Annotated in this window: 161 protein-coding genes, 4 tRNA genes and 8 pseudogenes; 68 read left to right on the forward strand and 105 right to left on the reverse strand. The window is 60.0% G+C overall.

Features of this window, described 5'->3' with window-relative positions; all coding sequences use genetic code 11:
• The first annotated feature begins 339 nt into the window (after positions 1-339).
• The 6 genes from xylE to H8F22_RS29945 all read left to right on the forward strand — a co-directional run bounded on the left by xylE (position 340) and on the right by H8F22_RS29945 (position 8,461).
• Positions 340-1,983 carry a D-xylose transporter XylE gene (gene xylE / locus H8F22_RS29920; protein ID WP_218186585.1) on the forward strand — a complete coding sequence of 548 codons (1,644 nt, stop codon included), beginning with the start codon at positions 340-342 and terminating at the stop codon, positions 1,981-1,983.
• Positions 1,984-2,036: 53 nt separating this feature from the next.
• The gene (locus H8F22_RS29925; protein WP_027926056.1) at positions 2,037-2,807 is read left to right on the forward strand and encodes an SDR family NAD(P)-dependent oxidoreductase; all 771 of its coding nucleotides are present in this window, start codon (positions 2,037-2,039) and stop codon (positions 2,805-2,807) included.
• A 2-nt stretch (positions 2,808-2,809) separates the two neighbouring features.
• Complete coding sequence (locus H8F22_RS29930) at positions 2,810-3,691, forward strand: SMP-30/gluconolactonase/LRE family protein (RefSeq protein WP_194941034.1); 882 nt, start codon at positions 2,810-2,812, stop codon at positions 3,689-3,691.
• Positions 3,692-3,823: 132 nt separating this feature from the next.
• Entirely contained in the window at positions 3,824-5,605 is a 1,782-nt protein-coding gene (locus H8F22_RS29935; protein ID WP_027926058.1) for an IlvD/Edd family dehydratase, read from the forward strand.
• Between the two features lie 30 nt (positions 5,606-5,635).
• A complete protein-coding gene (locus H8F22_RS29940) occupies positions 5,636-6,853 on the forward strand; it encodes a fumarylacetoacetate hydrolase family protein (protein ID WP_194941035.1) in 1,218 nt (405 codons plus the stop codon).
• A gap of 24 nt (positions 6,854-6,877) precedes the next feature.
• Positions 6,878-8,461, forward strand: coding sequence for an aldehyde dehydrogenase (NADP(+)) (locus H8F22_RS29945; protein ID WP_027926060.1), 1,584 nt, complete (start codon positions 6,878-6,880; stop codon positions 8,459-8,461).
• A 109-nt stretch (positions 8,462-8,570) separates the two neighbouring features.
• On the opposite strand, the gene H8F22_RS29950 is transcribed toward H8F22_RS29945, so the two are convergent.
• Complete coding sequence (locus tag H8F22_RS29950; RefSeq protein WP_081744018.1) at positions 8,571-9,608, reverse strand: LacI family DNA-binding transcriptional regulator; 1,038 nt, start codon at positions 9,606-9,608, stop codon at positions 8,571-8,573.
• Between the two features lie 204 nt (positions 9,609-9,812).
• Here H8F22_RS29950 and H8F22_RS29955 point away from each other — a divergent pair, with 204 nt between their 5' ends.
• A complete protein-coding gene (locus H8F22_RS29955; protein ID WP_324188488.1) occupies positions 9,813-10,841 on the forward strand; it encodes an aldose epimerase family protein in 1,029 nt (342 codons plus the stop codon).
• Between the two features lie 110 nt (positions 10,842-10,951).
• Here the strand turns inward: H8F22_RS29955 and H8F22_RS29960 are convergent, their stop codons facing one another.
• Positions 10,952-12,304, reverse strand: a complete 1,353-nt coding sequence (locus H8F22_RS29960) for an MFS transporter (RefSeq protein ID WP_194941036.1) — start codon at positions 12,302-12,304, stop codon at positions 10,952-10,954.
• Positions 12,305-12,846: 542 nt separating this feature from the next.
• On the opposite strand from H8F22_RS29960, the gene H8F22_RS29965 reads away from it, so the two are divergent.
• Together H8F22_RS29965 and H8F22_RS29970 are read left to right on the forward strand one after the other, a co-directional pair.
• Positions 12,847-13,977, forward strand: coding sequence for a carbon-nitrogen hydrolase family protein (locus tag H8F22_RS29965; RefSeq protein ID WP_194941037.1), 1,131 nt, complete (start codon positions 12,847-12,849; stop codon positions 13,975-13,977).
• Positions 13,978-13,980: 3 nt separating this feature from the next.
• Positions 13,981-15,021: an AraC family transcriptional regulator gene (locus H8F22_RS29970; RefSeq protein ID WP_194941038.1), complete on the forward strand. Its 1,041-nt coding sequence runs from the start codon at positions 13,981-13,983 to the stop codon at positions 15,019-15,021.
• Between the two features lie 343 nt (positions 15,022-15,364).
• Here the strand turns inward: H8F22_RS29970 and H8F22_RS29975 are convergent, their stop codons facing one another.
• The 11 genes from H8F22_RS29975 to H8F22_RS30025 all read right to left on the reverse strand — a co-directional run bounded on the left by H8F22_RS29975 (position 15,365) and on the right by H8F22_RS30025 (position 25,829).
• On the reverse strand, positions 15,365-16,204 hold the full coding sequence (locus H8F22_RS29975; RefSeq protein ID WP_027926066.1) for a DUF2242 domain-containing protein: 840 nt from the start codon (positions 16,202-16,204) through the stop codon (positions 15,365-15,367).
• A gap of 229 nt (positions 16,205-16,433) precedes the next feature.
• Positions 16,434-18,305 carry a SurA N-terminal domain-containing protein gene (locus H8F22_RS29980; protein ID WP_027926067.1) on the reverse strand — a complete coding sequence of 624 codons (1,872 nt, stop codon included), beginning with the start codon at positions 18,303-18,305 and terminating at the stop codon, positions 16,434-16,436.
• 233 nt (positions 18,306-18,538) lie between these two features.
• Positions 18,539-18,811 (reverse strand): HU family DNA-binding protein, encoded by a 273-nt coding sequence (locus H8F22_RS29985; protein ID WP_027926068.1) that lies wholly within the window; start codon positions 18,809-18,811, stop codon positions 18,539-18,541.
• Between the two features lie 149 nt (positions 18,812-18,960).
• The gene (lon, locus tag H8F22_RS29990; RefSeq protein ID WP_027926069.1) at positions 18,961-21,357 is read right to left on the reverse strand and encodes an endopeptidase La; all 2,397 of its coding nucleotides are present in this window, start codon (positions 21,355-21,357) and stop codon (positions 18,961-18,963) included.
• Between the two features lie 161 nt (positions 21,358-21,518).
• The gene (gene clpX, locus H8F22_RS29995; protein ID WP_007946893.1) at positions 21,519-22,802 is read right to left on the reverse strand and encodes an ATP-dependent Clp protease ATP-binding subunit ClpX; all 1,284 of its coding nucleotides are present in this window, start codon (positions 22,800-22,802) and stop codon (positions 21,519-21,521) included.
• A 112-nt stretch (positions 22,803-22,914) separates the two neighbouring features.
• Positions 22,915-23,550, reverse strand: coding sequence for an ATP-dependent Clp endopeptidase proteolytic subunit ClpP (gene clpP / locus H8F22_RS30000; protein WP_027926070.1), 636 nt, complete (start codon positions 23,548-23,550; stop codon positions 22,915-22,917).
• A gap of 93 nt (positions 23,551-23,643) precedes the next feature.
• Positions 23,644-24,954 carry a trigger factor gene (gene tig / locus H8F22_RS30005; protein WP_027926071.1) on the reverse strand — a complete coding sequence of 437 codons (1,311 nt, stop codon included), beginning with the start codon at positions 24,952-24,954 and terminating at the stop codon, positions 23,644-23,646.
• Between the two features lie 395 nt (positions 24,955-25,349).
• Positions 25,350-25,425, reverse strand: a tRNA-His gene (locus H8F22_RS30010).
• Positions 25,426-25,502: 77 nt separating this feature from the next.
• Positions 25,503-25,587 (reverse strand) — tRNA-Leu (locus H8F22_RS30015).
• A gap of 57 nt (positions 25,588-25,644) precedes the next feature.
• Positions 25,645-25,720: transfer RNA gene (locus H8F22_RS30020), tRNA-His, on the reverse strand.
• Positions 25,721-25,752: 32 nt separating this feature from the next.
• Positions 25,753-25,829: transfer RNA gene (locus H8F22_RS30025), tRNA-Arg, on the reverse strand.
• Between the two features lie 274 nt (positions 25,830-26,103).
• Here H8F22_RS30025 and folD point away from each other — a divergent pair.
• Complete coding sequence (gene folD / locus H8F22_RS30030; protein ID WP_027925381.1) at positions 26,104-26,958, forward strand: bifunctional methylenetetrahydrofolate dehydrogenase/methenyltetrahydrofolate cyclohydrolase FolD; 855 nt, start codon at positions 26,104-26,106, stop codon at positions 26,956-26,958.
• Between the two features lie 225 nt (positions 26,959-27,183).
• Positions 27,184-28,122, forward strand: a complete 939-nt coding sequence (gene pbpG, locus H8F22_RS30035; RefSeq protein ID WP_027925382.1) for a D-alanyl-D-alanine endopeptidase — start codon at positions 27,184-27,186, stop codon at positions 28,120-28,122.
• Between the two features lie 54 nt (positions 28,123-28,176).
• Here the strand turns inward: pbpG and H8F22_RS30040 are convergent, their stop codons facing one another.
• From H8F22_RS30040 to H8F22_RS30050, 3 genes are all read right to left on the reverse strand, one after another.
• Positions 28,177-28,392 (reverse strand): hypothetical protein, encoded by a 216-nt coding sequence (locus H8F22_RS30040; RefSeq protein WP_027925383.1) that lies wholly within the window; start codon positions 28,390-28,392, stop codon positions 28,177-28,179.
• A 17-nt stretch (positions 28,393-28,409) separates the two neighbouring features.
• Positions 28,410-28,616, reverse strand: a complete 207-nt coding sequence (locus H8F22_RS30045; protein WP_027925384.1) for a DUF6021 family protein — start codon at positions 28,614-28,616, stop codon at positions 28,410-28,412.
• Positions 28,617-28,711: 95 nt separating this feature from the next.
• The gene (locus H8F22_RS30050; RefSeq protein ID WP_194941039.1) at positions 28,712-29,383 is read right to left on the reverse strand and encodes a cysteine peptidase family C39 domain-containing protein; all 672 of its coding nucleotides are present in this window, start codon (positions 29,381-29,383) and stop codon (positions 28,712-28,714) included.
• A 222-nt stretch (positions 29,384-29,605) separates the two neighbouring features.
• Here H8F22_RS30050 and H8F22_RS30055 point away from each other — a divergent pair, with 222 nt between their 5' ends.
• On the forward strand, positions 29,606-29,776 hold the full coding sequence (locus tag H8F22_RS30055) for a hypothetical protein (protein ID WP_172825935.1): 171 nt from the start codon (positions 29,606-29,608) through the stop codon (positions 29,774-29,776).
• Between the two features lie 75 nt (positions 29,777-29,851).
• On the opposite strand, the gene H8F22_RS30060 is transcribed toward H8F22_RS30055, so the two are convergent.
• Together H8F22_RS30060 and H8F22_RS30065 are read right to left on the reverse strand one after the other, a co-directional pair.
• Positions 29,852-30,601, reverse strand: a complete 750-nt coding sequence (locus tag H8F22_RS30060) for a TerC family protein (RefSeq protein WP_027925386.1) — start codon at positions 30,599-30,601, stop codon at positions 29,852-29,854.
• A 26-nt stretch (positions 30,602-30,627) separates the two neighbouring features.
• Positions 30,628-30,870 (reverse strand): hypothetical protein, encoded by a 243-nt coding sequence (locus H8F22_RS30065; RefSeq protein ID WP_027925387.1) that lies wholly within the window; start codon positions 30,868-30,870, stop codon positions 30,628-30,630.
• A gap of 135 nt (positions 30,871-31,005) precedes the next feature.
• On the opposite strand from H8F22_RS30065, the gene nhaR reads away from it, so the two are divergent.
• Positions 31,006-31,905, forward strand: a complete 900-nt coding sequence (gene nhaR / locus H8F22_RS30070; protein ID WP_027925388.1) for a transcriptional activator NhaR — start codon at positions 31,006-31,008, stop codon at positions 31,903-31,905.
• Positions 31,906-31,909: 4 nt separating this feature from the next.
• Here nhaR and H8F22_RS30075 read toward each other — a convergent pair whose 3' ends face one another.
• On the reverse strand, positions 31,910-33,064 hold the full coding sequence (locus tag H8F22_RS30075) for an MFS transporter (protein WP_027925389.1): 1,155 nt from the start codon (positions 33,062-33,064) through the stop codon (positions 31,910-31,912).
• Positions 33,065-33,471: 407 nt separating this feature from the next.
• Between H8F22_RS30075 and sstT the strand changes: the two genes are divergently transcribed.
• Complete coding sequence (sstT, locus tag H8F22_RS30080; protein ID WP_194941040.1) at positions 33,472-34,704, forward strand: serine/threonine transporter SstT; 1,233 nt, start codon at positions 33,472-33,474, stop codon at positions 34,702-34,704.
• A gap of 132 nt (positions 34,705-34,836) precedes the next feature.
• On the opposite strand, the gene H8F22_RS30085 is transcribed toward sstT, so the two are convergent.
• The 4 genes from H8F22_RS30085 to H8F22_RS30100 form a co-directional block, all read right to left on the reverse strand.
• Entirely contained in the window at positions 34,837-35,346 is a 510-nt protein-coding gene (locus tag H8F22_RS30085; protein ID WP_027925391.1) for a DUF1993 domain-containing protein, read from the reverse strand.
• 93 nt (positions 35,347-35,439) lie between these two features.
• A complete protein-coding gene (locus tag H8F22_RS30090) occupies positions 35,440-36,849 on the reverse strand; it encodes an ArnT family glycosyltransferase (protein ID WP_194941041.1) in 1,410 nt (469 codons plus the stop codon).
• 3 nt (positions 36,850-36,852) lie between these two features.
• On the reverse strand, positions 36,853-37,131 hold the full coding sequence (locus H8F22_RS30095) for a lipid-A-disaccharide synthase N-terminal domain-containing protein (RefSeq protein ID WP_027925393.1): 279 nt from the start codon (positions 37,129-37,131) through the stop codon (positions 36,853-36,855).
• Positions 37,128-37,868, reverse strand: a complete 741-nt coding sequence (locus tag H8F22_RS30100; RefSeq protein ID WP_059182495.1) for a glycosyltransferase family 2 protein — start codon at positions 37,866-37,868, stop codon at positions 37,128-37,130. Before H8F22_RS30100 ends, H8F22_RS30095 begins: the two co-directional genes overlap by 4 nt.
• A gap of 311 nt (positions 37,869-38,179) precedes the next feature.
• On the opposite strand from H8F22_RS30100, the gene H8F22_RS30105 reads away from it, so the two are divergent.
• Positions 38,180-38,827, forward strand: coding sequence for a YceH family protein (locus H8F22_RS30105; RefSeq protein ID WP_194941042.1), 648 nt, complete (start codon positions 38,180-38,182; stop codon positions 38,825-38,827).
• A 167-nt stretch (positions 38,828-38,994) separates the two neighbouring features.
• On the opposite strand, the gene H8F22_RS30110 is transcribed toward H8F22_RS30105, so the two are convergent.
• Both H8F22_RS30110 and H8F22_RS30115 read right to left on the reverse strand, forming a co-directional pair.
• Positions 38,995-39,513 (reverse strand): cupin domain-containing protein, encoded by a 519-nt coding sequence (locus tag H8F22_RS30110; RefSeq protein WP_059182493.1) that lies wholly within the window; start codon positions 39,511-39,513, stop codon positions 38,995-38,997.
• Between the two features lie 24 nt (positions 39,514-39,537).
• Complete coding sequence (locus H8F22_RS30115; protein ID WP_027925397.1) at positions 39,538-40,356, reverse strand: shikimate 5-dehydrogenase; 819 nt, start codon at positions 40,354-40,356, stop codon at positions 39,538-39,540.
• Between the two features lie 245 nt (positions 40,357-40,601).
• Here H8F22_RS30115 and H8F22_RS30120 point away from each other — a divergent pair, with 245 nt between their 5' ends.
• The 3 genes from H8F22_RS30120 to H8F22_RS30130 all read left to right on the forward strand — a co-directional run bounded on the left by H8F22_RS30120 (position 40,602) and on the right by H8F22_RS30130 (position 41,682).
• Positions 40,602-40,973, forward strand: coding sequence for a hypothetical protein (locus tag H8F22_RS30120; protein WP_027925398.1), 372 nt, complete (start codon positions 40,602-40,604; stop codon positions 40,971-40,973).
• Positions 40,974-41,204: 231 nt separating this feature from the next.
• A complete protein-coding gene (locus H8F22_RS30125; protein ID WP_027925399.1) occupies positions 41,205-41,399 on the forward strand; it encodes a hypothetical protein in 195 nt (64 codons plus the stop codon).
• A gap of 100 nt (positions 41,400-41,499) precedes the next feature.
• Complete coding sequence (locus tag H8F22_RS30130) at positions 41,500-41,682, forward strand: hypothetical protein (protein WP_027925400.1); 183 nt, start codon at positions 41,500-41,502, stop codon at positions 41,680-41,682.
• On the opposite strand, the gene H8F22_RS30135 is transcribed toward H8F22_RS30130, so the two are convergent.
• Entirely contained in the window at positions 41,679-42,740 is a 1,062-nt protein-coding gene (locus H8F22_RS30135) for an AI-2E family transporter (RefSeq protein ID WP_059182492.1), read from the reverse strand. The genes H8F22_RS30130 and H8F22_RS30135 overlap by 4 nt on opposite strands.
• 177 nt (positions 42,741-42,917) lie before the next feature.
• Here H8F22_RS30135 and trhP point away from each other — a divergent pair, with 177 nt between their 5' ends.
• Positions 42,918-44,249, forward strand: coding sequence for a prephenate-dependent tRNA uridine(34) hydroxylase TrhP (trhP, locus tag H8F22_RS30140; RefSeq protein WP_027925402.1), 1,332 nt, complete (start codon positions 42,918-42,920; stop codon positions 44,247-44,249).
• 9 nt (positions 44,250-44,258) lie between these two features.
• Here the strand turns inward: trhP and H8F22_RS30145 are convergent, their stop codons facing one another.
• Complete coding sequence (locus tag H8F22_RS30145; RefSeq protein ID WP_059182490.1) at positions 44,259-45,122, reverse strand: LysR substrate-binding domain-containing protein; 864 nt, start codon at positions 45,120-45,122, stop codon at positions 44,259-44,261.
• A 97-nt stretch (positions 45,123-45,219) separates the two neighbouring features.
• Here H8F22_RS30145 and H8F22_RS30150 point away from each other — a divergent pair, with 97 nt between their 5' ends.
• On the forward strand, positions 45,220-46,137 hold the full coding sequence (locus tag H8F22_RS30150) for a DMT family transporter (protein ID WP_194941043.1): 918 nt from the start codon (positions 45,220-45,222) through the stop codon (positions 46,135-46,137).
• 13 nt (positions 46,138-46,150) lie between these two features.
• Here H8F22_RS30150 and H8F22_RS30155 read toward each other — a convergent pair whose 3' ends face one another.
• Positions 46,151-46,867, reverse strand: coding sequence for a FadR/GntR family transcriptional regulator (locus H8F22_RS30155; protein ID WP_194941044.1), 717 nt, complete (start codon positions 46,865-46,867; stop codon positions 46,151-46,153).
• A gap of 271 nt (positions 46,868-47,138) precedes the next feature.
• Between H8F22_RS30155 and H8F22_RS30160 the strand changes: the two genes are divergently transcribed.
• Together H8F22_RS30160 and gudD are read left to right on the forward strand one after the other, a co-directional pair.
• Positions 47,139-48,485, forward strand: coding sequence for an MFS transporter (locus tag H8F22_RS30160; RefSeq protein ID WP_027925406.1), 1,347 nt, complete (start codon positions 47,139-47,141; stop codon positions 48,483-48,485).
• A gap of 24 nt (positions 48,486-48,509) precedes the next feature.
• Positions 48,510-49,853, forward strand: a complete 1,344-nt coding sequence (gudD, locus tag H8F22_RS30165; protein WP_059182487.1) for a glucarate dehydratase — start codon at positions 48,510-48,512, stop codon at positions 49,851-49,853.
• Positions 49,854-49,971: 118 nt separating this feature from the next.
• Here gudD and H8F22_RS30170 read toward each other — a convergent pair whose 3' ends face one another.
• Positions 49,972-50,856, reverse strand: a complete 885-nt coding sequence (locus tag H8F22_RS30170; RefSeq protein ID WP_027925408.1) for a LysR family transcriptional regulator — start codon at positions 50,854-50,856, stop codon at positions 49,972-49,974.
• Between the two features lie 162 nt (positions 50,857-51,018).
• Between H8F22_RS30170 and ampC the strand changes: the two genes are divergently transcribed.
• Positions 51,019-52,185 carry a class C beta-lactamase gene (ampC, locus tag H8F22_RS30175; RefSeq protein ID WP_194941045.1) on the forward strand — a complete coding sequence of 389 codons (1,167 nt, stop codon included), beginning with the start codon at positions 51,019-51,021 and terminating at the stop codon, positions 52,183-52,185.
• Between the two features lie 225 nt (positions 52,186-52,410).
• Here the strand turns inward: ampC and H8F22_RS30180 are convergent, their stop codons facing one another.
• From H8F22_RS30180 to H8F22_RS30190, 3 genes and pseudogenes are all read right to left on the reverse strand, one after another.
• Positions 52,411-52,779, reverse strand: a complete 369-nt coding sequence (locus tag H8F22_RS30180; RefSeq protein ID WP_027925410.1) for a DUF6124 family protein — start codon at positions 52,777-52,779, stop codon at positions 52,411-52,413.
• Between the two features lie 197 nt (positions 52,780-52,976).
• Positions 52,977-53,240 carry a hypothetical protein gene (locus H8F22_RS30185; protein ID WP_194941046.1) on the reverse strand — a complete coding sequence of 88 codons (264 nt, stop codon included), beginning with the start codon at positions 53,238-53,240 and terminating at the stop codon, positions 52,977-52,979.
• 15 nt (positions 53,241-53,255) lie between these two features.
• A pseudogene (locus tag H8F22_RS30190) lies at positions 53,256-53,632 on the reverse strand (DUF6124 family protein).
• A 427-nt stretch (positions 53,633-54,059) separates the two neighbouring features.
• Here H8F22_RS30190 and H8F22_RS32930 point away from each other — a divergent pair.
• Positions 54,060-54,363, forward strand: a pseudogene (locus tag H8F22_RS32930) (autotransporter outer membrane beta-barrel domain-containing protein).
• Between the two features lie 152 nt (positions 54,364-54,515).
• Here the strand turns inward: H8F22_RS32930 and H8F22_RS30200 are convergent.
• From H8F22_RS30200 to H8F22_RS30210, 3 genes are all read right to left on the reverse strand, one after another.
• Positions 54,516-55,088, reverse strand: coding sequence for a DUF4174 domain-containing protein (locus tag H8F22_RS30200; protein WP_194941047.1), 573 nt, complete (start codon positions 55,086-55,088; stop codon positions 54,516-54,518).
• Between the two features lie 171 nt (positions 55,089-55,259).
• A complete protein-coding gene (locus H8F22_RS30205) occupies positions 55,260-56,045 on the reverse strand; it encodes a sulfite exporter TauE/SafE family protein (protein ID WP_027925414.1) in 786 nt (261 codons plus the stop codon).
• 138 nt (positions 56,046-56,183) lie between these two features.
• Positions 56,184-56,933 carry a Do family serine endopeptidase gene (locus H8F22_RS30210; RefSeq protein WP_027925415.1) on the reverse strand — a complete coding sequence of 250 codons (750 nt, stop codon included), beginning with the start codon at positions 56,931-56,933 and terminating at the stop codon, positions 56,184-56,186.
• Positions 56,934-57,166: 233 nt separating this feature from the next.
• Between H8F22_RS30210 and H8F22_RS30215 the strand changes: the two genes are divergently transcribed.
• Together H8F22_RS30215 and H8F22_RS30220 are read left to right on the forward strand one after the other, a co-directional pair.
• Positions 57,167-57,988 carry an aldo/keto reductase gene (locus tag H8F22_RS30215; RefSeq protein WP_027925416.1) on the forward strand — a complete coding sequence of 274 codons (822 nt, stop codon included), beginning with the start codon at positions 57,167-57,169 and terminating at the stop codon, positions 57,986-57,988.
• A gap of 30 nt (positions 57,989-58,018) precedes the next feature.
• Positions 58,019-58,489, forward strand: a complete 471-nt coding sequence (locus H8F22_RS30220; RefSeq protein ID WP_194941048.1) for a DUF1810 domain-containing protein — start codon at positions 58,019-58,021, stop codon at positions 58,487-58,489.
• Here H8F22_RS30220 and H8F22_RS30225 read toward each other — a convergent pair.
• Positions 58,454-60,814, reverse strand: coding sequence for a DNA polymerase II (locus H8F22_RS30225; RefSeq protein ID WP_172825934.1), 2,361 nt, complete (start codon positions 60,812-60,814; stop codon positions 58,454-58,456). The genes H8F22_RS30220 and H8F22_RS30225 overlap by 36 nt on opposite strands.
• A 222-nt stretch (positions 60,815-61,036) precedes the next feature.
• On the opposite strand from H8F22_RS30225, the gene H8F22_RS30230 reads away from it, so the two are divergent.
• Positions 61,037-61,477: a CBS domain-containing protein gene (locus H8F22_RS30230; protein WP_007944798.1), complete on the forward strand. Its 441-nt coding sequence runs from the start codon at positions 61,037-61,039 to the stop codon at positions 61,475-61,477.
• Positions 61,478-61,592: 115 nt separating this feature from the next.
• Here the strand turns inward: H8F22_RS30230 and H8F22_RS30235 are convergent, their stop codons facing one another.
• Positions 61,593-62,216: a glutathione S-transferase N-terminal domain-containing protein gene (locus tag H8F22_RS30235; RefSeq protein WP_059182478.1), complete on the reverse strand. Its 624-nt coding sequence runs from the start codon at positions 62,214-62,216 to the stop codon at positions 61,593-61,595.
• Between the two features lie 261 nt (positions 62,217-62,477).
• On the opposite strand from H8F22_RS30235, the gene H8F22_RS30240 reads away from it, so the two are divergent.
• Positions 62,478-62,840: a hypothetical protein gene (locus H8F22_RS30240; RefSeq protein WP_059182476.1), complete on the forward strand. Its 363-nt coding sequence runs from the start codon at positions 62,478-62,480 to the stop codon at positions 62,838-62,840.
• 80 nt (positions 62,841-62,920) lie between these two features.
• Here H8F22_RS30240 and H8F22_RS30245 read toward each other — a convergent pair whose 3' ends face one another.
• A complete protein-coding gene (locus H8F22_RS30245; protein ID WP_027925421.1) occupies positions 62,921-64,015 on the reverse strand; it encodes a DUF1615 domain-containing protein in 1,095 nt (364 codons plus the stop codon).
• Between the two features lie 184 nt (positions 64,016-64,199).
• Between H8F22_RS30245 and H8F22_RS30250 the strand changes: the two genes are divergently transcribed.
• On the forward strand, positions 64,200-65,735 hold the full coding sequence (locus H8F22_RS30250; protein ID WP_059182474.1) for an FAD-dependent oxidoreductase: 1,536 nt from the start codon (positions 64,200-64,202) through the stop codon (positions 65,733-65,735).
• A gap of 123 nt (positions 65,736-65,858) precedes the next feature.
• Here H8F22_RS30250 and hemB read toward each other — a convergent pair whose 3' ends face one another.
• The 3 genes from hemB to H8F22_RS30265 form a co-directional block, all read right to left on the reverse strand.
• Positions 65,859-66,833, reverse strand: coding sequence for a porphobilinogen synthase (gene hemB, locus H8F22_RS30255; RefSeq protein WP_027925423.1), 975 nt, complete (start codon positions 66,831-66,833; stop codon positions 65,859-65,861).
• Positions 66,834-67,065: 232 nt separating this feature from the next.
• On the reverse strand, positions 67,066-67,908 hold the full coding sequence (locus H8F22_RS30260) for a PhzF family phenazine biosynthesis protein (RefSeq protein WP_027925424.1): 843 nt from the start codon (positions 67,906-67,908) through the stop codon (positions 67,066-67,068).
• Between the two features lie 24 nt (positions 67,909-67,932).
• Positions 67,933-68,631 (reverse strand): glutathione S-transferase family protein, encoded by a 699-nt coding sequence (locus tag H8F22_RS30265; protein WP_027925425.1) that lies wholly within the window; start codon positions 68,629-68,631, stop codon positions 67,933-67,935.
• Positions 68,632-69,004: 373 nt separating this feature from the next.
• Here H8F22_RS30265 and H8F22_RS30270 point away from each other — a divergent pair, with 373 nt between their 5' ends.
• Entirely contained in the window at positions 69,005-69,676 is a 672-nt protein-coding gene (locus H8F22_RS30270) for a histidine phosphatase family protein (protein ID WP_371258960.1), read from the forward strand.
• Between the two features lie 91 nt (positions 69,677-69,767).
• Entirely contained in the window at positions 69,768-70,823 is a 1,056-nt protein-coding gene (locus tag H8F22_RS30275; protein ID WP_027925428.1) for a permease, read from the forward strand.
• Between the two features lie 125 nt (positions 70,824-70,948).
• Here the strand turns inward: H8F22_RS30275 and mnmH are convergent, their stop codons facing one another.
• From mnmH to H8F22_RS30300, 5 genes are all read right to left on the reverse strand, one after another.
• The gene (gene mnmH / locus H8F22_RS30280) at positions 70,949-72,052 is read right to left on the reverse strand and encodes a tRNA 2-selenouridine(34) synthase MnmH (RefSeq protein WP_194941049.1); all 1,104 of its coding nucleotides are present in this window, start codon (positions 72,050-72,052) and stop codon (positions 70,949-70,951) included.
• Positions 72,052-73,086, reverse strand: a complete 1,035-nt coding sequence (selD, locus tag H8F22_RS30285) for a selenide, water dikinase SelD (RefSeq protein WP_027925430.1) — start codon at positions 73,084-73,086, stop codon at positions 72,052-72,054. Before selD ends, mnmH begins: the two co-directional genes overlap by 1 nt.
• A gap of 210 nt (positions 73,087-73,296) precedes the next feature.
• Positions 73,297-74,253 carry a quinone oxidoreductase family protein gene (locus tag H8F22_RS30290; protein ID WP_194941050.1) on the reverse strand — a complete coding sequence of 319 codons (957 nt, stop codon included), beginning with the start codon at positions 74,251-74,253 and terminating at the stop codon, positions 73,297-73,299.
• A 28-nt stretch (positions 74,254-74,281) separates the two neighbouring features.
• Positions 74,282-74,455 carry a DUF1427 family protein gene (locus H8F22_RS30295; protein ID WP_081744004.1) on the reverse strand — a complete coding sequence of 58 codons (174 nt, stop codon included), beginning with the start codon at positions 74,453-74,455 and terminating at the stop codon, positions 74,282-74,284.
• 107 nt (positions 74,456-74,562) lie between these two features.
• A complete protein-coding gene (locus H8F22_RS30300) occupies positions 74,563-75,342 on the reverse strand; it encodes an AraC family transcriptional regulator (protein WP_194941051.1) in 780 nt (259 codons plus the stop codon).
• A 146-nt stretch (positions 75,343-75,488) separates the two neighbouring features.
• Here H8F22_RS30300 and H8F22_RS30305 point away from each other — a divergent pair, with 146 nt between their 5' ends.
• Complete coding sequence (locus H8F22_RS30305) at positions 75,489-75,716, forward strand: DUF6555 family protein (protein WP_027925433.1); 228 nt, start codon at positions 75,489-75,491, stop codon at positions 75,714-75,716.
• A gap of 171 nt (positions 75,717-75,887) precedes the next feature.
• On the opposite strand, the gene H8F22_RS30310 is transcribed toward H8F22_RS30305, so the two are convergent.
• The 3 genes from H8F22_RS30310 to H8F22_RS30320 form a co-directional block, all read right to left on the reverse strand.
• Positions 75,888-76,055, reverse strand: a complete 168-nt coding sequence (locus H8F22_RS30310) for a metallothionein (RefSeq protein WP_081744005.1) — start codon at positions 76,053-76,055, stop codon at positions 75,888-75,890.
• A 72-nt stretch (positions 76,056-76,127) separates the two neighbouring features.
• A complete protein-coding gene (locus H8F22_RS30315; protein ID WP_194941052.1) occupies positions 76,128-76,583 on the reverse strand; it encodes a DMT family transporter in 456 nt (151 codons plus the stop codon).
• Positions 76,583-77,068: a DMT family transporter gene (locus H8F22_RS30320; RefSeq protein ID WP_027925436.1), complete on the reverse strand. Its 486-nt coding sequence runs from the start codon at positions 77,066-77,068 to the stop codon at positions 76,583-76,585. The genes H8F22_RS30315 and H8F22_RS30320 overlap by 1 nt, the downstream gene beginning before the upstream one ends.
• 112 nt (positions 77,069-77,180) lie before the next feature.
• On the opposite strand from H8F22_RS30320, the gene H8F22_RS30325 reads away from it, so the two are divergent.
• The gene (locus H8F22_RS30325) at positions 77,181-78,116 is read left to right on the forward strand and encodes a LysR family transcriptional regulator (RefSeq protein WP_194941053.1); all 936 of its coding nucleotides are present in this window, start codon (positions 77,181-77,183) and stop codon (positions 78,114-78,116) included.
• Between the two features lie 24 nt (positions 78,117-78,140).
• On the opposite strand, the gene H8F22_RS30330 is transcribed toward H8F22_RS30325, so the two are convergent.
• The 3 genes from H8F22_RS30330 to H8F22_RS30340 all read right to left on the reverse strand — a co-directional run bounded on the left by H8F22_RS30330 (position 78,141) and on the right by H8F22_RS30340 (position 79,796).
• Entirely contained in the window at positions 78,141-78,500 is a 360-nt protein-coding gene (locus H8F22_RS30330) for a hypothetical protein (RefSeq protein ID WP_228759015.1), read from the reverse strand.
• Positions 78,501-78,594: 94 nt separating this feature from the next.
• Positions 78,595-79,290 carry a hypothetical protein gene (locus tag H8F22_RS30335; RefSeq protein ID WP_027925439.1) on the reverse strand — a complete coding sequence of 232 codons (696 nt, stop codon included), beginning with the start codon at positions 79,288-79,290 and terminating at the stop codon, positions 78,595-78,597.
• Complete coding sequence (locus tag H8F22_RS30340; protein ID WP_081744006.1) at positions 79,290-79,796, reverse strand: PAAR domain-containing protein; 507 nt, start codon at positions 79,794-79,796, stop codon at positions 79,290-79,292. The genes H8F22_RS30335 and H8F22_RS30340 overlap by 1 nt, the downstream gene beginning before the upstream one ends.
• Positions 79,797-80,187: 391 nt before the next feature.
• On the opposite strand from H8F22_RS30340, the gene H8F22_RS30345 reads away from it, so the two are divergent.
• Positions 80,188-80,424 (forward strand): DUF3077 domain-containing protein, encoded by a 237-nt coding sequence (locus tag H8F22_RS30345; RefSeq protein WP_081744007.1) that lies wholly within the window; start codon positions 80,188-80,190, stop codon positions 80,422-80,424.
• A gap of 56 nt (positions 80,425-80,480) precedes the next feature.
• Positions 80,481-80,738, forward strand: coding sequence for a short-chain dehydrogenase (locus H8F22_RS30350; RefSeq protein WP_228759016.1), 258 nt, complete (start codon positions 80,481-80,483; stop codon positions 80,736-80,738).
• Between the two features lie 107 nt (positions 80,739-80,845).
• On the opposite strand, the gene H8F22_RS33225 is transcribed toward H8F22_RS30350, so the two are convergent.
• The 3 genes and pseudogenes from H8F22_RS33225 to H8F22_RS30360 form a co-directional block, all read right to left on the reverse strand.
• Positions 80,846-81,667, reverse strand: a complete 822-nt coding sequence (locus H8F22_RS33225; protein ID WP_371258961.1) for a methyl-accepting chemotaxis protein — start codon at positions 81,665-81,667, stop codon at positions 80,846-80,848.
• Positions 81,668-81,703: 36 nt separating this feature from the next.
• Positions 81,704-82,528, reverse strand: a pseudogene (locus H8F22_RS33230) (cache domain-containing protein); the annotation flags it as partial.
• A 195-nt stretch (positions 82,529-82,723) separates the two neighbouring features.
• A complete protein-coding gene (locus H8F22_RS30360; RefSeq protein ID WP_172825985.1) occupies positions 82,724-84,040 on the reverse strand; it encodes a Na+/H+ antiporter family protein in 1,317 nt (438 codons plus the stop codon).
• Positions 84,041-84,504: 464 nt separating this feature from the next.
• Between H8F22_RS30360 and H8F22_RS33235 the strand changes: the two are divergent.
• Positions 84,505-85,575 (forward strand): annotated as a pseudogene (locus H8F22_RS33235) (HAMP domain-containing protein); the annotation flags it as partial.
• 336 nt (positions 85,576-85,911) lie between these two features.
• Positions 85,912-86,433 (forward strand): annotated as a pseudogene (locus tag H8F22_RS33240) (methyl-accepting chemotaxis protein); the annotation flags it as partial.
• Between the two features lie 126 nt (positions 86,434-86,559).
• Here the strand turns inward: H8F22_RS33240 and H8F22_RS30370 are convergent.
• From H8F22_RS30370 to H8F22_RS30385, 4 genes are read right to left on the reverse strand one after another with little or no spacing between them, the layout of a single operon-like run.
• On the reverse strand, positions 86,560-87,873 hold the full coding sequence (locus H8F22_RS30370) for an ATP-binding protein (RefSeq protein WP_027925445.1): 1,314 nt from the start codon (positions 87,871-87,873) through the stop codon (positions 86,560-86,562).
• A complete protein-coding gene (locus H8F22_RS30375; RefSeq protein WP_027925446.1) occupies positions 87,870-88,538 on the reverse strand; it encodes a response regulator transcription factor in 669 nt (222 codons plus the stop codon). The genes H8F22_RS30370 and H8F22_RS30375 overlap by 4 nt, the downstream gene beginning before the upstream one ends.
• Before the next feature lie 3 nt (positions 88,539-88,541).
• Positions 88,542-88,847 (reverse strand): PepSY domain-containing protein, encoded by a 306-nt coding sequence (locus H8F22_RS30380; RefSeq protein ID WP_027925447.1) that lies wholly within the window; start codon positions 88,845-88,847, stop codon positions 88,542-88,544.
• Positions 88,847-89,155 (reverse strand): PepSY domain-containing protein, encoded by a 309-nt coding sequence (locus H8F22_RS30385; RefSeq protein ID WP_027925448.1) that lies wholly within the window; start codon positions 89,153-89,155, stop codon positions 88,847-88,849. Before H8F22_RS30385 ends, H8F22_RS30380 begins: the two co-directional genes overlap by 1 nt.
• Before the next feature lie 264 nt (positions 89,156-89,419).
• On the opposite strand from H8F22_RS30385, the gene H8F22_RS30390 reads away from it, so the two are divergent.
• The 4 genes from H8F22_RS30390 to codA all read left to right on the forward strand — a co-directional run bounded on the left by H8F22_RS30390 (position 89,420) and on the right by codA (position 93,322).
• Positions 89,420-90,499 carry a patatin-like phospholipase domain-containing protein gene (locus H8F22_RS30390; protein ID WP_194941055.1) on the forward strand — a complete coding sequence of 360 codons (1,080 nt, stop codon included), beginning with the start codon at positions 89,420-89,422 and terminating at the stop codon, positions 90,497-90,499.
• 84 nt (positions 90,500-90,583) lie between these two features.
• Positions 90,584-90,940, forward strand: coding sequence for a 6-carboxytetrahydropterin synthase QueD (gene queD, locus H8F22_RS30395; RefSeq protein WP_081744008.1), 357 nt, complete (start codon positions 90,584-90,586; stop codon positions 90,938-90,940).
• A gap of 211 nt (positions 90,941-91,151) precedes the next feature.
• Positions 91,152-91,976 (forward strand): alpha/beta fold hydrolase, encoded by an 825-nt coding sequence (locus tag H8F22_RS30400; RefSeq protein WP_027925451.1) that lies wholly within the window; start codon positions 91,152-91,154, stop codon positions 91,974-91,976.
• Between the two features lie 101 nt (positions 91,977-92,077).
• On the forward strand, positions 92,078-93,322 hold the full coding sequence (gene codA, locus H8F22_RS30405; RefSeq protein ID WP_027925452.1) for a cytosine deaminase: 1,245 nt from the start codon (positions 92,078-92,080) through the stop codon (positions 93,320-93,322).
• A 103-nt stretch (positions 93,323-93,425) separates the two neighbouring features.
• Here the strand turns inward: codA and H8F22_RS30410 are convergent, their stop codons facing one another.
• Positions 93,426-94,418: a diaminopimelate epimerase gene (locus H8F22_RS30410; RefSeq protein ID WP_194941056.1), complete on the reverse strand. Its 993-nt coding sequence runs from the start codon at positions 94,416-94,418 to the stop codon at positions 93,426-93,428.
• 165 nt (positions 94,419-94,583) lie between these two features.
• Here H8F22_RS30410 and H8F22_RS30415 point away from each other — a divergent pair, with 165 nt between their 5' ends.
• Entirely contained in the window at positions 94,584-95,735 is a 1,152-nt protein-coding gene (locus H8F22_RS30415; protein WP_194941057.1) for an MFS transporter, read from the forward strand.
• 59 nt (positions 95,736-95,794) lie between these two features.
• On the opposite strand, the gene H8F22_RS30420 is transcribed toward H8F22_RS30415, so the two are convergent.
• The 4 genes from H8F22_RS30420 to H8F22_RS30435 all read right to left on the reverse strand — a co-directional run bounded on the left by H8F22_RS30420 (position 95,795) and on the right by H8F22_RS30435 (position 100,425).
• Complete coding sequence (locus H8F22_RS30420; protein ID WP_194941058.1) at positions 95,795-98,218, reverse strand: TonB-dependent siderophore receptor; 2,424 nt, start codon at positions 98,216-98,218, stop codon at positions 95,795-95,797.
• 97 nt (positions 98,219-98,315) lie between these two features.
• Positions 98,316-99,290 carry a FecR family protein gene (locus tag H8F22_RS30425; RefSeq protein WP_194941059.1) on the reverse strand — a complete coding sequence of 325 codons (975 nt, stop codon included), beginning with the start codon at positions 99,288-99,290 and terminating at the stop codon, positions 98,316-98,318.
• Positions 99,291-99,330: 40 nt separating this feature from the next.
• Positions 99,331-99,831: a sigma-70 family RNA polymerase sigma factor gene (locus tag H8F22_RS30430; protein ID WP_027925457.1), complete on the reverse strand. Its 501-nt coding sequence runs from the start codon at positions 99,829-99,831 to the stop codon at positions 99,331-99,333.
• Between the two features lie 231 nt (positions 99,832-100,062).
• Positions 100,063-100,425, reverse strand: coding sequence for a DUF6124 family protein (locus H8F22_RS30435; protein ID WP_027925458.1), 363 nt, complete (start codon positions 100,423-100,425; stop codon positions 100,063-100,065).
• 585 nt (positions 100,426-101,010) lie between these two features.
• Between H8F22_RS30435 and H8F22_RS30440 the strand changes: the two genes are divergently transcribed.
• The 4 genes from H8F22_RS30440 (at position 101,011) to H8F22_RS30455 (ending at position 106,559) form a co-directional block, all read left to right on the forward strand.
• The gene (locus H8F22_RS30440) at positions 101,011-101,595 is read left to right on the forward strand and encodes a hypothetical protein (RefSeq protein WP_027925459.1); all 585 of its coding nucleotides are present in this window, start codon (positions 101,011-101,013) and stop codon (positions 101,593-101,595) included.
• A 200-nt stretch (positions 101,596-101,795) separates the two neighbouring features.
• On the forward strand, positions 101,796-103,145 hold the full coding sequence (locus H8F22_RS30445; RefSeq protein WP_027925460.1) for a GntT/GntP/DsdX family permease: 1,350 nt from the start codon (positions 101,796-101,798) through the stop codon (positions 103,143-103,145).
• A gap of 139 nt (positions 103,146-103,284) precedes the next feature.
• On the forward strand, positions 103,285-104,610 hold the full coding sequence (locus H8F22_RS30450; RefSeq protein WP_027925461.1) for an OprD family porin: 1,326 nt from the start codon (positions 103,285-103,287) through the stop codon (positions 104,608-104,610).
• A gap of 272 nt (positions 104,611-104,882) precedes the next feature.
• On the forward strand, positions 104,883-106,559 hold the full coding sequence (locus H8F22_RS30455) for an MFS transporter (RefSeq protein ID WP_194941060.1): 1,677 nt from the start codon (positions 104,883-104,885) through the stop codon (positions 106,557-106,559).
• A gap of 43 nt (positions 106,560-106,602) precedes the next feature.
• Here H8F22_RS30455 and H8F22_RS30460 read toward each other — a convergent pair whose 3' ends face one another.
• The 5 genes from H8F22_RS30460 to H8F22_RS30480 all read right to left on the reverse strand — a co-directional run bounded on the left by H8F22_RS30460 (position 106,603) and on the right by H8F22_RS30480 (position 112,331).
• Positions 106,603-107,616, reverse strand: a complete 1,014-nt coding sequence (locus tag H8F22_RS30460) for a GlxA family transcriptional regulator (RefSeq protein ID WP_027925463.1) — start codon at positions 107,614-107,616, stop codon at positions 106,603-106,605.
• Positions 107,617-107,842: 226 nt separating this feature from the next.
• A complete protein-coding gene (locus H8F22_RS30465; RefSeq protein ID WP_027925464.1) occupies positions 107,843-108,616 on the reverse strand; it encodes a hypothetical protein in 774 nt (257 codons plus the stop codon).
• Between the two features lie 275 nt (positions 108,617-108,891).
• Positions 108,892-109,779, reverse strand: a complete 888-nt coding sequence (locus H8F22_RS30470) for a helix-turn-helix transcriptional regulator (RefSeq protein WP_027925465.1) — start codon at positions 109,777-109,779, stop codon at positions 108,892-108,894.
• Positions 109,776-111,194 carry an aminotransferase gene (locus H8F22_RS30475; RefSeq protein ID WP_027925466.1) on the reverse strand — a complete coding sequence of 473 codons (1,419 nt, stop codon included), beginning with the start codon at positions 111,192-111,194 and terminating at the stop codon, positions 109,776-109,778. Before H8F22_RS30475 ends, H8F22_RS30470 begins: the two co-directional genes overlap by 4 nt.
• 30 nt (positions 111,195-111,224) lie before the next feature.
• Positions 111,225-112,331, reverse strand: coding sequence for a polyamine ABC transporter substrate-binding protein (locus tag H8F22_RS30480; RefSeq protein ID WP_027925467.1), 1,107 nt, complete (start codon positions 112,329-112,331; stop codon positions 111,225-111,227).
• 229 nt (positions 112,332-112,560) lie between these two features.
• On the opposite strand from H8F22_RS30480, the gene H8F22_RS30485 reads away from it, so the two are divergent.
• The 3 genes from H8F22_RS30485 to H8F22_RS30495 all read left to right on the forward strand — a co-directional run bounded on the left by H8F22_RS30485 (position 112,561) and on the right by H8F22_RS30495 (position 116,192).
• A complete protein-coding gene (locus H8F22_RS30485) occupies positions 112,561-113,340 on the forward strand; it encodes an enoyl-CoA hydratase (RefSeq protein WP_194941061.1) in 780 nt (259 codons plus the stop codon).
• A complete protein-coding gene (locus H8F22_RS30490) occupies positions 113,340-114,521 on the forward strand; it encodes an acetyl-CoA C-acyltransferase family protein (protein ID WP_059182457.1) in 1,182 nt (393 codons plus the stop codon). The genes H8F22_RS30485 and H8F22_RS30490 overlap by 1 nt, the downstream gene beginning before the upstream one ends.
• A gap of 375 nt (positions 114,522-114,896) precedes the next feature.
• Positions 114,897-116,192, forward strand: coding sequence for an EAL domain-containing response regulator (locus H8F22_RS30495; RefSeq protein ID WP_324188495.1), 1,296 nt, complete (start codon positions 114,897-114,899; stop codon positions 116,190-116,192).
• Positions 116,193-116,400: 208 nt separating this feature from the next.
• Here H8F22_RS30495 and H8F22_RS30500 read toward each other — a convergent pair whose 3' ends face one another.
• Entirely contained in the window at positions 116,401-116,823 is a 423-nt protein-coding gene (locus tag H8F22_RS30500; RefSeq protein WP_027925471.1) for an outer membrane protein assembly factor BamE, read from the reverse strand.
• A gap of 69 nt (positions 116,824-116,892) precedes the next feature.
• Positions 116,893-120,225, reverse strand: coding sequence for a YadA-like family protein (locus H8F22_RS30505; RefSeq protein WP_194941062.1), 3,333 nt, complete (start codon positions 120,223-120,225; stop codon positions 116,893-116,895).
• 329 nt (positions 120,226-120,554) lie between these two features.
• Here H8F22_RS30505 and H8F22_RS30510 point away from each other — a divergent pair, with 329 nt between their 5' ends.
• Positions 120,555-121,538: a hypothetical protein gene (locus H8F22_RS30510; RefSeq protein ID WP_155953746.1), complete on the forward strand. Its 984-nt coding sequence runs from the start codon at positions 120,555-120,557 to the stop codon at positions 121,536-121,538.
• 27 nt (positions 121,539-121,565) lie between these two features.
• Here H8F22_RS30510 and H8F22_RS30515 read toward each other — a convergent pair whose 3' ends face one another.
• From H8F22_RS30515 to H8F22_RS30525, 3 genes are read right to left on the reverse strand one after another with little or no spacing between them, the layout of a single operon-like run.
• The gene (locus H8F22_RS30515; protein WP_027925474.1) at positions 121,566-125,219 is read right to left on the reverse strand and encodes a transporter substrate-binding domain-containing protein; all 3,654 of its coding nucleotides are present in this window, start codon (positions 125,217-125,219) and stop codon (positions 121,566-121,568) included.
• Positions 125,220-125,846, reverse strand: coding sequence for a response regulator transcription factor (locus H8F22_RS30520; protein WP_027925475.1), 627 nt, complete (start codon positions 125,844-125,846; stop codon positions 125,220-125,222). It abuts the gene before it with no gap.
• Between the two features lie 46 nt (positions 125,847-125,892).
• On the reverse strand, positions 125,893-127,056 hold the full coding sequence (locus H8F22_RS30525) for an EAL domain-containing response regulator (RefSeq protein ID WP_177327622.1): 1,164 nt from the start codon (positions 127,054-127,056) through the stop codon (positions 125,893-125,895).
• Positions 127,057-127,580: 524 nt separating this feature from the next.
• Between H8F22_RS30525 and H8F22_RS30530 the strand changes: the two genes are divergently transcribed.
• On the forward strand, positions 127,581-128,702 hold the full coding sequence (locus H8F22_RS30530; RefSeq protein WP_027925477.1) for an HlyD family secretion protein: 1,122 nt from the start codon (positions 127,581-127,583) through the stop codon (positions 128,700-128,702).
• Entirely contained in the window at positions 128,699-130,291 is a 1,593-nt protein-coding gene (locus H8F22_RS30535; protein WP_027925478.1) for a DHA2 family efflux MFS transporter permease subunit, read from the forward strand. Before H8F22_RS30530 ends, H8F22_RS30535 begins: the two co-directional genes overlap by 4 nt.
• Here the strand turns inward: H8F22_RS30535 and H8F22_RS30540 are convergent, their stop codons facing one another.
• The 5 genes and pseudogenes from H8F22_RS30540 to H8F22_RS30560 form a co-directional block, all read right to left on the reverse strand.
• A complete protein-coding gene (locus tag H8F22_RS30540; RefSeq protein WP_027925479.1) occupies positions 130,292-130,732 on the reverse strand; it encodes a carboxymuconolactone decarboxylase family protein in 441 nt (146 codons plus the stop codon). It abuts the gene before it with no gap.
• 105 nt (positions 130,733-130,837) lie between these two features.
• Positions 130,838-132,286, reverse strand: coding sequence for a mechanosensitive ion channel family protein (locus H8F22_RS30545; protein ID WP_027925480.1), 1,449 nt, complete (start codon positions 132,284-132,286; stop codon positions 130,838-130,840).
• A 189-nt stretch (positions 132,287-132,475) separates the two neighbouring features.
• The gene (ycaC, locus tag H8F22_RS30550) at positions 132,476-133,102 is read right to left on the reverse strand and encodes an isochorismate family cysteine hydrolase YcaC (RefSeq protein WP_007943416.1); all 627 of its coding nucleotides are present in this window, start codon (positions 133,100-133,102) and stop codon (positions 132,476-132,478) included.
• Between the two features lie 56 nt (positions 133,103-133,158).
• Positions 133,159-133,566 (reverse strand): annotated as a pseudogene (locus H8F22_RS30555) (isochorismatase family protein); the annotation flags it as partial.
• Between the two features lie 65 nt (positions 133,567-133,631).
• Entirely contained in the window at positions 133,632-134,498 is an 867-nt protein-coding gene (locus tag H8F22_RS30560; protein WP_027925481.1) for a pirin family protein, read from the reverse strand.
• A 107-nt stretch (positions 134,499-134,605) separates the two neighbouring features.
• Here H8F22_RS30560 and H8F22_RS30565 point away from each other — a divergent pair, with 107 nt between their 5' ends.
• Both H8F22_RS30565 and dkgB read left to right on the forward strand, forming a co-directional pair.
• On the forward strand, positions 134,606-135,511 hold the full coding sequence (locus H8F22_RS30565; protein WP_194941063.1) for a LysR substrate-binding domain-containing protein: 906 nt from the start codon (positions 134,606-134,608) through the stop codon (positions 135,509-135,511).
• Positions 135,512-135,645: 134 nt separating this feature from the next.
• Positions 135,646-136,449, forward strand: a complete 804-nt coding sequence (dkgB, locus tag H8F22_RS30570) for a 2,5-didehydrogluconate reductase DkgB (RefSeq protein WP_194941064.1) — start codon at positions 135,646-135,648, stop codon at positions 136,447-136,449.
• Positions 136,450-136,452: 3 nt separating this feature from the next.
• Here the strand turns inward: dkgB and H8F22_RS30575 are convergent, their stop codons facing one another.
• The 6 genes from H8F22_RS30575 to H8F22_RS30600 all read right to left on the reverse strand — a co-directional run bounded on the left by H8F22_RS30575 (position 136,453) and on the right by H8F22_RS30600 (position 146,121).
• Positions 136,453-139,650, reverse strand: a complete 3,198-nt coding sequence (locus H8F22_RS30575; protein ID WP_194941082.1) for a transporter substrate-binding domain-containing protein — start codon at positions 139,648-139,650, stop codon at positions 136,453-136,455.
• Positions 139,651-139,686: 36 nt separating this feature from the next.
• Positions 139,687-140,307, reverse strand: a complete 621-nt coding sequence (locus H8F22_RS30580; RefSeq protein WP_059182453.1) for a response regulator transcription factor — start codon at positions 140,305-140,307, stop codon at positions 139,687-139,689.
• Positions 140,308-140,460: 153 nt separating this feature from the next.
• Positions 140,461-140,880, reverse strand: coding sequence for an ANTAR domain-containing protein (locus H8F22_RS30585; RefSeq protein ID WP_027925486.1), 420 nt, complete (start codon positions 140,878-140,880; stop codon positions 140,461-140,463).
• A gap of 165 nt (positions 140,881-141,045) precedes the next feature.
• On the reverse strand, positions 141,046-143,748 hold the full coding sequence (gene mgtA / locus H8F22_RS30590; protein ID WP_194941065.1) for a magnesium-translocating P-type ATPase: 2,703 nt from the start codon (positions 143,746-143,748) through the stop codon (positions 141,046-141,048).
• A gap of 419 nt (positions 143,749-144,167) precedes the next feature.
• Positions 144,168-145,505 carry a lysine N(6)-hydroxylase/L-ornithine N(5)-oxygenase family protein gene (locus tag H8F22_RS30595; RefSeq protein WP_027925488.1) on the reverse strand — a complete coding sequence of 446 codons (1,338 nt, stop codon included), beginning with the start codon at positions 145,503-145,505 and terminating at the stop codon, positions 144,168-144,170.
• A 133-nt stretch (positions 145,506-145,638) separates the two neighbouring features.
• On the reverse strand, positions 145,639-146,121 hold the full coding sequence (locus H8F22_RS30600) for a sigma-70 family RNA polymerase sigma factor (RefSeq protein ID WP_027925489.1): 483 nt from the start codon (positions 146,119-146,121) through the stop codon (positions 145,639-145,641).
• A gap of 301 nt (positions 146,122-146,422) precedes the next feature.
• On the opposite strand from H8F22_RS30600, the gene H8F22_RS30605 reads away from it, so the two are divergent.
• The 3 genes from H8F22_RS30605 to H8F22_RS30615 are packed head-to-tail and all read left to right on the forward strand — an operon-like array spanning position 146,423 to position 150,971.
• On the forward strand, positions 146,423-147,595 hold the full coding sequence (locus H8F22_RS30605) for an efflux RND transporter periplasmic adaptor subunit (protein WP_059182452.1): 1,173 nt from the start codon (positions 146,423-146,425) through the stop codon (positions 147,593-147,595).
• Positions 147,596-149,569 carry a MacB family efflux pump subunit gene (locus tag H8F22_RS30610; RefSeq protein ID WP_194941066.1) on the forward strand — a complete coding sequence of 658 codons (1,974 nt, stop codon included), beginning with the start codon at positions 147,596-147,598 and terminating at the stop codon, positions 149,567-149,569.
• Positions 149,570-149,576: 7 nt separating this feature from the next.
• Positions 149,577-150,971 carry an efflux transporter outer membrane subunit gene (locus H8F22_RS30615; RefSeq protein WP_059182450.1) on the forward strand — a complete coding sequence of 465 codons (1,395 nt, stop codon included), beginning with the start codon at positions 149,577-149,579 and terminating at the stop codon, positions 150,969-150,971.
• 137 nt (positions 150,972-151,108) lie between these two features.
• Here H8F22_RS30615 and pvdP read toward each other — a convergent pair whose 3' ends face one another.
• Positions 151,109-152,737: a pyoverdine maturation tyrosinase PvdP gene (pvdP, locus tag H8F22_RS30620; protein WP_027925493.1), complete on the reverse strand. Its 1,629-nt coding sequence runs from the start codon at positions 152,735-152,737 to the stop codon at positions 151,109-151,111.
• A gap of 246 nt (positions 152,738-152,983) precedes the next feature.
• On the opposite strand from pvdP, the gene pvdM reads away from it, so the two are divergent.
• From pvdM to H8F22_RS30645, 5 genes are all read left to right on the forward strand, one after another.
• A complete protein-coding gene (pvdM, locus tag H8F22_RS30625) occupies positions 152,984-154,333 on the forward strand; it encodes a pyoverdine-tailoring dipeptidase-like protein PvdM (RefSeq protein WP_027925494.1) in 1,350 nt (449 codons plus the stop codon).
• A 30-nt stretch (positions 154,334-154,363) separates the two neighbouring features.
• Positions 154,364-155,644 carry a pyoverdine-tailoring periplasmic protein PvdN gene (gene pvdN, locus H8F22_RS30630; protein ID WP_194941067.1) on the forward strand — a complete coding sequence of 427 codons (1,281 nt, stop codon included), beginning with the start codon at positions 154,364-154,366 and terminating at the stop codon, positions 155,642-155,644.
• Between the two features lie 58 nt (positions 155,645-155,702).
• Positions 155,703-156,575, forward strand: coding sequence for a dihydropyoverdine dehydrogenase (gene pvdO / locus H8F22_RS30635; RefSeq protein WP_194941068.1), 873 nt, complete (start codon positions 155,703-155,705; stop codon positions 156,573-156,575).
• Positions 156,576-156,691: 116 nt separating this feature from the next.
• Positions 156,692-158,341: a cyclic peptide export ABC transporter gene (locus tag H8F22_RS30640; protein ID WP_194941069.1), complete on the forward strand. Its 1,650-nt coding sequence runs from the start codon at positions 156,692-156,694 to the stop codon at positions 158,339-158,341.
• 187 nt (positions 158,342-158,528) lie between these two features.
• Positions 158,529-161,006: a TonB-dependent siderophore receptor gene (locus H8F22_RS30645; RefSeq protein ID WP_027925498.1), complete on the forward strand. Its 2,478-nt coding sequence runs from the start codon at positions 158,529-158,531 to the stop codon at positions 161,004-161,006.
• A 219-nt stretch (positions 161,007-161,225) separates the two neighbouring features.
• Here H8F22_RS30645 and H8F22_RS30650 read toward each other — a convergent pair whose 3' ends face one another.
• From H8F22_RS30650 to H8F22_RS30670, 7 genes and pseudogenes are all read right to left on the reverse strand, one after another.
• Positions 161,226-162,182, reverse strand: coding sequence for an alpha/beta hydrolase (locus H8F22_RS30650; protein ID WP_194941070.1), 957 nt, complete (start codon positions 162,180-162,182; stop codon positions 161,226-161,228).
• Between the two features lie 119 nt (positions 162,183-162,301).
• Positions 162,302-174,079, reverse strand: a complete 11,778-nt coding sequence (locus H8F22_RS30655) for a non-ribosomal peptide synthase/polyketide synthase (protein ID WP_194941071.1) — start codon at positions 174,077-174,079, stop codon at positions 162,302-162,304.
• Positions 174,079-174,468 (reverse strand): phosphopantetheine-binding protein, encoded by a 390-nt coding sequence (locus H8F22_RS33245; RefSeq protein ID WP_456107252.1) that lies wholly within the window; start codon positions 174,466-174,468, stop codon positions 174,079-174,081. The genes H8F22_RS30655 and H8F22_RS33245 overlap by 1 nt, the downstream gene beginning before the upstream one ends.
• Positions 174,442-175,896 (reverse strand): annotated as a pseudogene (locus H8F22_RS33250) (amino acid adenylation domain-containing protein); the annotation flags it as partial. The gene H8F22_RS33245 and the pseudogene H8F22_RS33250, both read right to left, overlap by 27 nt.
• 72 nt (positions 175,897-175,968) lie before the next feature.
• A pseudogene (locus H8F22_RS30660) lies at positions 175,969-185,046 on the reverse strand (amino acid adenylation domain-containing protein); the annotation flags it as partial.
• Between the two features lie 242 nt (positions 185,047-185,288).
• Positions 185,289-186,023, reverse strand: coding sequence for a thioesterase II family protein (locus tag H8F22_RS30665; RefSeq protein ID WP_027925502.1), 735 nt, complete (start codon positions 186,021-186,023; stop codon positions 185,289-185,291).
• A gap of 171 nt (positions 186,024-186,194) precedes the next feature.
• Entirely contained in the window at positions 186,195-187,367 is a 1,173-nt protein-coding gene (locus tag H8F22_RS30670) for an MFS transporter (protein ID WP_194941073.1), read from the reverse strand.
• Between the two features lie 258 nt (positions 187,368-187,625).
• Here H8F22_RS30670 and H8F22_RS30675 point away from each other — a divergent pair, with 258 nt between their 5' ends.
• Positions 187,626-189,464 carry a glycoside hydrolase family 15 protein gene (locus H8F22_RS30675; RefSeq protein ID WP_194941074.1) on the forward strand — a complete coding sequence of 613 codons (1,839 nt, stop codon included), beginning with the start codon at positions 187,626-187,628 and terminating at the stop codon, positions 189,462-189,464.
• Between the two features lie 329 nt (positions 189,465-189,793).
• Positions 189,794-190,183, forward strand: coding sequence for a hypothetical protein (locus tag H8F22_RS30680; RefSeq protein WP_027925505.1), 390 nt, complete (start codon positions 189,794-189,796; stop codon positions 190,181-190,183).
• On the opposite strand, the gene H8F22_RS30685 is transcribed toward H8F22_RS30680, so the two are convergent.
• Positions 190,159-191,154 carry a GlxA family transcriptional regulator gene (locus tag H8F22_RS30685; protein WP_059182442.1) on the reverse strand — a complete coding sequence of 332 codons (996 nt, stop codon included), beginning with the start codon at positions 191,152-191,154 and terminating at the stop codon, positions 190,159-190,161. The two genes, H8F22_RS30680 and H8F22_RS30685, sit on opposite strands and share 25 nt — an antisense overlap.
• Positions 191,155-191,243: 89 nt before the next feature.
• Here H8F22_RS30685 and inhA point away from each other — a divergent pair, with 89 nt between their 5' ends.
• Entirely contained in the window at positions 191,244-191,921 is a 678-nt protein-coding gene (gene inhA / locus H8F22_RS30690; protein ID WP_194941075.1) for an isonitrile hydratase, read from the forward strand.
• A 290-nt stretch (positions 191,922-192,211) separates the two neighbouring features.
• Here the strand turns inward: inhA and H8F22_RS30695 are convergent, their stop codons facing one another.
• Positions 192,212-192,700: an SRPBCC family protein gene (locus tag H8F22_RS30695; RefSeq protein WP_194941076.1), complete on the reverse strand. Its 489-nt coding sequence runs from the start codon at positions 192,698-192,700 to the stop codon at positions 192,212-192,214.
• 234 nt (positions 192,701-192,934) lie between these two features.
• Here H8F22_RS30695 and H8F22_RS30700 point away from each other — a divergent pair, with 234 nt between their 5' ends.
• Positions 192,935-193,336: a lysozyme inhibitor LprI family protein gene (locus tag H8F22_RS30700; protein ID WP_194941077.1), complete on the forward strand. Its 402-nt coding sequence runs from the start codon at positions 192,935-192,937 to the stop codon at positions 193,334-193,336.
• A 120-nt stretch (positions 193,337-193,456) separates the two neighbouring features.
• On the opposite strand, the gene peaD is transcribed toward H8F22_RS30700, so the two are convergent.
• The 4 genes from peaD to peaA all read right to left on the reverse strand — a co-directional run bounded on the left by peaD (position 193,457) and on the right by peaA (position 198,017).
• Positions 193,457-194,575 carry a quinohemoprotein amine dehydrogenase subunit beta gene (gene peaD / locus H8F22_RS30705; RefSeq protein WP_027925510.1) on the reverse strand — a complete coding sequence of 373 codons (1,119 nt, stop codon included), beginning with the start codon at positions 194,573-194,575 and terminating at the stop codon, positions 193,457-193,459.
• Between the two features lie 24 nt (positions 194,576-194,599).
• Positions 194,600-194,923 (reverse strand): quinohemoprotein amine dehydrogenase subunit gamma, encoded by a 324-nt coding sequence (qhpC, locus tag H8F22_RS30710; RefSeq protein ID WP_008145336.1) that lies wholly within the window; start codon positions 194,921-194,923, stop codon positions 194,600-194,602.
• A gap of 1 nt (position 194,924) precedes the next feature.
• The gene (gene peaB, locus H8F22_RS30715) at positions 194,925-196,355 is read right to left on the reverse strand and encodes a quinohemoprotein amine dehydrogenase maturation protein (protein ID WP_027925511.1); all 1,431 of its coding nucleotides are present in this window, start codon (positions 196,353-196,355) and stop codon (positions 194,925-194,927) included.
• An 81-nt stretch (positions 196,356-196,436) separates the two neighbouring features.
• Positions 196,437-198,017 carry a quinohemoprotein amine dehydrogenase subunit alpha gene (gene peaA, locus H8F22_RS30720; RefSeq protein ID WP_194941078.1) on the reverse strand — a complete coding sequence of 527 codons (1,581 nt, stop codon included), beginning with the start codon at positions 198,015-198,017 and terminating at the stop codon, positions 196,437-196,439.
• Positions 198,018-198,360: 343 nt separating this feature from the next.
• Here peaA and H8F22_RS30725 point away from each other — a divergent pair, with 343 nt between their 5' ends.
• On the forward strand, positions 198,361-198,717 hold the full coding sequence (locus tag H8F22_RS30725) for a hypothetical protein (protein WP_059182438.1): 357 nt from the start codon (positions 198,361-198,363) through the stop codon (positions 198,715-198,717).
• A 49-nt stretch (positions 198,718-198,766) separates the two neighbouring features.
• On the opposite strand, the gene H8F22_RS30730 is transcribed toward H8F22_RS30725, so the two are convergent.
• Complete coding sequence (locus H8F22_RS30730) at positions 198,767-199,021, reverse strand: DUF1652 domain-containing protein (protein ID WP_027925514.1); 255 nt, start codon at positions 199,019-199,021, stop codon at positions 198,767-198,769.
• Positions 199,022-199,479: 458 nt separating this feature from the next.
• On the opposite strand from H8F22_RS30730, the gene H8F22_RS30735 reads away from it, so the two are divergent.
• Positions 199,480-200,970, forward strand: a complete 1,491-nt coding sequence (locus H8F22_RS30735) for an aldehyde dehydrogenase family protein (protein WP_027925515.1) — start codon at positions 199,480-199,482, stop codon at positions 200,968-200,970.
• 117 nt (positions 200,971-201,087) lie between these two features.
• Here H8F22_RS30735 and qhpG read toward each other — a convergent pair whose 3' ends face one another.
• The 5 genes from qhpG to mrdA all read right to left on the reverse strand — a co-directional run bounded on the left by qhpG (position 201,088) and on the right by mrdA (position 208,685).
• Positions 201,088-202,386: a flavin-dependent monooxygenase QhpG gene (gene qhpG, locus H8F22_RS30740; RefSeq protein WP_194941079.1), complete on the reverse strand. Its 1,299-nt coding sequence runs from the start codon at positions 202,384-202,386 to the stop codon at positions 201,088-201,090.
• Positions 202,383-203,060 carry a subtilisin-like serine protease QhpE gene (gene qhpE / locus H8F22_RS30745; protein WP_194941080.1) on the reverse strand — a complete coding sequence of 226 codons (678 nt, stop codon included), beginning with the start codon at positions 203,058-203,060 and terminating at the stop codon, positions 202,383-202,385. The genes qhpG and qhpE overlap by 4 nt, the downstream gene beginning before the upstream one ends.
• Complete coding sequence (locus tag H8F22_RS30750) at positions 203,050-204,768, reverse strand: ABC transporter ATP-binding protein (protein WP_027925518.1); 1,719 nt, start codon at positions 204,766-204,768, stop codon at positions 203,050-203,052. Before H8F22_RS30750 ends, qhpE begins: the two co-directional genes overlap by 11 nt.
• Positions 204,768-206,672 carry a sigma-54-dependent Fis family transcriptional regulator gene (locus H8F22_RS30755; protein WP_027925519.1) on the reverse strand — a complete coding sequence of 635 codons (1,905 nt, stop codon included), beginning with the start codon at positions 206,670-206,672 and terminating at the stop codon, positions 204,768-204,770. Before H8F22_RS30755 ends, H8F22_RS30750 begins: the two co-directional genes overlap by 1 nt.
• A gap of 120 nt (positions 206,673-206,792) precedes the next feature.
• Positions 206,793-208,685, reverse strand: a complete 1,893-nt coding sequence (mrdA, locus tag H8F22_RS30760) for a penicillin-binding protein 2 (RefSeq protein WP_027925520.1) — start codon at positions 208,683-208,685, stop codon at positions 206,793-206,795.
• Positions 208,686-208,972 lie beyond the last annotated feature (287 nt).

A 208,972-nucleotide genomic window follows, 5' to 3' on the forward strand; every position in this document is an offset into this window, starting at 1 on the left:
TCGGAGTCAGCGCTGAACGCGTCAGCCGCGTGCACACTACCGGCCAGCATCATGGCTGCAACTGCTGACAACTGGCAGATAAGCTGAGCGTTGTTGTTCTTCTTCATCCCTACATCCTCGTTTTATTTTTATTAGCTTTTTAGTACGTAGTCATCTTTGCGAAGCGCTTGAAGATGTAGGCGTGGCCCCCCCCAAGCACGAGCACATTGCAACAAATGCCGGTAATTGACAATGAAAATGTTATCGGTAACATTAGCCCTGCGAACCACATCCTCCGCGCTGTGTCGCCCCACCAAAATAATTACAAACCGGCCACAAGAATGGCGTCGGGAGAAATCCGTGAGCAGAGCCTCAACCTCCAGATATTTGATTTTCATCACGATTGCGGCTGCATTCGGTGGCCTGCTGTTTGGGTACGACACCGCTGTGATTTCAGGTGCTGTTCAACCCATACGCAGCTACTTCGTCGAGCCTCTGTTCCAGAACACGGAACTGGCCCGTCACGTCGTCGGAGAGTTCAAGACCTCACTGCTGCTCGGCGCAACATTGATCTTCTGCCTCAGCCTGTACTACCTCATCCGACTCTACGGCCGTACTCGCGGTCTGATGGTCGGAGGCCTGGTGGCTTTTTTCGGCAGCTGGCTGATGCATGACCAAGTCATGTCACTGCCTGATCAGATCACCCCGAACCTGGCGAGCTCGCTCACCGGATTCACTATTTCCTCGGCCCTGCTGGGCTGCGTGATCGGCGGCTTCTGTGCCGGCTCGGTCAGTGAGCGTCTTGGCCGGCGCAACGGATTAATGCTGTCGGCTGCATTGTTCATCATCGCCAGCATCGGCTCGGCCCTCCCGGAATATTTCAATCCGCTGCCATTGCAGGACATCACCGTTTTCAACCTGTACCGCATCATCGGCGGCATCGGTGTCGGTATCGCCTCGATGCTGTCGCCGATGTACCTGGCCGAAATCGCCCCCAGCCACATCCGTGGCCGTCTGGTGTCGTGTAATCAGTTCTGCATCATCCTCGGCATGCTGGTGGTGTATTTCATCAACTACTTCATCGCCCACGGCGAACCTCAGGAATGGCTGGTGCAACAAGGCTGGCGATGGATGCTTGGCTCCGAGGTGCTGCCCGCCCTGGTCTTCCTCCTGCTACTGATCCGCACCCCGGAGACACCTCGCTACCTGGTGATGCGCGGTAAACACGAACAGGCCTCGCGCGTACTGGAAGCCATCAACGGTAAGGACAAGGCGCCAGCCATCCTTCAGGAAATTCGCGCCTCGTTTGCAGAGAGTGCAGCCGACGCGCCGTGGATGTCCTTTGGCGGTCTGCTGATTGCCATTTCCCTTCTGCTGTCGATTTTCCAGCAGTTCATCGGCATCAACGTGGTGCTGTATTACGCGCCGGAAATCTTCAAGAACATGGGCAGTCAGGGCGATGCCTCGCTGCAACTGACCATCATCGTCGGTGCGGTCAACCTGATCTTCACCATTGCCGCCATCGTGCTGGTCGACCGCGTCGGGCGTAAACCGCTGATGATCATCGGTGCGCTGGTGATGGGCATCAGCATGCTGGGCCTGGGGACATCGTTCTACCTGCAGAACCTGGGTGTGACCGCGATGCTCTTGATGCTGAGCTATGTCGCCGCCTTCGCGGTGTCCTGGGGGCCGGTGGTCTGGGTCCTGCTCTCGGAAATTTTCCCGAACAGCATCCGGGGCGCCTTGTCCATCGCCGTCGCCGTACAATGGCTGGCGAACCTGTTGGTCTCCTGGAGCTTCCCGATCATGAACGACAATGCCTGGCTCAATGAAATGTTCAACCATGGCTTCGTTTACTGGGTGTACGGCGTAATGGGGTTGCTTGCCGCTGGCTTCGTCTGGCGCTGGGTTCCGGAAACCAAGAACAAGACGCTGGAAGAAATGAGCACCACCTGGAAAACCAGGACTGTCACTGCCGCCAAACTGAGCGCCGAACCCGTCTGAATCTCCGGCCCTGCGCTGCGGGGTCGCTTTTTTTGTTGTTGAGGATTGATGCAATGACCCAGGCAAATGCCCAATACCCAAGCCTTTGCGACCGCACGGTGTTCATTACCGGTGGCGGCAGCGGCATCGGCGCGGCACTGACCCGCGCGTTCCACCTGCAGGGCGCACGCGTGGCTTTCATCGATATTGCCGAGGAGGCCAGCCTTCAACTCGTCGCCGAGCTCCAAGCGCAAACCGGTCGTGCTCCGTGGTTCCGCCTCTGCGATATCCGTGACGTGCCATCACTGCAGGCGGCGATTCATGAAGCCGGCGAGGAGCTGGGGCCGGTCCGCGTACTGGTCAACAATGCTGCGCGCGACGATCGCCACGACTGGCGCGAGATCGATACCGCCTATTGGGACAATGGGATGGCGATCAACCTGCGGCCCCTGTTCTTCGCTATCCAGGCGGCAGCGCCGCAAATGATCGCTGCGGGTGGCGGCTCCATCATTAACTTCGGCTCCATCAGCGTACAACTGGCGCTCGGCGGCTTGTCCAGTTACGTCTCCGCCAAGGCAGCGGTGCATGGACTGACACGCAGCCTGGCACGTGACCTGGGTGCTGACGGCATCCGCGTCAATACCGTGGTGCCTGGGTGCATCATGACGGAACGTCAATTGGAGAAATGGATCTCCCCGGCCGACGAGGCGCGTATCCAGGAGCACCAGTGCCTCAAGTTGCGCCTGTTGCCCGAGCATGTGGCGCCGACCGTGCTGTTCCTCGCGGCGGATGACAGTGCCCAACTCACGGCCCATGAATTTCCGGTAGACGGCGGCTGGGGTTGACCATGAGCGCCTCATTGAACATCGCAGTTCCCCTGACAATGAGCCTGGGCGAATGTCCATTGTGGGACCACCGTCATGATCGCCTGCACTGGATCGACATCCATGCCGGACGGATCTATAGCTGGACGCCTGGCGACAACGTCGAACCGCACATCATCGAACTGGACGAGCCCGTAGGCAGTCTGGCACTGAGTGCCGACGGCCTGCTCGCCGCCACCGCAAGTGGCCTCTGGCGACTCGATCGCGACGGCCATAAACGTCAGGTGGCCGCCAACCCGGAATGGCTCCAAGGCACCGGTAATCGCTTCAACGATGGCCGCTGCGATGCCCGGGGACGCTTTTGGGTCGGCACCCTCGACCGCAACGAGACCGCGCCCAGTGCGGCACTCTACTGCTGGAACGGTGACAGCCTCGACTGCCACCTCGGCGGGCTGGCGATTTCCAACGGGCTGGCCTTCAGTCCGGACGGGGCCTGGCTGTACCACGCCGACTCACCGCGCCGGCAAGTCTGGCGCTATCCCTATGACATGCAAAATGGCCAGCCGGGCCCGGGCGAGCCCTGGATCGATCTCGATACCCTTGGCCTCCCGGGTGTTCCCGACGGTGCCGCGGTGGACAGTGCGGGACGCTACTGGTGCGCGCTCTATGGCGGGGCACAGGTCGCCTGTTTCGACGCTTGCGGTCACCACCTGTTCAGCATCGACCTGCCCTGCCCACACCCGACCATGCTGGCGTTCGGCGGCGCCGAATTGCGTACGCTGTATGTCACCACGGCACGCCAGCACTTGTCGCCGGAGCAAACCGCACGCTGGCCGCACGCAGGGAGTTTGTTTGCCTGCCAGGTTGACGTGCCAGGACTGGCCGAACCTGTACTGGGCAACTGAAAGACTTTTTTGCAGAACGTTTACGGCTTGAAATGTTACCGATAACAGATCTGTTTTTGCGGGTAAGGCCTTCCCCTGATCCCCTGAAGACCGCCCCTAATCCGGCGCCAGCGCCTGATCAAGAGAAACCACATGAACACAGTTAAACGCCCGCTACGCAGCCAACAATGGTTTGACGATCCCGATCATGCCGACATGACCGCCCTCTACGTTGAGCGCTTCATGAACTACGGCATGACACGCGAAGAGTTGCAGTCGGGCCGCCCGATCATCGGTATCGCCCAGACTGGCAGCGACCTTGCACCCTGCAACCGCCACCACCTGGAACTCTCCCAGCGGACCAAGGCCGGCATCCGTGATGCCGGCGGCATCCCCATGGAATTCCCGGTTCACCCGATGGCCGAACAGACCCGACGCCCCACGGCCGCGCTGGATCGCAACCTGGCCTATCTGGGGCTGGTGGAAGTCCTGCATGGTTTTCCACTGGATGGCGTTGTCTTGACCACCGGTTGCGACAAAACCACCCCCGCCTGCCTGATGGCCGCCGCGACAACGGACCTGCCCGCCATCGTGCTGTCGGGCGGACCGATGCTCGACGGTCACCATAAAGGCCAGTTGATCGGTTCCGGCACCGTGCTCTGGCACGCACGCAATCTGCTGGCCAGCGGCGAAATCGACTATGAAGGCTTCATGGAAATGACCACGGCGGCCTCACCGTCGATTGGGCATTGCAACACCATGGGCACGGCGTTGTCGATGAACGCCCTCGCCGAAGCGCTGGGCATGTCCCTGCCCGGCTGCGCGAGTATTCCAGCGGCCTATCGTGAACGCGGACAAATGGCCTATGCCACCGGCAAACGCATCGTTGAAATGGTCCGCGAAGATATTCGTCCTTCACAGATCATGACCCGCGAAGCGTTCGAAAATGCGATTGCCGTAGCCTCGGCCCTGGGCGCCTCGACCAATTGCCCGCCACACCTGATCGCCATCGCCCGCCACACCGGCATTGATCTTGGGCTGGAAGACTGGCAACGCATCGGCGAAGACGTGCCACTGCTTGTCAACTGCATGCCGGCCGGCAAATACCTGGGCGAAGGCTTCCACCGTGCGGGCGGTGTCCCTGCGGTCATGCACGAACTGCAGAAAGCCGGTCGACTGCATGAAGACTGCGGCACGGTCTCAGGCAAGACCATTGGCGAGATCGTCAGCAACGCGGCGGCCAGCGATACCGACGTGATTCACGCCTATCAAGACCCGTTGATTCAGCGAGCCGGGTTCATCGTCCTGAGCGGCAACTTCTTCGACAGCGCGATCATGAAAATGTCGGTGGTGGGCGAAGCCTTCCGCAAGACCTACCTGTCCGAACCCGGCGCGGAAAACAGCTTCGAAGCCAGGGCCATCGTTTTTGAAGGCCCCGAGGACTATCACGCGCGGATCAACGACCCCTCCCTGGAAATCGACGAGCGCTGCATCCTGGTCATTCGTGGCTGCGGCACCGTGGGTTATCCAGGCAGCGCCGAAGTGGTCAACATGGCACCACCGGCAGCACTGATAAAACGAGGCATTGATTCACTGCCTTGCCTGGGCGATGGACGCCAAAGCGGCACCTCGGCCAGTCCGTCGATCCTGAACATGTCGCCGGAAGCGGCCGTGGGCGGAGGGTTGGCGTTACTGAAAACCAACGACCGCCTGCGCGTGGACCTCAATACTCGCCGAGTGGACCTGCTGGTCGACGAAAGTGAGATGGCCCATCGGCAGTCCGAGCTGAAACCTTCATTCCCGGCTTCGCAAACCCCTTGGCAAGAGCTCTATCGGCAACTGGTTGGCCAGCTCTCGACGGGGGGTTGCCTGGAGCCCGCCACGTTGCATTTGCGGGTAATCGCCCGGAGCGGCAATCCGCGTCACTCCCATTAATTCAACCGCTGTCGCAAGAGGGTTTCGTACATGTCCCAAACATCCACAGCAACTACTTTGGCGGATTTGAATGTCCTGGCTCAGGGCCTCGGCGAAGGCACATGGATCAGTCGTGTCTGGATCCCGGGTTACGCTGCAGGCCCCTCCGTCGTTTTGGTCCGCGACAGTCAGGTTTATGACATCAGCGCTCGAGTGGCGACTGTTTCAGCGCTGCTTGAGCTTGACGATCCCGTCAGCTATCTGCGCGATTTGCCTTTGGATCAAGCGCTGATCAGCGTCGATGATCTACTGCGCAACAGCGACGCCGCCGCGCGCGATGAAACCCGACCGTGGCTGCTGGCGCCCATCGACCTGCAAGCTGTGAAGGCTGCCGGCGTTACATTTGCCACCAGCATGCTGGAGCGAGTTGTCGAAGAACAGGCCAAGGGCGACCCCGGCAAGGCAGATAGTATTCGTGCCAGTCTGGTCGAGAGTATCGGCACTGACCTCGGGCAAATCGTACCCGGTTCCCCCCAGGCGCTGGCCCTCAAGGAGGTGCTGATCGCTCAGGGAATGTGGTCACAGTACCTCGAAGTCGGGATCGGTCCCGACGCCGAAATATTCACCAAGGCTCAGCCCCTGTCGGCGGTGGGTTACGGCGCGGACATCGGCATTCACCCCAAATCCAGTTGGAACAATCCGGAGCCCGAAGTGGTGCTGGTCGTCTCCAGCCGCGGCAAAGTACAGGGCGCCACCCTGGGTAATGACGTCAACCTGCGCGACTTCGAGGGCCGCAGCGCCCTGCTGCTGTCAAAGGCCAAAGATAACAATGCGTCGACGGCTCTGGGCCCATTCCTGCGGCTGTTCGATGAAACCTTCGACATCGACGATGTGCGTCGCGCCGAGGTGGCTTTGCGGGTCGTCGGCAACGACGGCTTCATCATGGATGGCAGCAGCTCGATGAACCAGATCAGCCGCGACCCGCTGGATCTGGTCGCTCAAACGCTCAATGAGAACCATCAGTACCCGGACGGCTTTGTCCTGTTTCTCGGCACCCTGTTCGCTCCCAAGCAAGACCGTGACCAACCGGGCGGAGGATTTACCCATAAAGAGGGCGACCTGGTTGCCATCAGCAGCGCCAAATTTGGCACGCTGGTCAATCGGGTGACGACCAGTGATCGCGCACCCGCCTGGCAGATGGGCTATCGCTCGCTCCTCGAAAACCTCCATGGCCGTGGCCTGTTAGAGGCCGCCATTACACCCCGCTGATCCCTATTCGCTGTCGGAGGACTTATGACTGCAATCCTTGGCCACAACTACATCGCCGGTGCCCGCAGCGGCGCTGGCGATATCCGTCTGCAAAGCATCGACGCCCAGAGCGGCGAACCGCTGCCCGCAATCTTTCTACAAGCAACCGAGGCAGAAGTGGACGCCGCGGCTCAGGCCGCCGCCAGTGCCTATCCGGCATACCGAGCGCTGCCCGCGTCGCGTCGCGCCGAATTCCTCGAAGCCATCGCCGCCGAACTGGATGCCTTGGGTGACGATTTCATTGCCACGGTCTGCCGTGAAACCGCCCTTCCGACCGGTCGTATCCAGGGCGAACGCGGCCGCACCAGCGGCCAGATGCGCCTGTTCGCCCAAGTGCTACGCCGCGGGGACTTCTACGGCGCACGCATCGACCAGGCCCTACCGCAGCGTCAACCGCTGCCCCGCGCCGACCTGCGCCAGTGCCGCATGGGCGTTGGTCCGGTCGCCGTGTTCGGTGCCAGCAACTTTCCACTGGCCTTTTCCACGGCTGGCGGTGATACCGCTGCTGCTCTCGCAGCCGGCTGCCCGGTCGTGTTCAAGGCGCACAGTGGTCACATGGCGACGGCCGAGTTAGTCGCTGACGCGATCCTGCGCGCAGCCGTCAAGACCCGGATGCCAGCCGGCGTGTTCAACATGATTTACGGCAATGGTGTCGGCGAGCAGTTGGTCAAGCACTCGGCGATCCAGGCGGTCGGCTTCACCGGTTCGCTCAAGGGCGGCCGTGCCCTGTGTGACATGGCTGCTGCGCGCAAGCAGCCAATCCCGGTGTTCGCCGAGATGTCCAGCATCAACCCGATGGTGCTGTTGCCTCAGGCACTCCAACAGCGAGGCACGCAGATTGCTGCCGAACTGGCCGCCTCGGTGGTCCAGGGCTGCGGGCAATTCTGCACCAATCCAGGGCTGATCATCGGTATCAGCTCGCCTGAGTTCAGCGCTTTCCGCGATCGGCTCTCGAGCATCCTCGCCGATCAACCGGCACAAACCATGCTCAACATCGGCACCCTCAAAAGCTACACAGCGGGCGTCGAGCGTTTACAGGCACATCCTGGCGTACGCCACCTGGTGGGGCAGCTACAACAAGGTAACCAGGCCTTTGCGCAATTATTCCAGGCCGACGTCGAGTTACTGCTGCAGGGTGAAGAATTACTGCAAGAGGAAATATTCGGTCCGGCGAGCGTGGTGGTCGAAGTGGCTGACCGTGAACAATTGCAACAGGCGTTGGCAGCCCTGCAAGGCCAACTCACCGCGACCCTGATCGCCGACCCCGACGACCTTAAAGACGCTTCGGATCTGGTCGCACAACTGGAACAAATCGCCGGTCGGTTGCTGCTCAATGGCTACCCTACGGGAGTGGAAGTCTGCGACGCGATGGTCCACGGTGGCCCCTATCCAGCCACCTCGGATGCCCGCGGCACGTCAGTCGGCACCCTGGCCATCGACCGTTTCCTGCGGCCGGTCTGCTACCAGAACTACCCGGATGAACTGCTTCCAGAGGCACTGCGCAACGCCAACCCATTGGGTATCTGGCGCTTGGTAGACGGTCAGAACAGCAAGGAAGCGCTGGCCTGACGAATCCGCCCACCGGGCAGCCATAAAAAAAGAGCCCCTGGTTTCCTCAAACCCGGGGCTCTTTTTTGCTTCGTCATGGACGCTCGGATCACGCCCGCTCAAGGATTTTTCAGGTACTTTCCCGCGCCAGTACTTTGAACTCCACCACATCGCACTCTCGCGGGCGTGGTAATCCGTGGCGTTGAGCCGCCGCGCTGTTCAACAGCAACTGACCTGCGCGTCTACCAATCCCATAGGGATCAACCGAGACCGTGGTGATGGTTGGCGTGCAGTAACGCGACACCTCAAAGTCACCAAAACCGGCTACCGCAATATCACCGGGTACACTCAGGCCCATCCGATGACACTCCATGATGGCGCCGAATGCTGACAGATCACTGACGCACATCACCGCATCGGTGTCCGGCCATTTTTCCAGCAGGCGCTTCACCGATTCACCGCCATGACTCATGGTAATCGGTGACTCGCCATACTCCACCAGTCGTGGCTCTCCGGCGCCCAACGCGGCGACGGCCTGAAGATAACCTTGCTGACGTTGCTGACCCCGATGATCGAGTCCCGATGCGCCACCGATGTAACCGATGCGCCGATAACCACGGTCATACAGATGCTCGAACAGCGCGGCCGCGGCGGCCACGTTGCTGAATCCGACCGATTGTTCAATCGGGTCTTCAGGAATGTCCCAGGTCTCGACTACAGGGACCTGGGCTTGTCGCAACAACTTGCGGGTGTCGTCCAGGTGCGCGCTGCCGGTCAACATCACCCCTACCGGGCGATGGCGCAATAACGTACGTACCAATAACGCCTCTTGGTCCAGGTGGTAATCGGTATCCCCCAACAGCAAACACAAGCCATGCTCCCTGACGATGTCGTTGAGACCTCGCACGGTATCGGCAAAGTTCGAACTCGCCAAGGACGGCACCAGGGCCACGATAAACTCCGAGCGCCCGGAAGACAGGGTGCCGGCAGAGGCATCGGGCAAATAACCGAGGCGATCAATCGCAGCGTGGACCAGCGCTTGAGTACGTTCTGAAACATCGCGCCCGGCCAGGACGCGAGAAACGGTCATCTTGGAAACGCCAGCCAGCTTGGCGACGTCAGCCATACGAGGCGGCGATGGCATTTTGTCTAATTCATCGAGACTCATTGACGTCCTGTTTTCCCTGAAAAAAAGGTCGCGACAGCCGGTCAACCCCCGCTGCGTACGCTGATAGCAACTGATTATACATACGCATGGGCAGGTCTACCTGCCGGACATGCGCAGCATCTTGCGAAGGCCGGACGAGCGTCTTTACAACGCCAACGTTAGCGGTAACATCAATTGATCAAGCCATTAACCAGGACTCTCTACGTGGCAATTACCCAAGCATCCTTTGGCTTTCATCATGAACAAGAAGTCACGGCCTATACGCTGACCAACCGCAACCACTGCCAGGCCCGCCTCATCACTTTCGGGGCCCGGTTGGTAGAAATGCATGTCCCGGACAAACACGGCAAAGCCTGCGATATCGTGCTGGGCTTCGATACACTCGAGCCGTACCAGACAACTGACACCTATTTCGGCGCAACCTGCGGCCGCTACGCAAACCGCATCAGGAACGGCCTTTTTTTCCTGGACGGCCAGCGTGTCGAGGTGGCCTGCAATGAACCGCCGAACCACCTCCACGGCGGGGAGCAGGGCCTGGATAAACAGATATGGGACGCGACATTCAACGAAAGCGAAAACTCCGTCACCTTCAGCCATGTGTCGAAAAAGGGCGATTCAGGCTTCCCGGGCGAGTTGTTGCTCAAGGCAAAATACACCCTGACCGACGACAATCGCCTGCTCATTACCCTGCAGGGCAACACTGACGAAACCACCATTTTGAACATGGTCCATCACTCCTACTGGAACATGGCGGGTCATGACTCGGGCAGCGTCGTCGGGCAGATGCTGAGCGTGGAAGCAGACTTCTACACCCCGGTCGATGAACAGTTGCTGGCCACCGGTGAGGTGTTGGCCGTTGCCGGAACGCCCTTCGATTTCCGCGAGGCCAAGCGCATCGGGCAAGACATGGAACACAAGGGGGGCTACGACCATAATTGGGTGTTGCGTGGAGCCAGCCCGGCCATTCACCCGGTCGCCAGTTTGTGGGATACAGTCTCCGGACGGGGCTTAACGCTTAAATCCACGGAACCCGGCGTACAAATCTACACTGCCGGACACCTTGGCCCTGCAGTCATTGGCAAAGGCAATACGCCTTATTGCAGCTACGCAGGCGTTGCATTGGAAACCCAGAAATTCCCCGACTCACCGAACTTCGCCCACTTTCCGACAACGCGCCTTGAGCCCGGCGAAACCTACTGCCACGAGATGGAAATCCAGTTTTTCGCTCGCTGACTGCAAAGCCATGACAGAGGTTGCAGGCGGCAATGAGCGGGTTGCTTGCCTGGAACCGCTCGTCCATGAGCGTAATCGGGATCCTGAGCGCTCCAGCGTTGGCCTTCACCCTACGGCGTGATGTCTTTGGTGAGCATCGTCTTGGGGATCAGCAGAATCAGCACACAGCTGACCAGCAAACAGCCCCCCAGCACATAGGTGCCATTATTCATGTCGCCCGTCAGGGTTTCGGCTGTGGCGGTGATCATCGAACCGGTGAAACCCGACAGGTTTCCGATCGCGTTGATCATGCCAATACCCGCCGCCGCTGCCACACCGGATAACACTGTGCCAGGCAACGTCCAGAAAATCGGCATCAGACTCAACAAACCTGAGGCGGACACGCTCAGGAAGAAAATAGACACCGGCAGGTTATGGGCAAAGATGGCACTGCAAATCAACCCCACCCCGCCGATAAAGGCAGGAATCGCCGCATGGAATCGGCGCTCGCCGGTTTTGTTGGAGTGCCAGGCGTTCAGTGTCATTGCAACGATGGCGGTGGCGTAAGGAATGGCCGTCAGCAAGCCGATGTGCAGCGTATTGGAAATACCTGTCGCCTTGATGATCGTCGGCATCCAGAACGCCAGACCATAAAAGCCAGTATTGAACGTCAGCAATATCAACACCAACAACCAGACCCGACCATTGAAGATTACATCCCGAAAGCTGGACGCCTTGGTCGTGTTATCCCGGTTGAGGTTGTTTTTCAGCAGTTTTTTTTCTGCGGCATTGAGCCATTTCGCTTTGTCGATGTTATCGACCAGCAACGTCACTACCACGACCGCCATGACCAGCGATGGAATGCCTTCGATGATCAGCATCCACTGCCAGCCAGCCATGCCATTAACACCTTGCATGGCGCCCATCAACCAACCAGAAAGGATCCCGCCCAGAGTCAGGCTGATCGGCATGGCCATAAGGAAACCAGCCATGACACGGCTCTGTCGATGGGTCGGAAACCAGTAGTTGAGGTAAAGGATCACGCCAGGGAAGAAACCGGCTTCGCATATCCCGAGCAGGAAGCGCAGCACGTAGAACATGGTCGTCGATTCAATGTGACAGAATTTTGCCAGAGGCACGGTAAATGCCACGGCAATAGAGACGATGCTCCAGGAGAGCATGATCCGCGCGATCCAGAGGCGGGCGCCAAAGCGATGCAGGAACAGATTGCTCGGCACTTCAAAGAGAAAATACCCCCAGAAGAAAATACTCGCACCGAGGGCGTAGACCGTATTGCTGAATTGCAGATCGTTGAGCATATTGAGCTTGGCGAAGCCAATATTGACGCGATCCAGGTACGCCGCCATGTAGCAAAACAGCAGGATCGGCAGAATACGCAGAATCACCTTTCGATAGGTACGATCCTCAAAGGTAAGCTCCGCCGCGCCCTCTCCTGTAAGAGGACGTTGAGATACTGATTCCATGGTTTGACCCCAGGCATGTCGTCATGCCGTTTATTTTTGTTTTGGCTTGCGATCCTCTGTCTCACGAACTGATCTTGATAAATCCGTACGGGAGGTAAAATCTGCAAGCGACCTGTTACCGGTAACATTTTTAATTTAACAGGTCAGCTCCGAGCAATGCAAACAGGTTCGCTTCAATATTTTTGGGCGGTTTGCCTACGGGTAGGCATCCGCTTCACGCACAGCGTGTTGTTGCGGCAGGAATCTTGACCAGCCGATTACAACCCGGTCCCAGATAATCCAAGGCGGAAAATAGCGATTCAATTGCACTCAGGAATGTGCCAACCACGCCCCCTCAAATTCACGTATCAGGTTTTTAAAGCACACCTGCAAAGCGTGCATTGAGCCTCACTTCAAGAAGTCGAGACCCACGTCGACTTCATCAGCATGAAAAAAACGCACAAGGGATGGAAATTTTTTCTCCAACCCATTGATTTGCCATACCCTGCGATTCTAAACATACTGAAAATCCATGCCTGCACACGGCCGTTGACTGCTTCCCCATGCGCAAACTTCTGTACCTGACCTTTTCAATGGCGATCATTGCCGCCCTTACCACTTACGCGATGTGGGCCGCGGATCGTCCGGTGGGCCATTACCTGTCGGACTTGCGTATCAACCTGGCCATCGATCAAGGCACGCCCGCCGATCGCGGCAACCTGCTGGGCATCCAGCCCGAACTGTTCCCGACCGACTATCAAAGCCCCGAGCGCCTGCACCGCAAACTCGCGGCGTATTTGCAGAAGGCCCAGGATCAGGGCCTGCTGAACGACAAGACCATCGTCGTGCTGCCCGAACATGTCGGCACCTGGCTGATGGTCAGCGGCGAGAAAGATGAGCTGTACCAGGCGACGACGCTCCAGGAAGCGATGAACTGGCTGGCGGCGAGCAATCCGTTGCAGTTCGTTCGTGCACTGATCAGCGCCAAGGGCGACAGCCGGGTCGACGATGCCCATTTGCGGATGAAAGCCAAAGGCATGGCCAAGAATTATCAGGCTCTGTTCGGCGGGTTGGCGAAGGAGTTTCATGTGACGCTGGTGGCAGGCACCATCGTGCTGCCGGAACCCAGCGTGATAGACGGCACGCTGAAAATCGGCCGCGGTGCGCTGTACAACAGCAGTGTGATCTTTGGTCGTGATGGCCTGCCGATCGGCCAGCCTCAACGCCAGATGCACCCGGTGTTCGAGGAACCTGAGGACATCAAGGCCAGTGAACAACAGGCTCTCACCGTCATCGATACGCCGGCCGGACGCCTGGGCGTGTTGATCGGCAGCGACAGTTGGTACCCGGACAATTACCGCAAACTCGATGATCAGGGCGTGCAACTGGTCGCCGTTCCGGCGTACGTCATCGGCCGTGACACCTGGGATAAACCGTGGCGCGGTTACCGCGGATTGCCGACACCCGCCTCCGTCAGCCTCAAGCCCGGCGAACTGAGCGAAGGTCAGGCCTGGCATCGCCTGACCCTCACCGCCCAACCGCCCGCGAGCCGGGCCATTGCCGGCATGAGCGTGTTCCTGCGTGGGCAGTTCTGGGACAAGGGCAGCGCCGGGCAAAGTTTTCTCAGCAACAACGGTCAACAGTTCGCCGACGGCAATGCCCGCGGCGCGCGGTTGCTGAACCTCTGGTTGTGATCCATGAAACCGCTACCGATGCGCCTCGGGGATTTATCGGTGGGTTTCGTCCATAGCCTGGCCGATGCCGTACACAGCCACGGAGTAGACCCGCAGCCGCTGCTCGACCAATACGGGCTGGACGCGGCCCGGTTGGCGGAGCCCGGTGCCCGGCTGTCGATCCCACGCTATATGCGTTTGGGCCATGGGGCGATTCAACTGACGGGCGACCCCGCGCTGGGTTTGCGCATGGGCCAGCTCAGTCGCCTGAGCCAGGCCGGCCTCGCTGGCGTCACGGCCGCGCAGGCGCCGACGGTTCGAGAGGCCGCACGCTGCCTGATTCGTTTCGAAGCCTTGTACGGCTCCAACTATCGCGGTCAGTCGAGCTTTCATGAAGACGCTCAGGGCGCATGGCTGCGCTTCTATTCCATCAGCCCCTACAACGCCTACAACCGCTTTGTGGTGGATTCGATCATCGCCGGCTGGTTGCACCAGTTGTCCAGCATCAGCCCTGCCCCGCTGCGCGCAGAGCGCATCGAAATCGAATTCGACGCGCCGGAATACCGCGAGGCCTATGCCCTGCTGGGCGATTGCCCGATCCAGTTTGCTGCCGAGCACAATCAACTGCGCCTGAGCCTGGCCAGCCTCGCCCAACGCAACCCGGAACACTGTCCGAGCACCTGGCGGCATTTGCTGCAACTCTGTGAACGGGAACTGGAGCAGCTGACGCGCACCCGTAGCCTGCGTGAACGCATCACTCAGTTACTGGGGCCGTTGCTCAATGGTGGCCGGGAACCCGACCTGGAAGAAGTGGCGGCACGCCTGAAGCTGCCCACCTGGACCTTGCGCCGCAAACTGGCCGAAGAGGGCACGCAATTTCGTGCGATTCTCAACGACACCCGTCGCGACCTGGCCATGACCTACATCCGCGATACCGAACTGGCGTTCGGAGAAATCGCCTACCTGCTGGGTTTCGCTTCAGCGGAAGCCTTCCAACGGGCCTTCAAGCGCTGGAACGGCCAGACACCCGGCGAGTTTCGCCGCAGCCATCGCCAATCCGCTTGACGCTTACAGCTCTGTAGCGTCTTCGGCGGGTTCCAGCGGGTCCAGTTCAAACGCCTGGTACTCGAGCAGTTCTTCTTGATAATCGTCCATTTTTGAATCCCCCAGCGCTCGTTAAAAAAATGCCTGAATAAATGACCAGCGCCTTGAGCATAAAGTGCCCCCGTGAAAGAAAAATGACGCGGGCGCACCGCTCAGCGGCTACTTAATAAAACGTAGCAGTCGGTCAGGAATTTATCACAGGATTTTTTCGACACAGGCTGTAGGACTGCAGCCTGACTGACGCAGATCAACGTTAAGCGCCTACAGGATCGGTGTCGTCTGACCCGACCCCATGGATAAACGCTTACTGACCAGAGATGGGCATGGCCGGAATCGGCTCGCTAGGTGGCGGCAGGTCCGACTGTGGTGGTGGCGTGACCGCTTCTGCGGTCGGTGCCGGTTCACCGTTTTGTGCTGGGGTAATCGGTGCGGTCTCGGCCGGCGGAGCAACCGGTTCAGAGGCCGCAGGAACCGGTGCAGGCTCAGCAGCCGGTGCGGGTGCGGGTGCTGGCGTCGGTTCCGCAGGCGTTGGCGCCAACGCTGCAGGCGCCGCTTTGGCCTCAGGCACGCCCAGGTCAGTCTTTGGCTTCTCGACGATGTGTGCGGCTTTCTTCGCTTCCGGAGGCAGGAACAATTCGACCAGGGTGAAAAAACGCTCGTAGAACTTGGCTGACGAAACGGTTTCGCTGGCGACCTTGACCATCGAGTCGTCGGACGAGCCGATCGGCATCGACACCGAGCCCAACACACCGACACCCAGGCTGGCGGAGTTGTTGGTTTTCTTCAGCGCATAGCGGTCCTGCAAGGCGTTGGCGAACATGGTCGCGTGGTGCCCTTCGCTGCCGTCATCGGCGCAGACCACACTGAAGCTGATCTCCATGTGCGTGTCGCCGGTCTGCTGGAAACTCTTGTGCCCGCTGATCAGCTTGGGATCGCTGCTGGTGATGATGTAACCCTGGCTGAGCAAGGCACGACGTGCGGCTTCGCAGGTCTGCGCATCGCTTACGGGGTAGTTGCGCGAAAAGGTGCCGGAGTCAGCGAAGTTCTCATGCTCATAAATCGCGGCTTTCTTGGAGGAGCAGCCGGCAGCAGCAGCGAGCACCAGTGCCAACCCGACGAGACGCATGGGAATTGATTTAAACATTGAACATCCTGAGGAAAACGGTCCGGGGCGTATTGTGCAACAGATCGATGCTTAGCGGAGCATCGATTAGTGTCTTAAAACAGATACAAGTGTAAAGACTCCCAATGACGGGAAAAGGTCGCTCCACACCCGCTTCCGGCGACGGGTAACCGTTTAAGTTTCCCTTTAGGCATAAAAAACCCCGGCCTTTCGGCCGGGGTCTTTGTGTAGCGAGACGCTTAATCAGTCATCAATAACGCTTGATGTCCGCTTCGCTTTCCAGCTGCTTGCGGTAAGCCGCGAAGTCTTGCTGGCCAATGCGCGAGGCGAGGAAGCGGCGATATTGAGCCTTCTCTTCTTCGGTCGGCGCGGCCGCTTCGTTCACGTTGTTCAGACGCACGATCACCAGGCTACCATCGGCCAGGGTCACGTTGCTGAAGGTCGGCTTGTCCTTGGCGGCAGGCTTGGGCATCCGGAACAGCGCCTGCAACACAGTTGGGTCAACCCCTTCCTGAGCGCGGGTAGCCGCTTCGGTCACTTTCCAGCTCTGGCCGTCGATCGCCTTGTCCAGCGGGGTCTTGCCGTCGCGCAGGCTGGCAATCAGCTGCTCAGCCTTGGTCTTGGCGGCAGAGCTGGCGTGCTCCTTGGCCAATTGCGTGCGGATGGCCGTGTTAACGGCTTCCAGCGGCAGCTGTGCGGGTTTCAGGTGTTCCTTGGCGCGCAACACGATCACGGTTTCCGGATCGAGTTCGATGGCGGTGCTGTTGGCACCCTCATCCAGCACTTCAGGACTGAACGCAGCGGTTACTACTGCACGGTTGGCCGCAATGCCCTCACCGCCTTCACGACCAAATGGCTTGGAGGTGTGGATGGTCAGTTTCAGGTCTTGCGCCGGCTGGGCCAGATCGGACGCTTCGAACGAGGCGTCTTCCAGTTGCTTGGTCGCCTCGACGAAACGCTGCTCGACTTGCTGGGTTTTCAGCTCGCGGGTCAGCTTGTCTTTCAGGCTGGCAAACGTCGGCACTTCAGGTGCTTCCACACCCAACAGCTTGATCAGGTGGAAACCGAAGTCGGTACGAACCGGCTCGGAAACTTGATCCTTGGCCAGCGAATACAGGGCTTTTTCAAAGGCCGGGTCGTAGACGCCCGGACCTGCGTAACCGAGGTCACCGCCATTGTTGGCCGAACCCGGGTCCTGGGAGAACTCTTTGGCCAGGGCCTCGAATTTCTCGCCTTTAGCCAGGCGTGCCTGGACGTCTTCGATCTTGGCCTTGGCTTGCGCCTCGGTCACTTTGTCGTTCACTTCGATCAGAATGTGCGCAGCCCGACGCTGTTCGGACAGGTTCGCGGTTTCTTTCTGATACGCCGCTTGCAGGTCTTCGTCCTTCACGGCGACCTGATCAAAGAAGGAAGCCTTCTTCAATTCCAGGTAGTCGATGACCACCTGATCCGGCGTCATGAACTCCTTGGCGTGTTCGTCGTAGTAGGCTTTGACTTCTTCGTCGGTCAGCTTCACAGCCGCCGGGTCAGCCTTGACGTTCAGGGAAGCGAAATCGCGGGTCTGTTTTTCCAGACGGGCGAAGGCCAGTACCTGAGCGTCAGTGACAAAACCGCTACCGGCCAGGCCAGCGCGCAGCTGACCGATCAGCATTTCCTGAGCCAGCATCTGGCGGAACTGCATACGGCTGTAGCCGAGCTGACGGATCACCTGGTCGAAACGCTCCGGGCTGAACTTGCCGTCGACCTGGAATTCAGGCGTCTGCAGGATCACTTGGTCCAGGGCAGCTTCGGAGAAAGCGAACTTCGAGTTCTGTGCGCCTTGCAGCAGCAATTTGCGATCGATCAAGCCTTTGAGGGCCGATTCGCGCAGCATTTTTTCATCGAGCAAGGAAGCATCGAAATCCTTGCCCAGCTGTTGCATGAGCTGACGGCGTTGCATATCAACCGCCTGGCTCAGCTCGTTCTGGCTGATTTCTTCGCCATTGACCTTGGCCGCATCATTGCTGTGCGTCGTGGCCTTGAAAATGGCATCGAAACCGGTCAAAGCCATCAGTGCAACGATGACCCCGATAATGGTCTTGGCAATCCAGCCTTGTGAATTGTCCCTGATATTCTGCAGCATGCGTCCCCCAGAAACGGTTGAACTTCAAAATTAGGCAACCGTGGAGCGTGGGTAGAATCCGGATAGAAGAAAGGCGCATCCGGGGATGCGCCTTCTCGTAACTGGCGGAGCGGACCGAGGGTTCGAACATGCGACCCTCGGCGTCTCGGACCGGCAACTTGCCGACTGGACTACCGCTCCGCTGCCAGGTCAGGCATGACCCCGACCCGGATAGGCAAAAACCTGAATCGAACTTAGTTGACAGCTTCTTTCAGTGCTTTACCGGCTTTGAAACCTGGTTTTTTGGCTGCTGCGATTTCCAGAGTCTTACCGGTCTGTGGGTTACGACCGATGCGAGCTGGACGATCAGTGACGGAGAAAGTACCGAAACCAACCAGAACAACGGAGTCGCCAGCCTTGAGAGCGCCAGTGACGGATTCGATTACTGCATCCAGGGCTTTACCAGCGCTGGCTTTGGAGATGTCCGCAGATACGGCGATAGCATCAATCAGTTCCGACTTGTTCACTCTAAGTCCCCTTATATCTATTTGAGTATGATTCTAAGTTTTTTTGGTGAAAACAAAAACGAGTGCTGAATGGCCTACAGACACTTAAGAGCCGCTTTATAACAAGGGCTCTAAAAAGCTGTCAAGGAAGCCACCCGGCCAAATGCGTACTAATGCGTGCTAATTCTTTCCTTAGAGTCAGACTCGCGTTTTTCATCCTTTGCAACGATCTCTGGAGCCACATCAGGCAGCGGCTCCGGCGCGTATTGCAGCGCAATTTGCAGGACCTCGTCAATCCATTTAACCGGTTTAATCTGCAGATCTTGCTTGATATTGTCAGGAATTTCCTTCAAATCGCGTACGTTCTCTTCAGGAATGATCACTGTCTTGATCCCGCCACGGTGAGCAGCGAGCAGTTTTTCCTTCAGGCCGCCAATTGCGAGCACCTGGCCGCGCAAGGTGATTTCACCCGTCATCGCAACATCTGCGCGCACCGGAATCCCGGTCAGTGCCGACACCAGGGCCGTGCACATGCCCACACCGGCGCTAGGGCCGTCCTTAGGGGTCGCCCCTTCCGGCATGTGGATATGCGTGTCGCGCTTCTCGTGGAAGTCGAGGGGAATCCCCAGGCTCTTCGCACGGCTGCGGACCACGGTCAGTGCTGCGGTGATCGATTCGACCATCACATCACCCAGGGAACCGGTCTTGATCAACTGGCCCTTGCCCGGAACGACCGCAGCTTCGATGGTCAGCAGTTCGCCGCCCACTTGCGTCCACGCCAACCCGGTCACCTGACCAATCTGGTCCTGCGATTCGGCCAGGCCGTAGCGGAATTTACGCACGCCCAGGAAGTGTTCGAGCATCTCGGCAGTCACTTTCACCGAGAAGCGTTTTTCCATCGCATGTTCTTTGACCGCCTTGCGGCAGACCTTGGCAATCTGGCGCTCCAGCCCACGCACACCGGCTTCGCGGGTGTAGTAGCGGATGATGTCGCGGATCGCTTCGGCGTCGAATTCCAGCTCGCCTTTCTTCAGGCCGTTGGCAGTGATCTGCTTCGGCGAGAGGTATTTCACGGCGATGTTGATTTTCTCGTCTTCGGTGTAGCCCGGCAGGCGAATCACTTCCATCCGGTCCAGCAAGGCTGGCGGAATGTTCATGGAGTTCGAGGTGCACAGGAACATCACATCGGACAGGTCGTAGTCGACTTCCAGGTAGTGATCGTTGAAGTTGTGGTTCTGCTCGGGATCGAGCACTTCCAGCAACGCCGACGCCGGATCGCCACGCATGTCGCTGCCCATTTTGTCGATTTCATCGAGCAGGAACAGCGGGTTGCGAACGCCCACCTTTGTCATCTTTTGAATCAATCTTCCTGGCATCGAACCGATATAAGTACGGCGATGCCCACGGATTTCGGCTTCGTCACGCACGCCACCGAGGGCCATGCGCACGAATTTGCGGTTGGTGGCGTGGGCAATCGACTCCGCCAGCGAGGTTTTACCCACGCCAGGAGGACCTACCAGGCACAACACCGGGCCACGAATTTTCTTCACGCGCTTTTGCACGGCGAGGTATTCGAGGATCCGCTCTTTGACTTCTTCCAGACCGTAGTGGTCTGCATCGAGAATGTCTTCAGCGCGCGCAAGGTCCAGGCGCACTTTGCTCTGAGCCTTCCAAGGCACCTGAACCAGCCAGTCGATGTACGAACGCACCACGGTCGCTTCTGCGGACATTGGCGACATTTGTTTCAGCTTGTTCAGCTCACCCTGGGCCTTGGCCAAGGCATCTTTCGGCAGGCCGGCAGCATCGATGCGCTTTTTCAGCTCTTCGATTTCGTTGTGGCCTTCGTCGCTGTCGCCGAGCTCTTTCTGAATGGCCTTCATCTGCTCATTCAGGTAGTACTCGCGCTGGCTGCGCTCCATTTGTTTCTTGACGCGACCGCGAATGCGTTTTTCGACTTGCAGCAGATCGATCTCGGCATCCAGCAACGCCAGAACGTGCTCGACCCGGGCCGACAAATCGATGATTTCGAGGATTTCCTGCTTCTGTTCGATCTTCAGGGCCATGTGCGCGGCCATCGTGTCGACCAGGCGGCCTGGCTCGTCGATGCTGTTGAGCGACGACAGGACTTCAGCGGGGACTTTCTTGCCCAACTGCACATATTGTTCGAACTGAGCCAGCAGGCTGCGCACAAACACTTCCGACTCGCGCTCTGGCGCGTCGACTTCATCGATCAACGAGACTTCGGCACGGCAGTGGCCGTCCACTTCGCTGAAGCGCTCCACGGCGCCCCGCTGCTCGCCTTCGACCAGAACCTTTACAGTGCCGTCAGGCAGCTTGAGCAGCTGCAGAACGGTCGCAATCGTACCTACGCGATAAAGTGCATCTTCACCGGGATCATCGTCAGCAGGGTTTCTCTGAGCCAGCAGAAGGATCTGCTTGTCGCCCGTCATCGCGGCCTCGAGGGCTTCGATGGATTTCTCGCGCCCCACGAACAGCGGGATAACCATGTGCGGATAAACCACAACATCACGCAATGGCAGGAGAGGCAATTCGATGGTTGTCTTCATGATTTCGCCTCTACGGCGGCCATAAGGCCGGAAACAGATGGAAGTAAGCTTGAAACCAAGATGGGGGCTGCCTTCAAAAAAAACAAGCGCAAAGACAGTGATAAAACGCAGTAAAAGCAAAGGGGCCCGAAGGCCCCTTCTTTGTACCCGCTGCGTGACGCTTAAGCGTCTGGCGCGGCCTTGGCAGCAGGCTCACTGTTTTCGTAGATATACAGTGGCTTGGACTTGCCTTCTATAACGCTTTCGTCGATCACTACTTTGCTCACCTCGGACTGCGAGGGGATTTCATACATAGTGTCGAGCAATACACCTTCGAGAATCGAGCGCAGTCCACGGGCACCGGTCTTGCGTTCCAGGGCACGTTTGGCGACCGATTTCAGTGCGTCGGCCCGGAATTCCAGGTCCACGCCTTCCATCTCGAACAACTTGGCATATTGCTTGGTCAGCGCATTTTTCGGCTCGGTGAGAATCTGCATCAACGCAGCCTCATCAAGCTCGTCCAGCGTGGCAAGTACCGGCAGACGACCGACGAATTCCGGGATCAGACCGAACTTGACCAGATCGTCAGGCTCGACTTCACGCAGGGACTCACCGACTTTCTTGCCTTCTTCCTTGCTGCGCACTTCCGCGTTGAAACCGATGCCGCCCTTGGTGGAACGGTTTTGAATAACCTTTTCCAGACCGGAGAACGCACCACCGCAGATGAACAGGATGTTACGGGTGTCGACCTGAAGGAACTCCTGCTGCGGATGCTTGCGACCACCTTGAGGTGGAACGGAAGCAACCGTGCCTTCGATCAACTTGAGCAGGGCTTGCTGCACGCCTTCACCGGAAACGTCCCGGGTGATCGACGGGTTGTCAGACTTGCGCGAAATCTTGTCGATTTCGTCGATGTAGACAATGCCCATCTGGGCTTTTTCTACGTCGTAATCGCACTTCTGCAGCAGCTTCTGAATGATGTTCTCGACATCTTCACCCACGTAACCCGCCTCGGTGAGGGTGGTTGCGTCGGCAATGGTGAACGGAACGTTCAGCAAACGAGCCAGTGTTTCGGCAAGCAGGGTTTTACCCGAGCCTGTCGGGCCGATCAGCAAGATGTTGCTCTTGCCGAGTTCGACGTCGTCATTCTTTTTGTCACGCTGATTCAGGCGTTTGTAGTGGTTGTACACCGCTACGGCCAGAACCTTTTTCGCACGCTCCTGACCAATCACGTACTGATCAAGGATGCCGCTGATTTCTTTAGGCGAAGGCAATTTATGCGCGCTGCTTTCGGCCTGGGCTTCCTGCACCTCCTCTCGGATGATGTCATTGCACAGGTCGACGCACTCGTCGCAGATAAAGACCGAGGGGCCGGCAATCAACTTGCGTACTTCATGCTGGCTTTTGCCACAGAAGGAGCAATAGAGCAGCTTGCCGTTGTCCTCGCCGTTGCGGGTGTCAGTCATTCGTTCGATCCAAATCCGATAGGCTTGCAACACAAGATGAAGGCTATTGCGGGCTTTTTCAAGCCCGCAGGTGGTCGGACCTGCCGACCAACCTTATTTTGAGCTGCTTATTTTAAGCGGGGCGCTGGCTGATCACTTCATCGATCAACCCGTAATCACGCGCAGCTTCTGCACTCATGAAATTATCGCGGTTGGTGTCGCGCTCGATTTCTTCAAGAGTGCGCCCGCTATGCTTGGCCATCAGCGTGTTGAGACGCTCGCGAATGAAGAGGATTTCCTTGGCATGGATTTCAATATCCGAAGCCTGGCCCTGGAAACCGCCCAGTGGCTGGTGAATCATCACACGCGAGTTCGGCAGGCAGTAACGCTTGCCCTGCGCACCGGCCGTCAACAGGAACGCGCCCATGCTGCACGCTTGACCGATACAGGTGGTCGACACGTTTGGCTTGATGAACTGCATGGTGTCGTAGATCGACATGCCCGCAGTCACCGAACCGCCCGGCGAGTTGATGTAGAGATGGATGTCCTTGTCCGGGTTTTCCGCTTCAAGGAACAGCAATTGCGCACAGATCAGGTTGGCCATGTAGTCCTCTACCGGACCAACCAGAAAGATCACTCGTTCCTTGAGAAGGCGCGAGTAGATGTCATAGGCGCGCTCGCCACGAGCAGACTGCTCGACAACCATCGGGACCAGGCCGCCTGCGGCCTGGATATCAGAGTTCTGCTGAATATACGAATTACGGAACATGCTCTGCAGTCACTCCCAAATAGTTATGTCTTGAATACGCATAAGCCAGCACGAAGGCTGGCTTATGGTGTGTGCTTCTTACCGCAAAAACGATCAGTCGGCTTGTGGAGCTTCTACCGGCTTGACTGCTTCTTCGTAAGAGACCGATTTGTCGGTCACGCTAGCTTTCTGCAGAACAGTATCCACAACTTGTTCTTCCAGCACAACCGAACGAACTTCGTTCAGTTGCTGGTCGTTCTTGTAGTACCAGGACACAACCTGCTCAGGCTCTTGGTAGGCCGAGGCCATTTCCTGAATCATTTCGCGAACGCGGGTTTCGTCAGGCTTGAGGTCGAATTGCTTGACCACTTCAGCCACGATCAGACCCAGTACAACGCGGCGCTTGGCTTGTTCTTCGAACAGCTCGGCCGGCAGTTGGTCAGGCTTGATATTGCCGCCGAACTGCTGAACAGCCTGCACGCGCAGACGGTCAACTTCGTTGGACAGCAGAGCCTTAGGCACTTCGATCGGGTTGGTGGTCAGCAGACCATCCATTACCTGATTCTTGACCTTGGATTTGATCGCCTGACGCAGTTCGCGCTCCATGTTCTTGCGAACTTCGGTGCGGAAGCCATCCAGGCCAGTTTCCTTGATGCCGAATTGAGCGAAGAATTCTTCGTTCAGCTCTGGCAGTTTCGGCTCCGAAACAGTGTTCACGGTGACGGTGAACTCGGCAGTTTTACCAGCCAGATCCAGGTTCTGGTAGTCAGCTGGGAAAGTCAGGTTCAGAACACGTTCTTCGCCAGCTTTAGCGCCAACCAGACCGTCTTCGAAGCCAGGGATCATGCGGCCGGAACCCAGCACCAGCTGAGTGCCTTTGGCGGAACCGCCAGCGAACACTTCACCGTCAACCTTGCCGACGAAATCGATGTTCAGCTGGTCTTCGTTCTGGGCAGCGCGATCGGCCACTTCGAAACGGGTGTTCTGCTTGCGCAGGATGTCCAGCATTTTGTCCAGATCGGCATCAGCCACGTCAGCGCTCAGGCGCTCTACGGTGATACCTTCGAAACCGGCAACGGTGAACTCAGGGAACACTTCGAAAATAGCGACGTATTCCAGGTCCTTGCCCGCTTCGATCGACTTAGGCTCGATCGAAGGTGCGCCAGCCGGGTTCAGCTTTTGCTCAACAACAGCTTCGTAGAAAGAAGACTGGATCACATCGCCCACGGCTTCTTGACGCGCATCAGCACCGAAACGGCGCTTGATTTCGCTCATTGGCACTTTGCCTGGACGGAAGCCAGCAATCTTGGCCTTTTGGGCAGTCTGCTGCAGACGCTTGTTGACCTGAGTCTCGATGCGCTCAGCCGGCACGGTGATGCTCATGCGGCGCTCAAGAGCAGAAGTATTTTCAACAGAAACTTGCATGGATATTCCTCGTTGCACAGACGTTAGCCGGCCGTTTCCGACCCCAGAATCAAGGGCATGCATTCTAGTGGGTCAAACTCAAGAAGTCACCCTACTGAAAACGGGTAAAAACGCAGCAGGCAATTTATAGGTGCGAATGCACGAATGCACCTCGCTCCAATGGCAAACACAACCGATCACGCCAGGGCCCTGCGCCAACCCTCCTATATATAGAAGAGGTTGCCAATCATCTCCCTGACAGCCGATCTTGCGAACAAGGCCGGCGAGCAGCGCGGCATCATCGAGCAACACAAATACGACGAAACGCCCTGCCCCTGCGACTCAGAACCTGCAGTCGCTGAACCCGCCAAAACAAAAAAGGCGCCAGACTGTTAAATCTGGCGCCTTTCGAAATATGGGGTGGACGAAGGGGATCGAACCCTCGACAACGGGAGTCACAATCCCGTGCTCTACCAACTGAGCTACGCCCACCATATTGCGTGACAAAGAAGTAAAACAACTTCCCTGCTGACCCCAACCAAGCCAATCGGCATGAATGAAGCTTTATTTGGTGCGGATGAAGAGACTCGAACTCTTACGCCTCGCGGCGCTGGAACCTAAATCCAGTGTGTCTACCAATTCCACCACATCCGCGGGTTGAAGCTGTTAAAGCAAAGGCGCCAGACTGTTAATCTGGCGCCTTTCGAAATATGGGGTGGACGAAGGGGATCGAACCCTCGACAACGGGAGTCACAATCCCGTGCTCTACCAACTGAGCTACGCCCACCATATTGCGCTACTTGTGCCAAAGCTGCCTAATGGCGCACCCGGCAGGACTCGAACCTGCGACCATCCGCTTAGAAGGCGGATGCTCTATCCAGCTGAGCTACGGGCGCCTTGTAATTTGTACTCTTGGAGGACTACAAACTAAGTGCTTTCCAGCCTTGCGAAACCGCAGTCCCGCTTGACCTTCTTAACCAGTGCTAGGCTGTGCCCGACAAGTGCGACGAATAGTATAGAGCCCCCTGAGGGTCGTCAAATCCTTTTTAAAAAAAATTCATTTAATTAAAGGAGTTAGAGGAATTTGCAGACCAAGCGCCTTTGCCCTCACCTCATGACATGCGAGAATGCGTTCTCTTTTTTTCCCCTCTCGATGGTTAATCACGCGCAATGACTGCACAACTAATCGACGGCAAATCGATCGCCGCCAGCCTGCGCCAGCAGATCGCCAAACGAGTTGCCGAGCGTCGCGAGCAAGGCTTGCGTACACCTGGCCTCGCGGTGATCCTGGTCGGCAGCGATCCCGCCTCTCAGGTTTATGTCTCGCACAAGCGTAAAGACTGTGAAGAGGTCGGCTTTATATCCCAAGCCTATGACCTGCCTTCCGAAACCACTCAAGAAGCGCTGACCGATCTGATCGATCGTTTGAACGACGACCCGGCAATCGACGGCGTTCTGCTTCAGCTTCCTCTGCCTGAACACCTGGACGCCTCCAAATTGCTGGAGCGCATTCGCCCGGACAAAGACGTCGACGGTTTCCACCCTTATAACGTCGGTCGCCTGGCGCAGCGTATTCCGCTGCTGCGCCCCTGCACCCCTAAAGGCATCATGACCCTGCTGGAAAGCACCGGTGCCGATCTTTACGGGATGGATGCAGTGATTGTCGGGGCATCCAACATTGTCGGTCGCCCGATGGCGATGGAATTGTTGCTGGCCGGTTGCACCGTGACCGTCACCCACCGCTTTACAAAGGATCTGGCGGGCCACGTGGGCCGTGCCGATCTGGTGGTGGTGGCCGCGGGCAAACCGGGCCTGGTCAAGGGTGAGTGGATCAAGGAAGGCGCGATCGTGATCGACGTCGGGATCAACCGCCAGGAAGACGGCAAACTGGTCGGCGACGTGATCTACGAAACCGCCCTGCCCCGCGCCGGCTGGATCACTCCGGTACCGGGCGGCGTTGGCCCGATGACCCGTGCCTGCCTGCTGGAAAACACACTGTACGCGGCAGAAACCCTGCACAGCTGAGTTCCAAAGCAGATATAAAACGACCCCGCCCATGGCGGGGTTCTTTTTGCCCGAAGAAAAAGCCCTACCACCCGCCTGAAAATGACATTTTTTTCATGTTTCACAGGACTTTCACCTGTTACTTGAACAACCATCGACAGTTATTCAGCCATACTCCAGAATGTCGCGCTTTTACGAAATAGCCCGTTACAAAACGGCTTATCAACACATAATGAGTCTGCCAGCGTGAAAATCCGTCTTTCCATCCTGAGCCTATTTTTTGCAGTTACAGGGACTTTCATCACGCCAATCGCCAACGCTGGCGATACCACCGCTGCGCCGCGAGATGCACAACATCTCAAACTTGCTTCGGGCAGCTCATTAGTCATGGATATGCAGACGAACAAAATCATCTACGCCAGCAACCCTGACGTGGTGGTGCCGATTGCATCTGTCAGCAAACTGATGACCGGCCTGGTCATCGTTGAAGCCCGACAGAACATGGACGAGTACATCAACATCAACATCAGCGACACCCCGGAAATGAAGGGTGTGTTTTCCCGGGTCAAACTCAACAGCGAAATGCCCCGCAAGGAAATGCTGCTGATTGCCCTGATGTCTTCTGAAAACCGCGCCGCAGCGAGCCTGGCCCACCACTATCCGGGCGGCTATGCAGCCTTCATCGCCGCGATGAACGCCAAGGCCAAGGCGCTGGGCATGGTCAACACCCACTTCGTCGAACCGACCGGCCTGTCCCCGCGTAACGTGTCCACTGCCCGTGACCTGAGCAAACTGCTGGTGGCTGCGCACAAGTACCCGCTGTTGACCGAACTGAGTACCACCAAGGAAAAAACCGTGTCGTTCCGTAAACCCAACTACAGCCTGGGTTTCCGCAATACTGACCATTTGGTACGCAAACCGGACTGGGACATCCAGTTGACGAAAACCGGCTTCACCAACGAAGCGGGCCACTGCCTGGTGCTGGTGACCAGCATGGGTAATCGCCAGGTTGCGCTGGTCATCCTTGACGCTTATGGCAAGTACACCCACTTTGCCGACGCCACCCGTATCCGCAACTGGGTCGAGACCGGCAAGGGCGCAGACGTGCCATCCGTTGCCTTGCAATACAAATCCGACAAAAACCTCAAGCACCGCCAGAGCGGCGTGGTTGAAGCCTCGAAATAAAAGCACTTACAAAAAAGCCCCGGACCGTCGGGGCTTTTTTTTGTCTGGCATTCATCAGTCGTTGGGCAACGGCATCTGATCGTCATCCGGAATGCCGTCCCCTTTGCTCGGATCTCTCCAACCATGTGGATGCTCCGTCGGCACCACCACCGGTCTGGCCAGAGGATCGCGCAACGGGCTGTCCGGATCCATCACCGGGTCGATGTCTTCTTGGGGGGTTGTGGGAACGCTGTCAGGACGTTTGTCGTCGAAACTCGAATCGGTAGACATAAACACCTCATCAGGGCTTAGGGTTTCAGGTCAGCGAGGGGATCGTAGGGCTTCGCGGGTGCCTTGGGGTTATCGCCCGGCTTCACGTCCCTGGGCGCCTTGGCGGGACCGATGGGGTCGACCTGAGGGTCGGCAAGGTCCGGCGAATCGGGATCGAAACCCAACTCATCGCCCGAAGAGTGCTCAGATGAATGCGGGCCGACAGGGGTTGTGGAATGTGCCATGGGCGCCTCCTTGAATGTGGCCCGGAAAAAATCCGGGCACTGTCCATTAGAGAGCCGCCGCAGGCAGCAGTGCCTGCAGAATGACGAACGGACGCTTACTGCGTGCTCAGTGCCTTCTTGGCCCGCGCCGCCGCTTGCTCCTGGCCGGCCTGACCCAGATCATTCGCGGCCTTGAGCCAACGCTGCTGATCGACGTTGGCCGGAATCTGGTTCGGCTTCTGGATCAGCACGGCCCAGCCGCCCGCGTCCTTGAACGACGATTCAAACGAACTGAAGCTCATCATGTTCCGGTGATTCATGCCTGCGCGCAGCAGCACGGTCTGCTTCTTGCGGTTGTACCCGGCGAGAATGGCGTAGCGCGGCTCAGCCCAGAGCGCGGTGCCTTCGGTGAAGCGCACCATCACCGGATAGCCGGCAGCGACCTGAGTCAACAATGCGGGCAACGTGCTGTCGAGTGGATAAACCACCATCCCGTATTCGCGGGCCAGGTTCTGCATATTCTGCTGTAGCTGGTCCTCGGCGCCCGGCACATGCAGGGGGTTTTCCAGCAAGCCTGGAGTAATCACGATGCCCTGCTGTGCCAACAGGCTGGCCAGCACTTGCGGTCCGCTTTGAAAGGCTTGCCCGCGATAGAACGTACCGCTGAGTTCCACCCGCTCCGGCAGACGCTTGATCTCAGGCGCAACGCTCCCGGCGCACCCCGCCAACCCGGCCACACAGCCCACAATCAGCGCCGCCATGCGAATTCGAGAAAATACCCGCTCCATCTTCACTCTCTTGTTCAGACGCCGGGCAACAGGCTCCCGGCTAGGCTGTCGATCATAGGATGCCCCGTGACGGCGGTATAGCCTTAACCGGCAGTTGCATGCATTCGATAGAGCGAACTGGTTAGTGACAGGCGACCTTTGGTCAATTGTCTGACACACAGCACCGACTAGACTGTCAGTTGCATAGCGTGTGTGCCCGATGCAGGGCAAAGAGGAGGCACGATGAGCCTGACAATGACGATCGTGATGTTGATTTCCGGCTGGCTGGCCGTTGCCGCCGCCATGTTGTGGGGAGTCCTGCGCATTACCCGGCGGCACCATCACCACCCGATTCAATCAACGCCTGAGGAAACCAGCGAAAAGTCCGCTGCCCGTCACGCCACCGTGCACTGAGTGGCATTTTCCGTCTTCAAAAAAAAGGCCGCCTGAACACTTTCGTAGTCAGGCGGCCTTTTCATTTACAGCCGATCAAGCATCAGCAGTGATGCGCTTCTGTTTGGCTCGACGCGACATCATGTTCAAGCACTCGATCGTTGCCGAGAACGCCATGGCCGCGTAGACGTAGCCTTTCGGTACGTGGGCGCCGAAGCCTTCGGCGATCAGCGTCATGCCGATCATGATCAGGAAGCCCAGCGCCAGCATCACCACCGTCGGGTTGTTGTTGATGAACCTGGCCAACGGATCAGCCGCCAGCAACATCACCAGTACCGACACCACCACCGCGATGATCATGATCGGCAAATGCTCGGTCATGCCGACCGCAGTGATAATACTGTCGATGGAAAACACCATATCCAGCATCAGGATCTGACCGATTGCAGCGGCAAAGCCCAAGGTCACGGTCGACGTCGCCGACTTCGGATCTTCCGGCGCCGGGTCCATGCTGTGATGGATCTCGGTGGTGGCTTTCCACAACAGGAACAGGCCGCCGGCAATCAGGATCATGTCCTTCCAGGAGAACGCGTGGCCGAGGATGTCGATCACAGGCGCCGTCAACTGGACGATAAACGCAATGGTGCTCAACAGACCCAGGCGCAGGATCAGCGCCATGCCGATACCGATGCGGCGGGCTTTCTGCCGATGCTGCTCGGGCAGCTTATTGGTCAGGATCGAGATGAAGATCAGGTTATCGATGCCGAGCACGATCTCCATGACAATCAACGTGGCCAGGGCGACCCAGGCGGTAGGGCTTGCAGCAAGTTCTAAAAGGTATTCCATGGGTCAGTCCTGACTCGTATTAGACGTTAGATTTCCTGGGACGAAGCTTCGGTTTTTTCTTTGTCTTCGCCCGCTGATTCTTTCTTGCTGATCAGGCCGCCGGTGGCGTCGCTGAGCGCTTGTTCGGCGGCTTTGTGCGTATCGTCGATGGCCTGTTTGGCGCTTTCAGCAGCCTTGCCCATCAGTTGCTGAGCGCTTTTTTCGGCCTGGTCGCAACCGGCCAGTACCAGTAAAGACGCGAACAGCACAGCCGCAGTGGTGATCTTCATGATGCTTCCCTCGTTAGAACAAACGGCACCGAGTTGATGGCCCGTTGATAGCGATGCATTCTAGGGAGGCAAACACTTCAGGAAAATTCGTATTTTTAGCGGTTATACTTCGGTTTTTACGAACTGTAGACTGTCATGCTCAACTATCGGCAATTGCATTACTTCTGGGTGGTGGCCAAGACCGGCAGCATCGTGCGCGCCTGCGAGCAGCTGAACCTGACACCCCAAACCATCAGCGGGCAGATTTCCCTGCTCGAGCAAACCTACGGCATCGAGTTGTTTCGACGGGTGGGCCGGCAACTTGAACTCACCGAGGCGGGTCGTCAGGCCCTGCCCTACGCCGAGCAGATGTTTCAGCTAGGCGGAGAACTCGAATTGATGTTGCGAGCGCAACCCAACGAGCAGCAGATTCAGTTTCGGGTCGGTGTCGCCGACGTTGTGCCCAAGTCCATCGTTTATCGACTGATCGCGCCGACCATGGAATTGAGCGAGCCGCTGCGCATCACCTGTCGCGAAGACAAACTCGAACGGTTGCTCGCCGACCTGGCGATCCAGCGCCTGGACATGGTGATTTCCGACAGCCCGATGCCTTCGCACCTGGACATCAAGGGCTACAGCCAGAAACTCGGGGAATGCGGGATCAGCTTCTTCGCCACCGCGGAACTGGCTGCGCAGTACGGCCAGGATTTCCCGCGCAGCCTGCACGGCGCACCGCTCTTGATTCCGGGGCCGGAAACCGTGGTGCGCAACCGCTTGCAGCGCTGGTTCGCCGAGCAGCAGATCCAGCCGCGCATTGTCGGTGAGTTCGACGACAGCGCGTTGATGCAGGCGTTTGGTCAGTCCGGGAGCGGGATCTTCATCGGCCCGAGCGTGATCGCCGATGAAGTGAAACGCCAGTATGGCGTGGAGGTGATTGGCCAGACCGACGCCGTGACCGAGTCGTTCTACGCCATTTCAGTGGAACGCAAGGTCAAGCACCCCGGCATTGTCGCCATTACCGAAGGTGCCCGACGCGAGCTGTTCACCGAACTGTAGAACCTCAGGCGCAGATTTCACGTGGTTTGAAGGTCATCAGCGCAATCGCCAGCAGGATCGAGGCGAGAATAAAAGCGGCGGCCGCGAACCCAAGGCCTTGCAGACCGAAGTTGTCGATCACCCGACCCCCGACCATCGCGCCCAGGCCGATGCCGAGGTTGGCCCCGGCAATGTTCAGCGAGGCGGCGAACGCTGGCGCTTCGGGCGCCGCTTTCATCAGGCGCACATGGCTGACCAGGAACAGCGCCGCCTGCGTCACGCCCCAGATGCCCATCGCCGCCGCCAGACCGAGGGGCGAATGAATGTTCGGCACCAGCGCCACCAGGCCGGCAATCATGAACGCGCAAAACATCACCGAAGCAATCAGCGGATGACGGTCCACCGCGCGACCGCCCAGCGAGTTACCGATCAACCCGACCGCGCCGAAGCCCATCAGGCACCAACCGACCACCGTGCCGTTGAAACCGGCGAGGCGCTCAAGGATGTCCGCCAGGTAGGTGTACGCGGTAAACATGCCGCTGAAGACCACAATCGACAGCAGCACATGGCCGATCATCAGTGGGCTGCGCAGGATCTTGAATTGCGAACGGAAACTCACCTGATGCTGGTGCAGGTTGGTTTTCGGCAGGTAGATAAACAGCAGCAAGGCCTTGGCAAAGGCGATGACCGCCAGAATGCCAAACGCACTGCGCCAGCCGAACGCATCGGAAATCAGCGTTCCCACCGGAATGCCGAACACCGTGGCGCAGACAATGCCGAAACCAATCTTGGCAATGGCCCGCCCGGCGTAGTCCGGCCCGACAATGTCCACCGCCGTCTCGCTGGCCAAGGCCCAGAACACCGGCAAGCCGAGTGCGGGAATCAACCGGGCGAAGGCCATCACCCAGATATTCGGCGCAAACGCCGCGAGGGTGTTGGCCAGACCGAACATGATCAGCACCGAGATGAACAGCTTGCGGCGTTCAAAGCGGGCGAAGTATGCGGTCAGGAACGGCCCGAAAGCGGCGACGGTGAAGGCGAACAACGTCACCAGCAAACCCGCTTGCGGGATGCTGACTTCAAGGTCGCGGGCGATGGCCGGCAACAGGCCGACGATGACGAATTCCGTGGTCAGCACCGTAAAACCGGCGGCGGACAACAGAAGAATGGGCAACAGCATGCACAACTCCAGAAAACGACGACACCAGCGAATAGCCCGAAGGCCCACTGGCAGACTTGAAAATGAGGATGGCGAATCTTAACAGAGTGTGTCCAAAGCAGGTTGCACGAACCTGCTTATCTGGTGGATTGCGCGGGTGGCAGATCGTCACAGATCTGAAGGATCCATCCTGCGCTGTGATAAAGTCCGCGCCCTGAAAAACGTACACCCTTTGGCTGACGCCGCTCAGTCAAGCCATCACGCACCTTTTTTAGCAGCTGGCAAAGCCTGCGTCCGGCTGCTACAGATCGTCTGATGGTTTAACTGATCGGCATTACACCCCTTTCCGGTTTCCCGCCTGCGGCCTGCCCTGTTTGTTGCTGCATACCTGCGAAACCCTGCTCCTATAAAAATCAGAGATGCTGTTTATGACTGCTTCATCCCCTTCTCTATTGCAACGCCTTAATCGCACCACCCTGGTCACGCAAATCATCATCGGCCTGATCGCCGGCATTGCCCTGGCCCTGTTTGCGCCTGAAGTGGCGAAGTCCACTGCGTTTATCGGCAAGGTGTTCGTCTCGGCGCTGAAAGCCGTCGCACCGATTCTGGTGTTCGTGCTGGTCATGGCGTCGATCGCCAACCATAAGCACGGCCAGGAAACCCATATTCGGCCGATTCTGTTTTTGTATTTGCTTGGCACGTTCGCGGCGGCGGTGGTCGCCGTGGTGGCCAGCATGATGTTCCCGTCGAATCTGGTGTTGTCCACGCAAGACGTCGCGGTCACCGCACCGGGCGGTATCGGCGAAGTGTTGCAAAGCCTGCTGCTGAGCGTGGTCGATAACCCAGTGAGTGCGCTGATGAACGCCAACTTCATCGGCATCCTCGCCTGGGCTATCGGCATGGGCATCGCCATTCGCCATGCCGGTGACACCACCCGGGAAGTGCTGGGCGACTTGTCCAACGGCGTGACCGTGATCGTGCGCCTTGTGATCCGTTTTGCCCCGCTGGGGATTTTTGGCCTGGTGGCCTCGACCCTCGCCACCTCCGGTTTCGGTGCCTTGATCGGCTACGCGCATCTGCTGGCTGTGCTGCTTGGTTGCATGTTGTTCGTGGCGCTGGTGATGAACCCGATCATCGTGTTCTGGAAACTGCGCCGTAACCCGTATCCGCTGGTGCTGATGTGCCTGCGAGAGAGCGGCATCACCGCATTTTTCACCCGCAGTTCGGCGGCGAACATTCCGGTCAATCTGGAATTGAGCAAGCGCCTGGGCCTGCATGAAGACACCTACTCGGTGTCGATCCCGCTCGGCGCGACCATCAACATGGCCGGCGCGGCAATCACCATCACCGTGCTGAGCCTGGCGGCGGTGCATACCTTGGGCATCGCCGTGGACATTCCGACCGCGATCCTGCTGAGCGTCGTCGCAGCGATTTGCGCCTGTGGCGCTTCGGGTGTGGCGGGTGGGTCGCTGTTACTGATTCCACTGGCGTGCAGCCTGTTCGGCATCCCGAGTGAAATCGCCATGCAGGTGGTGGCGGTCGGTTTCATCATCGGCGTGTTGCAGGACTCGGCGGAGACGGCGTTGAACTCGTCCACGGATGTGCTGTTCACGGCGGCGGCTTGCCAAGGTGAAGAGCGCAAAGCCGAACGCCTGGCCTGACCAACACCGCCGCCCCCTGTAGGAGCGAGCAGGCTCACTCCTACAGGGGGCGGAGGTGTTGTTGAGGAATGCGTACTTATGAAAAAGCCCCCGCAACCAACGGCTGCGGGGGCTTTTTTGTACCCGGGCGGTTTAGAACGCGCCCATGTAATCGCGCTTGCCCACTTCCACACCGTTATGACGCAGCAATGCGTAAGCAGTGGTGACGTGGAAGAAGAACTGCGGCAAACCGTAGCTCAGCAGGTAAGCCTGGCCACTGAAGCGCTTCTCTTTAGGGGTGCCTGGACGGGTCACGATCTCGATGCCTTCCTTGCCGTTGATCTGCTCCGGCTTGATCTCGGCGATGTAGGCCAGAACCTTGGTCAGCAGCGCTTGCAGCTCGGCGAAGGTGGTTTCGGTGTCTTCGTACTTCGGCACTTCAACTTCGGCCAGACGCGAAGAAACGCCTTTGGCGAAATCAACGGCGATTTGCACCTGACGCACCAGCGGGAACATGTCCGGGAACAGACGGGCTTGCAGGAATGCGTTCGGGTCGATGTTCTTGGCGGTCGCGTGGGCTTCGGCCTTGTTCAGCACATCGCTGAGAGCGGTGAGCATTTGCTTGAAAACAGGGACGGAGGCGTCGTACAGGGAAATGGTCATGGCAGTCTCGTGTGGTAACAGGAGGGGAAACGTCGGCCGATTATAGCCATGCCCGCCCCTCCTGCCATGGGTCTTTTTCAGCTGCCGCAGACCTTAATGGCACTCCCCCCCCATGCGCACCAGCAGCGCGGCGCGGTGTGGTTTCAGATAGGGTTCGACTTCGCCGACTTTGCACGACGCCAGGTTCTGCAATTGCGGGTCGAGGGGTTCTTGCACAAACAGCAGTCCCGTCGGGCGCTCCTCCCCTTGCAACTGCGCAAGGGTCAGCGGCGCCACCGGCCGGCCCATGTAATAGACCAGACGGATATCCGGTTCACCGACGCTGTAGGCCTTCTGGCCCGGTTGCCCGGCAGCCAGCGTGGCGACCTGTTCCAGACCTCCAACGCGATGGGACAGCACCCGCGCTTCGACGAACACATAAAACACCACAAACCCGGCCAGCATCACGTAGGGAACCGTGGCCAGGCAGGTGCGCCAGCGTCCTTGCATACCTTCGAGCACGGCGGCCCAGTGCATGGCCAGCAGCAAGGCCATGGACGGGTAAACCGGCAACAGGTACTTGCCGTGCTTTTCGGTGAACAGGGAAAAAATCAGCAGCGGCAGCAGCGTGCAACACAGCAGCATGGCCGCTTCGCGGCGCGAGCGGATCATTGCCCAAAACTTGCGTGGCTGCACAAACACAATCAGCCAGAACGGAAAGAAGTCACCGGCCAGGTACAACAAGTACGCGTACCAGGATTCGGCGCCCTGGCCGTCGATCTTGTTCATGATGTCTTCGCTGATGATCGACGACCAGATGCCCCAGCCCTGACTCAACGACACCGCCACGTACCACGAACTGCCCAACACCACGGCAATCAGCCAGCCCCAGCCGTCACACAGGTAGGCTTTGGCCCGCGCATCGCGGTAGATCAAGGCGTACGTCAGGATCGGCGCCGTCACCCACAACAGGCAAACCGGCCCTTTGGTCAGCAGCGCGCAACCTAACAGCAGGTAGCTGAGCCGGCTCCACAGCACCCGGCCCTGCTGGAAGATGAACTGCCACGCCGCCAGCAATGCGCCGAAGCACAGCAGGGTCAACAGCATCTCGATTTCCGAGCGGCGGGCGAACAGGCTGAACGCGCCGTTCGCCGCCAGGAATACCACCGCGAACAAACCGACCTGGCGCCCGGCCTGCCGAACGCCGTACCAGTACGTGCCGATGCAGCACAAGGTCGCCGCCAGTGCCGAAGGCAACCGCACGCTCCACTCGGACACACTGCCCAGCAAGGCCGTCGACACCAGGCCGGCCCAATAGAAAAACGGCGGCTTGGACAGGTACAAATCGCCGTTCATGTAGGGCAGCAGCCAGCTCCCGGCTTCGTGCATTTCCCGTACGGTGACGGCACGGCGCGCCTCGTTGACGCTGAGAAACGGCACACTGCCCAATCCCCAGAAAAACAGCAGCGCCATGGCGACCGCCGCGAGCAACGTAATATTTCGGGTCGATAACGATCCGCGCATGACCTACTCCTTCAGGTTTTTGCTTTTGGCGATCAACTGTAAATTGCGGAAATAAACGAGGGTGCCGAAGGCCTGGCCGGCGATGAACACCGGGTCTTCCCGGTAAATGGCGTACGCGAGCAGGAGCGTGCTGCCGACGATGCTCAAGTACCAGAAGCTCGTCGGGATCACGCTGCGTTTTTTGTATTCGCTGTACAGCCACTGCAGGATAAAGCGCCCGGTAAAAGCGATCTGGCCGACAAAACCGACCACCAGCCACAGGGCTTCGCGGGACATGTTCATCCTTCAATCTCCTGCGCCTGGGTGTTCAGGCGTGTACGCTTGATCAGCCACCAGACCCCGACCAGGTCGAGGATGCCCACCAAGGCGCGGTCGAGGTTGCCGTACTTGGACACCCCGGCGGTGCGCGGGCGGTGGTTGACCGGGTGGACGATCATTCGGCCGTTGTGCCGCTGGATCAGTGCCGGAATAAAACGGTGCATGTGGTCGAAGTACGGCAGGCGCAAAAACGCCGTGCGTTCGATCAGCTTCAACCCACAGCCAGTGTCCGGCGTAGCGTCCTTGAGCAAGCGGCTGCGCAGACCGTTGGCGAAACGCGAAGCCCAGCGTTTGCTGGCAGTATCGCGGCGGTTGACCCGATGCCCGGCGACCAATTGCACATCCCCCGAGCCTGACTCGCCGCGCACCAGCGCCAGCATGCCGGGAATGTCCGCCGGGTCGTTTTGCCCATCGCCATCGAGGGTGGCCAGCCATTGTCCGCGCGCCTCGAACGCGGCGTGGTAAAGCGACGTGCTCTGCCCCAGCGAACGCTCATGGTGCAGGATGCGCAAGGTGCTCAGGCCGTTGTGCCGGATCTGCCGCAGTTCGTGCAGGGTGGCATCGGTGCTGCCATCGTCGACAACGATGATTTCGTAGGCCTCGTCGGCCAGGGCCACGCGGATTTCCTCAAGCAGCGGCTTGAGGTTGTTGGCTTCGTTTTTGGCGGGAATCAGTACGGATACAAAAATGTCTTGGCTCATGGAGTCTCTCTCGCCCTTTTTGTTTTTCAGTTATCAGGGGCGAATAAAGGTGACGCACACCGATTGACTCGATGCATGGATCAGTGGTTCGGAACGCTGCAGCCCGCGGCTACAGTGCCTTGAGTGCACACGCACTAGGTCGCGCGGGCCCGCCTACGGTGCCTGCCCGATTGTAAAAATGGCGTTAATATTTCATCTATGTTTCGTCATCACAGCCTAGCAGCTACGACGAATTCAGTTGCCATTGGCGCTTGCCAATCTAAAGTGCATCCACGCACGTGAAAAACATGAATCGGGTAAGGATGCAGACCATGAGCATTGAGCAAGAAACGACCTTCGACGAGCCACGACTTAACAGCACGGAAATCCGCATTCTGGGCTCGTTGATCGAAAAACAGGCCACCAGCCCGGAAACCTATCCGCTGACCCTCAATGCCCTGGTCATCGCGTGTAACCAGAAAACCAGCCGCGAACCGGTGATGAACCTGACCCAGGGCCAGGTCGGCCAGAGCCTGCGGGCGCTGGAAGGACGCGGTTTCGCCAAACTGGTGATGGGCAGCCGCGCGGATCGCTGGGAGCACAAGGTCGACAAGGCGCTGGAACTGGTGCCGGCCCAGGTGATTCTGACGGGGTTGTTGTTCCTGCGCGGTCCGCAGACGGTCAATGAATTGCTGACCCGCAGTGGGCGCATGCATGAATTTGAAGACACCGAACAGGTGGTGCATCAGCTGGAGCGTTTGATTGCCCGGGGGTTGGCGTTGTTGATCCCGAAGCAGGCCGGGCAGCGGGAAGACCGGTACATGCATGCGCTGGGTGACCCGGCGGATATCGAGGTTATCCTGGCGGCGCGGCAGAATCCGGTGGAACGTGGGGCTTCTGGTGGAGTATCGGCAGAAAGGATCGAAGAGCTCGAAGCGCGAATTGCCGCACTCGAAGAACGTCTGGCCCGCCTCGAATAACCCACCCGCTCCCTGTAGCAGCTGACGAGCAACGCGAGGCTGCGTCCGCGGTTTGCCTGATAAAACCCGATTGCCGGGTTTGCGACGGTTTCATCCGAACGCGGCCCGCACCGAACGCAGCCTCGCGCTGCTCGGCAGCTGCTACAGGATGCTCGTTAGCCTGAGTGTTACTCGCCGTCCCAGTAATCCACACCGTCGCCCGGTCGGGCGATGGCGACGAAGCCTGAGGCATTGCCCTCGGCATCTACGTGAAAGTCGTCCATCACCGCGTATTTGCCGGAATCGGGATATTCGCAAATCTCCGGCGATTGCTGGGTGCTGACCGCCAGATAGCGCAGTTCCCCGCGGCTGGTGTTGATAATCTGGTGCGCCGCCTCCGGACCTCCCGGCGGGCAGGCAATCACGTCGCCCGCGCGGATCGGGAAACGTTCGGCGCCGAGGCGTACCTCCCCTTCCCCGGCCACGACGTAAAACATCTCCTCATTGACCCGATGGCTGTGAAACGGACTGCCGCGCATGCCCGGTTCCAGCACGTACAGCCGATACCCCAGCTTCTGCGCGCCCAATTGCTGACCGACACGGGCCATTCGCTGCTGGTAACGGCCCGCCGTATCGCCGGTGGGCGCCATGGCTTCGGGCAACGGTTCAAGGTCGACCTGGCTCAGATTGAGAATGCGCGGATGCATGGGGATTCCTCCTGGCTGCGGGTCCTAGCTGCGGGCAAATTCCACGGCTTTGTGAAATTGCTCATCGGTCGGCCGGATGCCGGTGTACAGCACAAATTGCTCCAGTGCCTGGATGGCGACCACTTCCAGCCCGGTAATCACCCGTTTGCCTTCAGCACGACCGCGCACGATCAGCGGTGTTTCCGAGGGAATGGCTACCACATCGAAGACAGTCTCGGCAGCGGCAATGGTTTCAGCATCAAACGCCAGTTGATCGGCCTCCGGGCCACCCGTCATGCCAATTGGCGTGACGTTGATCAGCATTTGCGGACGCTGAGCCCCCAATTGCGCTTGCCACTGATAACCCAGCGACTCCGCCAGGGCACGGCCGGCGCGCTCATTGCGGGCGACGATCAAGCCGTTCTGGTACCCGCCGTCGCGCAATGCGCTGGCCACGGCCTTGGCCATGCCGCCGCTGCCGCGCAGGGCGAAGGTCGAATCCTTGGGCACTTCGTGGGTCTTGAGCAGTTGCTCGATGGCAATGTAATCGGTGTTGTAGGCCTTTAAGTGGCCGTCAGTGTTGACGATGGTATTGATCGACTGAATGGCCGCCGCCGAGGCATCCAACTCATCCACCAGCGCAATGCACGCTTCCTTGAATGGCATCGACACGCCGCAACCACGAATGCCCAAAGCGCGAATACCGCCCACGGCGCCGGGCAGATCCTGGCTGCTGAAGGCCTTGTAGTAGAAATTCAGGCCTAATTGTTCGTACAGATGATTGTGAAAGCGCAGGCCGAAGTTGCCTGGGCGCCCGGACAGCGACATGCACAGTTGGGTGTCTCGGTTGGGGTTCATCTGCATGAAACTTTCTCCTTCTAAAGCACTTTCAGATGGACGGGATTAGCCATTCCATCGGGTCTGTTCGATCATAACGGCATGGCGGTGGGCACGGGTGCGAACCGTCAGGAAACCGGTACAGACCTTACACAAAATTTACCTATTTGCTGTGCTGATTTTGGAAAAAATGCTGTCTTAGAAGTATCCCCGCGACAACGCTTGGGTCTATTGCAGACGCAAGCGCCGGGTCGAAGAACCGAGGAATTATCATGATCCGTAAAATCCCCACAGTTGCCTTGCTGATCGGCGCACTCGCTGTCGCAGGGCAGGCACAAGCCCATGGCGGTGGTTGTGGTAATTGCTGGCAAGGACCAGCGGTCTTTGGCGCGCTGGTGGGTACGGCCATCGTCGGTTCGGCCCTGATTAATGCCAATCGGCCGGTCTATGTACAACCTCAACCGGTTTACCAGCCAGCGCCGGTTTATGTACAACAACCACCACCGGTTTATTACCAGCCGGCACCGGTCTACGTGCAACAGCCGGTCTATTACGGGCCACCACCGGTTTACTATGGCCCGCCACGTGGTTACTACGCGCCGCGCGGTTACTACGGCCCTCCCCGCGGTTATGGCCACTGGTAACCCCCTCACCAGGCCCTGCCTCAACAGCGGGGCTTTTTTGTGACCGTTCGTCGGCGAACGTCTGGATAAATCGCGTCAAGGTCGCTGTGGAGACAGCGTCGGCGGCGCAAGTTGGCAAGATTGACTCGACCCGCCCTCGCCTTGCGCCAAACGGTCATATTTATGTCATGCCAGGTCCGCAAGCTTGGACCTGTCCGCAAATAACAGGTTGATAACAACAAGGACGACCTTATGCCCACGCAAAACCCGCACCGCAATGTCGGTTTGTGCACTTCCAGCAAGGTGTATGACGCCTTGACCGAACTCAAGCACCTGGAAGGCCATCGCAGCGCCAAGTTCCTTTCGCTGCTGGCCGAAAACCTGGTGCGCAAAGGCCTGCTCAACGAGCAGGAAGTGATTCACATGCTGGATCTGGTGGTCGAGTGAGGCCGATACTCATCGGCATCAATGACGACTATCGAAAGCGTTGATTGTCCGTTTCAGCGCTGGGTCCGTAAGGTAACTCCATCGATTGATGGAGGTACTTATGTCCCAGGTTCAGATCATGTCCGTTGTTGGCAGCGCCGTTCCCGCACCGCTCAGAGAGCTGGGATTGCTCGCTTGTTGGTACCTGATGCAGGACGGTGAAGCGATCAGCGGCCCACTCACTTCGCTGCCCGCCGCCCAGGCCTTGTCGCACCGTATCGGCCAGGGCCGACTCAGCGCCTAAGGCAACTGCACTTTCGGTTTGGTTTCAATGAAGATGGCCCAGCTCGACATGAACAGGGCCGCGATCAGCGGCCCGATGACGAAGCCGTTGAGGCCAAAGATCGCGAGACCGCCGAGGGTCGAGATAAGGATCAGGTAATCCGGCATCTTGGTGTCCTTGCCCACCAGGATCGGTCGCAGCACGTTATCCACCAGGCCGATCACAAAAACCCCGTACAAGCCCAGCACCACGCCCTGCCACATCGCCCCGCTGAGCAGGAAAAACGCCGCTACCGGCGCCCAGATGATTCCCGCCCCCACTGCTGGCAGCAGCGACAGAAACGCCATCAGCACCGCCCAGAGCAATGCGCTCGGGATGTCCAGAAACCAGAAAATCAAACCACCCAAGGCGCCCTGGGTGATCGCCACCAGCAGGTTGCCCTTCACCGTCGCCCGCACCACGCGATTGAACTTGAGTTGCAACCGACGCTTCTGGTGCTCCTCCAACGGCACGGCCGCGCGAACTTTGCGTGCCAGCTCGGCGCCGTCACGCAGAAAGAAATACAGCAGGTAGAGCATGATGAAAAAACTCACCACAAAATCAAACGTGCCCTGGCCGAAACTGAACACCTGAGTGGCGAAATACTCATTACCCGTCACCGCGCTCTTGATGATTTTCTCGCGCAGCCCGTCCAGCTCTCCTATGCCGAACCGGTCAAGCAGGTGCTGGAAGTACGGCGGCAAGCTGTGCTTGAAGTGCGACACGTACCCCGCAATGTCCAATTCTCCGCTTTCGATGTTTTTGTACAGCATCGCGCCTTCCTGAACGAGGAAGAAACTGAGGACGATCACCGGCAGGATCGCAATCAGCAGGCTGATACTCAGCGTCAGCAGCGACGTCAGGTTGCGCTCCCAGCCCAGCTTCAATTGCAGTCGACGTTGCATCGGCGCAAAGAGGATGCCGAGGATCACCGCCCAGAACACCGCGCCGTAGAACGGCAACAAAATCCAGATAAACGCGGCAGTCACCAGCCCCAGCAAGATCACCAGTGATTTGTTTTTTACGGTTTCTTCGTTCATGTCCGATCCGTGTCAGTGCGCAGGGACTCAGACTCCTGAAATGAAGAGCCGTCCTTATTGCTTAGTCCGCCACGGTTCGCGCGAGTGCCATCCGTTTGTTCATCAAGCATAGATCCAGATCAATGAACGCCGCCGGCAACGCGCTTACCCTCCACGGTTTTTGCGACTGCCCCCGCCATGACTCTTCTTGCCCCCGAATTGCTCGCCCCCGCTGGCACCCTGAAAAACATGCGTTATGCCTTCGCTTACGGCGCCGATGCGGTGTACGCCGGCCAACCGCGCTACAGCTTGCGGGTGCGCAATAACGAATTCGATCACGCCAACCTCGCCCTCGGCATCCAGGAAGCCCAGGCCCAGGGCAAGCGTTTTTACGTGGTGGTGAACATTGCGCCGCACAACGCCAAGCTCAAGACCTTCCTCAAGGACCTGGCGCCGGTGATCGCCATGGCGCCGGACGCGCTGATCATGTCCGATCCGGGCTTGATCATGCTGGTGCGCCGGCACTTCCCGCAGATGCCGATTCATCTCTCGGTGCAGGCCAACACAGTGAACTGGGCGAGTGTCGAGTTCTGGCAGCAACAGGGCTTGAGCCGGATCATCCTGTCGCGGGAACTGTCCCTGGAAGAAATCGGCGAAATCCGCCAGCAAGTGCCGGCGATGGAACTGGAGGTGTTTGTCCACGGCGCGTTGTGCATGGCGTATTCCGGGCGCTGCCTGCTGTCGGGCTACATGAACAAACGCGATGCCAATCAAGGCAGTTGCACCAATGCCTGCCGCTGGAAATATTCAGCGCAGGAGGCCACGGAAAACCAGCTGGGCGAGATCGTCCAACAGTATCAGCCCGAACCGACCCTGGGCATCGGCGCGCCCACCGACCAGGTGTTCCTGTTGCAGGAGGCCAATCGGCCGGATGAGTTGATGCCCGCCTTCGAGGACGAGCACGGCACTTACATCATGAATGCCAAGGACCTGCGCGCCGTGCAGCATGTCGAGCGTCTGACGCACATGGGCGTGCATTCGCTGAAGATCGAGGGCCGGACCAAATCCCACTTCTATTGCGCACGCACCACGCAGGTGTATCGGCAGGCCATCGACGATGCCGTCGCCGGGCGTGAATTCGACCGCAGCCTGATGACCGATCTGGAGTCATTGGCACAGCGTGGCTACACCGAAGGCTTTTTGCGTCGGCATGTGCATGACGAATACCAGAATTATCAGCACGGCAGTTCGGTGTCCGAGCGACAGCAGTTTGTCGGGGAGTTGACCGGTGAGCGGCGTGACCGGATGGCGGAGATCAAGGTGAAGAACCGGTTTGCGCTGGGGGATCATCTGGAACTGATGACGCCCAAGGGCAACTTTCATTTCGATTTGCATCAACTGCACAACGTCAGAGGTGAATCCATTGAAGTGGCACCGGGGGATGGGCATACGGTGTATGTGCCGATTCCGGATGCGGTGGATCTGAGGTTCGGGTTGTTGATGCGGGATGTCTGCGCAATCACCGCGTAACCCTGTGGATCACGCGAACTCCTCGCGCAACATCGCCACAAACGCCTCCCGCGCCGGGTGAACCCCGGCGTTTTCATGCCAGTAAAACAGGTTGTCGATGGCCGTCAGCTCCGGAAACTCAAACCCAGCACACCCTGCCCCTTTGGCGTACTGATCAAACACCCCTTTAGGCACCAGCGCGACGCCGGCTCCCGCGCTGACGCACCCGACAATCGCGCCATAACTGGCCAGGCTGACAATCGGCAGCGCCTGCCCCTGACGCAGCAACCAATGTTCCAGCGCCGCCCGGTACGGACAGCCCTGGGGCCACATGAATACGGTCTTGTCCTGCAAATCCGCGATGCCACGCACCGGCCCCAACGATGTCGAGGCAATCAGCAACAGCTCTTCGCGGTACATCGGCGTGCGCTTGAGTTGGGAGCGTTCGACATCCACCGCGACAATCGCACCGTCGAGCCGATGGTTAAGTGTGTCATCCAGCAGTTGGCCCCAGGTGCCGGTGGTCAGTTCCAGCGCAACCGCGGGATAGCGCTTGTGGAATTTCGCCAGCAGGCGCGGTAGCCGGCCGGTGGCCGAGGACTCGATGGCGCCGATGCGCAGCGGCCCGGAAGGGTCAGCGGACGGGTCCAGTGCGCGTTTGGCTTCAACGGTCAGCGCGAGGATTTTCGAGGCGTAAGACAAAAATGTCTGCCCCGCCGGGCTGATGCGCAGCCCCCGGCCCTCACGCAGAAACAGCGCCACGCCCAACTCCGTCTCCAGCGCCTTGATCCGCGCCGTGATATTGGACGGCACGCAATGCAGCAACTCGGCGGCCCGAGCGATGCTGCCGACGTCGGCCACAGTCTTGAACATGCGAATCTGCGCCAGCTCCATAATCATCACCAAAAGTGAACAGTCGACGCAGTATAAGTCAGTTGTGGTGAGCTGTTCGGCTTCAGATACTCGGCACATACACCCAAGGTGCCCCACCATGAAGCCACTCACCCGCCCCGCCCACTCGCCACTCAAAATCATCCTGGCGATGGCCTTTGTCATCGCCTGCTGGGGTTATTCGCCAACGGGCATTCATATCGGCTTGCAGGCCTACGACCCCGGCCATCTGGCCCTGCTGAGGTTTCTGATTGCCTCGGCGTTCATGGCGGTCATTGCCGCGTTCAAAGGCATCAGTCTGCCCAGGCTTCGCGACCTGCCGCTGCTGATGGTGCTCGGTTTTTTCGCGGTGAGCCTGCATCACGTCGTGCTCAACATCGGGCAACAGCATGTCAGCGCTGGCGCCTCCAGCGTGCTGGCGCAATCGACGCCGTTGTTCAGCACGTTACTGGCGCGCTTTGTGTTCAAGGACCGGGTCAGCTTCTGGCGCTGGGGTTGCATCGTGGCGGGACTGGTCGGCGTGGTGATTGTGGTGACCGGTGATCGCGGGCTGGGCAGCGTCGACGTTCACGGATGGCTGATCCTGCTGGCAGCGGTGTCGTGGAGTTTTTACTTCGCCTTGCAGAAGCATCAAACCGGGCGCTACGACGGTCTGACGCTGGTGTGTTACACGGTGTGGTCGGGCACGGCGCTGCTACTGATCTACCTGCCGGGACTGGCCAGCGAGGTCGTCGGCGCACCGGCGCATGTGCAGTGGGCGGCGATGGCGTTGGGCGTGTTTCCCAGTGCGCTGGCTTATCTGGCCTGGGCGTTTGTGCTGGCGCACGTGGACTTGAGCCGCGCCAGCATGACGCTGTACCTGATCCCGCCGACGGCGATGGCCATGGCGGCCTATGCCTTGGGCGAACAGCCAACGCTGACGGTCGGCGTCGGTGCCCTCGTGGTGTTGATCAGTGTGCTGGCGCTGAATCTGGAGCGCCGGCCTGCGGGAATCGCGGCGAGTCCCGCCCGGTCATGACCCAAGCGGCGACTCAGGCGCCGCCTGCGGAAAAGCGGTCGCGGCTGTTGGTCAGGTGCAACCACATCGCCGCCCGCGCCGCGTCCGGATCCTGACGCTTGATGGCGTTGAGAATCGCCTCGTGTTCGAGGTTGGCGAGTTGCCCCAGCTTGCTCAGATCCGCCGCTCCGCGCTCGGCGGCATTGAGGCGGGTGCGCGGGATCATCGCACTGCCCAAGTGCTGCATGATGTCGGTGAAACACACATTGCCGGTGGCTTCGGCGATCAACAGGTGGAAGCGCTTGTCCGCCTCGACGCAACTGTCGTTGTTGGCCAGCAAGCTCTGATAATCGTCCAGCGCTTCACGCATCTGTGCCAATTGCAGCTCCGTACGACGCGTCGCCGCCAGCGCCGCGGCCTGGGTTTCCAGGCCCATGCGCAACTCCAGAATGCTGCGCACCCCCAGCGCGGTATCGACGTTCAGCCGCAAGCCTTGCTCCGGCGCGCGTTCGATGACAAACGTGCCGATGCCGTGACGGGTTTCCACCAGCCCCGACGCCTGCAATTTCGAGATCGCCTCACGCACCACGGTGCGACTGACGCCGTGTGCCTGAACGATCGAGTTTTCCGACGGCAGCTTGTCCCCCGGCAACATCTGGCCCAGCAAGATGCTCTGGGTCAGCTTGGCGACCAGGTCGTGAGCGAGGTTGTGGCTGCGCCTTGGGGCTGGCGTATCGAGGTCAGGTTGCATGGCGATGATCCGGAAACGGGGCTAACGGAATCGTAGCACCGCGCGGGATTGGGATCTTCAGAAAACAGCGCCCTACTTGTATGACAACACTCAACAACCGTGCCCATTCCAGGTAAGAAGCCCGCCAGGCGACACCAGAAAAAGCATAACAAATCGCTTAAATCTCACCATTTCGTTGGACATCACCCCTTGCGCATTAAAAAAACGCAGTTGTATGATGTCTATCAACAACGCAACACCCCGCATAAAAATAATCAGTGGGAGAAACCAAGTGAATACATCCGTATCAGGGATGCACGACGGTGCCGATTCGGTCCTGAAGTCCGCCATCTCAAAAGTGAAACGCCATGTCCTGCCGCTGTTCGTCATCATGTTCATCGTCAACTACATCGACCGTGTGAACATCGGCTTCGTCCGCGCCCATATGGAACACGACCTGGGGATCGGCGCTGCCGCCTACGGTCTCGGGGCCGGGCTGTTCTTCATCGGTTACGCGCTGTTCGAAGTCCCTTCCAACATCCTCCTGCAAAAAGTCGGCGCACGAATCTGGCTGACCCGCATCATGCTGACCTGGGGCCTGGTGGCCGCCGGCATGGCGTTCATCCAGAACGAAACCCACTTCTACATCCTGCGATTCCTGCTGGGCGTGGCCGAGGCCGGGTTCTTTCCGGGGGTGATTTATTACTTCACGCGGTGGTTGCCAGGGGTTGAGCGCGGCAAGGCGATCGCGATCTTTCTCAGTGGCTCGGCAGTGGCCTCGCTGATCTCCGGCCCGCTGTCCGGGTTGCTTCTGCAACTCGACGGTTTCGGGTTGCACGGCTGGCAGTGGATGTACTTCATTGAAGGGATGTTTTCCGTCGGGCTGTGCGTGTTCGTCTGGTTCTGGCTGGACTCCAAACCCCACGACGCCAAATGGCTGAGCCGCGAAGAACAGGATGCGCTGGTCAACGCCATCGAAAACGAACAGCTGGCCCGCGAAGCCGCGACGCCGATCAAACCGTCGTTGGGCAAACTGCTCAAGGATCGCCAGATCATTCTGTTCTGCCTGATCTACTTCTTCATTCAGCTGACCATCTATGCCGCGACCTTCTGGCTGCCGAGCATCATCAAGAAGATGGGCGACCTCAGCGACATTCAGGTCGGGCTGTTCAACTCGATCCCTTGGCTGCTGTCGATTATCGGCATGTATGCCTTCGCTTCGCTGTCCGCCAAATGGAAACACCAGCAAGCCTGGGTGGCTGCTGCGCTGTTGATTGCCGCCGCCGGGATGTTCATGTCGACCACGGGCGGGCCGATCTTTGCCTTTGTTGCAATCTGCTTTGCGGCACTGGGTTTCAAGTCCGCTTCGTCGCTGTTCTGGCCGATCCCCCAGGCGTATCTGGATGCGCGGATCGCCGCTGGCGTGATCGCGTTGATCAACTCGGTGGGCAACCTCGGCGGGTTCGTGGCGCCGACCACCTTCGGTCTGCTGGAGGAGCACACCGGTTCGATTCAGGGCGGTCTGTACGGGTTGGCCGCGACCTCGATCATCGCCGCAATCATTGTCTTTGCCGCACGCAACACACCCAAAACCGCACCGGCCGCTGCGCTGGGCAAACCAACGCCCAACCACGCCTGATCCGTTGTTTATAAGGACAAGAAAATGCACCCACAAGACTGCGCAAAAGCCCCGATCATCACCAGCATGGAGGTGGTTCCAGTGGCCGGCCACGATGGCATGCTGCTCAACCTGAGCGGCGCCCATGGTCCGTTTTTCACCCGCAATATCGTGATCCTCAAGGACAACGCCGGTCACACCGGGGTCGGCGAAGTACCGGGTGGTGAGCGTATTCGCCAGACACTGGAAGACGCCCGCGCGCTGGTGGTTGGCAGCCCGATCGGCACGTATCAGAAGATTCTCAACCAGGTGCGCCAGACCTTTGCCGATCGCGACGCCGGCGGGCGCGGTTTGCAGACGTTTGACCTGCGGATCACCATTCACGCCGTTACGGGGCTTGAGGCCGCCCTGCTCGACTTGCTCGGCCAGCATCTGGACGTACCGGTCGCCGCCCTGCTCGGCGAAGGCCAGCAACGTGACGAAGTGAAGATGCTCGGTTACCTGTTTTACGTGGGTGATCGCCAGCAGACAGACCTGGCCTACCGCAGCGAACCGGACGCCGATAACGACTGGTTCCGTGTGCGCCATGAGCAAGCCATGACCGCTGACGCGGTGGTTCGTCTGGCTGAAGCCGCTCACGCCCGCTACGGTTTCAAAGACTTTAAACTCAAGGGCGGCGTGCTCGGTGGTGATGAAGAAATCGAAGCCGTCACCGCACTGGCCGAACGCTTTCCGGATGCGCGCATCACGCTCGATCCGAATGGCGCGTGGTCACTCAAGGAAGCCATTCGCTTGTGCCGCGATCAGCATCATGTTCTGGCCTACGCCGAAGACCCGTGCGGCGCGGAAAACGGTTACTCCGGCCGGGAGGTCATGGCCGAGTTCCGCCGTGCCACCGGACTGAAAACCGCGACCAACATGATCGCCACCGACTGGCGGGAAATGGGCCACGCCATTCAGTTGCAATCGGTGGACATTCCGCTGGCAGACCCGCATTTCTGGACCATGCAAGGTTCGGTTCGCGTGGCGCAGATGTGCCATGAATGGGGCCTGACCTGGGGTTCGCACTCGAACAACCACTTCGATATTTCCCTGGCCATGTTCACCCACGTCGCGGCGGCTGCGCCGGGCGACATCACCGCCATCGACACTCACTGGATCTGGCAGGATGGCCAGCGCTTGACCAAAGCCCCACTGCAAATCGTCGGTGGTTGTGTGCAGGTGCCGAAGAAGCCGGGGCTAGGGGTTGAACTGGACATGGACCAATTGGCCAAGGCCCATGAACTGTACAAAGGCATGGGACTGGGGGCGCGAGATGACAGCGTGGCGATGCAGTTTCTGATCCCCGGCTGGAAATTCGATAACAAACGGCCGTGCCTGGTGCGCTGACTTCTGCCGCTGTACTCCTTGCAGGAGTGAGCCTGCTCCGGGCGGCGTTCCGACGAAGAGGCCGGCACATTCAACATTGATGCCGCCTGACATTCCGTTATCGCGAGCAGGCTCACTCCTACAAGGGTGGCGTTTCGCACGCTTGCAGTAGCCACTCCTTGAACGCCGACATCGCCGCCGTTTCGGGGCGGGATTGCAAGCGGGTGAGCCAGTAGCTGCCAGTGGTGATGCCGATGGCGAACGGTTGCTCGATGGCACCCGCCGCCAGTTGACGGGAAAACATCAGCGGCGGCGCCAATGCAATGCCGGCACCTTGAAGCGCGGCTTCCATCATCGCCAGCGAAGAGTCGAACACAATATTCCTGGTGGGTGCCGTATTGGGCGGTAACCCGCAAGCCAGAAACCACTCAGGCCACTCGTCTGTCCGGTAGGAACGTAACAACGTTTGTTTCAAAAGATCCTGAGGCTCGCTTAACTGTCGGGCCAGTTCGGGAACGCACAGCACCGACAGCGGCGCTTCGATCAACCGCAGCGCGTCAATCCCGTGCCAGGCGCCAGCGCCAAAGCGAATCGCGTAATCCAGCCCTTCAGCGGCCACGTCCACCCGATTGTTATGGGTCGACAGCCGTAAATCTATGAACGGATGTTTCTCCTGGAAGTCCGCCAGCCGCGGCAATAACCACCCGACCGCGAACGTACCCACCGCCCCGACAGTCAACACATCCCGATAGTGCCCGCCTTCGAACCGCTCAAGCGTTTCGGCGATTCGGTCAAAAGACTCGCGCAGGACCGGCAGCAAGGTTTCACCCTCACTGGTCAGCATTAACCCGCGTGGCAAGCGTTTGAACAGTGTTACGTTGAGTTGGGCTTCAAGGCTTTTGACTTGATGACTCACCGCCGCAGGCGTAACGAACAACTCCACCGCCGCCCGAGTAAAACTCAAATGGCGTGCGGAGGCCTCGAAAGCGCGCAACGCATTCAGCGGCAAGTGAGGACGAATCATGCCAACTCCATAGTTTTTCTAATGGCTCACCCGAAATATCGTCGTTTGTCGACGCTAGGCGTACTGCCTAGATTTGGCTCGCCTATCAGGCAACCCGATTTGCAAGAGCGCATGGAGTGTAGCGGGTTACCATCGACACAACTCATGAAGAGTAGATCTGACATGTACACAAACAAATTGCCAAGGCTTGCATCCTATGGTGCTTTCGCCCTTATCCTCGGCGCGGCATCCTGTATTGCCGCGCCCCCGTCCGACCAACAACTCGAATCTGTGGTCAACGCCGCCGTCGGCCCCGTGATTCAGCAACAGAACATCGCCGGCCTTGCCGTCGCGATCACCCAGAACGGTCAGCAGCATTACTTTAATTACGGCGTGGCCTCTAAAGAGAATCGCAAACCGGTCAGCCAGGACACCTTGTTCGAAATCGGTTCGGTCAGTAAAACCTTCGCCGCCACGCTGGCCGGGTATGCGCAGGCCAACGGCAAACTGTCCCTGTCCGATACTGCCAGCACCGTTTTGCCGGCATTGCGAGGCAGTGCGTTCGATCGCATCAGTGTGTTGCAATTGGGCACTTACACCGCTGGCGGGTTGCCGCTGCAATTCCCCGACGACGCTGACCATGCCGACACGATGCTCGATTACTTCAAGCGATGGACACCGGTTTACCCTGCTGGCACCCATCGCCTGTATTCGAACCCAAGCATAGGGCTGTTCGGTTATCTTGCCGCCCACAGCATGGGCCAGCCGTTCGATGACCTGATGGAAAAAACCTTGCTGCCAAAACTGGGCCTCAAGCACACCTACCTCAAGGTCCCGCCAGCGCAGATGGGGCTTTACGCTCAGGGTTACAACAAGGACGACAAGCCGGTACGTGTCGAGCCGGGGGCGCTGGATTCCGAAGCCTACGGCGTGAAAACCAGTGCCTCGGACCTGATTCGATATGTTGAAGCGAACATGAAACCGGCAGGACTGGAAAAGCCATTGCAGCAAGCCATCGCCACCACTCACACCGGTTATTACACGGTGGGTCAAATGACACAGGGGCTGGGTTGGGAGTTCTACCCTTATCCGGTCACGCTGGATCGGCTGCTCGCCGGCAACTCGACCGAGATGGCAATGGAAGCTAACGAGGTCAAGTGGTTGAACCCGCCGCAGCAGCCACCGCAAAACGTGCTGCTCAACAAAACCGGCTCCACGGGCGGCTTCGGTGCCTACGTTGCGTTTGTGCCCTCAAAGGACATCGGCATCGTGATCCTGGCCAACAAAAACTACCCGAACCCGGAACGGATCAAAATCGCCCACACGATATTGAATGCCCTGAGCGAATAACCGGAAGCAACACGAGCCCTCTGTAGCCGCTATCGAGCTCCAGCGAGGCTGCGTTCGGCTCTGTAGCAGTCGTAAACCCTGCACACGCGGTCTTTCTGAAACACCGCGTTGCCTGATTTTACGACTGCTTCGCAGCCGAACGCAGCCTCGCCGGAGCTCGACAGCGGCTACAAAACAAAAAATGGGTGACCCTTTGAGGTCACCCATTTTCGTTCTTACGCCTGCTTAATGCCGGGTCTCTGGCTCACCGGCAGACGCCTCCCTGTCCGCCGCAAGGTTTTCCCGCACCTGGTTCACCAACAACTCGGCGACCATCGCCAACTGCTGGATCGAAAATATTTCACCGCGGTTCGGCCCTTCCAGTTTGGCGGCAAAGTTCTCAAGCAGGGCCGTCAACGACGCGAGGGTATCGCAAGCTTGTTTCAGTAGCGTCCGCGTGTCGACGCCGGGGGCAATGGTGAATATAGGCTGGGGCGAGGAAACAGGCCTGGGGCGTGGAATGACCGCCACGTCGGCGGTGCCACACAGCTTCACAGACGCGGGATGATTGGTATTGTCAGGGGTGTCTCCTTGAGGCTTGCTGAACTTTTTCACAGGCGAGGCTCCTTTTTCACGGGTGTTTTCATCCTTGGGTCCTTCAATGTCGCGGACATCCATGAAGGCTAGCGGTGCGGGCTGACAGACACCAGTTCATCAAGTGCGACACAACTTGAAGGAATTTTCCGAAGCCCGTGAAGGCGGATACTTCACACGCAAAAAAAATGGGCGATCACCTGGATCGCCCATTGTTGTTACTGCGACTGCAATCGTCGCCCGATCACGTCCATCAAATCACAACCGTCACACAGCGGAATCGCCAACACCCGCGCAAAATCCTGAAGCAACAGAGCATCACGGCCCATCCCCTCGCCCACGGACAAGGTTTCCAGCTGTTGGCTCACGCTACGAATGCGATAGGCCGCAGTGTCATGCAACACATCCACCGGCGCATCCGTATCAATCAGCAACGACGCAATTTGGCAATCGATGCCCGTAATCGGCATATATCTGGCCATCAGTGATCTCCTCTCTCAATGCCGTATCGGTGGCTGAACGACAGGCGCACCTTCGGGTGGATCAACGTTATCCAGCGCCTGGTTCACCAACAACTCGGCAATGACCGCCAACTGCTGAATCGAGAGCGCGACGTTACGCTTTGAGCCTTCCAGTTTGCAGGCCAGATCTGTAATCAGGACATTCAGTGATGCCAGAGTTTCGCAGGCATGGCTTAGCAGAGTTGTGGAATCGACGCCGGGAGTGATCGTGAATACGTGGCTGATCGGGTCGGTATGACTGGGGTTTCGCAAGCGAGCGCTGACGGCAGGCTCGGTGATTTCGGAAAGTGGAACGGCATCGACAGGATCTGAATCGGCCGGGGATAAGGGGGATTGGGACTTAATTTTTTCATGTGCGAAGAACCTCGGTAATTTAAGAAAACTGCCGATCTCACTTCCACAGAGAGGGTGGCAGCTGTACGCAGGTGTGGAAGTCCGGGATACCGAGAGAAACCCAGTGCACGCAATCGTGCTCCTGCGCACAGCCGCCATAAGCAACAATGTTGGCATAAAAAAAAGCCAACAGGTGTTTAGAGGCACATGCTCTCTCGGTAACCACCGGACTTCCACATCCGACCGCTGATTTTGCAGCGGCCCGACAAAGGTATCGGTAGGTGGGTTGGCGCACCAGTTCATGGAGTACGATACGTCTCGCAGGAAATGTCCGACGCCTGTGCAGGCCAGCGCACTGCGTCCGAGGACGTCCCTTCGAGATTACATCCCCACCACCTACAACCCGGGTAGGATCGCCCGCTTTTTAGCCTGTCCACCACGCGGTCAGTGCTGATAGCTCCAGTCGGCAAGGCTTTCGATTTGAGTCAGGGCTGGTTTGTCGAACCGCAGGCGGGATTGCAAGTTGCGCGCATCAGCGGTGGGCGTTACACCGCCAGCAATGGCCCGGATGTCGAACAGGACGCGATGATGTCTGTACAGCCGTTTGCCGGGTTCACGCGCCGAGATTGGCGCGGGCGTTGCGGTGAAGGCGGCGGACAAACACAGCTTCTTTGCGGAAGTGGGCTACACCCATGGCAGCGACATCGAGCAGCCGTGGGCGGTGACGGTCGGGTATCGCTATAACTGGTAACCACACCCTGCAGCTGGCGCAGCCTGCGTCCGGCTGCGAAGCAGTCGTGAAATCAAGCGGTGCGGTGTTTCAGGAAGACCGCGTACTCAGGGTTTACGACTGCTGCGCAGCCGGACGCAGGCTGCGCCAGCTGCTACAGGGTCGGTGGGGTGTCAGTCATCCGGCATTTCAGGGGGCTTGGTTGGTTTGGCCGGTTTGCCATTCTTGGTGGCCTTGACCCCTTTAGCGCCTTTGACCGGCTCAGCCTCGGCAGGTGGGGTCACTACCGGCGGCGCGGTGGCTTCTTTTTCGGCTGCTGGCAGGGCATCGATGGTGTCGAACACTTTCTTCAAATCGACCGATTTTGACTCAGCCCCCGAACTCTCAAGCTTCTTCTCGCCGTCCTTGCCGATCAGGATCACTTTGGGCAACGCCCCCGCACCGAGTTTCAGGGAGCGAATCAGCGCCATGGTGTCCTGCTGACCGAGGTCCTCGCCGTCGCGCTGGCCGAACATATTCAGCACGCTATACACCCGGATTTTGCGTTGGGCGATCCCGTCCTTGTTGGCCGGATCGTCCAGTGACTTTTTCAGCCCGACCCAGACAGGATCGACGGTGCTGGGTGCAATGACAATCAAGGGCCGGAACCGGCCTTTGTCGGTATCCAGCGGTGAATCACTTTCGGTTGCGAATAAGGGACCGGCGAAAGCCAGCAAGGTTGTCAGGGTCAAAAACCTGATGAGCATGCGCATCTCCTTTTGATAACCACGCTCTAATGATTGCGCATCGCGGCGTTCGTTCCGGGTGACGCACCGCAATTGTGTTTCGCCTTGACCCAAGCTTAGGTCAGGGCGGTCATTGCGCAACAGACGGGGCTAATCTCATCGCAGATAAGCAGCGGGGTGATTCAATCGGAATCAGAACGCCAGTTTGTAACCGATCAGCATCAACATCGTCGCCAGGCAAGGGCGCAGCACTTCATCGGAAATCTTGCCGGTCAAATGACTGCCCAACCAGATCCCCGGCAGCGAGCCGATCAACAAGAATCCCAGCACGTGCCAGTCCATGTTGCCCATGCTCGCATGGCCAAGCCCGGCGACCAGTGTCAACGGCACCGCGTGGGCGATTTCGGTCCCGACGAGGCGACGGGTCGGCAGCAGCGGATACAGGATAAACAGGGCCACGGTGCCCAGGGCGCCCGCACCGATGGACGTCAGCGCAACCATGGTGCCCAGCACCAGGCCGGTGATCACCGTCATGCCGTTGAGGCGTTTGCCACTGGGGTTGTAGTTGCCACCGGCGCGCTTGTGAGCGAAATCGAGCAGGCGCTTCTTGAACAGAATCGCCAATGCCGTGGCAAACAGGACGAACCCCAGTGCCTGCTTGATGATGGCATTCATGGTTTCAGGCGCGGTGTGCAAGCTGCTCAGGAACCACAGCGTCAACGCCACCGCCGGCACGCTGCCAAGGGTCAGCCAGCCGGTAATCGCCCAGTCGATGTTGTTGTTTTTCCGGTGGACCAGCACGCCACTGGATTTGGTGATCGCCGCGTAGAGCAAATCGGTACCGACCGCTGTCGCGGGGTTGATGCCGAACCACAGCAGAATCGGGGTCATCAACGACCCACCACCGACGCCCGTCATGCCGACAATAAAGCCAACCACCAACCCGGCAACGATCAACCCGATGTTCACTAAATCCATTGAGACGTCCACAAAGACCGCAGAAGAAATCTGGCCCGCAGCATAGCGATTTTTCTTATAACCACTTATATCGATGCGAACTATCGTTATATCCAAGACATAACAACATCCATTCCCCTGTAGGCGCTGTGTCGGGGTTTATTGCACCGGCAGGAAATTCAGGAACAGCAGGCTCTGCGCATAATTCAAGCCGATGCGCCGGTAGCGTTCGTCGAGCATCTGCGTCAGCAAATCCAGCCGGGCAACGATCTTGCCGAACTCCACGGCGAAACTCAGGTTGCTGCCCTCCTCCGAGATCTCGTTGGAGAACAGCAAGGGTTCGCCTTGTTTGTTTTGCCGCTGGCTGAGAATCCACGTGGCGATCTCGATGTTGCGCGCGGCGTTGTTGACGAACGTCGGGTTGATCGCGTCCGTCATGTAGAACTCCAGGCGATTGCCGTGAGCGGTTACCAGCATGCTGCCGATGGCATAGATGAAAGCACCGACCCGGTCACCGAGAAACTCCGGGCTCATGGCAAACCTGAGCGCCGCCAGGTCTTTTTTGCCACCGAGGGTGGGCAGTGGCTGTTGCTGCTCGATGGCCATGCGCACTTGCTTCCCGGCGGTTCGGGCATCGAGGAAGCCGGATTTTTTCAGCTCCTCGGGGTTGCGCAGGTAAAGCTTGCTCATCAGCAAATAGAGGCTGTCGAGGTTGTCACGCATCGTCAGCGTGGCCATGCGGTCGACGCTGGTCTGCAGAAATTCCTGGGGACGGCCTTCGCGGAACTGGCTGACAATGTCATTGCCCTGTTGCTGGCTGCAACCGCTGACAAAGAACATCGCCAAGCCAGCCAGAAACAAGCAGCGGCGGCGGATCGGTGGGGTGATGCGGGGTAACACTCGAGCCATGGGTTCTTGAACTTGGGCATGGGCCAGCGGTGGGGATCGCCGCCGGCTGCCCAAGGATAGAGCCGTCAATACCAAAAAAGTGCAGTGCCGGTGGTCCGTGAGCGAAGGCGCCTGCCTGCCCAAAGGTGATATCTCGTCATGTTCGCTTTTACCTGGAAGATGGCGCTGGAGGGAACCACCGGGTTATTTTGCTGCCAACTAGGTATCCACCGTGTTGCACACAGGAGGTTTTCATGCGGTTCCTTGAACTGGCCGGCGTCAACGTACCGGTCATTGGCCAGGGCACCTGGCACATGGGTGAAGATCATTCGGCGCGCGCTAAAGAAGTCTCGGCCCTGCGCCAGGGCATCGAGCTGGGCATGACGTTGATCGATACCGCGGAAATGTACGCTGAAGGCGGCGCCGAGGAGGTGGTCGCGCAAGCCATCAGCGGTCTGCGTGACCAGGTCTTTGTGGTCAGCAAGGTCTACCCGCACAACGCCAGTTGCCAAGGCATTCCCCAGGCGTGCGAACGCAGCCTGCGGCGCTTGAAAACCGATTACATCGATCTGTACCTGCTGCACTGGCGCGGCCAGTACCCCTTGGAGGAAACCGTCGAAGCCTTCGAGCGCCTGCGTGAAGACGGCAAGATTGGCCGTTGGGGTGTGTCCAATTTCGACTTGGACGACCTGCACGAACTGCACTCATCAACCTGCGCCACCAATCAGGTGCTCTACAACCTGGAGGAGCGCGGCATCGAATTTGATTTGCTGCCCTGGAGCCAACAACACCAGCTGCCGTTGATGGCGTACTGCCCTATCGGCCAGGGCGGTGAAATGCTGACGCATCCGACGCTGGTAAAAATTGCCGCCCATCACGGGGTGACACCGGCTCAAGTGGCGCTGGCATGGATCCTGCGGCAGCCCGGCGTGATCGCCATCCCCAAAGCGGTCAAACCTGAACACGTGAAATTGAATGCGCAAGCCGCGCAAGTGCGGCTCGAACCCGGGGATCTGGAGGTGCTGGACCACGCGTTTCACGCGCCACAACACAAACAGCGATTGGCCATGGTCTGAGCCATCGCCGTATTGGCAGAGGGTTTCTGCATGCGAAGCACCGATCAGCTCGATGCTTTTAACTTGCCACGTTTCGTCCAGGCTCAAGACCCGGTCTTTGAGTGGGTTCAGGAAGAACTGAGTGCCGGTCAAAAACGCCGTCACTGGATGTGGTTCATCTTTCCGCAGCTTGCCGGGTTGGGGGGCAGCGAAATGTCCCGATACTTTGCCATTCGCTCCAAAGAGGAAGCCGCGGCGTATCTGGAGCATTCATTGCTGGGCCCACGATTGCGTACGTGCACGCAATTGGTCCTGAACATCAAACAGCGCTCGATCGCCGAGATTTTCGGTCATCCCGATGACCTCAAGTTCCACTCTTCAATGACGCTGTTTGCCCAGGTCGCTCCGGACAACAGCCTCTTTGACCAGGCCCTTGAACAGTATTTCCACGGCATACGGGATGACTGGACGCTTTCATTGCTGGACTTAAAACAGGCCCATTTGCCCACCAATCAGGGTTGAGAAGTCATCGTCGACAAACGGCAGGATCGCGTCCGCCACCGGTTGCAGTTGCCGGGTGACGTAATGGTCGTAGTCGATCGGGGCGCTGCGAATCTCCAGCGGCTCGGGCCCGGCAACGGTGATCACGTAGCTGATCCAGCCGCCGTTCTGGTACTGACGCGGACGGCCCTGGCGGTCGTTGAAGTCATCGGCGATGCGCGCGGCACGCACGTGGGGCGGCACGTTGCGCTCATAGTCGTCGAGGGTACGGCGCAGGCGCTTGCGGTAGATCAGGCGGTCATCGAACTCGCCAGCCAGGGTCTTTTGCACGTAATCGCGCACGTAGTCCTGATACGGCTTGCGGTGGAAGATCCGCGAGTACAGCTCCTGCTGGAATTGCCGGGCCAGTGGCGACCAGTCGGTGCGCACGGTTTCCAGGCCTTTGTAGACCATTTCATCCGTGCCATCGGCGCGGGTCACCAGGCCGGCGTAACGCTTCTTGCTGCCCTCCTCCGCGCCACGGATGGTCGGCATCAGAAAGCGTTTGTAGTGGGTTTCAAACTGTAATTCCAGGGCACTTTCCAGCCCGTATTCCGCATGCACATGTTCGCGCCACCACTGGTTGACGTGGTCGACCAGCGCGTGGCCAATCTGCGCGGCCTCCTCCTGACCGTGGGCGCGGCGCAGCCAGACAAAGGTGGAGTCGGTGTCGCCGTAGATCACCGTGTGACCCTGGGCCTCGATCAGTTGCCGGGTACGCAGCATGATTTCGTGGCCACGCAAGGTAATCGACGACGCCAGCCGTGTGTCGAAGAAACGGCAGCCGCTGGAGCCGAGTACGCCGTAGAAGGCATTCATGATGATCTTCAGCGCCTGAGACAGTGGCGCGTTGTGTTCGCGTTTTGCGGTTTCGCGGCCTTCGGCGACCCGGGCGACGATGGCCGGCAGGCAATGCCGGGTTCGTGAAAAACGTGCCCCGCGAAAACCCGGCACAGAGTCGCTGTCGTCGGGATGCTGCAAGCCTTCGATCAGCCCCACCGGGTCGATCAGGAAGGTGCGGATGATCGACGGATAGAGGCTTTTGTAGTCGAGCACCAGCACCGATTCGTACAGGCCCGGCTGCGAGTCCATGACAAAACCGCCGGGACTGGCCTGTGGTGACTTGCCGCCCAGATTCGGCGCGACAAAGCCCTGACGGTGCATCAGCGGCATGTACAGGTGAGTGAACGCCGCCACCGAACCACCGCTGCGGTCCGCCGGCAAACCGGTGACGCTGGCACGCTCCAGCAAGAAGGTCAGCAGTTCGGTCTTGGCGAAAATCCGTGTGACCAGCTCACAGTCTTTGAGGTTGTAAGTGGCGAGGGCCGGTTTGTCCTCGGCGAACATGCGGTTGATTTCGTCCATGCGCTGGTACGGCGTGCTGATCGCCTTGCCCTCACCGAGCAAGGTTTGCGCGACGTTCTCCAGGCTGAACGAGGGGAAGTTCCAGGTTGCCGAGCGCAGGGATTCGATGCCGTCGATGATCAGGCGCCCCGCGGCTGACGCGAAGTAATGGTTGCGGCTGCCGTGTTCGCGCCACTGCATTTCTTCGCCGCCGCGCCCAAGCTTGAGCGGTACGCCCAGGCGTCGGGCGTGTTCGTGGAGGACGCGAAGGTCGAACTGCACGACGTTCCAGCCGATGATCGCGTCGGGGTCGTGGCGGGCAAACCATTCGTTGAGTTTTTTCAGCAGCACGGTTCGCGAGTCGCAGTATTCAAGCTGGAAATCCACCGCGCTGGCGTCACCATTGGGCGGCCCGAGCATGTACACCTGGCGTTCGCCGCAGCCTTCCAGGGCAATGGAATACAACTCGCCTTGTTCGGTGGTCTCGATATCCAGCGAGACCAGCCGCAGGTTGGGCCGGTATTTCGGGTCGGGTTTCATCTGCGCGTCGAGCAGCAGGCCTTGCGCATCGGGCGACCCACCAAAGATCACTGGCGCGGTGATGAACCGTTCCATCATGTAGCGCTCGGGCGGGCGAACGTCGCCCTCGAACATCTCGACGCCGGCCTTGCGCAGCGCGGTTTCCAGGCGCATCAACTGACCGTGCTGCTGGCAATACAGGCCGAGCACCGGACGATGCTCGAAATCCAGCAGGGCCAGGGGCTTTAGTTCGACGTCTTTCTCGCCGCGAAGCACCTCTTGCGCCTGTTCGCGCTGGGCGGCTGGAATGAACGCCACCGACGGCTGATGAGGCAGGCGGATGCGCCGGGGACCACTGTCGGTCGCCAGCCAGAACTCGACTTCCGTGCCGGCCGGGGTGTCGCGCCAATGCCGGGTCAGGACGAAGCCCTGCTGTAAATCCACCACTGCAACCTCTCGATTTGATTCAGGCGGCAATTCTACGCGTCATCAAGGGGCAGCGGGTCATGCGCGCCACTTTCGACTTTCTCATAGGGTTTAACCGCGGTTTACCGAAAAAATACCGCTGAATGGCGTTTTTTGAGTCTTATCTGCCGCTTTCACTCTTGCCCTCAGCGCTTGGGTCTACGATTCTTCAAGAACAACGACAACACCCGAGAAGCCACCATGAAAACCGTCGCCCAACTGCTCAAGCTCAAAGATCAGAAGAATCAGGAAGTGCACCAGATCAAACCTGATCACATGGTGCTGGAAGCGCTGATGAAGATGGCCGAGAAAAACGTCGGCGCCTTGCTGGTGGTGGAAAATGACGAGGTGCTGGGCATCATCAGTGAACGTGATTACGCACGCAAACTGGTGCTGCATGGCCGTTCTTCGGTGGGCACGCCGGTGCGCGACATCATGGTGTCCCCGGTGATCACCGTGGACACCCATCAAACCGTCGACACCTGCCTGGGCATCATGTCCGACCGACGCCTGCGTCACCTGCCGGTGGTGGAGAACGGCAAGTTGATTGGCTTGCTGTCGATCGGCGACCTGGTCAAGGAAGCGATTGCCGAACAGGCCGAACTGATTCGCCAGCTGGAGCAGTACATCCGCGGCGAGTAATCCGAAGACACCCTGGATCAAAATGTAGGAGTGAGCCTGCTCGCGATAGCGGTATGTCAGTTAATGAATAGGCTGACTGATACACCGCAATCGCGAGCAGGTTGTTATTCGGTGTTCACACTGGCCAATGCCGCGCGAAGACCGGGGCCAGTGTCGGGTGCCGGTCGATGCGCTCCAGCCACGCGAAAAAACCGGGACGGGTGTTGCGTAAATGCTCACGGCTGCCGGCCCACCGCGACACCACCGCCGCCAGCACATCCAGTGCGCCCGGCGTCTCATCCCCCAGATACAGCTCGCCGGAAAACTGATCGGCAAACACCTCCCAGCTCCAGTGCAATCGCGCGCGGGCGCCGGCCGTGAGGTTTTGCCTGGACGCCTCATCCGTCTCGGCCAGCCAGCGTTCGGGGTAATCGATGATGCCGATGGCTGCGTAGCAATTGCTGACGATGTACGTGAGGCCGCGGATCGCCTGATCACGGTCGGCGGGCAGTGTCGGCAACAGGTTCGACTTGGGAAAGGTCAGCCCGAGATGAATCAGGATCGCCGCACTTTCGGTCAGGATGCTGCCATCGGGCAGCTGCAGCGTTGGAATCTGCTTGAGCCGGTTGAGCTTCTCCAGTGCCTGGGCTGCCTCCGAGGACAACTCGACGTCGATGAAGCGATAAGGAATTTCGCACAGCTCCAGCGCCGCTTCTATCGCCGCCGCGCCGGAATTCTGGTGTCCATAAAGTTGATACATGGTGCGGCCTCCTGGCGAGACGGGAATGGGGTCATGAGAGGCGTCACCTGCCGGTCGTGGTGATCCAGCTAATCAGTGTAGAAGCGTCGATCCGCCCTACCCGTACCATCCGACGACTGAACCATCACGCCCGCGTGGGGCGACTCACAGGGGCTATCAATACTGTCGATGTTCACCATCACATCAATGAAGTTCTCATAAAAAATCCTCGGCGTAACATCCGCTCCATACCAACCCATAAACACCCCGGAGCACACCATCATGAAACGCCAAACTATCCTCGCTATCGCTTTCTCGGTCTTTGCAGTTAACGCTTTTGCCGCAACCTCTGCTCAACCTGTGGTCGCTGAAGGCGGCTCGGATCGTCTGATTGAAAGCCGAGTGGCTGAAGGGGGTTCGGATCGTTTGATCGAGAATCGTGTGGCCGCTGATGGTTCCGATCGCTTGATCGAAAACCGTGTAGCCGCTGATGGTTCGGATCATCTGATGGAAAACCGCGTTGCTGCTGATGGTTCTGACCATCTGATCGAGAACCGCGTAGCCGCTGATGGCTCCGATCATCTGATGCAGAACCGCGTTGCCGAAGGTGGTTCCGACCGTCTGATCGAAAGCCGCGCGGCATAAATGCAGGGGTTTACCGCAGTACTCAATGAAAAACCCGGCCTGACCCGCCGGGTTTTTTTACGCCTCTCGTTCGATCAGGGTTACTGGCCAGCCCGCTTCATGCAACGCTGATAACGCTCATCGACGCGCTTGGCAAACCATGCCGTGGTGAGCTTGCGGGTGATTTTCGGGCTTTGCAGTTCGATCCCCGGCAACACGGCACGAGGCAATGCCCTGCCCTCGGCCTGATCGGCCAACGCGAACACTCGCCGGTAGAGTTCCGTTTCCTCGAATTTCAGGCTTTTGCCCTCCTCCAATTGATTGCGAATGGTCGTATTGCGCATCCCCAACGGCTTGCCAAGGCTGCGCACCGCCACTTCCGTGGTACCGGGCATGATCGAGTCATACCGGACCAAGTCGCCATCCAGCGCCAACGGGATGCCTGACACCCGGCTCAACGCGTTCTGAAACGCCGCATTGCGGCTGGCGTACCAACCGGCATTGAAATCAGCGAAGCGATACAACGGTTGCGTGTAGCTCACCGGATAACCGAGCAAATGGGCGATGCCGAAGTACATGCCGCCGCGCCGAGTGAATACCTCGTGGCGAATCGAGCCTTCCACCGGGTACGGATAGTTCTTCGCCTGCTGTTCGGCGAACTCGATACTGACCTGCATCGGCCCGGCGGTGTGTACCGGATTGAAGCCACCGAACAGGGTCTTGCCCAAGGGCACCATGCCAATGAAATCATCGAAAATCGCGCTGAGTTCCTTTTCACTGCGCGCCGCGTTGAGGCGGTCGCTGTAGCTTTTGCCGTTGGGTGACTTCACCTGCAGCGCGCCGCTGATCAACAGGCTGGGGATGTGGACTTTAGCGGCGCGACGGTCGATTTCGTCCCGGGCGATCTTGCCCAGGCCCGGCACAGGCGGGTCGACCTGGAAGGTGGATTCCTGCTCGGTCACGGCGAGCACCGAACACAGGTTTTGCGTGGACGGATAAATATTCTGGGCGGCGAAGGCGGCGTAGATGTCCGTGGCCCACCCTTGGCGATCCGTGGTTTTGGCCGGCAGCAAGCGCACGATTTCGGCCTTGACCTCGGCGGGCGGGCGCGCGGGTTGTTCCTGCGGGTGCTGAGTGCCGCAACCGGCCAGCAGCAACAGCGCCGCGCCGCCCATGATCAATCGATTGGCTTGCATGGTGCTCCATCAAATCCGTTGAGCCGGGTTAACCATACGACCAATGGCATGGCGCAGGCTATGACTCTTGCGGCCGCGCCCTGTTCCATCGTCATGTCAGCGGGGCCTTTTTCCGTTGGGCGGTCAGCCTTCCGGCCGACTGCGCCTGAACCATACTTGAGCCAGTCACCGAGGAGACAGGCTCATGCACCGTAGCGACGTACTGATCGTCGGCGCCGGCCCGACCGGGCTGGTCCTGGCGCTGTGGTTGAGCAAACTGGGGATCCGCGTGCGGATTATCGACAAGACGTCGGCGCCCGGCACCACGTCGCGTGCGCTGGCAGTCCAGGCGCGCACGCTGGAGCTGTATCGCCAGCTCGACCTCAGCGAAGCCGTGGTGCAAAACGGCCATCGCGTGGCGGCAGCAAATTTCTGGGTCAGCGGTGAATCGGTTGCACGATTGCCACTGAGCAACATCGGCGCTGGCCTGACACCCTATTCGTTCATGGAAATCTTTCCACAAGACCAGCACGAACGCTTACTGATCGAGCGTCTTGAAACCTTCGGCATCAAGGTGGAACGCGGCACCGAACTGGAGGATTTCGAGGAAACCGGCGATGGCATCACCGCCCACTTGCGCCTGCCCGATGGCCAACAGGAAACCTGCCAGGCGTGTTACCTGGCCGGTTGTGATGGTGCCCGTTCGATAGTGCGTAAAAAGCTGGACACCGGGTTTCCCGGTGGCACCTACCAACAGATTTTCTACGTGGCGGATGTGCAGGCCAGCGGGCCGGCACTCAACGGCGAACTGCACGTGGACCTTGATGAAGCGGACTTCCTCGCCGTGTTTCCGCTCGCCGGCAGCGGGCGCGCGCGGTTGATCGGCACCGTGCGCGACGAGCGCGCCGACCGGGCTGAAACCCTGCGTTTCGAGGACGTCAGCAGCCGGGCCATCGAACATCTGCAGGTGCAGATCGAGCAGGTGAACTGGTTCTCGACCTATCGCGTGCATCACCGGGTGGCCGATCACTTTCGCACCGGCCGCGCCTTTTTGTTGGGCGACGCGGCCCACGTTCACAGCCCGGCCGGTGGTCAGGGCATGAACACCGGGATTGGCGATGCGATCAACCTGGCGTGGAAATTCGCGGCGGTGTTGAGTGGCGGTGCCGAGGCCAAACTCCTCGACACCTACGAAACCGAACGCATCGCCTTTGCGCGCAAACTCGTCGCGACCACCGACCGGGTGTTCAGTTTCGTCACCGCCGAGGGACGCGTGGCCGACGTGCTAAGGACACGGCTGGCACCGTTTTTGATCCCGAAGATGGCCTCGTTTGAAACGTCCCGCGAGTTCCTGTTTCGCACGGTCTCGCAGATCACTCTCAACTATCGTGGCATGCCGTTAAGCACCGGCGTTGCCGGGCACGTTCACGGCGGCGATCGCCTGCCTTGGGCGCATGACGGCGAAGGCGACAACTTTGAATCGCTGAGGAATCCGACCTGGCAGGTGCACGTGTATGGCGACACCAGCGACGAAATGATCGCCTGGTGCATCGAGCATCATCTGCCCTTGCATGTGTTTGACTGGCGACCGGCGTTTGAAGCAGCGGGGTTGGGGCGTAACGGGTTTTATCTGCTGCGCCCGGATACGTATGTGGCGATTGCCGAGACGTGTTCCGATCCGAAGGTGATTGAGCGGTACTTCAACCATCATGGAATCCGGCCGTACTTCGGCACGCCCTGAAGTCACCACCAATCAACGGTGGGAGCGAGCTTGCTCGCGATGGCGTTAGCACATTCAAAAGTGATGTGACTGACCGTCCGCTATCGCGAGCAAGCTCGCTCCCACAGGGTTATGTGGCGGGGTTTAGATCCCGGCCAGGGCCAGGTCCATTGCGAAGTAGGTGAAGATCAGATCCGCGCCCGCCCGCTTGATCGCTCCCAGGCTTTCACGCACCACACGGTCCTCATCAATCGCCCCCGCTTGCGCGGCGAATTTGATCATCGCGTACTCGCCGCTGACCTGATACGCCGACAGCGGCAAACGCGATACTTCGCGGATGTCGCGGATGATGTCGAGGTAGGCGCCGGCCGGCTTGACCATCAGTGCATCCGCGCCTTCCTGTTCGTCCATCAGCGATTCGCGCACTGCTTCGCGGCGGTTCATCGGGTTCATCTGATAGCTTTTGCGGTCGCCCTTGAGCGCGCTACCGCCGGCTTCACGGAACGGGCCGTAGAGCGCCGAGGCAAACTTGGTCGAATAGGCCATGATCGCCGTCTGGCTGAAACCGGCGGCGTCCAGCGCCCGGCGAATCGCCTGGACCTGCCCGTCCATGGCCGCCGACGGGGCAATCACATCGGCACCGGCCCGAGCAGCGGCGACAGCTTGCTTGCCAAGGTTGATCAGGGTCTGGTCGTTATCGACCTCGTGGTTGTGCATCACGCCACAATGGCCGTGGTCGGTGTATTCGCAGAAGCAGGTGTCGGACATCACGATCATTTCCGGCACGGCATCCTTGGCGATCCGCGACATGCGCGACACCAGCCCGTTATCGCTCCAGGTATCGCTGCCGCTGCTGTCCAGATGATGCGACACGCCGAAGGTCATGACCGACTTGATGCCGGCGCGGGCGTAGCGCTCGATTTCGCCGGCCAGTTTCGACTCCGGAATGCGCATGACGCCGGGCATGCTGTTGATCGGCACGAAGTCGTCGATTTCTTCCTCGACGAAAATCGGCAGCACCAGGTCGTTCAGGCTGAACTCGGTTTCCTGGAACAGGCTGCGCAGGCTCGCATTGCGGCGCAGACGGCGTGGACGTGCTTCGGGGAACTGGCTGGACATGGGCATTCCTGAAAAACAGAGGATGAGACTAACGTCGTAGGGGGTGAAGCTTATGCCCTGCAAGGCACAAGGCACAAACCTCAGGTGCAGAACAAACCCTTACCGGCTCGGCAATAATCCCCCGGATCGACACAGCCCCCTGTAGGAGTGAGCCTGCTCGCGATAGCGATAGCACATGCACCGTCAGTGTGACTGACACACCGCTATCGCGAGCAGGTTCACTCCGACAGGTTTAGAGCTTCAGGGTGCCGGAAATACAGGTCACCACCGCTCCACCAATCCAGATTTCATCACCGACCTGATCCACCTGAATGCGCCCCGCCCGTCCCATCGTCAGGCCCTGGCTGACCACATAGGAGGCTGGCGCCAGCCCCTCGGCAAGCAACCACTGCGCAATCCCGGCATTCAAACTGCCGGTCGCCGGGTCTTCCGGCATGCCGTCGCCGGAGATGAAGGCCCGTACTTCGAATTGCGCTTCATCCCCATCACGCTCGGGATTCCACGGTGCAATCACACCGACCGCCAGGCCCAACATTTGCGAGTGATCCGGTTGCAGCTCCAGCACCTGCTGGCGGTCCGCGACCATCACCGCCAGCCAGCCAGCGCCGTTATCCACCCACTGCGCCCGGACAATCACCCCGACCTCCAGACCGAGCCCGCGTCGCACGCGCTCCACCAGTTCGGCGTCCACCGGCCCGGCGTTGATCAGGGGTGGCGCGAGAAAGGCCAGCTCCGCGCCTTGTCGACGGACCCGCACCAGCCCGACGCCGCACTCCTGAATGATCTCCTCGCCCTTGGGCACGCCACCAGCCTCAAGCCAGGCATGGCAAGTGCCCAGGGTCGGATGACCGGCGAAGGGCAACTCATTCAGGGTGGTAAAGATCCGCACGCGATAGTCGGCCCGCGGATCGCGCGGCTCCAGCACAAACGTGGTTTCACTGAGGTTGGTCCAGGTCGCGAACGCCGCCATGCGTTCATCACTGAGTGCGTCGGCCCCCAACACCACCGCCAACGGATTGCCCTTGAGGGCGACGCGGCTGAAGACATCTACTTGCTTGAAATCGAATGTACGCATGATCTTCCTTGTTCGTGAGGCACTCTACTTAGGGATTTCCAGCCCACGGATCACCGCCGGCCGCGAGAGAAAGCGTTCCAGCACGCGCGTGACGTTCTTGAAATCCTTGATGCCCACCAGGTCGCCGGCCTCATAGAAACCGATCAGGTTGCGCACCCACGGGAACGTCGCGATATCGGCGATGGTGTAGCGTTCACCCATGATCCAGTCGCGCCCTTCAAGGCGTCCATCCAAAACTTTTAACAAACGTTTACTTTCCTCGACGTAACGGTCGCGGGGGCGTTTGTCCTCGTAGTCCTTGCCGGCAAACTTGTTGAAGAAACCTACCTGGCCGAACATCGGCCCGATGCCGCCCATCTGGAACATCAACCATTGAATCGTCTCGTAACGCGCGGCCGATTCCTGCGCCAGCAGTTGCCCGCTCTTGTCGGCGAGGTAAATCAGAATCGCCCCGGACTCGAACAATGGCAGGGGTTTGTCCTCGGGACCATGCGGGTCGAGGATCGCCGGGATCTTGTTGTTGGGGCTCAACGACAAAAACTCGGGGGACATCTGATCCTGGGTGTCGAAGCCCACCCGATGCGGCTCGTAGGGCAGTCCGATTTCTTCGAGCATGATCGAGACCTTGACGCCGTTGGGGGTCGGCAAGGAGTACAGCTGGATCCAGTCGGGGTATTGAGCCGGCCATTTTCGGGTAATCGGGAACGCAGACAGATCGGTCATCGGTAGCCTCCATCGCCAAATAAAGCGTTGAGCATAATCCAGGATTGGCGCCCGCAGGTTGCGATCTTTTCGCGTTATCGAAACCGCTGATGATGACGATCAAAAGATGTCAGCCTTTGCCAACGCGTCTACGTGTAGGGTGTCCATAATTTCGCAACATCTTGTCGATAACCTTGACTGCACCCTGTTCAAGGTTATCGATAAAGTGCCGCGCACCCGCCGGTATCGAACCAAACAGGCTCAGAGGACTCTGAGCAATGCCCTTTCGAACACGGACCGGCCCAACGACATGGAAAACACCCGAAGCTGGGAGCTGGCGGTGTAAAGGTTTGTCAGCCTTAACTGAATGCGCTGAAGATCCCTTATTCACATGATGAACCTGTCCAGATTCGCTAAACGCTTCAAACACCGTGCGTATATTTTCCTGCCGACGCTGCTGGCGGCGAGCGCATTGTTTTTGTCGCTGGAGTCCAGCGAAAGCCGCGCCCAGCCGGCGGACGGCACCCAGACCCTGGTGTTCCTGCGTCACGCAGAAAAACCCGCTGGAGGTCTGGGCCAGCTCAATTGCCAGGGCCTCAACCGCGCCATCGACCTGGCCACCTTGTTGCCGGAAAAATTCGGCAAGGCCAACTATGTGTTTGCCGCCAACCCGACGCGCAATGTCGAGGAAGGCGAACTGGACAATTCCTACAGCTACATCCGCCCCCTGATGACCATCAGCCCCAGCGCGATCAAGCTCGGCTTGCCGGTGAACATCGAGTTCTCGGCCAACGACACCAGCGATCTGGCGGACGAATTGCTTCACGACAAGTACCACAACGCCATCATCTACACCGCCTGGTCCCACGGCTACCTGCCCGAGTTGATCAACAAGGTCGCTGGAGAGGCGGTCGGCAAGAAACAGAACATCACCGAGGACTGGGAGTCCAGTGACTACGATTCGGTGTACGTACTGACCCTGACCTGGCACAACGGCAAGGCCAGCCTCGTCAGCCACAGTTACAAACAAGGGCTGGATAACGGCTCGCAGACGTGTCCGACCTAAGCGGTCGGCAACTTCCCACACGCAGTGAAGACCACGGCAGACAAGTGGCGGGCTATCATGTACCCAACTCCCCTTTGCCTGGACTCTCTTCATGTCACTTTCTTCCGCAGCTGTCCCCGCCCGGGGTTGGTCGTTCTGGTGGAAACCCGCCCTGTTCGTTCTGGTCGCCTGCATTGGCCTCTATTACGTCAAGTGGTCGCCCTACTACCTGAAAGCCTTCATCGCCGCTGACAACCACAGCATCGGCGCCTCCATCCTCAACGACGAACAAACCGCCCCGCTGGCCGCTGCCCTGACGTATGCCAAGGTGTATTTCCTGGCGATCTGGAAAGCCGCCGTACTGGCGGTGATTCTGGGCTCCCTGCTGCAAGTGTTGATTCCACGGGACTGGCTGCTGCGCCTGTTCGGACGCGCCAGCTTCGCGTCGACCTTGCGCGGCGGCCTGTTCGCCCTGCCGGGGATGATGTGCTCGTGCTGCGCCGCGCCAGTGGCCGCGAGCATGCGTCGCTCAAACGTCTCGGTCGGCGCGGCGCTGGCCTTCTGGATCGGCAACCCGGTGCTCAACCCGGCAACCCTGGTGTTCATGGGGTTCGTGCTGGGTTGGGGGTTCACAGCGTTGCGCCTGGTCGCGGGGATTGTGCTGGTGTTCGGGGTGTCGATGGTCGCTCAGCGCATCAGCGGTCCGGAAACACTGCCTGAAGCGGCTGTCGAGGCGGTCGCCGAAGTCAGTGAAAAGGACACGCAACCGTTCCTGACGCGCTGGGGTAAAACCCTGTGGCAATTGTTCTGGAGCACCATTCCGATCTACATCCTGGCGGTCATGGTGCTGGGCGCGGTGCGGGTCTGGGTGTTTCCGCATATTGACGGGGCCATGGCCAACGGCCTGCTCTGGCTGGTGCCGCTGGCGATCATCGGCACGTTGTTTGTGATTCCCACCGCCGCGGAAATCCCGATCGTACAAACCATGATGACCCTGGGCATGGGCACCGCTCCAGCCGTGGCGTTGCTGATGACACTGCCGAGCATCAGCCTGCCGTCGCTGCTGATGCTGCGCAAGGATTTCGATGCGCGGGTACTGGTGAGTGTGGCGCTGATGACCATGGGGGTCGGGGTGGTTAGCGGGTTGATCGGGGCTGCTTTGCTCTAAGATCTTTGGTGCCTGAAAGGGCCCTATCGCGAGCAAGCTCGCTCCCACATTTTGACCGTGTTTGATAAACATCTCGGTCTAATGTGGGAGCGAGCTTGCTCGCGATGGGGCCGGCCAAAACGACCTTAATGTTGCGGGTTCACCCGCTCCCGCAGGTACTCAAGAACCGCCGCCTTCTCTCCCGCAAACTCAATCCGCACGCCTTTCTTCTCCCGCTGAAACGCATACATCGGGTCGTAATATTCACGCAGCAACCCTTCGATCCAGCCCCGGTGCAGGTCCACCGCGCCGCTTCGGCCCTGCTCCGCCAAGGCCTCTTCCATCAACACCAACATCCGCCGATGGCGTTCGCCACCCAGGCGTTTCTGCACGTTGTTGAGACTTTCCAGCAAGCGCTCGGAAAACCGCGCAAACCCCTCATCGCCATGCACACCAATGAATTCGGCACACAGGTCCACCACGTAGTCGCGCAAAATCCGCTCGACGCGCCCTTCAAGGCTGTCTTCCAGCCAGACCATCGGAAACTGCTGCATGCCCTGATACAGCGGCAACGGCAAAGCGCAACTGCCGACCGCCCGGCTCTCGTCTTCCAGCACAAACTGCTCGATGCCATGGGCGCGCTTTTTCAGCACATCCACCGCCAGACGGTTCTCGAAATCAATGTTGGATGGCTGCCCGGTCGCGCGCTTGCCGAAGCTGGAGCCGCGATGGTTGGCGTGGCCTTCAAGGTCCAGTCCATTGCTCAACTGCGTCAGCACCTCAGTCTTGCCGGTGCCGGTCATGCCGCCCAGCAAGACGAAATCGCATTGGGCAACGGCCTGATCGAGGGTGTCGAGCAAGAAGGTGCGCATCGCCTTGTAGCCGCCATCGACCCGTGGATAGTCAATGCCGGCCTCGTCCTTGAGCCACTGCTGGACGATCTGCGAGCGCAAACCGCCGCGAAAACAATACAGATACCCCTCGGGGTGCGCCCGGGCGAAATCGGCCCAGGCCTGGATGCGCTCAGCCTTGATCTCGCCGGACACCAGTTGATGCCCCAACGTGATGGCCGCCTGCTGCCCGTGTTGCTTGTAGCAAGTGCCGATGCGTTGGCGCTCGTTGTCATTCATCAGCGGCAGGTTGACCACGCCGGGGAATGAACCCTTGATGAACTCCACCGGCGCGCGCGCATCCATCATCGGCCGGTCGTTAAGAAAGATCTCGCGGTAATCGGTGAAGTCGATCGACATCAAAACACCTCAACCGCGTGTGTCTGTCGCTCAACCAGTTCGCCTATCGGTTCCAGGTTCAGCCCCAGTTCGGCCGCCACCGCGAGGAACCGTTCATTGCCTTCGGGCGTGACCGCAATCAGCAGGCCACCGCTGGTCTGCGGATCGCACAGCACGCGTTTGTGCAGTTCCTGGAGTCGTCCCAGTTTGCTGGCGTAACTGTCGAAATTGCGCAGTGTCCCGCCCGGCACGCAGCCTTGCTCGAGGTAATACTCGACACCGGGCAGACGCGGCACGCGGTTGTATTCAATGCGGGCGGTCAGTTGGCTGCCGTCGGCCATTTCCACCAGGTGCCCCAGCAGACCAAACCCGGTGACGTCAGTCATCGCGGTCACGCCGTCGAGCTTGCCGAAACGGCTGCCGGGTTTGTTCAGGGTGCACATCCAGTCGCGGGCCAGACCGATGTCGGCGGTGCGCAACTTGCCCTTCTTCTCGGCGGTGGTAAGGATGCCGATGCCCAGCGGCTTGGTCAGGTAGAGCAGGCAGCCGGCGGTGGCCGTGTCATTGCGCTTCATGTGGCGCTTTTCCACCAGCCCGGTCACAGCCAGGCCAAAGATCGGCTCCGGTGCATCGATGGAGTGCCCACCAGCCAGCGGAATCCCGGCCTCGTCGCAGACCGAGCGGCCGCCGCGAATCACTTCCCGGGCAATCTCCGGCGCCAGCACATTCACCGGCCAGCCGAGGATCGCAATCGCCATCAGCGGATCGCCGCCCATGGCGTAGATGTCGCTGATGGCATTGGTGGCGGCGATGCGGCCGAAGTCGAACGGGTCGTCGACGATGGGCATGAAGAAATCCGTGGTCGAGACGACCCCGCGTTCTTCATCAATGGCGTACACCGCCGCGTCATCGCGCGACGCATTGCCGACCCAGAGTTTGGGGTCGAGGTTCTGCGCCCCGCTGCCGGCCAGAATCACTTCCAGAACCTGGGGCGAGATTTTGCAACCGCATCCTGCGCCGTGGCTGTATTGGGTCAGACGAATCGGCTCGCTCATGGGGTGCACCTTGTGGGATCAATGCGGCCGATTCTAGCAGAGCATGGCCGGAGCAAGGCGCGAGCATCGCAGGTACTGATAGACAGCCATCGCGAACAGGCTCACTCCTGCATTTGATCTTCAGTGAACACAAATCCAGTGTTCGACACAGATCCGTTGTAGGAATGAGCCTGCTCGCGAAGAGGCCGGCGCAACCCGCATCAGTGCCGGTTATGGCAACAGAATCACCTTGTCACCGCTGCCCTGATTCACTTCCGCATACCGCTCCAGCCCTTCCGCCAGCGGTGATTCAAACAAACCCTCGGGCAACGGCAACAAATCCTGATCAAAGAACTTACCGAATTGATCAAGCATTGCCGCGCACGCCTGAACCCCATACAGCAACGAGTTGATCCCCACCACCGAACCGCCCTTGCGATACAGCGCCAGGGCCGGCAGTTGCACCATGCCGTCCACCGGCGCGGCGATGATGGCGATGCGGCCGAAGGTTGCCAGGGCCGCAACCGAGGCCGGCAGCCAGAACCCGGTGGTGTCGAAAATCACGTCGGCGCCGCCGCGATACACGGCGTTCACCTGGGCGCCCAAGTCCTCCGGCTTATCCAGTTGCAGCGTCTGATAACCCTGAGCCTGCAATTCCTTGACCTGCTCCGGTCGCCGCGCCGCCGCCAGCACCTGGGCGCCGCGTACCTTGGCCAGCGCCAACGCCGCGCTGCCCACCGCACCGCCACCGATCACTAACAAGCGCGTTTGCGCCGTCACCAGGCTGCGCTCCAACGCATCCCACGCCGTGGTGTAGGGCACGCCGAGGCTGGCGGCCTGGGCAAAACTCAGGTGGGTCGGTTTGAGCGCCACGCCGTTGGCCGGCAGCTTGACGAATTGCGCATGGGAGCCGTCGGCAAAGAACCCCAGTTCACGCCCGGTGCCCCAGACTGCCTGGCCGATCAGCGCCTGCGGGCCTTCAACCACGACACCGGCAAAATCCCGACCGGGAATCCGTGGCAGCGTGGTGTAGGGGAAACGTCCCAGCACGTTCTTCACGTCGCTGGGGTTGAGGCCGGCGGCCTTGATCTGCACCAGTACTTCATCGGCGCCGGGAACGGGCGTCGGCACGTCAACGTAGCGCAAGGCCGAGAGGTCGCCGGTTTTGTCGAACTGCAATGCTTTCATGAGCGTTTCCATGGAGTAAATGAACGGTTCAGGAGATCCAGCCAGCGACCAGTTGCCGGCCCATGGGCCACAACTTTTCACCGGCCAGCATGCCGAGCAGCCCGACCAGCGCGATGGCCGGTGGTGCGGGGGAACGAAAGTCCAGCGCGCCGTAGAGCAAACCGACGCCCAGACCGATGACCAGCGAGATGAGGTAGCTCATGGCGGACTCCGGGGGCAATGAAGACAGGCCCAAAGTCTAGTGCGAGGTGACAGCGGGCACCGGCCAAGTGCTTCTGAATTTCGGCCAAAGCACCCATATCCCAGCTGCTACAAGGTTTGGATATGGCTGGAAAATTGTGAAGGCGCGATGCCCAGTTCCCGGCGGAACATGTCGCTGAAGCTGCTCGGTGAATAGCCCAGCTCGCGGGCAATTGCGCTGACCGACACGCCCTGAATCAGCTCGGCCACCGCCGTCGCCAGTTGCACCTGTCGTCGCCATTCGGCGAAGCCCATGCCCAGCCCCTCCTTGAACAACCGCGCCAGGGTGCGCACGCTGGCACCGGCGTTTTCAGCGTGTTGTTCGAACGGGATGTCCAGCGAAGGCGCGACCATGACCGCCTGACAGAGGTTCATCAGGCGCCGGTCGGAATCATCCGGCAACGGGATTTTCAACAGAGAGCGCCTGGCTCGTCTAAGCTCCAACAGCGCCAGGCCGACCAGTGCTTCGTAATACTCGGGCGCACCATCGTTACCCTGTTCGACCAAGCCGACGATCAATTCACGCAGCAAGCCGCCGACTTCGATGACCTGGACCGTGTTGTCCAGCGTGGCGGCCAGGGACGGCCGCAGGTAGATGTTGCGCATCTGCAAGTCCGACACCACACGAATCCCGTGAGGCATGCCCGGCGGTAGCCATACCGCCCGCTGCGGCGGCACCACCAGCGCCTCATGGGGCGTTTCAACCCACATTACCCCGCTCATCGCATACAGCAATTGGCCCCAGACATGCTCGTGCGGCTCGATATACAGGCCGCGCGGATAAGTGCGCGCCAGCGGTTGCACGGGCACATCGGTGTCACTCAGGTCAGGGGGCGCAGCAAGGGCCATGGGGCAGCAATCATTGAGGTTTTCAGGTCTTGCATGGTAACCAGCCCGAGGCCTTGTCGCCACTGGCTGCCACCGTCTGACAATAAGACTGAATTTTCCGTAACCCCAATGATCCTTCTATTACCACAGGGAGGAATACGGGCTTTATGAACAACGCAAAACTATTCGTCATTGAATACACCCTTCATGGCGTCCCCAAGTCATTCATCATCCGCCTGGACAAGATGGACAACGCGGAAGCTTGGCATTGGGCAAGCTGCGACGCCGGAGTGGGCAGGATCCCGCGATTCGGCCGAGAGAAGGTGCAAAAGACCAGCAAACCGATGGCGGAGAAATTCGGGGTCGAGAATGTGAAGTGGCGGCCGGCGAGTTAATGAAGTGGGGGCCCGATCACGCGACTGGAACCTTGTGGGAGTGAGCTTGCTCGCGATGGCGTCGGCACTTTCAACAGGTAAGTGACTGACAGTCCGCTATCGCGAGCAAGCTCGCTCCCACATTGATTCGGGTTGATCGGCCTTCCCGATCAGGCTCCACTTTTTTATGCACTACTTCTCGTGAGCACACTTGCAGCCCTTGCTGGAGCATTCTTCGCCGTGCTCATGGTGCTTGGCGCAGGCCTCGCAGCAATAGTGCTTACCGTGGCGCGCTATCGGATGCTCGCCCAGCTTGCACGAGCATTTGGGACAATCGCAGATACTGTCACTGCTGATCATGAGTCAGACTCCATTGGTGTGGTCGTCGGGATGCCGCAGACGCGGCCCGTCTAACCAGTGTAGGAGTTTGTGTCAGGCCTGCCGGGTGCTGCTGCGATACATGAACACCAGCGCCAGCCCCAGGCACACCATTGCCACGATCCGGCTGTTCGACAAATCGATGGCCGGATTGCCCAGCCAGCCGAAATTGTCGATCAGCATGCCCATGCCCAGTTGCCCGACGATCACCGCCACGGTCGCCACCGCTGTGCCGACCCTGGGCACCGCGCCGACCATGACCATCATGTACACCACGCCGAACAGCGCGCCACTGAGCTGCCATTTCGGCACGTCCAGCAAACTCAAGGCCTGCGCCGGTTCGAAAAACAGGATCAGCAGACCGGTGACCACCGCGCCCACCACGAAGGTCAGCAAACTGCTGCGCAACACGCCCACCGTTTCGCCCAGACGGCCATTGATCGCCGCCTGCACACTCAGCACCGCACCCGCCGCGACGATCACGGCCAACAAAATAATCAGATTCATCATTAACCCCGAGCGATCAAAACAAGTGCCACGACAATCAGCAGCAACGCCAGCCAGCGTTCACCGTTGACCTTTTTGCGGCTCGTGCCGAACCAGCCGAAGTGATCGATCAGTACGCTTTTGCCGACCTGCCCGCAGAGAATCGCGATCATGGTCATCGCAATGCCGATGTGCGGCGTGGCCAGGGTCAGCACCACCACATAAATCGGCCCGAGAAAGCCGCCGATCAATTGCCAGCGCGGCAAAGTGTTCAACGCCGGGCCTTGTTGCGGGCCGCTGAACAACAGCAGCAAAAACAGAATCGCCGAGCCGACCCCGAAGATGCTCAACGTCGCCCATAAATGCCCAACCTGGACCCCGAGCGGCCCGAGTAACCCCGCCTCCACGGAAAGGCCCATGCCCGCGAGGATCACCAACGGCAACAGCAATAGCCGCAGCCCTGGTTTGGTCGCGGGTGTGACCGCGGTGTCGATTGAAGACGCTTGCATAAAGGAAACCTGCCTGTAGAAACAATGGCCGGCATTATCCGGTGGCAGAGCTTTGCGATAAATGGGAGCATTCTGACAACACTTTTGCGTAATCCGCACAGCAGGATGAACCATGCACGGTCTCAACGAACTCGGGTTCAAGGCGCTTCGGCTGTTTGTCGCTGTGCTCGACCACGGCAGTTTTTCAGAAGTGGCACGGCGCGAGGGTCTGGCGCCCTCTTCGATTTCCCGGCAGATCCAGCTAATGGAACAGGCCCTGAGCCAGCAATTGCTCTACCGCCACACTCGCGCCGTCACGCCCACCGAAGCCGGGCGCATGCTCGGTCATCATGCGCGGCGGGTGCTGGTGCAACTGGAAGAAGCCGAACAAGCCTTGCAGGAACAGCAAAGTGAACCCAGCGGACTGGTGCGGATCAACGCCCCCGTGGTGTTCGGCCAACGACACCTGACGCCGTGGCTGGGGCAATTGTGCGAGCGCTATCCGAAGCTGCAGCTGGATATCCAGCAAACCGACCATTACATCGACCCGCTGCAAGAAGGCGCCGACCTGCTGTTTCGCATCGGCCCGCTGCACGACTCCAGCATGCAGGCACGGATCCTCGCGCCGCACCGCTTTCAAGTCGCCGCCAGCCCGGCCTACCTCGAACGCCACGGCACGCCGCAACGCCCTGAAGACCTCGCGGCGCATCAATGCCTGGCTTACAAAGGCGCGACCGGCCTGCAACGCTGGTTTTTCCGCAAGGATCAGCAGGACTGGGCGCCCTACTCGGTCAAAGGGCCGATCACCGGCAACCACGCCGACACCTTGGTGCAAGCGGCTGAGCAAGGGTTGGGGCTGGTGATGTTTCCGTCATGGCTGATTGGTGAAGCAGTGCGCGAAGGCACGCTGGTGCCGGTGCTGGGGGAATTTCAGGTCTCCAACAGCCTGGAGCCGCAACAGATTGCGGTGCTGTGGCCGGGCAGCCGACGATTGTCGGTGAAGGTGCGGACGGTGATTGATTTCTTTGTCGAGTGCTTTGGGGTGGTGCCGTATTGGGACAGGCCGTAGCGACCTGCCCTGCAAGGGATGCAATTACTCCGGCATGGAACGAATGATATCGGCCAAATCATCTTTGGTGATTTCATTGGCCTTTATGGCCGCGGCGACATCTTCCTTGGATAGAGGAAAACGCTTAAACATTTTCTTTAAAGCATCCGCATCAACATTGGACATCCAAAGAGGCGCAACAAAGTTCCCCTTGTACTCGGGCTTCATCGGGACATCTTCATGTGCAATCACGCCCTTATGATTAAAGTAGACAATGTAGCGATCATGCCCTTCAGGGAAGCTTTTGTCGTAGTAAAGAGTTACACCGGTCGGTAACACATAGTAGTTTTCATCGCCTTCAGGACCTTCAATGAGCATTGGCTCTTTAGTTTTGATCATTTTCATACTTTGAGACCTCGATGAATCATTAAAAAAAACACACACCAAAAAGATCACACCAAGTAGCAATATTGCAATTAACCAAAGGCCCGTTTTTTTACTAATAGACATTTTTCTTGTCATAGCGCGCCTCCGTATTCCCCTCTAGCATTGCTTGAACGTCCATGGGCATAAAAATGCCGTCCGCCGTCCTCGACTGAGTTTTGGATGCTATTTTCTTCTCCCATGAAAGCCCTCTCAAATCCATATACTTGGAAGGTTCAGATACGATTTTCTTACCTGTTACTTTTGCCCCTTCCAGTGAAACTGTCGTGCAATTGTTAGTCGTTGGTAGATAGGAGCCGGGTAGCAAATACCGCACGTAGTTATCAGTTGTTTTTTTGATCTTTATTTTTGTTGACAGCAACTGATCATAATGAGCAATTACGGCTTCTGCTTTGGAGTTCTCCAAAAAATAGACGAAACCTGTAGTTGTCCGACCAAGGCTCTTCTCTGAAGCCACATAAGCCTTGAAATTGGACCATACGTTTAAAATGGCCTCGCCTTCACTATCGAAAGGCCCCCAGACGTCTCCGTACCGGCCAAAATCATAGGTGATATTTTTGTTACTCACCACAACATGAATTGCCGCATGTCCGAAGGGTTGATCAACTCCATTATGTGTATATGGACCACCGATCAGAATCTCCATATAAGCGCCAGACACTACCAAGGTATTTGTTTTTGTGGTTTTACCTGAGGCTCCCGTGTTTTTCGCAGCCTGCTTTGTACCAGATGTCTTCGTAGGCTGAACCATTAAAGATGTTCCGTATCTTCAAGTTTTGGAAATTTAATGCTGCAACTTCCGCGAGGAACATTTGCAACATGCACAAACCCTTCACCATCAAGAACACCAGTGACCACGACACCATCAGAAAGTGTCAACACATACTCTTCATGGGGAATCGGCTCTTCTTTTTCATTGAGCAGTTGAAACTCAACAAAGGTTCTTTCTTTCAGAAACTCAGAGAAAAAACTACTGGTACTACTGGAGCCAGCGTTACCAACAAATGTATCGGGGGAGCCGGCTGTGATTGTGGCCCCGCATGCCGTTTTCGACCCAACATGTGCCACTTCTTTCCCAAGGCCAAAAACGTGGGGAGCACCCGTTGTTATGGGATTGCTGCCGTGTATGGGGCATGAGTAGGTGTCGCCTACCAAGGCGATAGGTAGGGAATTGACAAAAATAGGGCTTGATCCGGTGGTAATTGCTCCGCCGTGACTGCCTGGATCTCCAAGTCTCGCTACTGGCTTTCCTGCCATGAATTCTCTCCTTTGAACATCGAGAAGCGCGAATAGTACATGATCCTGATCCAGTATTTCGCGCCGCTATCGGTTCCGGAAAATACCGACAAGCAAAGCGGCTGTTTCCGACCTACCTCCGGTTGACTGCCCTGGCCCCACTCCCTATCCTCGCACCTGTCACGACTCATTCGTGATCGGGTTTGACGGCCTGACATTCTTACGACGCGCATAGCCTTCCTTTGCTCGAGCACCTCTGTGCCCGCTCATTGCATATGGCGACTGTGCGTGGGGCACTTTCGGGTGCGCCGGGTTCGTGAGACCGGTCCGTCAACCCGCGCACAGTTGCCACCCTAATTCGTTTGACGGCGTTTTCGTGGCAGCTCTTCTGAACTTTCACGGAGCTTCACCTATGACGAATCCAACTACAAAATTTACCCCTTTCGCCCCCTGCGATCACGTCGACCACCACCTGTTCGCCGTTCAACCCGGCATCCCGCTACTCGACGCCCTTGAACACGCTTCGGTCTATCTCAGTTGCGCAGAAGCTCTCGCCCATCAAGCCCCTACCGCCACACGGCCGGAACATGGCGCTTCGCTACGCTGGGCCAGCCAGCAAATGCTCGGCACCGCACGCTCATTGGTTTAAGCCTCCATCGACGGCATGCACGCGGCAAAATCAGAAGGTGATGCATGAACCCGCATATGCCGATGACCAACAACGAGAGTGATGTTCCGGTTTTACTTGTTTCCACTCAGGCACCGCTGGATGTCTTGCACAGCAATGCCGCCTCACGATTTCTGACTGTGACGCAGATGATGGAAAGCTTGGCGAGTCTGGACATAACCCGGGCCAAAGGGGCTGATGTGCAGCAATTGGCGAAGGCTGCGGCGATGTTGTTGCGCGATGGTTGTGATGTGATGGATGCCTTGGGACGACAGATTCGGGCTGCGGTGGTTTAACCTCGTGGGAGCGAGCGTGCTCGCGATGAGGGCGGCACATCCAACATTGATGTTGGCTGACACTCCGCTATCGCGAGCAAGCTCCCTCCCACAGGTTATATGTGGTGTCAGATACGGAACTGGCCGACCAGTTTGCCCAGGCGCTGGCCGAGGTCTGCCAGGCTGCGTGAAGTCTGCGCGCCGAGCTGGGTTTCATCCGCCACGTTGTCCACGGCCACCGCAATCTGATGCACGCTGCGGTTGATCTCTTCGGCCACCGCCGTCTGCTCTTCCGCAGCGCTGGCGATCTGCGCGTTCATCGAGTTGATGGTGCCGATCAACTGCGCCATGGTGTCCAGCGAGGCGCCCGCCTCGTTGGCCTGGGCGGACGTGCCGTCACCGGCTTCGCTGGAACGGCGCATGGCTTCCACCGCCGATTGGGTGCCAGCCTGCAAGCGGTCGATCATGCTCTGGATTTCCTGGGTGCTGATCTGCGTACGACTGGCCAGCGCCCGCACTTCATCAGCCACCACCGCAAAACCACGGCCGGCTTCACCGGCGCGCGCTGCTTCGATGGCAGCGTTGAGTGCCAACAGGTTGGTCTGATCGGCAATCGAACGGATCACCCCAAGGACGCTGACAATCGACGACACGTCTTTTTGCAGGCTGTCCAGGGACACGCCGCTGCTGCGGATGTCGTCCACCAGTGCATGAATCTTGACGATGCTGCCCGCCACCACGCGCTTGGCCGCCTGACCTTCTTCGTCGGTCTGCTGCGCCGCCACTGCCGCGTTTTGTGCACTTTTCGCCACTTCCTGCGCCGCCGCCGACATTTCGTTGATCGCCGTGGCGACCTGATCGGTCTCGTGACGCTGACGCTCCATGGCCTGGTCCGAGCGCTGGGCCTGATCGGACACCTGATTCACCAGCCCGGTCAGTTGCGTGGTCATTTCGGTGATCTGGCGCACCAGGCTGTGGATCTTGTCAACAAAGCGGTTGAACGAGCCGGCCAGTTCACCGAGTTCGTCCTGGCTGGTGATGGTCAGGCGACGGGTCAGGTCACCCTCGCCTGCCGCGATGTCATCGAGGTTGGCTTTCATCATGTTCAGCGGGCGCAGGATGGTGTTGGCCAGTAGCAGGCCGACGGCCGCGATCACCAACAGCACCACCACGGCAATCCCGACGATGCTCAGCAGCACGCCTTCCATGCGCTCCTGAACCTTGGCTTCCACCAGCGCGACTTGCGCTTCGATGCCGTCAAGGTTGACCGACGTACCCACCGCCATGTCCCACTTCGACAGGTATTCGGTGTAGCCCAGTTTAGGCACCAGCACTTGGGTGTTGCCGGGCAGTGGCGAGCTGTATTGCAGGTAGTGCGTCCCGTCCTTGGCAACTTTCACCAGGTCGCGGTTGACGTAGACACCGTTCGGATCGCGGTTGTCCTTGAAGCTCTGGCCCACGCCTTCGGGGCTGTTGGCCTTGAACAGGCGAACCGTATTGGAGTCGTAGCCGAAGAAGTAGCCTTCCTTGCCGTAGGTGATACTCGACAGCAACTTGATCACCTGCGCCCGCGCGGCGTCATCGCCGGGGGCGGCGGCGTCGTAGAGCGGCTTGATGGTGGTCATGGCCACGGCCACGTAGCTTTGCAGGGTGGCCTTGGCGTCGTTGAGCAGGCGCTGGCGCGTTTCCTCGACTTCCTTGTGCGCCTGTTCCTGAAGCACGAACAGTGTGGTCAGGCTGATAACCAGGGCAAAGAGCAACACCGGGAGAACGGCAAGGGACAGGACTTTAGCCTTCAGGCTCATGCGCATGACGGTTCACTCTTTTGGTTTTGTTGGCGTGGTTAAAAGCTTTAACGGCACGCCGGGCCAAAAGTTGAGCTACCGGGGCAATGAGGTCCCTGGTAGGAGTGAGCCTGCTCGCGATGACGGCAGCACATCCAACATCTATGTGACAGACATACCGCTATCGCGAGCAGGCTCACTCCTACAGTTGATCGGTGGTGTTTACAAAACCATCGCCGCCACCCAACCAAACGCCAGCAGCGGCAGGTTGTAGTGCAGGAACGTCGGGACCACGGTGTCCCAGATGTGGTGGTGCTGGCCGTCGATGTTCAAGCCCGAGGTCGGGCCCAGCGTCGAGTCCGAGGCTGGCGAGCCGGCATCACCCAAGGCGCCGGCCGTGCCAACGATGCAGACGATGGCCAGCGGGCTGAACCCCAGCTGCACACACAACGGCACGAAAATCGCTGCCAGGATCGGCACGGTGGAGAACGACGAACCGATGCCCATGGTCACCAGCAAGCCCACCAGCAACATCAGCAACGCGCCGATGCCCTTGCTGTGGTTGATCCACGAGGCCGAAGATTCCACCAGCGTCTGCACCTGGCCGGTGGCTTTCATCACTTCGGCAAAGCCTGACGCGGCGATCATGATGAAGCCGATCATCGCCATCATCTTCATGCCTTCGGTGAATAAATCGTCGGTTTCACGCCACTTAACAATGCCGGAGACCGAGAAGATCAGGAACCCGGCCAGGGCGCCGATGATCATCGAGTCCAGCAGTAACTGGATAATGAAGGCCGCCACGATGGCCACGCCGGCCACCATCAGGCTCAGCGGGTTGTACTGCACTGCGACCTGTTCGACTTGCTCGATTTTTGCCAGGTCGTAGACACGTTTCTTGCGGTAGCTGAAAAACGCCACTGCCAGGCCGAACACCATGCCCAGCGCCGGGATGCCCATGGCGTGGGTGACGTTGATGCCGCTAATGTCCACACCGCTGCGGGCGACGTTGGCCAGCAGAATCTCGTTGAGGAAGATGTTGCCGAACCCCACCGGCAGGAACATGTACGGGGTGATCAAACCAAAGGTCATCACGCAGGCAATCAACCGGCGATCCAGTTGCAGCTTGGTCAGCACGTATAAAAGCGGCGGCACCAGCAGCGGGATAAAGGCGATATGTATCGGCAGAATGTTCTGCGAAGCGATGGCCACCACCCACAGCAAACCAATCAGCAGCCACTTGACCTGCCCGCCGCCGCTGGCGTGCTGCCGATCGACCATCGCCAGGGCCTTGTCCGCCAGGGCATGGGCCATGCCGGACTTGGCAATCGCCACGGCGAACGCGCCGAGCAAGGCATAGGACAACGCCACCGTCGCCCCGCCGCCGAGGCCGCTGTTGAAGGCCTTGAGCGTGGCGTCGATGCCCAGGCCACCGGTCAGGCCACCCACCAGCGCACCGACAATCAGCGCGATCACTACGTGCACACGGGACAGGCTGAGGATCAGCATGATGCCGACCGCGGCGATTACAGCATTAATCATCGTTACCTCAAGGCAAGCGAAATGAGCTCAGCCGGCAGTCTGCGAAGAGCCGCCAGCGGATTAAGTAATGGGTTTTATTAGAGGGCGCGCACTGTGCCGCAGCACCGGCGCCTTGTCAAAGTGAACACCATCCCCGTAGCAAATTTTGTTTCGTGTCTTATTTGAGCGCATGGATAAAGAAAGCCGGATCACGGCCGTTACAGTGCAAAGTCTCAGATATTTATCGAATAAAGGACGTCTCCATGTCACTCAGACAACTTTCCATCCAATGGAAAATCACCCTGCTGGCCGGGCTTTGCCTGGCCGGCATCGTGACCCTGCTGGTGGGTCTTTCGCTGTACCGCATGGAGCACAGCTCCGCGATGGTGAAAGCCTCAAGCATGGAGATGCTCAACGAAGCCGCCCAGGCGCGGATCGAATCCCAGGGTGAAAACCAGGCGCTGCTGATTCGTCAGCAGTTCATGGACGCCTATCAATATGGCCATGGATTCTCGCGTCAGGTGTTGTTCCTGCGCGATCAGGCCGAAAAGCGCTTTCTCGACGCCTTCGACCTGCGTGAAGACCTGACCCGCCAGGTCAAGTCGGCGCTGCAAGCCAACCCCGAGCTGCTCGGCCTGTCGCTGGTGTTCGAAGCCAACGCACTGGACGGCAAGGACGAACTGTTCACCGGCCAGGCGGAGCTCGGCAGCAACGACAAGGGCCGTTTCGCCCTGTACTGGTCCCAGCCGACGCCGGGCAAAGTGAAATCCATGGCGCTGCCGGAAAGTGACATGGCCGACACCAGCACCGGCCCCAGCGGCGAACCGGCCAACGCCTGGTTCACCTGCCCGCGCACCTCGCTCAAGCCGTGCGTGATCGAACCGTACTTCTACGTGATCGACGGCCAGAACGTGCTGATGACCAGCATCGTGTTTCCGCTGATGGTCAACGGTAAAGTGATCGCTTCGCTGTCGGTGGACATCAACCTCAACAGCCTGCAGGCCATGAGTCAGAGCGCGAGCAAAAAGCTCTATGACGGCCAGACCAACGTCAGCATCCTCAGCCCGGTCGGTTTGCTCGCCGGCTACAGTGCCGACGCCAGCAAACTCAGCCAGCGCCTGGACACCGTGGACAAGGCCAACGGCGCCGAGCTGATCCGCATGCTCGCCAGCAGCAGCAAAACCGAAAGCCTGCACAACGATCACCAGTTGAAAGTGCTGGCGCCGTTCCAGCCGATTCCCGGCGGCAAATCCTGGGGCGTGCTGCTCGACGTGCCGGAAAAAGTCCTGGTCGGCCCGGCCGAGATCCTGAAAAAACAACTCGACGACAGCAACACCACCGGTACCCTGGTCGAGCTCAGCCTCGGCGTGCTGGCCGCGTTGATCGGCCTGTTGCTGGTGTGGCTGATGGCCCGCAGCGTGACCAAACCGATCCTCGGCGTGGCCCACATGCTGGAAGACATCGCCAGCGGCGAAGGCGACCTGACCCGGCGCCTGGCCTATGACAAAAAGGACGAACTGGGCCAGTTGGCCGGCTGGTTCAACCGCTTCCTCGACAAGCTGCAACCGATCATCGCCGAGGTCAAACGCTCGGTGCAGGACGCGCGCAGCACGGCGGACCAGTCGTCCGCCATCGCCACCCAGACCAGCGCCGGCATGGAGCAGCAATACCGTCAGGTCGATCAGGTCGCCACCGCGTCCCACGAAATGAGCGCCACCGCCCAGGACGTTGCCCGCAGCGCCGCCCAAGCCGCACAGGCAGCCAAGGACGCGGATCAGGCGACTCGCCGCGGTTTGACCGTGATCGACCAGACCACCACCAGCATCGACCACCTCGCCGCCGACATGAGCGCGGCCATGGTGCAAGTCGAAGGGCTGGCGGCAAACAGCGAGAAGATCGGTTCGGTGCTGGAAGTGATTCGCGCGATTGCCGAACAAACCAACCTGTTGGCCCTCAACGCCGCCATCGAAGCCGCCCGTGCGGGTGAGGCTGGACGCGGTTTTGCCGTGGTCGCCGATGAAGTGCGCAACCTGGCACGCCGCACTCAGGAGTCGGTCGAGGAAACCCGCCTGGTGATCGAGCAATTGCAGAGCGGCACCCAGGACGTTGTCGGTTCGATGAACAACAGCCATCGTCAGGCTCAGGGCAGTGTCGAGCAAGTCAGCCAGGCCGTGACTGCGTTGCGTCAGATCGGCGATGCGGTGACGGTGATCAGCGACATGAACCTGCAGATTGCTTCAGCGGCGGAAGAACAGAGTGCCGTGGCGGAAGAGATCAACAACAACGTGGCAACGATTCGCGACGTGACGGAGTCGCTGTCGGGGCAGGCCAATGAGTCGGCGCGGGTGAGCCAGTCGCTGAACAGCCTGGCGAATCAGCAGCAGAGTCTGATGGACCAGTTCCGGGTTTAACGCAGTTATTTCATCCGCAGAAGATCAAAATGTGGGAGCGGGCTTGCCCGCGATGAGGCCATAACATCCGACATCTATGTTGACTGTTACATCGCCATCGCGGGCAAGCCCGCTCCCACAGGTCACTCAACGTTTTGGGAGTTCAATCACGACCTTCAACCCGCCCCACTCGCTCTCGTCCAGCCGCAGCACCCCGCTCCACGTGTCGACGATGTCGCGCACAATCCCCAATCCCAACCCGTGCCCATCCGTCTGTTCATCCAGCCGCGTACCGCGACTGAACACTTGCGCCCGCTGCTCCTCGGGAATCCCCGGCCCATCATCTTCTACACTCAACTCAAACCCGCCCGCTGTCTCGATCACGCTCAAACGAACCTCGGCATCCGCCCATTTACAGGCGTTATCGAGCACGTTACCGAGCAGTTCGAGCAAATCCTCACGGTCCCAAGGCAGCTGCAACCCGGCCGGTGCGCGGTAGCTGAGCGCCAGGTGCTCGCCATGAATCATGTTCAGCGTCGCCAATAGCCCCGGCAGTTCTCCATCACAATCAAACAACGCCCCCGGCAGCGCGTCGCCGGACAACCGGGCGCGGTTGAGTTCGCGATTGAGGCGTTGCTGGACCTGTTCCAGCTGCGCCTTGAGGATCTTGCGCAACTCTGGATGAGCGTCGAGTTTTTCGCTGGAGGCCAGGCTCAACAGCACCGCCAACGGGGTTTTCAAGGCATGCCCGAGGTTGCCCAAGGCATTGCGTGAACGCTTGAGGCTGTCTTCGGTGTGCGCGAGCAGATGGTTGATCTGCGCCACCAGCGGCTCGAGTTCCACCGGGACCTGATCATCCAGTTGCGAGCGCTGGCCTTGTTGCAACTGGGCGATCTGTTCGCGGGCCTTTTCCAGCGGGCGCAAGGCGCGGCGCACGGTGATGCGTTGCAACAGCAAAATCAGCAGCAACCCGGCCAGCCCCAATCCCAAGCCCACTTGCTGCATGCGTTTGAAGCTCTCGCGCACCGGTGTGTAATCCTGCGCGACGCTGATGGAGATGGACTGCCCAAGGCGTCGATAGTCGGAACGCAACACCAGCAACTGCTGCCCTTCCGGCCCCAATTGCAGGTTGCTGTGCAGGCCCGGATGCTCCAGCCGTGGCAACTCCTGATCCCACAGCGAACGGGAGCGCCAATGGCTGTCGGCAAAATCGATGCGGAAGTAATGCCCGGAGAACGGACGTTGATAGGCCGGTGACAGGTGCCGCTCATCCAGTTGCAAGCCTTGCGGCCCACGGACCAGCGCCACCAGCAAATTTTCGCTGTCGTCGCGCAACCCGGCTTCGAGGTAGCGCTGCAAGCCCATTTCGAACAGCCACAGACTGGTTTGCGCCAGCACCAGGCCGACGACGACCATGACGCTGATCAGTCCCAGGCTCAAGCGGCGCTGGATCGACCTCACTGAGCAGCCCCGCCGAACAGGTAACCCTGACCGCGGCGGGTTTCGATCACGCTACGACCGAGTTTACGGCGCAGGTGGTTGACGTGAACTTCCAGCACATTGGAATCGCGCTCGGTTTCACCGTCGTAGAGGTGTTCGGCGAGGTGGCTTTTGGAGAGGATCTGTTCGGGGTGCAGCATGAAGTAGCGCAGCAGGCGAAACTCGGCGGCGGTCAGCTGAATGTCGGCACCATCGCGGGTCACGCACTGCCGGCCCTCATCAAGGTGCAGCCCGGCCGCCTTGAGCGTCGGCTGATTGGCCTGGCCGTGGGAACGACGCAGCAGCGCCTGAACCCGCAGGTGCAATTCTTCCGGGTGGAAAGGCTTGGTCAGGTAATCATCGGCGCCGGCCTTGAGGCCTTCGATGCGCTCGGCCCACGAATCGCGTGCGGTGAGAATCAGCACCGGCGTCGACAAACCGCCTTCTCGCCATTGCGTCAGCACCTCAAGCCCCGACAAACCTGGCAGGCCGAGGTCGAGGATGATCAAGTCGTAGGGCTCGCTGCTGCCCTGATAGACCGCATCGCGACCGTCGGCCAGCCAGTCCACCGCATACCCCTGACGATTGAGGCCGGCCATCAGTTCGTCGGCCAACGGCACGTGGTCTTCCACCAGCAGCAATCGCATCGATCAGTCTTCCTTGTCTTTGAGTAAACGGCCGCTGACGGCCTCGATGTCCAGCTCGCGGACCACGCCCTCGGCGGTCAGCAACTCGACTTCATAAATGTAGACGTCGTGCTTTTCTTCGAGCTCGGCTTCCAGCAGTTTGGAACCGGGATAGCGATCCAGCGCCTGCTGCAGCAGTTGCTCCAGCGGCAGGATTACCCCTTGCTGGCGCAGGCGCAGGGCTTCGTCCTGGTCGAGGTCGCGGGCCAAAACCGCCGAGCAAAACGCCAGCAGCACCAGCGCCATGCGTGAAAATGAACGCACCTTCATTACGTATCCTGATGATCCTTGAGAACCTGGCCGCTGACGGCGTCTAATTCCAGGTCCCACTCGATGCCCTGTGGGTCGCGCAGCTCAACCTGATAGATGTACTTGCCATACTCTTCTTCCAGTTCGGTCTGGGTCACCGTCGAACCGGGGTGTTTGGTCAGAGCCGTGGCGTTGAGCTTCTCGAAAGACACAATGGTACCAGCGTCACGCAGCCTCAGGGCTTCGTCGGGACCGAGGTCACGGGCGTGGGCGAGGCTGGCGGTCATGGCAATGATCGAGGCGGCGGACAGGGCAGTCAGGATTTTCATGGGTGTCTCCGTATTTTTTATGTGTTGCCTACGAAGGTCACCTTAGCGAGCTGAACTTAATTGAAACTGAATTGCCATCATGAAAGATGGCAACACGACATTACAGACCTGCTCAAAAACCCTGTGGGAGCGCGCTTGCTCGCGATAGCGGTGTATCAGTCACCGTCAGTGTTGAATTTGAGACTGCTATCGCGAGCAGACTCACTCCTACAATGACCGTGCTGCCTGTTTATAATCTTGCGCTTGCCAACCATCGAGACCGGTATGACCGCCATCCACATCAAGTTCCCCTCCCTGACCCTCAAGGCCGGCCCGCGTGCGTTGGCGCGCATCCGTAAAGACGGCTTGAGCGCCGCCGACGTCGGCACGCTACCCGGTGCCGCCGGTGGCCCGAAGGCGTTGGGGATTCAAGGGCTGGACCTGGCGTTGTTTGGCGAATGGCTGCCGGCCGCCCCCCGCGAACGCTCGCTGATTGGCGCCTCGGTCGGTTCCTGGCGCTTCGCCAGTGCCTGCCTGCCGGACGCTGCCGAAGGCATCCGGCGTCTCGGGCATTTGTACACCGAGCAGAATTTCGCCAAGGGCGTGACCATGGCGCAGATCAGCCAGAGCTCGCAGCGCATGCTCGATGAATTGCTCGACGGCCGCGACGCCTCGATCCTGAACAACGCGAATTACCGACTGAACATCATGGTGGTCAAAAGTCACGGTAACCTGGCCGACGATCATCGCGGTCGGTTGGGGCTGGCGTTGGGATCAGTGATCGCCGACAACCTGCGCGGTCGCGCGCGGCTGTCGCGGCATTTCGAACGGCTGATCATCCACGACCCGCGCCTGGCCCCGCCGGTCAATGCGCTGAATGACTTCCCCTCGCGCTTTGTTGCGCTGAACGCCGGCAACCTGCGCCAGGCGCTGCTGGCGTCGGGTTCAATCCCGATGGTGATGGAAGGCGTGCGCGACTTGCCCGGCGCCGGCGCGGGGACATTCCGCGACGGCGGACTGCTCGACTATCACCTCGACCTGCCCTACAGCGGCAACGACATCGTGCTGTACCCGCATTTCACCGACCGGGTGATTCCCGGGTGGTTCGACAAGACCTTGCCTTGGCGCCGCGCCTGCCCTGCGCGCCTGCAGGATGTTCTGCTGCTGGCGCCGTCGAAAGAGTATCTGACGCGCCTGCCCTACGGAAAACTGCCGGACCGTAACGATTTCAAGCGTTTCATGGGCGATGCGCCGGCGCGGCAGAAATACTGGCACGCCGCCATGGAAGAAAGCCGACGCCTGGGTGACGAGTTCCTCGAACTGGCCGCCAACGGTCGCCTCGGCGAGCGCTTGCTGACCCTTTAGTCAGTGTTTCGCCCGCAGCTCTGGTAAACTCGCCGCCTGCCCACATCGCCGCGGCGATCGCCACCTGACAGAGCTGAAATCACTGTGGAAATCTTCAAAGAGTTTACGTTCGAATCCGCCCACCGCCTGCCCCACGTGCCGGAAGGCCACAAGTGCGGTCGCCTGCACGGTCACTCGTTCAAAGTGGCGATCCACTTGAGCGGCGACCTCGACCCGCACACCGGCTGGATCCGTGACTTCTCGGAAATCAAGGCGATCTTCAAGCCGCTCTACGAGCGCCTGGACCACAACTACCTGAACGACATTCCCGGCCTGGAAAACCCGACCAGCGAAGTGCTGGCCAAATTCATCTGGAATGAATTGAAGCCCCTGTTGCCGGAACTCAGCGCGATCCGCATCCACGAAACCTGCACCAGCGGCTGCATCTATCACGGCGAGTAACCCACTCCAACAGCCAACACGAATCCCTGTGGGAGCGGGCTTGCCCGCGATAACGGTGTACCAGTTAGCACATGTACTGACTGACACACCGCTATCGCGGGCAAGCCCGCTGCCACAATGGGCACTGCGTTTCGTCAGTGAATGATCAAGCCACCTTCATCGGTGGCTTTTTTATGCCTATGCTTTTTGTCTCGCCCCAGAGGACACGCACATGGCTGACTGGCTGCTGGACCGCCAATACCGCTTCAACGGGCACCGCATTCACTACGCCGTTCACGGCGACGGCCCGCCGCTGGTGTTCGTGCATGGCACGCCCTTCTCTTCCTACGTGTGGCACCGTATCGCCCCGCACTTCATTGCCTCCCACCGGGTGTACTACTTCGACCTGTTGGGCTATGGCCAATCGGAGAAAATCGACGGCGACGTGTCGCTGGGCGTGCAGAACGAGTTGCTGGCGCGCTTGCTCGATCACTGGGCCATCGAGCAGCCCGATGTGGTGGCTCACGATTTCGGCGGCGCCACCGCACTGCGCACGCACCTGCTGAACGGCAAGGATTACCGCAGCCTGACATTGATCGACCCCGTGGCGCTGACCCCGTGGGGCTCACCGTTCGTGCAGCATGTGCGCCAGCATGAAGCGGCGTTCAGTGGCGTACCCGATTACATTCAACAAGCCATCGTCCCGGCCTACATTCGCGGGGCGATCAAACGCGACATCCCCGAAGCAGAACTCGCGCCCTACGTGCGGCCGTGGCTGGGGGAGCCGGGGCAAGCGGCGTTCTACCGGCAAATTGCGCAGATGGATGAGCGCTATACCCGCGAGGCTCAAGGGTTGTACCCGAGCATTCGGTGCCCGGTGCAGATTCTGTGGGGCGAGGACGACCAGTGGATCCCCATCGAACGCGGCCGGGCGCTGCATCAGCTGATACCGGGGTCGCAGTTTCATCCGATTCCCAATGCCGGGCATCTGGTGCAGGAAGATGCGCCCGAGGCCATCGTCGCGGCGTTGCTGCGGTTCCTGCCCCTGACTCAATGACTCCACTCCTACAAGGGCTGTGTTGTGTTTCGTCACGCGGCACTGGCAAGGATCGCCACTGCCGCGCTAATTTAGAGTCATCAACCCAAAGGACTCGCCTCATGCACATCATCAACGCCCGCCTGCGCAACCAAGATGGCCTGCATGAGTTGTACCTGGAAGACGGCCTGATCCGCACCATCGCCCGACAGACCGAAGCCCCGACCCTGGGGCCCGACGATCTGGACGCCGGTGGCAACCTGGTGGTGCCGCCCTTCGTCGAACCGCACATTCACCTCGACGCCACCCTGACCGCCGGCGAGCCGCGCTGGAACATGAGCGGCACGCTGTTCGAAGGGATCGAGTGCTGGGGCGAGCGCAAGGTCACGATCACCGAGGAAGACACCAGGACACGCGCCAGGAAAACCATCCAGACCCTCGCCGCCCACGGCATCCAGCATGTGCGCACCCACGTCGATGTCACCGACCCGCAGCTGACCGCGCTCAAGGCGATGCTCGAGGTGCGCGAGGAAAGCCGTCACCTGATCGACATGCAAATCGTCGCGTTCCCGCAGGAAGGCATCGAGTCGTACCGCAATGGCCGCGAGCTGATGGAGGAAGCCATCCGTATGGGCGCCGATGTGGTCGGCGGCATTCCGCATTTCGAGTACACCCGTGATCAGGGCGTCAGTTCAGTGAAATTCCTGATGGACCTGGCCGAGCGCACCGGTTGCCTGGTGGACGTGCATTGCGACGAAACCGACGACCCGCATTCACGCTTCCTCGAAGTACTGGCCGAAGAGGCGCGCAGCCGCGGCATGGGTTCGCGGGTCACCGCCAGCCACACCACGGCGATGGGTTCTTACGACAACGCCTACTGCGCCAAACTGTTCCGCTTGCTCGGGCATTCGGGGATCAGCTTTGTCTCCTGCCCCACGGAAAGCATTCACCTGCAAGGACGCTTCGACACTTTCCCGAAACGTCGTGGCGTGACGCGGGTCAACGAGTTGCTCGAAGCCGGAATGAACGTGTGTTTCGGCCAGGACTCGATCGTGGACCCGTGGTATCCGCTGGGTAACGGCAACATCCTGCGAGTGCTCGAAGCCGGGCTGCACATTTGCCACATGCTCGGGTATCGCAACCTGCAAAGTGCGCTGGACCTGGTGACGGACAACAGCGCCAAGGCGATGAACCTCGGTGATCGTTATGGCCTGGAAGCGGGTCGGCCGGCGAACTTGCTGGTGCTCTCGGCGGACAGTGACTACGAGGTGATTCGCAGCCAGGGCTTGCCACTGTATTCGGTGCGCGGGGGCAAGTTGCTGATGAAGCGGACGATGCCGGTGGTGGAGTTCAGTGGTCTGAGCTGAAAACCGCGTCGACTTTGATGGCCTCATCGCGGGCAAGCCACGCTCCCACAGTGGAATGCATTCCAAATGTGGGAGCGTGGCTCCCGCGATAGCTTTCTTGAGTTCACCGCTTCAACCGAGCCGTACCAAACAGCCTGACCCGACTCAATTCCCCCGCCACTTCCTCCAGCAAAATCGGCGCCGTGCCGCCCGGCATCACCACGTTCACCTCCCCCGCCGAAACCCAACCGACCCGCCACGCCGCACACGCCACCGCACTGGCGCTGGTGCCCGAAGATGCCGTCGGCCCCTCCCCGCGCTCAAACACTCGCGCGGCGACCCGGCCTTCGGATTCAAGCATCGCCCACTGCACATTCACCCCCGCCGGACACGGCTGACCGGCCCCGGCCGGCATGGCGTAAGCAATCCGCAGCAACCCTTCAGCCAAGGGTGATTCACGCATCTGCGCATTGCTCGGCAACGCAGCAGCGTCCTCTAACAGCGTCACGCAATGTGGATTGCCGACGCGCACAAACTGGCTGCGGTTCCAGGCAGGATCCAGCGCCGCCAAGGGCGCGACATGGCTGACGTCCCGACCGTTCAACAGCCCATCCTCAACCCCCTGCGCGCCCACGGCTTGCGGCCCGAACGTCGGCTTTCCCAGGTCCAGCCAAAACCCTTGCACGCCATCGACTTCCGCCGGTTTCACGGATGTCTCCCCCGGCGAAACCGTGTCCGTCTTGTCGTGATGAACCCGCAGCAGGCACGCCCCCTCCTCCGGCATCAAGCCCTGCTCACTGAGCGACTGGGAGAAAATCGTCAGCCCATTGCCACTGCGTTCGGCCAACGTGCCGTCGGTATTGACGATCAGCAGGTCATACGGCGGCGCCGATTGAAACGGCCCGACCAGCAAACCGTCGCTGCGATGGTCCTTGCTGCCGGGGGGCTGAATGCCGGGGGCCCAGCCACAAAATGCGTTGATGGCCGCAACCGACCACTGCTCGCGGGTTTGCGCGGCAAGGTCAGCCCGTTGAGGCAGATCGATCCCGCTATCGCGCACAGCCTCGGGCGCCACGACGATATAAATATTGCCCCGTGCATCGTAAATCCGCGTCATGTCGCCTCCTGTCGGAACAATCAATGGGTCGACGATATCGCGAAACCGCGACAGCCTGTGCAAGGATGTGAACCTGCCTCACCGCGAATTGCTGCGGACACTGATAGAACCCGCGGGATCAGTCAGTGTCCTTTGGGGACGCGACGTTTTTTGCCAAGGATTGATATGACCAGCCTCAAGACCCCAACCTCATTTGTTCCTGGCCGTCTGGAGCAGATGTCCACCCGCATCGCCTTCTTCATCGCCGGTCTCGGCATCGCCGCCTGGGCGCCGCTGGTGCCGTACGCCAAGGCGCGGGCCGGGCTGGATGAAGGCACGCTCGGTCTGCTGCTGTTGTGCCTCGGGGTCGGGTCGATTCTGGCGATGCCGATGGCCGGATTGCTGGCGTCACGCTTCGGCTGCCGGCGCGTGGCGGCGGGCGGGACGTTGCTGATCTGTGCGGCCTTGCCGTTGCTGGCGACGGTGTCGTCAGTGCCGGCGTTGATCGCCACGTTGTTCATGTTTGGCGCCGGGCTGGGCACGGTGGATTCGACGGTGAACCTGCAAGCGGTGATCGTCGAACGGGCCAGCGGCAAGAACATGATGTCGGGGTTTCACGGGATGTTCAGCCTCGGCGGGATCGTCGGCGCCGCGGGGGTCAGCGGCTTGCTCGGCCTCGGGATTTCACCGTTGTGCGCGATGTTGGTGGTGATTGCAGTGCTGCTGCTGGCCCTGCTGAAAGCGGCGCCACACCTGTTGCCTTACGGCAGCGAAAGCACCGGCCCGGCGTTTGCGGTGCCCCATGGCATCGTGCTGTTTATTGGCGGAATGTGCTTCATCGTATTCCTCGCCGAAGGCGCGGCGCTCGACTGGAGTGCGGTGTTTTTGACGCAGGAACGCGGGATCGATACCGCGTACGCGGGGCTGGGGTATGCGGCGTTTGCGTTGACCATGACGGCCGGGCGCTTGACCGGCGACCGGATTGTCCGGCATCTGGGTTCCACGCGGGTGATGGTGTTCGGTGGACTGACGGCCGCAGCGGGCCTGGCGTTGGCCACGTTCGCACCGACCTGGGAGATGGCGCTGGTGGGGTATGCATTGTTGGGTGCGGGGTGTTCGAACATTGTGCCGGTGCTGTACACCGCTGTCGGCAAACAGACCGTCATGCCCGAACACATCGCCGTGCCGGCCATTACCACGTTGGGTTATGCGGGGATCCTCGCCGGTCCGGCGTTAATCGGGTTTATCGCCCATGGCAGCAGTTTGAGTTTTGCCTTTGGGTTGATGGCGCTGCTGCTGGTGGCGGTGGCCATTGGCGGCAAAGTGTTAAAAGCCTGAATTGTCGTGAGAGGGCTTGCTATGGCGAGGAGGCAAGCCCCCTCGCCACAGGTTTGTTTTTAGAACCCCACACTAGCCTGCACAAAGAACGTCCGCGGCGCCCCCACATACATCCCCGAGTTGTTGTCGCTGGACCGGGTGAAATACTGCTTGTCGAAGATGTTCTTCACCCCGGCGCCCAGCTTCAGGTTCGACAACTGCGAACCAAAGTCATAGCCACCGCGCGCGTTCCACGTCACGTAACCCGGAATATCGCCAAACTGCCCGTCCGCCGAACCTTCGGTGATGTAGTTGCCGTTGAAGCTGCCATTGGCGTTCACACCGGTGCCCGGCGAACGCTGCTTGGACTGGGCAAACGCATCGAGGTTGTAGGTCCAGCGATTGATGTCGTAACGCAGCCCGGCGGTGGCCACCTGACGCGAGTAGAACGGCAGGTCACGGCCCTTGAAGCCGGGAATCTCACCCTCATAAGTCGCGCGAGTGTAGGTAAAACCGGCGTTGGCAGTCAGGCCATCGAGCATCGGGTTCAGCGCGGCCAAGTCGTAATGCATCGACGCTTCCAGCCCCTGGTGCTTGGTCGCGCCGAGGTTGGTCCAGCCTACGTCATTGCTGATGTATTGCAGTTCGTCATCGAAGTCGATGTAGAACAGCGTCACTTCCCCGCCCCACGCGCCATCGTTGTAACGCGTGCCGACCTCGTAGGTCTTGGCTTTTTCCGGCTCCAGGCCATTGGCGGTGTTGTCGCCGATGCCGCCTTGGCCGAGCTGGAAATACTGCAGGCTGCCAAACGAGGTTTCGTAGTTGGCGAACAGCTTCCACTCTTCGGATACGTGATACATCACACTCAGCGCCGGCAGCGGCTCGTTGCTTTCGATGCTGCGGTTTTTCTCCGGTACACGCTTGCCGGCGGTGTCGAGCACCGCACGGTCGTGCCAGTCAGTGCTGATGTGTTCGAAGCGGATCCCCGGGGTCACGGTCCAGTTGCCGACGTCAATCTTGTTGTCGATGTACACCGAGTTGGCTTCAGTGCCGCCAGTCCGATCCTGGAACACATGGCCGTCAGAGGACGGCGTCAACACCGGCTGATTGTTCACCAGCGCAACACGGCTCGACTCTTCGTGCATCGCTTCTTTGAGGTAGCGATAACCGACGCTGACTTCCTGCGTGGTCGGACCCACATCAAACACGTGGGACACCCGTGGCTCGATGCCGAAGGTGTAGTAAGTGCGCGGGTACGAGCTGAGGGTTTTCTGGTCGCGGGCGGCGATGTTGCTGCCGCGAAAACTGTCGGTGTAGTAGGTCAGTACCTCGGCCTGGGTGCGGTCGTCGATCTGCCGCGCCCACTTGAACGACACGTCCTTGCGGCGCCCGCTGAAGTTGTCATAGTCGCGCACCGACTGGAACGGGTCGGCGTCGTATTGCGCCTGCGTCAGGCCGCCGGGCATGTCGGCACTGGCGTCGTAGTAGTGAAAGTTGAGGCTGAAATCGTCGACATCGGTCGGCGCCCAATGGGTCTTGAGGATCACGTCGTCGATGTCGTTGCCGTTGTTGCTTTCGCGGTAACCGTTGCCGTTGACGCCGGAATACAAAAGCGCCATGCCGATGCCGTTGTCAGCGGTGCCGCCGACAAACGCGGTGTCGATGTGTTTCCAGCCACCGTGCTGCGAAGTTTCAAGGGTGGTGCCGATTTCACCGGTGGCTTTTTCCGGGATCGCGCGCGTCACGAAGTTGATCACGCCACCGACGTTTTGCGGCCCGTAACGCACGGAACCGGCGCCGCGCACCACATCGATGCTGTCGAGGTTGCCCGAGGAAATCGGCGCCATCGACAATTGCGGCTGGCCGTACGGCGCAAACGCGGCCGGCACGCCGTCGATCAACACGGTGGAGCGCGGCGACAGGCGCGAAGTCAGGCCGCGCACGCCGACGTTCAGGGAAATATCGCTGCCGCCGGTGCCGTTGGCGTCCTGCACTTGCACGCCCGGCACACGCTTGAGCACATCACCGACGTTCATCGCGCCCTGCTCGATCATCGCTTCGCGACGAATCACCGTTCGCGCGCCGGGATGGTTCTGCACCACGGCGGCGTCGGCATCACCGAGCCAGTTGCCGACCACTTTGATGTCGGTCATGCCCAGTTCAAGCGGGCCGTTGGCGGCGGCAGTGGCTGCCGGCGTCAGGGTCACCGAGCCTTCATTGATCTGGTAGTCCAGACCGCTGCCTTGCAGCAATTGGCGCAAAGCCTGTTCCGGCGAGATGTCGCCGTCGACGGCCGGAGCCTGTTTGCCGGCGACCAGATCAGGACTGAAAAAAACCTGCAACGAAGACTGCTGGCCCAACTCACTCAAGGCCTCGCCCAATGGCTGCGCCGGAATATGAATGCCACCGGCGGCGAACGCCTGAGGCAGCGTAGCGTTGACCGTCAAGGCGAGCGCCAGCGGCAACCAATGGGATTTCTTGTTTTTGGCAGAGGTGTTATTCACGTCGAACAATGTCCTGTGGATCGCAAACATATGCGTTTGTTAATGCAAACCAGTTGCAGTTGGACAAGAAGACGATGAACTCGAAAAAAACCTGAATTTATTTTGAGATTATTTCCTGACTGCCGTCGTCGAGGGTGCGCACAGCCACCGGCAGGATGCTCGGCAGGGCCTTGAGCAGTGCGTCGGTGTTGTCGGATTTGAACACGCTGGTCAGGCGCAGATTGCCGACTTTGTCGCTGCCGACGGTGAGCGGCTTCTCGCGATAACGCGACACTTGCGCTGCCACCTCGCTGAGGCTGGCGTTGTTGAACACCAGTTTGCCGCTGCGCCACGCGGTCAGTTCTGCCGGGTTGACGGCGTAGGCTGTCGCGACAGTCCCTTGGGCATCAATGCGCGTGCCGAGGCCGGCGGTCAGGTTGACGAAATCGACGCCCTGCCCCTGAACCTTGACCGTCCCCTGCTCCACCGCCACCCGGGTTTCGCTGAGATCGCGGCGCACATCGAAACGCGTGCCGGTGACCGTCACCTGGCCGTTGCCAGCATCAACCACAAACGGCCGGCGGGTGTCGTGCTCGACGCTGAACATCGCTTCGCCTTCGATCAACTCGACGCCGCGCCGGTCTTTTTCAAAGTTCACCTGAATGCGGCTGCGGCTGTTCAGGTCGATCACCGAGCCGTCAGGCAACGCCACATGACGACGTTCGCCCAACGCAGTGGAATATTCGGCGGTGTAAGTCGCCGGGTGATTCAAACCACTGAACAAGCCCAGACCCAGCGCCACAGCCACCACACTCGCGGCCACCGCGTAACGCATCCACGACTGACGTGCGCGTCGCGCCGGCAGGGTTTCACACAACGCTTGCAAACGTGCGGCCGGCAGCAGGTCAGCCGCCGTCCACAAGCCTTGAAGGGCTTCGAACTCTTCTCGATGTTGAGGGTGTTCGCCGAGCCACGCCTCGAAGCGCCGGTATTCAACGACGTCCACCGCCGGTTCCTGCATCCGCACAAACCAGCGCGCCGCGTCGTCCCGAACGGTTGTATGCCCGCACGCGCAATCACGAGTATCCATCATGGAAGGTCCTGTTGGCCTGGGGATGAGAAGGCGCTGCCAATCATGGTTGCAACCCGTCAAGGCGGTCGCGCAGGTGCCGCAACGTGCGGATCATATACTTCTCCACCATGTTCTTTGACAGGCCCAGGCGTTCGGCGATTTCGGCCTGGGTCAGGCCTTCGATCTTCTGCCACACAAACACTTTGCGGCAATTGAGCGGCAACTCGGTGAGCGCCCGCTCGATGGAATCAGCCAACTGGATCGCCTGCATGTACTGCTCCGGGTCGCCGGTCGACGACACACTGAGATCATTCGCCTGCGACTCCATGGCGCCCCTTCGATCCTCCCGCCGATAACCGTCCACCGCGATGTTGCGCGCGGTCTGGTGCAAATAGGCCCGAGGTTGCTCCACCGCCACCGAATTCGACTCAAGCACCCGCACGAAGGTGTCGTGGGCCAGATCCTCGGCCTGCTGACGATTTCTCAGGCGACGGGTCCAGGTGCCAACCAACTCTTCGTAATGCTCGAAAAAGCCGTGTCTGCGGGGCAGCTTGGGGGTCATTGCGGTGTGCTGTGGGGACGGGGTACGAATAGTAATGCTTCCTATTAACTGGAAGCAATGGATTACATGTCGAACTAACGGCAGGTGGATCGGCTGATTGGGGAGCTTCCGGATCTGAGAGTGATGATGTCTGGCATGCCGCCATCGCGAGCGGGCTCGCTCCCACAGTGGATTGCATTCCTCTGTGGGAGCAAGCCTGCTCGCGAAGAACGATAACGCGGTCTCTGATGGTTACGTCGGCACCTCAACGTTATCCATCATCCGGTTCGCCGCCAGTTCCGCCAGCATGATGATCTGCTGGATCGCCATGGCCGTGTGCCGATGCGGCCCTTCCAGGTACCCCGCGAAATCGCTGGTCATGACGCTGGCCTGGGCCAATGTCTCACAGGTGTGGGCCAACAGGTCTTCGTCCCGCAGATTCGGTGCGAGCATGAACATCGTGCTGGGTTTGCGGGTCGCCGGGGATTTGATGGCGCCTGGGTTGAGGTAGTGATCGAGGGCGCGTTCGGCGGCTTCGTGGAGCTTCTTTGAATCGAGTGATTCGTAGGGGGATGCCGGATCTGTGTCTGGCGGGTTTGGCGTTACCTTGAACATATTTACCTTCGTCCTTATCGGGCAGCCACGCCTCGCTACTAATACGAGGGGTGGCGGCTGTACGCAGGTTAGTAGACCGGAGAACGAAGGCAAAGCCGGCGCGTCCGAGGACGCCCTGCGCACAGCCACCATCAAAATACAGGCATGGAAATACCTGTCTGACAGACGCTTGTGCAGCCTTCATATCCTCGGGCTACTAAACCCGATCACTGGGAATCAGTGACGGGAATCAAGTTACCGAGGGCGTCCAAAGCACACAAGCCGGCGGATTCTGGCGTAGTCGTAGGGAATGGCGCAAGGCGTTGTAGCTTTCAGGAAGTATCCTTAAACACCTTTAAACAGCACTCCGATTTGAGGCCGCCATCGCGGGCAAGCCACGCTCCCACAGGGTCGGCGGTGATCACAAAATTTGTAAACCGGGCAGAATGGCGCCTGACTGGAAATGAGTGGCATTTCGTCCATTTTCTACGCTTTTTTATGCAGCCACACTGCCTGCTGCCAGCCGCCTTCTAGACTCATCGAATCAAGTGGAGCCACGCTCTGTGCGCTTTTCACTACGCTGATGAAAAACAAGGAAAAATCACCTTGAAGGTTTCGGCAATCAGTTTCGCCGGCGGCGTACTGTTTTCGGTGGGCGCTTCGGCCACCGGGATCATTCCTGTCTTCGACCTGGATTTCACCCGGTCAGCCGATCAGACACTGAAGAAGCTCAATATCAACGACGCGTGCATCGTGGCGGCGCCTGACCCCGTCGCGTTCACCTATTGCCGGGAAGGCTCGACCACCCTGTGGAAGTATCAGGCTGTTGAACTGGAACAACCGTCGGCAATTCACGTGGGTGCCCGGCAACCCAATATGCAGACCGGGCAAATCAGCGTTCTGGAAGTCAACAGCGCGGCGTGCCTGCAGGAAATGGAGTCCGGCGCTATTCCTGCCCTGATGTGCAGGGCAATACTCAGCATGATTGTGCTGATGCTGCTGATTGGCTTGCGATACACCTACAAGGTCATTCGCCACCACTACGATCAACGCACAGCGTTATCGGATCCCTTCTGGCAGCCCCCGCTCGAGCCTGTGCCGCCGGCGCACCATGCCATGGCCAAGGCGTTAGGCGCGTTTGCCGTCGCCGCTTTGCTGGCCCTCGCTTATTGCTGCTGCGCCGTTATCTGACCTCGACTCCCCCGCTGAATCCGCGCCCCGCAGGATGAAAATCCGCCTCTCCCAATTTCAAAAACAACGACAACCCGTACCTCTGTGCGACAAGCCTTATCCCTCCACGAAAATTACTTTCGCCTCGTTTGAAAATCACCTCTCGAAATGTTTTAAGAGTTTCACAATCCATTCGACGTGACCCTTTCGAGGAGTACCGCATGACCCTGTCCTTCGGCTATTGGCTGCTGGTGTATGCCGCCATCGCCATCATTGCGCTGATCGTGCTGATCGCCCGCTACCGACTCAATCCCTTCATCGTCATCACCCTGGTGTCCATCGGCCTGGCCTTGCTGGCCGGGATGCCGGCGTCCGGCGTGGTCGGCGCTTACGAGGCGGGCGTCGGCAAAACCCTGGGGCATATCGCGCTGGTGGTGGCGCTGGGCACCATGCTCGGCAAGATGATGGCCGAGTCCGGCGGCGCCGAGCAGGTGGCGCGGACCTTGATCGACCGTTTCGGCGAGAAGAACGCGCATTGGGCGATGGTCTGCATCGCGTTCCTGGTCGGGTTGCCGCTGTTTTTCGAAGTCGGTTTTGTATTGCTGGTGCCGATTGCCTTCACCGTGGCACGCCGCGTCGGCGTGTCGATCCTGATGGTCGGTTTGCCGATGGTCGCCGGTCTCTCCGTGGTTCACGCCTTGGTGCCACCGCACCCCGCAGCGATGCTGGCGGTGCAGGTGTATGGGGCGTCGGTCGGGCAGACCTTGATGTACGCGATTTTGATCGGCATTCCGACGGCGATCATTGCTGGGCCGCTGTACGCCAAGTTCATCGTGCCACGCATTCAATTGCCGGCGGAAAACCCGCTGGAGCGCCAGTTCCTCGACCGCGAACCGCGCGACAGCCTGCCGGGCTTCGGCATCACCATGGCGACTATTTTGCTGCCGGTGGTGTTGATGCTGATCGGTGGCTGGGCCAACCTGATTTCCACGCCGGGCAGCGGCTTCAACCAGTTCTTGCTGTTCATCGGCAACTCGGTGATCGCCCTGTTGCTGGCGACCTTGCTGAGCTTCTGGACCCTGGGTATTGCCCAAGGCTTCAGCCGTGAATCGATTCTAAAATTCACCAATGAATGCCTGGCACCCACGGCGAGCATCACCTTGCTGGTCGGCGCCGGCGGCGGCCTGAACCGGATTCTGGTGGACGCCGGCGTCACCGACCAGATCGTCAGCCTGGCCCACGAGTTTCACTTGTCGCCGTTGATCATGGGCTGGCTGTTCGCCGCGTTGATGCGCATTGCCACCGGCTCCGCGACAGTGGCGATGACCACGGCTTCGGGGATTGTTGCGCCGGTGGCGATTGGGCTGGGTTATCCGCACCCGGAATTGCTGGTGTTGGCGACCGGTGCCGGCTCGGTGATTTTTTCCCACGTCAACGACGGCGGCTTCTGGTTGATCAAGGAATACTTCAACATGACCGTGGCCCAGACCTTCAAGACCTGGACGGTGCTGGAGACCATTATTTCCGTGGTCGCTTTCGGCCTGACCGTGGGCCTGTCCTACCTGATTTAACCGCGCGCCAATCGACTCAAAAAATACGTCACCCCGACGGCCTGATGCTCAGGTCGTTCATCGGGCGCGCCCTTCTGCGCGCCGGTTTCGGGGTGGCGGCGACTCTCCAAAAATCATAAGAAATCATCAGGAGCACCGTATGTACAACCGAACCGTCCCCACCGCCCTCTTGCTGGCCGCCAGCTCCCTGTGCGCGCAGGCCGCAGACACCGCCGCGCACGGCTTTCTGGAAGACAGCAAAGCCACCCTGTCGATGCGCACCTTGTATTTCAACAGCGACAACCGCGACGGCACCGCCGCGCCTTCGAAAACCGAGGAGACCGCCCAGGGTTTTGTGCTGCGTTACGAGTCGGGGTTTACCCAAGGTCCGGTAGGGTTCGGCCTGGATGCGCAGGCGCTGCTCGGTATCACACTGGACAGCGGCGATGGTCGCCACGTCGGCAGCGGCATGATCCCCACCGATGGCGACGGTGCAGTGGGCGCCTGGAGCAGCTTCGGCCCGACGGCGAAAATGCGCATCTCCAAGACAGAGTTTCGCTACGGCACTTTGCTGCCCAAGTTACCGATCCTCATCGCCAACGATGCGCGCGTATTGCCGCAGTCATTCACGGGTGCCCAAATCACTTCGAACGACATTGAAAATCTGACGCTGACCAGCGGCGTGCTTGAACACGCGGTCGGCCGAGCTTCGACAGACCGGACCGGCCTGTCGGTCCCCGGCGCCACGCAGGACAGTAACAAGTTCTACTACGCTGGCGGTGATTACAACATCACCAAGGATTTGAAGGCCCAGTACTACTTCGCGCAGCTGGAAGAGTTCTACAACCAGAACTTCCTCGGGCTGGTCCACGTTCTGCCGATTGACGGCAAAAGCTCCCTCACCACTGACCTGCGCTACTTCAACACCACGTCGACCGGCGCCAACAGCAGCGCCGCCGGCCGGGCCCGAGGCTACGGCATGTCGGGTTACACCGAGGACAACAACGGCGAGATCGACAACAACACCTGGGCGGCGATGATCACCTACGTGAACGGCGGCCACTCGGTGTCGCTGGGGCATCAACAGGTGAGCGATGGCAGCAACTTCGTCCAGCCCAACCAGGGCAGTCTGGTGGACAAGGGCGCCGGTGGCGGCAGCGTTTACCTGCCCACGGACAAGATGATCCAGAACTTTGCCCGCGCCGGTGAACAGACCAACTTCGGTCAGTACACCTATGACTTCGCGCCCTTGGGCGTGCCGGGGTTGAAGGCGTCGGTGGTGTACCTCAAGGGCACGGACATCAAGGCCCGCAACGCCAGCGACCAGTCCGAGTGGGAGCGCGACATGACCCTGGACTACGTGCTGCAATCGGGCACGCTCAAGGGGCTCGGTTTCACCGTGCGCAACGCCAAGTCCAACACCGATGCCGGGCGCAACGTCGATCAAAACCGCTTTATCGTCAACTACACGATCTCGCTGTTGTAACCACCGCCGGTTGAGAAACAAACGCCCCCTGTAGCAGCCGGACGCAGGCTTCGCCAGCTGCTACAGGGGGTCGCGTTTCGGTCGTTGATTGGAGGGCGGTGGGCTGGCGAGTGGATATCTGCACGAAGCTGATTATGCTTCAAGTATTCCGGCAGAAATGCCGGCGCCCTGCTTCGTGCAATTTGCAATCCGACGACATCAGCCCCAGGGCCTGGGTGCGGCAATTGATGAGAGGTACTCCGGCCTATAACAAGAGCAAGACGGAGAACACCATGGCCGCAATCGACAGTACAACCACAGGCAGTACGCCCGGACACGGCATCACCAAGGAGGAGCGCAAAGTCATTTTCGCGTCGTCCCTGGGTACCGTATTCGAATGGTATGACTTCTACCTTTACGGCTCTCTCGCCGCGATCATCGCCAAGCATTTCTTCGCCGGCGTCAACGAGACCACGGCGTTCATCTTCGCCCTGCTCGCCTTCGCCGCGGGTTTCGCCGTGAGGCCTTTCGGCGCCATTGTGTTCGGCCGGTTGGGCGACATGATCGGGCGCAAGCACACCTTCCTCATTACCATTGTCATCATGGGCATCTCCACCGCCATCGTCGGCTTCCTGCCCGGCTACGCCACCATTGGCGTGGCGGCGCCGGTCATCCTGATCACCCTGCGCCTGTTGCAAGGCCTGGCACTGGGCGGTGAATACGGCGGCGCGGCGACGTACGTGGCCGAACATGCGCCGCCCGGCAGACGCGGTTACTTCACCTCGTGGATCCAGACCACCGCGACCCTCGGCCTGTTTCTGTCGCTGCTGGTGATCCTCGCCTGCCGCACCCTACTCGGCACCGAAGCGTTCGAAGCCTGGGGCTGGCGGGTTCCGTTCCTGCTGTCGATCCTGCTGCTGATTGTCTCGGTGTACATCCGCCTGCAACTCAGCGAGTCGCCGGTGTTCAAGAAAATGAAGGAAGAAGGCAAGGCGTCGAAGGCGCCGCTGACCGAATCCTTCGCCCGTTGGGGCAACCTGAAAATCGTGATCATGGCGTTGCTCGGCGGGACGGCCGGTCAGGCGGTGGTCTGGTACACCGGGCAGTTCTATGCACTGTTTTTCCTGCTGCAAACCCTGAAGATCGACCCGCAAACCGCCAACCTGCTAATCGCCGGTTCGCTGCTGATCGGTACGCCGTTCTTCGTGATTTTCGGCAGCCTGTCCGACCGCATCGGCCGCAAGGGCATCATCATGGCCGGCTGCATCCTCGCGGCGCTGACCTACTTTCCGATTTTCCACGCGTTGACCCAATACGGTAACCCCGACGTATTCGTTGCGCAGGAGAAGAACCCGGTCACGGTGATCGCCGATCCGGGCCAGTGCTCGTTCCAGTTCGACCCGGTGGGCAAGGCCCGATTCACCAGTTCCTGCGACCTCGCCAAGAGCCTGCTGGCGAAGCGGGCCATCCCCTACAAAAACGAGAAGGCGGAACCGGGCACCGTCGCCCAGGTGCGCATCGGCGACAAGGTCATCCAGAGTTTCGAGGGCACCAGCCTGCCGGCCGCCGACTTCAAGACCCGCAATGACGCCTTCACCGCCACCCTCACCCTGGCCCTGAAGGACGCCGGTTACCCCGAAAAGGCTGACCCGACGAAGACCAACTACCCGATGGTGTTGCTGCTGCTGACCCTCCTCGTGATCTACGTGACCATGGTCTACGGGCCTATCGCTGCGTGGCTGGTGGAACTGTTCCCGGCGCGCATCCGCTACACCTCGATGTCGCTGCCGTACCACATCGGCAACGGCTGGTTCGGCGGGTTTCTGCCAACAGTGGCGTTCGCCATGGTCGCGGCCACCGGGGATATCTATTACGGGTTGTGGTATCCGATCGTGATCGCGGTGATGACAGCGATTCTCGGCACGTTCTTCCTGCCGGAAACCAAGGACCGCGAGCTTCATCACACCTGAAATGCGCAGCCGCCCTCTCCTGCCGGGAGAGGGCGTGGCGGGTTCATTTGACCAGCCGTTTTTCCTTGGACGGCCGGTAGCCGAAGTACGAGCTGTAGCACTTGCTGAAATGGCTCGGCGAAACAAACCCGCACGCCACCAGCACGTCCACCTGGGACAGCTCGGTGTGCTGCAACAGCCGACGCGCCTCAGTGATGCGCAGTTCCATGTAATAGCGCTGCGGCGTGGTGCCCAGTTGCTCCTTGAACAGGCGCTCCAGTTGCCGACGTGAACGTCCGGCGTAGACCGCCAGTTGTTCCAGCTCCAGCGGTTCTTCGAGGTTGGCGTCCATCAGCTTGACCACCTCGCGCAACGGCGCGCTGACGCAGATGTTTTCCGCCGGTTTGATCCGCCGGTAACGCGACTCTTCAAACGCCAGAATGTCCTCGATGCCCTCGACCAGGGCTTTGTCGTGCAGCCCTTTGATCCAGTCCAGCGCCATATGGAAAGCCCCCGAAGGACTCGACGCCGTCAGTCGGTCACGGTCAATCACATAGGGTTCGCTGGTGACCTGTGCCGCTTTGGACACTTCCGCCAGTGCCGGTCGATGCTCGGGGTGAATGGCACAACGATAACCGTCCAGCAGGCCAGCGCTGCCGAGGAACCAGGCGCCATTCCACAGCCCGGCCAAGGTGACGCCGCGCTCTGCCGCCGCCCTGAGCAGGTGGACGAAGTCATCGGCGACTTTCAGCTCCGTGCGGTAGCCGCCACACACCACCAACAGGTCCAGTTGCTGAATCGCCGCGGCATCGAAACGCGCGTCAGGCCGGATCACCAGGCCCAGATCACTGACCACCTCACCGTCATGCAAGCCAAACGTTCGCGAGGCGAACAGGCCGGGACGCAACAGATTCGCGGTGACGATCGTATCCAGTGCCTGGGTGAATGCCGGCAGCGAGAAGTGTTCGAGCAGCAAAAAGCCTGTGCGCGTTATCGGCACAGGCTTGTCCGCAGGTTCGTTGAGATAGCGGAGGTTTTTACCCTTCATGCCGCCGCTGAATTGCCGTCGTTCGATCAATGTCCGACCCACTCGATTACGTTAACTACAGAAGTCAAAACCCGTGGAATCATTATGCGACAGATCCGGCGGGCTGGAAGCCGGTCGACGTCAGGTTGGCGAGACTGCGTGCTTTTCTGTCCGCTGATCGCAGCCTCGCCAAGGCTCGACAGTTGCTACGGGGAAAGTGTTGATCGTTCCCACGCTCTGCGTGGGAATGCCACCCGGGACGCTCTGCGTTGCGTCTTCAGAGATTGCGCGACAGCGCCCGGCGTACGCTGTCGCTGTTCAGCGCAGGGCTTTGTGCCGGAGCATCGACGCGGTTCTGAACCGCTTTCGCTTCGTCAACAGGGCTTTCTTCCTCAATCACGATGTCTGCCTCGACAAAGAGCTCTACCTGTGCAGAAGGTTGCACCACGTGGGCAGGACTTGGCGCCCGGCTGCGATTACCGGCCAAAGTGTCCAGTTTGTCGAGGTAGGCATTCAAATCGCTGACCAGCAGTTTCTTGCGCTGGGAGCCCTGGTACCACGCGTAGCAAAAATAGCCCGCCCCCGCCAGGATACCCAGCCCGCCTGTAGCCAGACCCGCGACACACAACCCGGACACGATCATCACGGTCTTCCAGTTGAAGGGCGCCAGCTCCAGCTCGGTATGCAGCGCGTTGGCGTCACGCAACACCCAACGTTTGGACGCCGTGTGATTCTGCAGAATGGTGTGCAAGGGCGAACCATCCTTTTTCAACGCACTGATCAACGAGACTTCCTGACCCGTGCGTAATGGAATGTCCACGCCACGCAGCTTTACATCGTGTTCGACGCCGTCCGGGGTCTTGACCCAGAACTCATGATTGATGATCGACACCGAACTGATACGCACCGGCGTTACTTCACTGTCCTTGCCGTTCACATGAACGCCACCGGTGGACGTCACGCGGGTTTCGCTGAGCTTTTCGCTGCCCACCACTTCACCGCTCAAGACTGTGAAAACAACGGTTGTATCGCCATGGGTGAAGGTGTGCATTTTCGATTCCTTGAAAGGTCCGCATCGGTCGACGTACAGGAGAAAGATACGTATGCGGCGGATGCTACTAAGCAGCCAACAGGCTGTCCAGAAATCGCCGCCGCTGGTGACGCGGACCGAACGGCGATTATGCCGTCACGACTCTCAAGAAATTTCTAAGAACTGGTGGCCAGTGACGATATTTTGACCCTGGTCGTTAAACGCGAAGACTGACCACAAAGATTGTGCTCAACCCCTCTCCTACAGGGGTTTGGGGGTGGGTTGTAGATTTGGGTTCAGTGCTGGCGCAACCACTCGATAAACAGCGCAAACAACTCTGACTGCGACCCGACTTCCAGCTTCAAATACAGATTCTTGCGGTGCATGCGCACCGTCTCCGGCGAGATGCTCATCTGGCTGGCCGTGGATTTCACCGAATGCCCCCGAAGTACCATGTGCGCCACTTCCCGCTCGCGCTCGGTCAACACGTCGCAGCCAAAGTTTTCGAAGGCGGACTGCACGCGTTGCTTCAGATCGTCACTTTCAGTGACTGCGCTTTGCACCAGGCCACGACGGCCAAACTCACTGACAAATTCCCGTACCAAAGGCTCCACCGCGCGCAACAGATTCAACTGCTCCGCCCGCAGGCTTTCCCCGCCAAATCCCTGAAACAGGCTGACCGAGACCTGGCTGTCATGCCCCGTATCGATCAGGTAAAAACTGTCCTCAGAACACCCGGTCTTCAAGTAATAAGTCTTGTAGTACTCGCTGTCGAAGAAGTTGTCCGGGGCGATTTCCTCCAGGTGATAAAACCCTTCGGCCAGGCCCTGTTCCACCGCCAGGCAAAACGGGTCGAGCAAGTAGCCACCGGAAAAATAGCGGTCGATGATCGAGTCCCGGTACTGCTCCGGGATACCGCGCTGGTACAGCAACTGCGGCGCGCGGTCCTTGTGTTCGAGGCTGATCATCACCGATTCGATGGACACCAGATGCCCGAACGCCGACGCCAGGTAGTGCAGCGCATCAGGCGCGTCGACATGGGCGAATGCCTCGCGCATGTCGCCGTGCCATTTGTGCAAGGCCCCGAAGGGCAATGCGATCAGCGTATCGTCGTTGGGTTTGCTCATGCCTCGCAGTCTAGCGGGAGAACCGACGCCGGGTAACCGCCGATTGATCGAACTCATTGCCCGACGTACTGGCCGCTTTTCTCAAGCTCGGCCGCCACTTCAAGAATGCACACCCGCAGGATCTCGACGATTTCATCGACCTGGGCGCACGTCAGGATCAACGGCGGCGACATTACGTTGAGGTGCATGATCGGCCGCACCAGCAAGCCTCGGGCCTGGGCCCGGGAGTGAATCATCTCGCCGATGTTGATCTCATCGGCGAACAACGCCTTGGTGCGTTTGTCGGCCACGAACTCCACGCAGGCCATGAACTTCTGGCAGCGCACATCGCCCACCAACGGCAAGTCGCTGAGGGTTGCCAGGCGTTCTTCGAGATAGGCGCCGACCACCTCGACATGTTCCAGCAGGTGTTCGCGCTCGATGATCTCGATGTTTTTCAGCGCCGCCGTGCAGCACACCGGGTGGCCGCTGTAGGTGAAGCCGTGGGTAAAGCAGCGACCCTTGCCGGGCTCGGCGATGACTTTCCAGATACGGTCGGAAAAGATGCACGCGCCCAACGGCAAATAAGCCGACGTCAGGCCTTTGGCCGTGGTGATGATGTCTGGCTGCACATCGAACAGATCATAAGAAGCGAAAAATTTGCCCAGACGCCCGAACGACGTCACCACTTCATCGGCGACAAACAGAATGTCGTAGCGCTGGCAGACTTCCCACATGCGTTTCAGGTAACCCTTGGGCGGAATGATCACCCCGCCCGAGCCCATGATCGGCTCGGCAAAGAAGCCCGCAACCTTGTCCGCGCCGATGGCCAGGATCTTGTCCTCGAACTCCTTGATCAGGAACTCGAGAAACTGCGCCTCGTCCATACCGTCCGGTGCGCGGTAAGGATTCGGGTTGGAGACGTGGTGGATCTTGTCGTTGGCGTAATCGAATTCCGGCACGCGGTCGGCGGCTTTGTTGCCAATCGACATCGTCAGCGTGGTGGAGCCGTGATACGCGTTAAACCGGGCGATGACGTGCTTCTTCTGCGGTTTGCCACGGCAGTTCTGGTAGTACTGAATCAGCCTGTACGCGGTGTCGACGGCGGTGGAGCCGCCGGTGGTCAGGAACACATGATCGAGATCGCCCGGCGCCAGGCTGGCGAGCTTTTCGCACAACTGGATGGCGACGTTGTTGGACATGTCGGAAAACGGATTCGAATACGCCAGTTGCCGTACCTGATCGGCAATCGCCAGAGCCATTTCCTCGCGGCCCAAACCGATGTTGGTGCACCACATGCCGCCGACTGCATCGAGAAAACGGTTGCCGTGAGCGTCGTAAATATAGGCGCCGTCACCGGCCACAATGTTCAGCGCACCCTGTTCGGCGTGTTCGTCGAACACGTGGTAGCCGTGCATGTAGTGGGCTTTGTCAGCCTTGATCAACTGGGCGTCATCAACGGCCGGCAGTGCTTTCAACGTTGGAGTAGCCATACAAAAACCTCAAACCGAAGGGTTAAACGATCAGATCCCGCTCTTCACCGTGCTCCAGACGCGGGTGATGGCGCGCATTTCCTTGGCGTCCTGGGTCTTCTGCGGAAACAGGCGCTGACGGGTTTCTTCATCGGGGTAGATCGCCGGATTGCTGCGCACATCGGCGTTGAGCAACGGCGTGGCCGCCGCGTTGCTGTTGGCGTAGTGGATGTAGTCGGTCACGTCCGCCATCACTTGGGGTTGCATCAAGTACTCAAGGAACTTGTGCGCGTTGGCCACGTGCGGCGCATCGGCGGGGATGTACATGTTGTCGAACCAGATCAGCGAACCTTCCTTGGGAATGAAGTACGCCAGTTTGATCTTCAGCTTGGCCTCTTCGGCGCGGGCCATGGCGGTGGCGTAGTCGCCGGACCAGGTCATGGCCATGCAGACATCGCCGTTGGGCAGGCTGGTCAGGTAGTTCACCGAATCGAACTTCTTGATGTACGGCCGCACGGACAGCAACAAGTCCTGTGCGGCTTTCAAGTCTTCCGGCGACGCACTTCGCGGGTCTCGTCCGAGGTACTTCAAGGCCAGCGGAATCACTTCGGTGGGCGCATCGACCAGGGTGACGCCGCAGTCGGCGAAGCGCGAGACGATTTTGGGATCGAAGATCATCGCCAGCGAACCAATCGGCGCGTCCGGCATGCGCTGCTTGATCTTGTCGACGTTGTAGGTGATGCCGTTGCTGCCCCAGGTGTACGGCGCGGAATACACGGTGCCGGCATCGAAGCCCTGCAAGTCCTGCAAGACTTTCGGGTCAAGGTTGGTCCAGCCCGGCAGCAACTTCTTGTCCAGCGGCTGGAACACTTTGGCCTTGATCAAGGGCGGCGCAAGGGAGGCATTCAATACCACCAGATCGTAACCGGAGTGCCCGGTCAGCAACTTCGCCTGGACGGTTTCGTAGGCATCAAAGGTGTCGTAAATCACCTTGATACCAGAGGCTTTCTCAAAGTCGGCGATGGTCTTTTCGCCGATGTAATCCGCCCAGTTATACAGCCGGAGCGTATTGTTTTCGTTCACGTCAGTGGCGGCGTGCACATTGAGTGTCAGCGGAACTAGCAACAGACTGGAAATCACCATGAGGGCCTTGCGCATAGCAAATTCACCTTATCAAGCGAAGTCGGTTCTGGACGACCGGTTGATGCCACTATTGAGTGATCGGGCCAACGGCACCATACCCCGAATGGGTGTGTGAACCTTTTTGCCGGCCAGCGCTGCGCGAAAACATGGCAAAAAGCAGCAGTTTCGTTGACTCGTTTTGTCATAGCTCCCGCGCCCGTCAGGCGCTTAGAGTGGCTGCCGGACAAAACGGGCGGGGCATTCCATGACTGAGCTGATCAAACAACAACGCAACGACGGCGTTTTGACGCTCACGCTCGACCGCCCCGACAAGCTCAACGCGCTGAACAACAGCCTGTACACGCAGTTGGCCGACCAGTTGCTGGCGGCAGATGAAGACGCTGACATCGGCGTGATCGTGATCACCGGCGGCACCACGTGCTTTACCAGTGGCAACGATCTGGCGGATTTTCTCGAGTACCCGCCGACGCATCTGGACAGTCCTGCGTTTCGCCTGATGAACGTCGTCATTCACCTGAAAACCCCGTTGATCGCCGCCGTGTGTGGCGCGGCCATCGGCATTGGCACCACCCTGTTGCTGCATTGCGATCAGGTGCTGGTGACGCGAAACGCCAAGCTGCGCGTGCCATTCGTCAACCTGGGCCTGTGCCCCGAGTTCGGTGCCAGCCTATTGTTGCCACGCCTGATCGGTCACGCCCGCGCCGCGCGTCTGCTGCTGTGGGGCGACAGCCTCGACGGCGCAGCGGCGGTTGCCTGTGGCCTGGCCAACGAGCTGTTCGACGACGGCCAACAATGCCTGGACGCCGCGCAGAATCTGGCCCGACGCCTGCTGGCCCTGCCGCAGGATTCACTGCGCCAGACCCGCCAACTGCTCAAACAGGCGTCGCTGCCGGAGCTGCAAGCCACTATTCGTCAGGAAAACCTGTTGTTCATCGAGCGCCTCAAGACACCTGAAGCGCAAACAGCGTTGACCGCCCTACTCAATCGCAGTACAGAAAAGCATTCACCAAGAGGAAAGCCGTAATGAACACCCCGGATATTTTTGTTGTCAGCGCCGCGCGTACCGCCATCGGCACCTTTGGCGGTTCGCTCAAAGACGTTCCGCTGGCCGACCTCGCGACCACGGCCGTCAAAGCCGCCCTGCAACGCTCCGGCGTCGACCCGGCGCAAGTTGGCCATCTGGTGATGGGCAGCGTGATCCCGACCGAAACCCGCGACGCCTACATCTCCCGCGTGGCCGCGATGAACGCCGGCATCCCGAAAGAAACCCCGGCCTACAACGTCAACCGCCTGTGCGGTTCCGGCCTGCAAGCGATCATCAATGCCGCGCAAACCCTGATGCTGGGCGATGCCGAGATCGTCGTCGGTGCCGGTGCCGAATCCATGAGCCGTGGGCCTTACATCATGCCGGCCGCCCGTTGGGGCGCGCGCATGGGCAACATCCAGGCCATCGACTACATGCTGGGCATCCTGCATGACCCGTTCCACGGCATCCACATGGGCATCACCGCCGAAAACGTCGCCGAGCGCAACGGCATCACCCGTGAAATGCAAGACGCCCTGGCCCTGGAAGACCAGAAGCGCGCGGCCTTCGCCATCGCCAATGGCTACTTCAGCGAGCAAATCGTTGGCGTGGAAATCCGTGATCGCAAGGAAACCAAGCTGTTCAGCGTCGACGAACACCCTCGCGCCACCTCGCTGGAACAACTGGCGGGCATGAAGCCAGCGTTCAAGAAAGACGGCTCGGTCACGGCCGGCAACGCTTCCGGCCTGAACGACGGCGCCGCTGCGCTGGTCATGGCCACCGGCGCTGCCGTGCAGGCCAACAACCTGCGCCCGCTGGCCCGCCTGGTCAGCTACGCCCACGCCGGTGTTGAACCAGAACTGATGGGCCTCGGCCCGGTGCCGGCCACCCGCCTGGCGCTCAAGCGTGCCGGCCTGACCGTCGCCGACATGGACGTGATCGAAGCCAACATCGCCTTCGCCGCCCAGGCCTGTGCGGTCAGCCAGGAACTGGACCTCGACCCGGCCAAGGTCAACCCAAACGGCTCGGGTATTTCCCTGGGTCACCCGGTCGGCGCAACCGGCGCGATCATCGCCACCAAAGCCATCCACGAACTGCACCGCACCAACGGCCGTTATGCGCTGGTGACCATGTGCATCGGCGGCGGCCAAGGGATTGCAGCGATTTTCGAACGGGTTTAAGTGTCAACGCGGTGCCCGGTGCAACGCCGGGCATCGCAGCCGTTTGATGATTTCCTTCGACAACGGGTCGCAATCCATCAATCCCGCCCCTCCCTCGCGCCCTGGATTAACGCCCTGAGCCAGTTGCGGTGCCGTGCGGTTAGCTCTTGGGGAGATCGCCCCATGCAAAACTTCCAACCCCGCAAACAGCAAAGCCCCGTCGAGGGCCGGGATCATCAGGACCTGGAAGAAATTTTCACCCTGCTGGCAATGTAGAGAGACGCGCTGTGCGTACTTGACGGGAAGCGACATGGGTTGCCGTTATGCCGCGCAAAATGTTAAGCCGGCTATCACTAGGATTTTTCCTACATTTCAGTGGCTTCATGCCTACAAACCATGGGTCATTGGTGCGGCACTATTCAACTTTTTCAGGCCATTGGGCTATCAAAGGGCAATGGTTCTTTTACGATATTTTTGGATAGAAGATCATTGGCGATGAATAGCTTTCCGCTCCGTGCACTGGTTCTTGAGGACCATCCATTTCAGCGAGCGTTTGCAGTGAAGGTGCTGCAATATTTGGGGTGTACCGAGATCTTCGAAGCCGAAGACGGAGAGCAGGCGCTGGCGTTATTACAGCAGGTTGGCGGCGTGGATATCACGCTGTGCGATCTGCGCATGAATGGCATGGATGGCCTGGAATTCCTGCAGCAGGCGAGCCACTCCAATTTGGTGGGTGCGATCATCATCAGCAGCTCGATGTCTTCGGATCTGCGGTGCTCGGTACAGAAAATTGTTTCTTTGCTGGGCATGCAGCTATTGGGCGATGCCGGTAAACCCTTGCGACCGGAAGCATTGGCGCCGTTACTGGCGAAGTATTCGGCAAACACGCATAAACCCTCGCGTCGTGCCCCGGATCCGGGCCTTGAACTGCCGGACAGCCAGGAAGTCGCCCATGCCCTGCATGACCGGCAGGTGAAGGCGTATTACCAACCTAAAATCAATCTGCACACAGGCCAGGTTTATGGCGTCGAGGTGCTGGCCCGGTGGCTACACCCCATCAAGGGAGTTTTGTCACCGGCGTTCTTCATCCCGACACTTGAACATTGCGGGCTGATGGACGAGCTGTTGTTCGATCAGATGAACCAGGCCTTGGCGCTGCAAAAGCAAGTGGGCGAAAAGAACATTGACCTGAATTTTGCATTCAACCTGCAAACGTCTCAACTGGCCGGTGGTCAACTCACGCAGCGAATCAAATCGATACTCGATCACTTCGACCTCCCAGGTGCTGGCCTGACGTTTGAGTTGACCGAGAGCGGATTACTGGAAGCGACAGCGGCCAGCCTTGAAACACTGGTACGTCTTCGCATGATGGGTTGCCAATTGTCCATCGATGACTTTGGCGCGGGGTTTTCTTCGATCCAGCGTTTATGTCAGCTGCCGTTCAATGAAATCAAACTGGACACCGAGTTCGTGCATACCTTGCAGGAACAACGCTGCCAGACGGTGATCAGCAGCATCCTCGCACTGGGTGACTCGTTGGGCATGTCAGTGGTTGTTGAAGGAATCGAAACGCTAGAGCAACGTGACAAACTGTTGGAGCTGGGCTGCTCGAGAGGACAAGGCTATTTCTATGCTCGCCCGATGAGCGGCGCCGATTTGTTGTCGTGGCTGACTCCTGCGTCTTTGGGCTGACTGAATCTCCCTCCCTGTTTCGTAGACACTTCCAAATCCTAAAATGACGAAGGCCCCATAGGGGCCTTCTTCTTTGCAGCAGCGTTTCAGAGTGCAGTGACGCGAACCTCTACACGACAGTAGGCAGACAGGCACCAAAATCAAAAGCAGCATCGCTTTGCAACGTCACGTGCGTGAGCTACCGCTTTGGCAGGACAGGCGTCGCGCTTTACTCTGCATTGAGGTCAAGCACCCGAGCACAGGACTGCGGTAAAAACACATACGACTGTGCGACTTTGTTGTCGTCGAACATCACCTTGTACTGGCAGACCCGAGGCTCGTGGGTGCCGGGCTGTTGGAACTTGAAGATGTAATCCCACTCACGGACGTTGAACATGGCTTCGGAGAAGTGCGGCAAGCCAATCAGCTCGTAGAGTTGTGGCTTGGTCAGACCTGGCACGACCTTGCGCAAATTCTCCACGTTCACATAACTGCCTTCGGTACGGCTGGCATCCTTGAGCGCCGGAAACACCGGGTTGCTGGACTTGCCACTCGCATTGACATGGCTTGGGTTGGTACCACAAGCCGCCAGTGTTGCGGCCACGCCGCCGCTCAGCAGCAGACGCACCATTAATTTATTGAGCTTTTGCATAACATTCTCGACACGATAAAAAGGGAGAAGAGCCCGGCATACGCCGGGCTCTGGATCAACGTGAAAGGCTTACCACTGATAACCCACACCCACCGATGCGCCGAATTCGCGCTGGGTGTTGGTCGTGGCTTGCAATTTGGTGACCCAGCGGCCGTTATCCGAGATCCGCGACACGCCCAAGGCCATCGCCGATTCACCGCGATAGGTACCCATGGAGCCGGAGGTCATGCTGGCACCCGCGGCATACGGCTGAGGCAGCGCGGCCATGGCCATTGCACCGGCGACACCGGCGCTCAAGTCGTCATCCAACTGTTTGATGTCTTTGTTCAACGCACTGTAGACCGAGTTGGTGTAGGCATTGGCATTGTTGGTCGCGTCAGTCACGCCCTTGTTCAACTGGCTCAGGTTGACTGCGTCTGTCGGCGCCGTACCGGCGGCCACGTTGGTAATCTGGCGCTCGCTGCCTGCTGCACCTACCGAAACACTGTTGGCACGATCAGCCACCGAGTTGGCACCCAGCGCTACCGAGTTGTCCGCCTTGGCGTTGGAGCCATTACCCGTCGCCGTCGAGTTGTTGCCCGCGGCGACGGCGTTGGTGCCGACGGCCGAGCTGTTCTTGCCCGATGCCTTGGCACCGGCACCGCCCGCCATCGAGTCCTCTCCCGTCGCTGACGGTTTTGGCAGGTTGCTGGTGTTGTTGACCTGGAACATGCCATCGGTGCCGTTTTGCAGATGAGTGACATTCGTCACCGCCTGGGTCACACGGTTGTCGACACTGGAAATTCGCTTGTCCTGATTCACAACGGAGGTATTGATCGTGCTGATCGAGTCATCGGTGTACTTCTTCGACTCGGCCACAGCACCGTCCAGCTGACGCAGGTTAACCGCATCGGTGGCGTCCTTACCGTCCGCGACATTGCTGAGTGTGCGGGTTTCGCCCGTTGCCGCGTTGCCAACGGACACTGTTCCTGATGTAACGTTATCGGCGCCAGAGTACTTGCCGGTATAGGTTTCAGCTCCACGACCGCCATCGCTGGACCCGCTGCCCAATGCAACGCTGCCATCAGCAGACGCCTTGGCCCCGTTGCCCACCGCAATCGCATTAGCGCCCGAAGCATTTGCACCGTTACCCGAAGCCACGGAACCAGCGCCCGACGCTAGGGCATTCGGTCCGATGGCAACCGACTCGGCCCCACTGGCCACGGAGTCAGCACCCGACGAGTTGGCATGGAAATACTTGATGCCCCCACCGTTGGTGATGCTGTTGATATTGCCTTCGATATTCGTCACCCGATTATCGATGCCGGTAACTTGCTGGCCCAAAGCAAAAAGCTGCGAACCGTTGACTGCATCCTTGGAGTTGGCGCTGAGATCACCCGCCCCCACGTTGGTAATTTTGTTGACGGTGTTACCGCCATGGCTCGCACTGAAAGCACCCAGGCTGGAATCCCACAACAACGCGTCATTCGCCAGGTTGTTGATGTTGGTGGTGTTGGTGGCCACCTGAGTGTTGGTCTGGTTGAGCTGCGACATGTTCACCGCATCGCTGTCAGCGACACCATTGGCCACATTGGTGATTTTGGTGCCACCGACGTGGGTGCTGTTGTCGTAGGTATCGCCACCCAGGGTGATGGTGTTGTGGGTGCTGTCGTCGTACTTGACCGCATCGGCCACAGAGGCCGCGGCGCCTGCTTCGACGGCTTTCAATTGCTTGACGTTGACCGCGTCCGCATCAGCGGCACCGGCCGACAGCCCGGTCATACGACGATCACCGATGTTGACTTCGCCTGTCGAGGTGCCGCCGACCCGGTAAGCCTGTTGACCCAGGGTGCTGCCATCCGCGACCGAGCCTGCGCCCAGTGCAACACTGCCGTCGTGGCTAGCCACTGCGCCCATACCGATCGCGACTGCATCCTGACCCGAAGCAACCGAATCCGTGCCGGTGGAGTTGGCGTGGAAGTACTTGGTGCCCGTCTCATAGAGGTTGGTCAGCGAGTTGCCAAGGTTGGTGATACTGCTGTTGGTTTCGGTCAATTGCGAATAATTCACCGCATCACTTGGCGCCTTGCCATCGGCCACGTTGGTGATGCGGGTGCCGCCGGTGTGGGTGCTGTTGTCGTAAGTATTGCCACCCAGGGTGATGGTGTTATGGGTGCTGTCGTCGTACTTGACGGCACCGGCATCGACCGCAGAGAGGGCCTGATTGGTCGCGTTCAGCTGGCTGCCGTTGATGGCGTCGGTACTGCTGGAATTGACCTGTCCCGCCGCTACGTTGATGATCTGGCGTTCCCCGTTGACGGAACCCACGCTCACCACACCCGACGGCGCGCCGCCCGCGTAGTTGTAGGTCGTGCCATTGATGACGCCTGTGGGCGTGGCCAATGCAGCTCGGTCGGTGCTGTTGTTGCCCAGCACCACACCGTTGTCCTGTGTGGTAGTGATGTTATTGCCCACCACAAATATGTTGTTATTCGCGACAGTGTTACCGTTACCCAAGGCGTAGCTGTTGTTGCCGGATACTCCTTTGAAATTGGAAGTAAGTCCGGTACCGATAGAACCGGAGCCACTGCCGGTCACCACGTTATCGGCGCCGATGGCAATGCTGGAACTGCCCTCGGCATGAGCAGACGTGCCCAACGCGATGGCGCTAAGCGCAGATGCTTTAGCTCTGTCGCCTACCGCCGTGGCACTCGAATCGCTCGCCACCGCCAGGTTACCGATACCCGTGCTGTTAATGCCCGATGCGATGGTCCAGGTACCTACCGCGATTCCGTTCGCACCCGAAGCAATCGGAGCATTACCGATACTGACTGAACTGTAGCCGGTGGCTTTGGTACCTGAACCAATGCCCACTGTGTAGCCTTCAGTGGCCTGAGCCCCGAAACCCAGCGCCAGAGACTTAACAATACTGGTGTTGCCACTCACCCCCGACACCGCGCCTTGACCCAGCGCCATGGTCTGCGATCCATAGGCCGCCGCGCCAGTACCGAGCGCGATGGCGTTGAACAATTGCGCCTTTGAGTTCGTACCAATGGCGATCGCGCCGCCCACGTGCCCATCAGCATCTACTGCGCCATCTGCTTTCGCAGTAGTGCCAAGCGCCAGGTCATTGACTTGCGCTGCGCTGGCTCCCTCACCGCATGCGAGCGCCTTATCCCCTGGCGCCGAGGGGGCCGTAACCCACGTCCCGTTAACCAGGCAGGTATTACCTGGCGCAGCCGAAGCAACGTTGATGGAACCGGCACCAAACAACAGTGCCGCCGTGGCGAGCTTAGTGGCCGAACTCATCTTCTTGAAGCCGCTGTCCAACGTTGAAGACTTGGTTTTGGAAGTTGCAAGTTCGGAAGCAACAACCCAGGTACTAAGTGTCGCATTCCAAACCAACTTGAATATCTTGTTCATTGCGTTTCCTGCTGAGCGTGTCGAGTGCCCCCAGATGAACTACCCGAGGCCGTAATGGCGACTTTAGATAGGTTGATTTGTATTTAATGTAGGAAATTTCCCAGCGCGCTTTCCTAACAAACACATTTCGACACGCTTTTGCGCTACGCCCTTTCGGTAGGAAATTTCCTACAAAAGCAGGGGCTTAGTCCTACATTTCCACCACTCTATTTGGTGAAGCATTCAGACACCCACGCAAAGGGATAACGATCTGCAGAGTTTCTCTGCTACAACCAAAACCACAAGATTTGAAGTGCCCCCAACCACTAAAGTCTGGAGTGAATTAATTCATGCCTAATGAGACACAGTCTTCCAGTCCGATGCCTAGTGTTTTGCGCCCGGCGACACCCAACAATCCGCCAAGCCATCAAAAATCAAAACAAGGCGCAATACTTGGCCAAGGGGAAAACACTGCACTTACTTCCCCCTTCATTCCGCCAACCGGCTCGGTGAAACCGGCGCCGCCCCCTGTAAAATCGAAACCGACCGCCTTTCAAGTGCCTAAAATCTGCCCTCTGTGCAGGACCCATCACACCGGTGCTTGCGCGACTAAACAGTCGACTCCACCCTCTTCCGACGCCGGAAAACCTGCTACCGCTCAAGAGATCCTCGACAAATATAAGAGCGGTTATGCTGCAACAGATAGAGTACTGCCCTTCACCCTCATGAAAGATGTAACAAACGACTCACTGAGCTTTTCTGAAAAGAAAGCCAGTCAAAAACATCTAGATAAAGTATCGAACAAGAAATTCGCCCTCCGACACTACACAAAATCAGTCGATGGACCACCGACTTACAACACCATCAACCCGAACTTTGAGCTGGTGAACACAGGTGTTAAAACACTTAACAGAACTCAAGGGAGCAATACAAACGAAGACGACTGGAATCGCCTTGGCAATACCGCATTTACGTTCTTTTTGTTAGCCATTGACGGAAAGGTTTCTGAACGGAGGTTTTTGGCCTCCATGACACATTATGCAGAATTTGATTTGGAAGACCCTGCACTGTTGTCCAGCCTGGGACTCGACACCGCCGAGTTTTTTGCATCTCCAGACTTACTGCATGAGAAAAACTTGTCCGCAGTCAAGGCTGTTAAAGGTCCGTTAAGTGAGCTGAAGTCTTTAATGATTGCCAGCTCAGAGCTTCAGCCTATTCAGTTGGGTATTATGCACGCCGCCCCTTTGCTTGAAGTCATTGACACCAAGTTCCAGGGAAGCCTGGAAATTAAAATTCCAGGTTCGGTTCCTGTGCCCCGATGGATTCCGGTCTAAGGAGCGATGACCCGCCAGCCTCTACGTTTAAGCCACGTAGAGGCTCAGCTTATCGGCCAATTGCTCCATCTCCCGCTGCAGCTCATCCACCGCTTCGGCCAATCGGGAAGTGTCCCGCCCCGTGCAGACGACTTCAAGATGCTCACAGCACTGAATCAGTCGCTGAGCCCTGATGATGCGCGCTCCCCCCTTCACCCGGTGCGCCAGGCCCGACAATGCATTCAGGTCGTGCTTGGTGAACAACTGAATCAACCGTGCCATGTCTTCTTCATTCGCCGTGGACAGATCACCAATCAGACTATTGATCGACGCTTTGTCGCCCCGAGTCAGTTGCTCAAGGCTGCTCAGGTCAATCTCATTGCTGCCGTGCACCGAGGTCTGCTCCTCACTTCGTTCCATCGGCGCTACAGCCTCCAGGCACGCCTTCAATTCCTCAAGCCCGATGGGCTTGAACAGACAATCGTCCATGCCTGCTTCGATGCAACGAACCCGCTCCTCCTGTTGGGCGTTTGCTGTATACCCCAGGATCAAACACGGTACACGACCTTGGGTACGCTCCTCTTCGCGGATGACCTGGGTTAACTCGTAGCCACTCATCATTGGCATGTTGCAGTCTGTGATCACTACATCGAACCATTGACTGCGCCAGGCTTGCAGCCCTCGCGCACCGTCTTCGGCATCGCTCACCCGGTGTCCGAGGTGGCTTAGCTGCTGAGACAGCAACAGGCGATTGGCGGGATAGTCGTCAATAACCAGCACATTCAGCACATGATGTTGCAGGGCCACGTCGAACGGCATCATCCCGGGCAATTCAGCCAGTGGCTCCAGCGCCGGCAAATTCAGATGGACTTCAACCTTTGTTCCCTTGCCGAAAACGCTGCTCATGAGCAAACGCCCGCCCATCATTTCGCAGAGCGTGCGACTGATTACCAACCCCAACCCAGAACCACTGCGCGCGGACTGGGTGTTATTGCTTGCCTGGGTAAACGGGCTGAACAAGCTCTGCTGATCTTCATCCGAAATGCCAATACCAGTGTCCTCAATGACTAGGGCGACGGTCATAAACTGCGAGTTTTTGGCGGGACGGGCCTGCAGGCTCAATCGAACCTGACCGTCCTGGGTGAACTTGATCGCGTTACTCAGCAGATTGGAAACAATCTGTTTGAAGCGTAAAGGGTCAACGAGCACATCACTTGGCATCTGGAAGTCCAGATCCAGTAGCAGGCTCAGACGTTTTTGCCGGGCGACACCTTCGAAAACCCGTAACACCGACTCAAGAAGTTCACGCAAATTGGCCCTTTCTGGCGACAGGGACAACCGCCCGGACTCGATTCGGGCAATGTCCAGAATATCGCCGATCAGGTCCAGCAGGCCATGAGCCGCGCCAGACGCAACCTCAATGGCAAACCGATCCGTGACGCCTTGATCAGCCTTTTTCATCGCAATTTCGAGCATGCCGATGACGGCATTCATGGGCGTGCGGATTTCATGACTCATGGTGGCCAAAAACAGACTTTTGGCCCGGTTGGCATCATCGGCATGTTCCTTGGCCTCGTCGGCGACCAGCTTTGCTTCACGTAACTGCTCGACAAGCGCCTGGCGTTCGCTGATGTCGATCCAACCGGCAATCACGCCACCCACTTCGCCATTACTGTCGCGGTACGGCAGCATCCAGTGATAAATCTGCAGTTCACGGTCATCCAACAACCTGATTACACGATCTTCAACCATAGACATGCCGGTACTGGTGATCCGCTGGAACTCCTCCTCATAACGGCTCGCGTCCTCGGGGTGAAGCAACTTCACTTTGCCCTTCCCAATCACCGCCTCGCGCTCTACCCCAAAGACCTTGAGGTAACTGGAGTTGCAGATCAGCAAAATTCCATTGCGGTCCCGGATGTAAATCGGATGGGGGGTGCCATCAATCAAGACCCGCATAAACTCCAGTTGCTCATTGAGTGCATGCTCAGCCTCATCACGCCTGCGCAACGCCACCTTCATATAAGCGATCCATACCAGCGCCAGCGCCAACAGCACCAAAAACCCACAAACCACTTCGACGATAAATGCTCTATTGCGCGCCCAATAGCTGTCTTCGACCATCACGTCGTTACGCCAGCGATTCCTTATTTCATCCATTTCCTCGGGGGGGATACTCAACAGTGCCTTGTCGAGAATGGAATGGAGTTCCAACGCCCCACGACTTGTCGCAAAAGCCATCTGCGCGAAGTCATTACCGACGGTGCTGACGATTCGCAACTGACCTTCAAAACGATGATTGATCATGTGACTGCTGAGGATCAGCGTACCGACCATCGCGTCTACTTCCCCGCGGATGACCATACTCATAGCGTGTTCTGAGTCGTCAGCCTCCACCAAGCGGATTTTTGGATAGTTGCTCATCAGCCATTCGTGCATATTATTATTACGAGTCAGCACCAATCGCTTACCTGCCAGTTGCTCGAGTGCAATGGGAATATCGGCATCTGCCTTGGCTATCAGCACATAAGGCGAAGCCAGGTAAGGTCGTGTGAAATGCAGCACACGCTCACGAACCGGACTCGGAGTGAGCGTTGCCAAGAATTCAGAATCACTGTTGCCAACCGCCTCCACCATCGCAGAAACCGACGGCACCACCTGAATATCAAACTTCAGCCCTGTGCGAAGCGATACTTTGCTCAACACATCATTGGCAATGCCGACAAACTCGCCACTTTTGTTAACAAAAGACAAAGGTGGATAGCCGCCCACTACATTGACCCGAACACTCGGATGCTCATCCAGCCATCGTTGCTCGCTGCTACTGAAATTCAGACGCCGCTTGCCTGGCATGTTCTCCCCACCCGCCCCCCAGCGGTTCATGATTTCCATGCGCGCACTCACTGGAATCGCTGCGATGGCCGCATTAACGACACGAATCAGGGTTTGGTTGTCGCTGTTCATGACGAAACTGAAGTCGCGAACTTCCATGCGCGAGAAGTCCGCCAACTCGACATTATTTATAAAGTTATTATTAATCAGGTAATTGGCGCTGACCGAATCACCAAGATAAACATCCGCCTGCCCAAACGCTACGGCACCAATGGCGCTCAGCATGGAGGGGTAAACTTGCAGGGTCGCTTTAGGGTAAAAAGCCCGTACGGCATCAGGGGAAATGTAGTGGTACAGCATGGCAATGGTCTTGCCGTTCAGGTCAACCGGCAAATCACCGCCGTCACCCTTGCGAGTGATTAATGTAGGTTTGTCATTGGCATAAGGATGGCTGAGCACCATGTTCGGAAACTGCGACTCGTATTCATTGGCCGTTCCGACAAAATCCACGTCTCCTTTTCTGACCGCGTCCACAACCTCACCGCGACTGTCATAGCGGCGAATTTCAACTTTGAGCCCTAGAAGCTCGCCAATCAACTGCGCATAGTCAATCGTCACCCCTTCCATCTGATCATGATTGATCGTCATATCGAACGATGCGTAATCGGGAGTGGAGGCCCCCAAAAGCAAAATGCTCTTGGAGCGCAACCAACGCCAATCCCGCTCATCGAGCGTTACGTGATAACCACCGTTAACGTTCGATCGCCCCAACAGCCCAAGCGTTTTCGGCTCGGCCTCAACCGTGGAGCTGAAGTGGGCAGCAAGAACAAGCACGACCAGCGACAGACAGATCTGAAGTGACTTCATCATTTAAAGCAGATCATTGCGTTTGGCGAAATCGGCCAGATAAACAACCGAGGTCACATTGAGCTTCTCAATCAGCCTTGCCTTGTAGGTACTAACGGTCTTGTTACTCAAGAGCATGAGGTCACCAATTTCCTTATTACTGAGCCCGTTCGCCAGTTGTTTGAGAATCGCCAGTTCTCTATTCGAGAGCGAACGAATCAGCTCGTCATCCGTGGCGCTTCCATCGCTTCGGCGAACAGATTGAGCCTGTATGTCTGGAAAGTAGCTATAACCCGACATGATGACCTTGACGCCCCTGGCCAGTTCATCAAGACCATCGGTTTTGGAGATATACCCGGCCGCACCTGCACTCATGCACCTCATGGAATAAAATTTTGCAGGCAAAGAGGTCAATACCAGGATCTTGGTCGGGATATCCAAAGCCCGAATACGCCGAATAGCTTCCAGACCGTCAAGCTTCGGAATAGTGATATCCAGTACAAGCATGTCAGGTCTATGTGCAATGACCAGTTGAACGGCATCGGCACCATTATCGGTTTCCGCTACGATTTCAAAATTTTCATTCGCCAACAGCATTTTGACCGACGAACGTATGAACGGATGATCATCTACAACGATTGCATTTAACATTTGAGTTCCTTGTTACTCCCAAGATAACCACGGTGCTGGAGGCCATTTACGGGTTCCTTTCGCGCAGCCAGTGCCGAAGCCCTTCCGCACACATTGGACGTCCCAGAAAAAAACCTTGCCCTTCTTCACAGCCCATTTGCAATAACGAATCCCGAACCCATTCGCTGCCGATGCCTTCGATAACGAGGCTCATGTTTAACGACTGGGCCAGCGCCAGCGTGCTGATGACCATGGTTTTACTGATGGGATGATGGAGTGTATTTACAAATTTCTTATCAAGTTTTATCTGGCTGAAAGGGAGACGACAGAGCAGTTGCAGTGAGGAAAACCCCAAACCAAAATCATCAATGGCCAGACCACAACCCAGCATACGCAAGCGCAAAAGGTTGTCTCGCACCTTCGGCTCGAGATCAAGCAAACCGCTTTCCGCCACCTCGAAAATCAATAACGAGCCTGGGAGTTCATAACGCTTCAGGGCGCCCTGTATGTAATCAGCGAAATCGTCCGAAGCCATTTGAGAGGCATGCAAGTTGAACGCAATCTCGATATTGGTGTTTTGTCTGCGCATGTCCCTTAAAAAGGTCAGGCCCTGCACCAGAACCTGCTCGAACATTTGGTGAATCAGATTGTTCGCCAGCACCTCGGTCAGAAAGTCACGAGGCAATAACAAACCCCGCGTCGGGTGATTCCAACGGACCAGCGCTTCCACGCCTGTCAAGGAGCCTTCGCGCAAAGCGAGTTTGGGCTGAAACCAGGCCTGAAACTCACCTTGCGCCAATCCCCTGCGGATATCGTTGGCGCACGTTGCCTGTTTCAATATCTCGGGTTGCACCTTGGACTCCCCCCTGCGTTGCCGGTACTGCTGAATCATCCGATGCAAGGGTCTCATCCGCATGGGCTGACTCATTACGCCGAGCAACTCCAGGCCAACTAAAAGAGCGGTTCTCTCCAGTGCACGACTCACCGCTGGCTCCAGGGTACTGCACAGCGCTACGGCCCTGACCAATCCTGCCCTCGCTGCCTGTTGAAGAAACTCCAGATGATCAAGGTCTCTGCCAACCAGGTCACACAATACGATGTCAACGCCACCTGAGACCTGTAACTCTCGCAATGCCTGCCGGGTATCTGAGGCTTGAAGAATATCTGTTACGCCCAATCGCCGGAGCATCATTACGTGAATACTGCGCGTAAACGCGTAGTCATCCAGCACCAAAACCCTCGGGTAATCCATTTTGGGTCAATCGCTCTTCTACCTTTATGAAGCGCTGAATACTGGGTAAAAAGCAGAACACTCGCCGTAGGAAATAGCCCCCTAGCTTGTAGGGAATTTCCTAGAGACCCACCAACAGCCCAACTGCGATTCGTCCGCTTCGTACGTGCAAGCAGACTCGCAGCAAGAACGCCAAGGAGGCGCCGTTGGGAAAAAACCCCCAGGCCAGTCGTGGCAGTCATTGGAAATCCTTTGGTTTTACCGAACGCATCCTTATGCGCTCGCTAAAAGGTTAACGGCCGCAGAGTCAGAACATAAATAGAATGACGACAAGAGAGCGATAGAAAAAAACATCTGGTCGAATCAACGCCACCAGATGCCGACTAAGCCGGATCACAACGTGGCTCCCCCTCTTTTCAACCAAACAACCACCTGACGACCGGCAAAAAAAATCAATTGCCACTAAATATTACATACGTCATATTATCTACGTAATAAACACCCGTTTCCTACAGGTAACCCCCATGACCAGCATGCCCAGCCTTGAAACCGACCAAGCTGTCCCGGTGAGCACGCCCAAGCCTCCCCTGCTCAAACGGTTGATTCTGCTGACAGCGGTTGTCGCTGCCCTGGTTGCGGGCGGGCTGTATGCCTCGCACTGGTGGACAACCGGTCGTTTCATCGAAGAAACCGACGATGCCTACATCGGCGGCGACGTCACGGTGATCGGCCCGAAAGTCGCCGGGTACATCGAAGAAGTGCTGGTGACCGACAACCAGGCAGTCAAGGCCGGCGATGTCCTGATTCGTCTCGACTCCCGCGATTACCGCGCCAACCTGGCCAAGGCCGAAGGTGCAGTGGCTGCTGAAGAGGCGCTGCTGGCGAATCTCGACGCTACCGAACAACTGCAGTACGCCGTGATCGGCCAGGCCCGTGCCGGGATCGATGCTGCGGGCGCGGAAACCTCCCGCTCCCGGGATGACAATGCCCGCTACAAAAAACTGGTGAGCACCAACGCGGTCTCGGTGGAAAGCGCTCAGCGCGCTGATGCTACGTTCAAAACCGCTCAGGCGATCAGCTCGCGGGCCCAGGCCGAATTGTTGGCCGCGCAACGTCAGTTGAACGTGATCGCCACCCAGAAACAGCAAGCCCGCGCCGCGTTGATGCAGGCCCGCGCCGAACGGGATCTGGCGCAATTGAATGTCGGTTACACCGAACTCAAGGCGCCGGTGGATGGCGTGATCGGCAATCGCCGGGCGCGGGTCGGCGCGTATGCGCAGGCCGGTTCGCAGTTGCTGTCGGTGGTGCCGTCCAGTGGTTTGTGGGTCGATGCCAACTTCAAGGAAGATCAACTGGCGCGGATGATTCCGGGCCAACGCGTGGTCATCCATGCGGACGTGCTGTCAGGGCAGGAATTCCACGGTCATCTGGGCAGTCTTGCGCCGGCCAGCGGCTCGCAGTTCAGCGTGTTGCCACCGGAAAACGCCACGGGCAACTTCACCAAGATCGTCCAGCGGGTGCCGGTACGCGTCATCCTCGATCCGGCTGACGGAGTGCTCGGTCACTTGCGTCCGGGCCTGTCGGTGACGGCTGAAGTCGACACCCGCAAAAGCGCTGACATCCCAGCCGTGGCCAGCGCACCATGAGCCGCGCCCTCGCCGCCCCTGCGCAGCCGTTCAACCCCGCCAACATGGCGACGGCGACCAAGGTGTTCGCCTTCGCCAGCATGTGCATCGGCATGTTCATTGCGCTGCTGGATATCCAGATCGTTTCGGCCTCGTTGCGTGACATCGGCGGCGGCCTCTCCGCCGGCACCGATGAAACGGCGTGGGTGCAGACCAGCTACCTGATTGCCGAAATCATCGTGATTCCACTGTCGGGCTGGCTGTCGCGGGTATTTTCGACTCGTTGGTTGTTCTGCGCATCAGCGGTCGGCTTTACCTTGGCCAGCCTGCTCTGCGGCGCGGCCTGGAACATCCAGAGCATGATCGCCTTCCGCGCGCTGCAAGGCTTTCTCGGCGGTTCGATGATTCCGCTGGTGTTCACCACGGCGTTCTTTTTCTTCACCGGCAAACAACGGGTGATTGCCGCCGCAACCATCGGCGCGGTGGCCTCGCTGGCACCGACATTAGGGCCGGTAATCGGCGGCTGGATCACCGACATTTCGTCCTGGCACTGGCTGTTCTACATCAACCTGGTGCCGGGTATTTTCGTTGCCGTGGCCGTGCCAATGCTGGTGAAAATCGACCAGCCGGAACTGTCGCTGCTCAAGGGCGCCGACTACCTGAGCATGGTGTTCATGGCGCTGTTTCTCGGCTGCCTGGAATACACCCTCGAAGAAGGCCCACGCTGGAACTGGTTCAGCGACAGCACCATGCTCACCACTGCCTGGATCAGCGGCCTCGCCGGCCTGGCCTTTATCGGCCGGACCTTGCACGTCGCCAATCCGATTGTCGATCTGCGCGCCCTGAAAGACCGCAACTTCGCCCTCGGCTGTTTCTTCTCGTTCGTCACCGGGATCGGCCTGTTCGCCACCATTTACCTGACGCCGCTGTTTCTCGGCCGGGTGCGGGGCTACAGCGCGCTGGACATTGGACTGGCGGTTTTCTCCACCGGGGTGTTCCAGATCATGGCGATTCCGCTGTATGCCTTTCTGGCCAACCGCGTGGATCTGCGCTGGATCATGATGACCGGACTCGGCCTGTTCGCCTTGTCGATGTGGGATTTCAGCCCGATCACCCATGACTGGGGGGCCAGGGAGCTGATGCTGCCGCAAGCGTTGCGCGGGATTGCCCAGCAATTGGCGGTGCCACCGGCCGTGACGTTGACCTTGGGTGGTCTGGCGCCGGCGCGGCTCAAACATGCTTCGGGGTTGTTTAATCTGATGCGCAACCTGGGCGGCGCCATCGGCATCGCCGCCTGTGCGACCATCCTCAACGACCGCACCAACCTGCATTTCACCCGGTTGGCGGAACACCTGAACAGCACCAACGAAGCACTGAACCAGTGGCTGTCGCAGGTCGGCAACAACTTCGCCACCCTCGGCCAGAGCGGTGACACGAGCGTCACTGCCAGCCTGCATCAGCTATGGCTATTGACCTACCGCGAAGCCCAGACACAAACCTATGGCGACGCGTTTTTGATGATCATGGTCTGCTTCATCATCGCCACGGCGATGGTGCCCTTGATGCGCAAGGTGCAACCACCGGCCGCGCCGTCAGCAGACGCACATTGATCAGGCTTGAGGCATTTTGCGGAAACCAATCGCCAGACGGTTCCAGGCGTTGATGGTGGTAATGGCCACGGTCAGGTCGACCATTTCTTTCGGGCTGAACTCGGCGGTGGCCAGCTCGTAGTCTTCATCCGGCGCGTGGGTCTGGCTCACCAGCGTCAGGGACTCGGTCCAGGCCAGTGCCGCACGTTCACGCGGGGTAAAGAACGGCGTTTCGCGCCAGGCCGACAACGTAGCCAGACGGCGCTCGTCCTCACCGCCCTTGCGGGCATCGGCGCTGTGCATGTCGAGGCAGAACGCGCAGCCGTTGATTTGCGAAGTGCGCAGCTTGACCAGTTCGATCAGGTTTTTTTCCAGCGGCAGCTTCGACACCGCGGTTTCCAGGGCGATCATGGCTTTGAGCGCATCAGGGGAAGCGGTGTAGAAATCGATACGAGGTTTCATGGTGGACTCCGGTAGCAAGTGGGGATGGAGCTAAGTTAATCCCGCCCGCCCTTCGGACAAATAGCCAATATTCCAGAAGTCGAGGAGGCCACTCCCCCCAAACCGCTAAGCCCTATTACGCAACCACTGCAAAAACCCCTTACGCTCCACCACCTTCGGCACTTCCTGGGTCAACGTCTGCGCCTTGTTCAAGCGGAAATCCAGCAGCGCCTTCATCGACTCGCCAATGTCATGCCGCGCATCCAGGCACGGTTTGAGATAGTCCTTCTCAATCCGGTACAGGCTGCAAGCGGTCTTGGCGATGAAGTCGGCCGGCATCGCCGTATCCTGCAAGATCCCGCCCTCGCCAATCACCTCGCCCGGTCCCATGCGTCCCGACTCGAACTTGACCCCGGCACGGCTCAACTCCACCGAGACCACTCCGGATTCGATGATGAACAAATGATCGCTGACCTCTCCCGCCGGCAGGATCATGTCCCCGGCACGGAAGGTTTGCAGGGTCATGTGCTGGCTGAAGGTCTCTTTCTCATCCTGACGCAGGGTCGAGAAAATCGCCGAGCTTTCCAGCAAGGCCCGTGGCCGTGACAAACCGGCAGGCACATTCGACTCGATGGTCGACAACAGGCTGACACCCGCGGCCTGCAAATGACGATATGACAGATCGAACAGCAGATTGCGCACCATGCGTTTCTGATCCATCGAGACCACGAAACCACTGATTTCATATTCCACACCTGCGGCACTGGAGCCCTTGAGGGCGACGCACGGTGCCGGTTTTTGCAACAAATGGCGGCAACCCTGCATGGCCCGTTCCAGTGCGTCGATGACTGTTTGCGGGCGTGTATGCGGGCTCAGTTGCAGGCTGATCGACACGCCAAAAATGTCGCTCGGCCGACTGAAGTTGATGATCTTGGCCTTGGCCGCCAGGGAGTTGGGGATCACCGCCATGCTGCCTTGGGCGGTTTGCATGCGCGTGGCGCGCCAGTCGATGTCGGTGACCCGGCCTTCGGTGCCATCGATGGAAATCCAGTCATCCAGTTGATAGGGTTTGGTGGTGTTGAGGACGATCCCGGAAAACACATCGCTGAGGGTGCTTTGCAAGGCCAGGCCGACGATGATCGCCAAGGCGCCGGAGGTGGCCAGCACGCCTTTGACGGGCAGGTCCAGCACGTACGCCAGCGCCGCAATGATCGCGATCAGGAAGATCACCGCACCGAGCAGATCCTGGAGCAACCGCCCCGTGTGCCCGACCCGCTGCATCATCACCGCGCCGATCAGCACCGTCAGGGTCCGAGCGCCGAACAGCCACCAGCCAATCTGCAAACCGGTGGCCGCCAGGTGCAATGGCACGTTGTCAGGCCAAGGGGCGACCTCCAGCGGGTTCAAGCCTTCGTTGAACAGCAGGACGCTGAACAACGAGAAAATCACCAGCCTGACCAGCAACTTCCAGTTACTGCCGGTGGCGCTGGCGCTGATCAACCGCCACAGCCCAAGATCAACCACGATCAGGACCATGGCGCAGACCAATGGATGATTGGTGAAAAAAGACAGCATCGAACGACTCCAACGAAGGCCAATGGCGCGAAGATCTCACACATTGGGCACAGTGTAGGAGGGTTTCATGCAAAACAAATGTGGGAGCGAACCTGCTCGCGATGGCGGTGTGACAGCCACTGCACACGTGTCTGTTATACCGCTTTCGCGAGCAGGCTCGCTCCCACCGGGGGTTTAGGTTGTCAGCCGTTATTTGCTGTTGGTCAATGTGTTGAAGCTGGTCATCAGGTTGCGATAGTCCGGAATATGGTTGGAGAACAAGGTGCCCAACCCTTCCACGTCGTTACGCCAGTCGCGATGCAGTTCACAGGCCAGGCCGAACCAGGTCATCAACTGCGCGCCGGAGGCCGACATGCGATCCCAGGCCGATTGTCGGGTCAGCTCGTTGAAGGTGCCGGAAGCGTCAGTCACCACGAACACCTCAAAGCCTTCGGCCAGCGCCGAGAGTGCCGGGAACGCCACACAGACTTCCGTCACGACGCCAGCGATGATCAGCTGTTTCTTGCCGGTCGCCTTGATCGCCTTGACGAAGTCTTCGTTGTCCCAGGCGTTGATCTGTCCAGGACGGGCGATGTAAGGCGCATCCGGAAACAGCGCTTTGAGCTCAGGCACCAGCGGGCCATTGGGACCGTTTTCGAAACTGGTGGTGAGGATGGTCGGCAACTTGAAGTACTTGGCCAGGTCGGCCAGGGCCAGCACATTGTTCTTGAAACGGTCCGGTTCGATGTCGCGCACCAGAGACAGCAGTCCCGCCTGGTGATCAACCATCAAAACCGCAGCGTTGTCCTTGTCGAGACGTTTATAAGAAGTCGTCATTGCAGTAGTCCTCGCGTGTTGTCGATGCCGAGTGGATATCGGCGTGGGGGAGTCGTTTAGCGCTGGGAGTCCAGCACTTCGTGTTCATTCGCCACTTGCTGAGCCTTGAGGTAGCTTTCGATCAACAATTGATAATGCGGCATGGCCTGGGCGTAGACAGCGGCCCACTGCTCGGCATCCGGACGGTTCCACGAGCCTTGCAGTTCAGACAGCGTAGCCATAATGTCGATCGGCACGACCCCGGCCTGCGCCAAACGGGCGATGGTCAGATCAGTGGCCAGTTTTGAGTGGTTGCCGGAGGCGTCGACCACCGCAAACACTTTGTAGCCTTCATGCACCGCCGCGATGGACGGAAACGCCAGGCAAACGCTGGTCAGCGTGCCGGCAATGACCAGGGTTTTCTTGCCGGTGGCTTTGACTGCCGCGTGAAACCCGGCGTTGTCCCAGGCATTGATTTCGCCCTTGCATACCCTGGCCTGGGAACCGCCCTACTCATCCTGTGCAGAGCGGGTTATTGACGGAGTACGGGCTAACCGTGCATCCGGCCGAAGCGACCGGACTGGAAGTCGGCGAAGGCCTGATGAATCTCTTGCTCGGTGTTCATCACGAACGGGCCGTGACCGACAATCGGCTCGTCGATCGGCTCGCCGCTGAGCAACAGCACCACCGCATCCTGGCTGGCTTCAAGGGTCAACTGATCACCCTTGCGATCGAACAGGGCCAACTGACCTTCGCCCACCGACTCCAGGCCATTGACCTGAACCGTGCCACGCAACACCACCAAGGCCGTGTTGCGACCGTCGTGCAGGTCCAGGGTCAGCAATTTGCCGCCCTTGAGACGCAGGTCCCAGACGTCAATCGGGGTGAAGGTGCGAGCCGGGCCGGTGTGGCCGTCAAACTCACCGGCGATCAAGCGCAAACTGCCGGCCTGGTCCTTGAGCGGGATGTTCGGGATGTCGCCATCGAGAATCGTCTGGTAACCGGCGTCGGCCATTTTGTCCTTGGCCGGCAGGTTGACCCACAGCTGCACCATTTCCAGGGTGCCGCCAGACCTGGCGAAACCTTCGGAGTGAAACTCCTCATGCACAATCCCTGAAGCGGCGGTCATCCATTGCACATCGCCAGGGCCGATCGTGCCGCCGCTGCCGGTGGAGTCACGGTGTTCCAGTTCGCCCTTGTAAACGATAGTCACGGTCTCGAAACCACGGTGCGGATGCTGACCAACGCCACGTCGTTCAGTGGTCGGGGTGAATTCGGCAGGCGCCGCGTGATCCAGCAGCAGGAACGGGCTGATGTGCTTGCCCAGGTTGTCGTAGGAAAACAGCGTCCGAACCGGAAAACCGTCGCCGACCCAATGGGTACGCGGGCTGGTGTAGATACCGATGATGTTTTTCATGGTGTCTCCTGATGAGGTGAGTGAAGCCATGGACAAAGCTTAAAACTCGAACCTTTGGTGCGCTAGACTGCAAAAACCAGCCTTTGCGTTCTATCTAAGGAACGATGATGGAAGACCTCAACACCCTTTACTACTTCACCCAAGTGGTGGAACACGGCGGTTTCGCCCCGGCTGGGCGGGCGTTGGACATGCCTAAATCGAAACTCAGCCGACGCATCGCCGAGCTGGAAGAACGCCTCGGTGTCCGCCTGCTGCACCGCACCAGCCGGCATTGTTCACTGACCGAAATCGGCCAGGCCTATTACCAGCGTTGCCTGGCGATGCGCGTGGAAGCGGAAAGCGCCGCCGAACTGATCGAACGCAATCGCTCCGAGCCTCAAGGCCTGGTTCGCATCAGTTGCCCGACGGCGCTGCTCAACTCCTGGGTCGGGCCCATGCTGACGCGCTATATGCTTAAGTTCCCGCTGGTGGAATTATTTATCGAGAGCACCAATCGCCGGGTCGACCTGATCCACGAAGGGTTCGACATCGCCCTGCGCGTGCGCTTTCCGCCGCTGGAAAACACCGACATGGTGATGAAGGTTCTGGGCAACAGCACTCAGTGCGTGGTGGGCAGCCCGGCCTGGGCCGAACGCCTGTCCTCCCCGGCCTCCCCTGCCGACCTGAGCGGTTTGCCGAGCCTGCATTGGGGCGCCGCCCAGCGTGAATATCAGTGGGAATTGTTCGGTGCCGAAGGCGCCAGCGCACTGATTCGACATACACCCCGCATGGTCACCGATGACCTGCTGGCGTTGCGTCACGCGGTAGTGGCGGGGATTGGCATCGCGCACCTGCCGAGCGTCGTGGTGCGCGATGACCTGGCGGCCGGCCGCCTGGTGGATCTGGTGCCGGGTTGGGCACCGAAATGCGGCGTCATCCATGCCATCTTTCCATCGCGCCGTGGACTGCTGCCGTCGGTGCGCACATTGATCGACTTTCTGGGCGAGGAGTTCAACCACGCGGACATCGCTTGAAGAGGCCGGCACACACCATCACTCTTGGCATTCATGACTTGCGGTAAACAGTGCTTTGCCCAGCCAGCGGTTTTTCCCAAGGATCGCGACGGGGATACTCCTGCTCATTCCCACTGCAATCCCTGGAGTCACAGATGTCTATTCCCGCCTTCGGTCTCGGTACGTTTCGCCTGCAAGGCCAGGTGGTCATCGATTCGGTAAGCACAGGCCTGGAGCTCGGCTACCGAGTGATCGACACCGCGCAAATCTACGAAAACGAAGCCGACGTCGGCCTCGCCATCGCCACCAGCGGTATCACCCGTGACGAGTTGTTCATCACCAGCAAAATCTGGGTCGCCAACTTCGCCAAGGACCGTTTGGTCGACAGCCTCAAAGAGAGCCTGCGCAAACTGCAAACCGACTACCTCGACCTGACGCTGATCCACTGGCCGTCGCCGGAAGACCAGGTGCCGGTCGAGGAATTCATGGGCGCCCTGCTTGAAGCCAAACAGCTTGGCCTGACCCGACAGATCGGCGTCTCCAACTTCACCGTCGACCTGATGAAGCAGGCCATCGCCGCCGTCGGTGCCGACCACATCGCCACCAATCAGATCGAACTGCACCCGTACCTGCAAAATCGTAAAGTCGTCGAGTTCGCCCGCAGTCATGACATCCAGATCACGTCCTACATGACCCTGGCCTATGGCGAAGTGCTCAAAGACCCGATCATCCAGCAGATCGCCGAACGCCTTCACGCCACCCCGGCGCAAGTCACGCTGGCGTGGGCCATGCAGTCCGGTTACGCGGTGATCCCTTCCTCCACCCAACGCGCCAACCTGCAAAGCAACCTCAAAGCCTGCGACCTGACCTTGAGCGACGCCGACATGACATCGATCGCCGGCCTTGATCGCGGCCAGCGGCTGACCAGCCCTAAAGGCATCGCGCCGCAGTGGGATTAAGCGTCAGCCGCGTGAGAGGCTTTGGTCCAGTCGGATCATCGCATGCTGCAACTGATCGACGGCTTCATCGATCATCGCCACGCGACCTTCCGCGCAAGCGCGCTCAAGTTGCTCGCAGCATTCGATCAAACGCTCCGCGCGGACCATCCGCGCGCTGCCCTTGATACGGTGCGCCAGCTCGTGAAGACGCGGGTGATCGTCACCCGCGTGGGCTTGCAGCAGATGATTGAGGTCTTCGTGGTTGGCCTTGGCCAATTCACGCAGCAACTGATTGATCAGCGTCCGGTCTTCGCCGACGTAAAGCTCCAGGCCGGTCAAGTCCATCTCCAGACTTGCTTGCGTGTCGGCCGGCAGGGCCGTTGGCTCACTGCCAAACCGCGAGGCCAGCCAGGCGCTCAAATCCGCCAGCAGAATGGGTTTGAACAGGCAGTCGTCCATGCCCGCTTCCAGGCACCGAATCCTTTCTTCAGGTTGCGCGTTGGCGGTAAACCCCAGAATCAGCGTGGGCGGCAATCCATAGGCGCGCTCTTCATCACGAATCGCACCCGCCAACTCATAACCACTGAACCGGGGCATGTTGCAGTCGCTGATGACCACACCGAACTCATGGGCGCGCCACAACTCAAGCGCTTGCAGGCCATCTTCGGCCTCCATGACCCGGTGCCCCAGATAGCTCAGTTGACGCGTCAGCAACAAGCGATTGGCCGGATAATCATCGACCACCAAAATCGTCAGGGGTCGGGTGGACAGCGCCAATCCACGGTCCATCGCCTCGCCGGCAGGCAAGGCTTTCAACGCCACCAAGGACAGACTGATGTCAGCCTGAGTGCCCCGCCCCAGGACACTATCGAGCGCCAACCGTCCGCCCATCATTTCGCACAGGGTGCGGCTGATGACCAGCCCCAGTCCAGAGCCTTTGCGTCCCGACTGCAGGTTGTTGCCGGCCTGGACGAACGGGCTGAACAACCGCTGCTGATCCACGGCGCTGATGCCGATGCCGCTGTCCTCAATGTGCACCGCGACGGCCAGATGACCCGGAATTCCCGGCACCACCCGCAGTGTCAGGCTCACTTCACCCGTCTGGGTAAACTTGATTGCATTGCTCAACAGATTGGACAGCACCTGCTTGAAACGCGTGGGGTCAATCAACACGTCACGGTCACTGCGTTCATCCAGATCAACCCGCCATGCCAGGCCTTTTCCCCGTGCCAGCCCTTCAAACACCCTGCACACCGATGCCACCAGCGCATGCAAATTGACACGCTCGGGGGTCAGGGACAGATGCCCGGATTCGATGCGCGCGATGTCCAGGATATCGCCGATCAACGCCAATAACTGCTGCGCCGCAGTGGAGGCTACCTCCAGGGCTGAACGATCGGCGATGCCCTCTTTCGCGCGCATCCCGGCCATTTCGAGCATGCCGATCAAGGCGTTCATCGGCGTACGGATTTCGTGGCTCAAGGTCGCCAGGAACGTGGTTTTCGCGCGATTGGCGTCGTCGGCCGCGTCTTTGGCGTCTTGCAATTGCTGCAACCATTGTTGGCGCTGGCGGATCTGCCGACGTTGCCAGGCGATCCAGCTCACCGCCAGCAGAAGCAACACGGCGGCGGCGGCGAACGCCTGCAGGATGGCTGGCCGGTGACGCAGCCAATAACTGTCATCCACTACCACATCATTGCCCCAGCGGGTGACCAGACCGTCCATTTCAGCAGGCGAAATACTCAGCAACGCCTTGTTCAAGATCGATTGCAACTCCGGGTCTGCACCGTCCGTTGCCATCGCAATGCGCGCCGGTTCGTCACCCACGGTGCTGCTGATCCGTAAGCGTCCCGAGTAATACCGGGCAATCAGATAACGGGTCATGAACAATGAACTGACGGCCGCGTCGGCTTGTCCGTTCATGACTGACTCCAGCCCCTGCGCCGGGTTTTCAACATCCACCATGCGCACCCCAGGCACCCGCGCCTGAATGAAGGCGCGCACCGGGTGGCTGTGGTAAATCGCCAGGCGCTTACCGGCCAGTTCGTCCAGTGTCTTGGGGCTATCGGGTGTGATTGCGCTGACGAGCGTGTACGGATTGGTCACATAGGGGCTGGTGAAGTGCAGATCGGCGACACCTTCGGTGGTCGGGATGATGGCGGGTATGACGTCGATCTCGCCCGCCTTCAGTTGCTGGATCTGTTGATCAAGGGATCGCTCCCGTAACACCTTGAAGTTCAAACCGCTGCGCTGGCTGATCAGCGACAGCAATTGCGCGGTCAACCCGCTGAATTGTCCCTCGGCATTGAAAAACGTCAAAGGCGCGAAGTTCTCGACTACCCCGACAGTGACGTGTGGATGACGCTCTAGCCACTGCTGCTCACTGGCGCTCAGATTGACTCGCGACTGTCCCTGCGTGTTGACCCTGCCGGCGCTCCAACGCTGTTCGATGAGCGCACGCTGGTTCATCGGGATCGCCGCCAGGGTCTTGTCGATGATGGCCTTGAGCGGCAGGTTGTCCCGCGACAGGGCAAAGCCGAACGGATTGGCGTCGAGACCGGACGGTCCCATCAACTGAACGTTATTGGGGTAATTATTGTTGATCAGGTAATTGGCGCTGATGAGGTCCCCGAGGTACACGTCATCTTTCCGATACGCCACCGCCCCCAGCGCATCGAGCGCAGACGGGTAGCGATACAGCCTGGCCTCGGGATAAAACATTTCGACCGTCTGCGCCGGCAGATAGTCATCGACCATCGCAATGCGTTTGCCCGCCAGATCCTCGGGCATGCGTTCGTCCAGCCGGGTGGCCAGCATTGGCTGATCTTCAGCATAGGGGCTGGACAGGATCAACCCGGGATCGGCCGCTTCGAAGTTGTTCGAGGTTCCCAGCAGATCAAGCCGGTCGTATTTCAGGGCTTCCATGGCCGCTTCCCGCGTGCCATACCGCTGCACTTCAATCGGGATGTCCAGCAGTTGCGCAATCAGTCGGGCGTAATCGGCGGTGATGCCTTCCAGCTCATCATGATTGCGCGTGATTTCGAAGGGCGGGTAATCCGGCCCACTCACTCCGAGGCGCAGGACCCGTTTGCTGTGCAGCCATTGCCGATCCTTTTCATTCAGATGGACCGCGTAACCCTCCACCGTGGAACGCCCCAGCAGTTGCAAGTACTTCGTCTGCGCAGGCACGGCCGACAGGGCCGCTGGCGCCAGACACAGCATCAATACGCACAACAGGACACGCACGTTCAGGCGCCCTCAGATCAAGTGATTGCGGATGGCAAAGTCGCGCAGGTGCACAGCTGCCTGCACACCAAGCTTTTCGATCAAACGGGTCTTGTAGGTGCTGACTGTCTTGTGGCTCAAGTGCATCGCCTCGGCGATGGCCTTGTTTGCGGTACCCCGAGCCAGGTATTGGAGAATGGTCAGTTCGCGGTTGGAGAGTTTGTCGACCATTTGCTTTTCGCTTTGCTGCAGCGCGTCCATGGAGGCGCTGGGCAGTTGTGCGAAGTAGGTGTACCCGGCCATCAGCGCGTGTATGGCCTTGTGCAACTGACTCAAGTCGTTGGTCTTGGAGACGTACGCCAAAGCACCGGAGCGCATGCAACGCTCTTGAAAAAACAATGGGTCAAGGGACGTGAACACCAACACCACACACGACAAGTCGCTGTTTTTGATTCGCTCAAGTACATCCAGCCCGTTACCACCGGGCATCACCAGATCCAGAATCACCAGATCAACAGTGTGCTCACGAAGAATCGCCGACGCATCACCCACGCTGGCCGCTTCATGAATCTGTTTAAATCCTTCCCGTTCAAGCACCAGTTTGACTGCGGCACGAACCACCGGATGATCGTCCACAATCAGCACTGACTTCATGGAAACTCCCTGTGCAAAAAATCGACGATGACGCCACGGATGCGCGCCGGAAAAGGCCAGAGTGCACGCAGCAACTGCGCGAAAACTCTTACATGGCGGAAGGATGAAAACTACCTGTCAGAAATGACAGTTCCGACGAACGGGCACCTCTATTCAGCCCGTTTTTTGCTGATAGTGCCCGACCAGATCATGACGGGTACTCACCAACGGATCGACACGGGACATCAAGTGCCGGATACACATCAAGTCGGGGAGCAGTACGGTGCTCGTCTGAATTGGCTGTTGCGTGCAAATCGAATTCTGCGCGCGTTCGTCGTTGAAAATCATGGCATGACGAACCTGGGGGTTATCGAGGAAAAACCCCCGCAGGTCCAACGAGCCCTTCGCCAGAGAAGCATTGATGACCACCAGGTCAAACGGCTCGCAACCGTATTCGACCAGCGTCAACAGCTCTTCAAGGTGTTGAACCGGTGCCACCCGGTAGTAACCCAGCTGGTTAAACACGCGCTCAACCTTCATACGGTGGAAGTGTTGCTCGTCGGCAATCAGGATTCGTAATGCTTTATTCATCATTCCGGGGCCTGCAGGGTGACCAAAGTGTGGCGCAAGGCTACGGAAGCTTGGTACCGGTTTATGTAGGACTTTTCCTAAATGCTCGCTCACACTTTCTGATTTTTACGAGGGTTCACGGCTGGATCCGCCCCCCTCGCCTCCGGGATAGCGTCACAACCAGACGATTTACTGCCAGCCAAACCGCCGAATGTAGAACCCTTTCACCGCCTGCGTCAGCGCCATGTACGCCAGCAGAATCACCGGCAGAAACACGAAGTACATCGATGGCAGTGCCTGGAGTTTGAAGTAGTGCGCCAGCGGCCCCATCGGCAGGAAAATGCCGACCGCCATGATGATCCCGGTCATCACCATCAACGGCATCGCGGCGCGGCTTTGCAGGAACGGGATTTTCGGGGTGCGGATCATGTGCACGATCAGCGTCTGGGTCAGCAGTCCGACCACGAACCATCCGGACTGGAACAACGTCTGGTGGTCCGGGGTATTGGCGTCGAACACGTACCACATCAAGGCAAACGTGGTGATGTCGAAGATCGAGCTGATCGGCCCGAAGAACAGCATGAAGCGCCCGACATCCGCCGGTTGCCAGCGCTGTGGTTGCTTGAGCATTTCTGCATCGACGTTATCGAACGGGATGGCGATCTGCGAAATGTCGTAGAGCAGGTTCTGCACCAGCAGGTGCATGGGCAGCATCGGCAGGAACGGGATGAACGCACTGGCCACCAGCACCGAGAACACGTTGCCGAAGTTCGAACTGGCGGTCATTTTGATGTACTTGAGCATGTTGGCGAAGGTGCGGCGCCCTTCCAGTACGCCCTCCTCCAGCACCATCAGGCTTTTTTCCAGCAAGATGATGTCGGCCGCTTCCTTGGCGATGTCGACGGCGCTGTCCACCGAAATACCGATGTCGGCGGTGCGCAGGGCCGGGGCGTCGTTGATGCCGTCACCCATGAACCCGACCACGTGGCCGTTGCCCTTGAGCAGGCGCACGATGCGCTCCTTGTGCGACGGCGTGAGTTTGGCGAAGACGTTGGTGGTCTCCACCGCCACGGCCAGTTGGGCGTCACTCATGCGCTCAATGTCGTTGCCCATCAGCAGCCCCTGCTGTTCCAGACCGACTTCGCGGCAGATTTTCGCGGTCACCAGCTCGTTGTCACCGGTCAGCACTTTTACCGCCACACCGTGAGCCGCCAGCGCTTTGAGGGCCGGTGCGGTGCTTTCCTTGGGTGGGTCGAGAAACGCCACGTAACCGATCAGCGTCAGCTCCTGTTCATCGGCCAGGCTGTAAGTGTCGCGGCCTTCGATCATTGGCCGCGCAGCCACCGCGACGACTCGCAGGCCTTCGGCGTTGAACGTCGCCGTCACCTGGCGAATCCGCGCCAGCAATTCATCGCTGAGCGCCTCATCAACGACGCCGTGGCGTACCCGCGTGCACACCGCCAGCACTTCCTCCACCGCGCCTTTACAGATCAGCAGATGAGCATGCTCGCGCTCGGCGACCACCACCGACATGCGCCGGCGGGTGAAGTCGAACGGGATCTCGTCGATCTTGCGAAACGCTGTGCCGACCTTGAGTTCACGGTGGATTTCCACGTGTTCGAGCACCGCAACGTCCAGCAGGTTTTTCAGGCCGGTCTGGTAGTAGCTGTTGAGGTACGCCATTTCCAGCACGTCATCGGAGTCATTGCCCCAGACGTCGACGTTGCGCGCGAGGAAGATTTTGTCCTGGGTCAGGGTGCCGGTCTTGTCGGTGCACAGCACGTCCATGGCGCCGAAGTTCTGGATCGCATCCAGACGCTTGACGATGACTTTTTTGCGCGACAGAAATACCGCGCCTTTGGCCAACGTCGAGGTGACGATCATGGGCAGCATTTCCGGGGTCAGGCCCACGGCAATCGACAACGCGAACAGCAGCGCCTGGGTCCAGTCGCCCTTGGTGAAACCGTTGATGAACAACACCAGCGGCGCCATCACGAACATGAAGCGGATCAGCAACCAGCTGACTTTGTTGACCCCGGTCTGAAACGACGTCGGCGCACGATCAGTGGCACCCACTCGCTGCGCCAGCGCACCGAAATACGTGTCGTTGCCGGTGGTGAGAATCACCGCCATCGCCGTGCCGGACACCACGTTGGTGCCCATGAACAGAATGTTGTCGAGGTCCAGCGGGTTACGGGTGTCGTTATCTTGCTGGCGCGGAAATTTTTCCACCGGCATCGATTCGCCGGTCATCGCCGCCTGACTGACGAACAGGTCCTTGGCGCTGAGCACCCGGCAATCGGCGGGAATCATGTCGCCGGCCGAAAGCACGATCAGGTCGCCCGGCACCAACTGTTTGATCGGCAACTCGATGCGCTGTGCGTCGCGACGCAGGACTGTCGCGGTGTTGCTCACCATCGCCTTCAGCGCGTCGGCGGCCTGGTTGGATTTGGTTTCCTGCCAGAACCGCAGCAATGTCGAGAGCACCACCATGGAGAAAATCACGATGGCGGCTTTCATGTCCTCGGTCAGCCACGAGATGACCGCGAGCAACGTCAGCAGCAGGTTGAACGGGTTTTTGTAGCAGTGCCACAGATGCGTCCACCACGGCAGCGGTTGTTCATGCTCGACCTCGTTGAGGCCGAAACGCTCGCGCAGGGCGTCGGCTTCCTCCTCGCTCAGGCCATCGGTGTGCGTGCCGAGTCTTTCCAGCAATTGGCCGGTGTCGCTGCTGGCGGCGCCCACCAGGGTTTGCGCCAGCGTCGGCGGTACTTCACGGCTGACCGTGGTGTCGGTGAAGGTTTCCAGCAGCGCCAGACGACGGAAGTGCCGGGCGATGTGGCGGGTGCGCAGGAATCCGGCAAAGAATTCCTTGAGCAGGGTCAGGTTCATGGCGTTGCCCCCAGGGTCAGCCGGGAAACCTTCGAGCAGGCGTGTCGAGTCGCTGCGATGACGACCAGGCAGGCGCCATCACACGAGAGTGTGTCGATGAGAGGACATCGGGTCGTGCCAGGACTGGCTCGACCGGGAGGCCGCTGCTCGCTGTACGGCGAGACAACGGCACAAAAAAGCTGCGCGTTATCTTGCCGAGAAGGTGCCGGTTACTGAAACCGGCCGACTACTGTCACTCGAACAAGTACCCACTGTGGGTCTCCGCTATTGATGAAAACGCGCGAAGCTTACGCCGCGATTTATGCAGAGTAAACGAAGGAACAGTGTGCGGTGGGGGAATCGCGGGGTTCTTCAGGAAGGGTTCAGGATTGCTGCGCAGATCATTCCCACGCTCCGCGTGGGAACGATCGCAGTGAGAGTCAGCTGGCAGTCGCCAGTAGCAAATCCACCACCGACCGGCTGTGCCCGCGGTTCTTGCCATGCTCATACAACGAACCGGCAATCTCGTCCGCCCGAATTGGCAGGATCGACAACAGCGTGTCGCTCAACCCATGGCTCGCCTGGCAGAAGCCCTGCATATAGATGCCGGCCTTGCAGCGCTCGTCAGTGATCAGCTTATAGTTGCGATCCACTTCAAAATCACCCAGGTACTGCTCCAGCGGCGCCAGCAATTTGCGGTGCATCTGCCGCTCGTAACCGGTGGCCAAGACCACGGCGTCGTAGAGACGAACCGTGACTTCACCCGTGGCGTTGTTGCGCACGGCCAACTCGATACCGTGTTCAGTGGCCGTGGCTTTTTCAATCGTGGTCAATGTGCGGAACGCGTGACGGGCAATGCCCGATACTTTCTGGCGATAGAAGATGCCGTAGATGCGTTCGATCAGATCGATGTCCACCACCGAATAATTGGTGTTGTGGTACTCGTTGACCAGACGTTCACGCTCGCTGTGGGCTTGCTGGAACACCAGGTCGGTGAACTCCGGCGAGAACACTTCGTTGACGAACGGGCTGTCATCCGCCGGTTTCAGTGCCGAGCCGCGCAGGATCATGTCGACCTGCACCGAGGGGAAGCTGTCGTTCAGATCGATGAACGCTTCCGCCGCGCTCTGCCCGCCGCCGATGATGGCGATGCTCATAGGCTGGTTGTTCACGCACGGTTGCGTGGCCATTTGCGCCAGGTACTGCGAGTGGTGGAACACGCGTCCGTCATCCTTCAGCGCCTTGAACGCTTGCGGTATGCGCGGCGTACCGCCGGCGCTGACCACCACCGAACGGGTGGTGCGCACGTGCTGCTGACCTTGGGCATCGCGCGAGATCACCCGCAGCGCTTCGACCTGCTGGCTGTGCACCACCGGTTCGATGGTCAGCACTTCTTCGCCGTAACGGCTCTGCGATTCAAATTGCGCAGCGACCCAGCGCAGGTAGTCGTTGTACTCCATGCGGCACGGATAAAACGTGCCCAGGTTGATGAAGTCCACCAGGCGACCGTGATGCTTGAGGTAGTTGACGAAGGAATACGGGCTGGTCGGATTGCGCAGCGTCACCAGGTCCTTGAGGAACGAGATCTGCAATTCGCTCTGGGTCACCAGGGTGTTGCCGTGCCAGCGGTAGTCCGCCTGCTTGTCGAGAAACAGAACATCCAGCTCGCCCTGGCGTGGCCCGCGCTCTTGCAAAGCGATGGCCAGCGCGAGGTTCGAAGGGCCGAAACCGACGCCGATCAGGTCGTGAACGATGGGCGATGCAATTGCCTGTGTCATTTCCAGTGTCCTCTGGATGAACCCCTCAACCGATGGGGAGTAAGCCTAAGTGACCTGACCGGCCTTGGGCAGGACAGCAGGTCGTCTGTTGAGTAGGAACGAGGACAGTGAAATAAAATTTAATCAGCGGGGATCAATGGGCGTCCCACTGACGCATCCGCACCCGGCAATGCTTCATCGCATTGACGATATGCTTTTCCACCAAGGCCCGCGAAATGCCCAGCTGTTCGGCGATCTCCGGGTGCGACAGGCCCTCGATCTTGCGCAACAGAAAACTCTCGCGACACAGCCGTGGCAGCTCCGCCAGGGCACGCTGGAGCATTTGCAGGCGCTGGCCGTGATCGAGGCAGTTGTGCGGAGATGGCGTGAAGTAGCGTTCTTCGGTGTCGAGCACGTCCAGCGACTCGACCTGACGCAGGGCATTGCGCCGATGGTCGTCGATCACCAGATTGAGCGCGGTGCGGTACAGAAACGCCCGGGGCTGTTCGATGGGCGTGTCGCTGGAACGCTCCAGAACCCGCACATACGCGTCATGCACCACATCTTCGGCCACCTGACGGTTGCCTAGCTTGGCGTTCAGGAAACACACCAGCTCGCGATAGTAGTTTTCCAACATGACTCCCGGCCGCACGGGTGCGGTTTCTGTCCTTGAGCCCCCTCGTCGACCGCCGACATAGGCAGTGGCACGATAGTGGCAGTTCGAGATGCGTAATTTATAGTAATTCTCATATAGATTTAAAGTACTGCTTGTCCTTGCCGCACAAATAGTCCTGAGCTACAGGTGTAACCCTATGTGTCCGCACCTAAATTCCCCGCACCATTCCTCGTTTACAGGACAGCTCCCCGTCTCTGTCGGCTGTCGCTGTTAGCTGCGCGCAGGTTGAACGACGGGCCGATACCCATGGCCGGAACCCTGCATGAAACGTCCCCGACACACCCGACGCGCCCTGCTTGTAGCACTTAGTCTGATCCCCGTTATCGCCGTCGCCGCGTGGCAAATCATTCCGCCCGGCCGCGACAGGTTCGCCACCGTGTCCGTCAGCCGCGGCGACATCGAAAGCAGCGTCACCGCGTTGGGCACCCTGCAACCCCGGCGATATGTCGACGTCGGTGCCCAGGCCTCCGGGCAGATCCACAAGATTCATGTGGAGGTCGGCGACGTGGTCAAGGAAGGCCAGTTGCTGGTGGAAATCGATCCGTCCACGCAACAGGCCAAACTCGACGCAGGGCGTTTCTCCATCGAAAACCTCAAGGCTCAGCTCCAGGAGCAACGGGCCCTGCACGAACTCGCGCGGCAGAAATACCAGCGTCAGCAGAACCTCAAGGTCGGTGGCGCCACCCGCGAAGAAGACGTGCAAACCGCGCAAGCTGAACGGCGATCCACACAGGCGCGTATCGACATGTTCCAGGCGCAGATCCGTCAGGCCGAAGCCAGCCTGCGCAGCGATCAGGCCGAACTCGGTTACACGCGAATCTATGCGCCCATGTCCGGAACGATCGTCGCCCTCGACGCCCGGGTCGGCCAGACGCTGAACGCACAGCAACAAACGCCGCTGATTCTGCGCATCGCCAAACTGTCGCCGATGACCGTGTGGGCCGAAGTCTCGGAAGCCGATATCGGCCACGTCAAACCCGGCATGAATGCCTGGTTCACCACCTTAAGCGGTGGCAATCGTCGCTGGAGCAGCACGGTGCGGCAGATTCTGCCCGTACCGCCCAAGCCACTCGACCAGACCAGCCAGGGTGGCGGCAGCCCAGCCAGTTCGAGCAAAAGCGGCAGTGCCCGCGTGGTGTTGTACACCGTGTTGCTCGACGTCGATAACGCCGACAACGCGCTGATGGCCGAGATGACGACGCAGGTGTTTTTCGTGGCCGACCAGGCCAAAAACGTCCTCACCGCGCCCATTGCCGCGTTGCAAAGTGGCGCGGAACCGGACACCCAGACCGCACACGTCGTGGCCAAAAACGGCAGCATCGAGTCGCGTCAAGTGCGCACCGGCATCAGTGATCGCCTGCGCGTGCAAATCCTCGATGGCCTGCGCGAAGGCGATCACCTGCTGATCGGCCCGGCTGACGGGAGTGGCGGCTGAATGCAGACGCCCCTGATCGATCTGCACGAGATTCGCAAAGCCTACGGCGGCGGCGATTCTCCGGAAGTGCATGTGTTGCGCGGCATCGACCTGTCGATTCATGCCGGCGAGTTCGTGGCGATTGTCGGCGCCTCCGGGTCCGGCAAGTCGACACTGATGAACATCCTCGGCTGCCTCGACCGCCCGACGTCGGGCGAATACCGCTTCGCCGGGGAAAACGTCGCCGGGCTCGACAGTGACGAACTGGCCTGGTTGCGCCGTGAAGCCTTCGGTTTTGTGTTTCAGGGGTATCACCTGATCCCCTCCGGCTCGGCCCAGGAAAACGTCGAGATGCCGGCCATCTACGCCGGCTTGCCGGCCGCCGAGCGCCACGTCCGCGCCGCTGCCCTGCTCGACCGTCTCGGTCTGGCCTCGCGCACCGGCAATCGTCCGCATCAACTCTCCGGTGGCCAGCAACAACGGGTGTCTATCGCCCGCGCCTTGATGAACGGCGGTCATATCATCCTTGCCGACGAACCCACCGGCGCCCTCGACAGCCACAGCGGCGCCGAGGTCATGACCCTGCTCGATGAACTGGCGAGCCAGGGTCATGTGGTGATCCTGATCACCCACGACCGCGAAGTCGCGGCTCGGGCCAAGCGCATCATCGAAATCCGCGACGGCCTGATCATCAGCGACAGCGCCCGCGATAACCCTCAAGCCCAGACCTCAGCCAACCCCGGTGCGTTGCAAGCCGTGGACTTGCGCAAGCGTCTGAGCGAAGGTGCCGAAGCCACCGGCGCGTGGAAAGGCGAACTGATTGACGCGGTGCAAGCGGCGTGGCGGGTGATGTGGATCAACCGCTTCCGCACCGCGCTGACGCTGCTCGGGATCATCATCGGCGTGGCCTCGGTGGTGGTGATGCTCGCCGTCGGCGAAGGCAGCAAGCGCCAGGTCATGGCGCAGATGGGCGCCTTCGGTTCGAACATCATTTACCTCAGCGGCTCGGCGCCGAACCCGCGCACCGCGCCGGGCATCGTCACCCTCGATGACGTCGCGGCGGTGGCCAGCCTGCCGCAAGTGATGCGGATCATGCCGGTCAACGGCCAGGAAGCCGGGGTGCGCTTCGGCAACCTCGACCACTTGAGTTACGTCGGCGGCAACGACACCCACTTCCCGGCGATCTTCAACTGGCCGGTGGTCGAAGGCAGCTACTTCACCGAGGCCGATGAGCGAAACGCCGCGGCAGTCGCGGTAATCGGCCACAAGGTACGGAGCAAATTGCTCAAGGACGTGGCCAACCCGATTGGCCAATACATCCTGATCGAAAACGTGCCATTTCAGGTGGTCGGCGTGCTCGCGGAAAAAGGCGCCAGCTCCGGCGACTCCGACAGCGACGACCGCATCGCCATCCCCTACTCCGCCGCCAGCGTGCGGCTGTTCGGCACGCATAATCCGGAATACGTGGCCATCGCCGCCGCAGACGCGCGCAAGGTCAAAGATACCGAGAGAGCCATCGAGCAGTTGATGCTGCGCCTGCACAACGGCAAGAAGGATTTCGAACTGACCAACAACGCGGCGATGATCCAGGCCGAGGCGCGCACGCAAAACACCCTGTCGCTGATGCTCGGCTCGATTGCTGCGATTTCCTTGCTGGTGGGCGGCATCGGCGTGATGAACATCATGCTGATGACCGTGCGCGAACGCACACGGGAGATTGGTATCCGCATGGCCACCGGCGCCCGGCAGCGCGACATTCTGCGCCAGTTTCTGACCGAGGCGGTGATGCTCTCGGTAGTCGGCGGGCTGGCCGGAATTGCCCTGGCGCTGATCGTCGGCGGTGTGCTGATTCTCAGTGAAGTCGCTGTCGCGTTTTCCTTGATAGCGGTGCTCGGCGCCTTCGGCTGCGCCCTGGTCACCGGTGTTGTCTTCGGCTTCATGCCGGCCCGCAAAGCTGCCCGACTCGACCCGGTCACGGCCCTTACCAGTGAATGATTTCTCCATGAAGCCGCCATTAAGTCTGTTGACGCTCTGCCTGTTGCTCAGCGCGTGCGGCACACCCGCCCAACGCCCCGACGCCGGTATCGAGCCACCCGTTTCCTGGCAATCGCCGCACACCCAAGACGCCGCGCGCAGCAACCCGCAATGGTGGACGCAGTTCGGCAGCCCGCAGCTGGATCAACTGGTCGAACAGGCGCGGGTCGGCAGTTTCGATCTGGCCGCGGCCATCGCCCGCGTGCGTCAGGCCCAGGCCGAAACGGTGGTGGCCGGCGGTTCGCAACTGCCGGAGGTCAAGGCGGGTTTGAATGCCAACCGCCAGAAACTGCTGCGCGGCAGCGGCTACAGCCAACTGGATGCCGACAGCGACAACAGCGCCGTGGACTACTTCAACGCCAACCTCAGCGCCAGCTACGAAATCGATTTCTGGGGCGGCCAACGTGCGTCCCGCGACAGCGCGCAATTTGCTTTGCAGGCCAGCCAGTTCGATCAGGCAACGGTGGAACTGACGCTGCTCAGCAGTGTTGCCAGCGGCTACGCGCAAACCCTGTCGCTGCGTGAACAGAGCCGCATCGCCGAGTTGAACCTAGCGAATGCGCAAAACGTGTTGAAGCTGGTGCAGACGCGGTTTGACTCAGGCTCGGCGACCGCGCTGGAACTGGCTCAGCAGAAAAGCCTGGTCGCCGCGCAACAACGGCAATTGCCGCTGGTGCAGCAACAGGCGCAGGACGCGTCGATCAGTCTTGCCGCCCTGCTCGGCCGACCGGTTCAGGCGCTGGCATTGGGTCAGGAACACTTTGATCAGCTGTCATGGCCGACCATCGGCGCCGGCCTGCCCAGCGAACTGATCAGCCGTCGCCCAGACATTGCCCGTGCCGAGGCGCAACTGGCGGCGGCGCAGGCGGACGTCACCGTGGCCCGCGCCGCGATGTTGCCCACCGTGACGTTGAGCGGCGAAATCGGCTCGGGCGCGGATCGCGCGTCGGACATTCTGCGCAGTCCGTTCTATAACCTCACCGCAGGATTGCTGGCGCCCGTGTTCAACAACGGACGCTTGGGCGCCGAGCGCGACAAGGCCACGGCCCGCCAGGAGGAACTGCTGGAGACCTATCGCGGCGCGATCATCAACGGTTTCGCCGACGTGGAAAAAGCACTGAACAGCATTCGCGGGCTGGATGAACAGCGGCAATGGCAAGGTGAAGAACTGAAGCAGGCGCAGACCGCATTCGATATTGCGCAACGTCGCTATCAGGCTGGGGCCGAGGGTTTGCTGACGGTACTGGAGACGCAACGCACGCTGTATGCGGCGCAGGATTTGAATGTGCAACTGCGATTGTCGCGGTTGCAGGCGAGTATTGCGCTGTACAAGGCGCTGGGTGGGGGGTGGCAGGTTTTGTGATGTTGAGTGTCAGTGAGTCCGCCATCGCGGGCAAGCCCGGCTCCCACAGATTTTATGTGTGCCGCATGTTTTGGACACGACGCATAACCTGTGGGAGCCGGGCTTGCCCGCGATGAACGATAACGCGGACTAACTGATTAACTGGTAACCGGCTTAGCCTTCAAATGCCGCGCATACCAGGGCCGCTGCGGCACTTTCCTGAACAAGTCCGCGAGCTTCGTCTCATCCTCGCCAAACGTTATCCGCAGCGCCATCTTCATGGTTTCCGGGTCCATCTCCACCGACTTGCCCGCCTGCAACCCCGGCGTTGTATTGCAACCGTGGGTGCTCGGCCCCAGCCACGGGTCATCGACTTCCACCCAACGCCCTGGCGCAAACCACGCCACGCCGCTCACCTCGAGTCGTCTCACCTCCCCCGGATGAAAACGCTCGTGCGCGCGAAACCAGTCTTCCAGTCGATCATCGATCCAGCCATGGAAATGCCAGAACACCGGGTTCACATGGGACGAAAACGGATCGCCGAGAAAGTCGTTTTCCGGCGCAAACCAGCGTGCAGAGAAGTCTGATGGATCCCGGGCGAACGGCACCGGATGGCCGTTGGACGGATCACGCGGCACCGAGGCCCAGCGCATGTGCAGCCAGTCGTGCAGGCCCAATTCAACCTCTGAACCGAACTGACCCAGGGTCAGCTTCGACAGGTAACGCGGGTCGCGGTAGCGCGACTCCCAGACCTGGAAGTTGCTGTGATAGGTCTCGGCGGTCTTGATGTCACTGACCCATTGCGAATAGTCGGCATCGTCGTCGGCCAGCCAGGTCGGCGGCAGCGCGGTGCCGTCGTGGTTGTCGCAGTACTGGGCGAAGCCGATGCGGTCACGGGCCAGTTCCGGTTGCGGTAACGGGAAGTGCTGCCACGACGGCAGGTCCTGCATCGACCGCGCCGTACCGAGCATATGCCGGTGCATGAAGAAAAAATCCACGCCCGACCCGTTGCGATCCTTGCGCGCACCGCGAGCATCGCGCTCCTTGTCTCGCGGACCTGGCTGCCAACCGAGGCCGCGCAAGGCATTGCGCTTGTCTTCGGCCAGGGTGTGCCATTTGTCCCGCGAGGCATGCCAGAGCTGGTGAAACAGCCGATGCTCGGGGGAGATCAGCCAAGCCAACAATGGCGCATTGAGCCCGGTGCGTTCGCGGGCTTCGGGGAAAACCCGTTTGACCGCGACGAAGCGGTTGTCCTGCGCGGTCATCATCAGCGGCCGATCGAGGTTCAATACGCGACCGCTGAGGGTGCCGCTGCCGGCATTGCCGAACCCGGCCCAGACTTCGTCCAGGGTCATGCTGAATTCGTAATCGGAGGTGCCGTTGGCTGCGTCGGCACTGACCAGCCGCCAACTCAATTGCGCCGCGTTGGCATCGGCCAGATCGCCGAGCACCCGGTAGCGCGGTGTTTCGTTTGAACGCAAACGCTCGGCCGTGTCGAGGAACCCGATCAGGCCGCGTCCTTTGTGGCCGACGTCAAGAAACACTTCCAGACCGTCGCGAGGCAACCCTTCGATCCCGGCGTCACGCCCTTCGAAACGAATCTGCCAGACGCCCCGCAGCGTGTCCGCCAGCCGCTGGCCGGCGACATCCGCCACCTCAAATGAGGCTTCGCCGGGGGTGATCGTCGGATCCGGTTTCGTCCATTCGCGATGCCCATAAAAAACCGCAGGCACGGCAGCGCCGGTCAGCACCAGGCCCGCCATGAACCCTCGTCGAGAAATCGTCATTGCCCTACCTGTGTCAGCCATGAAGCAGGCTTTATCCAAGCTAGAACGTTCGCCCCCTCCGAAAATTTAAAAGCATCACGAGCAAGCTCGGTCCCACTGTGGTTCTGCGGTGTTCACAAAATCCCTGTGGGAGCGAGCTCGCTCGCGATGAGGCCATCAGCCGCCCTAAATTTCCAACGGCATCACTCGTCCATCCCAGATAGCAAAGCCCCCCACACCGGGGCAACGAACCTGACTGAGATGAACATGAAAAAACCACGTTCAAAAAAGGCGCTGTACCTCGGCTTGCCCCTGGCGCTGGCCATCAGCGCCGGTGGCGGCTATGCCGTCTGGGATCACTGGTTCAAGGACAACCCAGGCTACCCGGTCAAGGTGATGCAACAGGCCGATGAACTGCAAACGCGCATCCTCTCCTTCGACAGCCACGTCACCGTGCCGCTGGACTTCGGCACCGCCGGTAATGAAGCCGACAAGGATGGCAGCGGCCAATTCGACCTGGTCAAGACCGGACGCGGACGCCTGTCCGGCGCGGCCCTGACCATCTTCGGCTGGCCGGAAATCTGGAACGGCGCCAACGCCCCGCACCGCCCCACCGCCGGTTTCGTCGACGAAGCCCGGTTCGAGCAGGAAACCCGCTACAAAATCATCAGCGCCATGGTTCGCGATTTCCCCAACCAGGTCGCCATCGCCTACACCCCCGACGATTTCCGGCGCCTGCATGGCGAAGGCAAGTTCGCGGTGTTCATGAGCATGCTCAACGCCTACCCGCTGGGCAACGACCTCAATGCACTGGACACGTGGGCCGCCCGTGGCATGCGCATGTTCGGCTTCAGTTACGTGGGCAACAACGCCTGGGCCGACTCGTCACGACCGCTGCCGTTTTTCAATGATTCGCGCGATGCCCTCGGTGGCCTGTCGAACATCGGCAAACAAGCCGTGCACCGCCTCAACGACCTCGGCGTGATCATCGATGTCTCGCAGATGTCGACCAAGGCCCTGGAGCAAGTCGCGCAACTGAGCCGCACGCCGATGGTCGCCTCGCACTCGGCGCCACGTGCGCTGGTGGACATCCCGCGCAACCTCAGCGACCAGGAAATGCAGCTGATCAAGAACAGCGGCGGCGTGGTGCAGATTGTCGGCTTCCCGACCTACATCCGCCCCTTGAGCCAAACCACCCAGGACAAACTCAACGCCCTGCGCGCCCGCTTCGACCTGCAACCGTTGCAAGGCCTGGAAATGGCGCTGATGCCCGGCGACCCGGTGATCACCGTCTGGTCCGAGCAGCGCTTCGGCGAGTACGCCAGCCAGCTCTACGCGATTGTCGACGAAGAACCGAAAGCCACGCTCAAGGACTACGGCGATGCGATTGATTACGCGGTGAAGAAAATCGGCATCGACCATGTCGGCATCAGCTCCGACTTCAACGACGGCGGCGGCCTGGATGGCTGGAAGGATGTCAGCGAAGCGCGCAACGTCACGGCCGAGCTGATCAGTCGCGGCTACAGCGAGGCCGATATCGCCAAGCTGTGGGGCGGCAATTTCCTGCGGGTCTGGGACCAGGTGCAGAAGGCTTCCCGGCCGATGGCGAACAACTGAATCCCCTTTGCAAAAAAGCGAACCTTGCTGATGACCAACCGTCGTTCATTCCTCAAGCAGGCCGGGATTCTCGTGGCTGGCCTGCCCCTGAGCAGCGCTGTGATGTTGCCGGCACGGGCTGCCACGACGCAGCCGCTGGCCAAGGACAAGTGGGCGCAATTGCGCCAGCTGTTCGATCAGGACCCGGACTATTTGCACTTCGCCAACTTTCTGGTGACATCGCACCCGCGACCGGTGCGTGAGGCCATCGAACGACACCGCGCCAACCTCGACCGCAACCCCGGCCGGGCGATGGACTGGGACCTCGGTGAAACGGAAAAACGCGAACAGGACGTGCGCGTCTGGGCCGGGCGTTACCTCAAGTCCAAGCCTGAGCAGATCGCCCTCACCGGCAGCACCACCGAAGGCTTGTCGCTGATCTACGGTGGCATTCATGTGCGCGCGGATCAGGAAATCCTCACCACCGAGCACGAACATTACGCCACGAACTATGCGCTGGATTACCGCCAGCAAAAGGACGGGGTCAAGGTGCGCAAGCTCAAGCTGTTCGAGAACAGCCGCGACGTGTCCGTCGACGAAGTGCTCGGTTCCATCGCCAAAGGCATCCGCCCACACACTCGCGTGCTGGGCATGACCTGGGTGCAATCTGGCAGTGGTGTGAAACTGCCGATTGGCGAGATTGGCAAATTGGTGGAAGAACAGAACCGCAACCGCGACGACAAGGACCGCCTTCTGTATGTGGTCGACGGCGTGCACGGTTTTGGCGTCGAAGACCTCGACTTCCCCGACATGCACTGCGACTTCTTCATCGCCGGTACTCACAAATGGATGTTCGGCCCGCGCGGCACCGGGATCATTTGCGCCCGTTCCGCCGAGCTCAAGGACGTCACGCCGACCATTCCGACGTTCTCCGAAGCCACGACCTTCTCGACGATCATGACCCCCGGCGGTTATCACAGCTTTGAACACCGCTGGGCGCTGGACGAGGCGTTCAAGTTGCATCTGCAGCTGGGCAAGGCCGAGGTGCAGGCGCGGATTCATGCACTCAATACCTATGCGAAAAACCGCTTGCTGGAAAACACGCAGATCGAACTGGTCACGCCAAAGAGCCCGGACCTGTCGGCCGGTTTCACCTTCTTCCGGATCAAGGACCGCGACTGCGAAAAAGTCGCCGCCTGGTTGATGGAAAACCGCGTGGTCTGCGACTCGGTGGAGCGCGATGTCGGCCCGGTGATCCGGATTGCGCCTGGTTTGCTCAACACCGAAGACCAGATCGACCGTTTCATAACCCTGCTGAACAAAACCGCATGACGCCATGACTCCTACATTGGTCGTGGCGTGACACCCGTTTTTTATATCGAGACGACTCATGAACCGAGATCATTTGACCCTGCCGTTCAAGGCCCTGGCCCTGGCCCTGGCCGCACTTATGATCGGAGGCGCCCAGGCCGCCACCGCATCGCCACCTGGCAAAGTATTCAAGGACTGCCGCGACTGCCCGGAAATGGTGGTACTGCCCGCCGGCACCTTCACCATGGGCACGCCGGACGATGAAGTCGGCCGCGAACCCGACGAAGGCCCGATGCACGACGTGACCTTCGCCAAGCCGTTCGCCATGAGCCGCTTCCAGGTCACCGCCGGCGAATGGGACAGTTACGTGCGCGAGAGCGGCGTGATCATTGCCAATGGCGATACCCGGCCGGGCCGCGAGTGCGTGGCCAGCAAGCCGCGTTATCCGCAAACACCGCGCCAGCCGGCGGTATGCATGAACTTCGACGACGTTAAAAACTACGTCGCCTGGCTGTCGAAAAAAACCGGGCAGAACTACCACATGGTCAGCGAAGCCCAACGGGAATACGCCGCGCGGGGCGGCACCAAGGGCCCATTCCCCTTCCCGTTCGATGAGGGCAAGGCCTACAGCATCGCCAAACACGCCAACACCTACGGCCCGGCAGACGGTTACAGCTACAGCTCGCCCGTGGGCAGCTACCCGCCGAACACCTTTGGCATGTACGACATGCACGGCAACGTGTACGAATGGGTCGAAGACTGCGAACACCCGGACTACGTCGGTGCCCCCACCGATGGCAGCGCGTGGGTTGAGGCCAACTGCGAAGCCGTGCGCATACGCGGTAATGACTGGGGTGAAGCGCCAGTGTTCTCGCGCTCGGGCAACCGCAATAGCCAGTACCCGCAAGAGCGCGGGGACTGGATCGGCTTTCGCGTGGTGCGTGACCTCTAAGAGCCACTGAAATCCCCTGTAGGAGTGTGGAGGCCATCAGTCGGTGGTCGCTAAATTAAGCCTTCGATCAGACGTTCTACTGGGTATCTGCCTTTCCACCCAAGGAACCGTCCTCCATGACCCAGCCTCCCCGTGGCGCCATCGGCGAATTGTTCGCCCTGTTGAAACCCTTTCGGCTGATCGTCGCCGCGTCCATTTTCCTGGGCATGGTCGGCGGCTTGAGCGTCACGGTCTTGCTGGCGACCATCAACAACGCCCTGCATTCGGACACCGGCCTGACCCAGGGCGTGGTCGCGCTATTCGCCGGCCTGTGCCTGCTGGCGCTGCTGAGTTCGATCTGCTCCGACATCGGCACCAACTACGTCGGCCAGCACATCATCGCCAAGCTGCGTAAACAGCTGGGCGAAAAGGTCCTGTCGGCGCCCATCGAGCAGATCGAGCGCTACCGCAGCCACCGGCTGATCCCGGTGCTGACCCACGACGTCGACACCATCAGCGACTTCGCTTTCGCCTTCGCCCCGCTGGCGATTTCGGTGACCGTGACCCTCGGCTGCATGGGTTACCTGGCGATCCTGTCGTGGCCGATGTTCCTGATCATGGTCGCCGCCATCCTGATCGGCACGGCGATTCAGGCCTATGCCCAGAGCAAAGGCGTGCAGGGTTTCATGGCTGCCCGCGACGCTGAAGACGAACTGCAAAAGCACTACAACGCGATTGCCGAAGGCGCCAAGGAACTGCGCATCCATCGCCCGCGCCGCCAGCGCATGTTCGTCTCGGGCATCAAGGCCACCGCCGAGTTCATCTGCAACACCCAGGTGCGTTCGATCAACACCTTCGTGATCGCCAAGACCTTTGGCTCGATGCTGTTTTTCGTGGTGATCGGCCTGGCGCTGGCACTGCAAACCTTCTGGCCGAGCGCCGATAAAACCGTGATGAGCGGTTTCGTGCTGGTGTTGCTGTACATGAAAGGCCCGCTGGAACACTTGATCAGCACCCTGCCGATTGTCAGCCGGGCGCAGATTGCTTTTCGCCGTATCGCCGAGTTGTCCGAGCAGTTTTCCACCCCGGAACCGCATCTGCTGCTGAGTGATCAGGGCCAGGTCAAACGAGCCGTGCACGAACTGAAGCTGGCCGATGTGCGTTTCGCTTTCCCGGCCGTTGAAGGGGCGGCGCCGTTCCAGCTCGGGCCGGTCAACCTGACGATCAAGCAAGGCGACATCACCTTTATCGTCGGCGAGAACGGTTGCGGCAAGACCACATTGATCAAGTTGCTGCTGGGTCTGTACACGCCGCAGCAGGGTGAAATCAGCGTCAACGGCGAGGCCATCGACGCGCAGAATCGCGATGACTATCGCCAGTTGTTCACCACGATTTTCGCCGACTACTACCTGTTCGATGACGTGGTCCAGGGCGATACGCACATCCCCGAAGACGCCAACCAATACCTGCAAAGGCTGGAGATCGCGCACAAGGTCAGCGTCAAGGACGGCAACTTCACCACCACCGACCTCTCCACCGGCCAGCGCAAACGCCTGGCACTGGTCAATGCGTGGCTGGAGGAACGTCCGGTGTTGGTGTTCGATGAATGGGCGGCGGATCAGGACCCGACCTTCCGCCGAATCTTCTACACCGAGCTGCTGCCGGACCTCAAACGCCTGGGCAAGACCATCATCGTGATTTCCCACGATGACCGCTATTTCGATGTCGCCGATCAACTGGTGCGCATGGATAGCGGCCGGGTGGTCACCGAACTCGCCCCTGCCTGAAAGCCCCCTAGAGACCACCCCAGCTGCTACAGACCGCATCGGAGCATGACGGGCGTTTTCGCTCAGTTTCATCTTTCTGACATTTATTTCTCAGGTTTCTTTCCGGTTTTACGTCCACGCCCCGTCTTAATAATCATTCTTATTAACAATAACTTTGCACCACTCTTTTCAGGAGCTCAGGTAAGTAATGCGACCTCAACCACGCCGCACACCTCTCGCGCTGGCCGTACAGCGCCCGACTTTGCATCGCACCCTGTTTACAAGCGTATTGCTGACCGCCACCTTGCTGGGGAGCTCGATGGCCAATGCTGCACCTGTAAAAGTGAATATTGCCGTCCAGCCGCTTTCCAATGCGCTGACCGAACTGGGCATGCAGACCAATCTGCAGATCCTCTACAGCCCGGATCAGGTGGCCGGCATCAAGTCCCGTGCGGTGTCCGGTTCGCTGGAACCGTCTGATGCCCTGAAGGCATTGCTGCAAGGCTCCGGCATTTCGTTCCAGATCAACGGCAACACCGTGACCCTGATGTCCGGTGGCGGTTCGGGCCTGCAACTGGGCGCGACCACCATTTCCGGCCAGGCCCTGGGCCTGACCACGGAAGACACCGGCTCGTACACCACCGGCGCCACCGCCTCCGCGACCGGGCTGCCGCTGAGCATTCGTGAAACCCCGCAATCGGTCACCGTGGTGACGCGTCAACAGATGGACGATCGCGGTGTACAGAGTGTGTCTGACGCCTTGCGCAACACCCCCGGCGTCACGATGCAGAAGTACGACAGTGACCGCACCGAGTTTTCCGCCCGTGGCTTTGCCATCACCAACTTCCAGTACGACGGCGTCAACATTCCCTACGACGGCGTGTACGGTGAAAACCCGAACAACGGCGACGACGCGGCCAGCCTCGACCGCATCGAAGTCGTCAAAGGCGCTACCGGCCTGATGACCGGCGCGGGCGACCCGTCGGCCACCGTCAACCTGATCCGCAAGAAACCGACCAAGGAATTCAAGGCCTCGGTCAGCGCCACCGCCGGCTCCTGGGACAATTACCGCACCGAGGGCGACATCTCCGGTTCACTGACCGATACCGGCAACGTACGGGGTCGCTTCGTCGGCGCCTACCAGGACAAAGACTCGTACATCGACCACTACAGCCAGAAAAAAGACCTCTTCTACGGCATCATCGAAGCCGATCTGACGGACGACACCTTGCTGACGTTTGGCATCGACAAGTCCAGTGTCACTCCACGCGGCAGCACCTGGACCGGTAACGCACCGTACTTCACCGACGGCAGCCGTACCGACTTCTCGCGCAGCTTCAACCCGGGTGCCGACTGGAGCCGCCGCGATTTCGACAGCACGACTTACTTCGCGTCGCTTGAACAAGCGCTGGCCAATGGCTGGAAATTCAAGGCCAGCTTCGACCAGAAAACCACCGATCACGACACCCAACTGGCCTCGGCCAGCGGTGGCTCCGCAGACCCTGTCACGGGCGAAGGCAACTTCCTGTACTGGGGTCGCTGGGAAGGTCATCGCGTGCAGAACTCCGGTGACGTGAACATCTCCGGCCCGTTCTCGCTGGGTGGTCGCGAGCATGAACTGGTCGCCGGTTTCATGGCGGCCCACTCGCGCCAGACCGGTGCGACCTACGACACCAGCGCGTTTGAACTGGTGCCGGGCAGCATCTTCGACTGGAACGGTCACCTGCCGAAACAGGAGTTCCCGAAAAACGGCAAGTACGAACGCACCCAAAGCCAGAACGGTATCTACATGGCCACGCGCCTGCGTCCGACCGACGACCTGTCGTTCATCCTCGGCGGCCGTTTGAGCACCTTCAAGTACAACGAAGACTACTCGTACTATCCGGGGGCAACCCTGACCGACACCCATGCCAGCTACAAGGAACATGGCGTTGTCACGCCGTACGCCGGCGTGGTCTATGACCTGAACGATACGTACTCGGTGTATGCCAGCTACACCAAGATCTACCAGCCACAAATCTACCTGGACGCAAGCGGTTCGACCCTCGACCCGGTTGAAGGCGACAGCTACGAGACGGGGCTGAAAGCGGCTTACTTCGAAGGCAAGCTGAACGCCACCTTTGCCTTGTTCCAGATCAATCAGGACAACGTTGCCCAGTATGTCACCACCGACGTCGGCACCGGTCGAGACGTCTATGAAGCCATCTCCGGCGCCACCACCAAAGGTGTCGAAATGGAACTGGCCGGCGAACTGGCCGAGGGCTGGAACCTGTCGGCCGGCTACACCTACGCCCGCACCCGCGACAAGGATGAGCAACGTATCTACGGGTTCCCGCTGGCCTCCAGCAAACCGGAACACGTCGTGCGCACCTTCACCACCTACCGCCTGCCGGGCGCGCTGGATCAGTTCACCGTCGGTGGTGGCATCAGCTGGCAAAGCGCGTTCTACGGCCAGAGCTACAGCCCGAACGTGGGTAATGGCGAAGGTGGCAACACCCTGCTCAAGCAAGGCGGCTACACCCTCGTCGACCTGATGACCCGCTACCAGTACGACGAGCACCTGAGCTTCACCGCCAATGCCAACAACGTCTTCGACAAGAAGTACATGTCTGGCCTGGGTAACTTCGGTACGACGTTCTACGGCGAGCCGCGCAACCTGCAGATCACGGCGAAGTATGATTTCTGAGGGGTGAGCTGAAATGAAAAATGCCCGTGTCGTGAGATGCGGGTATTTTTTGGCCATGATTTATGGTGAGTCTGATGACGCTATCGCGAGCAAGCTCGCTCCCACAGTGGACCGGTGTGAACACAGATTATTTGTCCACTGAAGATCCCTGTGGGAGCGAGCTTGCTCGCGATGGCGATAGTCGCTTCACCAAAAAACCATCAAGCCCGACACAAAATATCAAACCCGGGAGCGCACCCACCCCGCCACTTCCGCATGAATCCCCTCAACCTCCCCCAACAACCCCGCCATGCGCATAAAGTCATGGGTCATCCCAGGCTGTTCCAGCAACGTCACCTCATTCCCCGCCGCACGCAACAGGTCGGCATAGGCCAGCCCTTCATCATGCAGCGGATCATGCCCGGCCAAGTACACCAGCGCCGGTGCCACGCCGGATAAATCCGCCGCCAGCAACGGCGAGCAGCGCCAGTCCGAAAGGTCCTGCGGCGTGCGCCCGTAATGCGCGTAGAACCAATCGAGTGTTGGCGTTTCCAGCAGATAACCCTCAGCGAAATCCCGATGCGAGGCACGCTGGGTCGTCGCCTCCGTCACCGGGTACAGCAACACCTGCGCCTTGGGTTTCAACGCCAGCTCCTCAGGCTCACGCACCGCCATGATCGCCAACACCGTGGCCAATGTCGCGCCCACGCTGTCACCGACCAATGCCACCCGATGGGCATCCAGCCCTCGTGCCGCGCCTTCACGCACCAGCCAGTTGCCAGCGTCGCAGGCATCCTGCACGGGCGTCGGAAAACGCCATTCCGGTGCCAGTCGATAATCCACGGTCAGCAACGCAAAACCGCCCTGGGAGGCCAGGCGTCGGCACAACGCATCATGGGAATCGAGACTGCCGACCACATAGCCGCCGCCATGGAAATACAACACCACCGGTTGCATGCCCTCGACCGTTTGCCCGTCGCGATACAAGCGCGCCGACAGGCTATGACCGTCGCGGGCAGGAATGGTGAAATTTTCACAGACCACGGTTTCCGGCGGCACGTCGAGAAACGCCGACGACGCTTCAAAATCGATCCGCGCCTGTTGTGCTGACAGCTCATGCATCGCGCGACTTTTGCCGGTCATCCGGCCGAACTCGGCGAGTTCGAGAAATGCTTCAAGTTCTGGCAATACGGCCATGGAATGAGTCCTTTAAACAGAGAGATCAATAATCGAACCTGGACATGTAGGAGCATGGCTTGCCCGCGATAGCGCCCTTGAGATCGCCATCGCGGGCACGCCTTGCGCCTACAGAAACGTCATGCAATGACCCTGCGACGCTCCAACAGGTCTTCCAACTCATCCAGCAACCCGTCGCTACGCAGCAATTCGTAATGTCCGCCGGCCAACAGGCGATCCACACCATGGCTGCCGACCTGCGCCTCGAACACTCGACGCTCCTCCTCGCGCTCGGCCACCCACCAGCGGTGCGCCGCTGCTTGAATCACCGGCAGTTGCCGATGCGCCAGCGCCAGTTGCTTGAGGCGTGAACCTGTCGCGAAGATCTGCGTGAGTTCCCCTGCGCCCAACGTGGCTTGTTCGTTGGAGCCGTGCATGACCGCCTCGATCACGGCGCTGGAACCTTCACGCTCGTTCAAGTCCGCGGCTTTCAGCGCGATCAATGCCTGTGCCTCATCGGCCGGCAACCCCAGCACAAACTTCAGGAAGTCCCCCAGATCCTCGCGCCAGTCCCCCGCTTCTGCCGTGCCCGCCACGTAACTGTCGATCAGCCCGGCAAACGCAACCGTTTCACCCCGGGATTCCAGTTCGTGAGCGACCAATTGCGTCAACGCACCGCCCAACGACCAGCCCAACACGTAATACGGCCCCTTGGCCTGCTGACCGCGAATCCGCTGCGCATAGGCTTGCGCCATGGCCAGCAGCGACTCGTCCTGCCACTGCGGATCAAGCAGCATGCGGCATTGCACGCCGTACACCGTGCGCCGTCCTTCCAGGCGTCGCGCCAGCGGTTCGTAGTCGAACACCGTGCCGAAACCGGCGTGCAGGCAGAACAACGCCGGCACGTTGGGGATCCGTGCATTCAACGCCAGCAACGGGTCCGGTGCGGTCGCCGGTTCAGCCAACTGATAGTCGCTGAGCTCAGCGATGCACGGTTTCTGCATCAGATCCCGCAGCTTCAATTCAAAGCCCAATTGCGGCTGACTGCGCACCCGCGAAATCACTTTGAGCACCTGCAACGAATCGCCGCCGAGTTCGAAGAAGTTGTCGTCGATGCCCACTTGCGGCACGCCAAGTACCTCTTGCCAGATCGCGGTCAGCGCCGTTTCCAGCGGGTTGCGCGGCGCGCGATAGCCGCCAAGCGCCCATTCCGGCGCAGGCAGTGCGCGACGATCAAGCTTGCCGTTGGCCGACAGCGGGAAGCACTCCAGGACCCTGATCCGCGCCGGCACCATGTAATCCGGCAGTTGCGCTTGCAGTTCGGCCTTCAAGCGACGATCCAGACCGACTGCGCCGGCCGCCACCACATAACCGACCAATTGCTTGCCGGTCGGTGTGTCGTGAACCACCACGGCGGCATCCTGCACGCCCGCGCACTCACGCAGGCGCGCTTCGATCTCGCCCGGTTCGATACGGAAACCACGGATCTTCACTTGCTGGTCGAGCCGTCCCAGGTAGTCGATCAACCCGCACTCGCGCTGGCGCACCAGGTCGCCGGTGCGGTACATGCGGCCACCGGCCTCGAACGGATCGGGGATGAAACGCTCGGCGCTCATGCCCGGACGCTGGTGATACCCCCGCGCCAGGCATTCGCCGCCCAGGTACAGCTCGCCGCTGACGCCGACCGGCAACGGATTGAGGTCGGCATCAAGCACGTACACACCACGCCCGGCCACGCCTCGACCAATCGGCGCATACGCCGCGTCGCAGGTTTCGCTGGTCTCGGCACGCCACAACAGCGGCGTGACCACGGTTTCGGTCGGGCCATAGCCATTGACCAGACGCTGCGGACGCAAGGCGCGTTTGACCTGTTCGAAACTGGCGTCCGGCACCGCGTCACCGCCAAAGCAATACACCTCGACCGCTGGTGGATTGCCCAGACGCTCGGCGACTTCGGCCATCTGTTGCAGGTACGCCGGCGGGAAGCAGGCGACGGTGACGGCATGACGATGCAACACTTCCAGGGTCTGTTCCGGGGTCCACACAGTGTCCTCGCGGATCACCAGACTGCCGCCGGCCAACAGCACACTCAGCCAACGCTCCTGAGCGCCGTCGAAGGCGAACGACATGAAGTGCAATTCACGGCTGCGCGGTGCCAGTTCGTAGAGTTCGATAATGTCGCGGCAATGCCGGGCAATCGGCCCGCGTTCCACGGCCACGCCTTTGGGTTGGCCGGTGGAGCCGGAGGTGTAGATCAGGTACGCCAGATGCCCCGGCAACGAATTGGAAAGCGGGCACGCCGCGTTGTCGACGACGCGCAACTGATCGAACGGCAGGCGTGGTGGGCTATCCGCCAACGGCAGCCGTTCGCCCAGATCGCTGTCGCAGAGCAACAGACTCGCGGCCGAATCGCTCAACATATAAGCCAGTCGCTCGGCCGGGTACGCCAGGTCCAAAGGCAGGTAAGCCGCCCCCGCTTTAAGCACCGCGAGGAACGCAATGATGGTGCGTTCGGAACGCGGCAACGCTACCGCCACCAGACTTTCCGCGCCGATGCCCCGGTCGATCAACTGCTGCGCCAGCCCATTGGCTTGCGCCTCAAGCTGCGCATAGCTGACGTGCCGATCCTCACAGATCAAGGCGATTTTCTGTGGCTGCGTCTGTACATGCTGATTGAACGCGTGCAACACATCGGCGCTGTCGGTCGACGCTTGCGGCAGGCTGATACGCGATTCAGGCAGGCCAATGGTGCCGAGCAGACACGTCGCATCTTCCGGCAACGCACGCAGCAACCCTTCAAGCTGCGCACGAATACGCTCTACTTCCACGTCACTGAAGCGGTCCCGCAGGAACAGGTACTCGACTTCCAAACCTTCTTCGTTGGCACTGACCATCAAGTCCATCGGGAAGTTGGTCACGCCACCGCTGCCGACCTCGGCAAAACGTAGCTCACCTTCCTCACCCCCGCGCAGCGCGCGGTCCACCGGATGGTTTTCGAACACGATGATGCTGTCGAACAAACCCTGGCCACCCTGCCCGGCCCAACGCTGAATGTCCGACAACGGCGTGTGTTCGTAGTCGCGGACCATCAAGTTGTAGTCCTGCAACTCGCGCAACCACTCGCCCAACGGCTGTTGCGGATCAAGCGTCTGGATCACCGGCAAGGTGTTGATGAACAGGCCGAGCATGTCCTGCGCTCCGGCCAATCCGGTCGGACGCCCCGCCACCGTGGCGCCGAACGCGACGCTGCGCTGGCCGCTGTGGCGTTGCAACAGCAACAACCACGCACCTTGCACCAGGGTGTTCAGCGTCACGCGTTGACGCTTGGCAAAGGTGTGCAGTTTGCGCGTCGCCTCGCTGTCGAGGTTGCTGTACATCACGCCGTGCCCGGAGCCAGCGGCACCCGAGGCCTTGGCCAGAATGGTCGGTTCTTCGAGCAATGCCAGGCGCTCGCGCCAGAAGCCTTCGGCCTGCGCTCCGTCCTGACGCTGCAGCCAAGCGATGTAATCGGCGTAGCGACCGGTCAGGCTCGGCAAGGTGTCGTTGTGGTACAGGCGCAGCATGTCGCCCAACAGACGCGAGGCGCTCCAGCCGTCCAGCAGCAAGTGGTGGTAAATCCAGATCATCTGGTAACGGTCATCACCGAGGCGCACCAGGATGAAGCGCATCAGCGGCGGGCAGCTCAGGTCGAAGCCCTTGGCCTGTTCCGCGGCGGCCAGTTCCTGCAACGCATGCTCGGTGTCGCTGCGCTCACGCCAGTCGAGTTCTTCGATGGGCAACTCGACGTCGGCGAACACCGCTTGCAGCGGATCGGCCAAGCCGTCGCGCCAGCGGAACGCCGCCCGCAGCACTTCGTGACGCTCCACCAGAATCTGCCACGCCGCGCGGAAACGCGGCACCTGCAAACCGTCCACCGCCACGCTCAACTGGTTGACGTAAGGGTTGAGTTCCGGTGAATCGAGACAATGGAACAACATGCCTTGCTGCATCGGCGACAACGGATACAGGTCTTGCAGACCTTCACGGGCGGCAACGTCGATGTGCGGCACCAGCGCAAACGCCGGGACTGTCGGCACGTCAACCAACGCCGCTTCACGGCTGCTGGCCACCACGGCCAACGCACGAATCGTCTGTTGTTCGAACAGTTGCTTCGGACTGAACACCAACCCGCGCTGCCCGGCACGGCTCACCGCTTGCAGCGAGATGATCGAATCCCCGCCCAGTTCAAAGAAGTTCTCGGTGACGCCCACCGACTCCAGCCCCAGCAGTTCCTGCCAGATCTCCACCAGCAGCGCTTCGGCCGGCGACGCGGCGACGACGTGATCGTGCTGCTGCCGAGTGGCCTCAGGCGCCGGCAGTCCTTGGCGATCAAGCTTGCCATTCGGCGTCAGTGGCAACGCCGCCAGGCACATCAAATGCGCCGGCAGCATGTGTGCCGGCAAGCGGCTGCGCAGATGAGCCGTCAGCGCTTCACGCAGGTCCTGCTCATCGGCGAGCGGATCACGCGGCACCACGTAACCGACCAATTGGCGACTGACCGGGCCGTCGCGGTCGATCACAAAGGCTTCACGCACGCCTTTATGTTCAAGCAGGCAGGCTTCGATTTCGCCGAGTTCGATACGGAACCCGCGAATTTTCACTTGCTGGTCGATCCGGCCCAGGTACTCAACGACGCCATCGGCACGGAACCGCGCAAGGTCACCACTGCGGTACAAACGCGCACCCTGCACGAACGGATCCGGCACAAAACGTTCAGCCGTCAAATCGGGACGCTGATGGTAACCCCGGGCGACACCCTCGCCGCCCAGGTACAACTCGCCCGCGACGCCGACCGGCAGCGGCTGCAAACCGCCGTCCAGAATATAGGCGCTGCGATTGCCCACCGGCCGGCCTATCGGCATGAATGCCGAGTCGAATTCGGTATCCGGGTACGCCAGCCAGATCAGCGGCGTGATCACCGTTTCGGTCGGGCCGTAACCGTTGATCAGTCGTTTCGGTTGCAGCACCTGTTGCACTTCATCGAAGGCATGTTTGGCCATGCCTTCACCACACGGGGTGTAGGAACGGATCGGCAGGTCACGCCCCGCTTCGCCCATGAAATCGGCGATCTGCGCCAGGTAACTCGGGGTGAAACAGGCGATGGTGATGCCGTGTTTTTCGATCTCGGCGCAGGTGCGCTCGACACTCCACAACTCATCGTCACGGGGCATCACCGCCGAACCGAACACCAGCGGCGTCAGCCAGCGCTCGTGGGCGCCGTCGAAGCTGATCGAGGCGAATTGCAGCTCGCGGTCGTCCGGGGTCATGCCGTACAACTCGCCAATCGACAGGCAATGCATGGCCAACGGACCGTGGGCCACGCTGACGCCTTTTGGCCGCCCGGTGGAGCCCGAGGTGTAGATCAGGTAGGCGAGGTTGTCGCCACAGGTGAGGTTGACCGGGTTGGTGTCAGCCATCGATTCCAGCGGTTCGCGGTCGACTTCCAGCACTGGCAGACCTGGCGGCAACGGCAGTTTTTCCCGCAGCCACGACTGGCTGATCAGCAGCGCAATGCCGCTGTCTTCCATCAGATAACGCAGACGTTCGGCCGGGTACGCCGGGTCCAGCGGCACGTAAGCACCGCCGGCCTTGAGGATCGCCAGCAGGCCGATGATCATTTCCGGCGAACGCTGCATCGCCAGGCCGACCCGCACTTCCGGGCCGATGCCCAGTGCGCGCAAGCGATAGGCCAGTTGATTGGCGCGACGGTTGAGCTGGTCGAAGCTCAGTTCCAGGTCGTTGAAGATCAACGCGGTGGCGTTCGGGCGGATAACCGCTTGGGCTTCGATCAATTGATGCACGCACAGCGGGTTTGCCGTGGCGGTGAACGCAGGGTTCCACTCGACCAATTGTTGCGCGCGTTCCGGCGCGGTCAGCAGCGCCAGTTCACTCAATGCGGCCTGAGGCGCGGCGACCATCGCTGACAGCAGCGCGGCCAAATGCTCGCTCATGCGGACAATCGCTTCGGCGCTGAAGTGAGCGCACTGATAGCTCCAGTTCAGGCTGAGCTGGCGTTCAGCAGTCGCCGCCAGGGTCAGCGGGAAGTTGGTGCGTTCATGGTTCTGCGGGACCGAGAAGCTCAACCCGGCCGGTGCGCCCCGTTGCAGCGCTTCGGCCACCGGGAAGTTTTCGAACACCAGCAGGCTGTCGAACAGCGGCTCGCCGGCCCGCCCGGCCCAGCGCTGAATGTCGCCCAAGGCGGTGAATTCATGCTCACGCAATTGGAGGTTCTGCGCCTGCAAGCGAGTCAACCAGTGGCCGACACTTTCAAGCGCATCTGGCGTGCTGATCACCGGCAAGGTGTTGATGAACAGCCCGAGCTGGCTTTCGGCCCCTGGCAAATCGACCGGCCGCCCCGCCACGGTCGCGCCAAACGCCACGCTACGCTGGCCACTGTAGCGTTGCAACAGCAGCGCCCACGCGCCTTGCACCAAAGTGTTGAGCGTAACTTTCTGCTGACGGGCGAACTCGCTGAAGCGTTGGCTGGTGCCAACATCGAACGTCTGGCGATGGTCGCCAAACCCTGCCGTCGACAGGTGTTTACCGCCGCCATGGGCCAGGCTCTGCGCCAACAGCGTCGGGTTGTCGAGGTTGGCCAGTTGCTCGCGCCAGAACAGTTCATCGGCCTGCGCGTCCTGACGTTGCAGCCAGCCGATGTAATCGGCGAAACGCCCGGTGGGCGCCTGCACCGCTTGCCCGGCATACCGCTGCAGGACTTCACTGAGTAACAGCGAATTGCTCCAGCCATCCAGCAACAGGTGATGGTGGGTGTAGATCAGTTGTTGGCGATCATCGTCGAGTCGCACCAACGTCAAGCGCATCAACGGCGCCCGGGTCGGGTCGAGTTGCAAGCGTTCGTTGTCAATCAATTGAATCAACGCTTCGGCCTGATCGCCACGACGACGCCAGTCTAGGCAGGTCATCGGCAAGTGCAGATGACGATGGACCAACTGCACCGGCGCTTCGAATCCCTCCGGGAAGTGGAAACTGCTGCGCAGGATCGGATGGGTGTCGAGCACCGCTTGCCATGCACGGCCCAGTCGTTCGGCGTCGAGGCCACGGACTTCGACGCTGAGCTGGTTCACGTAGGCGCCAGACTCCCCCTCATACAGGCTGTGGAACAACAAACCGGCCTGCATCGGCGACAGCGGATACACGTCCTCGATCTGCGCCGGCGGCACCGGCAGATCATCGAGTTGCGCCTGGGTCAGCCGCGCCAGCGGGAAGTCCGCCGGGGTCACGCCGCCCGCGCCATCGCTCAGGCAATGGGCGATCAGCGCCAGCAGTTCGATACGGAAATCTGCCGCCAGGGCTTCGATTTCGCGCCGGTCGAAGCATTCGCGGCTGAAGGTCCAGTCGAGCTTCAGTTCGCCGCCATAGACCTGACCGTCCACCGACAGCCAGTTCGGCAACGGTGCCTCGGCCGATTGCGCGGCACCGCTGGATTCGCGGGCCGGGGTGAACAACGCGTCCTCGGCAAAGCTCTGGTCGAACTGGCCGAGGTAGTTGAACGTCACCCGCGCCTGCGGCAACGCGGCCAGTGCCGCTTGGGTCGACGCATCGCCCATGTAGCGCAACAGGCCGTAGCCCATGCCTTTGCCGGGGATTTCGCGCAGTTGCTGCTTGATCGCCTTGATCGAACCCGCCAGGTCGGCGGTCGGCGTCAGGCGCACCGGGAACAGGCTGGAGAACCAGCCGACGGTGCGGGTCAGGTCGATGTCGTCGAACAGTTCTTCGCGGCCATGGCCTTCGAGCTGAATCAGCGCCGATTGGTCGCCGGTCCAGCGGCTGAGGGTGCGGGCCAGTGCGGTCAGCAGCAGGTCGTTGACTTGCGTGCGGTAGATCGCCGGCGCCTGTTGCAGCAATTGGCGGGTTTGTTCACGGTCCAGACCGATGCTGACGCCCTGGCGCAGATGCCCGGCCTGACTGGCGTGGGCATTGGCCGCCGGCAACCAATCATTCGCCACGCTCAGCTGCGCCTGCCACCAACTCAGTTCATCAGTGGCTGCTTCGGAGCGTGCATAGGCGTCGAGTTTCCCGGCCCACGCCTGGAAAGCGCTGGTCTTCGGCGGCAGCGCTTGCTCAAGGTAGGCCGCCTGCAAATCTTCCAGCAACACCCGCCAGGACACACCGTCCACCGCCAAGTGGTGAATCACCAAGAGCAAACGCTGGGAGCCATCGGCTTGCGCAATCAACGCCACGCGCAGCAAGGGACCGTCTTGCAAACTGAGGCTGCGTTGCGCTTCATCGCACACCGATTCCAGCGAGGCATCACTGGCCACGCGAGCGGTCCAGAGCATGTCGATCACGTCCGCGCTGTCGGCCCCGACATAACGCGCCGACCATTGGCCTTCGACCTGACTGAAGCGTAAACGCAGGGCATCGTGCTGCTTGAGCAGGCGTTGCAGCGCGGCTTGCAGGCGCGGCAGTTCGAGGGTTTCGCGCGGCGTCAGCAACACGGCCTGGTTCCAGTGCGCGCGTTGCGGGATGGGTTCGGCGAAGAACCAGCGCTGGATCGGCGTGAGTATTTGCACACCGTCCACTGGCCCTTGTTGCGCCAGCGGCGCGGCGTGCTCTTTGACCACCGCGGCCAGCGCTTGCAAGGTCTGCTGCTGGAACAAGTCGCGGGGTTGCAGGCTCAGGCCTGCACGACGCGCACGGCTGACCACTTGAATCGAGATGATCGAATCACCGCCCAATTCAAAGAAGTTGTCCTGACGCCCGACCTGCTCCACGCCCAATACGTCCTGCCAGATCTGCGCCAGCACTTGCTCGTGTTCGCTGCGCGGTGCTTCGAAAGCGCGTTGGCTGATGTGCGCGGTGGGCGCGGGCAGGCGTTTGCGGTCGAGCTTGCCGTTGGGACTCAAGGGCATTTGTTCGATCAGCACGGTCTGCGCCGGCACCATGTAATCCGGCAGGCTCGCGAGCAGATGGCTTTTCAGGGTTTCGCGCCACGCGCCTTGTTGATCGGCAGTGGCCTCCAGCAGTGCGCGATCCTGCGGCACGAGATACGCGACCAATTGCTTGCCGCTCGGACCGTCGAGGGCCAGTACCACGGCTTCCTGCACGTCGGCATGTTCTTGCAGGCGCGCTTCGATTTCGCCCAGTTCGATGCGCAAACCGCGAATCTTCACTTGGTGGTCGATGCGCCCGCAGTAATCGATGGCGCCGTCGGTGCGATATCGCGCCAGGTCACCGGTACGGTACAGGCGCTCGCCGCTGCCGAACGGATCGACCACGAAACGCTCGGCGGTCAACGCGCCGCGACGGTGATAACCACGCGCCAGGCCGACACCACCGAGGTACAACTCGCCCACCGCGCCCAGTGGCAATGGTTGCAGTTCACTGTCGAGGATGCAGGCGCGCAGGTTGGCAATCGGGCGCCCAATCGGCACGCTGTCGCGGCCTTCTTCCACGCAGGTCCAGTGGGTCACGTCGATGGCCGCTTCGGTCGGGCCATAGAGGTTGTAGAGGTTGGCGTGCGGCAGACTTCGTAGCGTCTGGCGTTGCAGCTCCATTGGCAGCGCTTCGCCGCTGCAAATGATCCGTGTCAGCGAGGTGCAGGCCAAAGATTCGTCAGCGCCGATGAACGCGGAAAGCATCGACGGCACGAAGTGCAGCGTGGTGATGGCTTGCTCGACGATCAACGCAGCGAGGCGTTGCGGATCGCGATGCTCACCCGGCGCGGCGATGACCAGCGTGGCGCCTTGCGTCAAAGGCCAGAAAAACTCCCACACCGACACGTCGAAACTGAACGGTGTTTTTTGCAGCACGCGGTCGGTCGGCAGCAGGTTGTAGGCGTCTTGCATCCACTCCAGACGGTTATGCAGCGCCACATGGCGGTTGCCCGCACCTTTGGGTTTGCCGGTGGAACCGGAGGTGTAGATCACGTAGGCGAGGTTTTCGCCGACGGCCCGACTCTTTAAATCAGAAGCAGGCAAATCAGTGCCGGGCAGATCGTTCAGCCAATCAGCCTCGGGGCGCAGGCACAAGGTCCGCAGGGTATCGGGCGTCGGCAATTGCGCCAGCAGATGTTCCTGGGTCAGCAACAACGAAATACCGCTGTCTTCGATCATGTAGCTCAGGCGATCCCGCGGGTATTCCGGGTCCAGCGGCACATACGCGCCACCGGCCTTGAGAATCGACAGCAGGCCGACCACCATTTCAAACGAACGCTCGCAGGCAATCCCGACAATCACTTCCGGGCCGACACCCTGGGCGCGCAGGTGATGGGCCAGGCGGTTAGCGCGCAGGTTCAGTTCGGCGTAACTCAGGGTCTGGCCCTGGAACACCAGCGCCGTCGCCGCGCCGTTTTCAGCCACGCGCTCTTCGAAATGGCGCTGTACGCAGACGTCGCCCGGATAAGCCTGAGCGGTGTCATTGAGTTCATCGAGAATGCGCAGACGCTCGTCGGCGTCCAGCAGCGGCAACTCGGCGAGCGGGCATTGCGGGTTCGCCAGCACGCCGGCCAACAGGTTGCGCCAGTGGCGGGCCAGATGCTCGATGCGCTCGGCGTCGAACAGATCGGTGGCATACGTCAGGCTGGCGAACAGCTTGTCGCCCTCCTCCTGCGTGTCCAGTTGCAGGTCGAATTGCGTGGTATGCGCCGTGGCGTTCAGCGCTTCGACCCGCAGGCCGGCGAGCAAGCCGCTGACCGCTGCCGGTTTGGCTTGCTGGTGGTTGAACATCACCTGGAACAGCGGGCTGTGGCTGAGGCTGCGTTCACCTTGCAGCGCCTGCACCAGACGTTCGAACGGCAAGTCCTGATAATCCTGGGCGTCCAGCGACGCGGTGCGGGTCTGGTCGAGCAATTGGCTGAACGGCAGGCGACCGTCCAGTTCGGCGCGCATCACCTGGGTGTTGACGAAGAAGCCGATCAGGCCACGGGTTTGCGCACGGTTACGATTGGCAATCGGCACGCCGATGCGCACGTCGGACTGGCCGCTGTAGCGATAGAGCAAGGCCTGAAAACTTGCCAGCAACAGCATGAACGGGGTAACGCCGCGCTGTTTGGCCAGGCTCATCAGGCCGCTGGCCAGGTTTGCATCGAGGGCGAAATCCAGACGTGCACCGCGCTGGCTCGGTTGTGCCGGGCGTGGGCGATCAGTCGGCAACTCCAGCAGCGGTTGTTCGCTGCCCAACGTGTCACGCCACCAGTTGAGCTGACGTTCCAACTCCCCCGCTTCCATCCAGCGACGCTGCCACACGGCGTAGTCGGAATACTGGATCGGCAGCGGTTCCAGCGCTGCGTTTTGCCCTTGGCAATGCGCGGCGTAGAGACGGGAGAACTCCTCCACCAACACGCCCATCGACCAGCCATCGGTGACAATGTGGTGCAGGGTCAACAGCAGCACATGGTCTTCGGCATCCAGTTGCAACAGGCTGACCCGCAACAGCGGCCCGTGTTGCAGATCGAATGGGCGAGCGATGTCCTGTTCGACGCTTTTCATCGCGAGATCGAGGCGATGTTCCTGAGGTTCGTCGCGCAGATCGATGTGTTCGATCGCCAGCGATGTGAACTCGGCCAGCGTCTGAACGACTTGACCGTCATCCTCGATAAAACGGCTGCGCAGGCTTTGATGCCGCTCCAACAACACATCAAAACTCTGCTGCAACGCTGCGACATTCAGCGGCCCGTGCAAGCGCAACGCCGCCGGGATGTTGTACGCAGCGCTCTGCGGGTCAAGCTGCCAGAGAAACCATTGGCGCTGCTGCGCGTATGACAGTTCAAAGCTCGTTTGCGGCTCGGCAGCCGGCGGAATCGGCAATTGGCCGAAGCTCACGCCCTGCTCTTGCATGCGGCTCAGAAACTCGCGGCGCTTGTCGGCGGGCAGGCCGGCGAAACGGCTGGCGATACGCTGGGCAGTGGTGTGTTCCATCAGTTGATCTCCATCTCGTCGAGAAGCGACTCAAGCGCATCAAGACGTGCATCGTTGTCAGCCGGGGCGTGTTGCCCGGCCATGGCGGCATAAGCCTGCAGGTCGGTGGATTCGAACAGCGCGCGCAGCGGCAGCTCGATGCCCAGTTCCAGTTCCACACGGGCACTGGCCTGGGCGGCGAGCAACGAATGCCCGCCCAGTTCAAAGAAATTGTCGCGCCGGCCGATCTGCGCCACGCCCAGCACCTCAGCCCAGATCGCCGACAGTTGCTGTTCGAGGACACCTTCGGGGGCTTCGAACGGACGTTGCCAGTCCTCGGCATCCGGCGCGGGCAAGGCCTTGCGATCGAGCTTGCCGTTGCCGGTCAGTGGCAAGGCGTCGAGCAACAACCAATGGCTCGGCACCATGTAATCCGGCAGATCGACCTTGAGCGCGGAGCGCAGGGTGTCGCGCCAGGCAATCGGGTCATGCGGGGTGTGCTCGGCCACCACGTAGGCGCACAACTGCGCTCCGCCGTCGCCGTTGTGGACGTTTAATACCGCTTGGCGCACGCCCGGTTGGGCCAGCAGCGCGGCTTCGATTTCGCCGAGTTCGATGCGAAAACCGCGAATCTTCACTTGCTGGTCGATGCGGCCAAGGTAGTCAATGCTGCCATCGACACGCTGGCGCGCCAGGTCACCGCTGCGATAGAGGCGTTGGGAAGCGTCAAACGGGCTCGGCACAAAACGCTCGGCGGTCAGGCCGAAACGCCCGTGATAACCGCGCGCCAGGCCGGCGCCCGAGATATACAACTCGCCTGCAACGCCCACCGGTACTGGCTGTAACTGACTGTCGAGCAAGTACCACCGCAGGTCGCGGATCGGCAGGCCAATCGGGCTCAGGGCCTTGCCGTGCAGGTCGGCCAGACGAATCGCACGGTAGGTCACGTGCACCGTGGTTTCGGTGATGCCGTACATGTTGACCAAGGTGGGTTGCTGGTCGCCAAAGCGTTCGAACCAGGGTCGCAGGCTCGCGACGTCGAGGGCCTCACCGCCGAAAATCACCTGCCGCAGGGCCATGCTGCGCGGGCTGGAGCAGGCAATCGGCATCAGTTGGCGGAACGCGCTCGGGGTCTGGTTCAGCACCGTCACACCTTCATCGCAGAGCAAACGGTGAAACGCTTGCGGCTCGCGGCTGATGTCATGCGGCACGATCACCAGGCGTCCGCCGGTGCACAGCGAGCCAAACAGCTCCCACACCGAAAAGTCGAAGGCGTAGGAATGGAACAGCGTCCAGACATCGTTCGGGCCGAAGTTGAACTCGTCGGCGGTGGCGCTCAGCAGGCGCCCGACGTTGGCATGGCTGAGCAATGCGCCTTTGGGCCGCCCGGTAGAACCGGAGGTGTAGATCACGTACGCGAGGTTGTCAGCGGCCGCCAGCGACGGCAGGTTGTCGTCGCTGAAGGTGTCCAGCTCCAGCGATTCCAGGATCAGCACCTGCACGCCCTCGCAAGAGGGCAAACCGTCGATCAAATGCTGTTGGGTCAGCAGCAGCGTGAGGCCGCTGTCTTCGATCATGTAGCTCAGGCGCTCGGCCGGGTAGTGCGGATCGAGCGGCACGTAGGCACCGCCGGCCTTGAGAATCGCCAGCAAGCCGACCACCAGCGGCATCGCCCGCTCGGTGGCAATGCCGACCCGCACTTCCGGCCCGACACCCTGCTCCCGCAGCATGCGCGCCAGTCGATTGGCCCGGGCGTTGAGCGCGGCGTAGGTCAGTTGCTTGCCTTCGCAGACCAGTGCAATGGCGTTCGGCTGTTGCGCGGCTTGAGCTTCGAACATCCGGTGCAAGGTTGGCGACAAGGGTTGCGCCTCGAACGCCGGGTTCCAGTACTGGATCAACGCGTCGGATTGCGGTGCATGCAGCAGGGGTAATTCGGCGACGCGTTGCTGTGGATCATTGACCACCGCGCGCAGCAGATTCAGCCACTGCTCGGCGAGGCGCTGCATCGACGCCTCGTCGTACAGATCCGTGGCGTAAGTCAGGCTGGCATCGAGCGCTTCGTTCTGCTCCTGGGTGTCGAGTACCAAATCAAACTGGGTGGTCTGCTGCTGCCAGTGCAAACGCTCGACCTGCAAACCGGCCATGCTGCGCTCGACGCTCGCGCCCAACTGCTGCTGATGGTTGTAGAGCACCTGGAACAACGGGCTGTGATTGAGGCTGCGGTCCGGTTGCAAGGCATCGACCAATTGCTCGAACGGCACGTCCTGATGGGCTTGCGCATCCAGGGCAACCTGCTTGACCTGTTGCAGCAACGCACTGAACGGCTGCTGCCCATCGAACTGTGTACGCAGCACCTGGGTGTTGATGAAAAAGCCGATCAGGCCTTCGGTTTCAATACGCGAACGTCCGGCGCTTGGCACGCCGACGCTGATGCTCGACTGCCCGCTCTGTCGATGCAGCAAGGTCTGGAAACTCGCCAGCAACAGCATGAACAAGGTCACTTGCTGCTCTTGGGCACGCTGGCGCAAACCGGCCAGCAACTCGCGATCAACGTTCAGCATCAGGCTGGCGCCACGCTCAGAGCGACGGGCCGGACGGGTCAGCTCACTCGGCAACTCCAGCGGAGTCTGGCTGCCGGCCAGTTGTCCGCTCCACCATGCCAGTTGCCGTGCGCCCTCGCCGGCTTCCAGCCAGTCGCGTTGCCAACGGGCGTAGTCGCTGTAGTTCACCGGCAGGCTGGCCAGATCGGCACCATGGCCGTCGACGGCCGCCTGATACAGCGCGCTGAACTCATCGACCATGACCTGCATCGACCAGCCATCGGCAGCAATGTGGTGCACGGTGAGTACCAGCACGTGTTCGTCGGCGTTCACTTGCAGCAGCAAGACGCGCCACAGCGGGCCGTTTCGCAGGTCGAACGGCCGGGCGATTTCTTCCGTCACCGCGCTGTCCACCGACAGCTGATCGAGCGTGCGCAGTTCCAGTTGCAGCGCCAGCGTCTCATGCAGCACCGGACGCGCCTGCTGGCCATTCTGATCGAAGGTGGTGCGCAGGGTTTGGTGACGGGCCTGCAATTGCGCGAACGCTTCGCGCAACGCAGTGAGGTTCAGCGACCCCTTGAGGCGCAATGCAGCGGGAATGTTGTAGGCCGGGCTTTGCGGGTCCAGCTGCCAGAGAATCCATTGGCGTTGCTGGGCGTACGACAGCATCGGCGGTTGATCGACTGGCGCAGATTGCAGGACCGGCTGACCACTGATGTTCGCCAGCGCCGCACGCTCGGCAAATTCCGCCAGAGTCGCGGCCGAGAACAGGCTGCTCACCGACAATTCGAGGTGCACTTGCTGGCGCACCCGCGATATCACTTGAAGCACCAGCAACGAGTGACCGCCCAGTTCGAAAAAGTTGTCGTTGCGCCCTACTCGCTCGACCTGCAACACGTCCTGCCAGATAAGCGCCAGCTGCGTTTCCAGCCCTCGGGCCGGGGCCACGAAGTCACGTTGTACGTCGCTGACTTCAACGCGGGGCAAGGCCCTTCGGTCGAGTTTTCCGTTGGTGTTGAGCGGCAACCTGGCCAGCAGGATCAGGTGGCTTGGCACCATGTATTCCGGCAACGACTGACGCAGAACCGCCTTGAGACCTTCCAGATAGTCAGTTTCAGAAACCACCGCATCGTTGGCCACAACATATGCCACCAACTGCACGCCGTCCTGAGCGATGACCGCCGCTTCACGCACGTCCTCGCGAGCTTGCAGACAGGCTTCGATCTCGCCCATTTCAATGCGGAAACCGCGGATCTTTACTTGATGATCGATACGGCCGACGTATTCCAGATTCCCGTCAGCGTTGTAGCGCGCCAGGTCGCCGCTGCGGTACAGCCGCGCGCCCGGCTCACGGGCAAACGGGTCCGGCAGGAAACGTTCGGCGGTCAGCGCCGGGCGATCGAAGTAGCTTTGCGCAAGGCAGGCCGCTGCGCCGATGCACAGCTCGCCGACGCCACCGTTGGGCAACAACTGAACGGACGCATCCAGCACGTACAACGCACGACCGGCGATGGCGCGACCAATCGGAATGCCGAACGCATCGCTGGCATCCTCGAGACGGCATTCATGCACGCTGGACACCACGGTCGCCTCGGTCGGGCCGTAGGTGTTGAGCAGTCGCACGTGGCTCAATCCAGCTTGATGCCACAAGCGCAAACCTTCGACCGACATCGCTTCACCGCCGACATGCACCTGACGCAAATCGCCGAGATTGCTTATGTCGCCACTAGCACATTCGCGGGCGAGCAAATACCAATAGGCCGCTGGCAAGTCCGCCACGGTCACGCCTTGCTGGACGATTTCAGCCGCCAGTCGCCCGGCATCCCACAGCGCATCGCCACGCATGATCAACGCCGCGCCGACGCACAACGCCGGGAAGCATTGTTCGACGAAGCCGTCGAAACTGAAGGTCGCGAACTGCAACACGCGGTCCGCCGCCGACAGCACCGAATAGTCGGCGGCGCTTTGGCAGAACTCGCGTAATGCAGCGTGGGCGATGGCCACGCCTTTGGGTTGGCCGGTGGAGCCGGAGGTGTAGATGACGTAGGCCAGATCTTCGGCAACCGCATGGTTTTGCGGATCGTGTTCAGGGAAACCGACGTTGTCGTCGAGGCTGAGACGGCGCACGCCTTGACCACTTTCCAGCAGGCCGGATTCGCACAGCAGCACATCGAGGCGGCTGTCGTCGATCATGTAGGCCAGGCGTTCGGCCGGGTAGCTTGGGTCCAGCGGCACGTACGCCGCGCCGCTTTTCAGCACCGCCAGCAGGCTGACGATCAGTTGCGGCCCACGGTGCAGCGCCAGCCCGACACGCTTGCCGGGACCGGCACCGTTTTCAATCAGGCGATGGGCCAGGCGGTTGGCCTGGGTGTTCAGCTGGGCGTAGCTCAAGGATTGACCGTCTACCTGCAATGCCAGTGCATTCGGCGTATTGGCAGCCTGAGCGGCGATGTGTTCATGGACCAACAGGGTGGTGGATAACTGAACCGGGGCCGGCTGGCTGAGCGCAAGCAGCGCATTTTTGCCCTCGACATCGAGCAATTCCAGCGCGCCCAAAGCCGCGTCCGGCAGCGCCATCAACTGCATCAGCAGATGCTGCAGGTTGGCCGACAACTCAGCGATTTGCGCCGCACTGAACCGCGCCGCGTCGTAGCTGAAATCCAGGCTCAAACCCTCGCCCAGTTCGATGCCGAGGGTCAGTGGATAGTGCGTGCGCTCGTGGTTGTGCAGGTTGCCGAACGACAACCCGGCCGGTGCGCCCTGCTTCAGCGCTTCGGCGACCGGGAAATTTTCGAACACCAGCAGGCTGTCGAACAGCGCCGAACCCTGCTGCCCTGCCCAGCCTTGAATGTGGTAAAGCGGCACATGCTCGAACTCGCGCATGGCCAGGTTCAGCCCTTGCAGTTCGCCCAGCCATTGGCTGACGGTTTGCGCAGGCTTCATCGCGCAGACCAGTGGCAGCGTGTTGATGAACAGCCCGAGCTGTTCTTCGATCCCCGGCAGCGGCGCCGAACGACCCGCGACGGTGGCCCCGAAGACCACGCAATCCTGACCGGTGTAGCGGTGCAGCAACAGGCTCCACGCCGCTTGCAGCACGGTGTTGAGGGTGACTTTCTGTTGCCGGGCGAAGTCGGCCAGACGCTGGGTGGCGCGGTGGTCGAAGGCCACTCGATAGGCTTCGCTGCCCTCGGCACCCACGGGCGGGCGCAAGGCTTCGGCGAGCAAGGTGGGCGCTTGCAGCGACGCCAGCACGGCTTTCCAGAACTGCTCGCCAGCGACGGCGGATTGCTGCTGTAACCAGCCCAGATAATCGCGGTATTGCCCGGTCGGTGCCGACAGCGATTGCCCGCTGGCGTAATGCTGGATCACTTCGGCCAGTAACTGCGCGTTGCTCCAGCCGTCCATCAAAATGTGGTGGCTGGTGTAGATCAGGTGCCAGGCGTCAGTGTCGGCACGAACCAGCTTCAAGCGGAACAGCGGCGCGCGCCCCAATTCGAAACCGTGGGCGCGCTCGGCATCGGCCAGCGCCTCGGTGTCGGTCGCTTCCAGCACCTCGAGCGGCAATGCGACCTGACGGACGATCGCCTGATGCGCGGTGTCGAGTCCTTGCCAGTGGAAGCTGCTGCGCAGGATATCGTGGCGTTGCAGTGCGGTCTGCCAGGCACAGGCAAAGCGCTGCGGATCGAGGCCTTGAATGTCCAGGCGCAACTGACTGATGTACGCGCCGACGTGCGGTTCGTAGAGGGTGTGGAACAGCATGCCCTGTTGCATCGGCGACAGTGGATACAGGTCCTCAAGAGTTGCCACCGGCAATGCGTCGAGTTGCGTCTGGCTGAGGCGCGCCAGCGGGAAGTCGGACGGCGTGGCTTGCGGCACTTCAACGGCGCAGCAGTGATCGATCAGCGCTTTGAGTTCCTGCGCGTAGTCGTCCGCCAGACGCTGGATAGTCGCGGTGTCGAACATCTCGCGGCTGAAGCCCCAACTCAATGACAATTCGCCGCCGTAAACCTGGCCTTCAACTGTCAGCCAGTTGCCCAGCGGCGCCGACGGATCCTGCGCCACGCCGTTACCTTCGGTGGACGGCACGAACATTGCGCCGTCGTCGAACTGACGGTCGAATTGCCCCAGATAGTTGAAGGTAATGCGCGGTTGCGGCAACGCGGCAAGTTCGGCGCTCAACACCGAGCCGCCGAGATAACGCAATGCGCCATAGCCGAGTCCCTTGTCCGGCACGCCGTGCAGGTGTTCCTTGATGGTTTTGATCGAGGCGCCGAGATCACTCGACGGCACCAGATTGACCGGGAACAGACTGGTGAACCAGCCCACGGTGCGGATCAGGTCGATGTCGTCGAACAGGTCTTCGCGGCCATGCCCTTCCAGTTGAATCAGCGCACTGCCCTGCCCGCTCCAGCGACAAACCGCGCGCGCCAGTGCAGTCAGCAGCAGGTCGTTGACCTGGGTGCGATAGGCCGCCGGGGCGTGTTGCAGCAGTTTTCGGGTGTGTTCGGTATCGAGTTTGAGCTCGATTTTGTGCTCGAAACGGTTCTCCAGCGCGCCGTTCGGGCGGTCGCAGGGCAGACTATTCGCTGCTCTCTTCAGTTGGGTCAGCCAATAATCGAGGTTGTTTTCAAACGCTGGAAGATGATCTTGCAGACGGGCAACCCAGCGCTGATAGCCGCTGGTTTTAACCAACGACACCTTGTTGCCGCTGTAGAACTGCTGAAGATCTTCCAGCAGCACGCGCCAGGAGACACCGTCCACCGCCAGGTGATGAATCACCAACAGCAGGCGTTGTGTACCGTCAGCCATCGCCACCAGCAGCGCACGCATCAGCGGGCCATTTTGCAGATTGAGACTGCGTTGGGCTTCGTCGCACAGGGCGTTAAGTTCGTCGTCGGAGTGCGCCTGACGCTGCCACAGCACCGACTCCGTGGTCGGCGCGGCGTAGGTTTGCTGCCAGCCGTCAGCGGTCTGCTCGTAGCGCAGGCGCAAGCTGTCGTGGTGGGTCAGCAATTGCTCAAGGGCACGGTCCAGCGCCTCGGCGTTCAACACCTCGCGTGGCACCAACAGCAGCGACTGGTTCCAGTGCTGACGCTCGGGGATTGCCTGTTCGAAGAACCACTGTTGCACCGGCGCCAACGCCAGCGCGCCGATTGCCGGGCCCTGGTCGATCAACACCTGTTCGCCGCTGCGGGCCGCTTGGGCGAGACTGCGAATGGTCTGGTGCTGGAACAGGTCCCTGGGGCTCAACACAATCCCGGCTTGGCGCGCGCGACTGACCACTTGCATCGACACGATGGAGTCGCCGCCCAGTTCGAAGAAGTTATCCTCCAGACCGACGTTGTCGACAGCCAACACGTCCTGCCAGATCGCGGCGAGGGATTTTTCCAGTGCGCTGCGTGGCGCGACGTGTACGCGTTGTTGTTGTGAACCCTCAACCGCCGGCAAGGCTTTGCGGTCGAGTTTGCCGTTGGGGGTCAGCGGCAAGTGATCGAGGAACAGCAGGAACGCCGGGACCATGTAATCCGGCAGATGCTGGCGCAGTGCGGCTTTCAAGGTTTCACGCTGAGTCGCTTGAGCGTCGGTGTCGCCCAGCAACACGGGATCGTTCGGCACGATATAGGCCACCAATTGCTGGCCGTTGACCCCGTCCTGCGCCAGCACCGCCAGTTCGCGCACGGCGTCCTGCTGCAACAGCCGCGCTTCGATTTCACCGAGCTCGATGCGAAAGCCCCGAACCTTGACCTGATGGTCGATGCGCCCGACGTATTGCAACGTGGCGTCGGCCTGATAGCGGGTCAGGTCGCCGGTGCGGTACAGGCGCTCGCCATTGCGGGCGAACGGGTTTGGCACATATTTTTCGGCGGTCATGCCCGGCCGCGCGAGGTAACCACGGGTGATCCCCGCACCGCTCAGGTAAAGCTCGGCAGAGACACCTTGCGGCACCGGTTGCAGCTCGGCATCCAGCAAATAGCTGGCGGTGTGTTTGAGCGGGCGACCGATGTTCGCGTGGCCACCGGCCTCGCGTCGGGTCCAGGTCGAATACGTGGTGTCTTCCGACGGGCCATACAGGTCGTAGACGTGTTCGACGGTCGGTTGCTGATACAGCGCGTCCACCAGACTCTGCTTCAGCGGTTCCCCGGCGAGGTTGATGATGCGCACACACGGCGGAATCTGCCCGTCGCGCTGCAATGCATTGATCGCCGACGGTACGGTGTTGATCAGGCGTACTTGATCCCGCGCCAGCAGTTGCGGCAATTCCAGGGCATTGCGGGCGATGATCACCGAGCCGCCGTTGGCCAGGGTCACGAATAGCTCCCACACCGACAGGTCGAAGCACACCGAGGTCGAGGCCAGCACACCCTGGATGTCTTCGCGGCTGTAGACCGATGCCGACCAGTCGATCAGCGCCAGCACATTGCGATGGGCGATGGCCACGCCTTTGGGGTTGCCAGTGGAGCCGGAGGTGTAGATCACGTAGGCGAGGTTGTCCGGTGTGACGCCGGTTTCGGGGGCGTTTTCCGGGTACTCGGTCCACGTTTTGTCGCCCAGCAGCAACACTTGCATATCGGCTGTCACGGTCAATGTCGTGGCGACCGATTGCTCCGTCAGCAACACCAAGGCGCGGCTGTCTTCGAGCATGTAGGCGACGCGTTCGGCCGGGTAGTCCGGGTCCAGCGGCACGTAGGCGCCGCCGGCCTTGAGTACCGCCAGCAACGCCACCAGCAGGTTTTCCGAACGCTGCATCGCTACGCCGACGCGGACTTCCGGGCCGACACCCAGTTCGATCAGTTTGTGCGCCAGGCGATTGGCCTGAATGTCGAGTTCTGCGTACGTCAGCCGCCGGGTGCCGAAGGTCACCGCCAATGCATTCGGACTGGCCGCGGCTTGCTGGCTGATCCGTTCATGAATGCACAGGTCTTGCGGGTAGTATGCGTCGGCGCGATTCCAGTCATGCACGATGCGCTGGAATTCCGCGCTTTCCAGCAGCGGCAAATCGCTGATGCGCTGCGTCGGATCGCTGACCATGCCTTGCAGCAGACGGGTCCAGTGCTGCGCCATGCGCGTGATGGTGTCGGCGTCGAACAAGTCGTTGGCGTAGGTCAACGCCGCATGCAACTTGCCACCTTTTTCGTAGGTGTCGAGGGTCATGTCGAACTGCGTGGTGCGCCCTTCCCACTCGATCACGCCCAGCGCCAGGCCGGACGCCGTGCTGACCGTGGCAATGTCCGCGACCTGTGGCTGGTGGTTGTACATCACCTGGAACAGCGGCGTATGGCTGAGGCTGCGTTCCAGTTTCAGCGCCTCGACCAGACGCTCGAACGGCAAATCCTGATGGGCCTGGGCACCGAGGGCAGTTTCCTTGATGGCGCGCAGCAAGTCGTCGACGCGGGTCTGGCCGTCGAGTTGCGTGCGCAATACTTGGGTGTTGACGAAGAACCCGATCAGGCCTTCGATCTCGGCGCGATTGCGGTTGGCAATCGGCACGCCGACGCGGATATCGGTCTGCCCGGTGTAACGATGCAACAGCGCGTTGAAGGCGCCGAGCAACAGCATGAACAAGGTAATGTTGTGTTTCTGCGCAGTGGCGCGCAGTTGTTCCGCCAGTTGTGCGTCAACGGCAAATTCGTAGCGAGTGCCGCGATAGCTCGGCATTGCCGGGCGCGGGTGGTCGGTGGGCAGTTCCAGCACAGGGTGTTCATTGCCCAACTGTGTTTGCCAGTAATCGAGTTGGCGCGCCTGCTCGCCCGCTTCCAGCCAGCGGCGTTGCCACAGGGCGTAGTCGCTGTACTGGATCGGCAATGGCGCGAGTTGTGGTTGTGTACCCGCGTCGAACGCGTCGTAGCAGCGGATGAATTCGTCGATCAGCACGTTCATCGACCAGCCGTCAGACACGATGTGGTGCAGAGTCAGCAGCAGCACGTGTTCCAGATCGGCGAGTTTGAGCAAAGTGACGCGCAGCAACGGGCCGACTGACAGATCGAACGGCTGCACCGATTGCTGTTCGGCGGCTCGCGCAACGGCGAGTTCGCGCTCCGTGGCCGGGAGCGCGCTGAAATCCACATGATTGATGACCAGCGGCGCGCTGGCCGGTACTTGCAGCAAGCGGTCGTCGGTCTGGCGCTGGAACACCGTGCGCAGGGTTTCGTGACGTTCAACGAGGCTGGCGAACGCTTGCTCCAGCGCGGGCAGGTTAAGCCGCCCGGTCAGGCGCACCGCGCCCGGCAGGTTGTACGCGCCGCTGTGCGGGTCCAGTTGCCAGAGAAACCACATGCGTTGCTGTGCGTATGACAACACTTGGCGATCCTCGGCCTCGATGTCAGCCGGGATGGGAAACCGGGCGAAATCAACGCCCTCCTTGTGCAAGGCCGCAAGGAACATCTGGCGCTTTTCCAGGGGCAACCCGATAAACCGGCGAGCGAGTTTCAAGGAGTCTTCAGCATTCATTTCTAAGCATCCGGATCAGTGGCGGGAAGCACAAAGGCACGTCGTCCCTATAAAACGAATGCACACCGGAAAAATTAACGAATGAGAATAAGTATCAGGAAGGAGACAGAACGCGGAGTGTCGGGTTGGCGAAAGTCCAATGCAGGAGTGAGCTTGCTCGCGATAGCGGTCTGTCAGTCACATCCATGTTGAATGTACCGACGCCATCGCGAGCAGGCTCACTCCTACAGGGGTTGGTTGTGTCAGGCGCTGGCGGCCATGGCATGCCGGCGATGGTGGATCTCGAGCTGATCCTTGATCACCCGCAGCACCTTGGCCTCGTGCTCATGGATGAAGAAGTGACCACCGCCAAGCATGTCCACGGAAAAACTGCCGTGGGTTTCCTTGCTCCAGCCGATCAGCTGTTCCGTGGTCGCGCGATCAGCCTTGCCGCCGAGCACGTGCACCGGGCAGTTGAGCAAGGGGCGCTGCTGTGGTTCGAAGCGTCCGCACAGCAGGAAGTCCGCGCGCAGGACCGGCAGCGTCAGGCTCATCAGTTCTTCGTTGGCCAACACTTCTTCGCGGGTGCCATTGAGCGTACGCAATTGCTCGATCAGCTCGGCATCGGTTTTCGGCTCGGCAAAACCGCGATCGTAGTCCGCACGCATCGTCGGCGCAGCGGTGCCTGAAGCGAACAGCGCCACCGGCTCCGGACCGCCCAGCGAGCGCAACGCATGGGCCATTTCACAGGCGAGCAAGGCACCCAGACTATGGCCGAAAATCGCGTAAGGGGTTTTCAGCGTGGCGATGTGTTCTTGCGCGAGTTGCAGCGCCAGGCGCCGCATGTCGGTGTGCAACGGCTCGCCGAACCGTGCGCCACGGCCGGGCAGTTCCACCGGTTGCAGTGTGAGCCACTCCGGCAGTTTGCGCCGCCAGCGGCTGTAAACCATGGCGCTCGCGCCTGAATAGGGCAGGCACAGCAATGTCAGCTGGGTCACCGGGCTTACCTCGAAAAGTTGTCTATCAAGGGAACGGATGAGCGCCGCGGAGAATTAGTCGTACACATCCCCTTGTAGGAGTGAGCCTGCTCGCGATAGCGGTATGTCAGTCAATTCAGATGGTGACTGTTACACCGCTATCGCGAGCAGGCTCACGCCTACAGGGGGGCTTTATTTCAAGTGGCGGAAGCTTTGGACAGCGGAAATGAGGACCACCAGGCCGGCAGCTATCGCCACCCAAAACCCGCTGCGCGCGCCGAACGCATCCACCAGCCACCCCGAACTCGCCGCACCAATCGCCACGCCAATACTCAACCCCGTCACCAGCCAGGTCAGGCCTTCCGTCAGCTTGGCCGGTGGCACGATGCGCTCCACCAGGGCCATGGCGACGATCAAGGTCGGCGCAAAAAACAGCCCGGCCACAAACACCGCCAACGACAACCCGAGAATGTTGCTCGCCAGCAACAACGGCAGCGTCGTCAACGCTGTCGCCACCCCGCCGTACAGGAACAATCGCGGCAACGGCACCTTCGAACGCAAGGCCCCGAACGCCAGCCCGGCCATGCATGAACCAATCGCATACACCGACAACACAATGCTCGCCGCCGCCGGTTGGCCCTGCTGCTGGGCGAACGCCACGCTGACCACATCGACCACGCCAACAATGGTGCCCATGGCGACCATCAACAACATCAGCAACTGAATCTCGACGGAACGAATGATCGAGCCTTGATGGTGTTCTTCATGGGGATGAATGGCCGGCTCGGTGTCGCGTTGCAGGACGAATGCCGTGACACCAATCGCCAGCATCAACAACGCCGCGAGCGGCCCGGCCTCGGGGAACGCCACCACGCACAAGCCCACCGACACTGGCGGCCCGACGATAAAGCAGACCTCGTCCAGCACCGACTCCAGGGCATAGGCGGTTTGCAGTTCGGGCTGGCCGCGATAGACCTCGGTCCAGCGTGCCCGCACCATCGCCGACATGCTGGGCATGCAACCGGCCAACGCGGCGAACACGAACAGCGTCCAGTGCGGCGCCTGTAAACGGGTGCACAGCAACACCAGCAACAACGCCCCGCCGCCGATCAGCGCCGAAATCGGCAAGATCCGGCGTTGGCCAAAGCGGTCGACCAATCGTGAGACCTGCGGCGCGCAAAAAGCTGTGGCCAAGGCAAAGGTTGCCGCCACGGCACCGGCCAGTCCGTAACCACCCTGCAGTTGCGAGAGCATGGTGATCAGGCCGATGCCGGTCATGGAAATCGGCATGCGCGCGATCATGCCGGCCAGCACGAAGGCTCGGCTGCCGGGGGCTTTGAACAGATCGCGGTAAGGGTTGGCCATGGGATGCGGGTCTCGACAAGGGACTGCAAATTGCCATAAGGCTGATTGAGGGGAAAGCGCCCAATTGTTGGTGGAATGTGAAGGCCCCTTCGCGAGCAGGCTCGCTCCCACATTGGATGTGTCTACGACGCAAAACCCTGTGGGAGCGAGCCTGCTCGCGAAGGGGTCAGAACAATCACCACATCATTCCAGCAAATGAACTCCTGCCCCCAAAAACCAGTCAGCTAGGTAGGCCCTCACCGCAAGGCGCTAACCGTCATGCCGATTTCTCTCCAGCCGCTACTTCACGAACGACAAAGCGCCATCGACGCCCACGGCATCATCGGCGACATGCGCAGCGCCGCACTGGTCAACGACAAGGGCAGCGTGGACTTTTTCTGCTGGCCGGAATTCGACAGCCCGTCGATTTTCTGCTCGCTGCTTGATACGCCCCAGGCGGGTATCTTCCAGTTGTCGCCGGACTTGCCCGACGCCCGCCGCGAGCAGATTTACCTGCCGGACACCAACGTGCTGCAAACCCGTTGGCTGAGTGATCGCGCGGTGGTCGAAATCACCGACCTGCTGCCCATCGGTGACACCGAGGACGATCTGCCGCTGTTGATGCGCAGGGTTCGGGTGGTCAGCGGTGAGGCGACGTTTCACATGCGCTGCGCCGTGCGTCATGACTACGCTCGCGCCAGGACCCGCGCGCGGATGGATAAAAAAGACGTGACGTTCGAGGCCGCCGATCAACCGTCCATGCGCCTGTCTTCGGATCAGGGGTTGCAGGTTGATGGTGATGCAGCGGTGGCCGAATTCACCCTGAAGCAAGATGAGAGTGCACAGTTCCTGCTCGGCGGACTCGACGATCCGCGCTTCAAGGAGGGTGCCGCCGACCTGTGCCTGCAACGCACCCTGAAGTTCTGGCGCGACTGGATTGGCCAGTCCAACTATCGCGGCCGCTGGCGGGAAATGGTCAACCGCTCGGCCCTCGCCCTGAAGCTGCTGACATCACGCAAACACGGCGCGATTCTCGCCGCCGCCACCTTCGGCCTGCCGGAAACACCGGGCGGCGAGCGCAATTGGGATTATCGCTACACCTGGATCCGCGACGCATCGTTTACCGTCTACGCGTTCATGCGCCTGGGGTTCGTCCAGGAAGCCAACGACTACATGCGCTGGCTGCGCGGGCGGGTCAGCGACTGTCATGGCCAGTCGAAGAAGCTCAACATTCTCTATGCCATGGACGGTCGACAGGAACTGCCGGAGGTCGAACTGACGCACCTGTCCGGACATGGCGGCGCGACACCAGTGCGCATCGGCAACGGTGCCTGCGATCAGATCCAGCTCGACATCTTCGGCGAGTTGATGGACGCGATCTACCTGGTCAACAAATATGGCGAGGCGATCTCCCATGAAGGCTGGAAACATACCGTGGAAGTGGTCGATCAGGTGTGCGAAACCTGGCAGCAGGCAGACGTCGGTATCTGGGAAATGCGTGGCGAGCAGCATCACTTCCTGCACTCGCGACTGATGTGCTGGGTCGCACTGGACCGCGCCATTCGCCTGGCCTCGAAACGCTCACTGCCCGCCCCGTTCGCCCGTTGGGACCAGATGCGCCAGGCTATCTACGCTGACATCTGGGGAAACTTTTGGAACGAAGAACGCGGACATTTCGTCCAGTACATCGGCGGCACCGCCCTCGACGGCTCGATGTTGCTGATGCCGCTGGTACGCTTCGTCAGCGCCAAGGACCCGCGCTGGCTCGCCACCCTCCAAGCCATCGAAAAAAACCTGGTGCGCGACGGCATGGTCTATCGCTATCGCAACGACGACACCCGCATCGACGGCCTCGACGGCACCGAAGGCGCGTTCGCCGCGTGCTCATTCTGGTACGTCGAATGCCTGGCGCGGGCCGGTCAGGTGGAAAAAGCCCATCTGGAGTTTGAACAGTTGCTGAGGTATGCCAACCCGCTCGGCCTGTATGCCGAAGAGCTGGACAATCATGCGCGGCATCTGGGGAATACGCCGCAAGCACTGACACATCTGGCGTTGATCAGTGCAGCGAGTTTTCTGGATCGGAAATTGAGTGGGGAGAAGAGTTTTTGGCAGCCTTGAGACTGAGGCGTAGCCATCAGCCACAACATCACTTGCCGACAAAGTCCGTCAGAAATTTCCCGTTTTGCGCTGCCGCTTGTAGGAACGAAGCTCACTCACACCAGGCTTAAACACACTCCCAGAACCTACCAACCCAACGTTGGCGAGCATTTGTGGGCTTTCAGGCCAAACCTCCTACAAAAATTGAACAAACATTCCCCTTTCACCCCGGCACCTCCCATTCCTACAGCCTGAAATACCTTGTTGCCAGTCGTTACATCCCCCCCTAACATCCAGCAACAACGGGTACAGCGGAGCTGTCCAACAAAACCCGAATTCAAGGAACCTGAATGAGCCAGCGCATCCACCGCAGCATCGACTCTCCCCTTCGCTCCGGCCTGAACCGCGACGAACTGTGGGAAGGCCCGGACAAAGGCCTGATCAAATGCTGGGAAATCGGCCGTCAACGCGCCGCCCGTTTCCCCAACCTCGCCCAACGCAGCCTTGCCGGAGAGCTACCGGTTCTGGGCTGGAAGGGGGGTGTCAGTCGCAGCCTGAAAAAACTCGAAAAGTACGGATCTCTCAAATACCTGGCGCAGTGGCAGGGTTTGCGCGGGGAGGATCTGGATGTTGATTTGGCTGAAGAGCGGGCGTTGGAATGCTCCCGGACCGGGATGGTGGTGACGTTTACGCCGGATCGGTCAAAGTATTTTAATCAGGTGGCGGAAGTGGAAGCCTGATAGAGAGCGGGCCCACTGACCGAAAACCGCTCGCGATACGCCTGCGGTGTCACGCCCATGGCCCTTAGAAAACTGCGCCGAAGCGTTTCTTCGCTGCCAAATCCGCATTGCACCGCCACCCGCTTGATCGGTACACCGGTGTCGCTGAGCAACCGTCGCGCCGTTTCGACCCGGATTAATTCAATGGCGCGCGCCGGAGTTTGCCCGGTGTCGGCGCGGTAGTGGCGGACAAAACTGCGTTCGCTCATGCCCGCCTGCAACGCCAGGGTGGGAATGCCGAGGTCCTTGGTCAGGTTTTCACTGATCCAGGCGTGAAGTTCGTCGAACCGGTCGCCTTCTTTCTGTAAGGACAAGGTCACGCTGAACTGTGACTGCCCGCCCGGACGCTTGAGGAACACCACCAGTTGCTGGGCGACTTCCAGCGCCATGTTGCGGCCGAGGTCCTCTTCGACCATGGCCAGGGCGAGGTCGATGCCAGCCGTGACCCCGGCCGAGGTCCAGACCGGGCCGTCGTTGATGAAGATCGGATTGGGCTCGACGTGGAGGCGCGGATGCTTCTGCGCCAACTGCTCGCAACGCGTCCAGTGCGTGACCACTCGCCGGCCATCCAGCCAGCCGCTGGCAGCCAGCAAAAACGCCCCGGTGCACACGGATGAAACCCGCCGGCAAGCTGCCGCATGTTCGCGCACCCAGGCCACCAGCGCCGGGTCTTCCGCCGCCGCGTAAACGCCCCAGCCACCGGCAATCACCAGCGTGTCGCTTTCGCCCTCGGGCAACGGCTCGGCCAATAGCCCCAAGCCCGCCGACGATATTACCGCCCCGCCGCCGCTGGCAATCACTGTCGGCGCATAGGGCGGCGGCAATCCTTTCTGGCGAGCCATGTCGTTGGCCGAGGCGAAAACCTGCAAGGGCCCGGTGACGTCGAGCAGTTGCACATTGGCAAACGCGAGTACGTGAATGATTTTCGGCATGTTGGCGTAATTCGTGGGGTGATTGGCGGATACGCCAAATCCTACGAGCCTACAGTGAAGACGTCCACCCACTTCAGGAGAAATACGCCATGACGTTGCAGATCGGTTTTCTGTTGTTTCCCCAGGTTCAGCAACTGGACCTGACCGGCCCTTACGATGTGTTGGCCTCACTGCCGGACGTGAAGGTGCATTTGATCTGGAAGGACATGGTGCCGATTACCGCGAGCACTGGCCTGGTGCTGAAACCGACCGTGACGTTCGACGATTGCCCGGCGCTGGATGTGATCTGCGTTCCCGGCGGCGGTGGCGTCGGGCCGTTGATGGAAGATGAAGAAACGCTGGCGTTCATCAAGGCGCAAGCCGCCACCGCGCGGTATGTCACGTCGGTCTGCACCGGTGCGCTGGTGCTCGGCGCCGCAGGGTTGCTCAAGGGCAAGCGGGCGACGACGCACTGGGCCTATCACGAACTGCTCAAGCCACTGGGCGCGATCCCGGTGAAGGACCGGGTGGTGCGCGACGGCAATCTGCTGACCGGTGGCGGGATTACCGCAGGGATCGACTTTGCCCTGACCCTGGCGGCGGAACTGTTCGACAAGGACACCGCGCAGCTGGTGCAGTTGCAGTTGGAATATGCCCCGGCACCGCCGTTCCAGTCGGGCAGCCCTGAAGCGGCACCATCGAGTGTTCTGGCTGAAGCGCAACGCCGGGCAGCCGCCTCGCTTGAGCTGCGCACGCAAATCACCGAACGGGCAGCGGCGAGGCTCTAAGCGCTGCCGGACTTTTCGACAGGCAAAAAAAAACCCGCCGAAGCGGGTTTTTCCCAAGACCATTGTCGACTCCCTGTCGGTAGCCAATCCTTGCTGATGGTCGATCATCCGTGATCCTGAAGCGCTTCCTGTGCTTCAGTTGATGGAGTTAGATTACGTGTCGGATCCAATCTGCGATAGACGACATAGCTACCATCACGTGTAAGACATTCGCTATACCCACCCTTCCGAAAACCCTTAGACGCCTCAGGCTTAATGGCTGGAGGCCTCGAATTCAGGGGGCTGTAGCTTTAACCACCTTCACGCTCGTGGGCTTTGGCGCTTTTGGTCAGAAACTGTTCGATGTTGTTCATCTGCTCATCCCAGCCGCGGCTGTCCATACGGAACGCCTTGAGCCTTCGCGCTTGGGGAACATGATCGAAACCGGATTCGGTGACCTTCAACAAGGTGCCTTCATCCATGTCTTCAAGCTCGAATTTCACCAAAGTAGTGGGTTCCTGGGAATAGTCGACATCCGGTTCAACCGCATACGGGTGCCAACGAAACGAAAACACCCGCTCGGGCTCGACCCGCTCCACCAGCACATTCCACAGCAAGTGCTCATACCCGGGATAGGTGATCTGCCCCTGGGTCCACTCACCGGCGACGAAACGCTTGCCGTCCAGCGCAACGCCAAACCACTGCCCAAACGCTTCGGCATTGGCCAGCACACGCCAGACGTGCGAACGCTTCGCCTTGAGCAGGATTTTCCTTTCGATGCGATCTGATGCTGGGTTCATAAGTCACCTCCTGTACTGAACAGTAGGTCAGTAACAACCACAAGACCAACCCTAAAATTGGACCAATCGCTTGTCGCGATCAACCATGCTCGGGATATTCGGCCATTTTTGTGCGCATAAGTTCGGGTTTTCGGGCGAGACGGTTGCGGACAGCAAGGCGTGTTCTGTCGGCGCAGGTTCATAGTGATTCGCTAAACTGCCTCGCAATTTCCTCTGCCACAGCGAGTTTCCGCCATGTACTCACGCTTTTTCCTGGCACTGGCGCCAGTGTTGTTCACTTCGATGGCGTTCGCCGTGGATTGCGACAACGCCACCGACCAGGCCACGATGAACCAATGCGCCGCGCAGCAGAATGCGGCGGCCGACAAGGAGTTGAATGCGCTGTATCAGCAAATCACCACGCGTCTGCAAGCTGAGCCCGAGCGCAAGAAGTTGTTGGTGGGCGCGCAACGGGCGTGGGTTGCGTTTCGGGATGCCGAGTGCAAGTTTTCGGCTTCGGGGGTGGAAGGGGGCAGTGTGTATCCGTTGATCTATAGCAGTTGCACCACCGACTTGACCAAGGCGCGGGTTCAGACGTTCAGGAATTATCTTAAGTGTCAGGAGGGGGATGTGGGGTGTCCGGTTCCGGGGGGTTGATTTGGCAGTATTTTTGAGGGCCTCATCGCGAGCAGGCTCACTCCTACAGGGGATCTGTGTTGCACCGCAGATCCCCTGTAGGAGTGAGTGCTCGCGATGGCGGCCGGTCAGGCGCCGCTATTACCGGACAAATATCTGCGCCGTGGTGATCGCCATATCCCCACCCGGCATTTTGATGCTGCCAATCTGCTTCAAGCTGTCGGCATCAAAAATCGCCACGTCGTTAAACGTCCCGGCCAGGTAGATCTTGCTGCCGTCCTTGTTGAAGGAAATGCAGTAGTAGGAATGATCCAGCGTCGCCGACTGAAGCATTTTCTTTTCCTTGATGTCGTACTTGGCCAAGCGGTTGAGCACCCCGAACATCAGGTTCGGGTCCTTCGGCGAGCGCATGCCGCTGAAGTAGATTTCCGTCAGGGGACCGAAGTCGGTGGTTTCGGTCTTGCCGGTTTTCAGGTCAATGCTGAACAGCCCGTAGAGGTATTCAGCGGTCAACGGGTCCTGCTTCTTGTCCTTGAATTTCGCGGTGGTATAGAGCAGCGAGAAATCATGGCGATACGTCTGCTGGTTCCATACGTAGAGCACGTCCGGCGCGCTGTAGTTCGGGCGTTTCCAGTGACGACTGGGAATCAGCACGTCGAACTTGCCGGTGTTCACATTGACCTTGTAGACGTCCGCCCCGGCCACGTACAGCGTGCCGTCGTCGCCGCTTTGCATGATGGTCAGTTGCCGCGGCGCCGGGAAACTGCGCACCGGTTTGGCGTCCATGCCGGCGTCAGTCTTGTACACATCGAGCCGCGGCTGCTGCACTTCGTAGCGGTCATTGAGCATCAATGTCGGGTTGGCAATGGCAAACAGTTCCTTGCCGTCGTGGCTGAGGGTGAAGGCGAACATCGACTTCGCTTTCTCCCCCGGTTTCTGGGTGATGCTGGCGTGGAACACCTGCTTGCAATTGTCCAGCTCGACGCCGTAGACATCGGCGTAGTGGTTGTTCAACACATAGGCGGTCTTGCGGTCCGGCGACAGTTGCACGGTGCCGGGGCCAAAGGCGTCGGGCATCTTGCAGGTCTTGAACAGCGTGTCGGTGGCCAGGTCGATCACGTTCAGGTTGTTCGGGTAGTTGGTGGTCAACATGTACTCGTGACCGTCTTGCAGTGCTGCATTTTCATCGGCCAGAACGTTGAGCGAACACGTGCTCAGGACGGCGAATGCGGCCAGGCCGCAGGCTTTGATGCTGTGCATGCTGGAATCCTTCTTCTTATCTGATCACTTGTCTTTGGGGAAGACAGTGCCGAGGTTGCGCCAGTTTTCGTTGGACGCCTGGGCATCCTTGTTCCAGTCCGGATAGGTGCTCATCATGTCGGGCACCTGGGCCGGCCACCAGCACGGGTCGGAACAGCCATACAAGTCGGCTTCCATCGGCTGGCACAGTGACGACACCCCGCCAAACGCATCGATCTCCCAACCCGGGTCGGTGGTCGAGGCGCAGCCCGCCACAGAGCTCATGGCCACCACTTCTTCGATGCGGTTTTCGGCCGCGGCCTCGTCCAGTTTCAGCGCTTTGTTATTGATTGCCTTGAGATGTTTCATATCAGTGAGCCTTGCGCGGAGTGATGTAGCTGCTGATAAACGCAGGGTTATGGGCCATGATCCGGGTGTAGACCTCGATGCCGAAGTCGACCCAGTCACGCATCAGTTCGCAGTAGTGATAGGTCGGGTGGGTCGGGTCGCCGTACCGGGCGTAGCTTTCGTGGTAGCAGCCGCCGGAGCACAGGTTGCGGATCTGGCAGTCCTCGCAACCGGTGTTGGTGCGGTCGAGGCGTTGGGACAGGAAGTCGTTCAACTCCACCTGTTTGACGCCGCTGTGCACGTTGCCGAAGGTCGGCAGTGACGAACCGGTAAAGCGATGACACAGGTTCAGTTCGCCTTTGTGATCCACCGCCAGCATCTTCAGGCCCGCGCCGCACGGCAGGGCTTTTTTGTGGCCTTCGTGGATGTCGGTGATCAGCTGGTGCAGATTTGAGAAACCGATGTTGCGGTGTTCCAGCGCCGCTTCCAGGTAACGCCGACCCAGCCTCTTCATGCTGGCGAAAACTTCGATCAACTCGTCGCTGGACAGGTTGAAGGTGCTGATGTCGCCAGAGGTCACCGGGGCAAACCCGACTTCGGCAAAACCCAGTTCATTGAACAGGTGATCCCAGATGGTTTCGACGTCGGTGACGCCGGTGGTCAACGTGACCCGCGCGCCCACCGGACGGCTGTTGTAGCGCGACAACAGCATCTCCGCCTTGCGCCGTACCACGTCATACGTGCCCTGCCCGCCCACGGTGATACGGTTGCGGTCGTGCACGGTTTTAGGCCCGTCGATGCTCACCGACAGCCCGAAACGGTGGGCATTGAGGTAGTCCACGGTTTCTTCAGTGAGCAGCGTGGCGTTGGTGGTCATGACGAACTCGACGAACTTGCCGGCCTCGCGGAAACGCTTCTCGCAATAGTCGACCATGTACTCGATCAGTTTGCGGTTGCTCAACGGCTCGCCACCGAAGAACACCACGGTGAAACGCTCTTCATCCGGGGATTCGCGCAGCAGCATTTCCACCGACGCGACCGCCGTTTCGACGTCCATTTTCTTGCCCGCCGACGGCTTGTCGAGGTCTTCCTTGTAGCAGTAGGTGCAGCTCAAGTTGCAGCCGGTGTTGACGTTGAGCACCACGGTATTGATCGCGGTACGCTCGACCCGTTTGGTGCCGATGTCCGGGGTCAGTGGCGAGCCGTCGCTGACCAGTTCCAGGGACATCAACTCACGCAAGGTCTCGGTGATTTCCTCGCCATTGAAGCGTGAGGACAAGCGCTGGATCAGGTCGTCCGACGAACAGCCGGGACCGCGCAAGGTATCGATGATGGTGCCGGTCAGTTCGTCGCTGGCGAACAGCGAACTGCTGGGGATGTGAAACAGCATGCGGTCGGCATCGACGTGCACTTCGTGCAGGTTCCGTTCGACCAGATTCAAAATAGCGCCCATTGCAACCTCCTGTGCAAACCCCGTTTGACGGGGCCTGCGGTCATTCCGAAAAAGTGTCTGAAGCCGTAGGAATCAGCCAACTCATGGAATGGGTGGATTGTTCCAGCGTTGCACGGTGACGATCATGTGGCCTTCGCCGGTCAGGGATTTCCCTGCATCGTCGACGGCGGCGATCACCTTGAGGTTGCCGGCATTGTTGGTGGACATCTTGCGTTGCGGGTTCGGCCCGGCATCGCCCGGTGTGAACACGCCGCTGTCCGCCTGCATGGTGCCGGCGAACTTGACGTCTTCGTCTTCCTTGGCGCGGTCATCGAAGGCCTCGACCTTCCACTGCGCCGGGAACACGCCGATGCGATACAGCTTGCCGTCAGCGCCTTTGCCCCAGGCTTCGGCGTCGAAGCGGCCCTGGACTTTCGGCGTCGAACCACCGCCCTCGCCGATCCGCGCCACCGAGAATTCCGGCACCACTTTGACTTCGGCGATGGAGCTGTAGACCGACAGGCTCGGGCCTTTCAGTGTGCCGACGGTGACTGCACGCACGCCTGGTTGGGCATTGGCGGCGGCCTTGAGCTTGACCTTGATCCGCTCAGGGTTCTGCTCGACGATTTCGACCACTTCCACGCCTTTGCCGAAATTCGGTTTGCCGGTGAGACCGCTGCCGACCAGCGTCACTTCCGTTTCACTGCCAGTCTTCAGATAACCCGGCTGTACCGCCAGCAAACGGCTGGAACCCTGCTTGGCGGCGACGAAGTCCAGACCGCGCTCGTCGTGCTCGGCCTCGAACATCCGACCCTGCATCGCATTGCCTTGGGCGGCGAATACCTGACGCATGGTCACGCCGTCGATGGTCACGTTGCCGCGCCATTCGTAGCCGGTGTAGAGAATCGCGCTGCCGTCGCCATTGAACGGGCTGCCGTCAGCGTATTGGCCTTTGACGCCAACCTTGAAGGTATCGCTGCCATCGGCCGTGACGCTCATCACGCCGGCCAATTCACCCTTGCCTGGCAAGTGGCCGCTGAAACTCCAGTCGCCCACCAGGGCATCGCTTTTCGGCGCGGCGCTCTGCCATTTTTTCCAGGCCGGGTTGTCCAGCGGATAACGCTTGGCCAACATCGGCACCATGTCTTTGCGGGCAATGTCGAACCAGTCGCGGTCGCGGGCCAGGGCCTGGTATTCGAGGGACGGCCATTGGCCGAGGTGGAAGTTCACCAGGCGTTCCCATTCCTGGGCCGGACGGCGTTGCAGGGCGACCCGCGCACCGGAGTGGCAGCGGCCACACATCTGGCTGGTCTGGTCGTCGAATTTTTCGACGGTATTGAGTCGACGCTCCAGCGCATAACGCACGCCATCGGTCTCGCTCGGTGCCAGGCCCTGGGTGTCGGCCAGGTACTTGACGAGGGTGCGGCGGTCGTCATCGCTGATCTGCAAACCGTGCATGGTTTGCATCCGGGCGATGCTCATCAACCAGCCTTCCGGGGTCTTGCGCTGGTGGCTGATGCGGCTGAGGGTGTTATTGGCTTCAGGGGTGTGACAGCCCTGACACGTTTCCTTGAGGATGGTCTGGGCGTCGCGGGCTGCCAGGCTGTCGGGCGAATGCAGCGCCACGCAAGCGGCCACGGCCAGCAGGCTGGCGCTCAGGCCTGATCGGAGTTTTCTCTTCATCAACGTCGAACCTCGCACGGTGCGTTCTTATTGTTGTGGCTTATCGTTTTTATGGTTTCTGCCGCCGGCGGCGAACCGCTGACGGAGGCAAGAGAAACGTCTGCGATGAGCAATACACGGAGCGTGCCAGCTTGCCGATGTTGTTTTTTATCAATCAGTTGCGTGCAATCAAGGGCCTGGAACAGCCGTTGAAGGAGAGCGCCTGCGTCTAATATCGCGACAGGTGTTGCAGTCTGAGACAAGCATAGATGCCCAGCGGGAACAGCTCATCGCCCAACGATTGACGGCACGGGTAGGCCGGCGCGAAATAGTTGTTCACCGATTGCCAGCAAGGGGATAAAAAATGGCAAGCATCACTGTCTTGGCGGGGGACTTTCTGCAGGGTGATGGAGAGTACAGGGACGGCGTTTTCACCCTCAGGACATCGCTTCATCCATGGCCCGGCCTCACCCTCCCGATTTCAGCGTTCAAGCGTGTGGAAGTCGCCAACGAGGAGTCGATCAACAACATCAAGGATGCCATCGGGTTCGGCGTGGCGGGCGCCATGCTGCTGGGACCCATCGGCGCAATTGCCGGGTTCATGCTGGCCGGCAAGGAAACCGAAGTGACCTTTCTGGCCACGCTCAAGGATGACCGGACGCTACTAGCGGCCGTGGATAGCAGCACGTTCGAGGAGATTTCTAACATAATCCCCTCATGAACACCTCAACACAGGCCGCACCACACGCGGTGGTGCGGCTGACGCCGGTTCAGCTCAAGAACGTTGGGTGGACGTCTTTGTGTGCGTTGATCTGTTGCTGCATCTGCCCCACCAGCGTCGCAATCGCGTGGGCGGTGTCCAGCTCCCAGACGGGAACGTGACTCACCACCAGGTCCACTTTGCCGGTCATGCAATTGCAGACCCGGATCGTCAACGACTGATCCGGTGCCATGCTGCAGGTGCATACCGAAGGTAGAAAACTCCGTTCAATGATGCTTTGAATCTCCAGGGTTGAAAGGTTCATCACAACCCCCCTTGTGCGAGATGTATGGCCGGGGAAATGTTCCGTCATTTCACCCACCGAGCCTGAAAATTCTAGACCCCAACACGGGGGCACTCAAGGTCGCAACCCGGTTGCTCGTCGTCTCAGCGGGTGTCGCAATTTGCGAAAAAATCGCTACCGCCCGCTATGCCGACGGGAGAAGAAATGCCGATGGCAACGCAATTTTTGTAGCCGCTGGCGAAGCCTGCATTCGGCTGCGCTAGCAGTCGTAATTCCTGAGTTTGCGGTCTGCCTGAAGCACCGTATCGTCTGATTTCACGACTGCTGCGCAGCCGAACGCAGGCTTCGCCAGCTGCTACATGGCATAACCTTCACCACCCTCCATTGGCGTCCGGCTGATCAACGTTGGCCTGACCTCCCGGCGACTTGGCACAGCCATTGCGAAAGCCCTGTTCTCACGAACAATAAGAGGCTTCGCCATGACGCTCCCTAATGTGCTTCCCGCCACCTCCGCATTTATCCAGCGTGCCCCGCGCATGTTGATCGGCGGGGAATGGGTCGAGGCCGCCGATGGCCAGACCATGCCCCTGCACAACCCGGCCACCGGTGAAGTGTTGTGCGTGGTGCCACGGGCCACGCCGGAGGATGTCGACCGCGCGGTGTTGGCCGCGCGTCAGGCTTTCGATGATTCGGCCTGGACCCGCACCCGCCCACGCGAACGGCAGAATCTGTTGTGGAAACTCGCCGACCTGATGCAGCGCGATGCCGAGCTGCTGGCGCAACTGGAATGCCTGAACAACGGTAAAAGCGCGGCGGTCGCCCAAGTGATGGACGTGCAACTGGCCATCGATTTCCTGCGCTACATGGCCGGTTGGGCGACCAAGATTGAAGGTTCCAGCGTTGAGGTGTCGTTGCCGCTGATGCCCAACGATCAATTCCACAGTTTTATCCGTCGCGAAGCGGTGGGCGTGGTCGGCGCCATCGTCGCCTGGAACTTCCCGCTGCTACTGGCCTGCTGGAAGCTCGGCCCGGCCCTCGCCACCGGTTGCACGGTGGTGCTCAAACCCGCCGATGAAACCCCGCTGACCGCGCTGAAACTCGCTGAGCTGGTCCTCGAAGCCGGTTACCCCGAAGGCGTGTTCAACGTGGTCACCGGCACCGGCATCACCGCCGGTTCCGCGCTGACGCACAACCCGCTGGTGGACAAGCTGACCTTCACCGGCTCGACTGCCGTGGGCAAGCAGATAGGCAAGATCGCCATGGACTCCATGACCCGCGTGACCCTGGAGCTGGGCGGAAAATCACCGACCATCGTCATGGGCGACGCCGACCTGCCGAGCGCCGCCGCGGGTGCCGCCAGCGCGATCTTCTTCAACCAGGGCCAGGTCTGCTGCGCAGGTTCGCGCCTGTACGTGCAACGCAAGCATTTCGACAATGTGGTGGCGGACATCGCCGGTATTGCTAATGCCATGAAGCTCGGCAACGGCCTGGACCCAAGCGTCGAGATGGGTCCGTTGATTTCGGCGCGCCAGCAGGAACGGGTTTATGGGTACATCGAAAAGGGCCGGGAAAGTGGCGCGACCATCGCCTGCGGTGGCGAGCAATTCGGACCGGGGTTTTTCGTCAAGCCGACGGTGATTGTCGACGTCGATCAGAAGCATTCGCTGGTGCAGGAAGAGATATTTGGTCCGGTGCTGGTGGCGATTCCGTTCGACGACGAAGCCGATGCGTTGCGCATGGCCAATGACAGTCCTTATGGGCTCGGGGCGAGTATCTGGTCGAATGATCTGGCGGCGGTGCACCGGATGATTCCGCGGATCAAATCGGGGTCGGTGTGGGTCAACTGCCACAGCGCCCTGGACCCGGCGTTGCCGTTTGGTGGGTACAAGATGTCGGGGGTCGGGCGGGAGATGGGGTATGCGGCGATTGAGCATTACACCGAGTTGAAGTCGGTGTTGATCAAGCTCTGATTTGCGGCGTTTTTTAGGCCGCCATCGCGGGCAAGCCCGGCTCCTACATTGGTTCTGTGTTGATCACAAATCCTCTGTAAGAGCCGGGCTTGACCGCGATGGCGTCCGAGAGGGCCCCTACAAATCCCGGGGTTTGAAGCCTTGAGCCAACAACCACCCCCGAACCACCCGCCCCTGCTCCACCGTCAACCCCGCCAACACCTGTTCCGCCGGCTCAGTACGCAACCGCCGCACCAACGGCGCCACTTCAACCCCTTGCACATGCCAGATCCCCAACGGCTGATCCGCCGTGATCACCACCTCGGCTTCATCGACAAACCCCTCATTCAACACCGGCGCCCGCTCAATCCTCAACGCGGCAAAATCTGCCTCGGCATGGGCCACCTGAGCATCCGGCCACTGCCGCCGCGCCTGCCAGAATGGTTGGTCCCGCCATCGCTGTTCATGGGCGTAAAAGTCACGACCGATCCGCGCAAAGCGCAAAAACAGCTGTTCCACCCGCTGCCGATGAAAACGCTGTGCCAAGGCCGTTCGCTCGGGTTTTCGCAACAGCGTGTTGATCACCGTTGGCGCCTGCAGCGCTGAGGACAGCGATTGAAAAATCCCGTTGCCCGACAGCGGGTCAACCGCCATCGCTGCATCCCCAACCCGAATCCAGTTCGGACCGCACACCTGCGGACTGAGGATCGCGGTGCTGCTGCGGGCATGCAACTGCAGGTCGATTTCCGGCGAGGCACCGAAAAAAGCCTGAGCCAGCGCCGAGCCCTGGCGCCGCTGCCGACAATAGTCGAGCAACTGCGCCTTGCCCGGCAGGTTGGCGCTGGCCACGTCCACCGTCCACTGCCAATAGCACTGACCATCAGCCCGCCGCGCCATCCACGCCCAGCCATCCTCCAGGCTTTCCACTGCGCTGGCGGTGCTGCCCGGCGTGGCCTGCCAGCGATTGAGCAGGCTGACCGTCTCCGGCCCTCTCAGGCCTTTACCAAGCGCAGGTGCCTGACGCCCTCGGGCGTCCACCAGAAAGTCCGCGACCAGCGCTTCACGCCCTTCGATCTCGATTCGATGCGCCGTAGCGTCGGTCTGAACCGTCAGCACCCGACCTTCGATCACCTCGACTCCTGCCAGGCGCAGGTCTTCGCGCAAGCCTCGGTCGAAGACGGGACGGTCCAACAGGAATTCAATGTTCTGCGCATGCTGCTGACCGTTCCACGACACCTGCCGCTGGGAAGGCAACGCCGCTTCCGCCAGCGCCTGATGCAGGCCCGCGCCGCGCAGTGCGTCCAGCACTCGCACCGAAACACCTTCCAGCGCGGCAAACCGGCGCCACTCGCTGACCAGCGTCACGGGATAACCGAGCCGCCGTAACCCCAGGGCCACCGCCGCCCCTGCTGGCCCGGCGCCGAGTATCACGATCATGGGCCGAAGCGCCGTTCAGGGCCGCGATAACGCGCATGCTCGCGCAGCCATTCGACCACTTGCTGGTTGCTCGCCTCAGGATGTTCGACCAGAAAAGCGCCGATGTGCCCGCTCAACGCCGCACACCCCAGACTGGCGCCGGATTGTCCTGGATAGGTCCCATGCACACACGCGGCGAAATCCGCTTGCGCGCTGTTGAGCCACGACCATTGCTGTTCGGTGCAACGGGCGTCGCCGGTAACGCGCAGCACCTGCGGATAATTGGCCGGGAACACGCCCTCGCCTTGCGCGGGACTAGAGGCGCAGAGTAGAACCCCGCGTGCCACCGCCGCTGCGCAGGCTTCGCGCAACAGGCTGCGATCCTGTCGCAAGCCGAGGCTCAAATTGATCAGCCGAACGTCCTGCGCCACCAGCCAGTCAATAGCGCTGGCGATCTGCAAGGCGCTAGTGACGCCGCGCTGATCAAACACCTGCCCCACGCAAAACACCGCTGAAGGTGCCCGCCTGCCGATGGCTTCAATCACTGCGCTGCCATGGCCCAGCGGATCGTCGCGCAAGTCGCTTTCGGCCAGTCCATCGTCCAGCAACGAGAAGCGCCGACCCGCGACGACTTGCACCCGTTGCGCCGCCGAATGCCCACTGTCGACCACACCGATGCGCAGTTCAGGCTTCATGCAGCACCGTTTTTGAGGTGAGCACGCCGTCGAGCAATTCAAAACGCAGATCGGCATCGGCCAAGGTGGAGGGGCGATGGCTGATCAGGATGCGTGTACGTCCGGCAAACAGTCGGTCGATGGCCTCGATCACTTCGCGCTCAGTGGCTTCATCCACTGCCGAGGTGGCTTCGTCGAGCACCAGAATCAGCGGGTCCTGCAAGAGTGCCCGGGCAATGGCGATGCGTTGTTTCTGCCCGCCCGACAGCTGCTGGCCGCGCTCGCCCAACGGACTGTCGAGGCCTTCGGGCAACGACTCGATCAGGCTGTCGAGTTGCGCCAGTCGCGCGACTTCGGCAATCGCCTCGCGACTGGCGTGCGGTACGGCATAAGCGAGGTTGTCAGCGAGGCTGCCGCGAAACAACACGATGTCCTGACTGACCACGGCAATCCGCTGGCGCAACTGGAACAGATCCAGCTCCCGCAGGTCGACCTCCCCCAGCAATACGCGGCCGGACTGCGGATCATGATGGCGTTGCAGCAGGTCGATCAGGGTTGATTTACCGACCCCGGAGCCGCCGCTGAGAGCGACTTTCAAACCGTAGGGAATGCGCGCTTCGATACCGCGCAAGGTGGTCGGGCGACCGGGATGACTGAAGTGCACATCGTCGAATCGCAGGTCACCCGAAGTCGGCATGGGTTGTGGCTGGACCGGCGTCAGGACGGTCGGCTCTTCGCCGCGCAATTCCATCACGCGCCCAAGACTGACGGTCATCCGTTGAATGGCGACGTAGAGCCCGAGCAGGCTCTGAACCGGCCCGACGGCCATGCCCAGATAAGTAGAAAACGCGATCAAGGCGCCCAACTGCCAGGTCCCCTGCACCACCCAGTACCCGCCAATCAAAAACGCACAGGCCCGGGACAACGACGTCAGTGTTCCCGGTACGGCCTGGGTAAAAAACTCGGTGACTTGCAGGCGCAGCAATTGGCTCATGTAGCCCTGACCCAGCGTTTCCAGACGCCGTGCTTCACGCTGTTGCTGGCCGGCGGACTGGATGAATTTCATCACCGGCAGTGTCTCGACCATGAACGAGGACATGTCCGCCGAGCGCTCGCGCAATTGCCGCACATCGCGCTCGACCTTGCGCCGCATCCAGCGCAGCCAGAGCACGTCGAGGGGGATCAGCACCAATGCTAACAACGAGAGTTTCCAGGACAGGGTCAGCAGCATCGCCACCGCGCAGACCAGACCGATCACACTCGATACCGCCGAAAACAGCGAGTCCACGGCAAAGCGCTGAATCTCCGCGACGTCGCCATCGAGGCGCGACATCAGGTCGCCAATCCGCCGCTGACCGTAAAAGCTCGGAGAGAGCGTCTGCAAATGCCGATAAAGATCATCGCGCAGCGCAAACAAAATCCGCCCGGACAACCGCGTGTGCAAGTAGCGGTTGATGCCCGACAGCGCCGTGCCAAGCAGCCCGGCGACGATCATCAACCCGGCAATCAACACCAGCATCGCAAAATTGCGCGCCAGCAGGCCATCGTCGATCAGTAGCTTGGTCAACCAGGGTTGCACCAACACCAGCAGCGAGGCACACACCGACAAACCGAGCAGCCCGGCGATGGCCAAGCGATGGGGGCGCACGAAGCTGTAGAGCCAGCGCAATGCCGCTTGCAGGGCTTCGGGGTTCTGGCTGTCAATCAGCCGGACGATCAGGCGCTGCATCACGAACGCAACTGTTTGAGCTTGCGATACAGGGTCGCGCGACTGATGCCCAACGCGTCGGCGGCGGCCGAGACGTTACCCTGGTGCGTGTCCAGGGACTGACGAATCAGTTCCAGTTCATTTTCACGAATGCTGCCGGACTGAGGGCGTTCGGTGGCGGTCAATTCGTCGAGCATGCTGTCGGGCAAGTGGTCGAGGGTGAGGACGCCCTCCCCCGGCTCGCGCATGGCCAGCGCGGTGCGCAACACCATCTCCAATTGGCGGATGTTGCCCGGCCAGTGATAGCCGCTAAGCAGTCGGTTCAAATCGTCATGCAGGACGACGGTTGGTGCATCTAGCCTGGTCAGCAATCGCCCGACCAGTGCACTGAAATCGTCGCGTTCGCGCAGGGCCGGGAGCATCACGCTGATGCCGTTGACCCGGTAGAACAGGTCTTCGCGAAAGTGCTTTTCTTCCACCAGACGCTTGAGGTCGCGGTGCGTGGCGCAGATCAGCGCGACGTCGATGTCCTGTTCTTCGCCGGCACCCAGCGGCGCGACTTTGCGGTCTTGCAGCACCCGCAGCAAACGCGCTTGCAAGGCCAGCGGCATGTCGCCGATTTCATCGAGGAACAAGGTGCCGCCGTGTGCCTGTTGCAGACGACCGATCATGCCACCACGACGGGAGCCGGTGAAGGCGCCTTCGCGGTAGCCGAACAGTTCCGATTCGATCAGGCCTTCGGGAATGGCCGCACAGTTCACAGCGATAAAGGGCTTGTCACGACGGGTTCCGGCCATGTGCAGGGCGCGGGCGATGACTTCTTTACCGGTGCCGGTTTCACCAAGCAGCAACACTGGCAACTCATTGGCCAAGCCTTGCCGGGCCATGCGCAGGGCGCGGGCATAACGCACGTTGCTACCGGCCAGGGACTCCAGGTCCGGCTGGGGTTTCGTGGTTTTGGCGGTCGTGCGCGTTGGGGTGCTGACATTGATTGACCGCTGCGGCGCGCGCAGGGTTTTGTAGAAGAATTCGCCCTTGGCGGTTTGCAGGCTGCCGACGCCGCCCTGGTGCAAACGCGATAACAGTTGCAGGCCATCGACGCCGAGGAATTCTTCGCAACGTCGACCGACCAGCGCCGAGCGCTCGGCATGGAGCAACTGACAGGCCTGGGCACTGACCGCGAGGATCTGACCGCCGAGGCTCACCGCCAACAAGCCTTGCCAAGGCGATTCGAGGTATTGGCGGCGACTGTGGAAGGCCAGGACGATTTCGTCGGGATAACTGGCGTTGAACACGCGGCTTTCAATCTGGCTGACCGCCATCGCCAACAACGCGGTGCTGTCATGGACGCGGCCGAGCGGGCCTTCTCGGGTCAGGTCGAGCACGCCAAGAATGTCGCCTTGAGGGCAGTGGATCGGGACCGAGGTGCAGGAAAAATCCGTCAGGCGATCGAGGTAATGTTCGCCGCAATCGATCATCGTCGGCCGGGCTTCGACCAGTGCAGTGCCCAGAGCGTTAGTGCCGCGAGCGGCTTCGCTCCAGCAGGCGCCCAACGTAATGTCTTGCAGGCCGCTGCCCTTGAGGCGGTCGGCACGCCCTTCGACAGCGAGGATGGTGGCGTCGGAATTGGCGAGGATGATCAGGCCTTCCTTGCCTTGGCGTTCAGCCAGGTAATCAATCGCTGGCAATGCCGCGTCGATCAGCAGTCGGTTGCTCGACAGCAGCACATCGAGGCTGGCGCTCGATTCCAGCGCCAGTTCGTGCTTGCCATTGAAGTGCACGCCATGACTGAGGCTGCGCCGCCAGGACGCATCGATTTCCGCGCGCAAGACGCCATCGGGGACTTCGCCCTCCAGATGGAGTCTTTCCCGGGCCAGCCGGGCTTCGCGGTGCAGTTTCGGTGGTGTTGTTTTTATTAGCGTCATCAAGCGCTCCGAATCGGTCCGCCCTGCGCTTTTTCAAGTTCAGCGCCCTGCCGCAATCTTTACGTTAACGTAAGGGCGATGGCAAGTGCCTTATGGCGCTTGTGATTGCGAAGTAACGACTTACACGTGAGGATCACCTGGCGCTTTGCTCGGGGCGGCGTATTGCGGCTTGAGATGACCGTCCTGATCAAGTAACCAGGCGTCCATGATCTGCCGCACCACCGGACCGGCGACGCGACCACCGGCCTCGCCGTTTTCGATCATCACCGAGATGACGATCTTCGGGTGCTCAGCCGGAGCAAAGCCAACGAATAAGGCGTTATCGCGGTTACGCTCCAGGGTTTTCGCCCGGTTGTAGCGCTCGCCCTGCTTGATCGCAACAACTTGCGCGGTACCACTCTTGCCGGCAATCCGGTATTGAGCCCCGATCGCAGCCGCCCGGGCAATCCCGCGAGCATCGTGCATCACCATCTGCATGCCGTGATTGACCTGTTCCCAGTCATGCGGATTCTTGAGCAGGATGTTCGGCATCGGGTGCTCATCCACCGGCGCTACGCCATCCACGGTCTTGGCCAGGTGCGGTCGATTCCACACCCCCTTATTCGCGATCAGCGCGGTGGCCTGGGCCAATTGCAGCGGAGTGACCTGCATGTAGCCCTGGCCAATGCCGAGGATCACCGTCTCACCAGGAAACCAGGCCTGACGACGTGTGGCGCGCTTCCAGGCTTGAGACGGCATCAAACCGGCAGACTCTTCGAACATGTCCAGCGAGACTTTCTCCCCGAGGCCGAACATCGCCATGTAGTCGTGCAGGCGATCGATGCCCAGCTTGTGGGCGAGGTCGTAGAAGTAGGTGTCGTTGGAGCGCATGATCGCGGCATCCATGTCCACCCAGCCGTCGCCGCTGTGGTTCCAGTTACGGTATTTGTGGTCGAAATCCGGGAGCTGGTAGTAACCCGGATCGAAGACACGGGTCTGTGGGGTGACGACACCGGCATCGAGGCCGGCGATGGCCACCTCAGGCTTGATGGTCGATCCCGGCGCGTAGAGGCCGCGCAGCACGCGGTTGAACAGCGGGCGGTCGATGGAGTCATGCAGCGCCGCGTATTCCTTGAAGCTGATCCCGGTGACGAACAGGTTCGGGTCGAAGCTTGGCTTGCTGACCATGGCCAGCACTTCACCGGTCGATGGGTCGAGTGCAACGACCGACCCACGACGATCACCCAAGGCTTCTTCGGCGGCTTCCTGAAGTTTGACGTCCAGGCTCAGGACGATGTTTTTACCGGGGACCGGATCGGTGTGCTTGAGCACGCGCAGCACGCGGCCTTGGGCATTGGTTTCGACTTCTTCGTAACCGACATGGCCATGCAACTCGGACTCATAGAATTTTTCGATGCCGGTTTTGCCGATGGATTGAGTGCCGCGGTATTCCACGTTGTCCAGGGCTTTGGATTCTTTCTCGTTGATACGACCGACATAGCCGATCGAATGCGCGAAGTGCGCTCCCATCGGGTAGTGACGCACGAACTGAGGCTCGACATCGATCCCTGGCAGGCGGTACTCGTTGACCGCCAATACAGCGATCTGCTCCTCGCTCAGTTCATAGAACAGCGTGACCGGCACGAACGGATGACGGGCCTGCTTCATGGCCTTGTCGAACAACGTTCGATCTTCTATCGGCAGGTGCAGGAGGTTGACCACCTCATCCAGCTCTTCTTTGACATCCGAAGTGCGTTCGCGGGTGATGGTCAGGTTGAAGCTCGGCCGGTTATCCGCCAGAACCACACCATTGCGGTCGTAGATCAACCCACGGGTGGGCGTGATCGGCAAGACGTGGACGCGGTTGTTTTCGGAGATGGTCGAGTGGTAGTCGAATTCGACCACTTGCAAGACGTACATGCGCACCACCAGCGCGCAGGTAATAGCGACGACGAACAAGCCGCAAGCCATCAGTCTTTTATTGACGAGGCGCGTCTCTTTTTCGTGGTCCTTGATCGGTATCGGTTCGGGCATTTCTGCAGCAACTCTGTGACGAAAGACGGGTGCCGATCCGTAGGCTTGAAATCAGTCCGTTAAAAAAACGAGCTGCACCATACCAAAAACTGCGCGGTTGCTTTAGTGCGATTTCCTCTAACGGTTGCCCTTGAGGGCCTAAATGACGGTCGGTGATGGCACTTTCCTGCGGGCAAAACAAAACCCCTACCTGCATACGCAGATAGGGGTTTCGGAATTTAATCTTGACGATGACCTACTCTCACATGGGGAAACCCCACACTACCATCGGCGATGCATCGTTTCAC

It is taken from the genome of Pseudomonas mucoides (assembly GCF_015461845.1).
GTDB lineage: Bacteria > Pseudomonadota > Gammaproteobacteria > Pseudomonadales > Pseudomonadaceae > Aquipseudomonas > Aquipseudomonas mucoides.

Coding starts and splice junctions, on each gene's coding strand:
- H8F22_RS29925 (WP_027926056.1), top strand. CDS start 2,037: ATGACCCAGGCAAATGCCCAATACCCAAGCCTTTGCGACCGCACGGTG.
- H8F22_RS29930 (WP_194941034.1), top strand. CDS start 2,810: ATGAGCGCCTCATTGAACATCGCAGTTCCCCTGACAATGAGCCTGGGC.
- H8F22_RS29935 (WP_027926058.1), top strand. CDS start 3,824: ATGAACACAGTTAAACGCCCGCTACGCAGCCAACAATGGTTTGACGAT.
- H8F22_RS29940 (WP_194941035.1), top strand. CDS start 5,636: ATGTCCCAAACATCCACAGCAACTACTTTGGCGGATTTGAATGTCCTG.
- H8F22_RS29945 (WP_027926060.1), top strand. CDS start 6,878: ATGACTGCAATCCTTGGCCACAACTACATCGCCGGTGCCCGCAGCGGC.
- H8F22_RS29950 (WP_081744018.1), bottom strand. CDS start 9,608: ATGAGTCTCGATGAATTAGACAAAATGCCATCGCCGCCTCGTATGGCT.
- H8F22_RS29960 (WP_194941036.1), bottom strand. CDS start 12,304: ATGGAATCAGTATCTCAACGTCCTCTTACAGGAGAGGGCGCGGCGGAG.
- H8F22_RS29965 (WP_194941037.1), top strand. CDS start 12,847: ATGCGCAAACTTCTGTACCTGACCTTTTCAATGGCGATCATTGCCGCC.
- H8F22_RS29970 (WP_194941038.1), top strand. CDS start 13,981: ATGAAACCGCTACCGATGCGCCTCGGGGATTTATCGGTGGGTTTCGTC.
- H8F22_RS29975 (WP_027926066.1), bottom strand. CDS start 16,204: ATGTTTAAATCAATTCCCATGCGTCTCGTCGGGTTGGCACTGGTGCTC.
- H8F22_RS29980 (WP_027926067.1), bottom strand. CDS start 18,305: ATGCTGCAGAATATCAGGGACAATTCACAAGGCTGGATTGCCAAGACC.
- lon (WP_027926069.1), bottom strand. CDS start 21,357: ATGAAGACAACCATCGAATTGCCTCTCCTGCCATTGCGTGATGTTGTG.
- clpX (WP_007946893.1), bottom strand. CDS start 22,802: ATGACTGACACCCGCAACGGCGAGGACAACGGCAAGCTGCTCTATTGC.
- clpP (WP_027926070.1), bottom strand. CDS start 23,550: ATGTTCCGTAATTCGTATATTCAGCAGAACTCTGATATCCAGGCCGCA.
- tig (WP_027926071.1), bottom strand. CDS start 24,954: ATGCAAGTTTCTGTTGAAAATACTTCTGCTCTTGAGCGCCGCATGAGC.
- folD (WP_027925381.1), top strand. CDS start 26,104: ATGACTGCACAACTAATCGACGGCAAATCGATCGCCGCCAGCCTGCGC.
- H8F22_RS30040 (WP_027925383.1), bottom strand. CDS start 28,392: ATGTCTACCGATTCGAGTTTCGACGACAAACGTCCTGACAGCGTTCCC.
- H8F22_RS30045 (WP_027925384.1), bottom strand. CDS start 28,616: ATGGCACATTCCACAACCCCTGTCGGCCCGCATTCATCTGAGCACTCT.
- H8F22_RS30050 (WP_194941039.1), bottom strand. CDS start 29,383: ATGGAGCGGGTATTTTCTCGAATTCGCATGGCGGCGCTGATTGTGGGC.
- H8F22_RS30055 (WP_172825935.1), top strand. CDS start 29,606: ATGAGCCTGACAATGACGATCGTGATGTTGATTTCCGGCTGGCTGGCC.
- H8F22_RS30060 (WP_027925386.1), bottom strand. CDS start 30,601: ATGGAATACCTTTTAGAACTTGCTGCAAGCCCTACCGCCTGGGTCGCC.
- H8F22_RS30065 (WP_027925387.1), bottom strand. CDS start 30,870: ATGAAGATCACCACTGCGGCTGTGCTGTTCGCGTCTTTACTGGTACTG.
- nhaR (WP_027925388.1), top strand. CDS start 31,006: ATGCTCAACTATCGGCAATTGCATTACTTCTGGGTGGTGGCCAAGACC.
- H8F22_RS30075 (WP_027925389.1), bottom strand. CDS start 33,064: ATGCTGTTGCCCATTCTTCTGTTGTCCGCCGCCGGTTTTACGGTGCTG.
- sstT (WP_194941040.1), top strand. CDS start 33,472: ATGACTGCTTCATCCCCTTCTCTATTGCAACGCCTTAATCGCACCACC.
- H8F22_RS30085 (WP_027925391.1), bottom strand. CDS start 35,346: ATGACCATTTCCCTGTACGACGCCTCCGTCCCTGTTTTCAAGCAAATG.
- H8F22_RS30090 (WP_194941041.1), bottom strand. CDS start 36,849: ATGCGCGGATCGTTATCGACCCGAAATATTACGTTGCTCGCGGCGGTC.
- H8F22_RS30095 (WP_027925393.1), bottom strand. CDS start 37,131: ATGAACATGTCCCGCGAAGCCCTGTGGCTGGTGGTCGGTTTTGTCGGC.
- H8F22_RS30100 (WP_059182495.1), bottom strand. CDS start 37,868: ATGAGCCAAGACATTTTTGTATCCGTACTGATTCCCGCCAAAAACGAA.
- H8F22_RS30105 (WP_194941042.1), top strand. CDS start 38,180: ATGAGCATTGAGCAAGAAACGACCTTCGACGAGCCACGACTTAACAGC.
- H8F22_RS30110 (WP_059182493.1), bottom strand. CDS start 39,513: ATGCATCCGCGCATTCTCAATCTGAGCCAGGTCGACCTTGAACCGTTG.
- H8F22_RS30115 (WP_027925397.1), bottom strand. CDS start 40,356: ATGCAGATGAACCCCAACCGAGACACCCAACTGTGCATGTCGCTGTCC.
- H8F22_RS30120 (WP_027925398.1), top strand. CDS start 40,602: ATGATCCGTAAAATCCCCACAGTTGCCTTGCTGATCGGCGCACTCGCT.
- H8F22_RS30125 (WP_027925399.1), top strand. CDS start 41,205: ATGCCCACGCAAAACCCGCACCGCAATGTCGGTTTGTGCACTTCCAGC.
- H8F22_RS30130 (WP_027925400.1), top strand. CDS start 41,500: ATGTCCCAGGTTCAGATCATGTCCGTTGTTGGCAGCGCCGTTCCCGCA.
- H8F22_RS30135 (WP_059182492.1), bottom strand. CDS start 42,740: ATGAACGAAGAAACCGTAAAAAACAAATCACTGGTGATCTTGCTGGGG.
- trhP (WP_027925402.1), top strand. CDS start 42,918: ATGACTCTTCTTGCCCCCGAATTGCTCGCCCCCGCTGGCACCCTGAAA.
- H8F22_RS30145 (WP_059182490.1), bottom strand. CDS start 45,122: ATGGAGCTGGCGCAGATTCGCATGTTCAAGACTGTGGCCGACGTCGGC.
- H8F22_RS30150 (WP_194941043.1), top strand. CDS start 45,220: ATGAAGCCACTCACCCGCCCCGCCCACTCGCCACTCAAAATCATCCTG.
- H8F22_RS30155 (WP_194941044.1), bottom strand. CDS start 46,867: ATGCAACCTGACCTCGATACGCCAGCCCCAAGGCGCAGCCACAACCTC.
- gudD (WP_059182487.1), top strand. CDS start 48,510: ATGCACCCACAAGACTGCGCAAAAGCCCCGATCATCACCAGCATGGAG.
- H8F22_RS30170 (WP_027925408.1), bottom strand. CDS start 50,856: ATGATTCGTCCTCACTTGCCGCTGAATGCGTTGCGCGCTTTCGAGGCC.
- ampC (WP_194941045.1), top strand. CDS start 51,019: ATGTACACAAACAAATTGCCAAGGCTTGCATCCTATGGTGCTTTCGCC.
- H8F22_RS30185 (WP_194941046.1), bottom strand. CDS start 53,240: ATGGCCAGATATATGCCGATTACGGGCATCGATTGCCAAATTGCGTCG.
- H8F22_RS30200 (WP_194941047.1), bottom strand. CDS start 55,088: ATGCTCATCAGGTTTTTGACCCTGACAACCTTGCTGGCTTTCGCCGGT.
- H8F22_RS30205 (WP_027925414.1), bottom strand. CDS start 56,045: ATGGATTTAGTGAACATCGGGTTGATCGTTGCCGGGTTGGTGGTTGGC.
- H8F22_RS30210 (WP_027925415.1), bottom strand. CDS start 56,933: ATGGCTCGAGTGTTACCCCGCATCACCCCACCGATCCGCCGCCGCTGC.
- H8F22_RS30215 (WP_027925416.1), top strand. CDS start 57,167: ATGCGGTTCCTTGAACTGGCCGGCGTCAACGTACCGGTCATTGGCCAG.
- H8F22_RS30220 (WP_194941048.1), top strand. CDS start 58,019: ATGCGAAGCACCGATCAGCTCGATGCTTTTAACTTGCCACGTTTCGTC.
- H8F22_RS30230 (WP_007944798.1), top strand. CDS start 61,037: ATGAAAACCGTCGCCCAACTGCTCAAGCTCAAAGATCAGAAGAATCAG.
- H8F22_RS30235 (WP_059182478.1), bottom strand. CDS start 62,216: ATGTATCAACTTTATGGACACCAGAATTCCGGCGCGGCGGCGATAGAA.
- H8F22_RS30240 (WP_059182476.1), top strand. CDS start 62,478: ATGAAACGCCAAACTATCCTCGCTATCGCTTTCTCGGTCTTTGCAGTT.
- H8F22_RS30245 (WP_027925421.1), bottom strand. CDS start 64,015: ATGCAAGCCAATCGATTGATCATGGGCGGCGCGGCGCTGTTGCTGCTG.
- H8F22_RS30250 (WP_059182474.1), top strand. CDS start 64,200: ATGCACCGTAGCGACGTACTGATCGTCGGCGCCGGCCCGACCGGGCTG.
- hemB (WP_027925423.1), bottom strand. CDS start 66,833: ATGTCCAGCCAGTTCCCCGAAGCACGTCCACGCCGTCTGCGCCGCAAT.
- H8F22_RS30260 (WP_027925424.1), bottom strand. CDS start 67,908: ATGCGTACATTCGATTTCAAGCAAGTAGATGTCTTCAGCCGCGTCGCC.
- H8F22_RS30265 (WP_027925425.1), bottom strand. CDS start 68,631: ATGACCGATCTGTCTGCGTTCCCGATTACCCGAAAATGGCCGGCTCAA.
- H8F22_RS30270 (WP_371258960.1), top strand. CDS start 69,005: ATGAACCTGTCCAGATTCGCTAAACGCTTCAAACACCGTGCGTATATT.
- H8F22_RS30275 (WP_027925428.1), top strand. CDS start 69,768: ATGTCACTTTCTTCCGCAGCTGTCCCCGCCCGGGGTTGGTCGTTCTGG.
- mnmH (WP_194941049.1), bottom strand. CDS start 72,052: ATGTCGATCGACTTCACCGATTACCGCGAGATCTTTCTTAACGACCGG.
- selD (WP_027925430.1), bottom strand. CDS start 73,086: ATGAGCGAGCCGATTCGTCTGACCCAATACAGCCACGGCGCAGGATGC.
- H8F22_RS30290 (WP_194941050.1), bottom strand. CDS start 74,253: ATGAAAGCATTGCAGTTCGACAAAACCGGCGACCTCTCGGCCTTGCGC.
- H8F22_RS30295 (WP_081744004.1), bottom strand. CDS start 74,455: ATGAGCTACCTCATCTCGCTGGTCATCGGTCTGGGCGTCGGTTTGCTC.
- H8F22_RS30300 (WP_194941051.1), bottom strand. CDS start 75,342: ATGGCCCTTGCTGCGCCCCCTGACCTGAGTGACACCGATGTGCCCGTG.
- H8F22_RS30305 (WP_027925433.1), top strand. CDS start 75,489: ATGAACAACGCAAAACTATTCGTCATTGAATACACCCTTCATGGCGTC.
- H8F22_RS30310 (WP_081744005.1), bottom strand. CDS start 76,055: ATGATCAGCAGTGACAGTATCTGCGATTGTCCCAAATGCTCGTGCAAG.
- H8F22_RS30315 (WP_194941052.1), bottom strand. CDS start 76,583: ATGATGAATCTGATTATTTTGTTGGCCGTGATCGTCGCGGCGGGTGCG.
- H8F22_RS30320 (WP_027925436.1), bottom strand. CDS start 77,068: ATGCAAGCGTCTTCAATCGACACCGCGGTCACACCCGCGACCAAACCA.
- H8F22_RS30325 (WP_194941053.1), top strand. CDS start 77,181: ATGCACGGTCTCAACGAACTCGGGTTCAAGGCGCTTCGGCTGTTTGTC.
- H8F22_RS30330 (WP_228759015.1), bottom strand. CDS start 78,500: ATGAAAATGATCAAAACTAAAGAGCCAATGCTCATTGAAGGTCCTGAA.
- H8F22_RS30335 (WP_027925439.1), bottom strand. CDS start 79,290: ATGGTTCAGCCTACGAAGACATCTGGTACAAAGCAGGCTGCGAAAAAC.
- H8F22_RS30340 (WP_081744006.1), bottom strand. CDS start 79,796: ATGGCAGGAAAGCCAGTAGCGAGACTTGGAGATCCAGGCAGTCACGGC.
- H8F22_RS30345 (WP_081744007.1), top strand. CDS start 80,188: ATGACGAATCCAACTACAAAATTTACCCCTTTCGCCCCCTGCGATCAC.
- H8F22_RS30350 (WP_228759016.1), top strand. CDS start 80,481: ATGCCGATGACCAACAACGAGAGTGATGTTCCGGTTTTACTTGTTTCC.
- H8F22_RS33225 (WP_371258961.1), bottom strand. CDS start 81,667: ATGACCACGCAACTGACCGGGCTGGTGAATCAGGTGTCCGATCAGGCC.
- H8F22_RS30375 (WP_027925446.1), bottom strand. CDS start 88,538: ATGCGATTGCTGCTGGTGGAAGACCACGTGCCGTTGGCCGACGAACTG.
- H8F22_RS30380 (WP_027925447.1), bottom strand. CDS start 88,847: ATGAAGGTGCGTTCATTTTCACGCATGGCGCTGGTGCTGCTGGCGTTT.
- H8F22_RS30385 (WP_027925448.1), bottom strand. CDS start 89,155: ATGAAAATCCTGACTGCCCTGTCCGCCGCCTCGATCATTGCCATGACC.
- H8F22_RS30390 (WP_194941055.1), top strand. CDS start 89,420: ATGACCGCCATCCACATCAAGTTCCCCTCCCTGACCCTCAAGGCCGGC.
- H8F22_RS30400 (WP_027925451.1), top strand. CDS start 91,152: ATGGCTGACTGGCTGCTGGACCGCCAATACCGCTTCAACGGGCACCGC.
- codA (WP_027925452.1), top strand. CDS start 92,078: ATGCACATCATCAACGCCCGCCTGCGCAACCAAGATGGCCTGCATGAG.
- H8F22_RS30410 (WP_194941056.1), bottom strand. CDS start 94,418: ATGACGCGGATTTACGATGCACGGGGCAATATTTATATCGTCGTGGCG.
- H8F22_RS30415 (WP_194941057.1), top strand. CDS start 94,584: ATGACCAGCCTCAAGACCCCAACCTCATTTGTTCCTGGCCGTCTGGAG.
- H8F22_RS30425 (WP_194941059.1), bottom strand. CDS start 99,290: ATGATGGATACTCGTGATTGCGCGTGCGGGCATACAACCGTTCGGGAC.
- H8F22_RS30430 (WP_027925457.1), bottom strand. CDS start 99,831: ATGACCCCCAAGCTGCCCCGCAGACACGGCTTTTTCGAGCATTACGAA.
- H8F22_RS30435 (WP_027925458.1), bottom strand. CDS start 100,425: ATGTTCAAGGTAACGCCAAACCCGCCAGACACAGATCCGGCATCCCCC.
- H8F22_RS30445 (WP_027925460.1), top strand. CDS start 101,796: ATGACCCTGTCCTTCGGCTATTGGCTGCTGGTGTATGCCGCCATCGCC.
- H8F22_RS30450 (WP_027925461.1), top strand. CDS start 103,285: ATGTACAACCGAACCGTCCCCACCGCCCTCTTGCTGGCCGCCAGCTCC.
- H8F22_RS30455 (WP_194941060.1), top strand. CDS start 104,883: ATGGCCGCAATCGACAGTACAACCACAGGCAGTACGCCCGGACACGGC.
- H8F22_RS30465 (WP_027925464.1), bottom strand. CDS start 108,616: ATGCACACCTTCACCCATGGCGATACAACCGTTGTTTTCACAGTCTTG.
- H8F22_RS30470 (WP_027925465.1), bottom strand. CDS start 109,779: ATGAGTTCGATCAATCGGCGGTTACCCGGCGTCGGTTCTCCCGCTAGA.
- H8F22_RS30475 (WP_027925466.1), bottom strand. CDS start 111,194: ATGGCTACTCCAACGTTGAAAGCACTGCCGGCCGTTGATGACGCCCAG.
- H8F22_RS30480 (WP_027925467.1), bottom strand. CDS start 112,331: ATGCGCAAGGCCCTCATGGTGATTTCCAGTCTGTTGCTAGTTCCGCTG.
- H8F22_RS30485 (WP_194941061.1), top strand. CDS start 112,561: ATGACTGAGCTGATCAAACAACAACGCAACGACGGCGTTTTGACGCTC.
- H8F22_RS30490 (WP_059182457.1), top strand. CDS start 113,340: ATGAACACCCCGGATATTTTTGTTGTCAGCGCCGCGCGTACCGCCATC.
- H8F22_RS30495 (WP_324188495.1), top strand. CDS start 114,897: ATGGGTCATTGGTGCGGCACTATTCAACTTTTTCAGGCCATTGGGCTA.
- H8F22_RS30500 (WP_027925471.1), bottom strand. CDS start 116,823: ATGCAAAAGCTCAATAAATTAATGGTGCGTCTGCTGCTGAGCGGCGGC.
- H8F22_RS30505 (WP_194941062.1), bottom strand. CDS start 120,225: ATGAACAAGATATTCAAGTTGGTTTGGAATGCGACACTTAGTACCTGG.
- H8F22_RS30510 (WP_155953746.1), top strand. CDS start 120,555: ATGCCTAATGAGACACAGTCTTCCAGTCCGATGCCTAGTGTTTTGCGC.
- H8F22_RS30515 (WP_027925474.1), bottom strand. CDS start 125,219: ATGATGAAGTCACTTCAGATCTGTCTGTCGCTGGTCGTGCTTGTTCTT.
- H8F22_RS30520 (WP_027925475.1), bottom strand. CDS start 125,846: ATGTTAAATGCAATCGTTGTAGATGATCATCCGTTCATACGTTCGTCG.
- H8F22_RS30530 (WP_027925477.1), top strand. CDS start 127,581: ATGACCAGCATGCCCAGCCTTGAAACCGACCAAGCTGTCCCGGTGAGC.
- H8F22_RS30535 (WP_027925478.1), top strand. CDS start 128,699: ATGAGCCGCGCCCTCGCCGCCCCTGCGCAGCCGTTCAACCCCGCCAAC.
- H8F22_RS30540 (WP_027925479.1), bottom strand. CDS start 130,732: ATGAAACCTCGTATCGATTTCTACACCGCTTCCCCTGATGCGCTCAAA.
- H8F22_RS30545 (WP_027925480.1), bottom strand. CDS start 132,286: ATGCTGTCTTTTTTCACCAATCATCCATTGGTCTGCGCCATGGTCCTG.
- ycaC (WP_007943416.1), bottom strand. CDS start 133,102: ATGACGACTTCTTATAAACGTCTCGACAAGGACAACGCTGCGGTTTTG.
- H8F22_RS30560 (WP_027925481.1), bottom strand. CDS start 134,498: ATGAAAAACATCATCGGTATCTACACCAGCCCGCGTACCCATTGGGTC.
- H8F22_RS30565 (WP_194941063.1), top strand. CDS start 134,606: ATGGAAGACCTCAACACCCTTTACTACTTCACCCAAGTGGTGGAACAC.
- dkgB (WP_194941064.1), top strand. CDS start 135,646: ATGTCTATTCCCGCCTTCGGTCTCGGTACGTTTCGCCTGCAAGGCCAG.
- H8F22_RS30575 (WP_194941082.1), bottom strand. CDS start 139,650: ATGCTGTGTCTGGCGCCAGCGGCCCTGTCGGCCGTGCCTGCGCAGACG.
- H8F22_RS30580 (WP_059182453.1), bottom strand. CDS start 140,307: ATGAAGTCAGTGCTGATTGTGGACGATCATCCGGTGGTTCGTGCCGCA.
- H8F22_RS30585 (WP_027925486.1), bottom strand. CDS start 140,880: ATGATGAATAAAGCATTACGAATCCTGATTGCCGACGAGCAACACTTC.
- mgtA (WP_194941065.1), bottom strand. CDS start 143,748: ATGAACCTGACCCTGCTCAAGGAATTCTTTGCCGGATTCCTGCGCACC.
- H8F22_RS30595 (WP_027925488.1), bottom strand. CDS start 145,505: ATGACACAGGCAATTGCATCGCCCATCGTTCACGACCTGATCGGCGTC.
- H8F22_RS30600 (WP_027925489.1), bottom strand. CDS start 146,121: ATGTTGGAAAACTACTATCGCGAGCTGGTGTGTTTCCTGAACGCCAAG.
- H8F22_RS30605 (WP_059182452.1), top strand. CDS start 146,423: ATGAAACGTCCCCGACACACCCGACGCGCCCTGCTTGTAGCACTTAGT.
- H8F22_RS30610 (WP_194941066.1), top strand. CDS start 147,596: ATGCAGACGCCCCTGATCGATCTGCACGAGATTCGCAAAGCCTACGGC.
- H8F22_RS30615 (WP_059182450.1), top strand. CDS start 149,577: ATGAAGCCGCCATTAAGTCTGTTGACGCTCTGCCTGTTGCTCAGCGCG.
- pvdP (WP_027925493.1), bottom strand. CDS start 152,737: ATGACGATTTCTCGACGAGGGTTCATGGCGGGCCTGGTGCTGACCGGC.
- pvdM (WP_027925494.1), top strand. CDS start 152,984: ATGAAAAAACCACGTTCAAAAAAGGCGCTGTACCTCGGCTTGCCCCTG.
- pvdN (WP_194941067.1), top strand. CDS start 154,364: ATGACCAACCGTCGTTCATTCCTCAAGCAGGCCGGGATTCTCGTGGCT.
- pvdO (WP_194941068.1), top strand. CDS start 155,703: ATGAACCGAGATCATTTGACCCTGCCGTTCAAGGCCCTGGCCCTGGCC.
- H8F22_RS30640 (WP_194941069.1), top strand. CDS start 156,692: ATGACCCAGCCTCCCCGTGGCGCCATCGGCGAATTGTTCGCCCTGTTG.
- H8F22_RS30645 (WP_027925498.1), top strand. CDS start 158,529: ATGCGACCTCAACCACGCCGCACACCTCTCGCGCTGGCCGTACAGCGC.
- H8F22_RS30650 (WP_194941070.1), bottom strand. CDS start 162,182: ATGGCCGTATTGCCAGAACTTGAAGCATTTCTCGAACTCGCCGAGTTC.
- H8F22_RS30655 (WP_194941071.1), bottom strand. CDS start 174,079: ATGGAACACACCACTGCCCAGCGTATCGCCAGCCGTTTCGCCGGCCTG.
- H8F22_RS30670 (WP_194941073.1), bottom strand. CDS start 187,367: ATGGCCAACCCTTACCGCGATCTGTTCAAAGCCCCCGGCAGCCGAGCC.
- H8F22_RS30675 (WP_194941074.1), top strand. CDS start 187,626: ATGCCGATTTCTCTCCAGCCGCTACTTCACGAACGACAAAGCGCCATC.
- H8F22_RS30680 (WP_027925505.1), top strand. CDS start 189,794: ATGAGCCAGCGCATCCACCGCAGCATCGACTCTCCCCTTCGCTCCGGC.
- H8F22_RS30685 (WP_059182442.1), bottom strand. CDS start 191,154: ATGCCGAAAATCATTCACGTACTCGCGTTTGCCAATGTGCAACTGCTC.
- inhA (WP_194941075.1), top strand. CDS start 191,244: ATGACGTTGCAGATCGGTTTTCTGTTGTTTCCCCAGGTTCAGCAACTG.
- H8F22_RS30695 (WP_194941076.1), bottom strand. CDS start 192,700: ATGAACCCAGCATCAGATCGCATCGAAAGGAAAATCCTGCTCAAGGCG.
- H8F22_RS30700 (WP_194941077.1), top strand. CDS start 192,935: ATGTACTCACGCTTTTTCCTGGCACTGGCGCCAGTGTTGTTCACTTCG.
- peaD (WP_027925510.1), bottom strand. CDS start 194,575: ATGCACAGCATCAAAGCCTGCGGCCTGGCCGCATTCGCCGTCCTGAGC.
- qhpC (WP_008145336.1), bottom strand. CDS start 194,923: ATGAAACATCTCAAGGCAATCAATAACAAAGCGCTGAAACTGGACGAG.
- peaB (WP_027925511.1), bottom strand. CDS start 196,355: ATGGGCGCTATTTTGAATCTGGTCGAACGGAACCTGCACGAAGTGCAC.
- peaA (WP_194941078.1), bottom strand. CDS start 198,017: ATGAAGAGAAAACTCCGATCAGGCCTGAGCGCCAGCCTGCTGGCCGTG.
- H8F22_RS30725 (WP_059182438.1), top strand. CDS start 198,361: ATGGCAAGCATCACTGTCTTGGCGGGGGACTTTCTGCAGGGTGATGGA.
- H8F22_RS30730 (WP_027925514.1), bottom strand. CDS start 199,021: ATGAACCTTTCAACCCTGGAGATTCAAAGCATCATTGAACGGAGTTTT.
- H8F22_RS30735 (WP_027925515.1), top strand. CDS start 199,480: ATGACGCTCCCTAATGTGCTTCCCGCCACCTCCGCATTTATCCAGCGT.
- qhpG (WP_194941079.1), bottom strand. CDS start 202,386: ATGATCGTGATACTCGGCGCCGGGCCAGCAGGGGCGGCGGTGGCCCTG.
- qhpE (WP_194941080.1), bottom strand. CDS start 203,060: ATGAAGCCTGAACTGCGCATCGGTGTGGTCGACAGTGGGCATTCGGCG.
- H8F22_RS30750 (WP_027925518.1), bottom strand. CDS start 204,768: ATGCAGCGCCTGATCGTCCGGCTGATTGACAGCCAGAACCCCGAAGCC.
- H8F22_RS30755 (WP_027925519.1), bottom strand. CDS start 206,672: ATGACGCTAATAAAAACAACACCACCGAAACTGCACCGCGAAGCCCGG.
- mrdA (WP_027925520.1), bottom strand. CDS start 208,685: ATGCCCGAACCGATACCGATCAAGGACCACGAAAAAGAGACGCGCCTC.